Raw genomic sequence first — 203,346 nt, forward strand, 5'->3', positions numbered from 1 at the left:
GGAGCAACAGGAGCAACAGGAAATATCGGAGCCACGGGAGCGACCGGTCCAACGGGGGCCACCGGAGATACCGGAGCCGCAGGAGCGACCGGTCCAACGGGGGCCACCGGAGATACTGGAGCCGCAGGAGCAACAGGAGCAACAGGAAATATCGGAGCCACGGGAGCGACCGGTCCAACGGGGGCCACCGGAGATACCGGAGCAACAGGAGCCACGGGAGTCACAGGAGCAGGGTTATCTGAATTTGCATATGTATACAATTTAAGTGCGGAAACAGTAGCTTTAGAGGCCCCGGTGATTTTTGACTCAACTGGAATTATTACTGCTGGTATTACACATGCCCCTGGAACTTCTCAAATTATAGTCACCAATCCAGGAAACTACGAGGTTACTTTTTCAGTTTCTGGCGTAGAGTCAAATCAATTTACCTTATTTGTAAATGGAGGTCCTGTGACGAACACAGTTTATGGGTCAGGAGCTGGTACTCAACAGAATAACGGTCAGGCAATCCTCGCTCTAGCAGCGGGTGACACGCTTACTCTTGTAAACCATACTTCCGCAGCAGCAGTTACTCTTCAAACCCTAGCAGGAGGGACCCAAACAAACGTGAACGCTTCTATTATTATAAAAAAATTAGACTAACTTAAATGCTTAGAGATGCTTTTAGAAGCTTTGCCCGGTGCTCGTCTTGTGCATGATCTGTTTTCCATTATATGTTTAAATTCATTTGTTCAAAGGAGAAAGCAAACAAAAAACCCTAGAAATCCTTGAACAATCAAGGTCTCTAGGGTTTGTTTGATCACTCTGTGAGAGAGTAATGAAATTAACGAGAGTAGAACTCAACGATCAGTTGTTCGCTGATTTCAGGCGCTAATTCAGAACGTTCTGGAAGACGAGTGAAAGTACCTTCAAGCTTTTCAGCATCGAAAGAAAGGTATTCAGGAACGAAGTTGTTTACTTCAACTGATTCTTTCACAACTGTAAGGTTTTGAGATTTCTCACGAAGAGCAATCGTTTGACCTGGTTTCACAGAGAAAGATGGGATATCTACACGGCTTCCATCAACAAGGATGTGACCATGGTTCACTAGCTGACGAGCTTGGCGGCGAGTACGAGCAAGGCCAAGACGGTATACTAGGTTGTCAAGGCGAGTTTCAAGAAGGATCATGAAGTTTTCACCTTGTTTACCAGGAAGTTTAGCAGCTCTGTCAAATAGTGTACGGAATTGACGTTCGTTGACACCGTACATGTGACGAAGCTTTTGCTTCTCTTGTAATTGTAAACCATATTCAGATAGTTTTTTGCGTTGTCCTGGACCATGTGGGCCTGGAGCGTAAGGGCGTTTTTCAAGTTCCTTACCTGTTCCGCTTAATGAAATGCCTAAACGGCGGGAAATCTTCCAACTTGGACCTGTATAGCGAGCCATAATGTGACTCCTCCTTATTGTTTTTATTTGTGAAAAATAAAAACCGTCTGTTCTTCCTCTTTTTCGTCATTATGTTTTCATGCATCCTCGCTCCAGCAGCAGGGAGTTACAAGATGCACCTCCATACAGAAGGAACAAAATGATACAAAAAAGCCGAACAAAAAGGCTGCCATATTTCACACAAAGTCTATTATATGACGCTGGAAAGGAGAAGTCAACCTATTTAGAGGGAGACAATCCTATTCAGGCGACGAAAAAGAGAAAAAGCAGACAATCTGCCTGCTTTTCCTGCATGATTACGCATCCGCAGAGACGGATAACGCCTGTTGGAGAACCTCTGTAAATTGAATTAAGTAGGTCTCATCTACTTCACTGAAGCGGTCTTTCACTGGACTGTCGATATCGAGAACCCCAATGATTTGCCCATTTACTTTGAGCGGGATGACAATTTCAGATTGCGATGCTGCATCGCATGCAATATGTCCAGGGAATGCATGCACATCAGCGATACGCTGCACGTCACCTGTTGCAAATGCTGTGCCGCAAACGCCTTTTCCAGATGGGATGCGTACGCATGCAGGCAGTCCGTTAAACGGCCCAAGCACAAGCTCGCCGTCTTTTGCCAAATAAAATCCTGCCCAATTGACTTCAGGAAGGGAATGATACAATAACGCCGCAGCATTCGCCAGATTGGCAATAAGATCAGGTTCACCATCTGTAATGGCGTCTACTTGTTTGACAAGCAATTGATAGTCTTTCGATGAGTCGCCAGACTGTTTTTCGACATGAAACATGAAAATCTCCTACTTTCTATCTCAAAAATACATAACTTGCGTCTCGCATGTGGGATTTGTCGAGCAATTGTAAAAGGAACTTCCGCCTTCATCTTGAAGTATGTACACATGAAGAGGGGTGAGCGGATGAAAACATCAACAACCGTGCAAACAAAAGACCGTATTATTGAAGCTGCCATCAGACTTTTTAACCAAAAAGGATTTTCTGGAACCTCTGTCCGTGAGATTGCGAAGGAAGCAAACGTCAACGTTGCCCACATATCTTATTACTTTCAAGGAAAAGGAGGGCTGCTAGAGCAGCTCGTATCCGACTTTTATGAAGGCTACATTCATATGATTGAATCGCACATCCATCACATGGAAACCCGTCACGCAAAAGAGTGTTTACTTCATGTGGTTTTTGATATTTTATCTTATCAGCACAAACACCGTCAATTAACCCGTTTCGTTTATCGAGAGGTGACGATTGATTCGACGCTCATCAGAGAAATCATGTCAACATATTTAACAAAGGAAAAATATTTGTTTCAGCTCATCATTGAAAAAGGAAAAAGCACCCATGTTATTTGTGAGCAGCTCTCACTCTCATCCTTTATGATTCAGCTGAAATCACTTCTGATGATGCCATATTTGCAGCCGCAATATTTAACAGAGGTGCTTTATTTGAATCCAAGCGAACCGTACTTCTATCAGATGTACTTTAAGGAACTGAGCCGCTCGCTTCATCATTTACTAGAACCAAAAGAGCCGACATTAGATCCTCATCTGAAACTCATGATGTCTTCAAATTGATCATAAGCATACCCGAGATCTTCCGCTTGATGGGCATCAGACCCGAATATGAGCGGAATTTTTTTCTGTTTTGCAAGATCAATCATCCATTGATCTAAATAGATACTTCTGGCATATGTTTTACGAAGACCCGATGTATTAAAATCTAAGGACATGCCTTTTTTTGCCGTTTCTTCAAGACAAAGGGTGACCTTTTGACAGAGTTCAGGCGACATCTCATATGGGAAAAGCTGTTTGAATTTCTGGACAAGGGTGATATGACCGATTCTCTTTGGCTTATAGTCGCCTAAAAATGATAGAATAGAAGAATAGACTTGGTCGTAGTAGCTGCGATAGACCTGTTCGATGCTGCCATAGATGTTCATCAGCTGCTGGAAGGCGTGTTCATCAAAATCAAGACAAATATACTCATCGCCAGCAGGAAGAAAGTGAACAGATAAAATGCCGTCATCTAGTTCTGGGCCGTAGCAGTCTAAAAAGGCACTTGTTTCCTCTTCATACTCTTTGATATAGTCAACCTCAAGCCCAGTTTTTACTATTAATTGTCCTTTGTACTCTTGTTTCAGCTGATCCAGCTTCGTCAAATACGCTTCAAGGTCTTGGAGCTTCATGGCACTATCTTGCTCAGGCGTTGGATCTCGAAACGAAGGAGGCAGCGGGGCATGCTCGGTAAAGGTGATGGAATCAAATCCCTTTTTGATGGCTTTTTCAATATAAGAATGAAAAGGATCAAGCGAGCCGTGCGGGCAAAACGGTGTATGTAAATGTGCATCTTGTTTCAGCATGTCCTCACCTCTTGTCGATATTTTGAAAAACGTGATGTTTATCAGCGAAAATAATGAAAAATCATGACCAAAAATGCTGGTTACATGGTATCATAATAACAATGAAAACGACAGCTTCCGCATACATAAAAGCAGGTCACATTGATACGTGTGATCAAATGTAGAAAGCGCTCAAACACTTTCTTGAAAAAACATACATAAAACCGTGAATGGATGGTATTGGAAAATATACAATCCTGCTATAAAAAACAAATGCAAAGCGGACACGAAAGGGTTCTCAGGTCTACTCGGGACACATTTACCCTGACATCACTTAGATCACAACAAGGGGGCTCATTATGGAGTTAATCATCGGTTTAATTGTCATTTTGCTTGCTTTGTTTTCAGTCGGTTATTTTTTGCGAAAAAATATATATAAAGAGATTGACCGATTGGAAGCATGGAAAATTGAAATTTTAAACAGATCAATTGTAGAAGAAATTTCAAAAATCAAACATTTAAAAATGACAGGAGAAACAGAGCAATTTTTTGAAAGATGGCGTGCAGAGTGGGACGATATCGTCACAGCCCATCTTCCAAAGGTAGAGGAGCTATTATATGATGCAGAAGAGTATTCTGATAAATATCGATTCTCCAAAGCCAAGCAAGTTCTTGCGCATATTGAGGACTTGTTAAGTGCTGCTGATTCGAATATTGAAGACATTTTAAAAGAGATTGCAGACCTTGTCACAAGCGAGGAGCAAAACCGCAAAGACATTGAAAAGGTCAAAGAGCAATACCAAACGGTGCGAAAAAATATGCTTGCGTACAGCCATTTATACGGCACCCTTTATGACAAAATGGAGCAGGACTTAGATGAGGCCTGGGAAGGGATCAAGCAGTATGAAGAAGAGACAGAAAACGGAAACTACATGAAAGCAAGAAAAATTTTGCTTGAGCAAGACCGCAGACTCGATCAGCTTCAATTGTATATCAATGATGTACCCAAGCTTATTGCGGACTGCAAACAAACCGTACCAGGTCAGCTGACTAAGCTGAAAGACGGTTATAAAGAAATGACAGACAAAGGCTACAAGCTAGAGCACATCCAGATGACAAAAGAGCTGGAGAACTTAAATAAACAGCTGACTCGTGCGGAAAAGCTGCTCATTGATGAACTCAACTTAGATGAGGCATCAAGCATCCTGCAAATGATCGATGACGCAATTCAGACGCTGTATGATCAGCTGGAAGCAGAAGTAGAAGCAGGTCAGGAAATCAAAAGCAAGATGCCTGAGCTCACGGGAGCATTTGAAAAGCTCGAACAGGATCACACGCAAACAAAGGAAGAAACGGCCCTTGTGAAAGAAAGCTACAAGCTGACAGCAGGAGAGCTTGATCAACAGAAAGCATTCGAAAAACGCTTAGAAGAAATCGAAAAGCTCATGAAGCAAATACGTGAGAAGCTTGATCGTGATCATGTGGCGTATTCATTATTAATGGATGAAATCAATCAGCTCGAGACCTTTATCGAGGATGCAAAAGCGCTGCATGAAACGTTTAAGGATCATCTTCAATCATTAAGAAAAGAAGAATTACAAGCGAGAGAAACACTGGCTGAACTCAAAACAATGCTGACAGATACAGTGCGCCAGCTGCATAAAAGCAACATTCCAGGCGTACCTGCTGACATCAAAGACCTTGCTGAAAAAGCGCAGGAGATGATTCAGCAAGTTCACGAGCAGCTGGAGAATCTGCCTCTAAACATGCCGGCAGTGAATCAACAATTAAAAGAAGCTTCTGAAACAGTCAGTAGTGTCGCTCATGAGACACAAGAGATGCTCAGTAAAGTGGACCAAATTGAACGAATCATTCAATATGGCAATCGTTTCAGAAGTCAAAATCATATCTTATCAGAACAATTAAAAGAGGCAGAACGAAGATTTTATGCCTACGATTATAACGGTTCATTTGATGTGGCAGCATCGGCTGTTGAAAAAGCATCACCTGGAGCCGTGCAGAAGCTTTTAGCGCAGCAAGAAAAAGAATATCAGCACCAATAATAAAAAAGCTGAAGTCCATTCACAGGACTTCAGCTTTTTTCATACTATGATACTTGTTTCTGACGTTCTTCTGAAGCAGAAGAAGTGAAAAGAGAGATAACAAATCCAATCACGACTCCGAGTATAGCAGGCATAACCCAGCCAATGCCAAGGTCATATAAAGGTAAAATTGTGTGAAAGATATCCTTCACTGGACCAATCGGGAGTTTCGCCGCTACTAAACCGTCAAACAAACTGACGCAGCCAGTTAAAATCAAAGTGAGGACATAAACAGGTCTTCTATAAGCAAGCCATTTATCTGCAAGCGACAAAACAATGATGACAATCGCTAGCGGGTAAATCGCAGTTAAAACTGGTACAGAGAAAGCGATAATATGAGCAAGTCCAAAATTTGAAATAATAAAACTGAATAATGTCACGAGTGTCACAACTGTTTTATAAGAAAGTTTAGGTAATAAATTTGAGAAATACTCCCCGCAGGATGTGACAAGACCAATACTTGTTGTTAAACACGCCACTGTAATCGCAGCGCCTAATACAATATTTCCTAGACTGCCGAAAAGGAATTGAGAAGACTGAGCCAAGATTTTACTGCCATCTCCAACAAAACCAATTGCGTGTGTACTTGAAGCGCCTAAATAAGCAAGCGATAGATAAACAAAAGTTAATCCGCACGCTGCAATCAAACCTGCTTTGATACAAGCAGAAGCCAGTGCCTTTTTACTTGTCACCCCGCGTCCTTTAATGGCGCTGATGACAACAACCCCAAACACAATAGAAGCAAGAGCGTCCATTGTTTTATAGCCCTCTAGAAATCCTTTAAAGAACGATCCGTTGCTATAGGATACATCAGGCGTACCAATTACGCCCATCGGCGTCAAAATCGCTTTGACAATAATAATAAAAATAATCGTAAATTTAATCGGTGTTAACACTTTCCCTACACGATCCACAATCTTCGTTGGATTTAGAGCAAGGTAATACGTAATACCAAAAAAGACAAGTGTGAATAATAGAAGTGAGAGCCAAGCTGGTACGCCTGCTAAAAAGGGTAATGCACCAATCTCATATGAGACTGTTCCTGTACGAGGAATAGCGAAAAGCGGCCCAATGGATAAATATAAAATGACCGTAAACGCTGTTCCAAAAGCTGGGTGAGCTTTATCAGCTAGTCCTTTCGCATCTCGACCTGTTAAAGCGATCGCAATAATCCCGAGAAGGGGTAAACCGACACCTGTTAATAAAAATCCGCCCATTGCTTTCCACACATTTTGCCCAGCATATTGCCCAAGCTCAGGTGGATAAATCATATTACCGGCGCCGAAGAATAGAGCAAATAGCATAAATCCTATAATAACCGTATCTTTCGTCGACAAAGTTGCCTTCATTTAATATAAAGCCTCCAATATTATGTTGAAATATTCTGTTAATTAGTTGCTAAGTAACCGTTCATCATTAACAATCACTAATTATAAAGGATGTACGTCTGATGTCAACATGTGTTTTCGTACAAAAGTCATGAATTTTTCTATTTTAGTATATGAAGGACAACCAAAAAACATCCCCTTCATCTTTGAAGGGGATGTTTAGGCAGTTTATGAAGCGAGCTGTTTAGGTGGACTGGTAAATATGGAAATGAGCACACCAACACATGCGCCGATGATGGCTGGTACGACCCAGCCAATGCCTAAATTGTAAAAGGGGATGAATGAGCCCAAGATGTCAGGTAAACCACCGAGATTAATTTTGGCAGCCAATAAACCGTCAATAATGGCAAAAAATCCAGTGAAGATCAGGGATACGATATAAACCATTCGTCTACCGTTAATCCAGCGATCAAGGAACGACAATAAAATAATCACAATTGCTAGTGGATAAATCGTCACAAGTACCGGGACGGATAGAGAAATAATTTGTGCCAGTCCAAGGTTTGCAACCAATGTACTAAATAAAGAAACAATAAGAACGACTGTACGATAAGAAAGTTTTGGGAAGAGCTTTGAAAAATATTCACCACAAGATGACACAAGACCAACACTTGTTGTTAGACAAGCGAATAAAATCGCTGCGCCAAGTACAATCTTACCAGCAGAACCGAATAAAAAGTTAGCAGATAGTGAAAGCAGTTTGCCACCTTCATTTGCTCCAACCATTCCGGTTGCATCTGGACTTGATGCTCCAACATAAGCTAGTGAGACATACACCAATGCTAGTCCAGCTGCCGCAACAAGACCAGCTTTTATACATGCAGCAGCAAGAGATTTACGCTCTGTGATGCCTCTTTCTTTAACAGCTGTCACAACAACAATTCCAAATACGATAGAAGCGAGTGCATCCATTGTTTTGTAGCCTTCTAAAAATCCAGTGAAGAGCGGGTTTGCTTCATATGTTGCATCAGGCGTGCCGATGATGCCCATCGGTGTAGCAATTGCTTTAAATACAATAATGGCAATAACCGTTAATAAAATAGGTGTTAACACTTTACCAACTCGATCAACCAGCTTTGAAGGGTTTAAAGCGAGCAGATACGTAATGGTGAAAAATACAATTGTAAATAAAAATAGCGGTACCCAGGAAGAGGATTGTGCACCTGACAGAAATGGAGCTAACCCAATCTCATAAGAAACCGTACCTGTTCGCGGGATGGCGAAAAATGGTCCGATGGATAAATACAAGATGACGGTGAAAATCGTGCCAAATTTGGGATGCGCTTTATCTGCAAGCCCTTTTGCGCCTGTACCTGTAAGGGCTACGGCGATGACTCCTAGAAGCGGGAGACCGACCCCTGTTAGTAAAAATCCACCGATTGCCAGCCAAACATTCTCACCCGCATATTGTCCAAGGACAGGCGGGAAAATCATATTTCCTGCGCCAAAGAATAATGCAAAAAGCATTAAACCAATGGCTAATGTCTCTTTTATACTTAAACTATTTTTCAAAATAGTCCCTCCTTAATCAGTGTATTGTGTCGAATTTAAATATTCTGACAATTTAGATCGTTATGTGACATTTGCACTATGGATGATATAGTGAAAAAGAAAAGATGTCAACTGCCATTTTCAGAAAATTCTCTGTCTGACATCAATATGGTAACATATAAATGCATTTATTTTTAAAGTTTTTTGTAAGGAGTCCAGGTATGATTTATCTTGATAATAGTGCAACGACAAAACCGTACCCTGAGGTTTTACAAGTATATCAGCAAGTAAGTGAGCGTTTCTTTGGCAATCCGTCTTCGCTTCATCAGCTTGGGATTGATGCAAGCAGGCTGCTAAGTGAAACGCGAAAACAAATGCTTCACTATACAGGCTTTAAACAATATGAGATTATTTTTACTTCTGGCGCAACAGAAGCGAATAATATCGCCATTAAAGGGGCTGCTCTCGCCAAGATGAACCGAGGCAAACACATTGTGACAACAACAATTGAGCATCCCTCTGTCATCGAATCGTTTGAACAGCTGAAAGCTTTATTTGGCTTTGACATCTCCTATATTCAAGTAAATGAGCATGGCCATGTAGATTTAACTCATTTAAAAGAAGTGCTTCGCCCTGATACAGTGCTTGTCAGTATGATGCATGTGAACAATGAAACAGGTGCCATTCAGCCGATAGAAGCAGCATCTGGTATGATTCGTGAGCATGCAAAAGACGCACTCTTTCATGTCGACGGGGTGCAGGGGATCGGCAAGGTAGCCCTCAATAAACAGGTGGATGTTGATCTTTTGACGATGTCAGGTCACAAGATTCATGGCTTGAAAGGGACAGGGGCACTCTTTTTAAAGAAAGGTACAGTGCTTGCCCCTTTCATCACAGGAGGAGAGCAGGAATTTGGTCTCCGTTCAGGTACTGAAAACCCTGCTGGAGCTGTCAGCTTAGCAAAAGCCATGAAACAATCATTTGAACATGTTGAAAAGCATCATGATGAGATGCTGGCGCTGAAAATTCAGCTGCAAAAGCAGCTTAGAGAAATAGAAGGTGTTGTCATCAACACACCGCTGACGCAAAGTGCGCCGCACATTGTGAATTTTTCAGTGCCAGGTATTCAAATCGAAGTCCTGCTCCATATGCTGGAAAAAGAAGGCATTTACGTATCCACAACATCTGCCTGTTCAACCAAGAAAAAAGAGCCAAGCCGTGTGCTGCTAGCTATGGGGAAAGCAGAAGAAGTGGCCAAAAGCAGTATGAGAATCAGTTTGACGTATGGACAAGGACCAGAGCTTACGCAGCGTATCATCACATCTATCGCACAAAGTGTAAAAAAACTAAAAGGAATGAGATAACAGCATGAAATATGATCACATTTTAGTCCGTTTTGGTGAGATCTCAACAAAAGGGAAAAATAGAAAGAAATTTATTGAAAAACTGAGACAGCATATTCGGTTCGTATTGAAAGATTTTGAAGCATTAAAGTACGCATCTGACAGAGACCGCATCACCATCATGCTGAACGGAGAAGACCCTGAACCGATTTCAGAACACCTCAAAAGTGTATTTGGGATTCAGAGCTTTAGTCTGGCGGTAAAATGTGAGACGAATCTGGACGCAATCAAAGAAGCGGCGCTAACGGCAGTGCAGGAAGTGTACGAAAATGGGAATACATTTAAAGTCTCAACGAAGCGCTCATACAAACAATTTGAGCTTGATTCAAATGAGATGAACCGCGAAATTGGCGGACATGTTCTTAAGAATACAGAAAGCTTAACGGTTAATGTGAAACAGCCAGATGTTCATTTGCGAATTGAAATCAGAGAACATGCGACGCACATTACATTTAAAGATGTAAAGGGTGCAGGCGGCTTGCCAGTCGGTTCAAGCGGAAGAGCGATGCTTATGCTTTCAGGCGGCTTTGACAGCCCAGTTGCCGGCTATCAGGCTATGAAACGCGGGATTCAAATTGAAGCCGTTCATTTTTTTAGTCCCCCGTATACAAGTGAACGTGCCAAGCAAAAGGTCATTGATCTTGCAGAATGTTTAGCGGCATATGGAGGCGAAGTGAAGCTTCACATTGTTCCTTTCACCAAAATCCAAGAGTTGATTCACAAACAAGTACCTGAAAACTATACAATGACATCAACGAGAAGAATGATGCTGAAAATAGCAGATAAAATAAGAGAGAAGCGTGATGCACTTGCGATTATAACCGGTGAAAGCCTTGGCCAAGTCGCAAGCCAGACACTTGAAAGCATGTATGCCATTAATCATGTCACAAATACGCCAATCATTCGCCCACTGATTGCTGTTGATAAAAATGACATTATTGATGAAGCGAGACGAATTGGCACATATGATACAAGCATTCAGCCTTTTGAGGATTGCTGTACAATCTTTACGCCGCCGTCGCCTAAAACAAAACCAAAGCTTGAAAAAGTAGAACGCTACGAAAGCTTTGCTGATTTCGAGCCAATGCTTGACGAGGCAGTTGAGCAAATCGAAACCATCATTGTCACAAATGAAAAGAAAGCGGCAGACGAATTCGCTGATTTATTCTAAAACAAAAATTTCATAATAATTACCATAAAATCAATCGCATGAAGTCATGTGTTTCTACACATTCTATATTCACAAGGAGGTGAGAACACATGGCTCAACAAAACAGACAAAGCAGTTCTAATCAATTAGTCGTTCCAGGCGCTGCACAAGCGATCGACCAAATGAAGTATGAAATCGCTTCAGAATTTGGTGTAAACCTTGGACCAGAAACAACAGCTCGCGCTAACGGATCAGTTGGTGGAGAAATCACTAAGCGTCTTGTATCTTACGCTCAACAACATATGGGTGGCGGATCTTTCTAAGACACACAATTGAAAAGCTATGGCTTATGAGCGGGATCATTCCCGCTCTTTTCTTTTTGTACATATAAATTGTTAGAATATTTTTAAAAAAGAAGACGAAATGAAAAAATTATGGCATAATACTAGGAGTAGGTCCTAATTCAAGCATTTTTCAGTTATGAGTGTTAGAATAGGTAAATTGAAACATGTTTCGTTTCATAGAAAGAGGCTAAAAGGAGCTGTACCATGAAAAGAGAAGACTTAATTGCACCAGAACAATATAACTTAGTCAGTGAGATTGAAGCGTTCAGTCATGACAAGGAGAAAATGGCCCTGCACTGGCAGGATGGAAATGGCCACGAAGCGCATGTGACGTATGCAGCTTTAGTGGAAGAAGCAAATAAAATTGGTCATGTATTATTAAATGCTGGCTTTAAAAAAGGCGATAAAATCATTGTGATGGTGCCGCGCATGCTAGAGGCATACAGCATTTATTTAGCAATCTTGAAAACAGGAATGGTCGTCATTCCTTGTTCAGAAATGCTTCGTGCGAAGGATTTAGATTACCGAATTGAACATGCAGAAGCAAAGGGAGCGATTGTTTACTCTTCATTCATTCAATCGTTCGACGGAACCAATCAGCCAAACGATTTTAAAACATTCTCAATCGGTGAAAACGGTCATGGCTGGACAAATATTCTAGCGCAAAAGGATCAACAATCAAGTGAGCTGCAAATGGCTCCAACAACACGTATAGACATGGCGTTCTTATCCTATACATCTGGTACGACAGGTCATCCAAAAGGGGTTGTTCATACACACGGCTGGGCGTATGCACATTTACGCACAGCTGCCAACGCATGGCTCTCTATTAATGAGGGAGATAAAGTATGGGCGACAGCAGGACCAGGCTGGCAAAAATGGGTGTGGAGCCCGCTCTTATCAGTGTTAGGAAGTGGAGCAGAAGGCTTTGTATACGGAGGGAAATTCAATCCAAATACGTACTTAGAGCTGCTTCAAAAAAATGAAATCAATGTCCTATGCTGTACGCCAACAGAATATCGTTTTATGGCGAAAGTAGATGACTTGAGTCAGTACGAGCTGCCAAAGCTTCATAGTGCCGTTTCTGCGGGAGAGCCGCTGAACCGTGAAGTCATTGATACATTCAAAAACCATTTCGATATAGAAGTACGAGATGGCTATGGCCAAACAGAAAGCACACTGCTCGTAGGGGTGTTAAAAGGAATGGACATCAAGCCAGGCAGTATGGGAAAACCAACACCTGGCAACGAAGTCGAGATCATTGATGAGGACGGTAGCGTATGCGCTCCTGGAGAAGTTGGTGACATTGCGGTCCATCTCGAAACGCCGGCGCTATTTAAGGAATACTACAAATATGAAGAGCGTACAAAAGCGCAGCGCCGCGGAAATTACTTTATTACCGGTGACCGTGCGAAAAAAGATGAAGATGGGTACTTCTGGTTTGAAAGCCGCAGAGATGATATCATCGTCAGCTCAGGCTATACCATTGGGCCGTTTGAAGTAGAAGATGCACTGATCAAACACCCAGCAGTCAAAGAATGTGCGGTTGTGGCTAGTCCAGATGAAATCAGAGGATCCATTGTGAAGGCATATGTCGTCCTGCGTGATGCATCTGCACAAAGTGATGAGCTCATCAAAGAGCTGCAAACACATGTGAAAAATACAACAGCACCTTACAAATACCCAAGAGAAATCGAATTCATTGACGAACTGCCAAAAACACCGTCAGCGAAAATTCGTCGTGTAGAGCTGAGAGAAAGAGAGCTAGCACGAAAAGCATAATGATTGATGAAACTAGAAGCGTTTGGATGAAAAGCATCCAGCGCTTTTTTTGTAGGGTAAATCAAATTCGTAGAAAGCTTTCATATTGTTCTATGTTAAAATGTGTAGGAATTACTGGAAAAAGGAGAATGTTTGAAGATGTCCATTGCTATCATTCATGGAATTGTGCTTGCTTTTGGTCTTATATTACCTTTGGGAGCTCAAAATGTATTTGTATTTCAACAAGGAGCGCTTCAGCCTCGATTGTATCGCGTGCTGCCTGTTGTCATCACAGCGGCTCTTTGTGATACACTTTTGATTACTCTAGCGGTCATCGGTGTTTCGGTTGTGGTGTTAACCATTCCTATGCTGCAAATCGGTCTTTATATCATTGGATTTTGTTTTTTACTTTATATGGGATGGTCGGTGTGGAACACAAGCTCATCATCAGATGATAAAGAAAAGACGGAAATGATGCCTGCTAAAAAACAAATCGTATTTGCCTGTTCAGTTTCACTTTTAAATCCTCATGCGATTCTAGATACAATTGGTGTAATTGGAACGAATTCTCTTCAATATAACGGTGCTGAAAAAGTGGCGTTTACACTGGCCTGTATCATTGTCTCGTGGTTATGGTTTATCGGGCTTGCTCTTTTAGGGAAAATGTTAGGGAAGCTAGATACAAACGGCAAGTGGATGAACCGTATCAATAAAGCTTCAGCGATCATGATCTGGCTGGTCGCGTTATACATCGCGTATCAGCTGGTTGTGTAAAGGGTAGAGCACGAAAATGTTCATCAACTATGTAACGAAAAGAAGTGTTTGGGTGGAAACATCCGGCGCTTTTTTTGTTGCATCATCTAGGAAGGTGTGTACAGCCGGTGACATCAAGTACAGTATATCTAGACAAATGGTGACGTTCAATTACCTAGCGGAAATGATAAAGGATAGGAAATATGCTACATTATTCGTGGTGGTTTTTTTGGTAAATAAGCCCCTTATATTATTTTCTATAAAAAGGTATAATATTTCCATTATTTACTAAATGGGGGCTGCATGATGAAGATAAGGAATATGTTTTTTGTTTTATTGTTCATTTCACTTCTATGTGGACAGTATCCTGCAGGGAAAGCTGTTAGCATAAAAGAGGACATGCCTTTTGAAAAGATACAAAATAATAAAGTGGCGGAGAAGCTCATAAAAAAAGCAAAAAGGAGCTTTCACTTCTTACAAGCAAAAGAAATAGCCCAAAAGAAAGGTTATCAATTAAATGGAGAAAGTGTAGCAGTTCATATGAACGATGCCAAAACGGATGTTGTATATTTTTATCTGAAAAAGAAGAAGTCAGACAATCAGTTGCTTAGTACAGCTTCATTCATTTCAGTTTCACTAAATCAAATAAAAGCCCATTATATTCAACTTGCCGAATACGACGAGCAAGGTAATTTGCATTCATATTTCATTCAAAATGGAAAGTTGAAAAATGAGTTTCATATCAATCCAAATGGGGAGTTTTTAAAAGGATCTTTTACCTATGGTGAAAATGGTGCAAAAAAAGATATGATGGAATTAAATAGAAAAATTGCGAAGGTAGATGATTCGGAAATTACAACGAGCTTTAATTGGAACAAGTTTTGGAGCTGTTTAAAAAAGAAAAGTGGACCGAATGAATCTCTTCCGCTTCGTTCAATGGTTCTTGGAGCTTGCTATTATATTTGTTTGACAGGACCTGCTGGTTGTATAGCATGTACAGTCATTAATGCAGGGATATCTGCGGGAATAGCAGGTTATTGTGTGAAAAAAGTTTGGTGAATTGGAGGTTTTCAGAATGGCTCATAAAGAACAGCGCAAAGGAGCAGTGTTGGCTGTCTTTGATACGATCACATTTGGTATACCAGTTTTAATGTGGAATTTATATAAGAATACAAATAAAACATTGAAGTTGATGATCCCGCTGATTCCCATCGTCGGTTTGATTACGTATCTTTTAGCGGCACTTCATTAAAGAATTCAAAAGATCCTTTGCATGAGCGGTACGCTCATGCTTTTTTCATGTTCATTTTTTAAAAATCGTTTGATTTAATAGGCGGAGAGCTTGTACGATGTCATCCATTTGTTCTATGTCTGAGGAAGATAGGCTGCCAATTAGCATTGATTCAATATGCTGAAATGCTTCGTTCATACAGGCTCGGCCTTTTTCAGAAAGCATAATCACATGCTTTCGTTTGTCATCTTGATCTTCTTGTCTATCGATGAATTGTTTTTCGTGAAGTTTCTTCAGTTCTCTGCTGACATTTGGTAGAGACATGTGCTGGCAATCAGCGATTTGACTAGGTGTAAGCGGCTCACTGACAGCTAGCTGCTCTAGAATCAAATATTGTAAGGTTGTTAAGTCAGATGGTTTGACCTTGCTCATCAGGTCATGTTTTCGCTCAGAAAAAGTAGAAGCAAATGCTACGAATTCCTTGAAGAAATGTGGATTTTTCATGATTTTCACCTCTTACGTAACATACCAAATTTATTATCAAAAAACAATTATCATTTGACAACTAAATAGATTGGATGTATTATTTGTTATCAAATGATAACTAAAGGAGACGAAACATGAATGTTCTCATTATTTATACTCACCCTCATCACAATAGTTTGAATGGTGCTTTTTTGAAAGAAATCGTCAAAGGCAGTGAAGAAAATTCAAAGGTTCATGAAGTGAGGATCATTGATTTATATCAAGAAGAATTTGATCCTGTTCTTATTTTTAATGAAGAGAAAAAAAGGCGTGATATGCATAAGGATCCTGACATTCAGGTGTATCAGGAAAAGATCAAATGGGCGGACAAAATCGTGTTCGTTTATCCGATTTGGTGGGGGCGGCCGCCAGCCATGCTGCTTGGCTTTATCGATCGCATGTTTGCGGCGAATTTCGCCTATCGTCAAACAGGAGGGCTGCTTCCAGAAGGGTTGTTAAAAGGAAAAAGCGCTGTTTGTGTATCAACTATGCAAGGGCCGGCAAATTATCCATTCTTCTTTTTGCAAAATGCTCACAAGATGTTAATGAAACGAGCCCTGTTACAATATGTCGGAATCAAACCTGTGAAGTTCTTTGAATTTGGCATGATGGAAAGTCCAAAAGGCAAACATGACATCAAGATAAAACGGATATACAACTATTTTCGAAAAATGAGTTCGTAAAACATTTGCTTGAGTCACTTTTCTTCTAATTTGATCCTGTTCTGTTTTAAAATGACAGAGAGGGTGGGGTGACTCATCTTCGTCATATGAAAAGGGGGATATAGATGAAGAAAACATTGTTTAAAGATGCAGCTCTCATAACACTTGATCCATCTTTAGGTTTTCTAGAAAAGGGAGATCTACTAATTGAAGGGGCGCATATTTTAGAAGTCGCACCTTCGATTGACGCAAGTGATGCAGACATTGTCGATGCATCCGATATGGTCATCATGCCAGGGCTTGTGGATACCCATCGTCATGTGTGGCAGTCTGTCATCCGGGGCATAGGGACAGATTGGTCTTTGCAGACGTATTTGAGCAAAATATATTATGGCAACTATGGGGCGATGAGACGTCCATCAGACGATCGAATCGCCAATTATTTAGGGGCATTAGAGGCTTTAGATGCAGGGGTGACCACATTTTTAGACTGGACGATGATTAATTCAATGGATCATACAGATGAGCTCATTGGAGGATTAAAAGATGCGGGCATGCGGGCTGTTTTTGCTTTTGGTACCTCTGGAGATGCTGAATATTGGGATAGGGAGAGCACACTCACCAATATGGAAGACGCAGCCCGCGTGAAAAAAGCACATTTCCAATCAACAGATCAGCTGCTGACGATGGGACTTGCGATTCGTGGACCTGAGTTTTCCTCATGGGAAACCTCGGTATTTGAAATCGAAACAGCAAGGTCTCTAGATGCACTATGCAGTATGCACATCGGTTTTGGTAATTGGGGAGCGGAGGATCGTTCGATTGAGCGGCTTCATAAAGCAGGGTTACTAGGACCGGATCTGAACATGGTGCATATCAATGCAATTGATGCGGATCAAATGAAAATGCTGGCAGACAGTGGAAGCTCAATCTCTATTACACCTGAAATTGAAATGATGATGGGGCACGGTTATCCCGTGACAGGACTTGCGATTGAACAAGGCGTTCTTCCAACGCTTGGTGTAGATGTGGTAACAGCGACTGGCGGAGATTTGTTTGCACAAATGAAATTCGGGCTTCAGGCAGAGCGGGCGATCCAAAATCAATCTTTATTGATGGAGGGGACGATGCCAGGACCTGAACTTGGGCTCTCTGCTCATCAAATGCTTGAAGCTGCGACGATAAACGGAGCACGTGCCTTGCAGCTTGATCATAAAATTGGGTCACTCTCACCTGGGAAAGAAGCTGATTTCATCCTGATTGATCGGACAAGCATGAATCTTCTGCCAATGACAGATCCAGCTGGAGCAGTTGTCCAAACGGCACATCCTTCAAATGTTGATTCTGTCTATGTTGCTGGAAAAGCAGTGAAGCAAAACGGGAAACTTGTCGGTGTGAACCTAGAAGAGGTGAAACGAAAAGCTTATGCGGCAAGAGACCATATTTTATCGCATAAGTTTGAATCAACACCATCCTAAATCAAGCATAATATCCCCATAGGCGAGGCCTATGGGGAATAGATTACAAGGATTCTTTAATGACTTTTTTATAATACTGAACTGACAGGAATCCGAAGACTGAATACAAAACGGTATAAATCGACATGACGATGAGCATTGGTGTCCACAGTTCACCGCCGAATAAAAACCAGCCTGACTGTACAGCAAAGTAGCTGTGCAGCAATCCGATGATGAGCGGAATCCCAAAGTTAAATAGCTGTTTGAGCCGAATGCCTTTTAATAGATCTTTTTCAGTAAAGCCAAGCTTACGTAAGATCGTGTACGAGCTTTGTTCTTCTTCACTTTCATTCATTTGTTTGAAGTATAAAATACAGCCTGATGTGACAAGGAAGCTTAGACCTAAGAATCCGACCACAAACATCATCAATCCTATTGTTTGTTTTTGTTGCTGAGTTGAAGCTAATCGAGACATGCTGTCATCGCCCAGTTTTAAAGAAGTAAAGACGTCATTGGCTTGTTCAAGATTTTTCTCATCTTTTACATTGATTGAGATATATTGGTTATTGTCAAGCTGAAGCTTAGGATCTTTGTTTTGATCCAGCTGTTCAAAGACGCTTTGACTAACAACGGCAACAGGCAGGCCGCCAGCAGTGAACCGGTAAGAGATTAAGTGATCTTTCTTCATATCAATCACTTTTAAATTAATTGGTTTCTTTATTAGAAGTTTCACATCACCTGAACTTTTAATCGGCATGAATTTTCTCAATAAATCATTGTAGCCGCTTAAGATGACTTCGTTGTTCTCCACATGAATGCTTGGTACGTTCTTCTCACTGATCACAGGTAGTGTCAATACTTCTGGGTTCTTATTCAAACTGCTTAACTCTGTATCAATGATCTTTTTTGCATCAAAATCAGCTTGAATGACCTTGAACTGTTGCTTGTCATAAGCAATATGTTTGTCAGAAAGTGCACGAGTGAAGGTGGCTGCTTCCTTCTCTGAGCCCATGACGAAATGAGCTGGAATTTGTTGTTCAGCGGTTTTTTCTGCTGAGTAATAGGAAATGTAGCTAAGGGATAACAAACCGATCGCAAGTGCAGATACGGTTGTAATAATCGTTAAAAGCAGTGCATTTGATTTTAGCCGGAACATAATGGATGACAGAGACAAGACTTCATGAATGGCTAGGTAGCCATTCTTTCTTTTACGTACGATATTGGCAATGAACGAAACAGAGCCTTTATAAAAAAGAAAGGTACCGATTATGACAGAGCCTAGAATATAAATCATGGCTAAAAATAACGAAAGCATTGACGTGTATGTGCCAGTAAAAAGCTGAGAGGAAATGTAATAGCCTGAGCTGATCAAGACAATACCGAAAACCCCAATGATGATTTCAAACACAGAGATTTTTTTTACGCGCTGCTCTGTAGAAGACGTTGTTCTAAACAAAGATAAAATCGTCTGCTTGTTAATAAAACGTCTATTTCTCAGCAGAATCAATACATAAATCAATAGAAAGACAATGAGCGTTTGCAGAAGAGCCATGCCTGAAAAATGAAGATTGGCGATGGCGTTCACGCCGGTCACTTTAAATAACACCATCAGCATGAGCTTTGAACCGATAAATCCAGCGATTATGCCAAGAGCCATGGCGATCATGTATAGGATAAAGTTTTCTGCGTTGAGCAGTCTGGCAATTTTTTGTTTGGTCATCCCAATGAGCTGCAAGAGGCCGATTTCTTTCCCTCTGCGCTTAATGAAAATGCTATTCGCATATAAGAGGAAGATGCCGACGATGGCAATGAGCAGGATCGAAGCGGCTTTAATCGAAGCACCGCCTTTAATGGACCCTTTCACATCATCAAGTGCTGGTGAATACTGCAAGGTGACAAAAGAAAAATAGAGCGCCACACTAAATATAAGAGCGAACACGTATAAGTAGTAATTCTTCAAATTTTTCTTCAGGTTTCGGAAGACGAGCTGATTAATGTTCATGCTTTACACCGCCTAAGACACCTTGCGTTTTCATAATATCTTCGAAAAACATCTTTCTCTCTAAAGCGCCTTTATTCAACTGTGTATAGATCTGTCCATCCTTGATAAAAATGACTCGTCTTGAATAGCTGGCGGCGACAGGATCATGTGTGACCATCACAATGGTCGCTTTTCGTTTTTGATTAAAATCTTGCAGCTTGTTGAGTAAATCAGATGCAGATTTGGAATCGAGTGCCCCAGTTGGTTCATCAGCGAAAATGAGACTAGGCTCATGAATGAAGGCACGAACCGCCGACGTCCGCTGCTTTTGTCCCCCAGATAGTTCATTCGGATATTTGTCTCTTAGTTCATAAATCCCCATATCCTCAGCGAGCTGTTGAAAACGTTCAAAAGCTTCTTTTTTAGGTTTTTTGGAGATCGATAATGGCAAAAGGATGTTCTCTTTGACCGTGAGCGTATCAAGTAAGTTATAATCCTGAAAGACAAAGCCAAGCTGTTTCTTTCTGAATTCAGCGAGCTGTTGATCTTTCATTTGAGTCATATCAGCATCTGCGATACGAATCGATCCGCTGGACACATGGTCGATAGATGACAATACGTTCAGAAGGGTTGTTTTCCCCGAGCCTGATGGTCCCATAATGCTGACAAATTCTCCAGCTTCTATGGTCAGATCAATGCCTTTAAGCACCTCTTGTTTGTTGAATTTATTTCCGTAGCTTTTATATAGCTTGCGCGCTTCTAAAATGTTCATATGTCGAACCCCTTTTTCTTTTTTTAAATTGATAACTCTAGTATAAAAAGAAGCCGGATCGACTTCCTTCGATTTGGCGAACAAAACAGACGAGCATGTGACATTATTGTCACATGCTTGTTTTATAAAACAATTCACATAGAATCCGTGCCTACTATTAGAAACTTTACTTATCTTTTGCAGAAAGCGGTGCTCTTTATCAATCATTTTATCTGTTTTTCGCTCTTATGTATCAATCTTCTTTGATTTTTTTTGTCATCATGATTTCGGATGTAGAATAAAAGTCCATGTTTTTGAACCTTTACATGGTATATTTTTTCATGTATGCTATACATAGTAAATATATGCATAGTAAATCTATGTATTAGAGGTGATTGTGTTGATGAAAGTGAGTAAAGAGCTTCTAAAGGGAAGTACAGCTACACTTATTTTAAGCTTATTAAATGAAAAACCGATGTATGGATATGAAATGATTAAAGAATTGGAGGCGAAGTCCGAAGGTATTTTTAGCTTTAAAGAGGGAACGATTTATCCTATTTTGCACAATTTGGAGGGGAAAGAATTGATTGTCTCTTACTGGGGCGAAGGAAATGGCAATCGGAAAAGAAAGTATTACAAAATAAATGAACAGGGCAAAGCATTTATAAAGGAAAAGAAAGAAGAATGGAACGTTTTCAAAGATGCAGTCGATGGCGTTCTGAACGGAGAGAAAATCGTATGGGATTAGAAAAAAAGTTCGAAAAGTATATAAAGGATGTATGTAAACGAATCAAAAATAAAGATGTACATTCGAGTATAAAGCTTGAGCTTAGCGATCATCTATATACGCTAAAAGAGGAAGCGATGAATGCTGGGATGCCTGAAGAAGAGGCGGTAGATCAAGCGCTGGATCAAATTGGAGATGCAGCCATTATCGGAACGCAGCTCCATGAAACACATAAAACCCAAATGGATTTTAAAACGATACTTCTTGTGTTAGCCACTTGTTCATTTGGACTGCTTGTGATGTACTTTTTGCAGTTTCATTCTAATTTTACAAATCTTCAAGACATGAATATTTTTTATAAAAGTCTCGTTTTTTATTTATTTGGTCTTGTGGTTATGTTTGGTTTGTTTGCGTTCGATTATCGACGCTTATTGAAATACTCTTGGCATTTATACATAGGGACGCTCGGAACGCTGCTTCTTACGATGTTTTTTGGTGTAAGAGTGGACGGTATTCTCTTTTTAAGAATAAGTGATGTATCGATCAATCTGACTGAGATGGTGCCGTTTCTTGCGGCCATTTCTTTAGCAGGTATTTTTCACTCTTGGAATTGGGGGAATGGTTTCAAATCTTGGCTCGGAGTAGGGATTATGGCTTTACCCATTCTTTTAATAAGTACGATTGGCTCGCTTCCTGCGACCATCATCTGTATCGTCATGTGCATAACGATTATGTATGTATCAAGTGCAAGCGTGAGGCAAATGATTCCGCTGACAGCAGCAGGTGTTTTATATCTTATTGTTGAATTATTTTCTCTTTTTCAAGCAGATATGTACCCTTACTCTTACACAGTTCATGAATTTAGTTCAAACGGGCTTCATATCACTCCGTCTGCAATGTCTGAGGTTCACACTGATTGGATGTTTACGTATATCATTTATTCATTCGGCTGGTTCGCAGGGGTGACTGCATTCATGTTGTTTGTCTTTTTTATTTACAGAGTATTTCATACAGCAAAACGAGTCCAATTGGCTTATGGGAAAATGATCATGACAGGCTTGGGAGCTACGTTTGCAACAAAATTTATCTTAAGTATCTTCACAAACTTTGGCTTATTGGCTTTACCTGGGGTGTCCATACCTTTCATGAGCTATGGGGGTTCTCATATTCTTCTAGAAATGATGGCTGTTGGCCTGCTCTTGGGTATTTATAGAAGGAGGCAGATGGGAGATGTTTTTCATCAAGAAGCGGGAAATATTTCATAAGTAGATTACCCAATCTCTTCACGACAGCTTTCAGACTTTTATGAAGAGATTGGATGTGATCCGTCATGTGCTTACATGCTCGCAATATGAACAAAATCATTCTTTTTCGGAAAGATCAAGGTGAAGGTTGTACCTTGATCTATAGTGGAGTTGACCTCGATCGTGATATGAAGAGCGTCTGCTCCTTTTTTGGTTAAATAGAGCCCCATTCCCGTTGAGGCGGTGTCATTGTGATGTCTTGTGGAGGTGAAGCCCTTTTCAAAAATGCGAGACACGTCTCTTGGGTCAATTCCTCTGCCTTGATCTGTGATTGACAGTACAACTTGTTCATTTATTTGTCTGCTTTCGATGACAATATCAGACGAATGGCTGTACTTGACTGCGTTTGTCAGCACTTGTCTGATCATAAAGGATAACCATTTTGTATCACTTAATACGCCGCGTTCTTCAAGCGCCAGTTCAAAGCCAATTCCTTTTTGCATGCACCATGATTGGAGGGCTTTGATTTCTTTCGCTATGATGCTTTGCAGATCCAGCTTTTCAATAAATAAATCATTTTCGATATGACGTATTCTGCTTTGGTGCAGCTGGGCATCGAGTAATAAATGAATTCTAAGCCACTCGTACGTCATATTTGATTTCAGCGGCTGTTCTGTTAATCGGTCGATCATTAAGTGCATCGCCGTGAGCGGTGTTTTGACCTCATGTATCCATGAAAGCAGTTCATCTTTTTCTTCTTCAAGGGCGATTTTCTGCTCTGCCGCCATCTGCCGGTAGCGGTCGATTTGCTCTGACGTCGCATCATGTACGAGCTGTTCAAATGGGGAAGAGGGAGCGAGCAACATTTGATGATCAATGTTTTCGTCCCATTCTTTCAGCCTTTCATAATAAGCCGTTTCTTTTCGATAACGGAAAAAGAGAAAGACGATCATGAGTAACGTAGACAGTAACACAATATAAAAAAGAGAAGCCATTGGAATGGTCGTATCCAAATAAGCAACAAAAAGAATGAGAAGCTGCAAACTAAGAAAGAATAGAATCCAGCTTCTTCGTTCTTTTAAAAATGCTTGCAGCATCATTGATCATCCTTTTCCTTTGCAAGATAACCCTGCCCTACTTTTGTTTCAATGAAGGTGCCAAGGGAGATCTCGTCAAGTTTTTTTCTGAGGCGATTGACGTTGACAGTCAGCGTATTGTCACTCACAAATCGTTCATCCTCCCATAACGCTTGTATGAGTGATTCCCGGCTGACGATATGATGTTTATGCTGAACCAATTCCTTGAGAATAAATAATTCATTTTTCGTTAATTCAACCTCACCGTGTTCATTTGTCACGGTGTTTTTTTCTAGGTCAATGGTAGCGCCGCACCAAACCTTTAAGTTGGCCGGTTCTGCATTATAATCATGCACGCGGCGAAGAACAGCACTTACTTTGGCGATGAGGACGTCAAAGTGAAAGGGCTTCTGCACAAAATCATCGGCACCGAGCTGCATCGACATGACCATATCAGCAGGGTGGTCTCGAGATGAGAGAAAGATGATCGGAACATTTGAATGATGCCGAATCATCCGGCACCAATGAAAGCCATCGTATTTTGGCAGCTGAATATCAATAATGACTAGATCAGGCTGGATGGAAGTAAACTCCTGCATGACCTGATGAAAATCGTGAATCCCATAGACATCATAGGACCAGTTAACTAAGCGTTCTTTGATTTCTTGGAAGAGGGTTGTATCGTCCTCAATCAGCAAAATTTTAAACAAAACCAGCACCACACTTTTTGAATTAGCTTGTATGTAATTGTAGCGGAAAAAAGGCGCTGCCGCTAGAAGCAGACAAGAAAAAAGCAAGGGAAGAGGTCCCTTGCTTCAGCTTATTTACCTAAAAAATGCTTTTTAAAGAATGATAGTTGATATTCAAGTGTGAGTGGATCGTTAAAGTAAAATTCTTCCGCATTTGCTTCGAACACACGATGTTTTTTCACGGCAGGAATGGACTTGTAGATTTCACTGTTTTGATAGGAATTGTCCATTTCACTGTTTTTGCTAATGATCATATAGTCTCCAGCAAATTCAGGGATGACCTCTTGCGAAACTGCATAGTACCCGGCTTTTAACGCTTTTTCCTTAACCTTCTCAGGCATTTTCAGTTTCATTTCTTGATAGAGGATTTCTGTACCGCGACCCCATGCATCTCCAAACACATAAAGATCTTTTGTGCCGCTTTCAAATACAGAAACCGTCGCATCTTCACCGATCTTTGCTTTGATTTCTTTTCCATCTTCAGCTGCGCGTTCTTTGAAATCTTTCACCCATGCTTTGGCTTCTTTTTCTTTGTTTAATACTTTTCCAATTTCAATGTGCTGCTGAAGGTAATCGACTTTGTTATACGTGAACAAGACCGTAGGTGCGATTTTTTTCAGTTTCTCTACATTTTTTGTATTGCTTAAGCCAATGATGACATCAGGCTTTAGCTTCATGATTTTTTCTACATTTTCATCCGATACTTCTTCCACATTTTTTAATTCCTTTTGGAAGCGTGGATTCTTTTTTGACCAAGAGTCAACGCCAACAAGGTTCACACCAAGTGACATGACATTGCCCGTGTAAGAGCCGAGAACAACGACACGTTTTGGATGCGCTGGCAGCTTAACAGGGCCATTTTCAGATTGATATGTAATCTTGTCTGACGTTGATTGTTTTCCTTTATTTGAGGAAGAGTTGCTGCTATTGCCACATGCGCTCAACGCAAGTACAAAGATGAGCATCAGAGGGAACAATATTTTCTTCATGAATGTAGACTCCTTTGAAATCGGCATATATGCCGGATATTTGGTTGCATTAGTGATAATGATAATTATTATCACTTGGATATCATATCATAAGACTGCGGTCTGTTGTCAATTACATTTTGTCAGTTGCTGATAAAAAATAGAGGGAATCTTTTAGAAAGAAAAAAAGATCAAGGCAGCGTATGACCTGATCTTTTTTCTATTTAAACCAGCCTTTTTCTTTAGAGCGTGTGATGGCCTCAATGCGGTTTTTGACTTCAAGTTTATCTAAAATAATGGAAATGTAGTTCCGGACAGTGCCGCTTTTAATACTGAGTTCCTTTGCAATTTCTTTTGTGTTTTTGCCGTCTGCGACGAGTTCAAGAACGGATTTTTCTCGTTCGGTTAAAGGATTTTCGTCACTATATAAATCCTCCATCAATTCCGGGGCGTACACCTTTTTTCCTTTCATCACGCTGCGAATGGCACTTGCCAGATCTTCACTTGGGCTGTCTTTCAGCATATAGCCGCTAACGCCAGCTTTCAGCGCCCTTTGGAAATATCCAGAACGGGCAAAGGTCGTTAAAATGATGATTCTCACATCTGATTCCTTGAGTTCTTCGGCTGCATCAAGTCCAGATTTCCCTGGCATTTCAATATCCATTAAACATATATCAACGGGGTGTTTTTTAGCAAAATCAATGGCGTCCTGGCCGTTTGTGCCTTTTCCAACAACCGTCATATCGTCTTCTAAATCAAGTAGTGAACCGAGTGCACCAAGCAGCATTTGCTGATCTTCTGCGATAAAGATGTTGATCATTTCATTTCCTCCTATTCTTTGGCTGCTGAATCATTTGGAATGCTCATGATCAGCTTCGTCCCATGTTTTGTCTCAATATGAAGGCGTCCATTTGCAAATTCCAATCTTTCTCTAATCCCTAAAAGGCCATGTCCCTTCGTTTGAGAGGAGGGGTGATCTCCTTTAAATGTTCCATCATCTTCAACCGTGATGACGGCTTCTTTTGCCTTTTGGTGAATGGTGATTTTACAGACAGTGGCTTCACTATGTTTAACGACATTCGTAACGGCCTCTTTTATGCACATGCTCACAATGTTTTCGTTGAGAAGAGAGATGTGTTTCGGTGCTCCCTTTTCATCATAGATCAATTCAATCCCGGCCGCTTCGAGAATTTGCTTTATGTTCGACATTTCATCCTTGATTCGAATGCCTTTCATGGAGGAAACGATCTTCCGCACTTCATTAAGAGACGTTCTAGCGGTCTGCTGGACGCTTTTTAGTTCGGCACGAGCTTGTTCAGGATCTTTATAGATGAGTTTTCGAGCAAGGTCACTCTTTAAACCGATAAGAGAAAGCTTTTGGCCAAGGGTGTCATGCAGATCACGTGCAATGCGCTGCCTTTCTTCAAGCTTCACAAGATCGGCGATCCGTTCATTGGCATCTTCTAATTTCTCTTCAAGCCGTTCACGTTCTTTCCTGCTTCGAATGCTGAGAGGGAGGAGAATGGCACTAATGAGTGTGATCACAACAAAAGGAATTTGTGTGAGAAACCATCCCTTTTTTAAAATCAAGCTAAAGTTCACCGCAACAGCGGCGCTCCCGACATGAATATAGTATAAGATATAAAAAGGTACTTTTCTTTTAATATGTCCATTGAAATAGGCGATGCAAAAAGCGAAATAAATGTAGCTGTAGAGCATCACGTAGCCAGTAGAAATTGCAATCAATAGAAGGCCGAATACATATAAAGCCCAGCCTTTTGCGACAAAGGCAAAACGATACACGGCAAAAAAGACGACGTTTAATATGATGCCGATCACAATACCTAAAGTCGAAGGCGTCTTAAGGATAAAATAAAAGGGCAGGATGAAAAAAATGGCCCATATATATGGGGAAATCCCATGTAATTTTTGAATTTTAAGTTGTTTTTTCATCCGTGAATCACCTTTTCCATTTTCATTCTTTTTCACTACTTTATCAAATTGAACACGTTGCCGCATCCTGTAAATACCAACAAGCTCCTTCTATTGTAAGAAAGAGCTTGCGTCGTTTATGCATTCTTCTTGAGAATGTCTCCTTTGATGACAGGTGTGCTTTTCGTCTGGCGCGCCTCTCTAAAGGTAACAAATGCTTTCGTTTCCTCATCCCAAAGTCTGAATTTCATTGAATCAATACTTGTTTTCAGCGTAATGGTTGGAACATTTTGAAGCGGCTCACTATGCTCATGAGCATGCTCTAAATGATAATTCGGTACCCTCGGACTTAAATGATGGACATGGTGATAACCGATATTGCCTGTTAACCATTGAAGGAGCTTTGGCAATTTGTAAAAAGAACTGCCTTCTACAGCTGCCTGCACATAATTCCAATGCTCATCAGCTTCAAAGTAAGAATCCTCAAACGTATGCTGCACATAAAACAGCCATACACCAATTGATCCAGAAATCAGAAAGATTGGACCTTGGACAAGTAACAAACCTTGCCAGCCAAAAAGGAGATAGGTAGCCCCTGCGAGCAAAACAATCGATATGTTTGTGAAATAGGTATTCCAGCGCTCTTTTTTACGAGCATTTTTGACGTTGAAGCGGTTTTGAAACAAGAAAACAAAGATCGGTCCTAAAATAAACATGACAAAAGGATTACGATAAAATCTGTAGCGAAATTTCGTCCATACAGATGCTTCTTGATATTCTTTGACTGTCAGGAGCCAAATGTCACCAGTACCTCGTTTGTCTAAATTACTGCTTGTGGCATGGTGAATCGAATGATCTCTTTGCCATTGAAGATAAGGGAAAAGGGTGAGTACACCCGTTATGAAACCAAACAGGTGATTCAGCGGCTTCTGTTTAAAAAAGGATTGGTGGCAGCAGTCGTGAAAAATAATAAAGACACGTACTAAAAAACCAGCTGCAATAACCGCAAAGAAGAGGGTTAAAAGGTAGGAGATGTTCAGGCTATAATAGGCAAGAAACCAAAGCCCCAAAAATGGAATAAATGTATTAAAGAGCTGCATGATACTTTTTTTTGAATCAGCACCAGAAAATTGGCCTACTTGTTTTCTTAAAGTGGCTTGCTGCTGTGTGTTTGTTGAAGTCGTCATGAAAGTTCAAGTCCTTTCCGTTTCTTTCTACTTCAAAGTATAGAAGGAAAGTCGTCATGCTCATAGTAGCACCCATCATGTATTTGATATGACATTTGTCATGTTGGAACATCAAAAAGCCTGACAGCATCAGGGTTTGTGGATTCATTTCATCACAAATAAAAAAGTAAAGGCGCTGCGGCCTTCACTTTTTATGAGCGTGCTTCATGTACTTTTAACTGCTTGCCTTTAATGGTTGTGTGACGCATAGCATTCAGTACAAGAGGACCTTTCCCGTTTAAAATATCTACATACGTTTTCGTGTCCTGAATCGTAATAATTCCAATGTCATCGAATGCAACGCCTTCTATTTTGGCAATGGTCCCAACGAAATCAACGGCCCGCAGTTTCTTTTTCTTCCCGCCGTTAAAATAAAGCTTCATAATATCTTTTTCTACGCCGGCTTGCTTATTTTCCTTTTGAATAGGTGTTTCAATCTTCTCTTCGAAGCTGGCTACATGCTGCTCTGCTTCTTCCTTCGTCGGATAAGGCTGAGTGTGAAAATCAATGCCAGCATCCTGCTTTAATTCATCAATGAGCGGCTGCGCGTGCCTTGTCATAAACGCAATCGTTTTCCCGCTTTTACCCGCTCTACCGGTTCTTCCAGTTCGATGAATATAGCGTTCTTTTTCATAAGGCAGGTCGTAATGAATGACATGTGTCATATCGCTTACATCGATTCCCCGGGCTGCTATATCTGTTGCGATCAGATAGCGGAACTCACCGTTTTTGAATTCATCCATGACGTCAAAGCGGTCTTCCTGTCTCATGCCCCCATGGATTTTGTCGCAAGGGACATCCCAATCGTCCAGCTTGATCGTCAGTTCATTCACGCGTTCCTGTGTATTGCAGAAAATGATACAGCTATCAGGATTTTCGATGACGATCGTTCGCTGGAGAAGTGAGAATTTGGCTTCTTCCTCTGTTTCAATCACGGTGTGGGTGATTTGCTGCACAGATTTTTCCTCACGTGCAATCTCAATCACTTTTGGCGATTGTAAAAACTGCTCGCTCAATTCTTTCATTTCAGCAGACATCGTCGCTGAAAACAGCATTGACATGCGCTTTGGCGGCAGATGCTGAATAATGGAAGAGACTTGATCAATAAATCCCATGTTCAGCATTTCATCTGCTTCATCTAACACGAAAAATTTGAGGTTTTCTAAAGAAAGAGTACCCTTTTCTAGGTGATCCAATATTCGCCCTGGTGTTCCGCACACAACATGGTTTTTTTGTGCAAGCTCTACTTTTTGGGCTTGAAAAGGGGCTTTTCCATAAATGGCTGCCGCTTTGATTCGTTTAAATCGTCCAAGGCTGGTGAGGTCTTGCTTGACCTGCATTGCAAGTTCGCGTGTTGGAACGAGGATGAGGGCTTGGGGTTTATTTTCAGCCCAATCCACCATTTCACATATAGGCAGACCATAGGCTGCTGTCTTGCCGCTGCCTGTCTGAGATTTGACGATTAGATCCTGCTTTGAAAAAGCAACCGATAAGGTCTCGTGCTGAACGGGTGTAGGTGTATGGAAGTGAAGCGCTTCTAACGCTTGTTTCAATTCATCACTTAATGGATATTGATCAAAATGTTGTAATGGCATCGTGTTCTCCTTTTCGTACATTCATACTTGTGACATCATACCATATCTTTTCAAAGACACCATGACCTTGAATGAAAAGACATGAAAAAAAGCCCCATATAGGAGCTTTTTATTAAAGGAATCTGCGTTTGACTTTTTCCCAGTATGAGTTGTCTTTTAATTTCACCGTTTTAATCACTTTTCCTGAAAGGCCAATGTCAATTTGTTTGACGTGTTTTGTGCCGAGGGCTTCATTATCAAGCCCGATAATCGGATGGTCGTTTCCGTCCTGCACGACCTTCAGCGTCAGCTTGCGGTCACTGCTTAAGATGAAAGGAGCGCCAAGCGTACGGTACGAGTTGTTATTAAGAGATGCAAGCTCTGTCACTTGCATACAAGGGAGCATCGGATCAACGACGGCGCCGTTTACGGATTTATTGTAGGCCGTTGAGCCGGTCGGAGTCGAAATAATCATTCCGTCGCCTCTAAACGTTTCAAAGTGAAAATCATCTATATATACATCGATGACAAATGTTTTAATGATGCTAGAGCGGATCGACAGTTCGTTTAAGCATTGGAACTGATTTGTACTGTCAACGCTTACATCAATGACTGGATATTTCCTCACTTCAATCTGTTCGGTGTTCATGGCATCAATCATTTTATCAAAATGTTCTAATGAAAAATCGCAGTATAGATGCGAATTCTCAGTTTTTGATACCCCTACATACAAGCAGTCATCACGGAAATTCGTTTTGCGGACTGCTTGAAGAAATGTGCCATCCCCGCCAATTGAAGCAATAATATGGGCATCCTCTGCACGCTTTACGACTTGAAAGCCTTGATCAGTAGCGAGCTTCTCCAGAGAAGAAATGTGTCCATCCAATTCATGATCTTTTTTGTAAAAGAAAAATACATTGCGACGATTGTCTGTCATTGACGTTCTCCCCTTCGTTGTCAAAAATAGATTTCCAATATTAAAGGGCTTACATGTAAACCCTTGCTCACATTTTACACTTTTTTCATATGAAAGTAAAAATATTAGAAAGACGCCTATCATGATAGGGTTTGCTTTTTTAGAAATGAGTCGATGTAAGTGATTCGAAATGACTGACTTTGAGCATAATTGAATAGCTGTTTTCTAATGAAAGAATGGTCTGGGTGTTTTGTTGTGGTGAACATCTAGACTATTAGGTGTAGGGAGAGGATAAAAAAGCCAATTTTTCGTCATGAGCTTCTCATAGTAGACGATGCAAAGTTGATCGTCATTTAAGATAGGTGCTATCATATGTTGAAATGAAATGTAAAAAAACCACAATTCCTGTGAAACATTTCATGTGGATATTCGTATGAATGAAGTGAGACAAAAAAGGAGGAGAAAGAGATGAATGCGAAAAGATGGGTAGCCTTAATCATTGCACTTGGTGTTTTCGGATCTTCAATTGTCATTAGTGTCACGATGGCCTTGTTCGAAAGTTTCAATGACAATAAAATGAGCTATCAATTCGGGGATGAAATAGAAGAGAAGGTACTAGAGGATGGCAGCGGTGCAGGTAAAATTGCTGTTCTTGAGATTAATGGAACGATTCAAGATAATGGCGGTGCATCAAGCCTTTTAGGCGGAGAAGCGTATGATCATCGTGCGTTCTTAAAAGAACTAGATAAAGCAAAAGAGGATGCATCTGTAAAAGGTGTCCTGCTGCGAGTGAATTCTCCTGGCGGCGGTGTCTATGAAAGTGCTGAAATACATAAAAAATTAGAAGAAGTGAAAAAAGCGAAGAAGCCAGTTTACGTCTCCATGGGCTCAATGGCAGCTTCTGGCGGTTATTATGTGTCGACACCAGCGAAGAAAATCTTTGCTTCACCTGAAACATTAACAGGTTCTCTAGGCGTGATCATGCAAAGCTTGAATTATTCAAAGCTGGCGGATAATTTAGGCATTAAATATGAAACCATTAAGAGCGGGAAATTCAAAGATATCATGTCTCCAAATCGTGATATGACAAAGGATGAGCGCGACATCATGCAAAGCATGGTCGACAACTCCTATGAAGGGTTTGTCAAAGTCATTTCTGAAGGACGCGGCATGTCTAAACAGGACGTCAAGAAAATTGCCGATGGCCGAGTATATGACGGAACACAGGCGAAGTCCAACGGATTAGTGGATGAGCTTGGATACTATGAAGATGCACTAAAAGCGATGAAGAAAAATGAAAAAGGCTTAAAAGGGGCAAAAGTCATCAGCTATTCTCAAAGCTTTGGCTGGAACTCTCTTCTGAATATGAGTGCAAGCAAGCTCTTTAAAAGCGAAATTGATTTTCTGAATTTAAAAGAAACACTGGCTGGCTCAAACGGGTCTAAACCGATGTATCTCTATTCAAAATAAAGGAGGGATCATAGATGGATTCTACATTCGATGAAGTAAGCGAAAGCCGCAGCCAGCAGGAAGAATTGAAGCCCGCCCTTGCGAAGCGCGCTTCAATTGAAGAGCAGGCCTTTGCAGGTTTTTGGATTAGATTTTGGGCGTTTATCCTTGATTGGCTCGTCGTTTGGGGTGTTAACCATTTGACGGCTTCTCCAATCTTTAGTCTGTTTGGCTGGTCAAAAGGAGGAGGGTGGTTTTCTCCATTTTCCGTCACAACGACGATTGTTTTCCTGCTTTATTTCGCCATCATGACGAAAATTTTTCATCAAACCCTCGGCAAGATGGTGTTTGGGATCAAAGTGGTCTCACTTCAGCCTGAGAAGCAGCTGGCATGGGATGTCATTTTCTTTAGAGAAATTGTTGGACGATATATTAATTCACTTTTTGTTCTCTATGCTGTCGTTGGGTTCTCACCGAGAAAACAAGGGGTTCATGACTACTTTGCTGATACAGTGGTCGTCCATGAACATCTATATGAAAAAACAGAATCGAACGTGTAACCAAAGGGAGTTTGACCGAAGCCGGTCAAACTCTTTTTTGATGATTGGGTATAAAATCCAGAATGAGAGCCATAATCGTAGGGGAAGCATCATTTGTTATGGAGGAAGTGAGCACAGTGCTTTACGTTTGGATCGCAGCTTTTTTGTTCCTTGTGATCTTATTGATTTTCATGAAAGTGACCATTTCACTGGATTATTCGCATGCAAATGACAATGACCACATTGGGCTGAAGGTCATCACCTTATATGGAATGGTCAGACTCAAAAAAGAGATTCCGATGGTGAAGGTCAATCCGGAAGATCAAACGATTGATATTCGTGAAAAGAAAATGGCGAGCTCCAAAACGCCTAGTCACGAAAAAGGGTCCATGCATAAAAAAGTGGGAAAACGTGATATGAAGCAAATCCTTCATCAAATGGAGCGCATCACAAAAGAGATAGTAGATCTAAACCGGATCATGCGGAAGTTCTTCATTCACATCAAAATTGTATCGTTTCACTGGTCGACATGGATCGGCTTTCATGACGCCGCTTTAACAGGTGTGGCAGCCGGCGGCGTGTGGTCAGTCAAAGGAGCACTGCTTGCCTTTATGCAGGAGCATCTCACCTTTAAGCATAAACCGGTATATGAAGTCATTCCCGCCTTTCAGCACAATGTGTCACAGACCCATTTTACATGTATAGCTTATTTTCGTATTGGACATGCTATGCTTGCAGCCATTCGATTACTTGTCCATTGGTTAAAAGGGAGAAAGGCAAGAAAAAGTGCCTCTCTTCAAGCAACGAAGAATGAATCATCTGTTTAAGGAGGAACCCGAAAATGGCAGATCATCCAATCCAAGGTCTGATGAAGACAGCGATGGAAAATTTAAAAGAAATGATCGATGTGAATACGATCATCGGCGATCCAGTCGAAACCCCTGACGGCAGCGTCATTCTCACTGTGTCAAAGGTCGGTTTTGGATTTGCAGCCGGCGGCAGTGAATTTAACGGTAACCAACAGAAAGAAAAACGTTCTGATGAACAAGAACGAAAAGAACCGAGACTCCCATTTGGCGGCGGAAGCGGCGGCGGGGTATCCATTACACCAATTGCCTTCTTAATTGTGGGAACAAACGGAGTTCGAATGCTTCATTTGGATGAACACACACATCTGCTTGATAAAATATTGGATTCTGCTCCTCAAGCAATTGAACGTCTTCAGCATATGTTTAAGAAGGATGAACGGGAGCACCGCCACAAAGAACGAAAACTAGATGACATAGACCTTTAAAAAGTTAGCTGCGCTGCAGTTAACTTTTTTTTCAAAATGGACGATTAGGCTTTGCAGTTTTTTGAGTTCTCTACTATGATAGAACCATACATTTGATAAGGGAGGAATTGTTTTGGCATCAATCACATTTAAAGGGAGTTCTGTAACGCTTGTAGGAAATGAAGTGAAAGTAGGCGAACAGGCTCCTGATTTTACGGTACTAACGAACTCACTAGGGGAAGTTTCACTTTCTGATTTAGCAGGAAAAGTGACGATCATCTCAGTGATTCCTTCTATTGATACAGGTGTGTGTGACGCACAAACAAGACGTTTCAATGAAGAGGCAGCCGGTTTAGGTCCGGTCAATATTTATACGATTAGTGCAGATCTTCCATTTGCACAAGCGCGCTGGTGCGGAGCAAACGGAATTGAAAATGTAGAAACATTATCTGATCACAGAGATATGTCTTTTGGTGAAGCGTTTGGTGTATATATGAAAGAATTGCGTTTATTGGCGCGTGCTGTTTTCGTATTAGACCCGAACGGGAAAGTGGTTTACACTGAATACGTAAGCGAAGCAACGAATCATCCAAATTATGAAAAAGCCATTGAAGCTGCGAAATCACTGTTATAAAAGCAGCATCGACAAGAGCTCCGGCTTCATACTGGGGCTCTTTTCAATGAGAATATTTAGCTTTTAACAAAGCGAGGAGAGAAAAGCATTGCAGAAAGATCAAGTGAGTACTATTTTTGAGCTGCTCGATACAGCCTCGATTCGATTGAAAAAGGAACAGAGCATTTCCTATATTGAAGCATTGGCAGAAGCAGGAGAAGCCTTTTTCCAGGCAAATGATCGAAACGGTTTACTGAAGGACTTAATAGAGAAAGCAGATTTTGCCTCCTATGATCATGAGCAGACTCGTAAAGCGTTTCAGCTCGCCGTACTGAAAGGACAAAAGGACATTTCCCATCCAAACCGTCAAATGACGCCAGATACGATTGGACTGTTTGTCAGCTATTTGGTGAATAAATTTTTAGAAGGCCAAAAAGAGCTTGTTGTCTTTGATCCAGCAGCGGGAACAGGGAACTTATTGCTTGCTGTGTTAAACAATCTCACTGCAGAAACAAAGCGCGGCTTTGCATCTGAAATTGATGATGTGCTCATTAAAATTGCTTGGGCACAGGCGAATTTAGAAGAGAAAGAAGTAGAGCTTTTCCATCAGGACAGCCTTGAGCCGCTTCTCATTTCACCGGCAGATGTCACCGTATGCAGCCTTCCAGTCGGCTATTACCCAAATGATGAGCGTGCAGCAGACTATGACTTAAAGGCAAAAGAAGGACATGCCTTTGCGCATCATTTATTCATTGAACAAAGCCTTCGTTACACGAAAGAAGGCGGCTTCTTATTCTTCATCATTCCAAACGATTTGTTTGAAGGAAAAGAAAGTGTGCAACTAAAGGATTTCATCAAAGATCATGCTTATATGAATGCGTTAATTCAGCTGCCAGTCTCCATGTTCAAAGACAAAAAGCACGCCAAAAGCTTATTTGTCATGCAAAAGAAAAAAGAGGGGCTGCAAGCACCCAAACGGATGCTGTTTGCCAATCTGCCATCTTTCTCACAGAAGGAAGCGATGGTTGGTGTGATGAGAAAGTTAGACCAGTGGTTTATAGAAGAAAAAGAAACGAAAGAATAGCCAGAGTGATTTCTGGCTATTTTACTATTCAGAAAATAACGACTTATCAATGTAAGCGATAACAGTTCGAAGGTGTACTTGAAATGCAAAGTTTTCAATGTTTAAATGAAAAAGTCAGATATTTTTCGGACTTATCGTTAAACTATAAAAGACCCGTTCAAACAGGTTGAATATAGCACCGGAAAAAACGTGAAACCTTATATAACAACTGAGTAAAAGGAGCGACAAGAATGTCCAAAATTATTGCAATCAACGCAGGAAGCTCATCTCTTAAATTCCAATTGTTCGACATGCCAGAAGAAACCGTTTTAACGAAAGGTCTTGTTGAAAGAATCGGAATGGACAACAGTATCTTTACGATTTCTGTAGATGGAGAAAAGAAAACAGAAATCACTGATATTCCAGATCACGCAGTAGCTGTAAAAATGCTGCTTGAAAAACTAACTGAATTCAACATCATCAAAGACTTTAGTGAAATTGATGGCGTAGGACATCGTGTGGTTCACGGTGGAGAAAAGTTCAGCGATTCTGTTCTATTAACAGATGAAGCGATCGATGAGATTGATCAGCTTTCAGAGCTTGCACCACTGCACAATCCTGCAAACGTTGTAGGAATCAAAGCTTTCAAACAAATTCTGCCTGATGTACCAGCGATTGCTGTGTTCGATACAGCGTTCCACCAAACAATGCCAGAGCAGTCTTACCTATACAGCCTTCCGTACGACTACTACAAAAACTTTGGTATTCGTAAATACGGATTCCACGGGACAAGCCATAAGTTCGTGACAGAGCGTGCATCAGAGCTATTAGGCCGTCCGTTAGAAGAGCTTCGTTTGATTTCTTGCCACCTTGGAAATGGTGCGAGTATCGCAGCAGTAGAAGGCGGAAAATCAATCGATACATCAATGGGCTTCACGCCGCTTGCTGGTGTTGCGATGGGTACACGTTCAGGTAACATTGACCCTGCCCTCATTCCATTTATTATGGAGAAAACAGGACATACTGCTGAAGAAGTTCTTTCTACTTTGAATAAGAAGAGTGGTCTTTTAGGTGTGTCTGGTCTTTCAAGTGACCTTCGTGATATCGAAGAAGCAACAGAAGAAGGAAACGACCGTGCCGAAGTAGCTCTTGATATTTTTGCCAGCCGTATTCATAAATACATCGGTTCTTATGCAGCGAGAATGAATGGCGTAGATGCGATCATCTTCACAGCTGGAATCGGTGAAAACAGTTCAGAAGTGCGAGCACGTGTACTTCGTGGTCTAGAATTCATGGGCGTTTACTGGGATCCATCTCTTAACAACATGAGAGGCGAAGAAGCATTCATCAGCTACCCTCACTCTCCTGTGAAAGTCATCGTGATTCCTACAAACGAAGAAGTGATGATTGCAAGAGACGTTATGCGCTTAGCGTAATAAATTGGTACAGCTCTTTTCCTAATGGGAAAAGAGCTTTTTTGTTCAAAGCAGCATGCTATAATGTGGTCCTATACGAAGCGAAAGGGACGGTGCGAACGATGAGCGTTGAAGAACATAAACGAGAAGCGAAAGCGAGGCTTCATGTAAAAGTCATGACAGTCAGTGATACAAGGACAAAGGAAACGGATAAAAGCGGCCGTCTCATGATTGATTTGCTCAAAGAACAGGGACATCTCATTCTTGCATACGATATTGTAAAAGATGACATTGGAGCGATCCAAGACGCTCTGCTTGAAGGAACAAGTGAACCGAAGATTGATGCCGTCTTGTCAAATGGGGGGACAGGTATAGCGGCAAGGGATGTCACCATTGAATCCATCACCCCTCTTTTCTCAAAAGAGCTGCCTGGCTTTGGTGAAATCTTTCGCATGCTCAGCTATACAGAAGACATCGGTTCTGCTGCTATCTTGTCTAGAGCAACTGCTGGGGTCGTTAACCAAAAAGTGGTCTTTGCCACACCAGGCTCTACCGGAGCAGTTCGTTTAGCCATGACAAAACTCATTATTCCTGAGCTTCCTCACGTCGTGCGAGAGCTTGAAAAGGATCAAAAATAGCCCAAAATGACTCTGCCAAGAAAATTTGGCAGAGTTTTTTTCATAAAGGGGTTGAAAAAACAATTTTTCCTTGTTACAGTGTATACATACTAAATGCATGTTTATAAATTAAAACTTATTTTTATGCAAAAAACATTCACAGAATCAAAACAAGTGAGAGGAGCTTTTCAATCATGTCACAAAATAAAAAAGTCGTATTAGCATATTCCGGAGGTCTTGATACCTCTGTTGCAGTTAAATGGTTACAAGAGCAAGGATACGAGGTTGTTGCTTGCTGCCTGGACGTAGGTGAAGGAAAAGATTTAGCATTTGTTCAGCAAAAAGCACTTCAAGTCGGAGCAGTTCAGTCTTACATGATTGACGCAAAAGAAGAATTTGCTGAAGAATTCGCACTTGCTGCACTGCAAGCACACACCATGTATGAAGGAAAATACCCGCTTGTGTCTGCACTATCTCGTCCGCTCATTGCCAAAAAATTAGTGGAAGTAGCAGAGAAAGAAAATGCAGTCGCAGTTGCACACGGATGTACAGGAAAAGGGAACGACCAAGTTCGTTTTGAAGTATCCATTAAAGCATTAAATCCAGATCTAGAAGTTCTTGCACCAGTGCGTGAATGGAAATGGTCTCGTGATGAAGAGATCGACTATGCACAAAAGCATGGCATTCCAATTCCGATTAACTTAGACAGCCCGTATTCAATCGACCAAAACCTTTGGGGCAGAAGTAACGAATGCGGCATTTTAGAAGATCCTTGGGCTACGCCGCCAGAAGGTGCGTACGATCTGACAAATCCACTTGAAAAAACACCTGACACACCTGAGATCATTGAAATCACGTTTGAAAAAGGTAAACCAACGGCGATTGACGGTATCCAGTATTCATTATCTGATCTGATCCTTCATTTAAATGAGGTCGCTGGTCAGCATGGTGTTGGCAGAATCGATCACGTTGAAAACCGTCTTGTTGGGATCAAATCTCGTGAAGTGTACGAGTGCCCAGGTGCTATCACACTTTTAAAAGCGCATAAAGAGCTTGAAGACTTAACGCTTGTCAAAGAAGTCGCTCACTTTAAGCCAATCGTTGAACAAAAAATGGCTGAATTAATATACAACGGCTTATGGTTCTCACCACTTAAAGAAGCACTAGACGCATTCTTACAAGAAACACAAAAGAACGTAACAGGTGTTGTACGTGTGAAACTATTTAAAGGCCATGCGATTGTAGAAGGACGTAAATCACCATATTCACTTTATGATGAAAATCTAGCGACTTACACAAAAGCAGATGAATTCGATCATGATGCAGCTGTAGGATTTATTAACCTTTGGGGTTTACCGACAAAAGTAAACAGCATCGTGAACAAAAAGGAGCAGGTTAAGGCATGAAAAAGCTTTGGGGAGGCCGATTTCAAAAAACACCAGAAAAATGGGTCGATGAGTTTGGCGCGTCCATTCATTTCGACAAACAATTAGTCAAAGAAGATCTGACCGGCTCCCTTGCTCATGCAAGTATGCTGAATAAATGCGGTATCCTCCAAGATGAGGAGGCCGCTGCCATCAAAGACGGACTGAATACGCTCATGAAAAAGGCAGAGGCGGATGAACTGGATTTCTCAGTAGATTATGAGGACATTCATTTAAACCTTGAAAAAATGCTCATTGATGAGATTGGACCGCTTGGCGGCAAATTGCACACAGCGAGAAGCCGGAATGATCAGGTCGCAACAGATATGCATTTATATTTGAATAACCAAGTAGAGCATATCATTGAGCTGATCTCTTCTTTTCAAAAGGTGCTTGTAGAGAAAGCAGAACAGCACGTTGAAACGATCTTTCCAGGATATACGCACTTACAGCGTGCACAGCCTATTTCCTTTGCCCATCATATGCTCGCCTACTTTTGGATGCTTGAGCGTGACAAAGCGCGCTTTCAAGATTCTTTGAAGCGGATTAACGTCTCTCCACTTGGATGCGGGGCGTTAGCTGGAACGACATTCCCAATTGATCGTGAATATACAGCAGAGCTGCTTGGCTTTGACCATATTTACGAAAACAGCCTTGATGGCGTGAGTGATCGTGACTTCATTTTAGAGTTCTTGTCTAACAGCAGCCTTGTGATGATGCACCTCTCACGTCTTTGTGAGGAAACCATTTTATGGTGCTCTCAAGAATTCAAATTCATTGAGCTTGATGACACTTACGCAACAGGCAGCAGCATGATGCCGCAAAAGAAAAACCCGGATATGGCTGAATTGATCCGTGGAAAAACGGGCCGTGTATATGGCAACCTGATGGGGCTTCTCACCATTATGAAAGGCTTGCCGCTTACGTATAACAAAGACCTGCAAGAAGATAAAGAAGGCATGTTTGATACAGTGAAAACCATCGCCGGCAGCCTGCAAATCTTCACAGGCATGATTCAAACGATGACAGTGAACGAAGATGTCATGAAAAAAGCAACTAAAGAGGATTTCTCAAATGCGACCGAAGTGGCAGACTACCTAGCGAAAAAAGGCATGCCATTCCGTGAAGCACACGAAATCGTTGGCAAGCTCGTGTATACATGCATTCAAAAAGGCATCTACTTAAGTGATCTTCCGTTTGAAACATTCACAGAAGCGAGCGGTCTTTTTGAACAAGATATTTACACCGTTCTTGATCCGTATGTCGCTGTTGAAAAAAGAACAAGTGCAGGGGGAACTGGATTCAAACAAATTCAGCTCGCTTTAGAAAAAGCAAAAGCCTGCCTAGCGTAACCTTTTAAAAAACCATTCGTATGAGACGGATGGTTTTTTGCTGTAATGCAGAAAGGAGAAGCATCCTCCTTGGAGAACATGAAAGCGTATGATGTTTTTAAGTTGGGGAGGGGGCGATAGCTCAAAAGCTGTAGGCTTTGTTTGATCAACCCATCGTCCGCATCATGAATAGCAGACAAAGGGTTCAGAAGTGCGTCCAGTGCTGGTTTATAGTAAAGTAAAGATAGTATGAGAAACACATGAACTTGCAACCTTTGCTTTAGGAGGAGATTGTGTGCGACACGCATTAATAACAGCGGGTTCTAAAGGACTTGGCAGGAAAGTCACCGAGTTTTTACTGAATATGGGGTATTCTGTGACAGTGAATTATCGAAGTGATGATGAAGCTGTCCGGCAGATGAAAGAAGAATTGCAGGAATACGAAGAAAAGCTTCAATTTGTCCAAGGCGATGTGACAAACAAAGAAGATTTAAAAAACATGGTAGAGCTGGCAACAGAGCGATTTGGGCGGATTGATGCCTTGATCAATAATGCCGGGCCTTATATTTTTGAACGAAAAAAACTCGCGGATTACTCTGAAGATGAATGGTATCAAATGATGGAAGGCAACCTATCCGCAGTGTTCCATTTGTTCCGAATGGTGATCCCTATGATGAGAAAACAAGGCTTTGGCCGCATTATCACGTATGGCTTCCAAGGGGCAGATCATGCACCAGGCTGGATGCACAGATCAGCCTTCGGAGCGGCAAAGGTAGGGCTGGCCTCATTGACGAAAACCATTGCGATTGAAGAAGCTGAAAATGGCATCACGGCCAATATGGTTTGTCCAGGCAAAATCGTCGGAGCCATGAAAGAATCCACGATCGAGGAAGCACGTCAGATCAGAGACGGTGAAACACCAATAGGCCGGTCTGGTACCGGAGAGGATATAGGGCGCATCATCTCATTTTTATGTGATGATCAATCAGACCTCATTACAGGGACTGTCATTGAAGCGACAGGTGGACTTAACGTGATTCATAGGCATTAAGTTTTTTAGCTTTTTATACAGGGAATAGATGATATGAGATCAAAATTGAGAGGTGGACATACTACATGAAAGCTACATATCATGGACATTCAGTCGTACACATTGAAACAAACGGATACCATATTTGGATTGATCCATTTTTAAATGGAAATAAGCACACAGATATCAAACCACAGGATATCAAAGCAGATGTGATTTTGCTGACTCATGGACATGGAGATCACCTCGGTGACACCATTGAAATGGCTAAAAATAATGACGCTCTCGTCGTCGCGCCAAACGAGCTTGCTGTCTATTTAAGCTGGCAAGGGGTGAAAACGCACCCGCTTCATATTGGCGGCGGACGTGAGTTTGAATTTGGTAAAGTTAAGCTCACACAAGCGTTCCACGGTTCAGCTGTCATTGATGAAGAGGCAAAAACGATTACGTATACAGGCATGCCATCAGGTATTTTATTTACCGCAGAGGGCAAAACGATTTATCATGCTGGAGACACTGCGCTCTTTTCAGATATGAAGCTGATCGGTGAGCTGAATCATATCGAGCTCGCATTCCTTCCAATCGGTGATAACTTCACCATGGGGCCGGACGATGCAAGAATCGCAGCAGAATGGCTTCGTGCAAAGCAGGTCGTGCCGATTCACTACAGCACATTCCCGCCAATTGAGCAGGACCCGCATGCATTTGCAGACAGCCTGCACGGCGGCGTAGGTCACGTGTTAAACAGCGGAGAATCCATTGAAATTTGATCATCATGAACAAAAGCCGGCACACAAATGCCGGCTTTTTTGTTTGTCTGCATCGTGCTGAAGTAAAAGACAAATTGCTATTAAAAGCCTCCTGCCTTTATAATGAAACATAGATGAAAACGCTGAAAACAAAAAGGGTGAACGGGATTGGCGACAAAGCATGAGCAAATTTTATCGTATATTGATTCATTAGATGTCGGAGAGAAAATTTCTGTCCGGCGCATAGCGAAAGAAATGAAAGTGAGTGAAGGCACCGCTTACCGGGCCATCAAAGATGCTGAGAATAAAGGGTTCGTTAGTACCATTGAACGCGTCGGTACCATTCGAATTGAACAGAAGAAAAAAGAAAATATTGAAAAACTGACATATGCGGAAGTTGTCAATGTCATTGATGGACAGGTGCTTGGAGGACGAGCAGGCTTACATAAAACGTTAAACAAATTTGTCATCGGAGCGATGGAGCTGGATGCGATGATGCGATATACGGCAGCTGGAAACCTGCTGATCGTCGGAAACCGGATCAATGCCCACAGGCAAGCATTAGAGGCAGGAGCGGCTGTGCTGGTCACAGGCGGATTCTCAACAGATGAACAAATCATTCAGCTCGCAGATGAGCTTGAGCTGCCAATATTATCGACAAGCTACGATACATTTACGGTAGCGGCTCTCATTAACAGGGCCATTTATGACCAATTAATTAAAAAAGAGATTGTGCTTGTGGAGGATATTTTAACGCCGATTGAACGGACCGTATACTTATCACCAGAGGATAAGCTTGAGAAATGGTATGAAAAGAATTACGAAACAGGACACGGCCGCTTCCCGGTAGCAGATGATCAAATGAAGATTCACGGCATTCTCACCTCAAAGGATATTGCAGGCTATGACCGCTCTACACCGATTGAAAAGGTGATGACGAAAAATCCGCTCACAGTCATTGGCAAAACATCTGTTGCCTCTGCTGCACAAATGATGGTGTGGGAAGGCATTGAGGTGCTGCCAGTTGTAGATGATCATGCGAAGCTGATTGGGATGATTAGCCGTCAGGATGTGCTCAAGGCGCTGCAAATGATCCAAAAGCAGCCGCAGGTCGGAGAAAAACTGGATGACGTTGTGTCGAGAGGGTTTAAAGAAACCGATACAGAAAAACCGAAAGCAGATGCGGTTTATCAATATGAGGTCACACCACAAATGACAAACCAGCTTGGCAATATTTCATATGGTGTGTTTACACAAATTTTAATCGAAGCAGCCAACCGTTTCTTAAAATCTCATAAAAAAGGCGAGCTGATTGTCGAAAGTCTCTCTGTCTACTTCTTAAAACCGGTACAAATGGAATCGACGATACAGATCAAGCCGAATATTTTAGAAGTAGGGCGCAAGTTTGGAAAGCTGGAAGTTGAGGTGTACCACCAATCAAATATCGTAGGGAAAGCGATGCTGATGGTGCAGCTGATGGAGAGAGGATAATGATAAAAGGGCGATTGCGAAGAAGACAAAGGACTAAAATAAACATCATTTTAGCCCTTCTCTCTCATTATGCGTGATCTTTTTCGCCTTCCTTTAAAAAGAGCGGAAGATAATGCTTGTAGGCTTTATACCCAGCCCACGTACTGCCGATACCAACTGCAACAAAAATAAATCCAATGACAAATGCGAGTGACGAACGGTTTAAAAATAATTGATTCACACCGAAGAGCAGGACAAAGCAGCCAAGTGCCATACTGGATTTGGCCGACCAGAATTTCTTCTCGACTGGACGGTTCGTACGGACATTCTTTGCTTTGTAGTATAAATAAAACATGGCAGAACTAATAATAAACACAATCAAAACAAGCATGTGTCAAGCCTCCATTGTAAGTGATTACAACCCTATTTTAAACGTAAATAGGCTTGCTTACTAGAATAAATTGTCTATTCCTCACTTTTCCGTCAGGATAGATTATGATTTAATAATAAAAAGAGTATCGCATAAGAAGGAGTTTTTATGAAAAAAGAACTGATTAGAACCATATCATTATATGACACCATCATCATCCATAGACATGTAAGACCAGATCCTGATGCGTATGGATCGCAGTGCGGCCTTACGGAAATCTTGCGTGCCACCTATCCAGAAAAAAATATTTATGCGACTGGAACCCCGGAGCCAACCCTTTCATTTTTATATGAACTCGATGAGGTACCGGACGAAGTGTATAAAGGTGCCCTTGTCATTGTCTGTGATACAGCCAATCAAGCAAGAATTGATGATCAGCGCTATTCAATGGGTGATCGATTAATGAAAATTGATCATCATCCGAATGAAGATCCTTATGGTGACTTGCTTTGGGTGGATACAGAGGCAAGCTCTGTGAGTGAAATGATTTATGAATTGTATTTAGAGGGGAAAGAAGAAGGATATCAGCTGAATACAAAGGCGGCTGAACTGATTTATGCCGGCATTGTAGGAGACACAGGCCGCTTCCTTTTCCCAAATACAACGAAAAAGACACTCAAATATGCAGGGGAACTAATCGAATATCCATTTTCATCATCAGACCTTTTCAATCAATTGTATGAGACGGATTTGAATGTCGTGAAATTAAATGGCTATATTTTTCAACATATCTCTTTGTCAGAGAATGGGGTAGCCTCTGTTTTTATTAAACGTGACATTTTGGAATCGTTCCAAACAACGGCGCAGCAAGCCTCGCAGCTTGTTGGGACACTTGGAAATATTGCAGGTATTAAAGCTTGGGTCTTTTTTGTGGAAGAAAACGATCAGATTCGTGTCAGATTCCGCTCTAAAGGCGTTGTCATTAACACCATTGCTAAAAAATATCATGGCGGCGGTCACCCGCTTGCAGCCGGTGCGTCCATTTTTGATTGGGCCGTGGCAGATGAAATCTTGCGTGATTTAGAAGAAGTATGTAAATCATCATCGTGAGAGAGGAAGGCTTCAAGTCTCCTCTCTCACGATGATGCTGGAGAAAAGGGTTAATTGGATACAGGGATAAACCAGCAGCCGATGTCCGTTGAATCTTCATAGGCTTGGAGATTTTGATGCTTTAATTCTTTTTTAATTAAATGAGCCATCATTTCTGTCTCAGCATAAGCACACATGCCGTCTTTGATCCGGCTTGCTTTGTCTCGTGCCATTTGACGATAGCTATAAACCTCCATTGTTCTCACCTCTTTCTATTTAGGATATCGTTCTTCTTTTAGTGTATAAAAATTTGGAGTGAAAAGCGATCATTGAGGGCAGAAATTCATAAAAATTCCACAGGATCATTTATTCAGCAAATGAAATACGCACTTCCAGTGAAAGCTTCGTATAAATCGTCAGCTCTGTCACTTTGGCGCGGTATGCCTTTTCCCGAATCGTATATTCTTTATTTTCCACCGTTCGTTTTAATAATTCCTTTGTTTTGTAGACACTTTCAATATCCTTTGTGATGACTTCTGAGATGTCCTCTTTGACCTGATCTTCAAACTTTAGCGTATCCGGCTCTGGGATTTTATATTGCTCACGATTCACGAGATGAACATCTACGCTTTGGATCAGCAGCCGCTGCTTATTATCCTCATTTAACTTATGCAAATCTTCCCGATAGAGTGTGATTTGTTCTTTCAGACTGTCCATATGGTGCTGCTGGCTTCTGAGCAGTGTCACCTGCTTTTCCTGAAAGGTTCCATATGTAAAGAGGAAAATCAGCCAGCTGATAATCGCGCCGAACATCATTCCAGCAAAAAAACGCTGCCAGCCTGGGCGTTTATACAGCTCCGGCACTCTCATGATGACACATGCTCCTGAGTGAGCCACGTAATAATGAGATATCCCGTTTGTGCACCGCCCATGGCAGAGATAATTAATAAGATCTGTTTGAAAATATCACGCGTGTTTCCTTCGAAAATGCCTCTTTCAAAGCTATAGACCGCATCAAATGTGCCGCCGATTGCGGCGACAAGCGCCCAAATTTTTAAACGGTTGGCAAGACTTGAAATAATTGATAGGGGAGGCTGACCGGATAAATATGCACCTACACCGCCTATAATGGCACCACCTAAAATCACCCCAAGTGCGATAAAGTAACAGCTAATAAAGTTCGGAATAAAGGCTTCCTTCACATCCATTTTTTCCACCTCACTCTATTCAATATATGGCGTGCTCTGGACAAGTATGAACGGACGGAAAAGAAAGAACATTTGTTTCTCACCGCATCGCGTTTTATAATGAAAGAATGACTTTAGACGAAAGGAGTGGATTAAGCATGTCTTATGTTCATCTTCAGGTCCACAGTGGATACAGCTTGTTAAGCAGTGCAGCTAAGGTAAAGGAGCTCGTGCTAAAAGCGAAAGAACTTGGCTACAAAGCGCTCGCTCTTACCGATGACCATGTGATGTATGGAACGGTTGAATTTTATAAGGAATGTAAAAAACATGGCATCAAGCCGGTCATCGGTTTAACAGCTTCTGTCTTCATAGATGAACAAGAGACAGAGGCTTATCCCTTGGTACTCCTTGCAAAAAACAATGAAGGCTATCAAAATCTGATCAAAATTAGTAGTGTGCTGAAATCAAAATCAAAAGCTGGACTGAAAGAAAAATGGCTGAAAAGCTATCATCATGGGCTTATTGCCATAACGCCAGGCACATCTGGCTATATTGAAACGCTGCTGAAGCATGATCAGTTAGAAGAAGCGCACGATGCAGCAAGCCATTTGAAACGTATTTTTGGCGGGGGGCATGTGTACATTGCTGTTCAGCCATTTCAGCAAGACGAGTCGCTTGCCGGAAAGTTGCGGGACGTCTCAAAAAGTGCGGAAATTCCACTTGTCGCGACGGGAGATGTTCATTACATCAACCGAGAGGACAAAACGGCGTATACATGTTTAAAGGCCATAAAAGCAGGAAAGCAGCTTTCAGATATAGAGGAAGACCGAGGAGAAAAGCATTTCAGATCCATCGAAGAGATGACGGAATGGTATGAGGATGATCCTGAACTGCTTTCAAGAACGGTTGAGATCGCAGACCGCTGTGAAGTAGATTTAAATCTTGGACAGACAAAACTGCCATCCTATCCAACTCCTGATCAATCGACAGCAGATCAATTTTTACGAAGAGTGTGCGCGGAAGGCATGAAACAAAGAAAGATCGCTTCAAATGAAACGTATGTCAAAAGGCTTGAGTATGAGCTAAGCATTATCCAAAAAATGAATTTCAGTGATTATTTTCTTATTGTATGGGATTTTATGAAGTATGCGCATGACCACGGCATTGTCACAGGCCCAGGACGGGGGTCAGCAGCAGGCTCACTTGTTGCCTATGTTCTGTCTATTACAGATGTCGATCCGATCCGTCACGGCCTTTTATTTGAGCGTTTCTTAAATCCTGAGCGAATCAGCATGCCGGATATTGATATTGATTTTCCTGACACGAGAAGAGATGAAATGATTTCTTATGTAAAAGACAAATACGGGGACATGCATGTGGCTCAAATTGTTACGTTTGGAACGCTTGCTGCAAAGGCAGCCTTAAGGGATGTCGGACGTGTGATGGGGATTGATTCAAAGGCAGCGGACCGTCTTGCAAAGCTCGTCCCATCGAAGCCAGGGACGACGCTGAAAGAAGCGGTGGCCGCATCTCCCGAATTAAAAACGCTGCTCCAGCAATCAGAAGAACTTCGAAAGGTCTTCCAGACAGCTTTAAAGGTAGAAGGCTTGCCAAGACACACGTCGACACATGCAGCCGGCGTTGTGCTAAGCGAAGAGCCGCTGACGCAGGTTGTTCCGATCCAAGACGGCCATGATGGTGTGTATTTAACGCAGTATGCCATGAATTATTTAGAAGATCTAGGACTTCTAAAGATGGATTTCTTAGGGTTAAGAAACTTAACGCTAATCGAATCCATTAAAAACCAGATTGAAAGACAGGAGAACGTCCACATTAACTTTAGTGACATTTCGTATCAAGATCAAAAAACGTTTGAATTGTTATCAGCAGGAGATACAACAGGGATTTTCCAGCTTGAATCACAGGGGATGCGCCAGGTGCTAAGACGGCTGAAACCTTCTAGTCTAGAAGACATCGTGGCAGTCAATGCCCTCTACCGGCCAGGTCCAATGGAGAATATCCCGCTCTTTATCGACCGAAAGCACGGCAGGGTGAAGGTCTCTTACCCGCACCCAGATTTGTATGACATTTTAAAGGACACTTACGGGGTCATCGTTTACCAAGAGCAAATCATGCTGATTGCAGCAAAGATGGCGGGCTTTCAGCTAGGCGAGGCCGATCTATTAAGAAGGGCCGTTTCAAAAAAGGATAAAAAGGTCCTTGATGAAGAGCGAAGCCATTTTGTTGAAGGATGCCTAAAAAAGGAGTATCCTGTTAACATTGCAAATGATGTTTATGACTTAATCGTCAAATTTGCAAACTATGGTTTTAATAGAAGCCATGCTGTCGCATATAGCATGATTGGCTTTCAGCTTGCTTATTTAAAAGCGCATTATCCGTTATATTTTATGTGCGGACTTTTAACTAGTGTGATTGGAAATGAAGACAAAGTCGCTCAATATTTCTATGAGGCAAAGGAAAAAGGGATCTCTGTGTTGAAGCCTTCTATTAATAAGAGTGAATTTCCATTTACGGTTGAAAAAGGGGAGATCCGCTACAGCTTAAGAGCGATCAAAAATGTCGGAGTGTCAGCTGTAAAGGATATATACAGAGCAAGACAGGAAAAGCCGTTTGAAGATTTATTTGATTTTTGCGCAAGGGTATCACCAAAGAGTGTAAACCGAAAAACGATTGAAGCGCTCATTTTTTCAGGGGCGATGGATGAGTTTTATCCAAATCGTGCTTCGCTTTTAGCATCGATAGATATTGCGTTAGACCACGTGTCATTTTTAACACCTGAGGACCAGCTGGACTTTCTTGGGGATACAACCTTCTCCATTAAGCCAAAATATGCTGAGATAGACGAACTGCCGCTTGTCGACCTTTTGAAATTTGAAAAAGAGGCACTCGGTTTATATTTATCAAACCACCCAGTACAAGCGTATCGAGATCGTTTAAGAGAGAATGGAGCAGTAGAAATCATCAGACTTTCTTCTTATATAAAGCGAACGATCTCAATGGGTGGTCTTTTGACAAAAGTGAAATCGATTCGAACAAAAAATGGACAATCGATGGCATTTGTCACATTTGGGGATGAAACGGGAGAAATGGAAGGCGTCGTCTTTCCAGAGCAATTCAGAAAGCTGTCCCCCTTACTTGAGGAGGGCGCCATGCTTTATGTTGAAGGCAGAATAGATGTCAGAAATGACAGCAGTCAAATCATCGTGCAAGAAGCAGTTCTGCTTGAAGAGATGGGCACAAAAAGAAAAGAGTCTGTCTACATTCGGGTGAAAGAAGAAAACCATACGCAGGAGCTGCTTGAGCAAGTAAAACGAGTGATCTCTTTGCACAGCGGAGAAGCAGATGTCTATTTGTATTATGAAAAGCAAAAAAAGACGATGAGACTTCCAGATGCATACAAAGTTCATGCAGATCATGCCGTGATCTTCCAGTTAAAAGAGCTGCTCGGTGAACAAAACGTTGTGATTAAATGATGACAAATCGTCTGAATATGTTTTACAATTTCACCTATTGTGTTATCATTTTAAAGATTCTGTGTATTTAAACTGCCAAGTATGTGCTTATCAACTTAGCAATTCATTAAATCATTTTCCACTTGAAGGAGTGTTCATCACATGTCATTAAGAGAAGAAGCATTACATATGCACAAAGAGAATCAAGGCAAACTCGAATCAAAATCAAAAGTACAAGTGAAAAATGCGAAAGACTTGAGCTTGGCTTACTCACCAGGTGTTGCAGAGCCATGTAAAGATATTTATGACGACACAAGCAAAGTGTATGATTATACAATGAAAGGTAATATGGTCGCTGTTGTCACAGACGGAAGCGCTGTGTTAGGGCTTGGAAATATCGGTGCGGAAGCATCTCTTCCGGTCATGGAAGGTAAAGCTGTATTATTCAAAAGTTTTGCAGGTGTTGATGCATTCCCAATCGCACTTGCAACAAACGATGTAGACAAAATCGTTGAAACAGTGAAGCTTCTTGAGCCGACGTTTGGCGGCGTGAACCTTGAAGATATTGCAGCACCAAACTGCTTCATCATTGAAGAGCGTTTGAAAAAAGAGACAAACATTCCTGTTTTCCATGATGATCAGCACGGTACAGCGATTGTAACAGTAGCAGGACTTGTGAATGCACTGAAGCTGTCTGGAAAATCAATGTCTTCAATTAAAGTAGTTGCAAACGGTGCTGGAGCAGCAGGAATTGCGATTATCAAACTTCTTTATCATTTCGGTGTACGTGATATCATTATGTGTGATACAAAAGGCGCTATTTACGAAGGCCGCCCGAACGGTATGAATGCAGTGAAAAACGAAGTAGCTAAATTTACGAACCAAGACCGTAAAGAAGGCTCTTTAGAAGAAGTAATTGAAGGCGCAGATGTCTTTATCGGCGTTTCAGTAGCAGGTGCTTTAACAAAAGAAATGGTTGGAAAAATGGCAAAAGATCCTGTGATCTTCGCAATGGCAAATCCAAACCCAGAGATCATGCCAGAAGATGCACATGCAGCAGGTGCAAGTGTTGTAGGAACTGGCCGTTCTGACTTCCCGAACCAAGTGAACAACGTCCTTGCATTCCCTGGCATTTTCCGCGGAGCGCTCGATGTACGTGCAACACACATTAACGAAGAAATGAAAATTGCGGCTGTTGAAGCGATTGCTTCCCTTGTATCAGATGAAGAATTGTCAGCGGAATACGTCATCCCTGCACCATTTGATGCACGTGTAGCACCAGCGGTAGCTAAAGCAGTGGCAAAAGCAGCAATGGAAACAGGCGTTGCAAGAATCAAAGTAGACCCAGAAGCTGTTGCAGAAAAAACAAGAAAATTAACGATTATCGGCGAGTAATCGAATTGGAAAAGTGTGCACGTTCTTTCTGGAATAGGAGGAAAGGCGTGCACCATTTCCTCTCTGACACGAAAATTTTTTCATCCGGAATGAGATTTTTTTGTAGACGTTCACAATTCAAATATATCAACTGCTCAGCGCCCCAAACACATACTCATTTCTCATCAATTCCCCACTAAAAAAATGGAATGAAGGATGACAGCGTTTGACAAAAAAAGTACAATAGTTTCGGTACAGTTATGACATGTCCTATAATAGTGGATGTGCGTGTAAAGAAAAAACCCTTCAAAAAGGGAGGTAGTCATTTGTCAATCAAGAACATTTTCAGTAAAAAGAAAAAATATGCATCTGTACCCTCTGAACAGGCAAGTCAAGATGTCCCTGAAGGCATCATGACCAAATGTCCGCAATGTAAAAAAATAATGCTCACCAAAGAACTAGATAAAAATTTACGTGTTTGTATGAATTGCGGCAGACATTTGCAAATGAATGCAAAACAGCGTATTGAAAGCCTTGTAGACGAAGGCACATTTGAAGAATTTAACGGGCACCTGATTTCTGAAAACCCGCTCGGTTTCCCAGGCTACGAAGAAAAGCTTGAGAAAGACAGAGAAAAAACATCTTTGAATGAAGCCATTGTCACAGGTAAAGGTGAAATTGAAGGCCAAAGTGCTGTAATTGCTGTCATGGATGCCACGTTCCGTATGGGAAGTATGGGCTCGGTCGTTGGTGAAAAGATCACACTGGCTATTGAGAAAGCAAAAGCGGACAAGGTGCCATTTATTATCTTTACTGCATCTGGCGGAGCGAGAATGCAAGAGGGGATTCTCAGTCTCATGCAGATGGCAAAAACAAGTTCAGCATTAAAGCTGTTCAGCGAGGACCAAGGTTTGATTATCTCTGTGATGACCAACCCGACAACTGGCGGTGTATCAGCTAGTTTTGCGTCTCTCGGTGATTACAACTTTGCAGAACCTGGTGCATTAATTGGTTTTGCAGGCCGCAGAATCATTGAACAAACCATTCGTGAAGACCTGCCAGAGGACTTCCAAACGGCTGAATTTTTAATGAAGCATGGTCAATTGGATGCTGTCATTCACCGTGCAGAGATGAAAGAAAAACTGGGTCAAATCTTAGCATTACACAGCACAGGAGGTGAACGAGAGTGGCTGGAGAACTAGAATTTGAAAAACCTGTCATCGAACTTAGAGCGAAGATTGATGAATTGAAAAAGTTCACACAAAACTCAGAAATGGATTTAAGTGCAGAAATTGAGCGCCTTGAAACACGTCTGAGTAAGCTTGAAGCGGACATTTATACAAATTTAAAACCATGGGACAGAGTGCAAATTGCACGTCATGCCATGCGTCCAACAACTCTCGATTACATTCAAGAGCTGTTTGACAACTTTTTCGAATGTCATGGTGATCGTTTCTATGGCGATGATGAAGCCATTGTTGGAGGAATCGCCACGTTTAAAGGGCTTCCTGTCACAGTCATTGGCCATCAGCGCGGAAAAGACACAAAAGAAAACTTGCGCCGTAATTTCGGAATGCCTCATCCAGAAGGTTACCGTAAAGCGCTGCGCTTGATGAAACAAGCAGATAAATTTAATCGCCCCATCATTTGCTTTATTGATACAAAAGGAGCTTATCCTGGTAAAGCAGCTGAAGAACGCGGGCAAAGTGAAGCAATTGCGAAAAACTTATTCGAAATGGCAGGACTTCGTGTACCGGTTGTCTGTATTGTCATTGGAGAAGGCGGAAGTGGCGGAGCACTAGGCTTAGGCGTAGGAAACCACCTATTCATGCTAGAGAACTCAACGTATTCAGTGATTTCACCTGAAGGTGCAGCAGCACTGCTCTGGAAGGACTCATCACTTGCTAAAAAAGCTGCAGAAACAATGAAAATTACCGCTCCAGACCTAAAAGAATTAGATATTATAGATGATGTTATTAAAGAAGTGCAAGGTGGAGCACATCGAGACGTGAAACAACAAGCAGCCTACATGGATCAAACATTAAAACAGTCACTTACATCTTTGCTCAAACTATCGCCAGAAGAATTAGTCGAACAAAGATATCAAAAATACAAAGCAATTGGTAAAGTGTCGATTGAAAATCAATATATTGGGGTAAACTAAATAAACGTACAGCCTTTTTGGCTGACGTTTATTTTTTTCATCTTTTTTCATGAAAACCTTCCTTGTGTAAGCGCTATTTGAAAATAATTTTCTTTTGTTTTCATAAAATTTGAAACGTCTGAAAACCTTGATATGATAAGGTTTAGAGCGCTTGATCCTACAAGTTTTTGAGAGATTTGCTTTCATGACTTTCTTAACTTTTGTTTAAAAACGGTTTATTTAATTGTATAATAAGTACGGTTTTAGAAATTCGTATTGAAAACATCCGGTTTTGCTCATGATTGTTTTCAAGCAATGGAAATGGTATGTTTAATTCATATATGGTCTCTGAGGTGAAAAAGATGAAGCGTATAGGAGTTTTAACGAGCGGTGGGGATTCCCCAGGAATGAATGCAGCTGTGCGCGCAGTTGTAAGAAAAGCAATTTACCATAATGTTGAAGTTTACGGTATTTATAATGGATATTCAGGTCTAATTAACGGTAAAATTGAGAAACTCGAAATAGGTTCAGTAGGCGATATTATTCATCGTGGAGGAACAAAACTTTACACGGCAAGATGCCCTGAATTCAAGACAGTTGAAGGTCGCGAAAAAGGGATTGAAAACTTAAAAAAATTCGGTATTGAAGGGCTTGTTGTCATTGGTGGAGATGGCTCATTCATGGGAGCGAAGAAATTAACAGAGCTCGGTTTTCCATGTGTAGGTGTCCCTGGCACGATTGACAACGATATTCCAGGTACTGATTTCACTATTGGCTTTGATACAGCACTGAATACTGTCATTGATGCCATTGATAAAATTCGTGATACAGCCACATCTCATGAACGTACATACGTAGTGGAAGTAATGGGAAGACATGCTGGTGATATTGCCCTCTGGTCAGGTCTTGCGGGCGGAGCTGAATCTATTTTGATTCCTGAAGCAGACTATGACATGGACGAAATTATTGCCAGATTGAGAAGAGGTCATGAGCGCGGCAAGAAGCACAGTATCATCATCGTAGCAGAAGGCGTAGGCAGCGGTGTTGAATTTGGCAAGCGAATTGAAGAGGAGACAAGCCTTGAAACACGTGTATCTGTCTTAGGACATATTCAGCGCGGAGGTTCTCCAAGTGCGTTTGACCGGGTGCTGGCAAGCCGTTTAGGAGCGTATGCAGTGGAGCTTCTTCTTGAAGGAAGTGGCGGACGCTGTGTGGGCATTCAAAGCAATGAACTCGTTCATCACGATATTTTAGAAATCTTAGATAAAAAACATACAGTCGATCAACATATGTACCGACTTTCACAAGAGCTCTCTATATAAAACGAGAAGACCTTAGGAGGAACAGTAATGAGAAAGACAAAAATTGTTTGTACAATCGGTCCAGCAAGTGAAAGCATTGAAACGCTGACTGAATTGATTGAAGCAGGAATGAATGTAGCCAGACTAAACTTCTCTCATGGAGATTTTGAAGAGCATGGTGCACGCATCGAAAACATTCGTAAAGCAGGTAAAACTTTAGGCAAGGACATTGCGATCCTTCTTGATACAAAAGGTCCAGAGATCCGTACACGTACTGTTGAAAACGGCTCAATTGAGCTAGTAGCTGGTGCTGATCTCATCGTGAGTATGGAAGACATTGTAGGGAATACGGAAAGAATTAGTGTGACGTACGAAGATTTAATTCATGATGTAGAAGTGGGCTCAACCATTCTATTAGATGATGGTCTCATTGGTTTAGAGGTCAAAGAACTCAACAAGGACCGCAAAGAAATCGTCACGAAAGTCATGAATACTGGCACGCTCAAAAACAAAAAAGGTGTAAACGTACCAGGTGTGAGTGTGAACCTGCCAGGTATTACAGAAAAAGATGCCAATGATATTCTGTTCGGAATTGAACAAGGCGTTGATTTCATCGCAGCTTCTTTTGTAAGACGAGCTTCTGATGTTCTTGAAATTCGTGAGCTTCTTGAAAAGAATAACGCGGCTGACATTCAAATCATTCCTAAGATTGAAAACCAAGAGGGTGTTGATAACATCGATGAGATCCTTGAGGTATCAGACGGTCTGATGGTTGCACGTGGAGACCTTGGTGTAGAGATCCCAGCAGAAGAAGTACCGCTTGTTCAAAAAATGCTGATTAAAAAATGCAATCGTTTAGGCAAGCCTGTGATCACAGCTACTCAAATGCTGGACAGCATGCAGCGTAACCCTCGTCCAACTCGTGCGGAAGCAAGTGACGTGGCAAATGCGATATTTGACGGCACAGATGCGATTATGCTTTCTGGTGAAACAGCAGCAGGGACATACCCAGTTGAAGCTGTACAAACGATGCACAACATTGCATCACGTTCAGAGGAAGCACTAAACTATAAAGCGATTCTTTCTCGCAGAAGCGAAGAAGTAGAAGTCAGCATTACAGATGCCATCGGCCAATCAGTTGCGCATACAGCAATGAAGCTTGACGTGGCAGCGATTGTGACACCTACTGAAAGCGGTCATACAGCGAGAATGATTTCAAAATATAGACCAAAAGCACCAATCGTAGCGGTAACAGCAAACGAATCAGTGGCTAGAAAGCTATCTCTTGTATTCGGCGTATTTGCTAAGAGCGGATCAAATACGAACTCTACAGATGAAATGCTTGAGAATGCAGTAGAGAAGTCAATTGAAACTGGCTATGTCAGACATGGCGACTTGATTGTGATTACAGCAGGTGTGCCAGTTGGTGAAACAGGTACAACGAACTTAATGAAAGTATATGTTGTCGGTGACATCATTGCGAAGGGTCAAGGAATTGGCCGTAAATCTGCATTTGGACCGGTTGTCATTGCACAAAGCGGAAAAGAAGCAGACGAAAAAATGTACGATGGTGCAATTCTTGTAGCGAACTGCACAGACCGTGATATGATGGGCGCTTTAGAGAAAGCATCTGCTCTTATCACAGAAGAAGGCGGTTTAACAAGCCATGCAGCAGTCGTTGGACTCAGCCTTGGCATTCCAGTGATTGTTGGTCTTGACAGCGCAACAACACTTCTAAAAGAAGGCAAAGAGATTACAGTAGATCCAACACGCGGAGCGATCTACAAAGGCCGTGCAAGCGTCCTTTAAATCACACACGAGGGGAGTTGTCTGACTCCTCTCTTTTTTTATGTTACACTAAAAAAAGTAAACAGCTTTCGATGAAAGATACCCCATGAGGTGATATGGTTGAAATATTTTCTACTATTATTGATTCTGTTCCCTGCAGTGGAAATTAGTTTGTTTTTAATCTCAAGTAAAATCATTGGCATTTTACCAACGATGCTCATCATCGTGCTCACGAGTGCATTAGGTGCTTATTTTGCAAGAAAGCAAGGAATTGAAGCATTTCAGAAAGTGCAGCGAGATTTACAATATGGCAAGATGCCAGGGGCAACCATTGTAGATGGCTTTTGCATTCTCATTGGCGGTTTGCTGCTGCTCATTCCAGGCTTCTTATCGGATCTCATTGGGGCCTTGCTGCTCATTCCGATGACGAGAAAACGAATCAAGCCGCTCTTTGAACGCTGGCTCAGAAACATGTCAAACCGGAAACGCTATACCATTATTCGCTAAAGAGACCTCATCAGAAGGTCTCTTTTACTTTTGCATGCCATACCTAATGTACTGATAAATATCCCTGAAAACACCTGCATTACGAAACGCCTGCCATACGACAAGAGAAGCGGGGCCAAGGGCAAGTCCGAGAAAACCAAACCATTTTAACCCGACAAATAGTGCTACAAGCGTTGCTAAAGGATTAAGCCCGATGGATTTACTTAAGACTTTCGGCTCTGATATTTGTCTTTGAATTAATACGACAATATACAAAATGCCCAGCCCGATGGCAAGTGAAAGATTGCCTGTCATGGCGGAGTAAATGATCCAAGGTAGAAAAACAGTTCCGCTGCCGATGTAAGGAAGTAAATCGACAAGCCCAATACATAATGCGATCACAAAAGCATGATCGACTTTTAAGATGATCAGCCCGATGAGCACGATGCCGATGGTTATGGCAACGAGCAGAAGCTGAGCTTTCATAAAGCCAGTAATCGCTTTTTTGATTTCAGATAAAATGGCGCGTGTATGCTGCATCCACTTTGCGGGAAAGATACGTGAACCATATTTTTTTAAAGTAAACCAATCTTTTGTGATAAAAAAAGTCGCTAGTGCGGAAAATAAAAGCGTTGCTGCTGCATCAGGCAAAAGACCTAAAAAAACCGGAATGAGTTCGAGTGTTTTTGAAAGAAAAGTCCCGATTTTCGCGGCTGCTTCGTCGCCAAGTGCTTGAATTTGTCCCAAAATTGATTCCTTTTGTCCTGCTTGAAGTGTATTAAATTGGGCAGTCAAATCATGATATAAAGGCAGAATTTTATTTGTGAAAAACTGCTCCACAATACTGATCATTTGATCAAGGTGACCAGGCAATACTTTTGCTAAATAAGCACTTCCTGAAATGATTTCCGCTACTAAAAGCGTCATTAAGCCGGCTGCAGCCACTAAAAAGAGCAATAGAACAATAACCACGACAAACCCTCTTGGCATCCCGGTGATCTCTTCTATTTTGCAGACGGCAGGATGAATCAAACACGACACAACAAGTGCGATCCAAAAAGGATATAAAAACGGAAAAGACTGATATAAAAAGACAACCGCAAACACGGCAATGCTGATCATCATCAAACTTCGCAGAAAAATGGCCACATAGGCGTGATTCACACAATCCCCTCCAAAAAAACAAGCATGTCCGATACTTCATTTTATTCAAAAAGATTAGTAATATGAAAAGGTCGCAATAAAAAGAAAGGAAGGGGCGGCGTATGTTTACTCAAGCAAATTTATTTTTGGTTCTTTTACTCGTTATTGCACTTATTGCGAAGAACAATTCGTTAATTTTAGCGGTTTCTGTGCTGATTGTGATTAAGCTCATTGGCCTGGATCAGAAAATTTTCCCGGTTCTGCAATCAAAAGGCATCAATTGGGGGGTGACCGTCATTACAATTGCTGTGCTTGTGCCGATCGCAACAGGTGACATTGGATTTAAGCAGCTTGGAGAAGCGGTGAAATCTTCCTATGCTTGGATTGCACTTGGAGCGGGTATATTAGTAGCACTTATTGCAAAAAACGGCATTGTACTACTCGAAAATGATCCGCATATTACGGCAGCGCTTGTATTCGGCACGATTTTGGCCGTCAGTTTATTTAAAGGTGTGGCTGTTGGCCCGCTGATCGGTGCAGGAATTGCCTATTTGGCGATGCAAGCTGTGAAATTTTTCAGCGGATGAAAAGAGAGTGGCTCATGTCACTTTCTTTTTTATTTTTTTCTTGCGCGAGCTTTTGCAATAAAACATAATTAAATATATTAAAAGAAGTAAAATCCCTTTATTCCATGCCCTAAACGGAAGGCTGAAAAAAAATTTATCAAAAAAAATTATAGTTAAACATTTAACAAATGTCTGATTATTGTTTATAATGGGAATAGGCTTAATTTTGAACTCATTGATCACACAAGAGATATGAGGCTAAAAGCGCTCTAACCGTATAGGTAAATGTAAGCATTTTCTTTTCTGAACCTGCCACCATATTCGGATTGGATAGCGCTTTCAAAAGCGAGAATTCTGCAACGAAGGGGAATCTTTTTAAAAAGGGGAGATTGAACATGACAGCAACAAGAGGTCTAGAAGGTATTGTGGCAACAACTTCATCCGTAAGCTCAATTATTGATGATACTCTTACTTATGTAGGGTACAATATTGATGATTTAACTGAAAAAGCTACATTCGAAGAAATTGTCTACCTGTTATGGCACTTAAAGCTGCCGAATGAGCAGGAGCTGAGTGAACTAAAACAGCAGCTCAATGAAAATGCTCACATTCCGCAAGAAATCATTGAGCACTTTAAATCTTATTCGCTGGATGGGGTTCATCCAATGTCTGCGATTCGTACAGCGGTATCCTTACTAGGTTTACTCGATGATGAATCAGAGATTATGGACAAAGAAGCGAATTACAGAAAAGCCATTCGATTACAGGCGAAAATTTCTGGTCTTGTCGCTGCGTTCTCACGCATTCGAAAGGGGCTTGAGCCTGTACAGCCAAAAGAAGAATACAGCTATGCTGCGAACTTCTTGTATATGCTAAACGGCGAAGAACCATCACCAGTAGAAATTGAGGCAATTGATAAGGCACTCATTCTACATGCGGATCATGAATTAAATGCGTCGACATTTACAGCACGTGTATGTGTTGCTACACTGTCAGATATCTACTCTGGTGTAACAGCAGCCATCGGCGCGCTTAAAGGACCGCTTCATGGCGGCGCCAATGAAGGCGTGATGAAGATGCTTTCAGAAATTGGCGAAGTCGAAAACGTAGATTCCTATATTCATGGTAAGCTAGAGAAGAAAGAAAAAATTATGGGCTTTGGCCACCGTGTATACCGCCAAGGTGACCCGCGTGCTAAACATCTAAAAGAAATGAGCCAGCGTTTAACAAACCTGACTGGTGAGCCGAAATGGTATGAAATGTCTGTTCGCGCAGAGGAAATCGTGACATCAGAGAAAAATCTTCCACCGAATGTCGATTTTTATTCTGCATCTGTATATCACAGTCTTGGTATTGATCATGACTTGTTTACACCAATTTTCGTGATCAGCCGATTCTCTGGATGGATCGCTCACATTTTAGAGCAATATGACAACAACCGTCTTATCCGTCCAAGAGCTGATTACATTGGACCTGATCTTCAAACGTTTGTTCCGATCAGTGAAAGAGACTAATGTTTATAGAATAAGCGGAGGCTGATCCAAATAAACCAATCAGCCTCCATATCAACAAAAAACGAATCATGTGAAAAACTTCTTCGCTTGCAGACATCAAGCCAAGAAGTTTCAAATATTCACTACATAACCTGGGAGGTAATATCATTGTCACAAGGCGAAAAAATTACAGTTACTGGCGGCGTATTGAATGTACCAAATAATCCAATTATCCCGTTTATCGAAGGGGACGGAATCGGTCCTGACATTTGGAAAGCAGCATCAAGAGTTCTTGAAGCAGCTGTAGAAAAAGCATATAAAGGTGAAAAGCAAATCACTTGGAAAGAAGTATATGCAGGTGAAAAAGCTTACAATAAAACTGGAGAGTGGCTTCCAGAGCAAACGCTTGAAGACATTCGTGAATACTTAATTGCTATTAAAGGACCACTTACAACACCAATTGGTGGAGGAATCCGTTCATTAAACGTGGCACTTAGACAAGAGCTTGATTTATTCACATGCTTACGTCCAGTTCGCTGGTTCCAAGGCGTACCATCTCCTGTGAAACGTCCAGAAGATACAGATATGGTTATCTTCCGTGAGAACACTGAAGATATCTATGCAGGAATCGAGTATGCAAAAGGATCAGACGAAGTGAAGAAGTTAATCGACTTCTTGAAAAACGAATTAGGTGTGAACAAAATCCGTTTCCCAGAAACTTCAGGTATCGGGATCAAGCCAGTTTCTGAAGAAGGAACATCTCGTCTTGTCAGAGCAGCTATCCAATATGCAATTGACCAAGGTCGTAAATCTGTGACGCTTGTTCACAAAGGAAACATCATGAAATTTACAGAAGGTGCCTTCAAAAACTGGGGCTACGAAGTGGCTGAAAAAGAGTTTGGCGACAAAGTCTTTACATGGGCACAATATGATCGTATTGTAGAAAAAGATGGAAAAGATGCGGCAAACAAAGCGCAAAGTGAAGCAGAAGCTGCTGGCAAAATCATTGTCAAAGACAGCATTGCAGATATTTTCCTTCAACAAATCCTAACTCGTCCAGCTGAGTTTGAGGTTGTTGCAACAATGAACTTAAACGGAGACTACATCTCTGATGCACTTGCAGCACAAGTTGGTGGAATTGGTATCGCACCAGGGGCGAACATCAACTACGAAACAGGACACGCTATTTTTGAAGCGACTCACGGAACAGCTCCGAAATATGCTGGTCTTGATAAAGTGAATCCATCTTCTGTTCTTCTATCAGGCGTGCTTTTACTTGAGCACCTTGGCTGGCAGGAAGCAGCTGATCTAGTGATTCAATCTGTTGAAAAAACAATCGCATCAAAAGTCGTCACATACGATTTTGCTAGATTAATGGATGGCGCAACAGAAGTGAAGTGTTCTGAGTTTGCTGACGAGCTCATCAAAAACTTGTCTTGATTCTTAAACTTTAAAGTTAAAGGGGAAAAAAGAAATGGCAAACAAGCGTAAAAAAGTATCTGTCATCGGAGCAGGCTTTACTGGAGCAACTACAGCATTTCTAACGGCTCAAAAAGAATTAGCGGATGTCGTATTAGTCGATATTCCTCAGCTTGAGAACCCAACAAAAGGGAAAGCACTTGATATGCTGGAAGCAAGTCCTGTTCAAGGCTTCGATGCAAACATTACAGGAACTTCTAACTACGAAGATACAGCCGGTTCTGATGTAGTGGTCATTACAGCAGGAATTGCAAGAAAGCCGGGAATGAGCCGTGACGACCTCGTGTCAACAAATGAAAAAATCATGCGCAGTGTGACACGCGAAATTGTTAAATATTCTCCAGAAGCGATCATTGTTGTGTTAACAAACCCTGTTGATGCAATGACATATGCAGTTTATAAAGAATCAGGATTACCAAAAGAAAAAGTCATTGGACAATCGGGCATTCTTGATACAGCACGTTTCCGTACGTTCGTTGCTCAAGAATTAAACCTATCTGTCAAAGATGTGACGGGCTTTGTACTTGGTGGACATGGCGATGACATGGTTCCGCTTGTTCGTTACTCTTATGCAGGTGGTATCCCGCTTGAAACATTGATTCCAAAAGATCGAATTGATGCGATTGTTGAAAGAACAAGAAAAGGCGGCGGTGAAATCGTCAACCTATTAGGTAACGGTAGTGCGTATTATGCACCTGCTGCTTCACTAGTTGAAATGGTTGAGGCGATCCTAAAAGATCAGCGCCGCGTCATCCCAACGATTGCATACCTTGAAGGTGAATATGGCTACGAAGGCATTTACCTTGGTGTTCCAACAATCGTAGGTGGAAACGGACTTGAGCAGATCATTGAGCTTGAGCTGACAGAAGAAGAAAGAAGTAAGCTTGATCAATCTGTTGAATCTGTTAAGAACGTCATGAAAGTATTGTCTTAATATGAATCAAAAAGAAGGCTTCTCTTAATAGGGGGCCTTCTTTTTGTTTACAAAACAAAACTTGTCGAAATTTTAAATTGTCCTCTTGTTAAGCTTTCGTTAAAATGAAAGAGAAAGCATGACTTCTCGCTTTTCACATAAGATACAAAAAACCGGATGCAGGGGAAATCACTAATTGGAGGCACAACATGAATAAAAAAATATTAGTTGTGGATGATGAAGAATCGATTGTAACACTTCTAAGCTATAACCTTGAAAGGGCGGGCTATGATGTCGTCACAGCAAGAGATGGGGAAGAAGCACTTGAAAAAGCAGCAAGTGAACAGCCTGATCTCATTGTATTAGATTTAATGCTTCCGAAGATGGACGGCATTGAAGTGTGCAAACAACTGAGAATTCAAAAAATGATGTTCCCTATTTTAATGCTGACAGCAAAGGACGATGAATTTGATAAGGTGCTCGGCCTTGAACTTGGAGCCGATGATTACATGACAAAGCCATTCAGTCCTAGAGAAGTTGGTGCTCGGGTAAAAGCCATTTTGAGACGAGCGCAGCAATCTCAGCCTGTCCCGAAGCAAGAGGAGAAGGAAGAGATCATTGCAGACCAAATCAAAATTGGTGAACTCCGCATTTTACCTGAACATTACGAAGTCTACTTCCAAGAAGAACGTTTAGAGCTTACGCCAAAGGAATTTGAACTGCTGCTTTATTTGGCCAAGCATAAAGGCCGTGTTCTCACGCGTGATCTATTATTAAGTGCCGTATGGAATTATGACTTTGCAGGAGACACACGTATTGTGGATGTTCATATCAGCCACTTGCGAGACAAAATTGAAAAGAATACAAAAAAACCAACATATATTAAAACCATTCGCGGCTTAGGCTACAAATTGGAGGAGCCAAAGCCAAATGAGTAAAATTAGGACCCGCCTGTTTTCAGGGCTCATTTTTCTCCTTTTTATTGTGTTTGTTGCACTTGGTCTTTTCCTGGATCACATGTTTCATGTTTTCTATGAAACAAAATTAACGGAACGAATGGAAAAGGAATCGAGCTTTCTCCTTTCTTCAATGAATGGTGATGATCTGAAGGCGGACCAAAACAAGGAGATCCTCAAACAGGCAAAACAGCATCTCGATATGAATGCGTCGATTGTGGACCTGAAGGGGAATATCATACATACAACGGGTCAAGCAGAACAAAGAGCCATTATTCAAAACACGCTGAAAAATGAACGCCTGCAAACAAAAGGAGCGGTCATTGATGATGAGAAGGATGCGCTATTTCATTATGCAGTCCCTATCATGAAACAAAACGAACCAGGGGGATATTTATTTCTTCATGCTTCATATCAGCCTTTAAATGAAATTGACGGCCAGCTGTGGCTTGCATTAGCCTTTTGTCTTGGTTCGGCTATCATAATCATCGTCTTCTTTGGCTACCGCATGTCGATGAAGTATGTGAAACCGATTGATTATGCGACAAAGGTAGCCAAACAGCTTGAACGAGGGAACTATGATACCAATAACTATGAAGAGCTGATCATTGAAACAAGTGAGCTCAATACATCGATGAAGCGCCTTGCAGAAAGCCTTCAAGAAATGACAAGCGCTGGTGAAATGCAGCGAGACCGCCTACAAACGGTCATTGAAAACATTGGAGCGGGGATTATTTTGATTGATAAAATGGGTTATATCAACCTGGTCAATCGAACTTTCCGCAAACAATTTAAGGTACAAAAGCATATTTACATGCACAAACTGTACCATGAAGCTTTCACACATGAAGAGATTATTGAGCTAATTGACGAAATTTTCATGACAGAAACCAAGGTTCGGAAGTTTTTACGTCTAGCCGTTGAGATCGAACGACGCTACTTCCAAGTCGATGGCGTCCCAATCTTAAGTACGGACGATGAATGGAAAGGGATTGTCCTTGTGTTTCATGATGTGACAGAAACAAAGCAGCTAGAACAGATGCGAAAAGACTTTGTCGCGAACGTCTCCCATGAATTAAAGACACCGATTACATCGATTAAAGGGTTTTCCGAAACCCTTCTTGATGGAGCGATTGATGACAAAGAAGCGCTGACAGAATTCCTTTCGATCATCCTAAAAGAGAGTGTCCGTTTAGAAACACTCATTCAAGACTTACTCGATCTGTCTAAAATTGAACAACAGCAGTTTAAGCTGAACATACAAGAATCCAATGCGACAGAAATTATCCAGGAGATTGAAGTCTTATTGAAACATAAAGCTTCAGAAAAAGGGGTACAATTGCTTGTGCGTGTTCCGAAAGAACCGGTCTATGTCATGGCTGACCCGCTGAGATTAAAGCAAATCTTCCTCAACCTCGTGAACAATGCGCTCACCTATACACCGGAGGGGGGAAGTGTCACGATCTCGGCAAGACCACGGAAAGACGGCTATGAATTTGATGTAGCAGATACAGGAATCGGTATGAAAAAAAGGGAGATTCCAAGAATATTCGAGAGATTTTATCGAATTGATAGAGATAGAAGCAGAAATTCAGGCGGTACAGGGCTTGGCCTTGCCATTGTCAAACACCTTGTCGAAGCACATGAAGGGACAATTTCCGTCCACAGCAAACAAGGCAAAGGGACGACTTTTACAGTAAGCCTGAAATCGAAATAAAGAAAAAGGAAAGTCGCGTTAAAATTTACATGATCTTTACAATGAATTCATGTTTTGTTAAACAATCATTGGTAGGATGAATAGGAACCCCTTCATCCAAGGAGCCAATTTTGGAAGGACGAAAGCACTTGTTGTTTTCGTCCCTTTTTTATGCAGGTTCGTCTATTTTCTTTTCAAAATAAACTTTGATAAAATAAAGATACAACGTGTGAAAGAGACGGCTGAGATGGCTCAGTCGATGGAGGATTAAAAACATGACAGACAAAAAGAAATTAGTGCTAGTGGATGGAAACAGTCTCGCTTATCGAGCCTTTTTTGCTTTGCCGCTATTATCAAATGATAAAGGCGTACATACAAATGCCATTTATGGCTTTGCGATGATCCTCATGAAGATGCTGGAGGACGAGAAGCCGACCCATATGCTCGTCGCTTTTGATGCGGGAAAAACAACGTTCCGTCACGAGACATTTAAAGAATATAAAGGTGGAAGACAAAAAACGCCGCCAGAGCTATCAGAACAAATGCCGTTCATTCGTGAACTATTAGATGCCTATCACGTGAAAAGGTACGAGCTTCCTCAATATGAGGCAGATGATATTATCGGTACATTAGCTGTGGAGGCAGAAAAAGACGGCTTTGAAGTCAAAATCTTCTCAGGAGATAAAGATTTAACGCAGCTTTCAACTGATCATACGACGGTGGCTATTACAAAAAAAGGCATCACAGAAGTAGAATACTACACTCCGGCTCATATTGAAGAAAAATATGGCCTGCGCCCAGATCAAATCATCGATATGAAAGGGCTGATGGGAGATTCCTCAGATAATATCCTAGGGGTGCCTAGTGTGGGCGAAAAAACAGCGATTAAATTGTTAAAGCAGTTTGAAACGGTTGAAAACTTGCTTAAACATATTGACGAGGTCAGCGGCAAAAAGCTAAAAGAAAAGCTTGAAGAACATAAAGAACAAGCTTTGATGAGTAAAAAGCTGGCGACAATTCATGTAGAAGCACCACTTGATGTGTCGAGCAAAGATCTCGCTTATGAAGGCCCTCACATGGATCAAGTGATTTCCCTTTACAAAGAACTAGGCTTTCAAACGCTGCTAGAGCGTCTTGGAGAAGCACCAGAAACTGGTGAACAGGTCGAAGTAGAAGCGTTAGAAGTGAAAAAGGTGACAGATGTAATGGATGATATGCTGACAGATCATGCTGCGCTTGTGGTAGAACAGCTAGGAGATAATTATCACGAAGCGGATTTGATCGGATTTGCAATCCATAATGAAAACGGTGCGTTTTTTATGACAAAAGAAAATGCACTAGAATCAGACGCGTTTAAACAATGGGCACAGGATGAAACAAAGAAAAAATGGGTCTTTGATTCAAAAAGAGCAGTTGTCGCCCTCAGATGGCATGATGTCGATCTAAAAGGTGTCGATTACGATGTCCTGCTCGCTTCATATGTCGTCAACCCGCAGAAATCATACGAGGACGTGGCAAGTGTGGCGAAGGAGTATGGTCTGAATATTGCTCTTTCTGATGAAAAAGTGTACGGAAAAGGTGCAAAGCAGGCGATTCCGCCTGAAGATGAGCTAAAAGATCATCTTGGACGGAAAGCAGCGGCGATCTCTGCCCTGCATGACCTAACACTTGAAGCGTTAGAAAAAAATGATCAGCATGAACTGTATGAAGATTTAGAGCTGCCGCTTGCACTCATCTTGGGTGAAATGGAATCTCTTGGGGTAAAGGTGGATATTGAGCGCCTAGAGAAGATGCGTGAAGAATTAACGAAAAAGCTCAAAGAATATGAAGAAACCATTCACCGTTTAGCGGGAGAAACGTTTAACATCAATTCGCCTAAACAGCTTGGTGTGATTTTATTTGAAAAATTAGGTCTGCCGATGATCAAGAAGACTAAAACAGGCTATTCCACGTCTGCCGATGTTCTTGAAAAGCTTGAAGACAAGCACGAAATTATTCGGTCGATTCTGCATTACCGCCAAATTGGAAAGCTGCAATCGACCTACGTAGAAGGCTTAATGAAAGTAACGCGCAAGGATACCCATAAAGTTCATACAAGATTTAATCAGGCGCTCACGCAAACAGGAAGACTAAGCTCAACGGATCCAAACCTTCAAAATATCCCGATTCGTTTAGAAGAAGGCCGGAAGATTCGTCAAGCGTTCGTTCCATCAAAAGAAGGGTGGCTCATGTTTGCAGCTGACTATTCACAAATCGAGCTGCGTGTACTCGCTCATATTTCTCAAGATGAGAACTTGATCGAAGCCTTTACGCAAGATATGGATATTCATACAAAAACAGCAATGGATGTGTTCCATATATCAGAAGAAGAAGTAACCTCCTCTATGAGAAGACAGGCCAAGGCTGTGAACTTCGGAATCGTTTATGGAATTAGTGACTATGGACTTTCTCAAAACCTTGGAATTACAAGAAAAGAAGCAGCGGCATTTATTGAACGCTATTTAACAAGCTTTAAAGGCGTGAAAACATATATGGAAGAGATTGTGCAAGAAGCAAAACAAAAAGGCTATGTCACGACGCTTCTAAAACGCAGAAGATATATCCCGGATATCACAAGCCGTAATTTTAATATTAAAAGCTTTGCAGAAAGAACGGCGATGAATACACCGATTCAAGGCAGTGCTGCCGATATTATTAAAAAAGCAATGATTGACATGGCGCGAAAGCTAAAAGAAGAGAACTTGCAGGCAAACCTTTTATTGCAGGTGCACGATGAACTGATCTTCGAAGCGCCGAAAGAAGAAATCGCCATACTAGAAAAAATTGTCCCTGAAGTCATGGAAAACACACTTCAGCTTGATGTGCCGCTAAAAGTTGATTTTGCTTCAGGCCCATCTTGGTATGACGCAAAATAAATAGAGAGAGAAAAGGAGCGAGGAGCATGCCGGAATTACCAGAAGTTGAAACCGTCCGGCGCACTCTCAAGCGGTTAGTCAAAGGAAAAACGATTGAAACGGTCGATATCAAATGGCCAAACATCATCAAACGTCCTGGGGAACCGGAAGAGTTCGCAAGAAGGATGGTAGGAGAAACCATACAAACCATTGAAAGAAGAGGGAAGTTCTTACTCTTTCATTTAGACCACTACGTGATGGTCTCCCATTTAAGGATGGAAGGAAAATACCACGTACATGAAGCAGCTGAGCCTTATGATAAACACGTACACGTCGTCTTTACGTTTACAGATGGTACCGAGCTTCGGTACCATGATGTGCGGAAATTTGGCACAATGCATCTATTTCAGCCAGGTGAAGAGGAAAAAGAACTCCCGCTCTCACAGCTGGGATATGAACCTTTTTCTGAACAGTTCACTCCGGAGCATTTATGGGAGCAATTGAAAAAAACATCCCGCGTGGTCAAAACGGCGTTACTTGATCAAAAGATTGTCGTGGGACTTGGTAATATTTATGTGGATGAAGTCCTTTTTAAATCAGGCATTCATCCAGAAACAAAAGCAAATCAGCTAAGTCTGGAATCCTGCAAAGTGCTTCACAAGCATATTATCGACACACTTCAAGTGGCGGTAGATGCGGGAGGAAGCACGATTCGTTCATATATTAATTCACAAGGCGATATTGGAACATTTCAATTGCAGCTTCTTGTATATGACCGGCGGGGAGAGCCTTGCCAAACATGCGGAAGTATCATTGAGAAAACGGTTGTTGGAGGGCGCGGCACTCATTTTTGTGTGACCTGCCAAAAACGCCTTCAATAAAGGTTAGCCATCAGCATGCTTCCTTTTTGCTGTGCATACGATAAAAAACATTCGTTTTTCAGCAAGGTGTAGACTGACACACAGCCCACCTGCTCTTCATATAGTGAAGAAGAGTCTAGGACGCCTAGAGACTCTTGATCATCGTTGCATGAACAGAAAGGAAGAGTTCAGGTATGATTTCGATTTCGCTCCTGTTTTTAGCTATTGCAGTCAGCATCGACAGCTTTTCTGTGGGCTTTACGTATGGTCTTCGTAAAATGAGGATTCCATTTAAAGCCATTGTCATTATTGCATGCTGTTCAGGGATTGTGCTGCTCATTTCCATGCTGATTGGCAGCCTGCTGACGACATTCCTCCCTGTCTCAGTGACAGATAAACTTGGTGGAGGTATTTTGATTGCCATTGGACTTTGGGTATTGTATCAATTTTACAAACCAGCGAAAGAGCGTGACTTGCTCCTTCATGAAAAAACGTTGCTTAATGTAGAAGTGCAATCTCTTGGGCTTGTCATCCAAATTTTGCGAAAGCCTACAAGTGCAGATATTGACCGATCTGGGACGATCAATGGAATGGAAGCAGTGCTCCTTGGGATTGCTTTATCCATCGATGCATTTGGTGCAGGGATTGGCGCAGCGATTCTAGGGTTTTCTCCAATTGTGATGAGTATCACGGTAGCAGTGATGAGCTCACTCTTTGTGTGTATCGGGCTGCGTGCCGGACATTATTTGGCAAATTGGCGCTGGATTGATAAGCTCGCATGCCTACCAGGGCTGCTGCTTATTTTAATTGGGGTTTGGAAGCTGTAAAGGAGGAAATCAATTGACGCTCGTAATTGGATTAACTGGCGGGATTGCTAGTGGAAAAAGCACAGTCTCGCAGATGATAAAAGAGCTGGGCATCCGGGTGGTGGATGCAGATGTCATTGCAAAAGAAGCTGTTTCTAAAGGAACACCAGCCCTTCATCAAATCGTTCAAACCTTCGGTGAGGATGTCCTCCTGCCAAATGGTGAGCTGAACCGGCAGCAGCTAGGAGCGATCATTTTTTCTGATGAAGAGAAAAGAAAGCAGCTCAATGCCATCGTTCATCCAGAAGTCAGAAAGGAAATGCTCAAGCAGCGAGATGAAGGGATTAATCAGCAAGAAACATTCGTTGTGCTTGATATCCCGCTTTTATTCGAGAGTCAGCTGGAGAGCCTTGTTGACCGCATCATTGTGGTGTATACAACGCCTGAATTGCAGCTATCGCGGCTCATGAATCGAAACGCCCTTAGCGAGGAAGAAGCGCTGAATCGTATCCATTCCCAGCAGCCTCTTGAGGAGAAATGTCAAAAAGCAGACCGCGTGATAGAAAACACAAAAGATCTCGCTTTTATGAGAAAACAATTACAGAACATATTAAACGAATGGGAACATACAGATAAGTAAGAGTACATACACGTACTCTTCTTTTTTTTATGCTTTTTTCTTGTTTCCTTTGAAAAGAACAGCCCTTTTTATAAAATATACGTTTATATACTGGCAATTACATTCTAATGTGATATACTAATTTCATAAATAAATTATTGAGTATAACACATAATAGAGGAGTGACCTGTTCATGAAGGTAAAAGCAGCGATCAATGGGTTTGGCAGAATTGGACGCATGGTCTTCAGAAGAGCAATGCTTGATGATCAAATACAAATTGTAGCGGTTAACGCAAGCTATCCTGCCCAAACGCTAGCACATTTAATTAAATATGACACAAATCATGGACGTTACGAATGCGATGTGACAGCAGAAGATGACGCTTTGATTGTGAATGGAAAAAGAGTGCTTTTGCTCAATAACAGAGACCCAAAGCAGCTTCCATGGGGAGAGCTTGGGATTGATATCGTCATAGAAGCAACGGGTAAATTTAATTCAAAAGATCAAGCGATGGGCCATATAGATGCCGGAGCGAAAAAAGTCATTTTAACAGCTCCAGGTAAAAATGAAGACATCACGATTGTGATGGGTGTGAATGAGGATGATCTTGATCCTGAAAAGCATGTCATTATTTCAAACGCGTCTTGTACAACAAACTGTTTAGCGCCAGTTGTCAAGCTGTTAGATGATGAATTTGGCATCGAGAACGGCTTAATGACAACGGTTCATGCGTATACAAATGATCAAAAAAATATCGACAACCCGCATAAGGATCTGCGCCGGGCGAGAGCGTGTGCTCAGTCCATCATTCCAACAACGACGGGTGCCGCTAAAGCGCTTTCTTTAGTGCTTCCGCACATGAAAGGGAAATTACATGGACTTGCGCTTCGCGTGCCAGTCTCAAATGTGTCGATGGTTGATCTTGTGGTCGACTTGAAAAAAGATGTGACAGCAGAAGAGGTAAATGCTGCCTTCTCAAATGCATCAAAAACATCTCTTGCCGGCATTTTAGATTACACGGATGAACCGCTTGTCTCCACAGACTTTAACACAAATCCTTATTCAGCTGTCGTTGATGGACTCACAACGATGGTGATGGAAGATAGAAAAGTGAAAGTCCTTGCATGGTATGACAATGAATGGGGCTATTCATGCAGAGTGGTAGATCTTGTCAAGTATGTTGGCTCACAGATGAAAGAGCTGTCTGCTGTTTGAAATGAAGAAGACGAACGTCCCTTTTCAAGAAATGAGAGAAAATCCCACTAAAAACACAGCTTGCAAAATGGGTCTAAACAAAGTATACTATTTTTCGTGAACTTCTTGTTCGCAGACTCATTCGGGTATACTTAAAGGGTTAGGACCTCTTAGGACTAACTTTCCCCCGTGGTATATGTCCGGTCCGGCTGCTTAGAACTTCACTCTTTCATTCTTGTTTAAGGGGGGTCCATGATGGAAACAAGCGGACGTCACGTTATCTCCGAGCTATGGGGATGCGACTGTGATAAACTGAACGACATGGATTTTATTGAAAAAACGTTTGTAAATGCAGCTTTGAAATCAGGAGCTGAGGTAAGAGAGGTTGCTTTTCACAAATTTGCACCTCAAGGAGTAAGTGGAGTTGTCATTATTTCTGAATCTCATCTGACAATTCACAGCTTTCCTGAACATGGTTATGCGAGCATAGATGTCTATACTTGCGGCGACCTAGATCCGAATATCGCAGCAGATCATATCGGAAATGAACTAGGTGCTGAAACAAGAGAGAACATCGAAATTCCTCGAGGCATGGGACCTGTACAAGTGAAACAGGCACAAGCCAAAGCACTGTAAACATAAAAAAGATTGCAATGGGAGCTGGCCAAAAGCATTGAATGCCTTTGTGTTATGCTCCTTTTTATATTGTTTCATATACAACATCCAACATTCCCAAACTTGTCTATACTTTTGTTCTAGGAAAACAAAGGTTTTTTTTATAAAATAAAGAAGAGGCGTAAAGGTAAAGGGGATATGTGTATGACTTTAGGACAAAAGTTCAAACGATTGATTTCAAACCATACGGAAACATCTGACCATCATCCGGTGTCAGAGCTGAAAAGCCGTTACTACAAATCGACAAATGCAAAAGTTTTTCAAGCGGTGGAAGCCCTTCTTTCCCGAAACGATTCCTATCAAGTGACATCTGTTTCAGCAGAACGAGGTGAAATCAGCGCAAACATACGAATGCCGAAAAAAGCCTTTCTCGTGGCGACTGTCATTTCAATTCGTCCTTTTGAAACAGCTGTCGATTTTAACGTGACAACAGAAACGGCCCTGCCAACAGATTTTGGCTACAGTCAAAAGACCGTTTTGTCCCTTTATGAAGAACTAGACAAACAACTTCCAAGAATAGATCGGAGCTGATGAAATGAAATGTCCGACATGTCAGCACCTTGGCACAAGGGTGCTTGATTCAAGACCAGTAGATGAAGGGAAATCCATTCGTCGTAGAAGAGAGTGCGAAAGCTGCCAATATCGCTTTACGACGTTTGAAAAATTAGAAGAATTACCGCTTATTGTAGTGAAAAAAGAAGGTATACGAGAAGAATTCAGCCGGGAAAAGATGCTGAGAGGACTCATCAAAGCGTGTGAAAAGCGTCCTGTCGCTTTAAAACAGCTGGAAGATGTTTGCTTTAACATCGAAAAAGAATTGCGTAATCAAGGCATGTCAGAAGTAAAAAGTGAGCTTGTTGGTGAAATGGTGATGGACGAGCTGGCGAAAATTGATGAAGTGTCTTACGTCAGGTTTGCTTCGGTTTACCGGCAGTTTAAAGACATCAATGTATTTATTGACGAATTAAAAGATTTATTAAAGAAAGAACGCTAAAAAAGAGCTGAAGATTCTTCATGCTCTTTTTCCTGCGTAAAGCGTAAAACGCAAAAAGAGTGTACAATGGAAACAATCGTATTCAGGGGGAGGATCAGCAAATGACAGAGCATTGGAAGGAAGTGCTAGCCGTCGATCCGTATGTCGTCAAAAGCGCTTCATTGCTCGGTGACATCGATAGACAGCTCATCACTCTTTTATATCAGCCGCTAATTGGCATGTCCGCTTTCAGCTTATACATGACGCTGTGGGGAGAGCTGGAACAAAATCGTATGTGGGGAAAGCCCGCACCTCATCGGCAGCTCATGGTCATGCTGCAAACGAATTTAAATGATATTTTTGAGGAACGTTTAAAACTTGAAGCGATCGGATTACTCCGCACATATGAACAGGAAACGGAAGAGGGCAGACTGTTTACATATGAGCTCGTGCCGCCGCTAAGGCCTGATGAGTTTTTCCAAGACGGTATGCTGAATGTCCTTTTGTACCATCGTGTAGAAAAAGCAAAATATATGCAGCTTCGTGATTATTTTTCTTATCCAGGTGTTCCTGCAGAAGCGAAGAACATTTCACGTTCGTTTGAAGAAGTCTTTCACGTATTGCAGCCAGGCGAACGCAAGATGACAGAAGAAATCAATCAGGCATCATCGCTTGATCAGGGCTATGAATATGTGACAGTTGGATCCAGTCAGCCGGCACCGCTCTCAGACGAATCCTTTGATTTTGATCTGTTGTTAGCGGGCATGTCTGACATGATGATTCCAAGAAAGGCTTTGACAAAGCAGGTGAAAGAGACGATTAAGAAGTTAGCTGTTGTATACGGAATCACCCCGCTGCAAATGCAAAATATTGTAGCCGGCGCCTGCGGTTCGGATCAAATGATCTCAACAGAAGAGCTAAGAAAAGCAGCAAGAGACTGGTATCAAATTGAATACAGAGGCGAACAGCCGAAACTGATTGATCAAAAACAGCCAAGACATTTACGTCACGATGCCTCAAAGCCGCCATCGGCAGTTACACCTGATGCCAAATTGATTGAAAAGCTAGATCATATTTCGCCCAGGGAGCTTCTAAAAGATATGGCAGATGGCATTGAGCCAACGTATGCTGACTTAAGAATTGTCGAAGATATCATGCTCGAGCAGCAGCTAGAGCCAGGTGTCATGAACGTTCTAATCTACTATACACTGCTGAAAACAGATATGAAGCTGTCCAAAACGTATATGCAAAAAATCGCTGCCCATTGGGTGAGAAAGAAAATTAAAACCGTTGAGGCGGCCATGAAAATGGCAAAAGAAGAGAACAGGCAAATGACTGAGTGGGCGCAGCAGAAAAAGCAGCGAAGCCCATATGGATCAGGAAAAGTCGTCCGCGAGGAGAAACTGCCTGACTGGATGAAAGAAACTGAAACGAAAGAACAGCCGGCAAAAGAACAAGCGGACAGTCTGTCTACAGAGGATCTTGAACGAGAAAAAGAAAAACTGTTAGATCAGTTTAAAAATATGAAAAAATACAATGCACATTAATGTGAGGTGAGATGGAGATGAAACCGATCGGTCGTTCATTTGAACAGCTAAAAGGACGAGTAGATTTTCGCGTGAGATACAATCAGATTAAAGAAAGTGTGTTAGCTGATGAAGATGTAAAAGCCTTTTTAAAGGAGCATCAAGAAGAGATACAAGAAGACATGATCAATCGCAGCTTGAATCGGCTCTTTGAATATGTGCAGCAATCGAAAGGCTGCTCTTACTGCTTAGAGGAAGAGAACGTAAATGCCATTTTAGATGGGTATCATCCGAAGCTTGTGATCAAAGGACAGAGTATTGATATTGAATATTCCCCTTGTCCAGTAAAGCTGCGTCTCGATAGACAGAAAAAACAGCAAGAGCTCATGAAAAGCATGTACATTCCGCAGAATGTTCTTCAAGCGACGTTCGCTGATCTGAACGTCACAGGAAGACAAGAGGTCATCCAAAAAGTAGGTCAATTCCTGCAAAGCTATGATGAGACTGGTAAGGGGAAAGGCTTGTATTTACACGGGAAATTTGGGGTAGGCAAAACGTTTATTCTAGCAGCGATTGCGCAGCAGCTAGCGGAAAAAGAATACCCATCTCTCCTTGTATACGTGCCTGAATTTGTGAGAGAGTTAAAAAATTCTTTAGCCGATCATACACTGGAAGAGAAGCTGAATATGGTCAAATCAACACCTATCTTAATGCTTGATGATATTGGGGCAGAGTCGATGACAAGCTGGGTACGAGATGAACTGCTAGGAACGATCTTACAATATCGTATGGCTGAACAGCTGCCAACTTTCTTCTCTTCTAATTTCTCACCGAGTGAACTAAAGCATCATTTTACGTACTCACAGCGCGGAGAAAAAGAAGAGGTCAAAGCAGCTCGTTTAATGGAACGGATTGTCTATTTAGCAGAGCCAGTCGTACTTGAAGGAGAAAATCGCCGTCATTTATAAAAGCGTACATCACATGAAGGAGGAGCGGATGAGATGAACAAAAGAAAATGGCTGCTTTTTCTCGTGATTGGCATTCTCGTTGCTACGCTATGGTGGCTGAATAAACAGCATCTTCAGCTGGCACCGAAAGATGTGAAGAATTGGATACTTCAATTTGGGATGCTGGCTCCCTTTGTTTTTCTTTTCTTATCACTTTTTCGCCCGTTTGTTCTTGTTCCTCTCACGGTCTTTTCGCTGGCAGCAGGTTTGGCATTCGGCAGTGTACTTGGGACCGTTTATGCCCTCGTCGGTGCTACCGCTGGCGCAACAGGCTCTTTTTGGCTTGCTTCAACCTTCCGTTCAAAGCAGAATGAAACAAATGCAAGCAGCCGGAAGCTGAAAGCGGTGACGTCCCGTATTCAGGAGCATGGGTTTCTGTATATTTTGTTATTGCGTATTGCACCTATTCATTTTGATTTTGTCAGCTATGCGGCAGCAGCTTCACATGCTCAATATCGTGCGTTTGCTGCAGCGACCTTTTTAGGCTTAATACCGGGTACGGTTGCGTTAAATGTCCTCGGGTCAAGCTTTGTTAGCGGCAATTATGCCGCTTTAGCGATTGTTTGTTTGATTTATTTGATCTTTATCTCTGTACCATTCATTTTAAAAAGAAAGATGCCTGATTTATTTTAGGCGTCTATTTTTTATGTTCTCCCCATATATATGTAACAGATGTCGTTAGGGGGGACAAACATGCTTGAAATAATCTTTGAAGATGAATATGATACCGCTGCTTTTTTACATCTTGCTGAACACTTGGACAGTCGGCATCACATGTCAATTCAACAAGGGAAAGACCGGCTTCTCATAGAGGCGAAGGAATCAAAAGAAGCACTTGAGCACATCGTGCGGCCATTACTGGTTCACTTTTTTTTGGAATGCAAAGAAAACGAGCGCATGCGCAGCATCCTTGAAAACACATACTTATTTAAAGATCCCGAAGAGCAGCACCAAATTCTTTCAATCGCCCATAGCATCATGAAAGGGGATATAGATGATATTCCCGGGATTCATCAGGACCCATCAAGGGAAGCCCTGTTAAAAAAGGAGCTTGAGACGATCTCTTTACAGCAAGGTATCTTTTCAATTGGTTCATTTATGACCTTTAGGCTGTCAGAGTATGACAGGAGGCTGAAGAATTATGTTGAAGTATCCATTGAAGAATACAAAATGGAACAAGAATATCAAAACTTTATTCAATCACTTCGAGACTATGTGATGGCAAGAAAGCCCAAGCTTGAAAAAGTACATGTTGTGCATCAGGACCGACTGGTGATTTGGGAATTTCGCTACGCTTCTGAGCGTGATCAAAAACAATACATAGACAGACAGTTTGTAAGAGAACATCCAATGTATATTGATTCGCAGCTGATTGCACCGCTTGTTTCCATTGCTCCGCAAAAGATTAACCTGTTTACAAATGACACAGGTCACTCGATGGTGCAAACCATTCAAAATATTTTTCAAGAAAGGGTCGAGGTGTTCCCGCCTCATTCGTTTGATGAACAAAATGTTCAATTTGTTCATGATCATTTGGTAAAGAAAAGTGAAAAGCTTTCTTGATTTTCACGAAAAAACGTTTTATAATACGGTGTAACTTCATACAGAGACCGTATTGATAAGGACATGAACAAATGAACACCCGCTTATAGAGAGGGAAGCCACGGCTGAAAGCTTCCTAGCAGAGGACCATTTGCTTTACCACCTTTGAACATCAGCTGTGAACTTGTTTAGTAATAGCTGACGGGAATTCCCGTTATCGAACCACAAGCCGTATTTGCTTATGAAAAAGCAAGCTGCAAATACGGGAAAAAGGGTGGAACCACGATTCCGTTTATTCAACCTCGTCCCTTTCCAGGGGGCGGGGTTTTTATATTGCCAAAAAAAGGAGTGACCAGAGATGTCAGAACAAATTCAACTTACATTTCCAGATGGAGCAGTCAAGGAGTTTGACAAAACAGCCACAACAGAAGACATCGCGGCATCAATTAGCCCGGGCCTAAAGAAAAAAGCGCTTGCCGGTAAATTGAACGGCAAAGAAATAGATCTGCGTACGCCGCTTTTAGAAAGTGGAACAATCGAGATCATCACAGATAAAAGTGATGAAGCACTTGATATTATGCGCCACAGCACAGCGCATTTACTAGCGCAGGCGATTAAACGTATTTACGGAAAAGAGCATCATGTCCAGTTTGGTGTAGGTCCTGTGATCGAAAATGGGTTCTACTACGATGTGGACATTGATGTTGCCATCACACCTGAAGACTTACCAAAGATTGAAAAAGAAATGAAAAAAATCATTAATAGCAATCTGCCGATTGAGCGCATTGAAGTATCAAGAGAAGAAGCGAAAAAACGCTTTGAAGCGATTGATGATGAATTGAAGCTTGAGCTGTTAGAGGCGATTCCAGAAGGCGAAGCTGTCACCATTTATGAGCAGGGTGAATTCTTTGACTTATGCCGCGGAATTCACTTACCGTCTACAGGGAAAATCAAAGAGTTCAAGCTGCTTAGCCTTGCAGGTGCATACTGGAGAGGCGACAGTAACAATCAAATGCTTCAGCGTATATATGGAACAGCTTTCTTTAACAAAGAAGATTTAAATGAGCACTTACGTCTGCTCGAAGAAGCAAAAGAACGTGATCACCGTAAACTAGGAAAAGAGCTGAAACTGTTTGCGAATTCTCAAAAGGTAGGTCAAGGTCTTCCGCTTTGGCTGCCAAAAGGCGCAACGATCCGCCGCGTGATTGAGCGTTACATTGTCGATAAAGAAGTGCGTCTTGGCTATGAGCATGTGTACACACCAGTTCTTGCGAATGTCGAATTGTATAAAACATCAGGCCACTGGGCGCATTATCAAGAAGATATGTTCCCAGTCATGGAAATGGATAACGAAGATCTTGTCCTTCGTCCTATGAACTGCCCGCACCATATGATGATTTACAAAAATGAACCGCATAGCTATCGTGAATTGCCAATTCGTATTGCAGAGCTTGGTACAATGCACCGCTATGAAATGTCAGGCGCCCTATCTGGTCTGCAGCGTGTTCGCGGCATGACATTAAACGATGCACATATCTTTGTGCGTCCAGATCAAATCAAAGACGAGTTCATCCGTACAGTTCGCTTAATTGAAGAAGTGTATCAAGATTTCGGCTTAAATGATTACACATTCCGCTTATCTTACCGTGATCCAGAGGATACAGAGAAGTATTTCGACGATGATGCGATGTGGAATAAAGCGCAGTCGATGCTGAAGGATGCAATGGACGAGCTTGGTCATGACTACTATGAAGCAGAAGGTGAAGCGGCATTTTATGGACCGAAGCTTGACGTACAAGTGAAGACAGCTCTTGGAAAAGAAGAGACGTTGTCCACTGTACAGCTTGATTTCTTACTTCCAGAGCGCTTCGATCTCACATATATCGGAGAAGATGGAAAGCACCATCGTCCAGTCGTTATTCATAGAGGGGTCGTCTCCACAATGGAGCGCTTCGTTGCCTTCTTAATTGAAGAATACAAAGGAGCTCTTCCAACATGGCTGGCACCTGTACAATTCCAAGTCATCCCGGTTTCACCATCTGTTCATCTAGACTATGCGAAAAAAGTGCAAGAACGCTTGCAGCTTGAAGGCTTACGTGTAGAGCTTGATAGCCGTGATGAGAAAATTGGGTACAAAATTAGAGAAGCGCAAATGCAAAAGATTCCGTACATGCTTGTCGGTGGGGATCAAGAAGCAGAAAATGGCGCTGTCAATGTAAGAAAATATGGTGAACAAGATTCAGAAACAATGGATCTTGAAGCTTTTGTGAAACATGCAGTAGCAGAAGCGAAAAAATAATCCTTTTATTTAAGCGGTCAGTGATCTCTTTCCTTGAGATCGCTGGCTTTTTTCTTATGAAAAAAATTTTCCACTGGTGATCCAGATGCTTGAATAATACGTTTAGATAGTGCAAAAGTATGGGTAAGTATGTACTGTTGGTTAGAGACAATGGGGGAATGAAAGCGATGATTCAAACAACAAACACTGTATCATCACAAGTATTGGAGTAATCAGCTGTTCTTCGTGCATTGGAGCACTCATTTGCCATGATTGAATTTGATGTCACAGGTGAGGTGCTATGGGTGAACGATATTTTTGCAAAAGCTTTGAGGTATTCTAAGGAAGAGATGGTTGGTCTAAAGCATAGACAGTTTTGTCCTCCGCATATTGCAGAACACGCAAGCTATCAAATGTTTTGGAAGCGTTTGAAGGAGGGGCAAATCTTTCAGGAAAATGTGCAGCGGATCACGAAGCACGGTGCCAACATTGATCGAACGAGGACGACAATCGTAGAACGCACTGTTAAAGAATACATTCATTATTATAACAACATTCGTATTCAAACGAAACTAAACCAATCACCGATAAACTATCGGCAATTGGCTGTATAAAGGTGTTTTGATCCCTGTCTCAAAAACGGGGGCTAGTCCCAGAAGAAGGGTGTTTTCTTTTGGTTCTACTTTAATATATCAAACAATTCATGTAAGTCTTTGATTTCATAATCCGGTGTCACATCTGTTTCATTTTTCTTGCCATGGCGATTGATCCAAACGGTTTGGATGCCAACGCGAGATGCCCCGAGAATATCTGTTTTAGGATTATCTCCAACCATGATGACATCGTCTTTTGTTAAGTTTAATAGCTGAAGGCAGTGCTCAAAGATGCCAGGGTCAGGCTTGCCTTTCCCGTAATCTCCTGAAATCACAATCTCATGAAAATAAGGCGCAAGCTCCGGTACACCTGCAAGCTTTTCCTTTTGAAGACTAGGGTCACCGTTTGTTAAAAGGAGTAATTCGTAGCTGCCTTTCAGGCGGTCTAAAACAGGATACGTTTCTTCATAGACATACGGGCGTTTTCTGCGTTCTGCTGCAAAGAAATCAGCCAAGTATTGTCCAAATGCCTCATCGTCAATTCCCGCTTCTTTTAAGCCGTTTGTCCAAGCGTTTTTGCGATACTCTGGTGCAAGGGCGTTCAGCTTTTGAAAGCCTTCGCTAATCGGTTCACTAAAATTTGACCACAATCCTTCGAAAGGATTAATTCCGATCATGACAGTATAATCATATGTTTCATAGGAAGAGTACAGCTTTCTTGCTTCTTCACGTACAATCTGTTCAAACGCTTCTGGATCAAGTCCATATTTCTTTTCTGCTTCCCGGCATGTTTCCTGAAAAGTTGTGTGAATGCTTTTTTCATCCCAAAGCAAAGTATCATCTAAATCGAAAAATACGGCTTTCATGATCTTCTCCCTTGTTATGTATGTAGTTACCTTCAATTGCATGTGACAGGCTCATGTTCATTTTACAATAGAAGGTGAGGGCAATAAAGAAAAGATTTGAGAGATCTTTGATCATTGACCGCACATGATAGAATAGAAAGACAATAGATATCACATACATCAATTGAGGTGGCCGGTTTGCTTCATTTAATCATTATGATGATCGAGCGTGTGGGGATCATCGTTATTTTAGGATTTGTGCTTGCCCATGTGAAGGGCTTTCGCAATCTGTTGCTTCACAACCAAGGGTTCCGGAAAAAGGCAATCCTTGTCTTTGTTTTTGCTTCTTTTAGTATGATCAGTAATTACACAGGAATCGAAATCCAGCAGCAGATTGTCATGAATCATGAATTTTCTTATCATCTTGGCTCATCAAGCTCCATCGCCAATACAAGAATCATGGGGATTGAAATGGGCGGCTTGATTGGGGGGCCTTTTGTTGGCATTGGGGCAGGCCTTTTAGCTGGAATCCATCGCTATTCACTAGGAGGGAGCACGGCGCTCAGCTGTGCGATTTCTTCGATTTTAGCCGGTGTGATTGCAGGCTATGTCGGCAGCAGGTTTAAGCGGAAGAATCGAATGGTGACACCTCGCCAGGCAGCACTTTTTGGTGTGGCGATGGAATCATTACAGATGATCATTATTCTTCTGTTTGCAAAGCCATTTGCTGATGCTTGGGGGCTTGTGAGCATTATTGCGCTGCCGATGATCTTTGTGAATGGGATCGGAAGCTTTATCTTTTTATCTATTTTGCAGTCAGTGATTCGACAAGAAGAGCAGGCCAAGGCGATGCAGACACATCGTGTATTTTCTATCGCAGATCAAACGCTTCCTTTTTTCCGGCAAGGATTAAATGAACAGTCCTGTAAAAGTGTGGCGGAGATCATTCATCGATTAACAGAAACAGATGCCGTCTCCTTAACAGATACAGAAAAGATTTTAGCGCATGTCGGAGATGGAATGGATCATCATATTCCATCTAAAAGCCTGATTACAGGGCTGTCTAAGCAAGTATTGATCAGTGGGAAGATTATGAAGGCGCATTCGAAAGACGAAATTAATTGTTCAGTCGCCCATTGCCCTCTCGAAGCGGCGATTGTGCTCCCGCTCACGTCAAACGGTCAAACGATCGGAACGTTAAAAATGTATTTCAATTCGCCGGTCGGATTAAGCAGGGTGGAAGAGGAGCTTGCAGAAGGTTTAGCGATGCTGTTTTCCACACAGCTTGAGCTTGGGGAGGCAGAGACCCAAAGCCGTCTGCTAAAAGATGCAGAGATCAAAGCGCTTCAAGCACAGGTGAATCCGCACTTTTTATTTAACGCCATTAATACAATCTCTGTTTTATGCAGAACCAATGTGGAGATGGCAAGGAAGCTGCTACTGCAGCTGAGTATTTATTTTCGTTCAAACTTGCAAGGCGCCCGCCAGCTGCTGATTCCAATGCATAAAGAGATTCAGCATGTAGAGGCTTATTTGTCGCTTGAACAAGCAAGGTTTCCAAATAAGTACCATGTGACCTTTCAAATTGAAAAAGAGCTGGAGCAGGTGATGATTCCGCCCTTTGTGCTTCAAGTCCTTGTTGAAAATGCGGTGAGACATGCTTTTCCTAAACATCAAACGAATTGTGAAGTTATCGTATCCGCTTTGATGAAAGATGGTCGTGTATATATGAAAGTGACAGATAATGGACAAGGGATCGAGGATGACAAGATGGCTCAGCTATTAAAAGCGCCAGTTGAATCACTAGAAGGAACGGGTACGGCCCTTTATAATTTAGACCAGCGATTAAGAGGAATTTTTGGCAGACAAGCCGCTTTAACCATTCATAGTGACAAAGGCACTGACATCTCATTTCACATTCCAATGGACTATGTAAAAAAGGATGATTCTCGTTGATGAAGGTATTAATCGTAGATGATGAAGTTTTAGCAAGAGACGAATTAAAATACTTATTACGAAGAACGAAAGAGGATGTTCAAATAGAGGAAGCAGAAAATATAGAATCTGCTTTTGACCGAATGGTAGACCATAAGCCTGATTTGCTCTTTTTAGACATCGACTTATCTGGTGAGAACGGATTTGATGTTGCCAAACGGCTTAACCGGATGTCTGATCCGCCAGCGATTGTATTTGCTACAGCCTTTGATCAATATGCGCTGAAGGCGTTTGAGGTGAGTGCGCTTGATTACTTAACAAAGCCATTTGATGAAGAGCGGCTTCAGCAAACCATCCAAAAGTTTAAAAAGTGGAAATCCGTTGAGACGCAAGAGCACCAGCTATCAGAAGAGAAACTTCCCCACCAGCAAAAATTAGCCATCTCAGTCGATGACTCGATTGTCATCCTGCAAGTCGAAGAGATTATGTATGTAGGGCTCAGTGAGGGAAGAAAGGTCGTGAAAACAAAGGATCACATGTATGAGGTAACAGAACCGCTTGTGGTGATTGAAAAGAAGCTGCCTGAGACTTACTTTATGAGGGTCCATCGAAGCTATATTGTCAACACATCTCATATGAAAGAAGTACAGCCGTGGTTTAATTCGACGTATAATCTTCATATGACAGACGGGTCCATCATTCCTGTCAGCCGCACATATGCGAAAGAACTAAAGAAGTCGCTCCTGCTAGAGTAGGGCGGCTTTTTTTGTTTGTATTTCAATACTCGTTTTTTGCATTTCAGTCGTTGAATCCGGTGAGTTTCATTGTAAACGCTTCATTCGTTTATTTCATGCCATATACTGAGGGCAGTCGAAGAAAGAGGTGAAAGGGCATGAGTGCCACAAAAGTATATGGATTTCTATCTCAAGCATTTATCTTTGCAACCGTAATGTTCGTTTCTAATCTCATTTCAATGTATTTACCGATTCCAATGCCTGCATCCGTTATTGGATTGGTTCTATTATTTGTTTTATTAACAACTAAAATCGTGAAACTTGAGCAGGTAGAGCAATTAGGCACATCATTGACAGGACTTATTAGCTTTCTATTTGTTCCTTCTGGTATCTCGGTCATTCAATCACTTGGTGTCATGCAAGAAGTAGGCGTGCAAGTAGTGGGTGTGATTATCATTGCAACCATTATGTTACTTGCAACGACTGGGCTGTTTTCGCAGCTTCTGATGCAATTATCAGAAAGACCGCAGAAACGTAAAGAGACACAGGAGACCAAATCGACTTCTCATTCAAATAAACCAGCTTCAAGTACGCATTAAAGGAGAGGGATAAGATGGATACAAGTACTATGAGTCCGTATTTTGGCATTGTCGTCTCATTAGTCGCCTTTGGGATCGGCACATTCTTATTTAAAAAGTCTAAAGGTTTCTTCTTATTCACACCACTTTTTGTTGCCATGGTGTTAGGTATTTTATTTTTGAAAATTGGCGGCTTTTCCTATGAAGACTATAATGAGGGCGGCCGGATCATTAAGTTCTTCTTAGAGCCTGCCACCATTGCATTTGCCATTCCGCTTTATAAGCAGAGAGCGCTTCTTAAGAAATATTGGTGGCAAATTTTATCCGCTATTTTTGTAGGCTCACTTTGTTCCATTACAATTGTGTATGTCGTAGCAAAAGGAATTCATCTTGATGCGGCTGTCATGAAAAGCATGCTTCCACAGGCAGCGACGACAGCGATTGCTCTTCCGATTGCAAAGGATATTGGCGGAATCGCGGATATTACAGCCTTTGCTGTTATTTTTAATGCGGTGATTGTCTATGCGCTTGGTGCCTTCTTCTTGAAAATGTTTCGAATTAAACATCCAGTGGCAAAAGGTCTTGCACTTGGGACATCAGGACATGCGCTTGGCGTTTCTGTTGGGATTGAGATGGGAGAAGTAGAAGCGGCAATGGCAAGTATCGCCGTTGTGGTCGTAGGGGTTGTGACCGTCATCGTCATCCCAATCTTTATGCAATTGATTCTTTGATGACGTCATTGTTTGAAAAAGTCTTGCCCAATTCGTTTCATCATGATAAAATGAAAAAGTTGTTTCAAGAGTTCGGTTACTTGACGGACAAATGAAAATTGTGTAGAATAGTTAACGAATTGAATAGATATCACAAGCAGAAGCACCCGCTTCTCACCTGCTTGACACATGTTTGTAGTTGACAGGTTGACCGTACATTTATTTTTTCATGCAAATGTTCGTAGTGTGGGTGTTTATATGCCCACACTTTTTGTTTGCCTGTAAAACATACAACGAAATGGTCAAAATGAATTGTGAACTCAATTCAAAATCTCATGGAGGTGGCTCACTATTAGCAAAGATCAATTAGTTAATGAAGGTATTCGTGCGCGTGAAGTTCGTTTAATCGGACAAAATGGCGATCAGCTTGGGATTAAATCCCGACAGGAAGCTCTGGAGATAGCTGCTAAAGCCAATCTTGACCTTGTGTTAGTTGCTGCAAATGCAAAACCACCTGTTTGCCGAATCATGGACTACGGTAAGTTCCGATTCGAACAGCAGAAGAAGGATAAAGAGGCACGTAAGAATCAAAAAATCATTAGCTTAAAAGAAGTTCGGTTGAGCCCGACAATCGATGAACATGATTTTAACACGAAGCTCCGTAATGCAATCAAATTCCTTGAAAAGGGAGATAAAGTGAAAGCTTCTATCCGCTTTAAAGGCCGTGCGATTACGCATAAAGAAATCGGACAGCGCGTGTTAGACCGTTTCTCTGAAGCTTGCGCTGAAGTAGCAACAGTAGAAACAAAACCTAAGATGGACGGACGCAGCATGTTCCTTATGCTTGCGCCAAAAGTCGAAAAGTAAAGTAACAGAGGGAGGAAATATCCAATGCCAAAAATGAAAACTCACCGCGGATCTGCTAAACGTTTCAAAAAAACAGGTTCTGGTAAACTTAAACGTTCTCATGCGTATACAAGTCACTTGTTCGCTAACAAATCTACAAAGCAAAAACGTAAATTGCGTAAGAGCGCAATCGTAAGTGCTGGAGATTTCAAACGTATCAAACAACAACTTGCAAACATTAAGTAATTTGGAATAGGAATCATAGGAGGGAATTACAATGCCAAGAGTAAAAGGCGGAACTGTGTCGCGTCAGCGTCGTAAAAAGGTTCTTAAATTAGCAAAAGGTTATTTCGGTTCAAAACATAGATTATACAAAGTAGCAAACCAACAGGTCATGAAATCTGGAAACTACGCTTTCCGTGACCGTCGTCAGAAAAAACGTGACTTCCGTAAACTATGGATCACTCGTATCAATGCTGCAGCTCGTATGAACGGTCTTTCTTACAGCCGTTTAATGCATGGCTTAAAGCTTTCTGGTATCGAAGTAAACCGCAAAATGCTTGCTGACCTTGCTGTGAATGACCTAAACGCATTCAATCAGCTTGCTGATGCTGCAAAAGCACAACTAGACAAGTAAGTCATATAAAAGATCATTCCGTCGAGGGGTGATCTTTTTTTCTCATCATGTGAGGTGAAAAGAATGAACATCGGTCTGATCCTGCTGCTTATCTTAGTGAATGGCTATGGTTTTTTTCTTATGGGAGAGGATAAGCGCCGGGCTAAAGCGCATAAATGGAGAATTTCAGAGGCACATTTATGGAGTGCAGCGGTACTTTTTGGCGCTGCTGGGTCATTTCTTGGGATGCAGTATTTCCGGCATAAAACAAAGCATACTGCCTTTCAAATTGGCATGCCTGCTTTAATTGTTTTGCAGTTGATCATATTAGGATATATCCATCTCATCTGAAACTGAAAAAGGAGCAGACGCCATCAGGACGGCGTGTCTGCTCCTTTTTTGTGTTTGATTTTTTTGATGGGCTGATCCCAATCAATTTTTGTTTGAGGATACCGTTCGATGATGTTTTCCTCAAGTTTTTCAAAGTCTTCTAATGTAAATTCATATAGTTTCTCAGGTGACTCCGTCCAAACGTAAATGGAGTGGACAAACAGAGGATGATCCTTAGAAGGAACATGCTTTTCCCCTTCAAACAAGACACCTTTATAGACGAAATTAAAATTTTTGCGCGCATTTTGCTGTTCGTCCATAAAATAAAAGCCTTCTTTTAATTGCGCTTGTTTCAGCTTTCTTCTCGGATTTGAGAAGAATTTTACCGCCATGTAGAAAATGTAGACAAGCAGTGCAACAAGAGCGAGTCTAATGAGGATTACAAACATGACAGGATGCACCTCCAATACCGTTATCTGATGTACTACGAATGAGAAAGTCAAAAGGTTTCAACTTTTTTTAAAAAAATATTTCGTAAAACGAAAAAATATTCATAAAAAGATCGTATTGAACGAAAGAGGTTTTGTATAATAAGAATGCACCATGAAGATAAAGGAGGATAAATGGAATGACAAAGCTAGATCAAACATTAACTATGCTGAAAGACCTAACGGATGCAAAAGGGATTCCAGGTAATGAACGTGATGTCAAAAAAGTCATGCAGACATACATAGAATCATATGCAGATGAAGTCTCGACAGACCGCCTTGGCAGCTTGATCGCTAAGAAGGAAGGAAACGCAAACGGCCCTAAAATCATGCTCGCTGGTCACTTAGATGAAGTAGGATTCATGGTGACAAAAATTGATGACAAAGGCTATATTCGTTTTCAAACGGTTGGCGGCTGGTGGTCACAGGTCATGCTGGCGCAGCGTGTCACCATTGTGACGAAAAAAGGGGAGATCACAGGCGTGATTGGTTCTAAACCACCACATGTCTTATCGCCAGAAGCCCGTAAAAAATCAATTGAGATAACAGATATGTTTATTGATATTGGGGCTTCAAGCAAAGAACAGTCAATGGAGTGGGGAGTGCTGCCTGGAGATCAAATCGTTCCTTACTTTGAGTTTACGGTGATGAATGATGAAAAAATGCTCCTTGCAAAAGCATGGGACAACCGTATCGGCTGTGCAGTTGCGATTGATGTCATGAAGAATTTACATGACACTCAGCATGAAAATATCGCTTACAGTGTTGCGACTGTACAAGAGGAAGTAGGCTTACGCGGAGCCAAAACAGCAGCTGCTACGATCCAGCCTGATATTGGATTTGCCATTGATGTTGGTGTAGCAGGAGATACGCCAGGCATTACTGAAAAAGAAGCAACAAGCAAACTTGGTCAAGGACCAACGATCGTTGTTTTTGACGCTTCTATGGTATCTCATAAAGGGCTTCGCGATTTTGTTGTCCAGACAGCAGATGAATTGAACCTTCCTTATCAATACGATTCAATGCCTGGCGGGGGGACAGATGCTGGCGGTATCCATTTAACGGGTCATGGTGTTCCATCCCTATCAATCGGGATACCAAGCAGATATATTCATACCCATGCAGCGATGATTCACCGGGATGATTATGAAAATGCAGTGAAGCTTTTAACAGAAGTGATCAAAAGACTCGATCAAAAAACTGTCGAGCAGATTACGTACGGTTCTTAATAGGAAGGCCTTTCCTCGGCATTGGGGAAAGGCTTTTTTTGTTCCATTGAATTTCCCAGGAAATGAACCTCGTTGTTCAAGTTGCGTCAAAAGAACTGTTTTTGACAAATGGAGAGGAAATTTTCTGGTGAATAAGGCACATGTGATCAAGCTTTTATTTTTGTAAGATGAAATCAATAAAAAGGACAGAGCCTAGAGACCGCTCTGCCATAAGAGAGTTTATGGAAGTAGGTGAAGCTAACTTAAGAATAAGTCGATTATTCCTATCTTTCAACTTTGTTTTAAAAGAAAGAAAAATCAATCAATTTATGTTATATTTGTAACAAATTGTTTATACAAAGGGGATGGTTAAATGAATGCGGTTACAATTGTCATAGGATCTATGTGTATTTTAGCGATAGCGTATCGTCTGTATGGTACATTTATGATGGTCAAGGTATTAAAGGTCACAGATGATCATCCGACACCAGCTCATACACTAGAGGACGGAAAAGATTATGTGCCAACAAATAAATGGGTCACATTCGGACATCACTTTGCTGCGATTGCAGCTGCTGGCCCACTAGTTGGTCCAATTTTAGCCGCACAATTTGGATATTTACCTGGTCTCCTTTGGCTTTTAATCGGAGCGGTGATTGGCGGAGCTGTGCATGACCTTGTCGTGTTATTTGCTTCGATGCGAAAAAAGGGGAAATCACTATCAGAGGTAGCGAAAGAAGAGCTAGGACCTGTTGCAGGATTTTGTACAGGGCTTGCCATGCTATTTATCATAACGATCACAATGGCAGGACTGTCGATGGTTGTGCTTCATGCTTTAGAACGAAACCCTTGGGGGACATTTGAAGTCGGAATCACCATTCCAATTGCAATGGGGGTAGGTCTTTATTATAAAAAGACAGGCAATTTAAAGCTGGCCACATCTGCGGGATTTATTTTACTGATGTTTGGTGTATTCCTTGGACCAAATATTCAAGGAACGGCACTTGGTGATTTTTTAACACTTGATACAAAAACGCTGGCTCTCGCCTTGCCGATTTATGCATTCTTTGCAGCGGCTCTGCCAGTTTGGCTGCTATTGGCACCAAGAGACTACTTAAGTAGTTTTATGAAAATTGGTGTTTTCATCGCTCTGATTGCTGGGATCTTTGTGGTGAATCCGGCCATTCAATTTCCAGCGTTTACAGAGTTTGTGAATGGAGGAGGGCCTGTTTTAGCTGGTCCTGTCTGGCCATTTATATCAATTACAATTGCTTGCGGCGCCATATCCGGTTTCCACGCATTTGTTGGCTCAGGAACAACGCCAAAGATGCTGGACCGCTGGAGTGATATGAAGCCTGTAGCGTTTGGTGCAATGCTAGTGGAATGCTTGGTGGGGATCATGGCGTTAATTGCCGCCACAGCTCTTCATCCAGGAGATTATTTTGCGATTAACAGTACACCAGAAGTGTTCCGAACGCTCGGTATGAGTGTCGAGAACCTTCCGCAGCTTAGTAAGGAAATTGGTCTTGATTTAGAGGGAAGAACGGGTGGAGCCGTTACATTAGCAGTGGGGATGGCGTATATCTTTACGGGGATTCCATTCTTTAGCCATTTGGCGTCTTATTTCTTCCAATTCGTCATTATGTTTGAAGCTGTCTTTATTTTAACAGCTATTGATGCTGGAACGCGTGTGGCACGTTATTTGATTCAAGACTTCTTTGGAGAAGCATATAAACCGCTTAAACGAAATGATTGGGTACCTGGGTCTGTGTTTGCAAGTGCGCTTGCCTGTTTTATGTGGGGATACTTGCTTTACTCTGGGGACATCGGGTCCATTTGGGCGCTATTTGGGGTTTCAAACCAATTAATGGCCTCGGTAGGCTTGATCATTGGTGCGACCGTTGTGTTAAAAATTGCGGATAAAAGGCGATATATGCTGACTTGTTTAATTCCGCTCGCTTACTTATATGTCACCGTGAATTATGCGGGCTATTGGATGGTGGCCAATGTATACCTCAATCCTGAGGCGTCTGGCTACAGCGTGCTTAATGCGTTCTTGTCGATCATCATGCTGGTCTTGGGATTTGTGATTATTGTGTTTGCTATTAAAAAATGGGTCGAGATCTGGCGTGATCCAGCGCTTCGGATGGAGACACCTATCACTGGATAAACGAACAAAAGCCGGTTTGCTGTCATACATAAGCAAACCGGCTTCTTTTATTGCTGCTGCTGAGGCTTTAAGCCCTGCTCTAATGTTTCAAGGATTTCATTTTTTTCGTTTTCTGATGCCTCTTGCCATAAAACCTCAAACAACACGCCAAGGCCTGGCAGCATTTTTTCCTCGCCGCTTTGAATCGCATCTAAAATCGTATGTTCAAGCTGCTCTTGATTATGGCCAGTGATGTTTTGAATGACTGCGCCTCTTAAATTAAAATCCATTGCCCACACTCCTTTTTTGATGGTAATAGCCCTATTCTGTCTCAAAGACAGGTTTATTATGTAGTGTGCATGAGATATAATAAATTCATGATATTTAAAGGAGTTAAAGTCGCTTGAAATATATAGAATCAGCTAAAAACGCAAGTATTAAACAATGGAAAAAGCTGCATACAAAAAAAGAACGAACGAAAACGGGGCTATTTCTCGTTGAGGGGAAACATTTAGTAGAAGAAGCATTAAAGAGCGGGATTGTGAAGGAGTTAATGGTCACATCGCCTGACATGCTTCGGTCTGACATCAAGCCTGACATTGAGCTCTATGAACTGAGTGAAGAGGCTTTTTCTGCAATGACAGAAACCGAAACGCCTCAGCACATCGCAGCGATTTGTACACTTCCTGTATTTGAAGAAAAGAAGTATGAGCGAATTTTACTTTTAGATGCAGTGCAGGACCCGGGAAATTTGGGCACTCTGATTCGGACAGCAGATGCCGCTGGTCTGGATGCTGTGATTTTAGGTGAGGGGACCGTCGATGCTTTTAACGGAAAAACGCTCCGTTCAGCTCAAGGCTCTCATTTCCATCTGCCCATCTTAAAGCAAACACTTCAACAGGCGATTCCAGCATTCAAAGAGCAGGGCATACCCGTGTACGGAAGTGCTTTAAAGGATGCGAAAGAGTATAGAAACATAGCGGCAGAAGGCCCGTTTGCGTTAATTGTTGGCAACGAGGGAGCAGGCATTGATCCAGAGATCCTTCAAATGACAGATCAGAATTTATATGTTCCGATGTATGGGCAAGCAGAATCATTAAATGTGGCTGTTGCAGCAGCGGTTCTTGTCTATCATTTGCGCGGATAGTGTTGCATGATGCACTGAATTTCACTATAATGAAACTAATATTTTAAAAACCATGATAGAGGAAGATTGTTTCAATGAGCGGCCTTATAGGGAGAATGCATCGTAGACTGAAAGTGCATTTAAGGGATGCTGAAACAGGAATTCACCTCTGGAGTTGTCACCGGGACCGCAAGCTTTGCGTAAAGGTGAACCGGATTCGTTTGATTCCGTTATGTCAATGAAGCTTATTCGCACATGTGTGCTTAACAAGGGTGGTACCGCGACCACAACTCGTCCCTTCTTTTTTGGAGGGGCGGGTTTTTTTATTGTCTTCAAACGATCAAACAGCCGTTTATCCAGGCGGTTTTGTATATCAAAAGGAGGATTACACTCATGCAAGAAACGTTAAAACAGCTTGAAACAGAGGCGATAGCGAAGGTAGAAGCAGCTAGCTCGCTCAAAGAGGTCAACGACATTCGTGTACAATATTTAGGGAAAAAAGGGCCGATTACAGAAGTCCTTCGCGGAATGGGCAAACTCTCCGCTGAAGAAAGACCAAAAATGGGTGCGCTCGCAAACGAAGTGAGAGAGCAGATTGCTAATGCCATTGCGGAAAAAAATGAACAACTGGAAGCAGAAGAAGTGAAGAAGAAACTGGCTTCTCAAACCATTGATGTCACATTACCAGCAAGTCCCATCAAAATGGGGGCAAGACATCCATTAACGATTGTTGTAGAAGATATTGAAGATTTATTTATTGGAATGGGCTATACCGTTGAGGAAGGTCCTGAGGTGGAAACGGATTACTATAACTTTGAAGCGTTAAATCTTCCAAAGGAGCATCCAGCACGTGATATGCAGGACAGCTTCTATATTACCGAAGATACACTCATGAGAACACAAACGTCACCAGTTCAAGCGCGTACACTTGAGAAATATAAAGGCCAAGGCCCTGTGAAGATCATCTGCCCTGGTAAGGTATATAGACGTGACAGCGATGACGCAACCCATTCACATCAATTCATGCAGATTGAAGGGCTTGTGGTAGATCACAATATTAGCATGAGTGATCTAAAAGGAACGCTAGAGACGGTCGCAAGAAAAATGTTTGGTGAAGATCGTGAAATTAGACTGCGTCCAAGCTTTTTCCCATTCACAGAACCATCAGTAGAAGTAGATGTGTCTTGCTTTAAATGCGGCGGGAAAGGCTGTTCTGTATGTAAAGGAACAGGCTGGATTGAGATTTTAGGTGCAGGAATGGTTCACCCAAATGTACTGAAAATGAGCGGATTTGATCCAGATACTTACCAAGGCTTTGCTTTTGGAATGGGCGTTGAACGTATTGCGATGCTGAAATACGGCATTGATGATATTCGCCATTTCTACACAAACGATATTAGATTCACAAAGCAATTCAAGCAGGACTAAGAGGAGGAAATCAACATGTTTGTTTCATATAAATGGTTAGAAGACTATGTCGATTTAGAAGGCATTCAGCCAGATGAATTAGCAGAAAAAATCACAAGAAGCGGTATTGAAGTGGAAGCCGTTGAATATAAAGGCGAAGGCATCAAAGGGGTTGTCGTTGGACATGTCATTGAGCGTGAACAGCATCCGAATGCAGATAAATTAAACAAATGTCTTGTTGATATTGGAGAAGACGCTCCTGTGCAAATTATTTGCGGGGCTCCGAATGTGGAGAAAGGACAGCATGTCGCAGTCGCAACAGTTGGAGCAGTTCTTCCAGGGAACTTTAAAATTAAAAAAGCAAAACTGCGCGGCGAAGAGTCTCATGGCATGATTTGTTCTCTGCAAGAATTAGGAGTAGAGAGTAAACTCGTACCAAAGGAATATGCAGAAGGTATTTTTGTCTTCCCCAATGACGTAAAACCAGGAGATGATGCTCTTCAGGCGCTTCAATTAGATGATGCGGTACTAGAGCTCGGCTTAACACCAAACCGCGCGGATGCCCTGAATATGCTAGGTGTGGCTTATGAAGTTGCAGCCATTTTAGGAAGAGATATCAAACTTCCTGATGCAACACATGAATCTTCTTCGGAAAAAGCAGCAGACTATATTTCTGTGAAAATTGAGGATCAAGAAGCGAATCCACTTTATGCAGCGAAGATCATTAAAAATGTAAAGATTGGACCTGCACCGCTTTGGATGCAAACAAGATTGATGAATGCAGGCATCCGCCCAATCAACAACGTCGTGGATATTACGAATTTTGTGCTGCTTGAATACGGTCAGCCGCTTCATGCATTTGATTATGACCGCTTTGGTTCAAAGAAAGTGGTCGTACGTAAAGCGGCTGAAAACGAAATGATTCAAACACTGGATGATCAAGAACGCACCTTGTCATCAAAGCATCTTGTCATTACAAATGGTACGAAAGCGCACGCTGTAGCAGGTGTCATGGGCGGTCTTGAATCAGAGGTGCGTGATGAAACGACTACAATTCTTTTAGAAGCGGCATATTTTAACGGTCAAACAGTCCGTCAAGCATCTAGAGACTTAGGGCTTCGCAGCGAATCAAGCACACGATTTGAAAAAGGACTCGATCCGCAGCGTGTGAAATCGGCAGCAGAAAGAGCAGCGCAATTGATCAGCGTCTATGCAGGTGGTGAAGTGCTAAGTGGGACTGTGGAGGAAAACCACTTTGAAGCAAGTATGAATGTCATCCACGTATCCACTGAGCGTGTGAACAAGGTTCTTGGCATGAGCATTTCAAAAGAAGATATGATTCAGATTTTCAACAAACTGGGCTTTACAGTGGGTGAATCAAATGACGTTCTCGTCGTGACGGTTCCTTCTCGCAGAATGGATATTACGATTGAAGAAGACCTCATTGAAGAAGTAGCGAGATTATACGGCTACGATAATATTCCGTCTACACTGCCTGCGACAGCTGGTACAGTTGGCGGTCTCACGCCATACCAAGTGAAGCGTAGAAAGGTGAGACGTTTCTTAGAGGGAGCAGGGCTATCTCAAGCGATCACATATTCATTGACGAATCAGCATAAGTCCACAGCCTTTGCATTGCATCCTGCTTATGAAACGAGACTTTCACTGCCAATGAGTGAGGAACGCAGTGTGCTAAGACAAAGTCTATTGCCAAACTTACTTGATTCTGTCGCGTATAACTTGGCAAGACAGGCTGATTCCTTTGGATTTTATGAAACGGGTTCTGTTTTCTTAGCAGAAGCTGAAGGTGCAAAACCGGTGGAGAAAGAGCATGTGGCTGGCGCGGTGACAGGCCTATGGCATAAAAATCTTTGGCAGGGCGAGAAAAAAGCCGTTGATTTTTATGTAGCGAAAGGAATTGCAGAAGGTCTGTTTGAAAAGCTTGGTGTGTCAGAGCAAATCACATATGTTCAAGCAGAGCGTGAGGGTCTTCATCCAGGACGTACAGCAGATGTTCACTTAAATGGAAAAGTGATTGGCTTTGTTGCCGCACTTCATCCGGTTGTCGAAAAGGAATTAGATCTAAAAGAAACATATGTATTCGAATTTGATTTAACAGATGTGATGACGTCTGAAACAGAGGATATGAAATATACAGCGATTCCGAGATTCCCTGCTGTGACAAGAGATATTGCGCTTGTCGTAGATCAGCATATTTCAAGCGGACAGCTGGAGCGAGTCATCTATGAAGCAGGCGGCCGTTTACTGACAGACCTATCCGTCTTTGACGTGTATGAGGGGGAACATATGGAAGAAGGCAAGAAATCTGTTGCGTTCTCTCTCCAATATTTAAACCCGGAACAAACATTGACAGAGGAAGAAGTCACGGCTGTTCATACAAACGTATTGAAAGCATTAGAAGATACGTATCAAGCCGTCTTGCGCGGATAAAGAAAAGAGCTATGGCCTCATGGGGACTGACCTCATGGGCTATAGCTCTTTTTTGATTATAACCATTTTTTCGCTTTTTGAGTGTTGGCAAAATGCAGCTTTGTAAATTGGCGTAAAGCGTCTTCGCCGTGCAGCTTGATGAGCTTTGCAGCCGCCTTGTCAACATGAAGACCGGCTCCTTTTGGAATGTCAAAGCCCGCTGCTTTTGATAATTTGTCCATCTCAATTAAAAAGGCATACCTTGCGATAATGGAAGCCGCAGCAACTGACAAATGGATGCCTTCCGCTTTTGTACTAAAGTATGTACGCTCTCGGATGATCTTTTTTCCTGCAAGGTGCTTGAAATAAATACCGGGTTCTGCAAATTGGTCAATGAGAATAGCTTCTGGTTTTTTCCCATCCAGTTTCTCTAGCACAGAGGTGATCACTTGATTATGAAGAAGTGCCTTCATTTTCCCTTGGCTCATGCCCTTTTCCTGCATCGTATTGTACTTTTCATTACGGAGAACGAGAAGGCTGAACGGAATGGTTTTGATGAGATCTTTGGCAATATTGATAATCTGCGGATCCTTTAGTCCTTTTGAGTCTTTAACGCCAAGCTCTTTCATCAGAGCAAGCTGGCTGGAATCAACGTAGGCCGCACAGACCGTAATCGGTCCAAAATAATCACCTGTACCTACCTCATCTGAACCGATAACCGACATGGAAGCAATGCCAGACGGCGGGCTGTATTTTGTGACAGCAGGTGCTTTTTTACTTTTCGTATCAGCTGCTTTTATATGGCTGAACTGACTTGCTTCAGCTTCTGCCTTTTGTCCTTGGAACAGCACTTTTCCGGATTGATATGCTGTAATCGTACAGCCAGGAACCTTTGCTTGAAAGAGAGCGCCTGGCGGCAAAGTGTCAGTTAAATGTTGAGCATACAAGCTCTTCATCTTCTTAATGTCTTCTGATGTTGCTTTTAAGACGGATTGGGGCACAGTGGATAACTCCTTTTTACCTTGATATCATTGATTTCTAAAGTGTACCATAACAGGGAAGGGCTCGTCTTTCCATTCAATGTCTAAACATGTTATGATAGAGACTAGGATTCTCGTGGAATGGAGGAGAAACGTTGTCTGACGGCGGTAAAACGAAAACAACAGTTGAGATTTACGGACAGTCCTATACAATCATCGGTCAAGAAACAAAGATGCATATGCGACATGTTGCTTCAATTGTTGATGATAAAATGAGAGAAATAAATGAAAAAAACCCATACCTTGATATAAACAGATTAGCTGTACTGACAGCAGTCAATGTCGTCCACGACTACTTGAAATTAAAAGAGCAATACGAAAAACTAGAGGTTCAGCTTAAAGAAAAGGAATGAAATTACCGTGATCGATATCATCATTTTGTTTTTGCTTCTTATGGGAACGCTTGTCGGTCTAAAACGCGGGTTTATTCTTCAATTTATTAAATTGATTAGCTTTGTTGTTTCTATTTTAGTGGCTTCCATGTTTTATCAGTCACTTGCACCACAGCTTACGTGGATTCCAGCACCTAATTTCAGCGGTGGTCAAGCGCAGCTCGCTTTCTTTAGTGGGAATCTAGAAACAGCTTATTATAATACCATTGCGTTTATCATTCTGTTTATCTTGACCAAAATCCTGCTCGCCATTATTGGCGGATTGCTCACAACCATTGCAAGTATACCTGTGATTAAACAGGTTAACAAACTGCTTGGCGGTGTTTTAGGATTTCTCGAAACATATCTATTTGTGTTTATTCTATTGTTTGTCGCTGCACTACTTCCAGTGGATGCGCTGCAAACAATGATGAGCAAATCAATATTAGCAGATGTGATCGTAGGCAACACCCCTTATCTGTCCAGTCTTGTCAAAGACTTATGGACGACGTATGGAGTTTAAAAACTTCTCCTTTCTTGGAGAAGTTTTTTCTCATTCCATGACAGAAAGTTGTAGGATGAAGGAAAAGTTTGTATATTTATAAAGGAAGATGCCAAAGCGGCTGGAGGTTAAGAGATGAATAAAAAAGATATTATCAAACTTCTTGAAACAATTGCAGTATATATGGAGCTAAAAGGAGATAATCCTTTTAAAATATCTGCCTTTCGTAAAGCAGCAGTGGCACTTGAACAAGATGACCGCAGCCTTTCTCAAATAGATGATCTATTAGCATTACCCGGCATTGGGAAAGGGACCTTTGCTGTCATCACAGAGTATATCGAAAAAGGACAATCAGAAACACTCGAACAATTAAAAAAGGAAGTGCCTGAAGGACTTGTCCCGCTCTTAAAATTGCCAGGATTAGGCGGGAAGAAAATTGCTAAGCTTTACCAAGAACTTGGTGTAAGCGATGCACAGTCTTTAAAAGAAGCGTGTGAAGCTGAGAAAGTTCAAGCGCTCGCTGGCTTCGGCAAAAAAACAGAGGAAAAAATTCTTACAGCCCTTGAGGAAGCGGGAAAGCAGCCTGAACGACTGCCAATTGGCTTTGCATTAGATGTCGCAGAGCGAATTGACCATGCGCTGGAACATATGGAGGGGATCATCCGTTTTTCAAGAGCTGGCAGTTTAAGACGTGCACGTGAAACGGTCAAAGATTTAGATTATATCATTGCAACAGATCACCCAGAACAGGTCAGAGAGCAGCTCGTTGCACTTGATGATGTAAAAGACATCATTGCAAGTGGTGATACGAAGGTATCTGTGATTCTTACGCTTGATTTTGAGATCAGTGTGGACTTCCGTCTTGTGACAACAGAGCAATTTGCTACAACGCTGCATCATTTCACTGGCTCAAAAGATCATAATATTAGAATGCGGCAGCTTGCGAAGGAACGCGGAGAGCGTATTAGCGAATATGGTGTTGAAACGATTGAAACAGGTGAAGTGAAAACATTCGAAGACGAAAGCGCTTTTTACGCCCATTTTCAACTTCCGCTCATTCCGCCAGAAATTCGTGAAACCGGAGCAGAGATTGATACGTATAAAGAAAGTATGCAATTTGTAGAATTGAAAGATATCAAAGGCGACCTTCATATGCACTCGACATGGAGTGACGGAGCATTCTCTATTCGTGAAATGGCAGAGGCATGTATCGCTAAAGGCTACGAATACATGGCCATAACGGATCACTCGCAATACTTAAAAGTCGCAAACGGTTTAACAAAAGAACGGCTGCGTCTGCAAGCAAAAGAAATTGACAAGCTCAACCAGGAATTCGAGCATTTTCACATTTTCAAAGGAGTCGAGATGGATATTTTGCCGGATGGATCGTTAGATTATGATGATGACTTTTTAGCAGACATGGATTTTGTGATTGCCTCTATCCATTCTAGCTTTTCTCAGCCGGAGGAAGTCATTATGAAGCGACTTGTAAATGCCCTGCAAAATCAGCATGTGGATTTAATTGCACATCCAACAGGACGTTTGATCGAGAGACGAGACGGCTATGCCTTAAATGTTGATCAGCTCATAGAGCTTGCGAAGAAAACGGGCACTGCACTAGAGCTCAACAGCAACCCGTCAAGACTTGATTTGAAAACAGAGCATTTAATGAAAGCAAACGAAGCGGGAGTGAACATCATGATCAACACAGATGCGCACAACATCGCCATGCTGGATCATATGGAAGTCGGTGTAACAGCTGCAAGAAAAGGCTGGACACCAAAAGCAAATGTCGTGAATACTTTTTCTCTTAACGAGATGAAAAAGTTTTTAACGCGTGACAGGTAGTCGTTAGGAGGCTGTACAATGCTGCAACAAAAAGTGTTAGCATCATTAGAATTTCATAAAGTAAAAGATAAAGTCATGTCCTATACCGCATCCACTTTAGGAAAAGAAAGAGCGCAGGATTTAACGCCGCTCACGGATATAGACACCATTCAGCATTTGCTGGAAGAGGTAGCAGAAGCACAAGATGTGATCCGTTTAAAGGGGTCTGCGCCGTTTGGCGGGTTAACGGATATTAGACGCGCGGTCAAACGGGCAGAAATCGGCAGTACATTAAACCCTTCTGAGCTGATGGAAATTGCAGGACTATTGTATGCTGTGAAGAATATGAAGCACTTTCTCACGTCCATGTATGAAGATGGTGTAGACATACCACGCCTTCATACATATGCAGAAACGCTTATTTTACTTCCTGAAGTCAGAAAAGAAATCGAGAGCTGTATTGGTGATAATGGAGAAGTACTTGATCATGCAACCCCTGCACTTCGTTCGTTACGCATCCAATTACGCTCACTAGAATCAAAAGTACGTGATAAATTAGAATCGATGATTCGTTCACAATCTGCTTCAAAAATGCTTTCAGACACGATTGTGACCATTCGTAATGATCGTTTTGTTATTCCGGTGAAACAAGAGTACCGCTCGAACTACGGTGGGATTGTTCACGATCAGTCTTCTTCCGGGGCAACACTTTTTATTGAGCCTCAAGTGGTCGTGGATCTAAATAACACCTTGCAGCAAACTCGTTTAAAAGAAAAGCAAGAAGTCGAAAAGATCCTGCAAATGCTGACAGAGAGCGTGTCAGAGCATATTCATGAACTGCTTCATAATGTAAAGGAACTTCAGACGTTAGACTTTATCTTTGCAAAAGCCAAATATGCAAAGGCAGAAAAAGCAACAAAGCCTTCTGTAAACGATCAAGGAGAAATTTATTTAAAACGAGCAAGACATCCCCTGTTGCCTCGGGATCAGGTCGTGGCAAATGACATTGAGCTTGGTAAGGATTTTTCAACGATCGTGATCACTGGACCAAATACAGGTGGTAAGACAGTCACCTTAAAAACACTTGGGCTGCTGACACTCATGACACAGGCGGGCCTTCATATTCCAGTTGAAGAAGGATCAGAAGTGGCTGTATTCGACCAAGTCTTTGCTGATATTGGAGACGAACAGTCCATTGAACAAAGCTTGAGTACGTTCTCATCACATATGGTCAATATTGTGGATATCTTAAAGCATCTAACCTCGGATTCACTTGTGTTATTTGATGAATTAGGGGCAGGCACAGACCCTGCTGAAGGTGCAGCACTTGCGATGAGCATCTTAGATGAAGTTCATCAAACAAATGCACGCGTCATCGCAACGACTCATTATCCTGAGCTGAAGGCATATGGGTATAACCGAGAAGGTGTCACAAATGCGAGCGTCGAGTTTGATATTGAAACCCTATCACCAACGTACCGTTTGCTCATCGGTGTGCCGGGACGAAGTAATGCGTTTGAAATTTCCAAACGTCTTGGTTTGCCTGACCATCTGATTGACCGGGCAAAAGCGGACATGCATGCAGAGCATAATGAAGTAGACCAAATGATTGCTTCATTAGAAGACAGTAAGAAACAAGCGGAAGAAGAACTGCATGAGACAGAAGCCTATAGAAAAGAAGCAGAGAAGCTACATAAGGAACTGCAAAGACAAATTCTTGAATGGAATGAGCAAAGAGACATGCTGCTTGAAGAGGCCGAACGAAAAGCGAAAGAAAAAATCGAACAAGCAGCTAAAGAAGCAGAAGACATCATTCAAGAGCTGCGGTCCATTAAAAGTGAGCATCGCTCGTTCAAAGAACATGAACTCATCGATGCGAGAAAGCGTCTTGAAGAAGCTGTCCCTGAGTTTGACCGGAAGAAAAAACCAGAGCCAGCGAAAAAAGCAGAAAGACAACTAAAACCAGGCGATGAAGTCAAAGTGCTCACATTCGGACAAAAAGGAACGCTGCTCGAACAAACGGGTGACAAAGAATGGAGTGTCCAAATGGGCATTCTGAAAATGAAAGTAAAAGAAAAAGACATGGAATTTATCAAATCAGCACCCGAATTTAAACAAGAGAAAGCCATTACAGCGGTCAAAGGGAAAGATTATCATGTATCGCTTGAGCTTGATTTAAGAGGAGAGCGTTATGAGAATGCCTTAAGCAGGGTTGAGAAATATTTAGATGATGCTGTATTAGCTGGCTATCCGCGCGTGTCGATTATTCATGGAAAAGGAACTGGCGCCCTAAGAAAAGGGGTCCAGGAATTATTAAAGCAGCACAGAAGTGTGAAAAATGCTCGTTTTGGCGAACAAGGCGAGGGAGGATCAGGTGTCACCATCGTCGAATTAAAGTAAAAAGGAGAAAACGCATGAAAGCCTTTTGGGAAAATGAACTTGTGGAAATCGCCGCCTATTACAGCGTGGCGGTCCTATGTCTTGTCTTATTTCTAACCATTTTTGAACTCGTGACCTCCTATAAAAACTGGGAAGAGATCCAGCGGGGGAACTTAGCGGTTGCCATGGCAACCGGCGGGAAGATCTTTGGGATTGCGAATGTGTTTCAGCATTCCATCGCACAGCACAACTCCCTTCTTCAAATGGTTGGATGGGGCGTATACGGCTTTGTGATGCTGCTTGTCAGCTATTTCATTTTTGAATTTTTAACTCCAAGATTTAAAGTAGATAAAGAGATTGAGAATGATAATAGAGCAGTTGGGTTTATTTCACTCATTATTTCAGTGGGGCTGTCTTACGTAGTAGCAGCCGGCATTTAAGGAGACGACATGGAAAAGCTAGCAAAAGTATTAATTGTAGTTGCCTGCACTTTTGCGGTCATTGGCGCCGTTTACATGTTCCTGTGAAATGAAGAATACAATGTTAGAAAGCTGTCAGGGAACCACTTGACAGCTTTTATCTCATTAAAGGCGGCGAATCATGATGAAGCAAATTCTACAAAAAGACGAACTGATGAAGCGAATTGATACTTGTCTCCAAAAAACATCACTTCCCCGAGACATATATGAACCGTATATCGCACGTCCATTTCAAACGACTGGTTTTTTTGATGATTTGAGTCCATATATTCAGATTGATCGAAATGGCTATATCCTCATTCAATATGAACGAGGAGTGCAAGTGCTTCATAAAAGAACAACAGAGGCGGATGAAGTCATTTATTGGGTTTTAGAAGACACCATCTTTCTCACTGTTTACATAGACATGCTGAAGCAGTATCAAGTCGACAACATCCATACACATTTACCTCATGACCCTAGTATCCATAAACAGATCGTGGAAAGAGTCAATGAGGCGTTCCGTGCGGTTGGGGGATTATATGAGAAGTGGCATCACGAAGGAAAAAGAGCATCTATAGAAGCACAGGCGAAAAAATGAAGGTGTGCAATTGAACCAAGCTCTATTTGAAAAAAGGAAACTGCCCTAAGGAAAAGTTTGCTATAATAAAATAGTACGAAAGTTCAGGAAGGAGGGTTTTTATGCAGTCAGATAAACGTTGGCTTCTGCATTACCCGAATCAAATTCCCCACGAACTCACCATCCCAAATGAAACGTTACAATCTTACTTATTCAGCTCCGCAGAGGCAGCACCTGAGCATACAGCCATTCATTTTTTAGGGAAAAACATCACCTATGAACAGTTACAAGAAGAGGCACTTAAACTAGCCAATCACCTGATGAAAATTGGCGTAAAAAAAGGCGACCGAGTGGCTATTATGCTGCCAAACTGCCCTCAATCGGTTATTTCTTATTATGCTGTTTTGATAGCAGGCGGCATTGTTGTTCAAACGAACCCGCTTTATACAGAGAAAGAACTTGAGTATCAAATGGAGGACAGCGGCTCTAAAGTGCTGATCACACTCGATCTTTTGTATCCAAAGGCCTATAAAATGAAAGCGCTGACAAGTATGGAGCACTTAATCATCACCAAACTACAAGATTATTTGCCATTTCCGAAAAACATTCTTTTCCCCATTGTCCAAAGAAGAAAAAACAAAATGGTCATCCAAGTCGAGAAAAGTGATACCATTCATCACTTCTCGCAGGTGATGAAAGAGTCGTCAGGAGAACAGATTCCACAGCAGGCCTTTCAACCGAAAGAGGATGTCGCTGTTTTGCAGTATACAGGGGGAACGACCGGTTTACCGAAAGGGGTCATGCTCACGCATGAAAATATTTTAGCCAATACAGAAATGTGTGCATCCTGGATGTATAAAACGAACGGGGGAAAAGAACGGATTCTTGGCATTATTCCGTTTTTTCATGTGTACGGAATGACCACTGTGTTGAACCTTGCAGTCAAAGAAGGTCATCAAATGATTCTTCTTCCTCGTTTTGACGTGGCTGACACTCTCAAAACCATTGAAAAACAGAGGCCAACGTTGTTTCCAGGAGCACCAACGATGTATATCGCCCTGCTGCATCACCCGAATATTGAAAAGTATGACCTGTCGTCCATTACGGCTTGTTTAAGCGGCTCTGCGGCTCTTCCTGTTGAAGTCAAACAAAGCTTTGAAAAATTAACAGGAGGACGTTTAGTGGAGGGATATGGTCTTTCAGAAACCTCACCAGTTACCCATGCCAATTTCTTATGGGGAGCGAACAAAACTGGCAGTATTGGCTGTCCTTGGCCCAATACAGATGCCGGCATTTATTGCGATGAAACTGGGGGACTCAAAGAGCCATATGAGCATGGTGAAATTATTGTCAAAGGGCCGCAAATTATGAAAGGGTACTGGAATCAGCCAGAAGAGACAGCGGCTGTGTTAAAGGACGGGTGGTTTTTCACCGGAGATATTGGATATATGGATGAAGACGGTTTCTTCTATATAGTAGACCGGAAAAAAGATGTCATCATTGCGAGCGGCTATAATATTTATCCAAGAGAGGTCGAGGAAGCCCTTTATGAGCATGAGCTTGTACAAGAAGTCGTCGTTGCAGGTATTCCAGATCCGTACAGGGGAGAAACAGTGAAAGCATTTGTTGTCCCAAAAAAGGATGCCTATTTAACTGAGGATGAGCTCGATCGTTTTGTTCGAACGAGAATTGCTTCATTTAAAGTGCCGCGTGTCTATGAATTTAAAGAGTCACTGCCTAAAACGGCCGTAGGGAAAATCTTGCGCAGAGTGTTGATTGAAGAAGAAAAAAGAAAGCAATCATCTTCTTTTGAAGCGCCAGTTGACCAATTTAAAAAATAACCTGCATCATCCGGTCCAGCGGCCGGATGATTTGAATTGTGACTGTCTGCTCTGGTATGCTAAAGGTTGAAAAGAAAGAAGAAGAGCACTTGACAAATCACTCGTTTCTTTTTAACATGAAGTTATGAATGAATGCTCATTCAATTTAGAAAGGGACGAAGCACATTGAAGCAGAAAAGACCGAAGTACATGCAAATTATTGATGCAGCAGTTGTGGTGATTGCAGAGAACGGCTATCATCAATCACAAGTTTCAAAGATTGCCAAACAAGCAGGGGTAGCAGACGGAACGATTTATCTCTATTTCAAAAACAAAGAGGATATTCTGATCTCATTATTCAAAGAAAAAATGGGACAATTCATCGAACGGATGGAAACAGATATTCAAAAGAAACCGTCTGCCAAAGAAAAACTTCTTCTGCTGATTCAGGAGCACTTTCGCCTGCTTTCGCAAGATCATCATTTGGCTCTTGTGACACAGCTTGAACTCAGGCAGTCAAACCTTGAGCTGCGGCAAAAAATCAATGAGGTGCTGAAAGGGTATTTAAATATGCTCGAGACGATTTTAACAGAGGGAAAGAAAACAGGAGAATTCAGACAAGATTTGGATGTTCGCTTAGCGAGACAAATGGTATTTGGGACGATTGATGAAACCGCTACAACATGGGTCATGAATGATCAAAAGTATGATCTGACTGCACTTGCAGAAAACGTACATGATCTTCTTTTAAACGGAATACATCAATCTTAAAGACAATTGAAAAAGGATGATTGACATGGAAAAGATACTCAGCTTACATCAAGAAGAACAAATAGCGCTCATCACGATTCAACATCCACCTGCAAACGCCTTATCTTCTCAGCTTCTCACTGAGCTCAATGATATGTTTGACCAGCTCGAACAAAACGAAGAAGTGAGAGCCATTGTGATCCACGGAGAAGGCAGGTTCTTTTCAGCAGGTGCTGATATTAAAGAATTTACGACCTTACAGAAAGAGTCAGATTATGCGAGTCTTGCAGACAGAGGACAGCAAGTCTTTGAACGAATTGAGCAATGTCCAAAACCAGTCATTGCCTCTATTCACGGAGCAGCACTAGGCGGAGGTCTTGAGCTGGCGATGTCATGTGATATTCGAATTGCAACAAAAGAGGCGAAGCTTGGGCTGCCGGAACTAAACCTCGGCATCATTCCAGGATTCGGCGGCACGCAGCGCCTGCCTCGCTATGTTGGGTCTGCTAAAGCACTTGAAATGATGGGAACAGCTGAGCCGATTACAGGAAAAGAGGCACTTGCCTGCGGGCTTGTTTCAAAGCTTGCAGAAACAGAGGAAGAAGCGCTGGATACAGCCAAAACACTTGCGATGAAATTTGCAGCGAAAAGCCCTAAAACGCTCGAGTATGTGCTTGAGTTATTGAATGCGTCAAAAGTGTACTCATATGATGGCGGAATGAAGCTGGAAGCCAAAAAGTTTGGTGAGGTATTCCAATCAAATGACGCCAAAGAAGGCATCCAAGCCTTTATCGAAAAGCGCAAACCGAACTTTAAAGGGGAATAAGGGATTAGTACGACACAAGGGGGAGAAATGGATGAATATATTTGTTTTGATGAAGCGTACGTTTGACACGGAAGAGAAGATTTCCATTCAGTCTGGTGCAATTCAAGAAGATGGGGCAGAATTCATTATTAATCCTTATGACGAGTATGCAATAGAAGAAGCGATTCAGCTTCGGGATGAGCACGGAGGAGAAGTGACCGTTGTCACAGTGAGCAGCGAGGATGCGGAGAAACAGCTGAGAACAGCGCTTGCTATGGGCTGCGACCAGGCCGTTTTGTTAAATGTTGAAGATGACTTGGAAGAGTGGGATCAATATTCAGCTTCTACCATTCTATATCACTATTTCAAGGATAAAGAGGCTTCCTTGATCTTAGCAGGAAATGTGGCGATTGACGGCGGGTCTGGACAGGTTGCCCCGCGCCTTGCTGAATTACTTGGGTTTTCATATGTCACAACGATTACAAGCATTCAAATTGATGGCGATTCAGCTTCAATTGAACGAGATGCAGAGGGTGACGTGGAAGTGATTTCCGCCCAGCTCCCGCTTGTTGTCACAGCGCAGCAAGGTCTTAATGAGCCTCGTTATCCATCGTTACCAGGCATTATGAAGGCAAAGAAAAAGCCTTTAGAAGAATTGGAACTAGATGATTTAGATCTCGATGAAGACGATGTGCCATATAAAATCAAAACAATTGAACGTTTCTTACCGGAGAAAAAAGAGGGTGGCAAGGTGCTGAGCGGTGAGCTTCAGGATCAAGTCAAAGAACTGACAGATCTACTAAGAAATGAAGCAAAAGTCATCTAAACATCCACTTTACGATATCACGAGAACAAGGGGGAGCTTGAAAGATGAGTAAAAAAGTTGTTGTACTTGGAGAAAGTCGTGACGGTAAATTAAGAAATGTGACATTTGAAGCGATTGCTGCCGCTCATCAAGTGGCTGATGGCGGTGAGGTCATTGGCGTATTAATAGGGGATCATGTCAAAGAACAAGCCGATGAACTGCTTTACTATGGAGCGGATCATGTCATGATAGTGGAACATCCGCACCTTTCATATTATACGTCAGATGGTTTTGCGCAGGCGCTTCAAGCCATATTAGATCAAGTCAATCCGGATGCAGTGCTCTTTGGCCATACGTCTATCGGAAAAGACTTGTCACCCAAAATAGCAGCACGCCTGCAGACAGGGTTGATTTCAGATGCGATCGATGTCAGCGATACCGGAGAACATCTCGTTTTCACTAGACCGATTTACTCTGGAAAAGCCTTCGAAAAAGTCATCTCGACGGATCGCCTACTTTTGGCGACCATTCGGCCAAACAACGTGGCACCGCTGGAGCGGGATGCGTCACGAGGCGGAGAAGTCACTCCAGTTTCTGTCGATATTCAGAACCTGCGAACGATCGTGAAGGAAGTCATTAAAAAAACGTCAGAAGGTGTAGACTTATCCGAAGCAAAAGTTATTGTCGCTGGAGGGCGGGGGGTCAAGAGCAAAGAAGGTTTTGAACCGCTGAAAGAACTCGCCCAAACGCTAGGCGCAGCAGTCGGTGCCTCGCGTGGAGCTTGCGATGCAGACTACTGTGATTATGCCCTGCAAATTGGTCAAACCGGTAAGGTCGTCACACCTGACCTTTATATTGCCTGCGGGATTTCAGGCGCGATTCAGCATTTAGCCGGAATGTCTAACAGTAAAGTCATTGTGGCGATTAACAAAGATCCAGAAGCTGAAATCTTCAAAATCGCCGATTACGGAATTGTTGGTGACTTGTTCGAAGTGGTTCCACTTTTGAATGAAGAGTTAAAAAAGATGAATATCCACTCGTAACGCTCATACACTCAGAATGCCTAGGTATTCTGGGTTTTTTTGTATGTCATTATGAGACAAAGGGGCGGATGACAAGTGAAGGGTACAGTAAAAGTCAATGACGTGATCGGACGCATTTCTAAACACATTTATGGACACTTTCAAGAGCACTTAGGAAGAGGAATTTATGACGGGATTTGGGTAGGAGAAGACTCATCAATTGACCATATTGAAGGAATTCGAACCGATGTGCTAAAGGCGCTTCAAGCATTACATATCCCGGTGCTTAGGTGGCCGGGCGGCTGTTTTGCAGACGAGTATCATTGGGCAAATGGCGTTGGCGATCTGAGTGAACGAAAGCCGATGGTGAACACTCATTGGGGAGGTACCATTGAATCAAATGCGTTTGGCACACATGAATTTATGCGATTGTGTGAGTTACTTGAATGTGAGCCTTATATTTGCGGCAATGTTGGAAGCGGGTCTGTTCAAGAATTAGCGGAATGGGTAGAATACATCACATTTCCTAAGGGGACACCTATGTCCGATTGGCGCATTCAAAATGGAAAACAAGAACCTTGGAAGCTGACTTATGTTGGCGTAGGCAATGAAAGCTGGGGCTGCGGCGGGAATATGACACCTGAATACTATGCAGACCTATATAAACGCTATCAAACGTATGTGAGAGAGTTTGCTGGTAACCGTATTTATAAAATAGCTTGCGGAGCGAATTCAAATGATGTGAATTGGACAAAAGTATTAATGGAACGGGCTGCACCATGGATGGATGGGCTCAGTTTGCATTACTATACCGTTCCTGGTACATGGGAGAAGAAAGGGTCTGCGACTGATTTTGATGAGGATGAATGGTTTACAACGTTGAAAAAGGCCTATGAGATGGAGCAGCTTGTCATGGATCATGGAAAGATCATGGATCATTATGATCCAGACAAGCGAATCGGGATGATTATTGATGAATGGGGGACATGGTATGACCCAGAGCCAGGGACCAATCCAGGGTTTTTATATCAGCAAAACACACTGAGAGACGCCCTTGTCTGTGCCCTGCATTTTCATATATTCCACCGTCATTGCCAGCGGATTCACATGGCGAATATTGCCCAGACGGTCAATGTCCTGCAAGCGATGGTGTTAACGAAGGACGAAAAGATGATCCTGACCCCTACCTATCATGTATTTCATATGTTTCAAGTGCATCAGGAGGAAGAAGCACTTGAAGTGGAGCTTGATTCACCGCCGTATGAACGCCGAGGTGAAAAAATTCCTCAGGTCAGCGTGTCAGCCTCACGTTCCTCTGACAAGATGCATATTAGTTTCTGTCACCTGAACCCTTATGAAAAAGCAGAGGTATCCCTTGCAATAGATGGGATTGATCCACAAACGACTGCCACTGGCCGCGTGCTGACAGCTGAACGGATGAATGCGCACAATACATTCGATGATCCTCATTCCATTCAGCCTGCGAACTTCCAGCAATTTGCTGTAAAGTCCGGCGAATTAACCATAGATCTCCCGCCTATGTCGGTTGTCATGATGACTGTCGATCTGACTTGATTGCATATTTTGATGTTTGATGAGAAGAATGTTGGGGCATCATACATTGTAAATGAAGCGGAAAGGGAGTTGTGTTATATGCTTAGAACCATTCTGATGATCATCGGTGCGATTGTTGTTATTGGTGCGATTATACGGTTTGTTTTTTAATTCATCTTATAAAAAATGATTCGTAAGCATTTCATTCGCAAGTCACATTGGTAGATGCTATACTAAAAAGCATAATTTACATTGGAGGAATGAATAATGGCAATCGTAAAAGCAACTGACGCAACATTTTCACAAGAAACGGCAGAAGGTGTTGTTCTTGCAGACTTTTGGGCACCATGGTGCGGACCTTGTAAAATGATTGCTCCAGTTCTTGAAGAACTTGATCAAGAAATGGGCGATAAAATGAAAATCGTAAAAATTGATGTAGACGATAACCAAGAAACTGCTGGTAAATACGGCGTCATGAGTATCCCAACACTTCTTGTTTTAAAAGACGGTGAAGTCGTAGAAACGTCTGTTGGTTTCAAACCAAAAGAAGCACTAGCTGAGCTTGTCAACAAACATCTATAAACACAACCATGCCATTGCGGTATGACCACTGAAGCGGTTCTCGTATAGACGAGAGCCGCTTTTCTTTCAATATGGTATAAAACAAATGTTCGTGATACACTAGAAGGAGTGAAAGAGGAAAACAAGGACGGATGAAAATATGAACAAACTGATCAAAGAAAAGCTGTCAGTCCTGCCTGATCGACCAGGCTGTTACTTAATGAAAGATAGACAGAATACGGTCATCTACGTGGGGAAGGCAAAGGTATTAAAAAATAGAGTGCGCTCTTATTTCACTGGATCTCATGATGCCAAAACGCAGCGGCTTGTCAGTGAAATTGAGGACTTTGAATATATTGTGACCTCATCTAACATTGAGGCACTGATTTTAGAGCTGAATTTAATTAAAAAGTATGACCCAAAATACAATGTCATGCTCAAGGATGATAAGACGTATCCTTTTATTAAAATTACGAATGAACGGCATCCTAAGCTGATCGTCACCCGCAATGTGAAAAAGGATAAAGGGAGATACTTCGGTCCATACCCGAACGTACAAGCAGCAAGAGAAACCAAAAAGCTGCTTGACCGCTTATATCCTCTAAGAAAATGTGCGACACTCCCTGATCGTGTCTGTCTTTATTATCATCTTGGACAATGTCTCGCACCATGTGTGTATGACATTTCTGAAGAAACGAATAAACAGCTCGTGGATGAAATCATCAGGTTTCTAAATGGAGGGCACCAGCAAATCAAGAAAGAACTAACCGAAAAGATGCAGGAAGCGTCCGTACAATTAGAGTTTGAGCGGGCAAAAGAACTGAGAGATCAAATCGCTTACATCGACTCAACAATGGAAAAGCAGAAAATGACGATGAGTGACTTATCAGATCGAGATGTATTTGCCTATGCCTATGATAAGGGCTGGATGTGTGTCCAAGTCTTCTTCATCAGACAGGGGAAATTGATTGAACGTGATGTCAGCTTGTTCCCTATGTATCAAGATCCAGAGGAAGAGTTCCTCACGTTTTTGGGGCAATTTTATGAAAAAAACAACCACTTCCTGCCGAAAGAAATTTTGGTGCCAGACAGCGTAGATCAAGAGATGATCGAGCAGTTGCTTGAGACGAACGTTCACCAGCCGAAAAAAGGAAAGAAAAAGGATTTACTTTTACTTGCACACCAAAACGCCAAAATCGCCCTGAAAGAAAAATTCTCGCTCATTGAGCGCGATGAAGAACGGACAATTGGAGCGGTGAAGCAGCTCGGGGACGCACTTAATATTTATATGCCATACCGGATCGAGGCATTTGATAACTCAAATATTCAAGGAGCAGATCCTGTTTCCGCCATGGTTGTCTTTCAGGACGGGAAGCCATATAAAAAGGAATACCGGAAATATAAAATCAAAACTGTCGCAGGACCAGATGATTATGCATCCATGCGTGAAGTTATCAGAAGACGATATACACGCGTGTTAAAAGATGAGCTGCCGCTGCCAGATTTAATTTTAATTGACGGAGGAAAAGGACAGATCAACGCAGCCATAGACGTGCTCGAAAATGAATTGAATCTGTCTGTTCCAGTGGCAGGTCTTGTGAAAGATGAAAAACATCGGACATCGAATCTCATGATGGGTGATACACTTGAAATTGTTGCGCTAGAGCGTAACAGTCAGGCCTTTTATTTATTGCAGCGTATTCAAGATGAAGTGCACCGGTTTGCCATTAGCTTTCACCGGCAGCTGCGCGGAAAAAATGCATTCCAGTCTATTTTAGATGATGTACCAGGTATTGGAGAAAAGCGAAAAAAACAGCTCCTCAAACATTTTGGCTCTGTGAAAAAGATGAAAGAAGCCTCTGTCCAAGATTTTCAGGAGGCTGGCATTCCGAAACAAACGGCCGAACTTTTAATGGAGGCATTAAAAAAATAGATTGTACTTTTTCCAAAAGTCTGTTAAGATGTGACTAATTTAATAAATGAACGTGTTGTTTGTTGAAGATAGAGGTGCGAACTTCAAGAGTAGGCCTTCAGAGATCGATGGGATCTAGGAAGAGGGCTGAAAGGGGAGCGTCGCCGAAGTGAATAAAATCCACTCATTTTATTCGCTGGCTGTACATTGAAGAAATGTAGGGCTGTCAAGAATTTATTTCTTGGAGGGCTATCTCATTGTTTGCATCTTTTAATGATGATTTCAAAGCAATGGGAGATTTGTTCTCTCATTGCTTTTTTTATTTGCAGTGAGTGGGCAGTCTCCAAAGCCGCTTCTTGCTCTTCTCTCACACGTGATCTTTTGAAAAAGGGTGGTAGACATGGGACTAATTGTACAAAAATTTGGCGGAACATCTGTTGGATCGACAGAAAAAATTCGCAAAGCCGCAGAGAGAGTCATCGCTGAACGTAAGGCAGGTCATGATGTGGTCGTGGTTGTGTCGGCGATGGGAAAATCAACGGATGTTCTAGTAGACCTTGCCAAAGAACTCACAGATGATCCAAGCAAGAGAGAAATGGATATGCTGCTAACAACTGGGGAGCAAGTGACCATTTCATTATTGGCGATGGCGCTGCAAGCAAAAGGCTATGATGCCATTTCCTTTACAGGCTGGCAGGCTGGTATGAAAACAGAGCAGGTGCACGGAAATGCAAGAATCGTGGACATCGATGAATCAAGAATCAAAGAGGAACTAAGTGCTGGGAAAGTCGTTGTTGTAGCAGGCTTCCAAGGAATTGCAGATGACCTACATATCACAACACTTGGACGCGGGGGATCAGATACGACGGCTGTGGCACTTGCTGCTGCATTAAAAGCAGACAAATGTGATATATACACGGACGTACCAGGTGTGTTTACGACAGATCCGCGTTATGTACCGTCCGCGCGAAAACTTGCGGGTATTTCATACGATGAGATGCTCGAGCTGGCCAATTTAGGGGCAGGCGTCTTGCATCCGAGAGCCGTTGAGTTTGCGAAAAATTATCAAGTCCCACTAGAAGTCCGTTCTAGTATTGTAATTGAATCGGGTACGTTAATTGAGGAGGAATCATCCATGGAACAAAATTTAGTCGTAAGAGGAATTGCATTTGAAGATCAGATGACACGCGTGACGGTGTGCGGCCTTTCAAGCGGTTTAACAACATTATCGACCATTTTTACGACGCTTGCTAAGCAAAATATCAATGTTGATATCATCATTCAGTCCGTCACAAGCACAAATCAGACTTCCATCTCTTTCTCTGTGAAAACGGATGATTTGTCCAAAGCAGTTGAAGTACTAGAAGAATATAAAGGGGCGCTTGGCTATGAGCAGATTGAGACAGAAAGCAAATTAGCCAAAGTATCCATCGTTGGGTCTGGTATGGTCTCAAATCCAGGTGTAGCTGCTGAAATGTTCGCTGTGTTAGCTGAAAAAGATATACAAGTGAAAATGGTCAGTACGTCTGAAATCAAAGTTTCCACAGTGGTTGGCCGTGATGATATGGTCAAAGCGGTGGAAGCCCTGCATGATGCATTTGAATTATCGAAAGTGAGCGCAGCTGCTCATTCTTAAAAAATAAAAAGAGGTGTATCTCATGAAAGAGTGCACCTCTTTTTTATATTTGAATCGGCCGCATATTAAAAGGAACACACGTGCATAAACCCATTCACTAAGTATGCTATGATAGAAGAAGGCATATAAAAAAGGCGTGACGCGAAGTCCTCGCCTTTCATAAGCAGTGTTAGCTAGGGTCTCTTAAATCCCATTTAACGGTTAAAATGACTTTATCAGCACGCTTTTTCACTTGCTCATAGGATTCAGCAACGTGCTCATTGAGAAGCTGAATCTGTTCAGCAATAAAACCGGCCTCCATTTGAAAGCATGGCTCTTTTTGATAGGTGAGTCGATTCGATACAAGTGGACCTTCGAGCTCAAACTCAATTTCCTGTTTTTTAGAATGGACCATCGTGAGAGTCCCCCATCCTGCATCATGGAAAAATTCGGGGATATTCTCCCATGACTCTTGAGGAAATTTACGAGCAAGCAGCTTACCCGCAAAATACATCATAGATGAATGATCCTGACCAAGAATGTCAGGCAGCAGAACTTCGCGTATCAGCTCGTAGGCAAATCCATTGACTTCAATCTCTTTTAGCTGTTCTAAGTTAGATTCAAATTTATTCATTGTACGGCTCCCCTCTTTCAACAATTTATTATAGCTTATGTGGGCATATGATGACAGAGTTTTCCCTGAAGTCTAAGAAATTCTTATTGTAGTAAAACGAATTTTGATTTAAAACTTTTAAATTTCGGAAAATTTTAATTTATGTACGCGGTTTCTTGACGCTTTTTTGACATAGGAGTAAAATGAAATTGTCAATAAATTTGAATAAAGTGCTTACATTTGAAAGAAGCGGGGGTAAGACAATTTTCAAGCAATTGCACTTTTTTTACTAGGGGGTAAAGTAATGTCGGGGAACAAAGAATTTTTTTATCGGAGATTGCATTCTTTGCTTGGCGTCATTCCGGTCGGTCTATTTTTAGTACAGCACTTAGTGATTAACCACTTTGCGACAAATGGACCAGAGGCGTTTAACAAAGCTGCACACTTTATGGAACAGCTTCCATTCAGATATGCACTTGAGCTGTTCGTGATTTTCTTACCACTGATCTATCATGCTGTTTATGGGGTGTACATAGCCTTTACGGCACAAAACAACACGTCACGCTTCAGTTACTTAAGAAACTGGTTATTCAGACTGCAAAGGATTACAGGTATCATCACATTGATTTTTGTCACTTGGCACGTATGGGAAACACGAATTCAAGCTCAGCTTGGAGCTGAAGTAAACTATGACATGATGGCGAATATTTTAAGCTCTCCATTTATGCTAGGCTTCTATATTGTCGGCGTTTTATCTACTATTTTCCACTTTGCTAATGGCTTGTGGTCATTTGCTGTCAGCTGGGGAATTACCGTTTCACCACGCTCACAAAGAATCTCCACATATGTGACATTAGGTATATTTATAGCGCTTTCATATGTAGGGCTAAGAGCAATTTTCGCTTTTGTTTAAGAGGAAATAGATTAGTAGAAGAGGGAGAGGGGCTACAATGAGTAATTCTAGCATCATCGTTGTCGGAGGCGGCTTAGCAGGTCTCATGGCAACTATAAAAGCAGCAGAAGCGGGAACAGCTGTTAAACTATTTTCAATAGTACCTGTGAAACGTTCGCATTCTGTATGTGCACAGGGCGGAATTAACGGAGCGGTGAATACAAAAGGTGAAGGGGATTCACCTTATGAGCATTTTGATGACACAGTATATGGCGGAGATTTCTTAGCCAACCAGCCGCCAGTAAAGGCAATGTGTGAAGCAGCGCCGTCCATTATCCACTTACTTGATCGTATGGGTGTGATGTTTAACAGAACACCAGAGGGATTACTGGACTTCCGCCGCTTCGGGGGAACACAGCACCACCGTACAGCATTTGCTGGTGCCACAACGGGACAGCAGCTATTATACGCACTGGATGAGCAAGTTCGCCGCTACGAAGTAGCAGGGCTTGTCACGAAATATGAAGGCTGGGAATTCCTTGGCGCTGTTTTAGATGACGAGGAAGTATGCCGAGGCATTGTCGCGCAGAACTTGACGACAATGGAAATTGAATCCTTCCGTTCAGATGCTGTGATCATGGCGACAGGCGGTCCTGGAATCGTGTTCGGTAAATCAACGAACTCCATGATTAATACTGGATCAGCTGCATCAATCGTTTATCAGCAAGGTGCTCATTATGCAAATGGAGAATTCATTCAAATTCACCCAACAGCGATCCCAGGAGATGACAAGCTTCGTCTCATGAGTGAATCAGCTCGTGGTGAAGGCGGACGTGTTTGGACATATAAAGACGGGAAGCCTTGGTACTTCCTTGAAGAAAAATACCCAGCATACGGGAACCTTGTACCGCGTGATATCGCAACGCGTGAAATCTTCGACGTATGTGTCGAGCAAAAGCTCGGCATCAACGGAGAGAACATGGTATACCTTGATCTTTCTCACAAAGATCCAAAAGAGCTTGATATTAAGCTTGGCGGAATCATTGAAATCTATGAAAAATTCATGGGTGATGACCCTCGTAAGCTTCCGATGAAAATTTTCCCTGCTGTCCATTACTCAATGGGCGGATTATGGGTGGATTATGATCAAATGACCAATATCAAAGGTTTGTTCGCTGCCGGAGAATGTGATTACTCTATGCACGGCGGAAACAGACTTGGAGCGAACTCCTTGCTTTCTGCGATTTACGGCGGAATGGTCGCAGGACCAAATGCTGTGAAGTACGTTAGCGGTCTTGAAAAGTCTGCGGAAGACCTCTCTTCTGCAACATTTGACAGCGCCGTGAAGAAAGAGCAGGAGAAATGGGACAACATCCTCAGCATGGATGGCACAGAAAATGCGTACGTGCTTCATAAAGAGCTTGGAGAATGGATGACGGATAACGTGACAGTGGTTCGTTACAATGACAAACTCTTAAAAACAGATCAGAAGATTGAAGAACTGATGGAGCGCTATAAGCATATCAACATCAACGATACAGCATCATGGAGCAACCAAGGCGCTGCCTTCACGCGTCAGCTTGACAACATGCTTCAGCTGGCAAGAGTCATTACGATCGGGGCATACAACCGGAATGAAAGCCGAGGCGCACACTATAAACCGGAATTCCCAGAAAGACACGATGAAGAATTCCTAAAAACAACGATGGCTACGTTCAAAGGGAAGAATCAAAAGCCTGCATTCCACTATGAGGACGTCGATGTATCGTTAATTGCACCTCGTAAACGAGATTACTCGAAGAAAAAGGTGGAGAAATAAGATGAGTGAAAAAAACACGATTCAATTCATTATCACACGTCAAGATACAGCAGATGGAAAGCCTTATGATGAGGAATTCGAAATCCCTTACCGTCCGAATATGAACGTCATTTCCGCCCTCATGGAAATTAGACGTAACCCGGTCAATAAAAAAGGTGAAAAAACAACGGCCATCAACTGGGATATGAACTGTCTTGAAGAGGTGTGTGGAGCTTGTTCCATGGTCATTAATGGAACACCGCGCCAGTCATGTACAGCTTTAATTGACAAGTTAGATCAGCCGATCCGTCTCCAGCCGATGAAGACATTCCCTGTTGTGAGAGACTTGCAGGTTGATAGAAGCCGTATGTTTAATTCCTTGAAAAAAGTCAAAGCATGGGTGCCAATCGATGGCACATATGACCTTGGACCTGGACCAAGAATGCCTGAGAAAAAACGTCAATGGGCGTATGAGCTTTCTAAATGTATGACATGTGGTGTCTGCCTTGAAGCTTGTCCAAACGTGAATGATAAGTCTTCCTTTATGGGCCCTGCACCGCTTTCTCAAGTCCGTTTATTTAACGCACATCCGACAGGTGCAATGAATAAGTCTGACCGTCTAGAAGAAATTATGGGTGATGGCGGTCTAGCGAACTGCGGGAACTCCCAAAACTGTGTGCAGTCTTGTCCGAAAGGAATCCCGCTGACAACGTCAATTGCAGCACTAAACCGAGATACAACATTACAAGCTTTCCGTAACTTCTTCGGAAGCGATCACGCAGAATAACATCACATTCAGTCCTCTTTGCCAATCATGATGAGTGTTTAAAGAGGCTGGATGCAACACATAACAAACGCCTCTTCCAATAAGGGAGAGGCGTTTGTTTGCGAATAAGGAGTGGATCAAATGAGACTGCCGTCATATATTGAAGAACCGTTTGAGCAATGGAGGGCTTCGTTTCGATTTTATGTGGAAACGACCGTCCGTTTTTCTGAAACGGATATGTTTGGCCACATGAACAATGTCACCCCTTTTGTGTATTTCGAAGAGGCGAGGATTGCCTTTTTTCAAAAAACAGGGCTTGTTGATAAACGAATGAAACGCGCGCGAGAGACCATCACGGTCGTTGCAAACCTTCAATGTGATTACATCAAACAAGTGGAGATCGGTGAGAGGCTTCGTGTGTATGTAAAGCCGGAAAAGGTCGGATCAAGCTCCCTCATCCTTCATTATTTAGGAGAAAATGAGCAGCAGGAACCATGCTTTACAGGCTCTGTGACGATGGTGCAAATAAGTAAAGACACAGGCGCATCTGTCCCATTTACAGAAGAAGAAAAAGAGACATTTCAGGCTCAGCGAAATTAACGGTTGATCAAACGTGTATGCTTCGTTTTGTTATAATAAAAAGATCATATCAAGAAGAAACAAAAGGAGAACACATGAAGATTTTTCAATATGACACCATTGATAGTACAAATAATGAAGCGAAAAGGCTGATTCAACAAGGAGAAGTGCCTTCATTTGCCGTCTATGCCCGGCAGCAGACAGCAGGAAGGGGGAGGCTCGGCAGACCGTGGGAAACGCCTACAGGGAATGTCGCGGTGACGATGACGGTAAAGCCGCCAGAAGATATCTCCACCCAGTCAACGATTGCCCCGCTGACGGCACTAGCAATCTATGATGTACTCAAACCACTCATGAGAGCTGAGGATCAGCTGGCGATCAAATGGCCAAATGATATTCTCATTAATGAAGCAAAGGTATCGGGCACATTGATTGAAGCGGACCGCAGCGCCATCTATATCGGTGTTGGCATCAATGTAGAGACAAAGCCGGAGCATGTCCCGTACAAAACCATTTGCTTATCAGAGCTTTCAGAGGTGAAAGCCGATCAGCTTGTGAAAGAACTGGCAGTGGCTTTTGAAAAATACCATACACGCTGGCAGAATGAAGGATTTGAAGCACTTACTGCCCTCTACAACAAACGGTTATTTCGTCTGAATCAACCGCTTCGCATCTCATTAGATCGAGAAAAACAAACATGGCAGGAAGGGATTTGCTGCGGTGTGAACCGCTATGGTCATCTCCAGCTAAAAGATGACCAAGGACATATAAAAGCCCATTCTGCCGGTGATATTGATGCCCCTATGCAAAAATAAATAAGCAGACGATATTCTCGTCTGCTTTAAGCTTCTTTTTTAATATGATGCTGAACCATATAGTCTTGTTTCGTAAAGACCACCCCGTCCAGAATTTCTCTTGCGGTTCGAATGACTTTGACTCTGTTTTGAGACACGTCAATTTCAGTTTGCATAATACCAGCAGGATGCCCAATTCGAAGCGTATCATGTTGACCATGATAAAGCTGTGCAGGAAGCGTTTCTTCCATAAAGCAGCTTGCTGACACGCAGACAGAGCCGGTAATGGCAAGTGCTTGGTGTGGTCTTTGCATCGATAGCATACGAACGATGATGTCCATATCTGCTGCTCGTCTCAAGATTCCATTTGTATCTACATAATCAGCAGGCTCGCTTATGATTGCAAGCTTTGGAACAGCTGGAGACTGTAATGTCGCCATTTCCTTTGGAGCGAAGAGACACATTTCAGCAGCGATGGAACGAATTTCTTCTAAATCATTCAGTAAATCGTCTGTAAACTCCTCAGGCAATTCAGTTCCTTTTAGATGAATATCTTTGGCACGGATAAAGGCAATTGGATTTGCAATGTCAACGATCGAGATTGGAATCTCTCCAAACTTTGTTTGAATCGTATCAATTTTGTTTCCAGTCGGAAAGGTTTTACCTGTGACAGCGCCTTCAGGTTTCTCAAAAGATAAATAAATGGGAGAACCAGTCCCTTTTACTCCTGGAATTTCTGCATGTCCTTCAAATTTAACCTCACCATTTTCGACTTCTACCTCTGCCACAATAATTTTATTCGTGTTGGTATTGAGGATACGTACAGTCGTGATGGGCTCAACCGCTTGAACAAATCCTTTAATGATGGCATATGGACCTACAGCTGATGAGATATTCCCGCAGTTTCCTTTAAAGTCTACATATCTTTCATTAATACTGACTTGTGCAAATGTATAGTTTACATCCACATCTGGACGAGTCGCTTTGTCGATGATCGCTACTTTGCTTGTTAAAGAATTACCGCCGCCGATTCCATCGACCTGCAGCCGGTCAGGACTGCCCATAATGTCTAAAAGAAATGCCTCGAGCTCATCGTGTTCATATGGTGCATCGTTTGCTTGAATGAATACCCCTTTGCTTGTACCGCCTCGCATAATAGTGATTGGAACTTTTCTCATTGCTCTCACCCTCAATTTTTAATGAACTGTTTATCTAACCAAAATGGTAAAGTATAATAAGAAATAAGTTAAATACATTATTTTGAAAGGAATCGATAAAAATATTTTATAATTAGTAAAAAAGGAGAGCATACAATGGATGAAAAGGATTGGCGATTTCTAAAGGTACTTTATGAAGAAAAGAACATTACAAAGGCGGCAGAAAAATTATTTGTCTCGCAGCCTGCCTTAAGCTATCGATTGAAGCAGCTTGAAGAGGAGTTTGATATGAAGCTTTTCTTCAAAAGAAAACGAGGGATTGAATTTACGTCAGAGGGTGAGTACTTGGCTGAATACGCAAATGACATGCTCAAACAGCTCCAGCAAACGAAAGATGGTATGCTCAATATGCAAAAAAAGGTCAAAGGAACGATCCGGTTAGGGGTCTCAAGTAATTTTGCCCAGTATAAACTGCCAGAAATTTTAAGAGAATTTTCTAAGCAGTATCCACATGTTCAATTTATGGTGAACACAGGCTGGAGCACAAAGGTAATGGATCTGTTAGGGACATCCAGTGTACACTTAGGGATTTTAAGAGGAGATTACGATTGGAATGGAGAACGGTTTTTGCTCGATAAAGAGCGGCTTTGTATCATTTCAAAATCAGAAATACAGCTAAAGGACCTGCCGAAACTGCCGCTCATTGACTATCATACGGACAGCTCATTAAAACGATTGATTAACAGATGGTGGCAGGAAACGTTCACAATGCCTCCCCTCGTGACAATGGAGACAGACCGTCAGGATACATCGAAAGAAATGGTGAAGCATGGTTTAGGCTATGCCATAGTTCCAGAAATTTGCCTCAGACCAAGTGATGAGCTATTTGTAAAAGGTCTTTCGTATAAAGATGGACAGCCCGTTTTAAGAGATACATGGCTTATGTACCAGCCAGACTCCCTTCATTTGTCGGTTGTGAAAGCGTTTATTGAGTTTTTAAGAAGTCAGCAAGGTTAATTATAAAAGAAATTTATTGAATAAACGAAAAAATCAATATTTTCATTATAAAAAAAGCTATTATATCCTTGAAATAGAAAGCGCTAACATTCCGGTCGCAAGTGCAAGGGGTGCTTGTTGATCGTGTAAAGAAGAGGATGGAGGGATATAGAGTGCTAGCTATTTTAGGGATCTTGATGGTCTTGACATTTACATTTCTCATTATGACAAAACGAATGCATCCGGTGGTGGCTTTAACCGTTGTACCGATCATATTTGCATTGATCGGTGGATTTAACAGCGGATTAGGGGACATGATGCTTGATGGACTCAAAACTGTTGCACCATCTGCTGCTTTATTGTTATTTGCGATTTTATTCTTCGGTGTCATGCTGGATGCTGGATTGTTTGATCCTTTGATTAAACTCATTCTACGTATTGTGAAAGGCGATCCTGTCAAAATTGCTTTTGGGGTAGCGATTTTGTCTATGCTTGTTGCATTAGATGGTGATGGGACAACAACGTACATGATTACAGTATCAGCTATGCTGCCACTTTTCTTAAGAATTGGGATGAACCCGCTGATTTTAGGAACGATTTCATTATTATCATTAGGAATTATGAGTGGTATGACGCCTTGGGGCGGGCCAGCTACTCGTGCAATCGCTGCGCTTGGATTAGATGCCGCTGAATTTTTTATTCCATTACTCCCGACGATGTTAGGGGGCGCTCTTTTTATACTTTTTACTGCATATGTACTTGGGAAAAAAGAACGGAAGCGAATTGGGATTGCTGAGATTCAGCACAAAGAAGAGGTATCCATCTCTCCTGAATTGGCTGCGTCAATTGAGGATGGCGTAGAGGATATGAAGAGACCAAATCTGATTTGGGTCAACTTTTTCCTGACGATGGCTGTCATGACCACACTTGTCTTCGATATCGTACCGATTCCTGTCCTCTTTTTAATTGGATTTGTCATCGCTCTCATGATCAACTATCCAAAAGTTGAAGACCAGCGTGAGCGAATTTTATCGCATGCAGGAAATGCATTAACGGTCATTACACTTGTGTTTGCAGCAGGAATTTTCACAGGGATCTTTTCGGGGACAAAAATGGTTGAGTCGATTGCCCATTTAGTGATCTACTTAATCCCGGATTCCTACAGCTCATTTTTCCCGCTAATTGTCGCTTTGACGAGTATGCCATTTACTTTTGTTCTTTCAAATGATGCTTATTATTTCGGAGTGCTGCCAATCTTGGCTGAAGCGGGCGCAGCTTATGGCATTGATCCGGTGGAGATTGCGCGCGCCTCTATTATCGGACAGCCTGTCCATTTACTAAGTCCACTTGTGGCCTCAACCTTACTTCTTGTCAGTATGCTGAACAAAGATATTGGTGATTTGCAAAAATACGCACTGTTATGGACTGTGTTAACCGCCCTTTTTACAACACTGATCGCTCTGTTAACAGGAGCCATTTCCATTTTTTAAATACCCGTTTGAATAGGACGATGTCTCGATAGGAGACTCGTCCTTTTTTGTGCTGCTCTAAGTGTATGAAATTGGACGCTGATCTGCGGGAATTCTTGATTTTAACGTCACCTACCTCTGGTACGCGGCATATGATATCTCGACTATACAGAATCCCATTCTATAGAGACTAGAGCTCTCACCTTAGCAAGGAGGGTTACAATACTTGAAGGAGAAAGAGTTTCAATCCAAGCCGCTATTAACCAAAAGAGAAAGAGAAGTATTTGAATTGCTCGTCCAAGATAAAACAACAAAAGAAATTGCAAGCGAGCTTTTTATTAGCGAAAAGACTGTTCGAAATCATATTTCGAATGCCATGCAAAAGCTAGGAGTTAAAGGTCGTTCACAGGCCGTAGTCGAGCTTCTGCGTATGGGTGAGCTAGAGCTCTAACGTCAGCCGGTTTTCCTTCCGCATTGGGGAGGAACCGGTTATTTCTATTTGATTTCCTTGAGTCTCTTCTTGCATTTTCTTTGAAAAACGAGGAAAATAGGAATGTACATTTTAATCAAAGTGAGATGCTATAGTGAGGTATCAATGAAATGGAAACGAATGAGTTCGACCATGTTGCAGAGATTGAAAAATCATTGCGCCATATTGCCGCAATTATTAAGCAAAAAGGCAGAGAAATCCTAAATCAATATACGATAACACCTCCTCAATTTATAGGGCTCCAGTGGCTTTATGAATTCGGAGATATGACAATAGGCGAGTTATCACAAAAGATGTATTTGGCTTGCAGCACGACAACCGATTTAATTGATAGAATGGAAAAAAGTGAACTTGTCGAACGGGTGAAAGACCCTTCTGACCGCCGCGTGGTTCGCATTCATTTATTGCCTGAAGGCGAGCGGATCATTCAAGAAGTGATTGTCAAACGCCAAGAATACGTCAGTGAACTTCTAGGGGCTTTCTCAGAAGAAGAAGCCATCGTTTTCAATCAATCTCTAACGAAACTACAGCAGCAAATGAAAAGAAAATGAGGCGATTTTGTTGGATCAACCAATCGGCGTCATTGATTCCGGCGTTGGCGGTTTAACCGTTGCAAAGGAAATCATGAGGCAACTGCCAAAAGAAAAAATCATTTACGTAGGCGATACGAAACGATGTCCGTATGGCCCTCGGGAAGAAGAAGAGGTTCTACAATATACATGGGAAATGGCGCATTACTTATTGAGACATCATCATATTAAAATGCTTGTCATTGCATGCAACACAGCGACGGCGATTGCGCTTGATGAAATTAAAGCAACGCTCGATATTCCGGTCATTGGCGTGATCCAGCCCGGAGCCCGCACAGCAATCAAGGTGACAAGCAATCAGCATATTGGTGTCATCGGAACTGTCAATACGATCAAAAGCGAGGCCTATAAAGAAGCACTGCTTTCTTTAAAAGCAGGTCTGACGGTACAAGGTCTGGCTTGCCCGATGCTTGTCCCATTTGTCGAAAGCGGTACGTTTTTAGATCAGACAGCAGATGAAGTGGTGAAAGCCTCTCTTGAACCGATGAAAGAAACAGGAATTGATACGCTCATTCTTGGCTGCACGCACTATCCTATTTTAAAAGAGCCGATTCAGCGTTTTATGGGCAGTGATGTGAGCATCATTTCATCAGGTGATGAGACAGCTAGAGAAGCAAGTACGATTCTTTCATATAAAGGGCTGTTAAATGCTTCTAAGGAAGAGCCTGTCCATACATTTTACACAACAGGGCAGCAGCAAAATTTTCAAAACATCGCTCGTGACTGGTTCGGCTACCTGCCAGGTAAGGTCGAGACCGTGTCACTCGAGCAGGTATATCAGCAATAACCCGCTTCTACATGAAGTGGGTTATTTTTTTATGAAAAGGGTCTAATCCTCTTAGGGAGCTCGTATACATAGTAGTACAAACTACTAGAGGAGGGTGAAGTATGCTGAAAAAAGGAACTACAGCAGCTGTGACGTGTATCGCGTCAGCCATGCTTTTATCAGGATGCGGATTGTTTCAAACAGACCAAGCGAAAACAGAGATTGATCCACCACAAAATGTCACATATGTGAAAGAAAATAAAGAAGACAAACAAACAGCCAAAGAAGGAAAAGAAGAGAAGCAGGCAGATACGGTTATGAGAGAATTATATTTAATTGATAAAAACGGTTATGTCGTGTCTCAATCTATTCCGCTGCCGAAAAACGAAGGAAGTGCCAAACAAACCCTTGAATATCTCGTGGATGGAGGACCCATCTCCAACCTGATGCCAAATGGATTTAGAGCCGTCTTGCCAGCTGACACGAATGTATCTGTCGATATTAAAGACGGAACGGCGGTTGTGGATTTTTCAAATGAATTCAAAAATTATAAAAAAGAAGACGAACAGCGCATCCTGCAATCTGTCACTTGGACGTTAACACAGTTTGATTCGGTAGCCAAAGTCAAATTGAAGATGAATGGACATGAATTAAAAGAAATGCCTGTGAACGGCACCCCGATCTCAGATGATTTAAGCAGAGAGGACGGCATTAATATTCAGCACGAGGCTGCCGCTGATATGACATCGACAAAGCCAGTGACCGTCTACTACTTATCTGAATCTGACGAGCAGACGTACTACGTTCCTGTCACAACAAGAGCGCCAAAAGACGAGGATGATCCAATTACAGCAGCCATTGATGAGCTCGTCTCTGGACCAAGTAAAACAAGCCATTTGCTCACAGACTTTGATCAAGACGTGAAGCTGAATGATGTACCAAAAGTAAAAGACGGCCATGTGACACTTGATTTCAACGAATCCATTTTTGGCAGTGCCGATGAAAAGAAAAAGGTCATTTCACAAAAAGTTCTTGATAGCATTGTCCTCACATTAACAGAGCTGCCGGATGTGAAAAGCGTATCTGTGAAGGTTAACGGAAAGGCAGAGCTTGTGAATGAAAAAGGGGCAGAGCTCACAAAGCCAGTTTCAAGACCAGAACAAGTGAATACAGGTAGTTTTTAACGTCACACATTGATATAATGGAGAAAAAGAGGCATGCATATTCGCTGCCTCTTTTTTATTCCAAGCGATTAGAACCGATCAAGGTTGTCTAAGTTAGTAGGAGAACCCCGCTGGCACCCGCACGGAATGTATATCGTAACGGAGGTAAATCATGAGATTAGATGAAAGACAATATGACGAATTAAGAAAAATTGAAATAGAGGCAGGCTACATCACGCATCCAGAGGGCTCTGTCTTAATCTCAGCGGGAAATACGAAGGTGATTTGTAACGCATCAATCGAAGACCGCGTACCTCCTTTTTTAAGAGGAGAAGGAAAAGGCTGGATTACAGCAGAATATAGCATGCTTCCAAGAGCAACAGCACAAAGAACGATGAGAGAATCTTCTAAAGGAAAAGTCACGGGACGTACAATGGAAATTCAACGCTTAATTGGACGAGCACTCCGCGCAGTCGTTGATTTAGAAAAGCTTGGTGAACGCACAATTTGGATTGATTGTGATGTGATTCAAGCAGACGGCGGAACACGGACGGCGTCCATCACAGGTGCATTTGTGGCCATGACACTTGCGATTCAAAAGCTTCGGGCTGAAGGAGTCATGAAAGAAAACCCAATCACTGATTATTTAGCGGCGATATCCGTCGGAATTGATTCTAAACAGGGGCTTCTGTTAGATTTAAACTATGAAGAAGATTCTTCGGCTGAAGTGGATATGAATGTCATCATGACAGGCGCTGGACGCTTCGTTGAACTTCAAGGCACAGGCGAAGAAGCGACATTTTCAAGAGAGCAGCTAAACGGACTGCTTGATCTAGCCGAAAAGGGCATCAAAGAATTAATTGAAAAGCAAAAAGCAGTGACAGGAGAAGTCATCGAATAACTAGAAGGGTTTGATCAGGATGAAAACAGCGATCATTGCAACGCATAATCCGGGCAAAGCGAAAGAATTCAAAGCCATTCTTGAGCCAAAGGGTTTCACGGTCAAAACACTAGCAGACATCGGATTCTCAGAAGAGATCGAAGAAACAGGACAAACCTTTGAGGAAAATGCGATCATCAAAGCCGAGGCTATTCAAGCCAAAGCAGGTGAAATGGTGATTGCAGACGATTCCGGTTTGTCGATTGATTATCTGGGCGGGAAACCTGGCGTTTATTCAGCAAGATACGCTGGTGAGCATAAAGACGATGCCGAGAATGTAAGGAAAGTGCTGAGCGAGCTTAAAGGAATTGAAAAAGAAGACCGCACAGCCAGATTCAGATGTGCCCTTGCTGTCAGCACACCGGGCAAAGAAACAAAGACGGTAGAAGGATCAGTAGAAGGCTTCATCGCAGAAGAACCAATCGGCGAAAATGGCTTCGGATACGACCCGATTTTCATCGTCAAAGACAAAGACCAGACGATGGCCGAGTTATCACTAGAGGAGAAAAACAAGATCAGCCATCGAGCGGTCGCGCTTCAAAAGCTTTCATCATTGCTAGACGCAAATGAATAAGGGGGAATGAAGCCATGAAGATACTCATCATTAGTGACAGTCATGGACTCACAGACGAGCTTCAAACCATTGCTAAACGGCATGCGGCTGAGGTAGACATGATGATTCACTGCGGAGATTCAGAACTCGAAACGAACCACCCAGCACTCCAAGGATACAAAGTCGTCAAAGGAAATTGTGACTTTATGGGCGATTTTGAAGAAGAGCTCCTGCTCCCCCTTGATGGAGGCGGAAAACTATTTCTCACTCACGGACATCTGCATGGCATCAAACAATCCCTACTTCAAGTCTACTACCGTGCAGAAGAGCTAGGCGCAGACATTATCTGCTTTGGCCACTCGCACATCCCAGGCAGCGAGCTGCTAAGAGGAAAACTGCTCATTAACCCAGGCAGCGTGCACCTGCCAAGAGTGCGCAAAGAGCGCAGCTATGCTATACTGACACTAGATGGAAGCGAAGCAAACGTTCAATTTTACACGGACGAAGGTCTAGCGATACAAGACCTCGAAAACACCGTGACATTGGAAGGTATTTCATAAGGGTGCAGCATCTGCCCCTTATGAAAAAACTTTCGAAAAACCGTTGACTTTAAAGAACAATAGTAATATAATAAATCTTGTCGCTGAGGTAATCGAGCGCAGCGCACTACATAACAACATGTCCCAGTAGCTCAGCAGGATAGAGCAACGGCCTTCTAAGCCGTCGGTCGGGAGTTCGAATCTCTCCTGGGACGTATTATAAAAAACCCGTTATTGAAAAGTATTGTCTCCGTTTAAACAAAACGATGGCATAAACGTATCAATAGCGGGTTTTTTTGGTCTATTCGTTCCAATGAAATGTATTAGAAAGGTGAAAGTGACAGTTAATAGACCTGATGTCAGCCATCAGGTCTATTAACTAGAATTGAAAAGACAACTCTTGATTGTTATTAAGTTTAAGATTATCATTTGCTAATAATACATTTTGAATAGATTGGGCAACGTGCCAACCTAATACTGGGGGTACAGCATTTCCTACTTGTTTATACGTATATGTTCCAGCACCTAGAAATTCAAAACTATCGGGGAAAGATTGTATTCTTGCACATTCTCTTACAGTTAATCTTCTCCAATAAGCCATATTTTCTGGTTCATCTTCATTAGTTGTTCTATAATGTGCTTCTATATTTCCGTGATGTTCTGCGCGGATTGTAATTGAAGGTGCGTCAGCTTTTATCTGGGAGTTTCCTTGCATTCTTCTTCCAGGATAAAACTTAGCTTTTGATATTTGTGAATGATTATAGATTGTTTGATCTTCTTGCTTGTCCCATAAATCGTCAATCGCTTCTTTGGCTGTGATCCACCTATCTGTATGTGTTGGACTAGGTGGAATGTAATTTGCTTCTATATCTTCCCTAATACCCACAATAAAAACACGTTTTCTAATTTGAGGAACACCATAGTCTGCTGCATGTAGGAGATGATGAGTAACATTGTATTTAACTTGTGTGTCACCATCTGATATACTACTTAAGTCATTTTTGATTGTATTTAAAACAATACCTTTTTCCATATTCACCAATCCTTCGACGTTTTCCGCAACGAAGACTTTAGGCTGTATGTGTTCAATAACTCTTTTCATTTGAAGATAAAGTTTTCCTCTTTTAACAGTAATTCCACCTCTCTTACCGGCTACACTGAAATCTTGACAAGGAAAACCGCCAATCACCACGTCGGCTTCAGAAGGAATTGTTGTTTTTTCATTATCTAACACTTCTTCTATTTTTCCGACATGAATATGGTCGCCGATATTTTGAGCGTAAGTTTGTGTAGCTTGTAAAAAGAAATCGTTTGCCCATATAATATCGAACATATTTTTTTCGTAATTATTACCTAAGAAAGTGAAATCACCTTTAAAGCCTAAATCTAGACCTCCGCATCCGCTAAAAAGTGATACTACTTTATACATATTCCCACCATCTTAAATTCAAATTTTTTGTTATACTATTGTGTGAAGCGTATTTAGTATGTTTACATACAAATACGCACCATAAATACATTTTATAACTTCTGTAGTTATAAATCAAGGGGAAAATGGATAGCACTATGATTTATTTTAAATTAGACAACTTACTTAAGCAAATAGGATGTTCTAGGAATAATTTCGCTAATACATCAGGAATAAGACCTAATACTATAAATGACATGTGTAACAATAAAACTAAGAGAATTGAAATTGAAACACTTATAGCTATTCTAAAAACTTTAAATGATATTAGCGATATACCTATCGTAATTGAAGATCTAATGGAATATAGGGAGTTGTAAAAGATGAATGTTGAGGAATTAATACATGAAACGTGTAAAATTATCACAGAAGCAGGTGATTTAAGTGAATACCAGTCAGGTGTGAAATTTGAAAATTATGTATATCATATAATGAACTCAATCTCTAATGAATTAACTGTGGAACAGACTGGAAAGCAAACATTTCCTGATATAGTTATAAATGGAGCTTATGGTGTGGAAGTAAAGTTTTCAAAAAATAAAAATTGGCAATCAGTAGGTAATAGTATCTTCGAAGGTACTTTAAAATCAAATGTAACTGATCAAATATATCTTGTTTTTGGACAGATGGATGGAAAAAGAATAAATGTAAGGTATAAAAAGTATGAAGATGTTTTAGAAGATGTAAAGGTAACACACTCACCAAGATTCTTTATTAATATGGATATGCATAAAGAAAATTCAATTCTACATAAAATTAATATGACCTATGATGAATTTAAGGTATTAGATTCAACTGAGAAATCAAATAGGATAAAGGAATTTGTACGCTCCAACTTAAGTGAAGGTGAAGACTTATGGTGGCTGGATTCGAACGAAAATGAGGATATGGCTCCGAAGATAGTACAGTTTAATTCATTAACAACAGAGGAGAAAAACAATAAAATTGCAGAATGCATGGTGCTTTTTCCAGAAATATTTATAGAAGGTAATAAAAATTATAAAAAAGGTTACCCAAAGTATAGAAGAACCGTTTCTTATTTATTAACTAAATATCAGCTCGTAAGTCCCTCTATGAGAGATGAGTTTTCAGCCGGTGGTACATCAGAGATATTTATTGATGGCGATAGATATAAACTGTCAAAGGTTCTAAAGCTTCTTAATAAGAATGCAAATCTTATTCAAGAAAAATTACAAGAACTAGACATAAAGTTATTATGTGAAAGTTGGGGAATACGAGAACCTGTTACAAGAAATGAAATAGAGAGTATTTGGTTCAAAAAAATAAATAAGTATGGCTATAGAAAATGTATGGACAATCAAATAAAACCTGAAGATATATATAAGAATGGTTTAATTTAATGAATGGTTACATGAAGCAAATCTTCCTAAAAAGAGAACCTATATGTGTTACCTGAAAGGAATGATCACATGTACAACATTACTCCCGCATATCTTCTATATAAAAATGGAGAGACAACAAGCAGTCAAGAGGGTGATCAATTATTTGCCAAACATATTGGAAATATCCAGATCACAAGCGGTCAAATCGTTGTCTGTGATCCTTTTGTTTCAGAGGGGGACCAATCATTTGCGAGGAAGGTTGGTATGGGGAAATATCCCATTCCACTTGTAGTTAAGCGGTTGGAAAGCGGTGACGAACGCGACGCCTTTGCAATGATCAAGTTTACAAACGAGCAAGCAATAGAATGGGAGCTAGCAACAAGAGCAGGGCAGGAACTCAAACATCTGAAAGAAGATGAGTTTTACGGCTACGGTGTGAATACGGGTATGGGGTGCTTCATGGATGCGGAGGCAGCACTATATTTACAAGCTTATGAGGAATTTGAAGAAGCGTTTGAGCAAAACTACAAGCACACATGGGATGGCTCGTCACCCGTTTTCATAACAGGGTGGACATTGCCATGTTTACAACAGGCTTCGGTGACGGGATGTATCCAAGCTTTTGGGGGCTAGATGAAAACGGAGAGCCCGCTTGCCTTGTGACAGACTTTCTTATAATGGACTGATGAGAAACTCATGAAACCATGGGTTCTTTTTATTGTTATATATTCAGTGTATTCATAGATATAGTGAAGTGGATAAAGTGTATAATGGGGAAAATCCGAACGGAGGACAAATGGGTGAACACACCTATTGGTACTCATCATCTCTATTGGTGGAGCCGTATTAGCGACAATCATTTCTGTATTTGCTGTAATTCGATTGAAAAAAGTCAAACAGAGGCTGAAAACGGAAGAATAGTAGAGAATAATTTAGCTATACTTTCTAAAACATTTGAAGTAGAACTCCATCAATTAAGTTGATTAAAGTTCTAATAAAATAGAACGGCTTCCAGTAGGTTGCCGTTTTTTGTTAGGAAATTTATTGATGCAGGTAGAGATAGTAAATAATATTTTTATTTCTTGTGAAAGTATCAACTTTGTATTAATAATAACTAGAAAATATATCGAAATGTAATAAAGTCATAAAAAAAATGAATAACTATCCGATATTTGTCATGTAAACAAATAGAAGGAGTGTGGTTATCTTGAAAAAATGGCTTCTGGTTTTGTTGTTGTCAGCATTATGTTATCCATTACAATCGATAAAAGCGGAAAATACAGATACTCTTGAATGGAAAGAACGGGCAGAGTTGCCAGATGCAAGAGTAGGAGCTGTAAGTGAAGTATATGATGGGAAAATCTTTGTAATAGGTGGAACGGGTCCAAGTAAGGCATATTCTAATACTACTTATGTATATGATCCGAAGCTAGATAAATGGTCAGAAAAAGCTGGTATGAAAACAGGCCGCATGGGGGCAGCCAGTGCTATTGTAGGTGATCATATATTTGTATTGGGTGGTAGAACAGAACAAGGATTTACAAATAGCGTAGAAGTTTATAATATCAAAACGGATACATGGGAGGATGCAGAAGACCTTCCATTTGAATTTAAGATATCTGCATATAATTTATACGCAGGTGCTATAGAAAATAAAATCTATGTTGTTGGTTATAATAGTTTGTTAAAGCCAGAGAGGTACAATAATACATTTAGTTACGATATAAAAACAAAGGAATGGACAAAAAAAGAAAAAATTCACCAATGAGGCTACTGCTGGAAATGCTGTGGTTGTAAAAAATAAACTCTATGTTTTAGCTGGATCAGAATTACTAGGTCCAAAAACGTTTGAGTACGATCCATCATTAGATCAGTGGACAGTTTTAGGGTCGGGAGCAATTGCACCTTATCATGATGCATTAAACTTTGAAGATTATATTATAAGAACAGGTGGAACTTCTAGAGTTACACTCTATGATATAGAAGCTAAGAAAGCGAAAACTATACCTACCACTTCTGCACCTTATCGCATGGGGCATGTATCCGCAATTGTTGATGATACACTTTATGTAATTGGAGGAGTTGAACAAAGTTCAAGTGCCCCTACTAACGCTAGAGCAAATTTCAAATCTAATTTATCTATCTCATTAAGTAGTCTTAAAAACACCGAAACTGAAACCCCAGGCGACAAAGACCCTGAACCAACAACACCGACTAAAGACGATGGAACAGAAGAGGACGGCGATGCCCTTCTCATTATCACAATGGTCAACGGTTTGCAGAAAGAGTATGACCTCTCCATGAAAGAAGTCAACGCTTTCCTATCCTGGTACAAAAAACGTGATTCTGGAGAAGGTCCAGGTTTTTATGAAATCGATGAGCATGACAACAACAAAGGTCCGTTTGAAAGTAAAAAGGATTATTTGGTGTTCAAAAACATTCTCATGTTCGAAGTCAATAAATATAAGAAGTAATTGAAATCAAAGCCATCTAGGCAAACTAGGTGGCTTTTGCGTTTATTCGACAGCTTTCACCAATTTTAAGGCAAATTTAAGCTTCCATTTCATTTCAAATACATTAAATCTTTGTTACAATAAGACAGCTTTGCCTAGAGGTACGTTCATATTTTCGACATCTTTTTTTTATGATTTCTTAAAATTTTTATGTTTTGATATGAAACTTTTAGATGATCGATGTCGTCTTTATAAATGTCAAAAGAAAAGAGGTTATCAATATGCTATTCAAAAAGCTATCAGAAAATAAGTCTGTAAAATGGATAGGATATACAAGCTTTTACTTACTTATTTTTCTATTATTGTTCTTTATTTACGGATTCCATACAGCAAATACGGGATCATTCATTTACAACGATTTTTAATTGGAGATTAGACTATGAAACTATTACACACGATTCATGAATACCAGCAAACAAAACCGACACAGCCAGCATTTGTTTCTCAAGATGCTTCGATCACATATGATGAGCTTTGGCGTCTATCAGACCAAATGGCTGGTTCGATTGATGCAGTCGCAACTGACAGTGCACCTGTCATTGTATACGGTCATATGGAGCCAGAGATGCTGATTTCTTTCTTAGGCAGTGTGAAATCAGGCAGACCTTATATTCCGGTCGACATCTCAATACCTGTCGAGCGTATTGTCTCGATTATTGAAAGCTCCAAAGCCAGTCTATTGATTTGTGCAAATGAGCAGACAGTACTGGATGTAGAAGAACACATTGAAGTGAAGAGTGCGGCATCGCTTTTAGCACTTGAAAAAGAAGCACCACCATCCACGCAGTGGGTTCAAGGTGATGATGTCTTTTATATCATTTATACGTCAGGCAGTACCGGAAAGCCTAAAGGCGTTCAAGTAACAGCCAGCAATTTAGAAAGCTTTACAGAGTGGATGTGCAGCGACTTCCCTATTGGCGAGGGACGCACGTTCTTAAACCAAGCACCCTTTTCTTTTGACTTATCAGTGATGGATTTGTATCCAGCGCTTCAATCAGGCGGCACGCTTTACTGTTTAGTGAAAGATCTTGTGAATAAGCCGAAGGATATGTTTGCAGCACTTGGTCAATCTGACGTTGAAGTGTGGACATCAACACCTTCCTTTGTGCAAATGTGCTTAATGGACCCATCCTTTACAGGAGAGCTTTTACCAGAGCTGAAAGTCTTCTTGTTCTGCGGTGAGGCACTTCCTGTATCTGTAGCAAGTGCACTCCTTGAGCGTTTTCCAAAGGCGCAGGTCTTTAATACGTATGGTCCGACCGAAGCAACTGTTGCGATCACTTCTATTGAAGTCACGCAGGCGATTCTTGATCAGCACGATTCTTTACCAGTAGGCTATGCCAAACCTGATACAGATATCGTCATTTTAGACGAAGAAGGCAAGACACTTCCTGATGGTGAAAAAGGGGAAATTGTCATCGTGGGACCAAGCGTCACGAGAGGCTACTTAGGTGAACAAGCCTTAACGGATCAAGTGTTCTTTGAATACGAAGGACGTCCTGCTTACCGCACAGGTGACGCAGGTGTGAAACAGGATAGCTTAATTACGTGCCACGGTCGTCTGGACTATCAAATTAAGCTGCATGGATACCGGATGGAGCTTGAAGAAATTGAATATCATGTGAGTGAGACAACTTATGTCAATGCTTGTGTGATTGTGCCGTTCCAGCCCAACGGTCATGTGGAGTACTTGACTGCAGCGATTGTCCCAGCAGCGCATTCATTTGAAAAAGAATATCAGCTGACAAGTGCGATTAAGAAAGAAATGGCGGATTCACTGCCTGCGTACATGATTCCAAGAAAGTTTGTCTATCTTGAGCAGCTGTACATGACGCCAAACGGGAAGGTTGACCGTAAGAGAATCGCGAAAGAGGTTCTTCTATGATTCCGTTTAGTTCATTCTTTTTCTTCATTCTAATTGGTATTCTTCTTTTGCCGACGATCATTCTTGGTCTTCGCGGCAAAAGAATGCAGGGCTACAACATGTTTGCAACGGTTGTGGCGCTCACGCTTATTTTCTCAAAAGATGCACATGGCGCGCTGCTGCTCTTCTTGTTCACAGTATGGCAAGTGTTGATCATCCGCTGGTACCTTGCGTACCGGCTAAAAGCGAATCAAGCATCTGTATTCTATATAGCAGTGGTGGCATCTATTTTGCCGCTTGTGCTATCAAAGATCTTACCGTTCTTTTTAACTCATCAGCCGCATCACCCGCCGCCAATGAACTGGCTGAGCTTTTTAGGGATCTCGTACTTAACATTTAAAGGTGTTCAGTTAATTATTGAGACAAGAGACGGCTTGATTAAGAAGAAAATGCCGATTCATCGTTTGGTCTATTTCATTGTCTTTTTCCCGACGATTTCATCAGGTCCGATTGATCGTTACCGCCGTTTTGAAAAGGATATGGATACGCCGCCTGAAAAGGGAGCATACAGTGATCTTCTATACGCAGGTATTCATAAAATTTTTATCGGCTTCTTATATAAGTTCATTGTTGGCTATCTGATTCACACGTATATTCTGATGAATATTCATCACATTAGCAGCAGTCACTTTGTTCAACAGTTAACGTATATGTATGCTTACAGCATGTATTTGTTCTTTGACTTTGCTGGCTATACAGCGTTTGCTGTGGGTGTGAGTTATATCATGGGCATCAAATCACCAGAAAACTTTAATAAACCGTTTATTAGCCGGAACATTAAAGACTTCTGGAATCGCTGGCATATGTCCTTGTCCTTCTGGTTCAGAGACTACGTGTTTATGAGATTTGTGTTCTTTATGACAAAAAAGAAGTGGATCAAGAACCGTATGGCCGTATCGAATATTGGGTACTTTGTCCTCTTTTTATTGATGGGGGCTTGGCATGGACTCGCACTTCAATATATTATTTACGGACTATACCATGCAGTTGTCATGTCCGGTTACAATTTATTCGAGAAATGGAATAAAAAGCACAAGTGGTGGCCGGATAATAAGGTCACAATGGTTGTGTCGATCATTATTACATTCCATGTGATTTGTTTCGGATTTTATATTTTTTCAGGAAAACCATTTCATCATTAATGATTAAGGGAGTAGAAAATTATGGAATTTAAAAATCAAGTATACGGTATTATTGCAGAGGTTTGTCAGGACGACGTTGTGAAAGAAAATCCAGAGATTGCGATTTTTGAAGAAGGTCTTCTTGATTCATTTGGTACAGTAGAACTGCTTATGGCAATTGAAAGTCAACTCGGAATCACTGTTCCGATTACAGAATTCGATCGTGATGTGTGGGATACGCCGAATCATATTGCTGAGCAGCTGGCAGAGATGAAGTAATGAAAAAGCGTTTTTTTGGGCCGCTTATTTTAGCGGCTGTTCTATTCATTGGTGTTCTTCTTGTACCAAATGCATGGCTCTCACACCTGATCCCAAAAGACAAATTACAAAAGTCAGCCACAGAATTAGATCCAGGGATGTTTCAAGGGCTTTATTTACAAGATGAAATGCTAAAAGATCCAACTTATTTGCCGATCTATGGTTCTTCTGAACTATCACGTTTTGATCCATATCACCCTTCGAATTTCTTTCATGAGAATCCTCAAGGGTTTACACCTTATCTTATTGGAAAAGGTGGATCGCAATCATTAATTCATGCGATGAATTTTGCAGCACATATGGATGAATTAAAAGGGAAGAAGCTTGTATTTATCGTGTCCCCGCAGTGGTTTGTGAAGTGGGGATCTGACGAGAATCACTTTGCCCCTAACTATTCAGCGCTTCAAGCACTTGATCTAGCCTATAATAAAGAAATTGATCCTGCTGTGAAAAAAGAGCTGATCAAGAGAATCATGACGTTTAAAGCAGTGAAGAACGACATGGTCATCACAGAGCTTTTTAAAGCAGAGCTTTCTGGGAACAAATTTGCTTTTGGCGCAATTTCGCCAATTGCGAAAATGTATTATGGCATGCTTCAAAAGAAAGACATGTACTATACGATTGGATCGGGGCATGAGCGCAAGCTTCATCCATCTCCTTCAGTCAAAGGAAAAACTTGGACTGAGCTTGAAAAAGAAGCGAGCGTACTAGGTGCGAAAAAAGCAGGGGACAACCCGTTTTATATTAATCAGAAACTGTTTGACCGTAAGCTAAAACGGATCATGAAAAAGATGAAGGATTCCCGTGAAGACAATTCTTATGCGGAATCACCAGAATACAAAGATTTTCAGCTCATGCTGGATATTTTAAAACAGGCAGGGGCGAAGCCTTTGTTTGTGACGATTCCTGTAAACGGAAAATGGTATGATTACACCGGTTTCCCGAAAGAGGGACGTACAGAGTATTATGAAAAAATCAATCGTCAAATTCGAGATAACGGGTATGAAGTCGCAGATTTGACTTCACATGAGTATGATCCCTATTTCTTTAAAGATACGATTCATGTGTCTTATAAAGGATGGGTGTATATCGATAAGGCGATCGAAAAGTTTTACAAAGAGCAGTAGAATGCAGCGGCTTTCTGCTGCTTTTTGTTTGTCGAATGGGCGGATATCTTGTATAACTAAGGTGAAAGGGATATGCTGAATATGGAGGCGATATGATGAATCGTTCTGAGAAAAAGGAACTATTAAAGCGTTCGAAGAAGCATTTTAATGATCATGCCTTTTGGGAAAAGTTAAAAAAGACGGCACAAAAAGCTGGGGTCTCTCTTGTCTATGCTGTGCTATTACTTTACTATACATTGCAAAAAACCGAAGTACCTGTCAAAGCGAAGACCCTAATCATTGGAGCACTCGGATACTTTATCCTTCCAATTGACCTCATCCCCGATACTTTGATCGGTGTCGGCTACACAGATGATTTAGGTGCGATTACATTTGCTCTCCTTCAAGTCGCGATGTACATTGATGACGATGTAAAAGGAAAAGCAAAAGACAGGCTGGCAAAATGGTTCGGTGAAAAATCCGATACGTCTTTAATAGATCAAAAGCTTGAGGATGGCGGTATGCCGTCTGTACGCTGAAAAGAAGACAAAGGGCTAAAATAAAGTTCATTTTAGCCCTTTGTCAACAATCTGAAGCCTCCACACACGGAGGCTTTTTTCATTATCCTAAAAATTTCACGCAAACTGGATGAGGGACGGTGATGTCTGATTGTAAGACAGTGAGTCGCCCTGTTTCTTTGTCGCGTTTGTATAATACAAGGTTGCTAGATTCTTGATTTGATCCGACGAGGAATTCTTCTGTTGGATCAAGCACAAAGTCTCTAGGCCAGTTTCCTTCAGATGAAGCAATCTCGACAAGACTTAATTGGCCTTCAGCGTCTGTTTTAAAAATCGCAATGCTGTCATGGCCGCGATTTCCCGCATAAACAAATTGGCCGTCTGAAGAGACATGAATGGCGCTGCCTTGATTGTTCTCTGTAAAGTCGCTTGGAATGGTCGCAATCGTTTGGACTTCTTCAAAATGACCATCTTCAAAGTAACGAAGCACAATCACCTCTGAGCTTAGCTCTGTCATCACATATGCCACTGGCTGTGTTGCGTGGAAAGTGATGTGACGAGGCCCGCTGCCTGGTTTTGTTTCAAATGTATGCGCGAGCTCCAGCTTGCCGTCTTCTTTCTTATACGTATAAATGCCATCCGTTCCAAGGTCAACAGCCACTGCATATTTTTCATCTGGTGTCAGACCCATAAAGTGAGTGTGCGGTTTTTCCTGACGGTCTTCGTTAGGTCCAGTTCCTTCATGCTGCGCCTGTGACAGCGTGCGGATCACTGAGCCATTTTCAGCATCGATTTCATACATCTCTGCTGTTCCTTTATGATAGTTCGCTGTGAAAGCTGTTTTTGTTTGACTGTCCAAGCTGACGTGACAAGGAGAAGCGCCATCGGCAAGCTCTTGGTTGATGAAACTCAGTGCACCGGTTGTAGCATCAATTTGATACGCAGCAAGACCGCCCTGCGACCCTTTTTTCACCACAGCGTACACAAACTTTTGATCCTCTGACACGGTTAAATATGTAGGATTTTCGAGTTCAGCAGCGACTTCTACTTGTTCAATCTGCTGCTTGTCTGTATTTAATGTAAAGGAATAGATACCTTTACTGTCTCCCTTTGTATACGTTCCGATATAACCTCTGATGTTAGCCATGTATTGCCCTCCTTCTATTAGATGGTCTCATTCTATCATAAAATCATAGGAAAACGCTTTAGAAAGGCATACTGAAGGAAAAAACAAGCGCAATGAAATCTAACAACATTCATCAAAAATCATGTGAAAAAATATCACAAAAGTTTGTTCAAATCAAAACCGTTCATGTAAAGTAAATAAATTGAAGAAAAAATACAAAAAATTTTAAGTTTTTTCATTCCTTGTCTAGCAAAGGTGTAAGCGTATACATTTTATTTTGATTAATCTAAATTGTCTAATAATTTTAAAAATGCTGTTGACACTGTATGGAAAGCGGCGTAAGATGGGTTCAACAAAAGCTAAAACAAACACGCTGAGCAAGCGTCAGACACTTCAATATAAAAATGTCTGAAAATTCAACTACTTTTTGTTTGAAAGAGAGGGTGCTCACTGAAAATGGAAGACCAAAAGGAACAGTGGATCTTTTTAAACGATGAACTCGTGAAAAAAGAGGATGCGAAAATTTCAGTTTATGATCATGGCTTCTTATACGGTGACGGTGTGTTCGAAGGGATACGCGTGTATAACGGAAATATCTTTCGAATGAAAGAACATTTAGATCGCCTGTATGATTCCGCCAGATCCATTATGCTGAACATTCCATATTCACTTGAGGAACTCACGGAAAAAATGATTCATACAGTTGAAAGGAACGGCCTAAAGGATGCCTATATCCGCCTTGTTGTCTCAAGAGGTGCGGGTGATCTTGGTTTAGATCCTAACAACTGCGGGAGAGCCAACACAGTGATCATTGTAGAGCCGCTGGCCATCTTTCCAAAGCACCTATATGAAACAGGGATTGACATTGTGACGGTACCGACGAGACGAAATCGTCCCGATGTACTGAGTCCAAAAGTGAAATCATTAAATTATTTGAATAACATCCTTGTCCGAATCGAAGCCCATATGGCCGGTGTGAGTGAAGCGCTGATGCTGAACGATCAAGGGTACGTGGCAGAAGGTTCTGCAGACAATGTGTTTATTTATAAAAAAGGTAAGCTCTATACACCGCCAGGCTATATCGGCGCTCTTGAAGGCATCACAAGAAATGCCATCATGGAGATTGCAGAAGACTTAGGCTACGAAGTGAAAGAAGAACCATTCACAAGGCACGATGTGTATACAGCAGAAGAAGTTTTTCTAACAGGAACCGCAGCCGAAGTAATCGCCGTTGTAAAGGTTGACGGTCGTACAATCGGTGAAGGGAAACCTGGAGTTCACACAAACAAACTTCTTGAACAATTCCGCAAGCGAGTGGTTGAAGAAGGAGAAAAAGTCATTTTTTCAGATGAAAACATTCACGCAAGCTAAATAGATATCGATAAACGTTGAAGAGGACTAGTAGCTTTAGAGTCAGTATCTACAGAGAGCCGGTGGTAGCTGGAAACCGGTGTTACTTTCTAAAGTGAACTCACCTCTGAGTGTCTGCTTGAAATGATAGTAGGGCAGACCGAGTGACATTGCTCACTCGTTACCAAAATGGATGAAGATGTCCATGAGACGGCAGCTGAATTTGCCGTGAACAAGGGTGGTACCGCGAAAAACAAAGCTTTTTCGCCCCTTTGACCTAGTGAAAAGTAGTGTCATTGTGGGGTGAGAAGGCTTTTTTATATGGTCTCAAATCTCGATCTTGAATAGAAAAGGGTGAAAGGACTTGACTGAAGCAAGACAAAGAGGAGGAAATCAAATGGGGACAAATGTACAAGTGGAGACGGAAACATCAAAAGCACCACAAACGATGAACGGTGCACTCATGTTAATTGAAGCACTCAAAAGAGAAAAAGTAGAAGTCATTTTTGGTTATCCTGGCGGAGCGGTTTTACCGATTTACGATAAAATTTACGATTCTGGTTTATTTCATGTCCTGCCAAGGCATGAGCAGGGAGCGATTCACGCAGCAGAAGGGTACGCAAGAATATCTGGTAAACCGGGTGTTGTCATTGCAACGTCAGGACCTGGTGCGACAAACCTTGTCACGGGAATTGCAGATGCGATGATTGATTCACTTCCTCTTGTTGTATTCACAGGGCAGGTGGCGACCTCAGTCATTGGCTCGGATGCTTTCCAAGAAGCGGATGTGCTCGGCATCACAATGCCAATCACAAAGCACAGCTACCAAGTAAGACGTCCAGAAGAGTTGCCAGGTGTCATTAAAGAGGCGTTCCATATCGCAACAACAGGCAGACCTGGTCCAGTCTTGATTGATATTCCAAAAGATGTTGCGGGCATTGAAGGAACGTTTGAATACGATCAGCCCATTGATTTACCTGGTTATCAGCCGAAAATCGAGCCGAACTATTTGCAAATTCGCAAATTAGTAGAAGCTGTGAGCAGAGCAAAGAAACCAGTCATTTTAGCAGGAGCTGGCGTTCTTCATGGGAAAGCGTCGGAAGAATTAAGGCAGTATGTAGAGCAACAGCAAATTCCGGTCGCTCATACACTGCTTGGTCTTGGCGGGTTCCCGGCAAAGCATCCTCTTTTCCTTGGGATGGCTGGCATGCATGGCACATATGCAGCGAACATGGCCCTTCATCAATGTGATCTGCTCATTTCAATTGGAGCTAGATTTGATGACAGGGTAACAGGCAACCTGAATCATTTTGCAAAACATGCGAAGGTCGCTCATATTGATATCGACCCTGCAGAAATTGGCAAGAACATTCACACCCATATCCCGGTTGTTGGAGACAGTAAGCTAGTGCTTGAAGAGCTGATCAAGCAGGACGGGAAGCAAGGGGAATCAGCCGAATGGAAAAACCAATTAGATCAGTGGAAGGAAGAATATCCACTCTGGTACGTCGAAAACGAAGCAGAAGGCTTTAAGCCTCAAAAGCTGATTGAATACATTCATCAATTCACAAAAGGTGAAGCCATTGTGGCAACTGATGTCGGGCAGCATCAAATGTGGGCGGCGCAGTTCTATCCATTTGAAAATGCAGATAAATGGGTAACATCTGGCGGGCTTGGCACGATGGGCTTCGGATTACCGGCAGCCATTGGCGCGCAGCTAGCTGATCAAGAGGCAACGGTTGTGGCCATTTTAGGAGACGGAGGTTTCCAAATGACCCTGCAAGAACTTGCCGTTATCCGTGAGCTGAACCTTCCAGTGAAAGTGATTGTTCTGAATAATCACAGCCTTGGAATGGTAAGACAATGGCAAGAAATTTTCTACGAAGAACGCTACTCGTATTCTAAATTTTCAGAGCAGCCAGACTTCGTTAAATTATCTGAAGCTTATGGCATTAAAGGAATCAGAATCTCATCAGACGAAGAGGCGAAAGAAAAGCTTGAAGAAGCGCTAACCTCTAGAGAGCCTGTTTTCATCGATGTCAATGTAGCGAGAGATGAAAAAGTATTCCCGATGGTTGCACCGGGGAAAGGACTTCATGAGATGGTGGGGGTGAAACCTTGAAAAGAATTATTGTGTTGACTGTATTAAATCGATCAGGCGTACTGAACCGAATCACTGGCCTTTTTACAAAAAGACACTACAACATTGAAAGCATTACGGTCGGCCATTCTGAGATTCAAGATGTATCACGCATCACGTTCGTCGTCCATGTAGACCAAGAGAAAGACATCGAACAGCTGACAAAACAGCTGAACAAACAAATTGATGTCCTCAAAGTAACAGACATTACAAACCAATCAATCGTTCAGCGAGAGCTGGCTTTGATAAAAGTCGTATCTGCACCATCATCTAGAATGGAGATCACAGGGGTCATTGAACCGTTTAGAGCTTCTATTGTAGATGTGAGCAGAGAGAGTGTCGTCATTCAGGTGACAGGTGAGTCTTCAAAAATTGAAGCACTCATTGAATTACTTAAGCCATACGGCATTAAAGAAGTCGCCAGAACTGGCACCACGGCCTTTGCGAGAGATAATCAGCAAAAGCCGCAATCAAATAAAACAATTTCAATTGTCTAAACAAAAGGAGAGAGTCAAATGGTAAAAGTATATTATAACGGTGATATTCAAGAAAATGTATTAAATGGTCAAAAGGTTGCCATCATTGGTTACGGTTCACAAGGTCATGCACACGCACTGAACTTAAAAGAAAGCGGCGTAGACGTGATTGTTGGTGTGAGAAAAGGTGGTTCTTATACAAAAGCTCAAGAAGACGGTCATCAAGTGTTCACAGTAAAAGAAGCAGCAGCACAAGCAGATGTGGTGATGGTATTACTTCCAGACGAACAGCAAAAGAAAGTATATGACGAAGAAATTAAAGATCAATTAGAAGCTGGCAACTCACTTGTATTCGCACACGGATTTAACGTCCATTTCCATCAAATTGTTCCTCCAAGTGACGTAGACGTGTATCTTGTTGCACCAAAAGGTCCAGGGCATCTTGTGAGAAGAACATATGAGCAAGGCGCTGGTGTACCTGCACTATTTGCCATCTATCAAGATGTATCTGGTCAAGCGAAAGACAAAGCACTTGCTTATGCAAAAGCAATTGGCGGAGCAAGAGCAGGCGTACTTGAAACAACATTTAAAGAAGAAACGGAAACGGACCTATTCGGTGAGCAAGCAGTTCTTTGTGGAGGTCTTACTTCACTAGTGAAAGCAGGGTTCGAAACGTTAACAGAAGCGGGTTATCAGCCAGAACTTGCATACTTCGAGTGTCTGCATGAACTAAAACTGATCGTTGACCTTATGTATGAAGAAGGACTAGAAGGCATGAGATATTCAATCTCTGATACAGCACAATGGGGTGACTTCGTATCAGGACCACGCGTTGTTGATGCAAAAGTAAAAGAATCAATGAAAGCAGTCTTGACCGACATCCAAAATGGAACATTTGCAAAAGAATGGATTGTTGAAAACCAAGTGAATCGTCCACGTTTCAATGCCATTAATGAAAGTGAAAGTGAGCACCAAATTGAAATCGTCGGAAGAAAGCTTCGTGAAATGATGCCTTTCGTCAAACAAGGAAAGAAAAAGGAAGCGGTGAGCGTCGGTGCGGAAAATTAATTTTTTTGACACAACACTTCGAGATGGAGAGCAATCACCAGGAGTGAACTTAAATGCACAAGAAAAGCTAATCATTGCAAAGCAGCTTGAGCGCCTTGGGGTTAATATCATTGAAGCGGGTTTTCCCGCTTCATCCCGAGGGGATTTCTTAGGTGTACAAGAAATTGCAAGAACAATCAAAAACTGTTCAGTTGCAGGGCTTGCACGTTGTGTGAAAGGTGATATTGATGCTGCGTGGGAAGCATTAAAAGATGGGGCTCAACCAAGAATTCACGTCTTTATTGCGACTTCTGACATTCACCTGAAGCATAAACTAAAGAAAACACGTGAGGAAGTTGTAGAACAGGCTGTCTCAATGGTGAAATACGCAAAAGAACGCTTCCCGGTTGTCCAGTGGTCAGCAGAAGATGCGTGCCGTACAGATCTTGCTTTCTTAGCGGAAATCGTAGAGAAGGTCATTGACGCTGGGGCAAGTGTGATTAACTTACCTGATACAGTTGGATACCTAGCGCCAAAAGAGTACGGAAATATCTTTAAATACATGAAAGAACACGTTCCAAATATTGATCGCGTGAATTTGTCAGCACACTGTCATGATGACCTTGGCATGGCTGTGGCAAACTCACTTGCAGCAATCGAAAATGGAGCCGATCAAATTGAAACAGCAGTCAACGGTATCGGAGAGCGAGCTGGGAATGCCGCTTTAGAAGAAATTGCAGTAGCTCTTCATATTCGAAAAGACTTTTATCAGGTCGAATCAACAATTCAATTGAATGAAATTAAGCGTACAAGTGATGTAGTGAGCAAATACTCTGGAATGATTGTGCCGCGCAATAAAGCAGTCGTTGGCAACAATGCTTTTGCACATGAATCAGGTATTCACCAAGATGGTTTCCTCAAAGAAAAAACAACCTATGAAATTATTTCTCCAGAGCTTGTAGGCGTCACAACAGATGTGCTTGTCCTTGGAAAACACTCTGGAAGACATGCGTTTAAAGACCGCTTGAAAACACTAGGCTTTAAGCTAACTGAAGAAGAAATCAATAAGTTCTTCGAAACCTTCAAGAACTTAACAGAGAAGAAGAAAGAAATCACAGATGATGATTTGATTTCTATTATATTAGAAGAAAAAGTAGCAGACCGAAAAATTGGCTACGAATTTGAAAGCCTTCAAGTACATTATGGTACAGAACAAATGCCAACAGCAACGGTTTCTCTTAAAAATCAAGAAACGCAGGAAGTCATTCAAGAAGCAGCTACAGGTGCAGGCAGTGTAGAAGCTGTGTACAACACGCTTGAGCGCTGTATGGAGGAAAGAATTCATTTGCTAGACTACCGTATTCAATCAAATGGAAAAGGCAGAGACGCGCTAGCAGAAGTATATGTCACTGTTTCAATAGAAGGAAAAGAAACAGCAGGCCGAGGTGTGGCGCAAGATGTACTGGAAGCATCGGCTAAAGCTTACGTCAATGCAGTGAACAGGCATTTAATCTTTAAATCAAATTTGTTTGAAATTGAGAAACATCACGCGATCTCATAGGAAAGGAGGAAGGTCCTCATGAAAAAGAAAATTGCACTTTTGCCCGGCGATGGAATCGGACCAGAAGTCGTAGCATCAGCAGTCGCTGTCCTGCAAGAAACATCGGCTCAATTTCAACACGAATTTGAATTCGAAACTGCGCTCATTGGCGGTATAGCGATAGATGAAAAAAATAATCCGCTCCCTAAGGAAACAGTAGATGTGTGCAAAAGCGCAGATGCGATTTTATTAGGAGCAGTTGGCGGACCAAAGTGGGATCAAAACCCGCCAGAACTTCGCCCGGAAAAAGGCTTGCTCGCCATTCGTAAACAGCTGGACTTATTTGCAAATATCCGTCCTGTCAAAGTGTTCGATAGCTTAAGCGAGGCGTCGCCGTTAAAACAAGATCATATTAGCGGAGTAGATTTCGTCATCGTTCGTGAATTAACAGGCGGCCTCTATTTTGGTGAACCAAGCGAGCGCTATACGGATGATGAAGGAAAAGAAGCTGCTGTTGATACACTCCTTTATACAAAGGAAGAGATTGTCCGTGTATTAAAAGAAGCGTTCGACATGGCCTTAACGAGACGGAAAAAAGTGACGTCTGTGGATAAAGCGAATGTTCTTGCTTCCAGTAAACTATGGCGGGATGCGGTAGAAGAAGTTGCATCCCAATATCCAGAAGTTGCATATGAGCACATGCTCGTTGATAATGCCGCCATGCAGCTTATTTATAAGCCCGCTCAATTTGATGTCATTGTGACAGAGAATATGTTTGGCGACATTTTAAGTGACGAGGCTTCTATGATTACTGGTTCACTCGGTATGCTGCCATCTGCTAGTCTATCAAGCACAGGCCTTCATTTATATGAGCCGATTCATGGTTCAGCACCCGATATTGCGGGGCAAAATGTCGCAAACCCTCTGGCAACCATTTTGTCAGCAGCCAGCTTGCTTAGAACATCCTTTGCATTAGAAGATGAAGCGGCTGCAATAGAAGAAGCCGTGGAAGCTGTTCTTGCCTCTGGCAAACGCACAAAGGATTTAGCAGCAAAAGAGGGAACATATCAAACGACTGACGATATCACCACAGCAGTTGTAGACGCACTGAAAAAACGTGCGAAAACAATTGTATAAATAGAAATCTTGTTGAATTAGGTAGAGGGAGGAAAAGGGTTATGCCTCGAACAATCATCGAAAAAATATGGGATCAGCATGTTGTCAAAAGCGGCGAGGGAAAACCAGACCTTTTGTATATTGATCTGCACTTGGTGCATGAAGTGACATCACCTCAAGCATTTGAAGGATTAAGACAAAAAGGACGCAAGGTGAGAAGACCTCAAAACACGTTTGCGACGATGGATCACAACATCCCGACTGTGAATCGATTTGTGATCAAAGATGAGATTGCTAAAAAGCAGGTGAGTGCTCTAGAGCGCAACTGTGCTGAATTTGGCGTCCGTCTAGCTGACCTTCACAGTGTAGACCAAGGAATTGTCCATGTCGTTGGACCAGAGCTTGGTTTGACACTTCCGGGGAAAACAATCGTTTGTGGAGATAGTCATACATCAACTCACGGCGCGTTTGGTGCACTTGCCTTTGGGATCGGTACAAGTGAGGTTGAACATGTGCTTTCCACACAAACACTTTGGCAGCAGCGTCCGAAAACTTTAGAAATTAGAGTAGACGGAAAGCTTCAAAAAGGGGTAACTGCCAAAGATGTCATTTTAGCAGTCATTGGTGCGCATGGCGTGAAGTTCGGATCAGGTTATGTCATTGAATACACTGGGGAAGTATTCAGAAACATGACGATGGATGAGCGGATGACCGTTTGTAATATGTCGATTGAAGCAGGCGCAAGAGCAGGATTGATTGCACCTGATGAAGTCACCTTTGAATATTGCCGCGGCCGCAAATATGCACCGCAGGGAGAAGACTTCGAAGCAGCAATTAAAGAATGGGAAGAACTTAAAACAGATCCAGGTGCAACCTATGATAAAACGATTGTTTTAGATGGGAATGAGATTTCACCAATGGTCACATGGGGAATTAACCCAGGAATGGTGCTGCCTGTAGATGCGTCCATCCCGGGACCTGAGGATTTTGCACAAGAAGATGATCAAAAAGAAGCGCTCAGAGCTTACGAGTACATGGGTGTTCATCCGCATCAGCGTATTGAAGACATTACGATCGAGCATGTCTTTATCGGCTCTTGTACGAACTCAAGAATGACTGATTTACGCCAAGCAGCTTCTATGATTGAAGGACAAAAAGTAGCTGATCATGTCAGAGCGATTGTGGTGCCTGGCTCTCAAAGTGTCAAACTGCAAGCAGAAGAAGAAGGTCTTCATGAAATTTTCCTTGAAGCAGGCTTTGAATGGAGAGAATCTGGCTGCAGTATGTGCCTCAGTATGAATAATGATGTGGTGCCAGAAGGCGAACGCTGCGCGTCCACGTCAAACCGTAACTTTGAGGGGCGTCAAGGGAAGGGTGCAAGAACCCATCTTGTCAGCCCGGCAATGGCTGCAATGGCTGCAATACATGGCCGATTTGTCGATGTCAGGAAGTTTAATCAAGAGAAAACAGTCGTGTAAGGAGTTGTCATAGATGGAGCCTTTAGTCACTCATAAAGGTAAAGCAGCTGTGCTTAACCGTATAAATGTAGATACAGATCAAATTATTCCGAAGCAATTTTTGAAAAGAATTGAACGAACAGGATATGGCCGGTTTGCCTTTTTCGACTGGCGGTATTTAGCCGATGGCAGCCCAAATCCTGATTTCGAGCTGAATCAGCCGATTTATGAAGGAGCATCCATTTTGATCGCAGGAGAAAACTTTGGCTGCGGATCATCAAGGGAACATGCCCCTTGGGCACTTGATGATTATGGTTTCAAAATTGTCATCGCACCATCATTCGCAGATATTTTTCATCAAAACTGCTTTAAAAATGGGATGCTTCCGATTCGTCTTGATTATGATGTGTGGAAAACATTCGCAGCATCATATGAGTACAAAGGGTATGAGATGACGGTTGATCTGGAAAAACAGCAGATTCAAGACCATGAAGGGAAAATGACCCCTTTTGAAGTAGACCCTCACTGGAGAGAAATGCTCCTGAATGGCTATGATGAGATTTCATTAACGTTATTATTAGAAGATGACATTCAGGCATTTGAAGAAAAGCGCAGCAGCTGGCTGCGTGCATAAACAACGAGAAGCCGTCCGACCGAGGTGTGACGGCTTCTTTTTTGCATGAAAACCTCTCGTTACTTGTGTTTACTAACCTTCGTTGGTAAACTGATAAAAAATATGCGCCCGAAAGGAACGTAAGCATGAAATATGACAAGAAGAAAGATAATGTCATTTTGTTTCCTGGTCTGAAAGAAAGACTGATTGAAAAAGGAATGGCAGCATTAAAAGATAAACAGTATCAAGAGGCGCTTCAGTTATTTTCAGAAGCGAAATCTTATGATGACGATGAAGAATCCGATATTCACCTCGGCATGGCGATTTGTTTTCTGGAGCTGGGTGAGCTGCAGGATGCAAAGCGTGTTTGTGAAAAGATGTTAAATGAAGGGTATGGACACTATTTCACCGTGCTTCAAGTGTATATGACCATCTTAATTCAGCTGAAAGAATACGAGGAAGTCAAACAGACGATTGAGGCTGTACTCGAGGAGAACCACCTTCCAGCAGAAAGCGCGGAGCATTTTTACAAGTTGCTCGAATTTAGCAGGAAGATGATTGAATCGCCTGAAGAGATCTTAGACGAAGACGAGAGTGATCGCGGTGAAATCAATATAGATGATATACTGGAGCGGCCAGAAGAGCAGGTGCAGTTCATCCATTCATTGAAAGACCGGAATATTACACCGCATATGGGTCTATTAAATACGATCTTACAAAAACCGGATGGAAACCCTTTGGTCAAATCCTTGATCCTGCAGCTTCTGTCAGATCATGATGTGGCAAAGCCGGTTCATGTGACGAAATTCGGTGATTCTTTAACACTTGTTCCTTCTGAGGCTGTAAAGCCAGAGCAGATGCCGCTTCTTCAGCAGGTCCTGCGTATGCTCGATGACACGCTCGGCAATGAGAACCCAACCCTTTATCAAGGCGTGGAGGAGTTATGGCGCCGGCACTTATTTGTGCTTTACCCATTTCTTCCTAAATACACAGATCCGAATCTTTGGGCTGCGGCTCTTCATAAAGTCGGCTATGAAATGCATGGGATTGAGATTGACCTCGAAGAATTGCATCTATTGTATGATTTTAATGAACGAGAGCTGAGAGAAGCTTGCACAATGCTGAAAGATATTGAAGAAATTTCTTATTTGTAATTTGTCGATTTAGTTGAAAGACGGACTTGTTATGTTATAATATAATGGTTGTATTTGTGCATATATAGTGCAGTTGTAAGATTCCAACGGTTGAAAGACGATATGTATAATCAAGTCAAATGTTGTATACATAATACCGCTTCTTTAGCAGAGTGCGTGGTTTTTGATTGGACGAAGTCTTTATGATGCTTTAGAATGTAACAACGCACAATCTGAATAGATTTTTGGAGGGAAACACACATGTCAGTAAAATGGGAAAAACAAGAAGGTAACGAAGGTGTCTTAACTGTAGAAGTTGACGCTGAAACATTTAACAAAGCACTTGATGATGCATTTAAGAAAGTGGTCAAGCAAGTATCTATTCCTGGATTCCGTAAAGGGAAAGTACCACGTGGTCTTTTCGAGCAGCGTTTTGGTGTAGAATCTCTTTATCAAGATGCATTAGATATTCTTCTTCCAGTTGAATATCCAAAAGCAATCGACGAAGCTGGTATCGAGCCAGTTGACCGCCCTGAAATCGATGTTGAGAAAATCGAAAAAGGCGAAAGCTTAATCTTCACTGCAAAAGTAACAGTGAAGCCTGAAGTGAAACTTGGTGACTACAAAGGTCTTAACGTAGAAAAAGACGATACAACTGTCACTGATGAAGATGTACAAGAAGAGCTAAAAGCACTTCAAAATCGTCAAGCTGAGCTTGTTGTCAAAGAAGAAGGCGCAATCGAAAACGGCGATACAGTTGTTCTTGATTTCGAAGGATTCGTTGATGGAGAAGCATTCGAAGGCGGAAAAGCTGAGAACTACTCTCTTGAAATAGGTTCTGGTTCATTCATCCCTGGTTTCGAAGAGCAATTAGTTGGTCTTGAAGCTGGCGCTGAAAAAGACGTAGAAGTGACATTCCCAGAAGAATACCATGCTGAAGACCTTGCAGGTAAACCAGCTGTATTCAAAGTGAAAATTCATGAAATCAAAGCAAAAGAACTTCCAGCACTTGACGATGAGTTTGCTAAAGATGTTGATGAAGAAGTAGAAACTCTTGCTGAATTAACTGAAAAAACGAAGAAGCGTCTTGAAGAAGCAAAAGAAAACGAAGCAGAAGGAAAACTTCGTGAAGAGCTAGTAGCGAAAGCTTCTGAAAATGCGGAAGTTGACGTCCCACAAGCGATGGTTGACACAGAGCTAGACCGCATGATGAAAGAATTCGAACAACGTCTTCAAATGCAAGGGATGAACCTTGAGCTTTACTTCCAATTCTCTGGTCAAGATGAAGCTGCGCTGAAAGAGCAAATGAAAGAAGATGCTGCTAAACGCGTGAAATCTAACCTAACACTTGAAGCAATTGCTGCTGCAGAAGACTTACAAGTGTCTGACGAAGAAGTGGAAGAAGAACTTTCAAAAATGGCTGAAGCATACAACATGCCAGTTGAAAATATCAAACAAGCGATTGGATCTACTGACGCAATGAAAGAAGATCTAAAAGTTCGCAAAGCAATTGATTTTCTTGTAGAAAACCGTTAATATGGTGCATAATAATAAAACAGGGCGCGAGTGACTCGTGCCTTGTTTTGTACAATTTTTGACTTATCATCGCTTCTTTTGGAAACGATAGGGTAAGTCGCATCTTTCTGTCATACATATCTCAATGTGCAGTGTTAGAAACACATCATTACCGTCTTTTAGGAAAGTATGGTAAAATGCATACATACTGGACCCAGAAAGGTAGCTGACTGCTAGCTACAGGCAAGTGAAGAAGAATAAGGGGTGAAAGAATGTTTAAATTCAACGAGGAAAAAGGTCAATTAAAATGCTCGTTTTGCGGAAAAACGCAAGATCAAGTGCGTAAACTGGTCGCAGGACCTGGCGTATATATATGTGATGAATGTATCGAGCTTTGCACGGAAATAGTTGAAGAAGAGCTCGGCACTGAGGAAGAAGTTGAATTCAAGGATGTTCCGAAGCCTCATGAAATTCGGGAGATTCTTGATGAATATGTCATCGGACAAGAGAATGCGAAGAAATCCTTAGCTGTAGCGGTCTATAACCACTATAAACGGATCAATTCCAACAGCAAGATTGATGATGTTGAGCTTTCGAAAAGTAATATTTCTATGATTGGACCAACAGGAAGCGGTAAAACATTACTTGCTCAAACGCTTGCTCGTATTTTAAATGTTCCATTTGCGATTGCAGATGCAACATCATTAACTGAAGCAGGTTATGTTGGTGAAGACGTAGAGAATATTTTACTAAAGCTGATCCAAGCAGCGGATTATGATGTAGAAAAAGCGGAAAAAGGCATTATCTACATCGATGAGATCGATAAAGTAGCAAGAAAATCAGAAAACCCTTCTATCACTCGTGATGTATCTGGGGAAGGTGTACAGCAAGCCCTTTTGAAAATTCTTGAAGGAACAGTTGCTAGCGTACCGCCTCAAGGTGGACGTAAGCACCCTCATCAAGAATTCATTCAAATTGATACGACAAATATCCTCTTCATTTGTGGTGGAGCCTTTGACGGCATTGAGCAAATCATCAAACGCCGCCTAGGTCAAAAAGTCATTGGATTCGGTGCGGATAATAAAATCGAAGACCTTGAAAAAGAAGTCCTTCTATCAAAAGTACTGCCGGAAGACTTGCTTCGCTTCGGTTTAATTCCAGAATTCATTGGTCGTCTGCCGGTTATTGCAAGTCTCGAGCCGTTAGATGAAAAAGCACTTGTAGAAATCTTGACGAAGCCTAAAAATGCGCTAGTCAAGCAGTATACAAAAATGCTTGAGCTTGACGATGTGGAGCTTGAGTTTGAAGAAGATGCTCTCAGCGAGATTGCGAAAAAAGCAATTGAGCGTAAAACAGGAGCTCGTGGTCTTCGTTCCATCATTGAAGGCATCATGCTTGATGTGATGTTTGACCTTCCATCTCGTGATGATATTGAAAAATGTGTCATCACTGGTGCAACGGTTGCCGATGCTGAACCGCCGCGTCTTGTGTTAAAGGACGGCACAGTCGTTAATAAAGATACAAAAACATCTGCATAAGAGAAGTGATCACTCCTGAATCTTTTTGATTCAGGAGTTTTTTATTTATCGTGGAAGACGTGTTTATTCCGTCCAGCTCTAGGAAATACTAGCAGACAGAAACCAATACATACGATAGATGAAGGAGGGAGCACCGATTGAGCTGGACAGGAATCGTACTATTCATACAGCTGTTCTTTGGTATCGTCATCGGGCTGTACTTTTGGAACTTACTGAGAAATCAGCGCACACAAAAGGTGACGATAGACAAAGAATCAAAGAAAGAAATGGAAGCACTCAGAAAGATGCGATCGATCAAATTGAGTGAACCTTTATCAGAGAGAGTCCGGCCAAAGGGTTTTCAAGATATTGTAGGGCAGGAAGACGGCATTCGTGCACTAAAAGCGGCACTATGCGGACCTAACCCTCAGCATGTCATCGTCTACGGACCGCCGGGAGTTGGAAAAACAGCCGCTGCCCGTCTAGTCATGGAAGAAGCGAAGCGTCACGCTGATTCTCCGTTTAAGAAAGATGCGGTGTTTGTAGAGCTTGATGCCACAACAGCAAGATTCGATGAACGAGGCATTGCAGACCCCTTAATTGGTTCCGTGCATGACCCGATTTACCAAGGGGCAGGGGCAATGGGACAGGCAGGCATTCCGCAGCCAAAACAAGGAGCAGTCACGCATGCTCATGGCGGGGTTCTGTTTATAGATGAGATTGGTGAACTGCATCCGATCCAAATGAATAAAATGCTGAAAGTGCTTGAGGATCGGAAAGTGTTTTTAGACAGTGCTTATTACAGCGAGGAAAATACCCAAATTCCGAATCACATTCATGATATTTTCCAAAATGGGCTGCCGGCTGATTTTAGATTGATTGGTGCCACCACAAGAACGCCGGACGAAATTCCACCAGCGATTAGATCAAGATGTTTGGAAATATTCTTTAAAGATCTTGACCAGCATGAGCTGAAAATCGTCGCTGCCAAGGCTGTCCAAAAAATTCAAAAGGAATTAAGTGAAGAAGGGCTAAGCCTGTTAACCTCCTATGTGAAAAATGGACGTGAAGCGGTCAATATGGTACAGATCGCAGCTGGTATGGCTATCACTGAAAACCGAAAAGACATCACGATAGCTGATGTAGAATGGGTCATTCATTCAAGCCAACTGACGCCAAGGTATGAACAAAAAGTACCGGAAAAGCCAAAAGTGGGGGTAGTAAATGGCCTTGCCGTTTATGGACCGAATAGCGGCGCCCTGCTTGAGATTGAAGTGAATATATGTAAGGCGCTGGAAAAAGGCAGTATCAACATTACAGGTATTGCAGAAGAGGAAAGCATTGGCAACCAGTCTAAATCCATCAGACGAAAAAGTATGGCCAAAGGCTCGGTTGAAAATGTATTAACAGTACTTAGAAACTTAGGCATACGCACAAATGAATATGATATCCATATTAATTTTCCAGGCGGTGCCCCTATCGATGGGCCGTCTGCTGGGATTGCGATGGCCACCGCGATTTTCTCAGCCATTCATCAAATCCCGATCGATCATCTAACCGCCATGACGGGTGAAATTGGATTGCAGGGTCAGGTGAAGCCGATCGGTGGAGTGATACCGAAAATTAAGGCAGCCAAACAAGCTGGTGCCAGAACAGTGATTATCCCTTATGATAACCAGCAGTCGATCTTAAAAGAGATTGAAGGGGTCACCATTGTGCCTGTGAAGCACTTCCAAGAGGTGCTGGATCAGTGTCTGGTCAACCCGCCAGACGAGAAGAAAGATGGACTAGAAGAAGAAATGAAAAGAAAATCTGTTTAATCCCCATCACATATGGGGATTTTTTAATGAAATAGATCTTTTTTTCTTTTTCAAGATAAAAAGAAAGGGTATACTACGATAAGATCATCATTTCTCAGGTCTTTTACATTGTACAAGACTGAAACAGGTATATTATAATGATTCATACTAGTGACGGAGGTGTCAATCAACATGGCAGATGAAATCAAAAAGAATGTTCCGCTCCTTCCATTGCGAGGTTTGCTTGTTTATCCAACAATGGTCTTGCATTTGGACGTTGGACGCGAGAAGTCTGTTCAAGCATTAGAACAGGCAATGATGAACGATCATATGATTTTTCTAGCAACGCAGCGGGAAATTTCAATAGACGAACCAGGTGAAGAAGAAATTTTCAAAGTCGGCACCTACACAAAAATTAAACAAATGCTGAAGCTGCCAAATGGAACGATTCGTGTACTCGTTGAAGGCTTAAATCGAGCACAGATCGAATCATATGTGGAGCTAGAGGACTATACGTCAGTCGATATTAAAGAATTGGCAGAAGAAGAATTAAAGGACGCAGAAGCAGAAGCACTCATGCGCACTTTGTTAGATCACTTTGATCAGTACATAAAAATTTCAAAAAAAATCTCAGCTGAAACATACGCAACGGTTACGGATATTGAGGAACCGGGAAGAATGGCAGATATCGTCGCTTCTCACCTGCCGCTCAAATTAAAAGACAAGCAAGAAGTACTGGAAACAGTAGATGTCAAAAAACGGCTGGACCGGGTGATCAGCCTGATCCACAATGAAAAAGAAGTGCTGGAGATTGAAAAGAAAATCGGACAGCGCGTCAAACGTTCAATGGAACGAACGCAAAAAGAATATTATTTGCGTGAACAAATGAAAGCCATTCAAAAAGAGCTTGGAGACAAAGAAGGAAAAACAGGTGAAGTCAGTACATTAATGTCTAAAATCGAAGAATCCGGCATGCCGGATTCTGTTCGTGAGACTGCGTTAAAAGAACTGAATCGTTATGAAAAAATCCCTTCAAGCTCTGCCGAGAGCTCTGTGATTCGAAATTATATTGATTGGCTGATCAATCTTCCGTGGGGCATCTATACAGAAGATCGTCTAGACTTAAAGCTTGCAAGCCAAATTTTAGATGATGAGCACCATGGGCTGGAAAAAGTGAAAGAACGTGTGCTTGAATATCTTGCTGTACAGAAGCTGACAAATTCATTAAAAGGACCGATTCTTTGCTTGGCAGGACCTCCTGGAGTAGGGAAAACGTCACTTGCAAAATCCATTGCAAAGTCACTTGATCGAAAGTTTATCCGTATCTCTCTTGGCGGTGTACGTGATGAATCTGAGATTCGTGGACATAGAAGAACATATGTAGGTGCGATGCCGGGCCGTATCATCCGTGGTATGAGTAAGGCAGGCACCATGAATCCCGTGTTCCTTTTAGATGAAATTGATAAGATGTCCTCTGATTTTAGAGGGGACCCGTCATCTGCTATGCTTGAAGTGTTAGATCCAGAGCAAAATCATAACTTTAGCGATCACTATATTGAAGAGACATTTGATTTGTCTCAAGTGTTATTTATCGCCACTGCCAACAATTTAGCAACCATTCCAGGTCCACTTCGTGATAGAATGGAGATTATCACGATTGCAGGGTATACTGAGGTTGAAAAAGCAGAAATTGTGAAAGATCACCTTCTGCCGAAGCAGCTAAAGGAGCACGGATTAAAGAAAGGGAACTTGCAGCTTCGTGAAGCAGCGATTTACGATATGATTCGCTATTACACTAGAGAAGCAGGAGTTCGCGGATTAGAGCGTCAGCTTGCGGCGATATGCCGTAAAGCGGCAAGAGCGATTGTGGCTGAAGACCGCAAACGCATCACGGTGACGGAAAAGAACTTATCTGAATATCTCGGAAAAAGGCTTTACCGTTATGGTCAGGCTGAAACGACAGATCAAGTAGGCGTTGTCACAGGACTTGCGTATACTACAGTTGGTGGAGACACCTTATCCATTGAGGTATCACTCTCGCCGGGTAAAGGCAAGCTTTTGTTAACAGGTAAGCTTGGTGATGTCATGAGAGAATCTGCGCAGGCGGCATTCAGTTATATTCGTTCGAAAGCAGATGAACTGAACATTGATCCTCATTTTAATGAAAAGCATGATATTCATATCCATGTTCCAGAGGGTGCGGTTCCAAAGGACGGGCCATCAGCTGGTATTACCATTGCGACGGCTCTTGTATCAGCACTCACAGGACGACCTGTGTCAAAAGAGGTTGGTATGACAGGAGAGATTACGTTAAGAGGAAGAGTGCTTCCGATTGGCGGATTAAAAGAAAAAGCATTAGGCGCACATCGCGCAGGGCTGAAAACCATTATTCTTCCGAAGGAAAACGAGAAGGATATTGATGATATTCCTGAAAGTGTGAGACAAGGACTAACCTTTATCCCAGTCTCACATTTAGATGAGGTGCTTGAGAAAGCGTTAGTAGGAGAGGGAAGATGAAAGTAACAAAATCAGATATCGTCATTAGTGCGGTGAAACCAGAGCAGTACCCAAGCGGGGGACTGCCGGAAATCGCTCTTGCTGGACGATCAAATGTTGGGAAGTCCTCGTTCATTAACTCATTAATCAATCGTAAAAATTTAGCACGTACGTCTTCTAAACCAGGAAAGACCCAGACGCTTAATTTCTACATTATTAATGATATGCTCCATTTTGTGGATGTTCCGGGCTACGGCTTTGCCAAAGTATCAAAAACAGAGCGTGAAGCTTGGGGCAGAATGATCGAAACGTATATTACGATGCGTGAAGAATTAAAAGCAGTTGTACAAATAGTGGATCTGCGCCATAAGCCATCAGTAGAAGATGTGAACATGTATGAATTCCTTAAATATTATGGAGTTCCTGTGATCATCATTGCGACAAAGGCGGATAAAATTCCAAAAGGCAAATGGGAAAAACATGCGAAAGTCGTCAAACAGACGCTCGACATTGACCCATCAGATGAATTAATTTTATTCTCTTCTGAAACCAAAAAGGGAAAAGATGAAGCCTGGAATGCGATTCTTGCAAAGATTAACAGCTAAAAGAAAGGCATCTGCACATAGCAGATGCCTTTTTATTGTATAAGTTATTTCCTTTTTAAAAATAATAAGAGGAGACTGACAGCAATCAGTACATAGGGCCAGTACAATTCAAAGCCGGAAGTAGGGATAGAGAGTGAGCTAAGCTGTTTTGTAATTTGCTGAAAGAAATAAAGAAACAGACCGAGTGCAATTAAAGCAACACTTTCTATACGGTATTCCTTTTTCTGAGATGATTTCATCAAAAGCGCAAGGCCGACGATGAACACAATCATCGTAAATGTGTCTGGCCAATGGTCCAATTTCGGCTGAAGGATAAAGTGTAGCGCAAGGCCTGTCATGAGCATACCGATAAACACATGAGAGGTTTCCTGCTCCTTCTTTCCTTGATATAAGAAAGCAAGGCCAAAAAGCAGTACAAGTGTATACCATTTCTCCTGATCCTTCCAAATGTCAAATTGACCTCCTGAGAGAATGGCATATAGCGCTACAGCCAGCAAAGTGAGCGGCAGCAAAATGGATTTCTTCTTCAAAGATGTCACCTTCTTTTAAGCAGATCATTTGTCCGCACGCGCCAAATCTGGTAAATTGCTTGAAGTGATGATATGGCATAATCGATGTCGAACATTTTTCTACTATATCACAACATTTTTGAAATCTGTTCACAATTTTTATCCAGTTAAAAATGAATATATGTTATAATCATTATAAATAATAAATTCTATATTATAATTATTATAAATTAGACAGGGCGTTGGGGGTGCAAGCTGAAGTTATGCATATTCTTGTTGTGGGTTTAGATTATAAAACAGCCCCTGTTGAGATACGGGAACAGCTGAGCTTTGAACCGAGCGAGCTCGGAACAGCGATGTCCAAGCTTAAAGAAGAAAAAAGCATTCTAGAGAATATCGTCATCTCAACATGTAATCGAACAGAGATCTACGCAGTTGTAGATCAGCTTCATACTGGTCGGTTTTATATAAAAAGATTTTTAGCAGATTGGTTCGGTTTAGAAAAAGAGGATGTCTCTCCATATTTGAAGTTTTATGAAAACGATGGAGCGGTTGAGCATTTATTCCGTGTGGCCTGTGGACTTGATTCCATGGTGATTGGTGAAACACAAATACTCGGTCAAGTGCGCTCCAGCTTTAAAACAGCTCAAGAGGAGAAGACGATTGGTACCGTTTTCAATTATTTATTTAAGCAGGCGGTCACCGTTGCAAAACGCTCTCATGCGGAAACAGATATTGCGTCTAATGCTGTGTCTGTCAGCTATGCAGCTGTCGAGCTTGCCAAAAAAATCTTTGGACGTCTTTCTGATAAGCATGTCCTTATTCTTGGTGCGGGTAAAATGGGCGAGCTTGCAGCACAAAACCTTCAAGGCCAAGGAATTGGTCAGGTGACGGTCATTAATCGAACGTATGAGAAGGCAAAAGAATTGGCCGGACGTTTCTCAGGAGAGCCTAAAAGCTTAAACCAATTAGAAAAAGCATTATCTGAAGCTGACATTGTGATTAGCTCGACTGGTGCTAAACAATTTGTCATTACAAAAGAAATGGTCGAAGGTGCGAATAAAAAGCGGAAAGGCAGACCTCTATTCATGGTGGATATTGCAGTACCGCGTGATTTAGATCCAGCCATTTCTGAAGTAGAAGGTGCTTTTTTGTATGACATTGATGACCTTGAGGGCATTGTGGCAGCCAACCTAAAAGAGCGCCGTGCAGTGGCTGAAGAGGTGGAACTCCTCATTGAAGCTGAAATTGTGGAATTTAAGCAATGGCTTAATACACTTGGTGTTGTTCCTGTCATTTCTGCTCTAAGAGAAAAGGCGCTTACGATTCAAGCGGATACGATGCAAAGCATTGAACGAAAGCTTCCAAACCTCACACACCGTGAAATGAAGCTGTTAAATAAACATACGAAAAGCATCATCAATCAAATGCTGAAAGATCCTATCTTAAAGGCAAAAGAGATTGCCGGGGAGCCGAATGCAGAAGAAAAACTTTTACTCTTTAAAGAAATCTTTGATTTACAGGTTGAAGATGAAGAGCAAAAGGAAGAGCCTGTACAGGTAGAGCAAGGGTCATTTCAGCTGTTCAAACCAAATATGACACAAGGCTTTGCTACAGTTGCCAGTGAGTGATTAAGCGATGATGGAACCCATTGTAGCGAGACTCAACGAAGCGACGATCTTGATCTATGCACTCAGTGTCTTGTTCTATTTCATAGATTTTCTTCAACACAACCGGAAGGCTGGAAAAATGGCTTTCTGGTTGCTTTCTATTGTCTGGCTGCTGCAAACAGTCTACATGTTCTATATTATGATGGAAACAGACCGATTCCCTGTGTTGAATGTAGCAGAGGGGTTATATTTTTATACGTGGGTGCTTGTGACACTTTCACTCGTTCTCACAAAAGTATTGCGCGTTGAGTTTATTGTCTTTTTTACAAATGTAATTGGTTTTTCCATGATGGCGATTCACACCTTTACACCATCTGATCTCCATTCGGCGGAACTGGCGGGGAAGCTGACGAGTGAACTGCTCGTGATTCATATTACGATGGCCATTTTATCATACGGTGCTTTTTCACTTTCATTTGCTTTTTCGCTTCTTTATCTCTTTCAATATCGTTTGCTGAAAAAGAAAAAATGGGGAAAATGGCTTTTGAGAATTGAAGACTTATCCAAGCTTGATCATATGGCGTATGTCTTAAATATTATTGGTGTGCCAATGCTTTTGCTTAGTTTAATTCTCGGCATTATTTGGGCATATATTTCGTATGATACGTTGTACTGGACAGATGCAAAGGTGCTTGGTTCGTTTATTATGCTGTTTTTATACGGCTTTTACTTATATATCAGATTGGTGAGAAATATGCAGGGCAAAATCGTGGCACGTTGGAATGTCGCTTCATTTCTTGTGCTGATGATCAATTATTTTCTGCTTGGTAGCTTATCAACCTTTCATTGGTTTCAATAATGATGAGTCTTAAGGGCATTGTCGGGAGGAAGACGTAATGCGTACAATTAAAGTAGGTTCTAGACGAAGCAAACTTGCGATTACACAAACAAAATGGGTCATTCAAAAGCTGTCTGAGCTAAACCCTTCTTATTCTTTTGAAATTAAAGAAATTGTAACGAAGGGTGATCAAATTTTAGATGTGACCTTATCAAAGGTTGGCGGAAAAGGGCTATTTGTCAAAGAGATTGAACAGGCGATGCTGAACCATGACATTGACATGGCGGTGCACAGCATGAAAGATATGCCGGCTTCTCTTCCGGAAGGTTTAGTCATCGGCTGTATTCCTGAGCGTGAGGATGTGCGGGATGCACTGATTTCAAAGGATCATCTCCGCCTTCATGAACTGCCAAAGGGAGCCATTGTGGGAACGAGCAGCTTACGGCGCAGTGCCCAGCTTCTTCAGGAGAGACCAGATCTTGAGATTAAATGGATTCGAGGAAACATTGACACAAGACTTGAGAAACTGAAAAATGAAGAATATGATGCCATTATTCTAGCTGCTGCCGGCCTGTCCAGAATGGGATGGAGCAAAGAGGTCGTGTCGGAGTTTTTATCTCCTGATACTTGCCTGCCTGCCGTTGGACAAGGCGCGCTCTCGATCGAATGCCGCGGAGATGATGAAGAGCTATTGCAGCTCCTTGCTCAATTTACGAATGAATATACGAAGAAAACGGTCCTCGCTGAAAGAGCCTTCCTCAAACAAATGGATGGAAGCTGTCAGGTGCCGATCGCTGGCTATGCAACGATGAATGAGCATGATGAAATTGAACTGACGGGTCTTGTGGCATCTGCTGACGGGCACACGATTATTCAAGAAACCGTAACAGGCACTGACCCTGAGGCAATTGGTACAGCGTGCGCGAAGCAGATGGCTGATAAGGGAGCAAAGGATTTGATCGACAAGGTGAAAAAGGATCTGTCTTCCCAATGACGATAGCCAAATCGCTTTACGGACAGACGGTGCTTGTCACTCGAAATGAACGTCAAGCGGGTGTGTTTCAGCAGAAAATTGAAGCACTGAACGGTCATGCAGTTTTAACCTCTCTTATCAGGTTTGAGCCTACGCTCACACAAGAAAAAGCGAAGGCATTTTTAAAAGACTTAGAAGCAAGCCATTGGCTTGTTTTCACGAGTGTAAATGGTGCGTCTTTTTTTCTCAGTTATATAGAGGAGCATCATTTACATAAGAGCTTATCCCACTTGAAAGTAGCTGCTGTAGGTGAGAAAACATCTGCCTATCTTGAGCAGCATGGCTTCAAGGTTGATGTGGTCCCAGAACGGTTTATAGCGGAAGAACTGGCAGATGCCTTACTTGACCATGTGCTCCCGGGAGAGCGTGTATTTGTAGCAAAAGGCCACCTGTCACGAGATGTGGTGAAGCAAACCCTCGTTCCGCTTGGCTTAGAAGTAAAGGAATGGATTTTATATGAAACAGTCAAGGATGAGGAGGGAATTGCCGCCCTCAAATCGGCAATGATGGAGCAATCATTTGATTTTATAACATTTACGAGCTCATCCACTGTTCATTCATTTATGCATGCCATGGAGGCAGATGTAGTGAAGTTAGCTGCATCTGACACTTGTTTTGTGACGATAGGTCCTCTTACAAAAGAGGCACTGCTTCAATACGGGATTTCATCAGAAACCCCAGATATTTATACGATAGACGGGATGCTTGATTTGATGTGCCATCTATCTGAAAGGAAGTTGAACCAATGATGAAATTTAATAGACACCGCAGATTGCGTACAAGCGCAGGAATGAGAGAATTAGTCAGAGAAACTTTTTTAAGACCATCTGATTTCATTTATCCGATCTTTTTTGTTGAGGGAGAAAATGTCCGGAAAGAAGTGCCTTCAATGCCGGGGGTATATCACATTTCGGTGGATCTTGTGAAAGAAGAAGTGCAAGAGCTTGTGGATCTTGGCATTCAATCCATCATTGTATTTGGTGTACCAGATCATAAAGATCATGTGGGTAGTGAGGCGTATCACGATCATGGCATTGTTCAAAGAGCAACGCTTGAGATCAAAAAGCATTTCCCTGAGCTTGTTGTCATTGCAGATACTTGCTTATGCCAATATACAGATCATGGACATTGTGGAATCGTTGAAGATGGCGAAATTTTAAATGATGAATCTCTTCAGCTTTTAGCAAAAACAGCTGTTAGCCAAGCGCGTGCAGGTGCAGATATCATCGCTCCTTCAAACATGATGGATGGCTTTGTTATCGCAATCCGTGAGGCACTTGATGAAGCTGGCTTTATTCATGTGCCTGTGATGTCATATGCCGTGAAATACGCAAGTGCTTTTTACGGTCCGTTTCGTGATGCAGCGCATAGTACACCGCAGTTTGGAGATCGTAAAACGTATCAAATGGACCCTGCAAACCGTTTAGAGGCACTGAGAGAAGCGCAATCTGACGTCGAAGAGGGGGCTGACTTCCTGATTGTCAAACCATCTCTTTCTTATTTAGATATTATGCGTGATGTGAAAAATGAATGTACACTCCCTGTTGTCGCTTACAATGTGAGCGGAGAGTATGCAATGGTTAAAGCCGCAGCTCAAAATGGCTGGATTTCTGAAAAAGAGCTTGTACTTGAAATGCTGACAAGCATGAAACGTGCAGGAGCAGAGTTAATCATTACGTATCATGCAAAAGATGCTGCAAAATGGCTCTCAGAATAAAGAACGGATAGACAGGAGGACGTTGAAATGGGACGTAGCTATGAAAAATCTAAGCAAGCATTTGAAGAAGCGCAGCATTTAATGCCTGGTGGTGTCAACAGCCCCGTACGTGCATTTAAATCCGTCAACACAGACCCGATTTTTATGGAGCGAGGTAAAGGCGCAAAGATATACGATATTGATGGAAATGAATACATTGATTATGTCTTATCATGGGGACCGCTCATTTTAGGACATACGAATGACCGTGTGGTTGAAAGCATTCAGCGAGTAGCTGAACAAGGTACAAGCTTCGGTGCTTCTACTTTAGTTGAAAATGAGTTAGCTAAGCTTGTATCAGAACGAGTTCCTTCCATTGAGGTTATTCGGATGGTCAGCTCTGGAACAGAAGCGACAATGAGTGCACTTCGTCTAGCACGCGGCTTTACAGGCAGAAATAAAATTGTGAAATTTGAAGGCTGCTATCATGGCCACGGTGATTCTTTGCTCATTAAAGCTGGTTCGGGTGTGGCAACGCTTGGACTTCCAGATAGCCCTGGTGTCCCTGAAGGTACGGCAAGCAATACGATCACCGTTCCATACAATGATTTAGAAAGCATCAAAGTCGCTTTTCAAGAATTTGGAGACGACATTGCAGGTGTCATTGTAGAACCAGTTGCAGGAAATATGGGCGTTGTCCCTCCGCAAGAAGGTTTCTTGCAAGGATTGAGAGACATCACGGAGCAATATGGCTCTTTACTCATTTTTGATGAGGTCATGACAGGCTTCCGTGTGGATTATCACTGCGCGCAAGGCTATTTTGGCATTACGCCTGACCTGACATGCCTTGGCAAAGTAATCGGAGGCGGTCTCCCGGTCGGCGCTTATGGCGGAAGAGCGGACATTATGAGACAAATTGCGCCAAGCGGTCCGATTTATCAAGCAGGAACGTTATCTGGTAACCCGCTTGCGATGACAGCAGGCCTTGAAACATTAAAACAGCTGACACCTGAGTCTTATGAAGAGTTTAGACGCAAAGGAGATCGTTTGGAAGAAGGAATTTCGAAAGCGGCGAAAGCACATGGGATTCCATTAACATTTAACCGTGCAGGTTCCATGATCGGATTCTTCTTTACGAACGAACAAGTCGTAAATTATGATACAGCGAAAACAGCTGATCTCGCTTTATTCGCTGAATTCTACAAGGAAATGGCTGACCACGGCATCTTCCTTCCACCTTCTCAATTCGAAGGGCTGTTCCTATCAACTGCTCATACTGATCAAGACATCGAATATACGATTGAGACAGTGGAAAAGGTTTTTCAAAAACTACGTCGATAAACAAGAGCCGATATGGAGACATATCGGCTTTTTGCTTTGCATAAAACCAATCATATTTTCACCGTCTCCCACATACACCTGTATTGACATCTAATTTTATTTTGAAGGATTAGATGAAAGGAGGACACCGACTTGTCTCAAAACAATCGATTACAGTTTTCGGTAGAAGAATCCATTTATTTAAAAAACGGACAGGAAGTCAGTGAGCTGCTGTCAATTTCTCTCGATCCTGACATTCTCGTTCAAGAAGTGAATGATTATGTTTCCATTAGAGGTTCACTCGAGCTAACAGGAGAATACAACATAAATCAAGAGGAGCAATTGGGTGAATCCAGTTCCTATGCATCATACAGGCAAGCTGATGAGGTGAAGGTAAGAGAGGACGGAACAGCCGAGCTTCTGCATCAATTTCCAGTTGATATCACCATCCCTAAGAACAAAATCAGTCATTTAAATGATGTGTTTGTGTTTATTGATGCGTTTGATTACCAGCTGACAGAAAGCCGTTTGCTCACCATTCAGGCTGATCTAGCGATTGAAGGTCTGTTAGATGAAGAAACGCCTCGAGTGCCTGTAGAGGAGCCTTATGAATTTGTCTATCGTACTGAAGAGGAATATGGTGATGTGACCTATGAATATCAGGCGCAGCCGGAACATGAGGAACAAGAAGAGCTGCAAAGCGATGAACGTCAGGACTATGAGGAACAGGCTGCATTACAAATTGAAGACGTACGTACCGAACAAGAAGATCAGGAAGAAGAGGAAGAAATTGAAATAGAGCAGTTGAGTATGGAAGAAGAGGAAGAGTCGGAAGAATTGGAAGAACGGGAAGAACCGGAGGACCAAGCAGAAGCAGTGACACTTGGTTATCGCTCCTTCCCCGAAGCTCAGGTGCTAGAGCCGCCATTTTTTGAACCGCCTAAGCTATTAGAAGAAGAGGAGCGAGATGAGACGTTCTTTGAGGTGGAAGTGAGAAAAGACCCTGAAGCAGCTGAAGAGCAAGAAGAAACGATTCCAGCTTATCCGGCATTTGAACCACCTGCTTATAATATGGAACCGGTGCAGGAGGAGCGGGATGACACTTACCAAATAGAGCGATTATATGAACGGGAAGAACCAAAGGTGTATGAGTCTGCCCAAGAAGCGGAGGAGCCTGGAAATGAAGTGAGAGAAACGTCTGGCAGTGAGAATTCTCTTTATTTAACGAAGCTGTTCGCTAAGCAGGAGGAGGAAGATTTTTCTCGCATGAAAATTTGTATAGTTCAGCAAGAAGATACGGTCGATCGTATTTGTGAGCGATATCAGTTGAATGTGCAGCAGCTCCTTCGAACGAACTCATTATCGGTCGATGCGGAGCTTGAAGAAGGGCAGGTTCTTTATATTCCTGAATATCAAAAAAGCAATGCATAGCAAGCGATGACCGACCGAGAAAATGTGGTGAGTGAACGTGGATGAAATTCAATCTGTCCTATACGAATACGGGCTTGAGGCTGAATACATTGAACCTGTCAGTCCTGCTGTCGTAAAGGTGTATACAAAGCAGGGTGTATTTGCACTAAAGCGAGTAAAAGCCAATCGACAAATGCAGTTTACAGAGCAAATGCTTGAATTAGAATCAAAAGGTTATCGCTCCTTTGTGCCGATTTATCGGACGAAGAGCGGTTCCTTTTTCTCAAGTCATCGGGAAAGCCAGTACGCATATTATCTCATGCCATGGCTGACGAATGAAAAGAGAGAAGAGCAGGACGATAAACATGAATATTTATTTCAAGAGATTGCAAGACTTCATAAACGAACTGAAGTGATGATGGACATCACAGAGCAAGAAATTGAAGCTCACTACACACAAATCAAGGCCAAATGGGAAACAGAGAAAGACATGTATGAACGATTCATAGAGCGGGCAGAGCAAACTTGGTATATGTCGCCATTTGAGCTGGCCGCTGCTATGTATTTTTCAGAAGCTATGTCTGCCAGTGAATTTGCGCTTGAACGATTAGAGGATTGGCACGAGGAAATGAAAGATCAAGAGACAACACGTGTTGTGTTAAATCATGGACAATTATCGATCCATCACTTTTTGTATAATGATGTAGGCACAGGGCATTTCACCAACTTTGAGCGGTCCAAAAAGGCCGCCCCCATTTATGACCTTCTGACCTTTTACTTTCGGACATTCAAAACCTATCCTACGTCTTGTCCTGAATGCACTTCCTTGTTTTATACGTATCAAAAAGGAAATCCTCTTAGGGAGGAAGAGCTTCATTTGTTCTTAAGCTACCTTGCTTATCCGCAAGGTCTGTTTGATACGGTGAAAGCCTATGAAGCAGGCGGGCAGGATGAGATGGAAAGCTGTCAGCAGCTATTAAGAGCGTATTGGCAAATGAAAAATTCAGAGCCGACCGTCATGAAGATTCACGAGATTGAGCAGGCTAGACGCCTTGAAGAAGAACAAAACGCCTCGTCATCAGCAGAATGACGAGGCGTTTTTGTGTTGGCTTTATCATTTCTCTGTAAAGGAATGATCGATACATAAACGTGAGTTTTTAAAACCAATCAAGGTGAAAGGCACAAGCGAGAAAAATAAGAATACCTAGGATGAGGACGTCAAATGTTGTGGGGAAAATGATCGTACGAAACCCTTGAAATATGGCGATCGGGAGAACGACTTGGGAGGCAACTGCCCGAATTTGTCTAAGCCAGGGGGGAAGTGTGTAAGGATTGAACTTCTTCAAAATCAAACGCCCTCCTTCTTCATTTTGTTATTATCATATGGGCAATAAAGCGAAGGGTGCCTGCCCAATTTGTATAAAGCAGAAGAAAAGCGGAAAAGATGATTGACGAAAACAAAAGGCATTTAGTAATATTAATAAAAGATGAGTATGTGCTGATGAACGTGATATATCGTAAGCATGGACCAGGAAGAGTACGAGCAAGACCCTAAAGAGAGGGAAACCAATAGCTGAAAGGTTTCCTAGGATGCGCTTGTTTGGAAGGTCGCCTGTGAGCTTAATTTCTTGAATGAACAAGTAGAGAAATTCGGGAGAACCCCGTTATCCTTTAGAGTGTACGGGACACATGTATGTGCTCCGTGAAAAAAGGTGGTACCGCGAAAAAGCTTTTTCGTCCTTTTATAAGGATGGAAAGGCTTTTTTTATGTTTCATCAGCCGAAAAAATGTGGAGGTAACACAAATGGGAACAAATAATCAAGAAATGCCAACAAAGTACGATCCAAATGCGATTGAAAAAGACCGCTATACGTACTGGCTTGAAGGGAAATTCTTCGAAGCGCAAAATGATAAAACGAAAGATCCATATACAGTCGTCATTCCTCCACCAAACGTGACAGGAAAATTGCATCTTGGGCATGCGTGGGATTCAACACTTCAAGACATCGTGACGCGCATGAAACGGATGCAGGGCTTTGACGTTCTATGGCTTCCAGGGATGGACCATGCCGGTATTGCCACTCAAGCAAAGGTAGAGGCAAAGCTTCGCGAAGAAGGCGTGAGCCGTTATGACCTCGGACGCGAAAAGTTTGTGGAAGAAACGTGGAAGTGGAAAGAAGAATATGCTGATTTTATTCGCAGCCAGTGGGCGAAAATGGGTCTTGGCCTAGATTACTCGCGTGAACGTTTTACATTAGATGAAGGTCTGAATAAAGCTGTACGCCAAGTGTTTGTCCAATTATATGAAAAAGGGCTTATCTATCGCGGAGAGTACATCATTAACTGGGATCCAGCAACAAAGACTGCACTTTCTGATATTGAAGTGATTTATAAGGATGTTCAAGGGGCGTTTTATCACTTGAGATATCCGCTGGCAGATGGAACAGGTTCAATTGAAATTGCGACAACAAGACCTGAAACAATGCTTGGAGATACGGCAGTAGCTGTGCATCCTGAAGACGAACGCTATCAGCATTTGATTGGAAAAACAGTCATTTTACCAATTACAGGACGTGAGATCCCAATCGTCGGTGATGACTATGTCGATATGGAGTTTGGTTCAGGTGCTGTGAAAATTACACCTGCTCATGACCCGAATGATTTTGAGCTTGGAAACCGCCATGAGCTAGAGCGAATTCTTGTTATGAATGAAGATGGCACAATGAATGCAAATGCGCTGCAATACAAAGGAATGGACCGCTTCGAATGCCGTAAACAGCTGGTGAAAGATTTACAAGAAGAAGGTATTTTATTCAAAATTGACGATCATATGCATTCAGTTGGTCATAGTGAGCGAAGCGGAGCTGTAGTTGAACCATATTTATCTACACAATGGTTTGTGAAAATGCAGCCGCTGGCGGATGAAGCCATCAACCTGCAAAAAGGTGATGACCAAGTCCAATTTGTTCCGGATCGATTTGAAAAGACGTATTTACACTGGATGGAAAATATCCGTGACTGGTGTATTTCTCGTCAGCTATGGTGGGGACACCGCATTCCGGCTTGGTACCATAAAGAAACGAAAGAAGTATACGTTGGACTGGAAGCGCCAGAAGATATTGAGAACTGGGAACAAGATAACGATGTCCTAGATACATGGTTTAGTTCAGCGCTTTGGCCATTCTCTACAATGGGCTGGCCGGATGCAGACAGTGAAGACTTTAAGCGCTACTATCCAACAAACCTGCTTGTAACTGGCTATGACATTATTTTCTTCTGGGTATCTCGTATGATCTTCCAGGGTCTTGAATTCACAGGAGAAAAACCGTTCAAAGATGTCCTTATTCATGGGCTCATCCGCGATGAACAAGGGCGTAAAATGAGTAAGTCGCTTGGCAACGGAATTGATCCAATGGAGGTCATCGACAAATACGGTGCGGATTCATTAAGATATTTCTTAGCCACTGGAAGCTCACCAGGTCAGGATCTTCGCTTCAGTTTTGAAAAGGTTGAATCCACTTGGAACTTTGCGAACAAAATTTGGAATGCATCCCGTTTTGCTTTAATGAATATGGATGGTTTAACGTATGATGAACTTGATTTGACAGGTGAAAAATCAGTTGCTGACCAATGGATTTTAACCCGCTTAAATGAAACGATTGAAAGTGTCACACAGCTTGCTGACAAGTATGAATTCGGCGAAGTTGGCAGACATTTATATAACTTCATTTGGGATGATTTCTGTGATTGGTATATTGAGATGGCGAAGCTTCCGCTTTATGGAGAAGATGAAGCTGCGAAGAAAACGACTCGTTCGATCCTTGCGTATGTCTTAGATCAAACGATGAGACTTCTTCATCCGTTTATGCCGTTCTTAACAGAAGAAATCTGGCAGCATCTTCCGCATGAAGGTGAGTCCGTTACCGTTGCGAAATGGCCTGAAGTGAAGCCGGAGCTTTCCAACGAACAAGCTTCTGCTGACATGAAGCTGCTCGTTGAACTCATTCGCTCTGTTCGTAACATTCGCAGTGAAGTAAACACGCCAATGAGCAAGCAAGTTGAGCTTTACATCAAAGCATCCACATCTGATGTTCAGGAGCGTTTAGAGAAGAATCGTTCATATATTGAGCGCTTCACGAATCCAAGTGTTCTTGAAATTGGCACAGATGTCCCAGCTAGTGATAAAGCGATGACGGCTGTCATTTCTGGAGCAGAACTCATTCTACCGCTTGAAGGCTTAATCAATTTAGATGAAGAAATTGCTCGTCTGCAAAAAGAGCTTGATAAGCTGACAAAAGAAGTAGAACGAGTACAGAAAAAGCTTGGCAACGAAGGCTTTATGAAAAAAGCGCCTGAAAGTGTCGTAGAAGAAGAGCGTGCGAAAGAACGTGATTATGTCGCAAAACGCGAAGCTGTTCAAAAGCGGATTGAAGAGCTGAAAGCATAATGTTGAAAAGACGGCTCCTAACGGAATGGAGTCGTCTTTTTTGAAAATTTCGTATGAAAAGAGAGATGACATTGTTTACAACCTATCATGAAGCCATTGAGTGGATTCATAGCAGACTGGCCTTTGGTGTAAAACCGGGTCTTGAAAGAATGAAGTGGCTAATGAACAGACTAGACCATCCAGAACAAAAAATAAAAGCGGTGCATGTTGCTGGTACAAATGGAAAAGGATCAACGATTGCGTTTACTCGTTCCGTTTTACAGGAAGCCGGCTATTCAGTTGGAACTTTCACCTCTCCGTTTATTTTAACGTTCAATGAACGAATCAGCGTAAATGGAGCGCCTATTCAGGATGAAGAATGGCTGAGTTTGGTGAATGAGATAAAGCCTTATGTTGATGAATTAGATGGAACAGAGCTTGGCGCAGCAACAGAATTTGAAATCATTACAGCATGTGCATTCGCTTATTTTGCCCATGTGCGCCAAGTAGACTTTGTCCTATTGGAAACAGGGCTTGGCGGAAGGCTTGATTCAACAAATGTTGCAGTGCCGATCTTAACGGCCATTACGTCAATTGGCCATGACCATATGGCGATTTTAGGCGATACACTTGAACAGATTGCAGCTGAAAAAGCAGGCATTATAAAAGATGGTATTCCAATGATCACGGCTGTTCATCAACGAGAGGCACTAGCTGTCATTCAAAACACTGCAATAGAAAAGAATGCCGTATGCATCTCGTTACATGATACATGTACCTTTGATCAGCAGCAGCCGACAGAAACAGGTGAACGTTTCACGTTACGCACTCCAAAAAGGCAGTATCCAGAGCTTGAAACAGGGTTAATTGGAACGCACCAAAGGCAAAATGCATCTCTTGCCGTTCTATTGATTGAATGGCTGGTTCAAGAAGGCCATATCAGCGTGACAGAAGAGCATTTGTATGAAGGGATTCGGCAAGCAGTATGGGCTGGGAGATTTGAAAAGGTCAAAGATCATCCTCCTGTCTATCTCGACGGTGCTCATAATGAAGAGGGGATGGACCGTTTAATCGAAACCGTACAAGCTCATTTTTCCAGTAAACAGGTGCATGTATGTTTTAGCGCTTTAAAAGATAAGCCGTACAAACAAATGATTGAAAAGCTTGAAGCCATTAGTTCATCTATTCATTTTGTTTCGTTTGATTTTCCAAGAGCTGAATCAGCGGAAAAGCTTTATGCTTGCAGTCATTTAGAAACAAAATCGTATGACGATGACCCTCGTGCTGTGCTTGAATGGATTCAGAAAAAAAGCGCTGATCCCTTGGCGGTTATACTTGTCACTGGCTCCCTTTATTTTATTTCAGATATGCGAAATCGTATTTTAGGATCATGAAAAGATGCAAAAGGCTCCCAGCCATTTGTGTCTTTTTTCTTTTGATATGTAGATGAGGGATAAAATCATATTTTCACTAGGTGCTCAACGTAAATGTCTATGGTACAATCCGGTCTATCTTATCCCCGGAAGGAGCCACTGAATATGATTGACATTTTTGTGTTTCTTGCAGGCATCACCATGGGATCGTTTTTTCATCTAGTTGGTGAAAGGCTGCCAATGAAGCGGTCCATACTCTTTCCGCGTTCTCACTGCGGCGTTTGTAAACAACCACTATCTCTGTATGACATGATTCCGCTCGTTTCGTATATTGTATTGAGAGGGTCGTGTAAACATTGCAGCACCCGATTGTTTTTGTTATATCCAATGATTGAGCTGCTGTCAGGCAGCCTTTTTTTGCTCATTTATAGGAACGCTGGTTTTTCGTTTGAAGGCCTTTTTCTTGTGATTCTTTGTAGTTTATTCGTGATTGCTGTCGTGAGCGATCTTCTTTATATGAGGGTGCCAAACGAGCTGTTTCTCTTCTTTTTTCCTCTATTCGTCATATACCGCACGCTAGAACCATTTCTTATTTGGTGGGAAGGAGCGGCTTCTCTGCTTTTTTGTTTTCTCTTATTTTATAGTTTAGATCGTTTTAAGCCAAACAGCATGGGAGGGGCTGATATGAAGCTGTTCGGTGTGCTTGCGTTTTGCTTTGGTTTAAAGGCATTCCTCATCATTCTTTTCCTCTCATCTATCGGCGGAATGGTCTATGCGAAGGTCTTTTCCTTTCGATTAGACGAGCCATTTCCCTTTGTTCCTGCGATCGCTTTTTCTTTTTGGGTTTATCTTTTTGGGTCTCATGTCTTAAGCCCATTCAGCGGATTATTTGGGTGAAAAAATTGGCGAACACTTTTTTTACCTGCCGACAAAAGTCTTGTTCTTTTTTTTATCTGCTATGTTAAAGTGTGAAACAGAAAGAAGGACGGGTTAAATTCGCACTGATTCATTGGACAAAAAGGTCTTTCTTACAAACAATGTCAGAAAGCGGGGAATGACAATGAAAAAAAGGCAGGCAAAAAAACAAGGGTTAAAGGTCAATATTAATGGCAAGGAAGAAATGCTTCATGAAGAAGATCATCAGCCAAAAAAACAGCAAGAGGATCATGTGACGTTTTCGAATTGGGAGGAAAAGAGGCAATCAGAACAGGAGACAGCTGCTTCACAGGAAGATCCATCTAAACCAAAAGAAGAAGATTTCCAGTGGGACGATGCAGCTGATCATATTTACCACTCTGATCCAAAGGTCGTCACGCCTTATCAAAAGAAAAAAGGCTCATTTGATCAGAAGTTCAGTAAAAACCGCGGCCCCTTCAAGAGAGTGATGACAACGATTGTATTTGCAGTGGTTCTTGGGACAGGCCTCGGCGTGTTTGCACTAAGCTTAAGCAAAGACGGTACAGCAAATCCGTCAGGTGGTGACCATGTCAGTGTCACAGCATCCGGAAACCAATCTGCAATGAAAGCCGGAGGGGATGCGCCGCCAGCGGCGGGAGATACAGATGAATCAAAAGAGAACAAAGGTGAAAAAAGTGTCTCTGGCAGTTTTTCAACCTTTGTCGTACAGGCTGGAAAGTTTTCCTCTGAAAAAGGAGCAGATGACTTGGTTACCAGTTTAAAAGATGCAGGATATGCGGGGAAAAAAGTCTCAATGGATGATGGATATTATGTGATTGCTGGGCTTGCAACAGAACAAGGCATGACAAGTGCTGTTGGGAAGAAACTAATCGATCAGCACTTTGAAGCATGGGGCGGTAAGGAGCTCTCATTTCAAGTGCCAGATGAGCTGACTGGTTTAATAGAGAAGGCTTCTGTCTTATCTTCAAAGGTGATTGTAGGGGATGAAGTAGAGAAAAAGGAAGTCACGCAGCTGATCTCTGAGCTGGAAAGTGCCAAAACAACTGACGCATCAGCTAAAAGCAGTTTGCTGAAAGCGGTGCAACTGTTAAATGACCCAACGGCTGAAAATGGGTGGAAATCTCAGCAAGTGCTGCTTGATCAATTAAACACGTAAAATCATTTTTTAAGAGAGCAAACTAGTCAAAAAATGACTAGTTTTTTTCTTTTGTATCCAACATAATGATGAAGGAACATGAAAAATGAATTTTCGTCAATTGTCGGTAAGATGTACATTTGATAGGATGAATGGGTATCTTACTTCTTAAGCTAAACCCTGAAAGGATGAACGAACATGAACCAATTAATTCTCGCATCACAATCACCTAGAAGAAAAGAATTGCTTGATCTAGCAGGGTTTTCTTATGACATTCAAGCAAGTCACTTAAAAGAAGAAATAAATCGAAACCTTTCGCCTGCTGAGAACGTCCAATGGTTGGCAGAACAAAAAGCAAATGATATTCAAAAAATACATCCCAAAGCTGTGATCATTGGTGCAGATACGATTGTTGCAATTGACGGCAAATGTCTTGGGAAACCAAAAGACAAGGAAGAAGCGGCCTCAATGCTTCAATTATTGTCAGGAAAGACACATCAAGTCTTGACTGGTGTCTCGGTTCAGTCAGAGAATAGAAAAGAAACATTTTATGAACAGACAGAAGTGACATTTTGGATGCTTACGCAAAATGAAATCAACCGCTATATCGAAACGGGTGAACCGCTTGATAAAGCGGGAAGCTATGGCATTCAAGGGAAAGGCGCACTGTTTGTTCAAAAAATAGACGGTGATTATTTTTCCGTTGTAGGTCTCCCTATTGCCAAAACAGTTAGAGTGCTTGAAACATTTGGAATTACCCCTTTTTGATGACGGGAAGGAATTCAAAAGGAGTGTTCATCATTAACCATTTCCCTATGTTGCTTAAGCATTTCCCTCATGATGAAAAACCGAGAGAACGATTTATCAAATATGGTCCAAGCAGTTTATCAAATCATGAACTTGTCGCAATCCTTTTTAGGACAGGCACAAAAAAGGAATCTGTTCTTCAAATTTCCGCAAGACTTCTGCAAACATTTGGCGGCCTTCGTTCTGTGAGAGAAGCTTCTATTGAAGAACTGTCGAAGATTCGAGGAGTTGGAAAAGCGAAGGCGATCTCTCTTTTAGCTGCGTTAGAACTCGGCACTAGATTACACCATCAAACGACGGACAACCGTTATGTCATCCGCACGCCAGAGGATGGGGCAAACTTTGTGATGGAAGATATGAGATTTTTGACGCAGGAAAATTTCGTTTGTCTTTATCTCAATACAAAAAATCAAGTTCTTCATAAACATACCGTGTTTATTGGAAGTTTGAACTCATCGATTGTTCACCCGCGTGAAATTTTCAAAGAGGCTTTTAAACGTTCGGCTGCTTCATTTATATGTGTGCACAACCATCCATCTGGAGATCCGACGCCTAGCAGGGAAGATATTGAAGTCACAAAGCGACTTTTTGAATGTGGAAAGCTGATTGGAATACAGCTGCTTGATCATCTTGTCATAGGTGATCAAAAATTTGTGAGTTTGAAGGAAAAAGGGTATTTGTAACACTTTTTTTTTCGATGTTTTACGATATAATAGAGTTTATGAGTTTTTCCCTAAAGGGAATTTTGGTTTAAGAAAGGAAGATACATACATATGTTTGGAATTGGTACAAAAGACCTTGGAATAGATCTTGGAACAGCGAATACGCTTGTTTTTATTAAAGGAAAAGGAATTGTTGTGAGAGAACCTTCGGTCGTAGCTTTGGAAACTGATACGAAGTCTATAGTGGCGGTCGGAAATGACGCTAGAAACATGATTGGCCGTACACCTGGTAATGTTGTGGCACTTCGCCCAATGAAAGACGGAGTCATTGCAGATTACGAAACGACAGCAAAAATGATGAAATATTACATTAATCAAGCACTTAGAAACAAAGGGCTATTTGCTCGTAAACCCTACGTGATGGTATGTGTGCCATCTGGGATTACAGCTGTAGAGGAGCGAGCAGTCATTGATGCAACAAGACAAGCTGGTGCACGTGACGCATACCCTATTGAAGAGCCATTTGCTGCGGCAATCGGTGCTAACCTGCCTGTATGGGAGCCAACAGGAAGTATGGTTGTGGATATTGGCGGCGGTACAACAGAAGTGGCCATTATTTCACTTGGCGGCATTGTGACTTCTCAATCGATCCGTGTGGCAGGAGATGAAATGGATGATGCGATCAGCAGCTATATTCGTAAAACGTATAATCTGATGATCGGTGACCGTACTTCAGAAGCGATTAAAATGGAAATCGGTTCTGCACAGCCAGACGTGCATGATGAGATGGATATTCGCGGACGTGACCTTTTAACAGGTCTGCCAAAAACGATCTCTATTACGGCAGAAGAGATTGCAAAAGCGCTTCGCGATACGGTGGAAACAATTGTTGATGCGGTAAAAGCCACTCTTGAAAAAACGCCACCTGAGCTGGCAGCAGATATTATGGATCGCGGAATCGTTTTAACAGGCGGCGGTGCATTGCTGCGTAATCTTGACAAAGTCATTAGCGATGAAACGAAAATGCCAGTCATTATTGCTGAGGACCCACTTGACTGTGTGGCGATCGGAACAGGGAAAGCACTAGAACATATTCACTTGTTCAAAGGAAAATCAAAAGATAATCGGGCGTAAATAAAGAGGTGTAAGACATGCCGCAGTTTTTTATGAATAAAAGATTAATGTTGCTCCTTGTCTGTGTCATCGTACTGGTGGCTATGATTGGTTTTTCAGTGAAAAGCGGCAGAGGTGCTTCATGGCCGGAAAAATTAGTGGGGGATACGACAGGCTTTTTTCAAGGTGTCTTTCATAAACCATCACAATTTATTGCCGGTATGTATGGGAACGTACAAGATTTAAAGAACACATATGATGAAAACGAGCGTCTTCGAAAAAAACTTGATGGACAAACCCAGTATGAGGCGAAACTTCAAGAACTAGAAGATGAAAACAAAAAGCTTCGCAAGCAGCTCGGATATGTGAACTCTATTCGTGATTATACGCCAATTCTATCAACTGTTATTGCGAGAAACCCGTCCCTATGGGATAGTTTTGTGATGATTGATAAAGGGAAAAAACAAGGCGTTGACAAAGATATGGCGGTCACAAATGAGAGTGGTGCGTTAATCGGGAAAATCGAAAGTGATAAGCTCAACAATTTTACTTCGACTGTAAGGTTGCTAAGCTCTACAGACCAAAATAATAGAATTTCAACGAAAATTTTTGCAAAAAAGGGCAAAGAAGAACTCAATGGAATTATTAACGGTTATGACAGCAAGAAAAAAATGCTGACAATGAATATTCTAAAATCCGATGCTGATGGGGATGTCAAAAAAGGAGATCTTGTCGAAACATCTGGAGCAGGGGGCGTATTCCCGCAAGGCTTAACAATTGGTAAGGTGAGCGAAATCGAGCCTGACCATTACGGACTGACAAAAATCATTTATGTAGAACCAGCTGCTGAACTCAACAATTTAGACCGCGTGATTGTTGTGAATCGCAGCACAAGTACGGCAGATGCATCTGAATTGACGAAGGAGGAAGGCTCGTGAAACGTGTCCTTCTTGCTTTCGTCATGTTGTTTATCTTCGTATTTGACAGCATTTTTGTCGATTTAGTGAAGCTCCCATTTGTTTCAGATAATCAAATTTTAGCACCTCATTTCATCTTACTCGCACTTGTATTTATGACTGCTTTTGTGAATCAAAAATATGGTGTGATTTACGGCTTTATCTTTGGACTTTTATATGATATTTCGTATACAGGCATACTTGGTGTTCATATGTTTGGCTTTGGGGCGCTTTGCTATTTGTTAGCGAAAGCTTTCAAAGTCCTTCAGACGAATATTTTAGTGGTCGTCTTTCTGTCGATGATTGCTGTTTCCGTGATGGAGTTTTATGTGTACGGCGTTCAAGCGACGATTCAGCCAGGGATTATGCCTTTTAATACGTATGTCATCGAACGCTTTATTCCAACGATTCTTTTAAATACTGCTGCGTCTCTCATACTTGTTGTGCCGCTTAGGCTCTTTTTCATCAATGTGAAGCAAGGACTGATCGACGAATAAAAGCAGGAGTTTGTCCAATTACGGCGAAATGAGTATGTTGTTGAGGTGAGCATCTTGAAAACTCAAAAACAGCAATTTGTGACAATAAAAGGTACAAAAAACGGATTAACATTACAGTTAAATGATGACTGTTCGTTTGATGACCTTCTTTCTGGCTTGCGAGAGGTTCTTTTGCTTGAGCAATATACAGATGGAAGAGAAGGACATAAGGTCAATGTGCATATTAAACTTGGTTTTCGGTATTTAACAGAGGATCAGGAGGAGCGTTTGACTGAAGCGGTGTCTGAGAATGAACATCTCATCATTCATTCCATTGAAAGTGACGTCATGTCAACTGAAGAGGCGAGACGATTAAAAGCAGAGGCTGAAATCACCTCTGTAGCGAAAATTGTACGCTCTGGACAGGTGCTGTATGTCGAAGGGGATCTCTTATTAATAGGAGATGTGAATCCTGGCGGAACGATTCGTGCAGGGGGAAATATTTTTGTGCTCGGCGCATTAAAAGGCGTGGCGCATGCTGGATGTAATGGGAATAAACAAGCTGTCATTGCGGCATCTCGTATGATTCCAACTCAGCTTCGCATCGCACAAGTGTTTAACCGTGCACCAGATCAAAAAGAAGATGGAAACGAAATGGAATGTGCTTATTTAGATATAGATGGCAACATGATCATTGAACGCCTGCAGCAATTGGCTCATATAAGACCTAATCTGACAAGGCTTGAGGGAGGAATGTGAAATTGGGCGAGGCTATTGTGATTACCTCAGGAAAAGGCGGCGTTGGCAAAACAACAACATCTGCAAACTTAGGCACAGCACTAGCAATTCAAGGGAAAAAAGTGTGTCTAGTGGATACCGATATTGGCCTTCGGAATCTAGATGTCGTGATGGGGCTTGAGAACCGCATTATTTATGATCTAGTCGATGTAGTAGAAGGAAGATGTAAAATTCACCAAGCGCTTGTAAAAGATAAGCGTTTCGAGGATCTTTTGTATCTTTTACCCGCTGCTCAAACAAGCGATAAAACGGCTGTAGAGCCGGAGCAGATCAAAGAATTGATTCAATCATTGAAACAAGACTTTGATTATGTCGTCATCGATTGCCCTGCTGGAATCGAGCAAGGCTTTAAAAATGCTGTATCTGGTGCAGATAAGGCAATTGTCGTGACGACGCCTGAGATCTCAGCTGTGAGAGATGCTGACCGTATCATCGGCTTATTAGAACAAGAAGATATCGAACCGCCTCGTTTGATTGTCAACCGTATTCGTACACACATGGCGAAAAGTGGCGATTCAATGGATGTGGATGAAGTTGTACATCACTTATCGATTGATCTTCTTGGCATTGTGGCAGATGATGATGACGTGATTAAGGCTTCAAACAATGGTGAACCAATTGTGATGGATGCTAAAAACAAAGTATCAATTGCGTATCGCAATATTGCTCGCCGTGTACTAGGTGAATCTGTTCCACTGCAATCATTTGAAGATGAAAACAAAGGGATGTTTGCAAAGCTCAAAGCATTTTTCGGTGTTAGAGCATAACCATTCACGTGAGATCAGGCCGATTCGATGAGAATCGGTCTTTTTGTTGCATATCACATGGGGTCGCCACATAAAATGTACAAACTGTTTGTATGTAAAGGGTGATCTCATGAAAAGAGTGGACGAGTATCGAAAAAAAATAGCGCAGCGCCGCAAAACAAAGCAGCCAGCTGCTGCCCCTAAGAAGGCGGCTTTCAAGAAAAATGACGATATCCCGCCATGGGTTATGTTGACAGAGGAAGAAAAGCATTCTGGATCGTCTTCCTATGAGTCGACGTCTCACCAGCCGACGAAGTATCGGCATCCGTTATTTAACCCCAATACCTTTGTGATTAAATGTTTACTATCTGCGTCCCTCGTGTTGATTGCAGCCATTTCGTTTAAAGGCCAGGCAGGCCCGTTTCAGCAGCTGAAGCCGATGATCAGTCAAACCTTTGAGCAAGATTTTCAGTTTGCTGCTGCCAACCTTTGGTTTGAGAAAACAGTTGGGAACCCGCTTGCCTTTTTAACTGAGAAAAAGGCAGACCGAAAAGACGTACAAGCCAATAATGAACTGGCTGTACCTGCTTCTGGAAAAGTGCAAGAATCATTTATCCAAAATGGTGCAGGCGTCAAAGTCGAAACATCGGCAGATGCCATTGATAGTATGAAAGAAGGCTATGTTGTAGAGGTGAAAAAGAAAAGCGATACAGGGCTTACAGTGGTTGTGCAGCATGCGGATAACAGCTATAGCTGGTACGGTCAATTAAAGGAAGCCGATGTGGCCTTATACGATTTTGTCGATAAGGGTGAAAAAATTGGTCGAATTTCGCTTGATGATCAAGGGAAGGGCACGTATTACTTTGCCATTAAGCAAAATGAACAGTTCATCGACCCCATTCAGGTGATGACTTTTGAATAGATGGCTGGTCATGCTGACGAAAATTCACATTCACCCGCTTCTTTGGATTGTGATGGCGTTTGCGATTCTTTCAGGTCAAATTAAGCCGCTGCTTTGTCTGCTCATTATCGTCTGTGTCCATGAGCTTGGACATGCAGCGGCTGCTTGCTATTATCATTGGCGCATTCGGCGGATTTTTTTACTGCCATTTGGCGGAGCGGTAGAAGTAGAAGAACATGGGAACCGCCCGCTAAAAGAAGAGCTGGCGGTCATTTTATGCGGACCGCTTCAGCATGTGCCGCTCCAGCTCATGGCATGGCTTCTCATGGAAGCTTCTCTTATCTCGCACGACGTCTTTACGATGTTTACCTTTTATAATATGGCCATTTTTCTTATAAACCTTTTGCCCATTTGGCCGCTTGATGGCGGAAAATTATTCTTTTTGCTCTTATCTGCTTTTTACCCTTTCCAACGTGCACATGCCCTCGCGATAAAAGGCTCCCTAGTCTTTTTTAGTCTTTTGACAGCAGGGTTACTCTGTTTTGCTCCGCTGCAATTCAATGGCTGGGTGCTGCTCACATTTTTAGCTTATTCACTTGTGATGGAACACCGGCAGCGGCATTACGTCACGGTCCGCTTTTTACTAGAACGGTATTACGGTAAAAAAGAGCAAAAGATAGAGAAACTCATTCCGCTTAGAGCAAGTGCTGAAGAAAAAGTATACGAAGTGCTGGCTCGATTTCAAAAGGGCTGTAAGCACCCGATTATTATCGAAAGGGATGGCGTGAAAATGAGTCAGCTTGATGAAAATGAACTGCTTCATGCTTATTTTTCAGACCGAAGAACCACCTCTTCAATGGAAGAGCTTCTTTTACCGTACTAATGGTGAAAATACATTGACATTCTGCGTCTAGTTTGATATATTTTTTAATGTTATGGATATGTAGCACCCGTGCTACAACCGCGCGGAGCAGGTGTAAAGTGCCTATGGCCCCCTGTATTCGGCGAGTCTGAGTTTATTAGGAGGTGCAGAGATGTACGCAATTATCGAAACTGGTGGTAAACAAGTTAAAGTTGAAGAAGGTCAAACTGTTTATGTTGAAAAACTAGCTGCTGAAGCAGGTGAAACAGTTACTTTTGAAAACGTATTGTTTGTCGGCGGAGACACTGTCAAAGTGGGTAACCCTTCAGTTGCTGGAGCAACAGTAACGGCTAAAGTTGAAAAACAAGGTCGCGGTAAGAAAATTACTGTGTTCAAGTACAAACCGAAGAAAAACAACCACAAAAAACAAGGTCATCGTCAACCTTACACTAAAGTTGTTATCGAAAAAATCAACGCTTAAGGCGTGTGAGTGATATGATCAAAGCAACCATTACTCGGTCAGCGGCAGATGAAAGCATTACGTCTTTTCGGATGACTGGACATGCCGAGTTTGCTGAAAAAGGTCAGGATCTCGTTTGTGCAGGTGTATCTGCTGTTGTTTTCGGCTCAGTCAATTCAATTATTGCACTGACAGGAATCGATCCACTGCTTGATATTGGAGAAGAAGGCGGCTATTTCACTTTTGAATTACCGGTTGATACAGATCCAGTATCCTTTGAAAAAGCCCAGCTGCTTTTAGAAGGCATGGTCGTTTCCTTAGAGACAATCGAACGAGATTATCACGATTATGTGAGAATATCAACAAAAAAATAGGAGGTGAACTTCATGCTTAGATTAGATCTTCAATTTTTCGCATCTAAAAAAGGGGTAGGTTCTACAAAGAACGGACGTGACTCTGAGTCTAAACGTTTAGGCGCTAAACGTGCTGATGGTCAATTCGTAACTGGTGGTTCTATCCTTTATCGTCAACGTGGAACGAAAATCTATCCAGGTGAAAACGTTGGACGCGGAGGCGACGACACTCTTTTCGCTAAAATCGACGGAACTGTTAAATTCGAACGTTTCGGTCGTGACCGTAAAAAAGTGAGCGTATATCCTGCGGCACAATAATTGCTAAAAACTCCGGTCATTGACTGGAGTTTTTTTCACTATTCAGGGAGCTTTTGCGCTTTTTATAAGTGGTACCGAAGATGATAAAAGAAGATGCACTCCATAAATATCAAAGAACGTTTGCTGACTTTGCCTCATTTTCTCCTATACGATCAGAAAAAACAACCTTTCCTCACATAACTAGTGTTTTTCTATGCTGTCTTCTCTGTTATAATTCAGGGAGACATATTGATGATAAGACTCCTAAAAGAGAGACCAAACGATTGGGAGTGCGATAATGGAAGAGATATCAAGTAAACAAAATGAAAAATTAACTCACGTTGCATTAACAAATGAATTGATCTATCTGCTCAGTCGTTCAAGACATGACTGGATGAATAAATTGCAGCTGATTAAAGGCAACTTGACATTAGAAAAATATGACCGAGTGTTTGAAATTATAGAAGAAATGGTCATTGAAGCACAGCATGAATCAAAACTCTCAAATTTAAAAATTCCCCAATTGGCCTATTACTTTCTAACATTTAATTGGGAGTCGCATTTTATCACCCTAGAATATGAAGTGCTTGGTGAAGCCCGAGACTTATCAGCATATGAATCGCAGCTGCTAACGGTATCACGGGAGTTGTTTTCGATATTCGATCAATCAGTTTGCCAAAAAACTGAAAATCATTTAACGGTCACGTTCCAAACAGATCATGAAGAGAATGATGTGATCTTATATTTTGATTTCAAAGGAAAATTAACAAGTTTGGATGCGTTAAATGCGTTTCATGACGCAAACTATCCATGTATGAGTATAATGCAATTTCATGTGACGTCTCATGAGTCCATGATTGAGCTTTGTTTGAGGCAAGAACGAGATATGTGATGCAGAGAAACGGAGGAAGTTATGTTTGTAGATCAGGTTAAAGTGTATGTTAAAGGCGGTGACGGCGGAAACGGTATGGTGGCGTTCCGTCGTGAAAAATATGTGCCAAAAGGCGGCCCAGCAGGCGGCGACGGCGGAAACGGTGCAGATGTTGTATTTGAAGTGGACGAAGGCCTTAGAACATTGATGGACTTTCGTTATAAGCGCCATTTCAAGGCTGATCGCGGCGAGCACGGGATGAGTAAAAACCAGCATGGACGAAATGCTGAAGAAATGGTCGTCAAAGTTCCACCGGGTACGGTTGTCACAGATGCAGAGACGGAACAAGTACTAGCTGACTTAACAGAGCATGGGCAGCGTGCAGTGATTGCAAAAGGCGGACGAGGCGGACGTGGAAATTCACGTTTCGCAACACCGGCAAACCCTGCACCACAGCTTTCTGAAAACGGTGAGCCAGGTAAAGAACGTGACGTCATCTTAGAATTAAAAGTGCTTGCGGATGTTGGACTCGTTGGTTTCCCAAGTGTCGGGAAGTCGACGCTGCTTTCGATTGTCTCTTCGGCTAAACCGAAAATTGCAGATTATCATTTTACAACGCTTGTGCCGAACCTAGGAGTTGTCGAAACAGACGATAACCGAAGCTTTGTTATGGCGGATCTGCCAGGACTTATCGAAGGAGCTCACGAAGGTGTTGGCTTAGGTCATCAATTTTTACGTCATATTGAGCGTACACGTGTGATTGTCCATGTCATTGATATGTCTGGACTTGAAGGGCGTGACCCATACGAAGACTACGTGACAATTAATGAAGAGCTTGAGCAATACAATATGAGATTGACAGAGCGTCCGCAAATCATTGTGGCCAACAAAATGGACATGCCAGATGCAGCTGACAATCTAGCCGCATTTAAAGAAAAACTAACAGATGACTATAAAGTGTTCCCAATTAGTGCGATCACAAGAGAAGGGCTTCGTGAGCTCTTATTTGAAATCGCCAATCAGCTTGAAACGACACCAGAATTCCCACTCTATAATGAAGAAGAGCTGTCTGATAACCGTGTGATGTACAAGTTTGATGAGGGAGATGCACCATTTGAGATCTCGAGAGATCCTGATGGTACGTTTGTCTTAACTGGTAAAGCACTTGAGCGACTGTTTAAGATGACAGATTTCTCAAGAGATGAATCCGTTAAACGATTCTCCAGACAGCTGCGCGGAATGGGTGTCGATGATGCCTTACGTGAGCGCGGTGCAAAAGACGGCGACATCATTCGTCTGCTTGAATTTGAATTTGAATTTATTGATTGATCAAAAGGAGGGTCCAGTCCATGGGCTCTCCCGTTTTTAAAAGGGGAGAAAACAGGTGAAAGAAGAAACGTTCTATTTAGTAAGAGAGGATGTCCTTCCAGATGCGATGCGAAAAACGCTTGAAGTCAAAAAGCTTCTCGATCGCAAAAAAGCGGATTCAGTTGCCGATGCTGTTCAACAAGCGGATTTAAGCCGCAGTGCTTTTTATAAATACAGAGATGCTGTTTTCCCATTTTATACGATGGTGAAAGAGCAGATCATCACATTGTTTTTCCACCTTGAGGATCGGTCTGGGGCTCTGTCAAGGCTGCTTCAAATTGTGGCGGACTCTGGCTGTAATGTGTTATCCATTCACCAAACCATTCCGCTGCAAGGAAGAGCGAATGTCACACTATCGATCAGTACGGCTGGCATGGCAGATGATATTAATACCGTCATGAATCAATTAAGAAAACTTGAATTTGTCGAAAAAGTTGAAATTCTAGGTTCTGGAGCGTAAAAGGAGAGATTATAGCAGATGAAGCAATTAACTGTAGGTTATTTTGGACCAGAGGCAACATTTACTCATTTGGCCGTATGCTCTTGCTTTCCTAAAGATGCAGTGCAGCGGGCCTATGCAACGATCCCGCAATGTATGGATGCTGTTTCAAAGGGCGAAGTAGATTTGGCAGTCGTTCCGCTTGAAAATGCACTCGAAGGATCTGTGAACTTAACGATTGATTATTTAATTCATGAAGAAGCACTATCCATTGTTGGTGAAATGACAGCACCGATTCGGCAGCATTTACTTGTCCATCCATCGAGGGCGGAGAGCTGGGAAACATTAGATGTGATTCAGTCACATCCGCATGCAATTGCCCAGTGTCATCAATTTTTGAAAAAGCACTACCCTCATATTCCGCATCGCCCAGTGGAATCAACAGGCTATGCAGCGAAATACATCAGTGAGCATCCAGATGAAGCTGTTGGTGCGATTGCCAATGAAATTGCTGCAAAAACGTACGGATTGACCATTGCGAAAAAAGACATTCATGATTATCCGCACAATCACACACGTTTTGTTATTTTACATAAAGATCCTAAGGCGTCGTTTCCGATGAATTCTGGTTTTTCTTCAAAGCCAAAAACGACCATTGTTGTCAGTCTGCCAAAGGATGACCAATCAGGCGCTTTACATCGCGTGCTATCTGCTTTTTCCTGGCGAAATCTGAACTTGTCAAAAATTGAATCTCGCCCGACCAAAACAGGTCTTGGACATTATTTATTTATCATTGATATCGAAAAAGAAATGGATGATGTGCTTGTCCCTGGCGCGATTCAAGAATTAGAAGCCATTGGCTGTGAGGTCAAGCTGCTCGGCAGCTACCAAACATATGAATTAACGAATGAAAAATAGTGTCCTGTGTAGGACACTATCAGCGTGTAGCCAAACCCTCGCATTCGTTGTCATGTCTGCGTGCCGGTGCTCACGAATGTCAAATTCGCTCCGCTCCGGTACTCGTCCTTCCTAGACTTCAAGGGTTTTCATAACACGCTGAAAAGAAGGACAAAGGGCTAAAATAAAGATCATTTTAGCCCTTTGTCAACAATCTGATAGTGTCCTGTGTAGGACACTATTTTTTTAGTCTTTAATCAAAAATCCAGCGTCATCTAGCGCTTGAATGGCTTGATCAAGCTGCTTTTGGCTGTAGGAAGTGAGTGTATGTAAGTGTACGCCATCTGTTAGCTCTGACAAGTAGGAGGCGCCAGTGTTAGAAATGTGATGAACGAAGTCAGCTACTTGTTTACGTGTGCTGACGCGAATGGAGGCAGTCAGCTCTCCGTAAACGGGGTGTTCTATGATCACGTCTTTCACCGTCACACCAAAGTCTACAATCAATGTCAGTTCTTCTTCTGTACGAAGAGGATCATGTTTGCAGGCGATGATTTGTTCAATTTCAGTTTCTGGCGCATGAAGCGGCGCCATATACACATAGCCTTGGCTTGTGGCGATAATGGGTTCGTTTTTTGCTTTTAATAATGATATATCTTGTACAATGACTTGTCGTGATACAGCGGCCTTTTTAGCTAAAAAGCTTCCAGTGAGCGGTGTATCTGTTTCTTTCAGCCACTGTAATATGGCCTTTCTTCTTTCTTCGCCAATGAGCTTCCTCTCTTGCTCCACGTCTTATGCTCCTTTCTTCTCCTTTTGCAAGTTCTCAAATGTATGCAAAAGCTGATCGATGTCATCTGTTGATGACCGTCGTCCAAATGATATTCGAATGAACTGAAGGGCATCACGATCTGATACATGCAAAGCCTTCACAGCAGGGGAAGGGTGATGGTAACCAGAAGCACATGCGCTTCCAGTTGATATACAAATCCCATGCCGGTTACATGCTAACATTACATATTGTCCTTCAAACCCTTCAAAAAAACAACCAATAATATGAGGGAGCATGCGGTAATTGTTATTGTCCTGAAGCGTACGGACAGGCAGCTGACGTTTTTTTATCTGCTCAAGAAAATAATCACGAAGCTGCTCATCTCGTTTATGCTGCTCATCGAGCTGAAGCATCATTTGTTCACTCGCCGCGGCAAAAGCACCGATACACGGAACGTTCAAAGTTCCAGGGCGTAAGCCATTTTCCTGAACTGCACCTGCATATACAGGCTTCCAAGGGACATGTGCACCCATATAGACAGCTCCAGCGCCCTTAGGTGCATACACTTTATGACTAGAGATGGACATGGCATCGACCCCGAGCTCCTTAATGGACACACGAATTTTCCCGAATGTTTGCACAGCATCTGTATGAAAAAAAATGTGTCTTTCCTTTAAAAGAGGCGCTAATTGAGCCAATGGCTGGATAATCCCTGTTTCTGAGTTTGCATGCTGGATGGATACTAGTCCTGTTTCAGGCAATAAAGCTTGTTTGAGAATCTCCTTTGTGATGATCCCTTCTTCATTCGGTTCTATGATCGTGACCTTCACGCCGAGGCGTTGCAAGGCGTGAACCGCGTGATGAACGGAAGGGTGTTCTACTGATGTGGTAATGACATGCTGTTTATGTGCGGGCAGCCCGTTCATGATCGATTGAATCGCAAGGATATTGGATTCAGTTCCGCCACTTGTAAAGTAGATGCCGTCTGGTTCGCCCTTAAGCATCGTAGCGAGTGATTGTCTGCTGTAAGTCAATATGTCATTTGCTCTTCCCCCTGCATCATGAAGGCTGCTTGCATTCCCGTAGCAATCTTTGCTCAGCTGTTGGAATACATGTAGAGCTTCTTCAGAAACGGGTGTAGAAGCTGCATAATCTAAATAGACCAAACCATCCATCTCCTGTGTGAAAATTTTTTCTTGTATTTATTGTAGTATTGTGTAATGATATGTGTCAAGACAGGTGTAAATGACAGGAGGGGCGATTGTGTCATTACTTAAAAAAGTCATTGTGGTGGGATCAGGCATTGCAGCGCTTTCCTTTGCGAAAACCATATCAGAAAACTGCCAAGTCATCATGATGACAAAAAAACAATTTTCCTCTAGTAATTCCATGCTTGCACAAGGAGGAATCGCTGCTGCCTTTGCAGCACATGATTCAGTTGATCTACATGTGCAAGACACGCTAGCTGCTGGCTGTGATCATAATGATGACCAGATCGTACAGGAGATCGTGTGTCTTGGAAAACGCCTTGTGAAGCAGCTTGAAGCAGAAGGCTGTCCATTTGATCGGAATGAAGCGGGAATGCCGCAGTTAGGTAAAGAGGGGGCACACACCCGTAATCGCATTTTGCATGGAGGAGGAGATCAAACAGGTAAAACCCTCGTGCAGTTTCTGAAAAGTCAGCTTGGTTCACATATTCATTTATACGAATATCATCATGTCATTGATCTATTAGTTCATGAAGGGAAATGTGTCGGTGTTGTGTGGAAAGATGAGAAAGGACACGTACATACCATGACCGCAGATGCAGTGGTTTTATCCACTGGTGGCTGCGGATCTCTATATGAGACAAACACAAATGATTCTTCTGTAACAGGAGACGGGCTGATGATGGCCTACCGAGCCGGAGCACAATTAGCGGATCTTGAATTTGTTCAATTTCATCCGACCCTTTTGACGATCGCTGGAAAAGCAGTCGGTCTTGTTTCAGAAGCAGTGCGAGGGGAGGGAGCTTATTTAGAAGATGAAACAGGCAGGCGTATCATGAAAGGGATTCATCCACAGACAGATTTAGCTCCTAGAGATGTGGTCGCTAGAGCTATTTTTCATGAGCAGCAATTAGGTCATCATCTGTATCTCAACATCCATGATATTCCGCATTTTTCTATTCGTTTTCCAGCGATTGATGCGATGTGTCAGCGGGCGGGAGTCGATATGGCAAGCAGCCGGCTGCCAGTTTCTCCTGGTATGCATTTTTTAATGGGCGGAATCAAGGTCAATGAATATGGAGAAACGACCGTTCAATCGCTTTTTGCCATCGGTGAAGCGGCTTGTACAGGTTTACATGGCGCCAATCGACTGGCAAGTAATTCTCTTCTGGAAGGTCTCGTTTTAGGAAGCAAAGCGGCAAGACGAATTGAGCAATTGCCAAAACTGCAAAAAACAATCCCATCTCTTTCAATACAAGAAGTATGGTCTGTCCCGACTATGTCAGAGGCTCAGCTTAGAAAATGGATGACAGCATATGCCGCGATTGTTAGAGATGAAAAAGGCTTGCAGACCTTACTCGATGAATTAGAACAAGTCTCTTTTCAGCAAATCAATGTCAAGGATATCACAAATAAACAGATTGAATTAAGCAATCAATGGGCATTAGCGACTTGCCTTGTTAAGTCTGCATTACTCCGTACAGAAAGCAGGGGCAGCCATTATCGAATGGATTATCCAAAGCGGAATGATGCCTTGTGGCGAGGGAAACAGATTGTGCATGAAAAAGGCCACATTCACATCATGAAAAATGAAAGGATCGGTGCCAAATGGAACGTTTACAGTTAAAACAAATGCTCACTCATTTTTTAAAAGAAGATATTGGCTTTGGAGATGTATCAGCTGATGCCATCTTTGAAGACAAGAAAGGAACAGCTTATATCATCGCAAAACAATCGGGTGTATTGGCAGGATCACCAGTCATTGAAATGGGGTATGGCCTGCTGAGTGAACAGATTCAAACTGAACTGTTTTTCCAGGAGGGTGATTGGATTCATTCAGGTGCTGTACTGGCTCAAATAAGAGGCACAGTCAACGACTTGCTAAAAGGAGAACGGGTCATTCTGAATATATTACAGCGCATGACAGGAATCGCCACCTTAACACATGAAGCAGTGCAGCGATTAGCTGATCCGTCTATTACGATCTGTGATACGAGAAAAACGACACCCGGCTTGCGTATGTTAGAGAAATACGCAGTGAAAGTAGGAGGTGGAAAGAATCATCGTTTCGGCTTATCGGACGGTGTGATGATTAAAGATAATCATATTGCCGCATGTGGTTCTATCCGTGAAGCTGTAGAAAAAGCAAGAGCATACGCCGGTCATATGGTGAAAATTGAAGTGGAAATTGAATCAGAAGCACAGCTCATGGAAGCCATAGATGCAAAAGCAGATGTCATCATGTTTGACAACTGCTCCCCCGCCGAAGTAAAGCGTTTTAAACAAATGACACCAGAGACGATCGTGACAGAGGCATCAGGAGGCATCACATTAGAGACATTACCAAGCTACCGGGGGACAGGTGTAGACATCATTTCGCTTGGTTTTCTGACACATTCTGCTCCATCATTCGATTTTAGTATGAATATGGAATTCAGCCATAAAGGGGGAACGACTCATGTCCATGCTTGATGTACTAGCGAATCAACATTCGGCCATGATGCCAGATGAATATAAACACCGCTCTTATGAAGAGATGAAGCAGCGTGTGTTAGACATTAAACGAGCTTTTGGATCAAAGCTTTTTATACCAGGCCATCATTATCAAAAAGATGAGGTCATCCAATTTGCAGATGCAACAGGTGATTCATTGCAGCTAGCGCAAATAGCTGCTGACAATCAGGAGGCAGAATACATAGTGTTCTGCGGTGTTCACTTCATGGCAGAAACGGCAGATATGCTGTCAAAAAAGAATCAGCACGTCCTGTTGCCAGATATGAGAGCAGGCTGTTCAATGGCGGATATGGCGAACATGAAACAAACGGACAGAGCATGGGAACAGCTCACTGATCTATTTGGAGATACGATACTCCCGCTCACTTATGTCAACTCAACAGCTGATATTAAAGCATTTGTCGGCAAGCATGGCGGGGCGACCGTCACATCTTCAAACGCTAAGAAAGTACTGGAGTGGGCGCTTACACAAAAAGAGCGGATTCTGTTTCTCCCTGATCAGCATTTAGGGCGTAATACAGCCTTTGATTTAGGTATCCCGCTAGAAGAAATGGCTGTCTGGGATCAAGTAGAAGAAAAGCTCATCACCGATCAGCCGCTCCATCGCATCAAAATGATTTTATGGAAAGGGCATTGCTCCGTACATGAGAAGTTTACCGTTCAGAATATTGAAGAAACGAGAAAAAGAGATCGTGACATTCAAATCCTTGTCCATCCAGAGTGCACGCATGAGGTGGTAAGAGCTTCTGATCTAGCTGGTTCAACGAAATTTATTATTGATACGATCAAGCAGGCGCCAGCAGGAAGCAAGTGGGCGATCGGAACAGAAATGAATTTAGTCAAACGCATCATAGACCAGCACCCGGATAAACAAATTGAATCCCTTAACCCAGATATGTGTCCATGTTTGACCATGAACCGTATTGATCTGCCTCATTTGTTATGGTCACTTGAAAGTATTGAGAAGGGTGAGCCGGTTGGTTTGATTCAGGTCAATGAAGAGATAACAAAAGAGGCTTTGCTTGCATTAAATAAAATGCTCACCATTAAATAAAGCATCAGCCCCTCCTATCAGAAAACAAGTTTTTATCATATCGGCTTGTAAATAGGCATAAAATTATGTTGAAACATATTGTACTTCTGACATAACCGCTACGTTCACGTTTTGCAATAGGAGGGGAAAACGTTGAAAATTCATATTGTGCAAAAAGGAGACTCCCTTTGGAAAATTTCAAAGAAATACGGAGTCGACTTTCAAGAATTGAAAAAACTAAATTCACAGCTCAGTAATCCAGATTTGATCATGCCGGGTATGAAGATCAAGATTCCATCTAGTGGTGTTCCTGTGAAAACAGATCACCAAAAAGTGAAAGAAATGCCAAAGCAGAAAGAACATCCGTATGTGAAAGAAAAGCCAAAGGATGTCGTGCAAGTGCAAGATACGAAACCGAAGGAAAAGCCAAATGAACCGGTACCTTATGTACCGCCAGTGCCAAAGATCGAGCAGCCAGTTTTTCCGCAAGTTGATGTGAACTATTATCAGACCAATCTCTACCAGCCATTCACGCCTCCTCCCAAAAAAGAACATCATGAGAAAAAAGATCACTTTTATGAAAAGAAAGATCATGTTCATGATGAGAAGAAGGACCATAAAGATCACAAGGATCATTTTTATCATGAAAATAAGGAACATAAAGATCACAAGGACTATTTTCATCATGAGAATAAGGATCATCACAAAGATGAGGTGGCAAAGGGATATGATCCGTTTATTCATATTCCGCTTCAAAAAGAGGAGGGAAAAGATATGGAGCATAGCAATTACCCAAACCTTCCTAACTTCCCACAAATGCCGAATGTTGGAGGGACAGCAGTAGGAGGAATGGCAGAAAATAAAGATCATCACCAGCATCCTCATCATGAATCATATGATCCTTATTATGGTCATGGTCATTACATGCCTGCGATGTATCCATATCCGCAGCAAATGGTGCCGGCTTCACCTATCTTACCGGGTTCAGGTCTTTGTTATCCGGTCCAGCCCTATTATCACCATCACATGATGCCGTATCCTTACCCGGCCCAGCCGTATTATCCAGCCTATCAAGCGCCAGCTTACTACGGGGAAAATCATGAGCATCATGCAAACGATGGACATCACTGGCACCACCATATGCATCCAAATACAGGCGCAAATGCGAACGTGAATGCGAACGTGAATGCGAACGTGAATCAAGGCTTTTATCCAAACGCTTCAAATGAAGCCTATGGCAAGGAAGACTGCGGTTGTGATGATGGCATGAAGCATCATCATCAGCCATGGCCTGGACATTATCCAAATCCTGTTCCTTATGGTCAAATGGGGGCTTATCCTGCTCAGCCTTATATGCAGCCATATCCGGGTCAATCCGTTTTTGCAAGACCAGAAGAAGACGAAGAAGATTAATGACAGAAGGGACGATCTCAATCGTTCCTTTTTTTGTTTATAACTGACAGCTTGATTTTTCCCTGAACTGTACATGCTAAAACAGAGCCAGTTTCGCGCTCATGAGATTGAATTTGTACAGGGGGTTTTTCGTTTGAGACAAAAATGGCAAAAAACAATCGCATTAGTGCTTCTTCCTATTGGTTTAACTGCATGTGGTACAAATGACAATGCGGGTGTAGATACTCGTTATAATCAATCAGGCCAGCCGGTCGGTTATCATTCGAATCAACGGGCGGCAGACAACAACCAAGATCACCAAGGCCCAATTTCTGAGCTTATGGAAGGGATGAACGAAAATACAACGAATGTTGATTATCGTTCGCGTCCTACGGAGGATCAAGTGAGAATGCCGCTTACTGGCGGAGATGGACGCTACAGTCATGGAGATATGAATTATCATAACCAAATGTCGTTCTCTGGCTACGATAAACAAGAGAACATACAGCGTTCACGAAAAATTGCGAACCGCGTGAATAAAATGAATCACGTAGCAGACTCACAAGTTATGGTCACTGATGAAAATGTGTATATTGCGATTAAATCGGATGGACGCCTGACGGAAGAGGGCGTATCACAAGTAGAAGAAGCAGCGACTCGTTATGCAGATGGAAGAGCTGTCCAAGTCATCAAAGATGAAGGAGCATTCACACGCTTCAGAGATATGAGAAAAACACAATTTGAAACAGGACAAACAGGCATGACCCGATAGTTGAATGAATAAAAAAGGCTAAAGTTCATTACGAACTCTAGCCTTTTCTTAAAAATATATCTTGATGCCTATATAAAATTCGTAAAAGAAATAACAGCCAAATCCAAGTAATAAAATACCAGCAATAATGGATGTCCACTTCATCATCGTCCGATTCATCACTGATAAATGTTAGAAATGTTTGCAATCGACTAGAACTTCCTTTGAACAAGTAGTTTGTATAAAAAATTCTTCATTTAGATTAATTATACATAGTAGGAAAAAAGGATCAATGATGATTTCTGATTTGATCGAAATAAAGGGGAAGCTGTTGTATAGAAGTTTGCATATCATGCTCATCGGTACAGCTTGTAGGGGAAAGGAACTATTTTCCTGAATCTTCTTTTTTTCATATCGTCTCTATGATAAACTGATGTGGAAATCAATAAAAGTGACTAGGGGTGCCCGCTAAAGTGGGCTGAGAGAGAAGCTTAAGTTTCTTAACCCTTTGGACCTGATCTGGCTCGTACCAGCGTGGGGAAGTTGAAGATGATACATGTGTCATATGAATGACATTCATGTTTTTTTCTGACGACGAAACCAGGTTCTCAACATAGAGCCTGGTTTTTTGCTGGTGCTGATTCCATCCTGTCCGATGACAAAAAGAGAAGGAGAGAACAGCAAATGAAAGAAAAGAAAAATGTCCCATCAACCCAATCTTTACTATCAAGCTTTGACGGAAGTCGAAAGGTGTATGAGCAGGGCTCAAGACCTGACATCTTGGTGCCAAAAAGGGAGATTATGCTCTCAAATACTGTGACACAGGCGGGCGACATTCAAAATGACCCGATCCGTGTGTACGATACAAGTGGACCGTACACAGATGAAAACGCCCATATTAATGTTACAAAGGGTTTAAAGCGTCTTAGAGCGGCGTGGATTAAAGAAAGAGGAGATACAGAAAGCTATGAAGGGCGTCATGTGAAACCAGAAGATAACGGGTATCGTTCAAAGGGGAAAGAGTCCTTTCATCATGTCCATACTGATTTTCATCATGTGCCGCTCCGCGCGAAAAATGGCGCCAGTGTGACACAAATGCATTATGCAAAAAAAGGCATCATCACACCTGAAATGGAATTTATCGCTTTGAGAGAACAGCTGAGCCCTGAGTTTGTGAGAGAGGAAGTAGCTAGCGGAAGAGCAGTCATCCCAGCGAATATTAACCATCCAGAAAGTGAGCCGATGATTATTGGAAAGCATTTTCACGTCAAAATCAATGCGAATATTGGCAATTCAGCTGTGACGTCATCCATCGATGAAGAGGTAGAGAAGATGACGTGGGCGATCAGGTGGGGGGCAGACACAATGATGGACCTGTCCACTGGGAAGGACATTCATACAACGAGAGAATGGATCATTCGGAATTGCCCAGTCCCAGTAGGAACCGTTCCCATTTATCAGGCACTTGAAAAAGTGAATGGAGTGGCAGAAGATTTGACGTGGGACGTGTACAGAGACACATTAATTGAACAAGCAGAGCAAGGTGTAGACTACTTCACGATTCATGCGGGCGTGCTATTAAGGTATATTCCGCTTACAGTCGATCGGGTAACGGGAATTGTGTCAAGAGGCGGAGCTATTATGGCAAGGTGGTGTCTCGCTCATCATCAAGAAAACTTTCTTTATACCCATTTCGAAGATATTTGTGAAATTATGAAAACCTATGATATTGCTTTTTCTCTTGGAGATGGACTCAGACCAGGTTCGATCGCTGATGCAAATGATGAGGCGCAGTTTGCAGAGCTGAAAACGCTAGGGGAATTGACAGAGATCGCCTGGAAACATGATGTACAGGTGATGATTGAAGGACCTGGACATGTCCCAATGGATAAAATCAAAGAAAATGTCGATAAGCAGATGGAGATTTGCAAAGAGGCACCATTTTACACGCTAGGACCTCTTACAACAGATATTGCCCCGGGGTATGATCACATTACATCCGCTATCGGCGCTGCCATGATCGGCTGGTATGGAACAGCCATGCTCTGCTATGTGACACCAAAAGAGCATTTAGGTTTGCCGAACAAAGAAGATGTGAGAGAAGGTGTCATTGCTTATAAAATTGCCGCACATGCAGCTGATCTAGCAAAAGGACATCCTGCTGCTCAAAAGCGCGATGATGCATTATCGAAAGCCAGATTTGAATTTAGGTGGCGGGATCAATTCCACCTGTCACTTGATCCAGAAAGAGCTTTGGCGTTCCATGACGAAACATTGCCTGCTGAAGGCGCAAAGACCGCTCACTTTTGCTCCATGTGCGGACCGAAGTTTTGCAGTATGAAAATTTCTCATGATATCCGCAATCAATCAGAAGAAGTGAAAAAAGAGATGGAGAAGAAGGCAAAAGAGTTTATCAGCCAAGGAAGTCAAATCTATCAATCCTAAAAAAAGAACCTCGCACTCCTTTTGTGCGGGGTTTTATAAAACGGCTGAAAAGGCTTTTCTCACGAGATGGAAAAGTGCTCTTACTGCAATCGCCATGATTTCCATACTCGGAATCAGGGCATCTGTTAAATGAAACAAGACAGTTTGTCTCTCTGGGGATGTTCTTTTCTTTTTCTTTTTCTTTTTCTGTTTCATGAAGACAGCCTCCTTTTTAAACAATATACTTCTTTGCAGATTAGAGAGATAGAGATGTTGTGTGAATTTAAACAAAATTTAAACTTCTTGTGTTTGGAAGGAAAGAAGGAGGGGAAACGAGTTGAGTAGAGAATGAATGAAAAGAGCTGACCTTACCAGTTAGCGAACAAGAAAGAGTGGAAGGTGATCTTATGATGAAAGTATTCAAGGTAACATTTCATATGAACAATGGGGAAGTGCTTGATTTCGAGCTGAAACGTCCAGCTACCTACGATGTGTATAAAAAAATTGAGGAATCCAATCAATGGTTTAAGCTGAATAATGAAATCATTAATCTATTAAATGTAAATAGTATCCATGTAGAAACAGAATAAAACAGAAAAGCCGCTCGGAAGGAGAGCGGCTTTCGTTATGCGGAGAAATCATTTCGGTTGTTAAGCTGGCCGCGGGAGAGCCAGTTCTTTTTATATAAATAGGCAATCACTTCAAGCCACAGACGCGGCGCTTTTTTAGGGAAAAAAGGTTTTTGGTAATAGGCGTAAGCGGCTTTTAAATCATCCCATTGATGACATGTTTTTGTTTGGGTGAAGCGGGCAACGTCGATCACCTTAACGAGGCCTTCCTTTGTTAAGATCAGGTTGCGCAGATGGATATCTGAAGGGTTTAACCCTTTCTCACGTGCTTCTTCTAGCGCTTCATCTACTTGTTCAATCATTTGTTTCTTGATCGGAATACCCTTTGTCAGGCATTCATAGAATGTGTAGCCTTTAATATATTCCATTAAAATATACTGATCCCCAGACTCATAAATCTCAGGGTAGTATGACGAACCGGAAAGTTTTTCGTAAATTGCTGCCTCTTTGCGGGCAATGTGTTGATAAGAAGGGAAAAAGACTTTTAGCGCCATTTTCTTGCCAGCTTTTTTATATGAAAATACATAGGCACTTCTTCCTTTGCCGCACAGCTCAAGCTCTGCCGGTTTTAATGTGAGCTTATTAAAACGTTTTTCTTCATGATACTGAATCGATTCGGCTAATCTTTTGATATCTGACATTGACTTCACCTTCTTTGGTTTCAGTTTATGCGGCTGAAAAACGAATGATGAAAAAACCATTTCATTCGATAAAGCAATGGATTGTATAAAACATAACATTTACGAATGAAGGATACAACGAAAGACTCTTAAAACGAGTCAGTGTAATCGGTTTGGTTAATGTTTAGAAAAATGGGTCAAACTACATATGTCATGCATCGATCTTATGTTCTAAAGAGGTGTAAATAGTGAAAGTGAAGATGAAACGTTTCGTTACAGGACTTATCATGACAAGTGTTCTTTTTTTCGCTGCGGATATGGAAGGAAAAGAACACTTGCAAAAGCAGTCAAACACCATCACCGTGCAGCTTGAAAAAGTCTATCTAGACGGCGATGTGAGTATTGAAAGACACCGGGCATCATTAGAAGACAAAGACACATTTTGGACGCAGTATAAAGGCTGGACGCTGGTAGAACAACAAGAGGATTTTGCCCTTTTTAGAAAACAAATTGATGATATCTCTCCATTAAGTAAAGCAAATGGATATATCGGATTATCAGAGGACGGTGTCATTTCTACGTTTCATGGAAGGCCAGGCGGCTGGGCGGAGCCTATTCATCTCTTCTTTCAAATTGATACGTCCCGTTTAGAAAGCCATGTGGAGGAGCAGCTTGAGCAAGGCATTCCTTTTCGAACAAAGGATGAATTTGAGCATGTGCTTGAAGTCATGCAACCTTACCGAAATGAAATATCATTTTAAAGCGTGTGACAGCTTGCTGGTGTGAGGGCCGCAAGCTGTTTTTCATGGTTGCACCGTAAAAATGGACTGAGCGAACGTATGTTAACTTTTATTGCGGTTTTCTCTTCGATTTATGTTACAATGAAGAACAGTCAAAGAGGTGAAAACGGTGATAGAATTTGTGAAAGGGACCATTGATTATGTGTGCCCGCAATATGTTGTCATTCAAAACGGCGGAGTGGGATATCAAGTCTATACCCCAAACCCGTTTATCTATCAAGTAAATAAACAAGAAACGATTTATACGTATCATTACATAAAGGAAGACGCATTTTCGTTATATGGATTTCAAACAAGAGAAGAAAAAGCGTTGTTCACAAAACTGTTAAATGTCACAGGGATTGGACCAAAGGGTGCACTTGCGATCCTTGCTTCCGGTGATCCTGGCGCTGTCATTTCAGCGATAGAACGTGAGGATGAAGCATTCCTTATTAAATTCCCTGGCGTTGGCAAAAAAACAGCTCGTCAGATCATTCTAGATCTAAAAGGAAAGCTTGCAGATGTGGTGCCAGAAATGATTGGCAACTTATTTAATCACGAGGATCATATTCAGATCGAAACGCAGCAAACCGCATTAGATGAAGCGCTCGAAGCGTTAAGTGTCCTTGGATACGGTGATCGTGAAATCAAAAAGGTTCTGCCTTTATTAAAAGAAGAGAAAAATCTCACAACCGATCAATATGTGAAAAAAGCTTTACAAAAAATGTTGAAATAGGGTGATGTCTCATGGATGAACGGCTCGTCTCAACTGAAGCAGACAACCATGAATCAGCCATTGAGCAAAGTTTGCGGCCGCAGACACTTAGCCAATATATCGGTCAGCAAAAAGTAAAGGATAATCTCAGCGTGTTTATTGAAGCTGCCCGGATGAGGCAGGAAACGCTGGATCACGTCCTTTTATATGGACCGCCTGGACTAGGGAAAACAACGCTTGCGTCGATCATTGCCAATGAAATGAATGTTCAGCTGCGTACAACGTCTGGACCAGCAATTGAGCGTCCTGGCGATTTGGCGGCTATCCTGACATCTCTTGAACCTGGTGATGTTTTGTTTATTGATGAAATTCATCGCTTGCAGCGCTCAATTGAGGAAGTGCTATATCCGGCGATGGAGGATTTTTGTCTAGATATCGTCATTGGAAAAGGAGATACAGCGCGCTCTGTACGGCTTGATTTACCGCCATTTACACTTGTAGGTGCTACGACCCGTGTTGGGCTTTTAACAGCACCGCTTCGTGATAGGTTTGGGGTACATGCAAGATTGGAATACTATGAGCAAAGAGATTTGGCTCACATTGTGGCAAGAACAGCCGAGCTGTTCGAGATTGGGATCGACGTTCGCTCAGCAGAAGAGATAGCGAGACGTTCTCGGGGGACGCCGAGGGTCGCCAATCGTTTACTCAGAAGAGTAAGAGATTTTGCGCAGGTGCTTGGGAATCATGCCATTACACAGGACATTGCAGAAGATGCCCTTGAACGTCTCCAAGTCGACAGGCTGGGACTGGATCATATAGACCACAAGCTGCTTTTAAGTATGATTGAAAAATTTAGAGGCGGTCCTGTTGGACTTGATACGATCTCAGCGACAATTGGAGAAGAATCACATACGATTGAAGATGTGTACGAACCGTATTTACTGCAAATTGGTTTCCTGCAAAGAACACCAAGAGGCCGGGTCGTCACAAGAGAAGCGTATGAACATTTTCAGATGGAGGTTCCGATTCGTGACTGAATTCCCTAAAATATTGATGATTTTAGGTGGTGTCCTTTTTGCCGCAGGCTTAGTGTTTCAATTGGTTGGTAAGCTTCCAGGTGATATTTTTGTGAAAAAAGGAAATGTGACGTTCTTTTTTCCCGTTATTACGTGCATTGTCATTAGCATCGTACTAACCATTTTACTCAATATCTTTGGACGTATGAAATAACGTTAACTAGTTAACTACAGAATAGGTGAAGGAAATGAAGCTAGAACTATTTGATTTTGATTTACCAGAAAGACTGATTGCTCAAGTTCCACTTGAAAAACGAGATGCATCAAGACTGATGGTCTTAAATAAACAAACGGGTACGATCACACATGATACATTCTCACAAATCACGGATTATTTTCAAAAGGGTGATTGTCTCGTTTTAAACAATACGCGCGTTCTGCCTGCACGTCTGTTTGGCATGAAAGAGGATACAGGTGCAAAAGTTGAACTTCTTCTATTGAAACAAGAAGAAGGAGACAAATGGGAAACACTCGTAAAACCAGCCAAGCGTGTGAAAAAAGGAACGGTCATCACATTTGGTGATGGACGGCTTCAAGCGGTATGTACAGAGGAGCTGGAACATGGCGGAAGAAAAGTCGAGTTTCAGTATACAGGCATTTTTTATGAAGTGCTTGAATCCCTTGGAGAAATGCCGCTGCCTCCATATATTAAAGAGCAGCTTGACGATCGTGAGCGATATCAAACCGTGTATTCTAAAGAAGTTGGTTCAGCCGCGGCTCCTACTGCCGGTCTTCACTTTACAACTGAACTGCTGGATGCGCTGAAAGCGAAAGGTGTGCATATTGCTTTTATTACCTTGCACGTAGGGCTTGGCACCTTTCGTCCTGTCAGTGCGGAGCGCATAGAAGAACATGAAATGCACGCAGAGTTTTACGAAATGAATGAAGAAACGGCTCAAGAGCTTAATCGCGTGCACAAAGAAGGCGGGCGGATTATTTCAGTTGGCACAACATCAACACGAACGCTTGAAACCATTGCAAGTGCACATGATGGCGAATTCAAAGCGTCAAGCGGCTGGACGTCGATCTTTATTTATCCTGGCTACACATTCAAGGCAATTGATGGGATGATCACGAATTTCCATCTGCCAAAATCCTCATTAATTATGCTTGTCAGCGCATTAGCTGGACGAGAGCACGTACTGAAAGCGTACAATGAGGCAGTAAAAGAGGAATACCGATTCTTCAGCTTTGGCGATGCCATGCTGATTCAATAACATCATTCAACAAAGACAGGAGGGCTCATTTTTGTCGCAATTACCGATACGTTATGAGTTCATTAAATCATGCAAACAAACAGGTGCACGTCTTGGCCGCGTTCATACACCGCACGGGTCGTTTGAAACACCTGTATTTATGCCAGTAGGTACACTGGCTACAGTGAAAACAATGGCGCCTGAAGAATTAAAAGCAATGGATGCAGGCATCATCCTAAGCAATACGTACCATCTATGGCTCCGTCCGGGTCATGACATTGTCAAAGAGGCGGGCGGTCTGCACAAATTTATGAACTGGGATCGAGCCATTCTGACTGATTCAGGCGGCTTCCAAGTATTTTCATTGAGTGAATTTAGAAAAATCGAAGAAGAAGGCGTTCACTTCCGTAATCATTTAAACGGAGACAAGCTGTTCCTTTCTCCTGAAAAAGCCATGGAAATCCAAAATGCGCTCGGCTCTGATATTATGATGGCATTTGACGAATGCCCTCCATACCCAGCAGAGTACGATTACATGAAACGTTCTGTGGAGCGGACAAGCAGATGGGCAGAGCGCTGCTTAACAGCGCACCAGCGTCCAGAAGATCAAGGTCTGTTTGGGATTGTCCAAGGCGGAGAATACGAAGAGCTTCGTAAACAAAGTGCAAAAGATCTTGTTTCACTTGATTTCCCAGGATACGCCATCGGAGGCTTATCTGTTGGTGAACCAAAAGATGTGATGAACCGTGTGCTGGAGTTCACAACGCCATTTTTACCGGCAGACAAGCCAAGGTACTTAATGGGTGTCGGCTCACCAGATTCATTAATTGACGGCGCCATTCGCGGTGTAGATATGTTTGATTGCGTACTGCCGACGAGAATTGCGAGAAACGGCACCTTGATGACAAGTGAAGGACGTCTTGTTGTGAAAAATGCAAAATATGAGCGTGATTTCAGACCAATCGATGAAAACTGTGACTGCTACACATGTAAAAACTACACACGCGCCTATATTAGACATTTAATCCGTACAAATGAAACGTTCGGAATTCGATTAACAACTTATCATAATCTTCATTTTCTGTTAAAATTAATGGAGCAAGTGAGAGAAGCTATCCGTGAGGATCGTTTAGGTGATTTTAAAGAAGAGTTTTTTGAGCGTTATGGCTTTAACAAACCGAATGCGAAAAACTTTTAACGCATAAACGAAAGGCTTTACAATCATATAGAAAGGGGTGAGATAGAATGGATGGTGGTATGGGTTCAATCATTATGATTGTTGTCATGTTTGCTGTGCTTTACTTCTTATTAATTCGTCCACAGCAAAAGCAACAAAAAGCTGTGCGTCAGATGCAGCAATCTTTATCAAAAGGCGATAAAATCGTCACAATCGGTGGTTTACACGGTGAAATCGACTCAATTGATGAATCAAAAGTGGTCATCAAAACAAGCGAAAACAACCGTTTAACTTTCGACCGTCGTGCTATTAGAGAATTAGCTGACAAAGGCTAATCCTCCAATACATAGCCATAAAAAAAGAGCGAATCATATCGCTCTCAGATTGTAGAGAAACTCATGTTTTTCTACAATCTTTTTTATTTTTAACGTATGTATGAAGAATGAAATGTATTG

199 protein-coding genes, 1 tRNA gene, 1 pseudogene, 2 riboswitches and 5 other annotated features are annotated in these 203,346 nt (G+C 42.0%); of the genes and pseudogenes, 166 read left to right on the forward strand and 35 right to left on the reverse strand.

All coding sequences use genetic code 11. The features are described from left to right. A partial coding sequence (locus R0K30_RS10440) for a BclA C-terminal domain-containing protein (RefSeq protein WP_410610581.1) occupies positions 1-642 on the forward strand: 642 nt, incomplete at its 5' end. 181 nt (positions 643-823) lie between these two features. Here R0K30_RS10440 and rpsD read toward each other — a convergent pair. Together rpsD and R0K30_RS10450 are read right to left on the reverse strand one after the other, a co-directional pair. Further along, a complete protein-coding gene (gene rpsD, locus R0K30_RS10445; RefSeq protein WP_099726852.1) occupies positions 824-1,426 on the reverse strand; it encodes a 30S ribosomal protein S4 in 603 nt (200 codons plus the stop codon). A gap of 296 nt (positions 1,427-1,722) precedes the next feature. Next, complete coding sequence (locus R0K30_RS10450) at positions 1,723-2,220, reverse strand: GAF domain-containing protein (RefSeq protein WP_410610584.1); 498 nt, start codon at positions 2,218-2,220, stop codon at positions 1,723-1,725. Between the two features lie 126 nt (positions 2,221-2,346). Between R0K30_RS10450 and refZ the strand changes: the two genes are divergently transcribed. After that, positions 2,347-3,012, forward strand: coding sequence for a forespore capture DNA-binding protein RefZ (gene refZ / locus R0K30_RS10455; RefSeq protein WP_099726854.1), 666 nt, complete (start codon positions 2,347-2,349; stop codon positions 3,010-3,012). Here the strand turns inward: refZ and hisJ are convergent. After that, a complete protein-coding gene (hisJ, locus tag R0K30_RS10460; RefSeq protein WP_099726855.1) occupies positions 2,982-3,797 on the reverse strand; it encodes a histidinol-phosphatase HisJ in 816 nt (271 codons plus the stop codon). The two genes, refZ and hisJ, sit on opposite strands and share 31 nt — an antisense overlap. A 338-nt stretch (positions 3,798-4,135) precedes the next feature. Here hisJ and ezrA point away from each other — a divergent pair, with 338 nt between their 5' ends. Next, positions 4,136-5,839, forward strand: a complete 1,704-nt coding sequence (gene ezrA / locus R0K30_RS10465; protein WP_410610587.1) for a septation ring formation regulator EzrA — start codon at positions 4,136-4,138, stop codon at positions 5,837-5,839. A 44-nt stretch (positions 5,840-5,883) separates the two neighbouring features. Here the strand turns inward: ezrA and brnQ (R0K30_RS10470) are convergent, their stop codons facing one another. Continuing rightward, positions 5,884-7,227, reverse strand: coding sequence for a branched-chain amino acid transport system II carrier protein (gene brnQ, locus R0K30_RS10470; protein ID WP_410610589.1), 1,344 nt, complete (start codon positions 7,225-7,227; stop codon positions 5,884-5,886). 207 nt (positions 7,228-7,434) lie between these two features. After that, complete coding sequence (brnQ, locus tag R0K30_RS10475) at positions 7,435-8,778, reverse strand: branched-chain amino acid transport system II carrier protein (RefSeq protein WP_099726858.1); 1,344 nt, start codon at positions 8,776-8,778, stop codon at positions 7,435-7,437. Positions 8,779-8,978: 200 nt separating this feature from the next. On the opposite strand from brnQ (R0K30_RS10475), the gene R0K30_RS10480 reads away from it, so the two are divergent. From R0K30_RS10480 to R0K30_RS10510, 7 genes are all read left to right on the forward strand, one after another. Next, positions 8,979-10,121 (forward strand): cysteine desulfurase family protein, encoded by a 1,143-nt coding sequence (locus R0K30_RS10480; protein WP_410610591.1) that lies wholly within the window; start codon positions 8,979-8,981, stop codon positions 10,119-10,121. A gap of 4 nt (positions 10,122-10,125) precedes the next feature. Next, on the forward strand, positions 10,126-11,331 hold the full coding sequence (gene thiI, locus R0K30_RS10485; protein WP_410610593.1) for a tRNA uracil 4-sulfurtransferase ThiI: 1,206 nt from the start codon (positions 10,126-10,128) through the stop codon (positions 11,329-11,331). Positions 11,332-11,420: 89 nt separating this feature from the next. Continuing rightward, positions 11,421-11,633: an alpha/beta-type small acid-soluble spore protein gene (locus tag R0K30_RS10490; RefSeq protein WP_003216385.1), complete on the forward strand. Its 213-nt coding sequence runs from the start codon at positions 11,421-11,423 to the stop codon at positions 11,631-11,633. Positions 11,634-11,858: 225 nt separating this feature from the next. Beyond that, on the forward strand, positions 11,859-13,436 hold the full coding sequence (mbcS, locus tag R0K30_RS10495) for an acyl-CoA synthetase MbcS (RefSeq protein ID WP_410610596.1): 1,578 nt from the start codon (positions 11,859-11,861) through the stop codon (positions 13,434-13,436). Positions 13,437-13,574: 138 nt separating this feature from the next. Continuing rightward, positions 13,575-14,189: a LysE/ArgO family amino acid transporter gene (locus R0K30_RS10500; RefSeq protein WP_230031046.1), complete on the forward strand. Its 615-nt coding sequence runs from the start codon at positions 13,575-13,577 to the stop codon at positions 14,187-14,189. Positions 14,190-14,474: 285 nt separating this feature from the next. Next, positions 14,475-15,227: a hypothetical protein gene (locus tag R0K30_RS10505; RefSeq protein WP_410610598.1), complete on the forward strand. Its 753-nt coding sequence runs from the start codon at positions 14,475-14,477 to the stop codon at positions 15,225-15,227. Positions 15,228-15,243: 16 nt separating this feature from the next. After that, positions 15,244-15,420 (forward strand): hypothetical protein, encoded by a 177-nt coding sequence (locus tag R0K30_RS10510; RefSeq protein WP_410610600.1) that lies wholly within the window; start codon positions 15,244-15,246, stop codon positions 15,418-15,420. A gap of 51 nt (positions 15,421-15,471) precedes the next feature. On the opposite strand, the gene R0K30_RS10515 is transcribed toward R0K30_RS10510, so the two are convergent. Further along, complete coding sequence (locus R0K30_RS10515) at positions 15,472-15,903, reverse strand: MarR family winged helix-turn-helix transcriptional regulator (protein WP_230031045.1); 432 nt, start codon at positions 15,901-15,903, stop codon at positions 15,472-15,474. 116 nt (positions 15,904-16,019) lie between these two features. On the opposite strand from R0K30_RS10515, the gene R0K30_RS10520 reads away from it, so the two are divergent. Both R0K30_RS10520 and R0K30_RS10525 read left to right on the forward strand, forming a co-directional pair. Beyond that, entirely contained in the window at positions 16,020-16,607 is a 588-nt protein-coding gene (locus R0K30_RS10520; protein ID WP_099726864.1) for an NAD(P)H-dependent oxidoreductase, read from the forward strand. 104 nt (positions 16,608-16,711) lie between these two features. Continuing rightward, entirely contained in the window at positions 16,712-18,064 is a 1,353-nt protein-coding gene (locus tag R0K30_RS10525) for an amidohydrolase family protein (protein WP_410610603.1), read from the forward strand. Positions 18,065-18,107: 43 nt separating this feature from the next. Here the strand turns inward: R0K30_RS10525 and R0K30_RS10530 are convergent, their stop codons facing one another. Beyond that, on the reverse strand, positions 18,108-20,045 hold the full coding sequence (locus R0K30_RS10530) for an FtsX-like permease family protein (protein ID WP_410610605.1): 1,938 nt from the start codon (positions 20,043-20,045) through the stop codon (positions 18,108-18,110). Next, positions 20,035-20,796, reverse strand: a complete 762-nt coding sequence (locus R0K30_RS10535; protein WP_410610607.1) for an ABC transporter ATP-binding protein — start codon at positions 20,794-20,796, stop codon at positions 20,035-20,037. Before R0K30_RS10535 ends, R0K30_RS10530 begins: the two co-directional genes overlap by 11 nt. Before the next feature lie 382 nt (positions 20,797-21,178). Here R0K30_RS10535 and R0K30_RS10540 point away from each other — a divergent pair, with 382 nt between their 5' ends. Continuing rightward, complete coding sequence (locus R0K30_RS10540; RefSeq protein ID WP_099726868.1) at positions 21,179-21,523, forward strand: PadR family transcriptional regulator; 345 nt, start codon at positions 21,179-21,181, stop codon at positions 21,521-21,523. Then, the gene (locus tag R0K30_RS10545) at positions 21,514-22,767 is read left to right on the forward strand and encodes an FtsW/RodA/SpoVE family cell cycle protein (RefSeq protein WP_410610610.1); all 1,254 of its coding nucleotides are present in this window, start codon (positions 21,514-21,516) and stop codon (positions 22,765-22,767) included. Before R0K30_RS10540 ends, R0K30_RS10545 begins: the two co-directional genes overlap by 10 nt. Before the next feature lie 71 nt (positions 22,768-22,838). On the opposite strand, the gene R0K30_RS10550 is transcribed toward R0K30_RS10545, so the two are convergent. The 8 genes from R0K30_RS10550 to R0K30_RS10585 form a co-directional block, all read right to left on the reverse strand. Continuing rightward, a complete protein-coding gene (locus tag R0K30_RS10550) occupies positions 22,839-23,843 on the reverse strand; it encodes a sensor histidine kinase (protein WP_230031040.1) in 1,005 nt (334 codons plus the stop codon). After that, positions 23,843-24,532 carry a response regulator transcription factor gene (locus tag R0K30_RS10555; protein ID WP_327924856.1) on the reverse strand — a complete coding sequence of 230 codons (690 nt, stop codon included), beginning with the start codon at positions 24,530-24,532 and terminating at the stop codon, positions 23,843-23,845. Before R0K30_RS10555 ends, R0K30_RS10550 begins: the two co-directional genes overlap by 1 nt. A 110-nt stretch (positions 24,533-24,642) precedes the next feature. Continuing rightward, entirely contained in the window at positions 24,643-25,560 is a 918-nt protein-coding gene (locus R0K30_RS10560) for an iron-hydroxamate ABC transporter substrate-binding protein (protein ID WP_410610613.1), read from the reverse strand. A 199-nt stretch (positions 25,561-25,759) separates the two neighbouring features. Beyond that, a complete protein-coding gene (locus R0K30_RS10565) occupies positions 25,760-26,359 on the reverse strand; it encodes a response regulator transcription factor (protein ID WP_099726873.1) in 600 nt (199 codons plus the stop codon). 11 nt (positions 26,360-26,370) lie between these two features. Beyond that, positions 26,371-27,492: a sensor histidine kinase gene (locus tag R0K30_RS10570; protein WP_099726974.1), complete on the reverse strand. Its 1,122-nt coding sequence runs from the start codon at positions 27,490-27,492 to the stop codon at positions 26,371-26,373. Between the two features lie 116 nt (positions 27,493-27,608). Then, complete coding sequence (gene desA / locus R0K30_RS10575; RefSeq protein WP_099726874.1) at positions 27,609-28,658, reverse strand: Delta(5) desaturase DesA; 1,050 nt, start codon at positions 28,656-28,658, stop codon at positions 27,609-27,611. A gap of 191 nt (positions 28,659-28,849) precedes the next feature. Beyond that, positions 28,850-30,292, reverse strand: coding sequence for a DEAD/DEAH box helicase (locus R0K30_RS10580; RefSeq protein WP_367307766.1), 1,443 nt, complete (start codon positions 30,290-30,292; stop codon positions 28,850-28,852). Between the two features lie 112 nt (positions 30,293-30,404). Continuing rightward, on the reverse strand, positions 30,405-31,208 hold the full coding sequence (locus R0K30_RS10585; protein WP_099726876.1) for an NAD kinase: 804 nt from the start codon (positions 31,206-31,208) through the stop codon (positions 30,405-30,407). A gap of 447 nt (positions 31,209-31,655) precedes the next feature. On the opposite strand from R0K30_RS10585, the gene sppA reads away from it, so the two are divergent. From sppA to R0K30_RS10650, 13 genes are all read left to right on the forward strand, one after another. Further along, positions 31,656-32,657, forward strand: coding sequence for a signal peptide peptidase SppA (sppA, locus tag R0K30_RS10590; RefSeq protein ID WP_099726877.1), 1,002 nt, complete (start codon positions 31,656-31,658; stop codon positions 32,655-32,657). Positions 32,658-32,671: 14 nt separating this feature from the next. Next, positions 32,672-33,196, forward strand: coding sequence for an RDD family protein (locus tag R0K30_RS10595; protein ID WP_410610617.1), 525 nt, complete (start codon positions 32,672-32,674; stop codon positions 33,194-33,196). A gap of 98 nt (positions 33,197-33,294) precedes the next feature. Continuing rightward, positions 33,295-34,002: a DUF2953 domain-containing protein gene (locus R0K30_RS10600; RefSeq protein ID WP_410610619.1), complete on the forward strand. Its 708-nt coding sequence runs from the start codon at positions 33,295-33,297 to the stop codon at positions 34,000-34,002. 14 nt (positions 34,003-34,016) lie between these two features. Then, entirely contained in the window at positions 34,017-34,469 is a 453-nt protein-coding gene (gene ytfJ, locus R0K30_RS10605) for a GerW family sporulation protein (RefSeq protein WP_099726880.1), read from the forward strand. A gap of 112 nt (positions 34,470-34,581) precedes the next feature. Beyond that, a complete protein-coding gene (tpx, locus tag R0K30_RS10610) occupies positions 34,582-35,082 on the forward strand; it encodes a thiol peroxidase (protein ID WP_048239080.1) in 501 nt (166 codons plus the stop codon). Between the two features lie 88 nt (positions 35,083-35,170). Next, positions 35,171-36,145, forward strand: a complete 975-nt coding sequence (locus tag R0K30_RS10615; RefSeq protein WP_099726881.1) for a class I SAM-dependent methyltransferase — start codon at positions 35,171-35,173, stop codon at positions 36,143-36,145. A 230-nt stretch (positions 36,146-36,375) separates the two neighbouring features. Next, the gene (locus tag R0K30_RS10620; RefSeq protein ID WP_410610622.1) at positions 36,376-37,560 is read left to right on the forward strand and encodes an acetate kinase; all 1,185 of its coding nucleotides are present in this window, start codon (positions 36,376-36,378) and stop codon (positions 37,558-37,560) included. Positions 37,561-37,661: 101 nt separating this feature from the next. After that, the gene (locus tag R0K30_RS10625; RefSeq protein ID WP_410610624.1) at positions 37,662-38,177 is read left to right on the forward strand and encodes a MogA/MoaB family molybdenum cofactor biosynthesis protein; all 516 of its coding nucleotides are present in this window, start codon (positions 37,662-37,664) and stop codon (positions 38,175-38,177) included. 173 nt (positions 38,178-38,350) lie between these two features. Continuing rightward, positions 38,351-39,562, forward strand: coding sequence for an argininosuccinate synthase (locus R0K30_RS10630; protein WP_410610626.1), 1,212 nt, complete (start codon positions 38,351-38,353; stop codon positions 39,560-39,562). After that, positions 39,559-40,932: an argininosuccinate lyase gene (gene argH, locus R0K30_RS10635; RefSeq protein WP_410610628.1), complete on the forward strand. Its 1,374-nt coding sequence runs from the start codon at positions 39,559-39,561 to the stop codon at positions 40,930-40,932. Before R0K30_RS10630 ends, argH begins: the two co-directional genes overlap by 4 nt. Positions 40,933-41,206: 274 nt before the next feature. Beyond that, a complete protein-coding gene (locus R0K30_RS10640) occupies positions 41,207-41,962 on the forward strand; it encodes an SDR family oxidoreductase (RefSeq protein WP_410610630.1) in 756 nt (251 codons plus the stop codon). 65 nt (positions 41,963-42,027) lie between these two features. Then, positions 42,028-42,711, forward strand: coding sequence for a metal-dependent hydrolase (locus tag R0K30_RS10645; protein ID WP_099726887.1), 684 nt, complete (start codon positions 42,028-42,030; stop codon positions 42,709-42,711). Positions 42,712-42,858: 147 nt separating this feature from the next. Further along, positions 42,859-44,181, forward strand: a complete 1,323-nt coding sequence (locus tag R0K30_RS10650; protein WP_099726888.1) for a CBS domain-containing protein — start codon at positions 42,859-42,861, stop codon at positions 44,179-44,181. A 67-nt stretch (positions 44,182-44,248) separates the two neighbouring features. Here the strand turns inward: R0K30_RS10650 and R0K30_RS10655 are convergent, their stop codons facing one another. Beyond that, entirely contained in the window at positions 44,249-44,551 is a 303-nt protein-coding gene (locus R0K30_RS10655; protein ID WP_099726889.1) for a YtpI family protein, read from the reverse strand. A gap of 147 nt (positions 44,552-44,698) precedes the next feature. Between R0K30_RS10655 and R0K30_RS10660 the strand changes: the two genes are divergently transcribed. Next, positions 44,699-45,640, forward strand: coding sequence for a DHH family phosphoesterase (locus R0K30_RS10660; protein ID WP_099726890.1), 942 nt, complete (start codon positions 44,699-44,701; stop codon positions 45,638-45,640). 50 nt (positions 45,641-45,690) lie between these two features. Here the strand turns inward: R0K30_RS10660 and R0K30_RS10665 are convergent, their stop codons facing one another. The 3 genes from R0K30_RS10665 to ytrH form a co-directional block, all read right to left on the reverse strand. Further along, entirely contained in the window at positions 45,691-45,876 is a 186-nt protein-coding gene (locus tag R0K30_RS10665) for a YtzJ family protein (protein ID WP_099726891.1), read from the reverse strand. 109 nt (positions 45,877-45,985) lie between these two features. Beyond that, a complete protein-coding gene (ytrI, locus tag R0K30_RS10670; RefSeq protein ID WP_007501718.1) occupies positions 45,986-46,489 on the reverse strand; it encodes a sporulation membrane protein YtrI in 504 nt (167 codons plus the stop codon). Then, positions 46,486-46,827: a sporulation membrane protein YtrH gene (gene ytrH / locus R0K30_RS10675; RefSeq protein WP_034320977.1), complete on the reverse strand. Its 342-nt coding sequence runs from the start codon at positions 46,825-46,827 to the stop codon at positions 46,486-46,488. The genes ytrI and ytrH overlap by 4 nt, the downstream gene beginning before the upstream one ends. Before the next feature lie 137 nt (positions 46,828-46,964). Here ytrH and dnaE point away from each other — a divergent pair, with 137 nt between their 5' ends. The 7 genes from dnaE (at position 46,965) to R0K30_RS10710 (ending at position 57,392) form a co-directional block, all read left to right on the forward strand. Then, a complete protein-coding gene (gene dnaE, locus R0K30_RS10680) occupies positions 46,965-50,300 on the forward strand; it encodes a DNA polymerase III subunit alpha (RefSeq protein ID WP_410610635.1) in 3,336 nt (1,111 codons plus the stop codon). A gap of 141 nt (positions 50,301-50,441) precedes the next feature. After that, positions 50,442-51,674, forward strand: coding sequence for an NADP-dependent malic enzyme (ystJ, locus tag R0K30_RS10685; RefSeq protein ID WP_025092260.1), 1,233 nt, complete (start codon positions 50,442-50,444; stop codon positions 51,672-51,674). Between the two features lie 305 nt (positions 51,675-51,979). Further along, positions 51,980-52,855, forward strand: coding sequence for an acetyl-CoA carboxylase, carboxyltransferase subunit beta (accD, locus tag R0K30_RS10690; protein WP_099726893.1), 876 nt, complete (start codon positions 51,980-51,982; stop codon positions 52,853-52,855). Continuing rightward, positions 52,840-53,817, forward strand: coding sequence for an acetyl-CoA carboxylase carboxyl transferase subunit alpha (accA, locus tag R0K30_RS10695; protein WP_034320966.1), 978 nt, complete (start codon positions 52,840-52,842; stop codon positions 53,815-53,817). Before accD ends, accA begins: the two co-directional genes overlap by 16 nt. Before the next feature lie 341 nt (positions 53,818-54,158). Then, complete coding sequence (gene pfkA, locus R0K30_RS10700; RefSeq protein WP_099726894.1) at positions 54,159-55,118, forward strand: 6-phosphofructokinase; 960 nt, start codon at positions 54,159-54,161, stop codon at positions 55,116-55,118. A 27-nt stretch (positions 55,119-55,145) separates the two neighbouring features. Continuing rightward, the gene (pyk, locus tag R0K30_RS10705) at positions 55,146-56,906 is read left to right on the forward strand and encodes a pyruvate kinase (RefSeq protein ID WP_410610639.1); all 1,761 of its coding nucleotides are present in this window, start codon (positions 55,146-55,148) and stop codon (positions 56,904-56,906) included. A gap of 99 nt (positions 56,907-57,005) precedes the next feature. After that, on the forward strand, positions 57,006-57,392 hold the full coding sequence (locus R0K30_RS10710; protein WP_099726896.1) for an FxsA family protein: 387 nt from the start codon (positions 57,006-57,008) through the stop codon (positions 57,390-57,392). A 24-nt stretch (positions 57,393-57,416) separates the two neighbouring features. Here R0K30_RS10710 and ytvI read toward each other — a convergent pair whose 3' ends face one another. Further along, positions 57,417-58,535, reverse strand: a complete 1,119-nt coding sequence (gene ytvI, locus R0K30_RS10715; RefSeq protein ID WP_367307771.1) for a sporulation integral membrane protein YtvI — start codon at positions 58,533-58,535, stop codon at positions 57,417-57,419. Between the two features lie 101 nt (positions 58,536-58,636). On the opposite strand from ytvI, the gene R0K30_RS10720 reads away from it, so the two are divergent. The 20 genes from R0K30_RS10720 (at position 58,637) to R0K30_RS10815 (ending at position 80,606) form a co-directional block, all read left to right on the forward strand. Continuing rightward, the gene (locus R0K30_RS10720) at positions 58,637-59,101 is read left to right on the forward strand and encodes a DUF441 domain-containing protein (protein ID WP_099726898.1); all 465 of its coding nucleotides are present in this window, start codon (positions 58,637-58,639) and stop codon (positions 59,099-59,101) included. 374 nt (positions 59,102-59,475) lie between these two features. Continuing rightward, positions 59,476-60,594 (forward strand): citrate synthase, encoded by a 1,119-nt coding sequence (citZ, locus tag R0K30_RS10725; protein ID WP_008346063.1) that lies wholly within the window; start codon positions 59,476-59,478, stop codon positions 60,592-60,594. A 147-nt stretch (positions 60,595-60,741) separates the two neighbouring features. Continuing rightward, positions 60,742-62,013: an NADP-dependent isocitrate dehydrogenase gene (icd, locus tag R0K30_RS10730; protein WP_099726899.1), complete on the forward strand. Its 1,272-nt coding sequence runs from the start codon at positions 60,742-60,744 to the stop codon at positions 62,011-62,013. A gap of 34 nt (positions 62,014-62,047) precedes the next feature. After that, the gene (mdh, locus tag R0K30_RS10735; RefSeq protein WP_099726900.1) at positions 62,048-62,986 is read left to right on the forward strand and encodes a malate dehydrogenase; all 939 of its coding nucleotides are present in this window, start codon (positions 62,048-62,050) and stop codon (positions 62,984-62,986) included. A 188-nt stretch (positions 62,987-63,174) separates the two neighbouring features. Beyond that, positions 63,175-63,903: a response regulator gene (locus R0K30_RS10740; RefSeq protein WP_410610643.1), complete on the forward strand. Its 729-nt coding sequence runs from the start codon at positions 63,175-63,177 to the stop codon at positions 63,901-63,903. Further along, positions 63,896-65,638, forward strand: coding sequence for a two-component system histidine kinase PnpS (gene pnpS / locus R0K30_RS10745; RefSeq protein WP_367307772.1), 1,743 nt, complete (start codon positions 63,896-63,898; stop codon positions 65,636-65,638). Before R0K30_RS10740 ends, pnpS begins: the two co-directional genes overlap by 8 nt. Positions 65,639-65,892: 254 nt before the next feature. Continuing rightward, a complete protein-coding gene (gene polA / locus R0K30_RS10750; RefSeq protein WP_410610646.1) occupies positions 65,893-68,532 on the forward strand; it encodes a DNA polymerase I in 2,640 nt (879 codons plus the stop codon). 26 nt (positions 68,533-68,558) lie between these two features. Then, complete coding sequence (gene mutM / locus R0K30_RS10755) at positions 68,559-69,392, forward strand: DNA-formamidopyrimidine glycosylase (protein WP_410610648.1); 834 nt, start codon at positions 68,559-68,561, stop codon at positions 69,390-69,392. Between the two features lie 173 nt (positions 69,393-69,565). Continuing rightward, a complete protein-coding gene (ytaF, locus tag R0K30_RS10760) occupies positions 69,566-70,198 on the forward strand; it encodes a sporulation membrane protein YtaF (RefSeq protein WP_099726905.1) in 633 nt (210 codons plus the stop codon). Between the two features lie 13 nt (positions 70,199-70,211). After that, entirely contained in the window at positions 70,212-70,817 is a 606-nt protein-coding gene (gene coaE, locus R0K30_RS10765; RefSeq protein ID WP_230031029.1) for a dephospho-CoA kinase, read from the forward strand. Between the two features lie 172 nt (positions 70,818-70,989). Beyond that, a complete protein-coding gene (locus tag R0K30_RS10770; protein ID WP_410610651.1) occupies positions 70,990-72,012 on the forward strand; it encodes a glyceraldehyde-3-phosphate dehydrogenase in 1,023 nt (340 codons plus the stop codon). Positions 72,013-72,246: 234 nt separating this feature from the next. Beyond that, a complete protein-coding gene (gene speD, locus R0K30_RS10775) occupies positions 72,247-72,627 on the forward strand; it encodes an adenosylmethionine decarboxylase (RefSeq protein ID WP_410610653.1) in 381 nt (126 codons plus the stop codon). 183 nt (positions 72,628-72,810) lie between these two features. After that, positions 72,811-73,197, forward strand: coding sequence for a cytosolic protein (locus tag R0K30_RS10780; RefSeq protein WP_099726908.1), 387 nt, complete (start codon positions 72,811-72,813; stop codon positions 73,195-73,197). 4 nt (positions 73,198-73,201) lie between these two features. Further along, complete coding sequence (gene nrdR / locus R0K30_RS10785) at positions 73,202-73,660, forward strand: transcriptional regulator NrdR (protein ID WP_003216720.1); 459 nt, start codon at positions 73,202-73,204, stop codon at positions 73,658-73,660. Between the two features lie 101 nt (positions 73,661-73,761). Beyond that, a complete protein-coding gene (dnaB, locus tag R0K30_RS10790) occupies positions 73,762-75,186 on the forward strand; it encodes a replicative helicase loading/DNA remodeling protein DnaB (protein ID WP_410610656.1) in 1,425 nt (474 codons plus the stop codon). Between the two features lie 17 nt (positions 75,187-75,203). Continuing rightward, the gene (dnaI, locus tag R0K30_RS10795; protein ID WP_230031027.1) at positions 75,204-76,133 is read left to right on the forward strand and encodes a primosomal protein DnaI; all 930 of its coding nucleotides are present in this window, start codon (positions 75,204-75,206) and stop codon (positions 76,131-76,133) included. Between the two features lie 33 nt (positions 76,134-76,166). Continuing rightward, complete coding sequence (locus tag R0K30_RS10800) at positions 76,167-76,805, forward strand: TVP38/TMEM64 family protein (protein ID WP_230031026.1); 639 nt, start codon at positions 76,167-76,169, stop codon at positions 76,803-76,805. A 60-nt stretch (positions 76,806-76,865) separates the two neighbouring features. Then, complete coding sequence (gene ytxC / locus R0K30_RS10805; RefSeq protein WP_256498895.1) at positions 76,866-77,735, forward strand: putative sporulation protein YtxC; 870 nt, start codon at positions 76,866-76,868, stop codon at positions 77,733-77,735. Positions 77,736-77,778: 43 nt separating this feature from the next. Next, positions 77,779-78,027 (forward strand) — a binding site (T-box leader). A gap of 45 nt (positions 78,028-78,072) precedes the next feature. After that, a complete protein-coding gene (thrS, locus tag R0K30_RS10810) occupies positions 78,073-80,013 on the forward strand; it encodes a threonine--tRNA ligase (RefSeq protein WP_410610659.1) in 1,941 nt (646 codons plus the stop codon). A gap of 248 nt (positions 80,014-80,261) precedes the next feature. Then, entirely contained in the window at positions 80,262-80,606 is a 345-nt protein-coding gene (locus tag R0K30_RS10815) for an IS3 family transposase (protein WP_370461124.1), read from the forward strand. 65 nt (positions 80,607-80,671) lie between these two features. On the opposite strand, the gene R0K30_RS10820 is transcribed toward R0K30_RS10815, so the two are convergent. After that, positions 80,672-81,451: an HAD family hydrolase gene (locus R0K30_RS10820; RefSeq protein ID WP_099726914.1), complete on the reverse strand. Its 780-nt coding sequence runs from the start codon at positions 81,449-81,451 to the stop codon at positions 80,672-80,674. A gap of 177 nt (positions 81,452-81,628) precedes the next feature. Between R0K30_RS10820 and R0K30_RS10825 the strand changes: the two genes are divergently transcribed. The 8 genes from R0K30_RS10825 to R0K30_RS10860 all read left to right on the forward strand — a co-directional run bounded on the left by R0K30_RS10825 (position 81,629) and on the right by R0K30_RS10860 (position 87,200). After that, a complete protein-coding gene (locus R0K30_RS10825; protein WP_256498892.1) occupies positions 81,629-83,386 on the forward strand; it encodes a sensor histidine kinase in 1,758 nt (585 codons plus the stop codon). Further along, on the forward strand, positions 83,383-84,120 hold the full coding sequence (locus tag R0K30_RS10830; RefSeq protein ID WP_410610663.1) for a LytR/AlgR family response regulator transcription factor: 738 nt from the start codon (positions 83,383-83,385) through the stop codon (positions 84,118-84,120). The genes R0K30_RS10825 and R0K30_RS10830 overlap by 4 nt, the downstream gene beginning before the upstream one ends. 137 nt (positions 84,121-84,257) lie before the next feature. Next, complete coding sequence (gene lrgA, locus R0K30_RS10835) at positions 84,258-84,698, forward strand: antiholin-like murein hydrolase modulator LrgA (protein WP_099726917.1); 441 nt, start codon at positions 84,258-84,260, stop codon at positions 84,696-84,698. A 14-nt stretch (positions 84,699-84,712) separates the two neighbouring features. After that, positions 84,713-85,408, forward strand: coding sequence for an antiholin-like protein LrgB (gene lrgB / locus R0K30_RS10840; protein WP_180275498.1), 696 nt, complete (start codon positions 84,713-84,715; stop codon positions 85,406-85,408). A 128-nt stretch (positions 85,409-85,536) separates the two neighbouring features. Then, positions 85,537-85,667, forward strand: a sequence feature (ribosomal protein L20 leader region). A 71-nt stretch (positions 85,668-85,738) separates the two neighbouring features. Further along, positions 85,739-86,254, forward strand: a complete 516-nt coding sequence (infC, locus tag R0K30_RS10845) for a translation initiation factor IF-3 (protein ID WP_034320896.1) — start codon at positions 85,739-85,741, stop codon at positions 86,252-86,254. Positions 86,255-86,278: 24 nt separating this feature from the next. After that, on the forward strand, positions 86,279-86,479 hold the full coding sequence (gene rpmI / locus R0K30_RS10850) for a 50S ribosomal protein L35 (protein WP_003216324.1): 201 nt from the start codon (positions 86,279-86,281) through the stop codon (positions 86,477-86,479). 31 nt (positions 86,480-86,510) lie between these two features. After that, the gene (rplT, locus tag R0K30_RS10855; RefSeq protein ID WP_007501659.1) at positions 86,511-86,870 is read left to right on the forward strand and encodes a 50S ribosomal protein L20; all 360 of its coding nucleotides are present in this window, start codon (positions 86,511-86,513) and stop codon (positions 86,868-86,870) included. Positions 86,871-86,933: 63 nt separating this feature from the next. Beyond that, a complete protein-coding gene (locus tag R0K30_RS10860) occupies positions 86,934-87,200 on the forward strand; it encodes a DUF1294 domain-containing protein (protein WP_249704969.1) in 267 nt (88 codons plus the stop codon). Positions 87,201-87,223: 23 nt separating this feature from the next. Here the strand turns inward: R0K30_RS10860 and R0K30_RS10865 are convergent, their stop codons facing one another. Next, complete coding sequence (locus R0K30_RS10865) at positions 87,224-87,628, reverse strand: sigma-w pathway protein ysdB (RefSeq protein WP_410610667.1); 405 nt, start codon at positions 87,626-87,628, stop codon at positions 87,224-87,226. Positions 87,629-87,807: 179 nt separating this feature from the next. On the opposite strand from R0K30_RS10865, the gene R0K30_RS10870 reads away from it, so the two are divergent. Together R0K30_RS10870 and cstA are read left to right on the forward strand one after the other, a co-directional pair. After that, a complete protein-coding gene (locus tag R0K30_RS10870; RefSeq protein WP_410610669.1) occupies positions 87,808-88,896 on the forward strand; it encodes a M42 family metallopeptidase in 1,089 nt (362 codons plus the stop codon). A 352-nt stretch (positions 88,897-89,248) separates the two neighbouring features. Then, positions 89,249-91,045: a carbon starvation protein CstA gene (gene cstA / locus R0K30_RS10875; protein WP_410610671.1), complete on the forward strand. Its 1,797-nt coding sequence runs from the start codon at positions 89,249-89,251 to the stop codon at positions 91,043-91,045. Positions 91,046-91,092: 47 nt separating this feature from the next. Here the strand turns inward: cstA and sspI are convergent, their stop codons facing one another. Next, entirely contained in the window at positions 91,093-91,314 is a 222-nt protein-coding gene (gene sspI, locus R0K30_RS10880; protein ID WP_024425725.1) for a small acid-soluble spore protein SspI, read from the reverse strand. Between the two features lie 113 nt (positions 91,315-91,427). On the opposite strand from sspI, the gene R0K30_RS10885 reads away from it, so the two are divergent. From R0K30_RS10885 to pheT, 3 genes are all read left to right on the forward strand, one after another. Beyond that, entirely contained in the window at positions 91,428-92,171 is a 744-nt protein-coding gene (locus R0K30_RS10885; protein WP_099726923.1) for a TrmH family RNA methyltransferase, read from the forward strand. Positions 92,172-92,543: 372 nt separating this feature from the next. Further along, a complete protein-coding gene (gene pheS, locus R0K30_RS10890; RefSeq protein WP_099726924.1) occupies positions 92,544-93,578 on the forward strand; it encodes a phenylalanine--tRNA ligase subunit alpha in 1,035 nt (344 codons plus the stop codon). A 15-nt stretch (positions 93,579-93,593) separates the two neighbouring features. Next, positions 93,594-96,008, forward strand: coding sequence for a phenylalanine--tRNA ligase subunit beta (gene pheT / locus R0K30_RS10895; protein WP_410610675.1), 2,415 nt, complete (start codon positions 93,594-93,596; stop codon positions 96,006-96,008). 56 nt (positions 96,009-96,064) lie between these two features. Here the strand turns inward: pheT and rnhC are convergent, their stop codons facing one another. Then, positions 96,065-96,988: a ribonuclease HIII gene (gene rnhC, locus R0K30_RS10900; protein WP_099726926.1), complete on the reverse strand. Its 924-nt coding sequence runs from the start codon at positions 96,986-96,988 to the stop codon at positions 96,065-96,067. Between the two features lie 134 nt (positions 96,989-97,122). Between rnhC and zapA the strand changes: the two genes are divergently transcribed. The 15 genes from zapA to R0K30_RS10975 all read left to right on the forward strand — a co-directional run bounded on the left by zapA (position 97,123) and on the right by R0K30_RS10975 (position 114,009). Further along, positions 97,123-97,380, forward strand: coding sequence for a cell division protein ZapA (zapA, locus tag R0K30_RS10905; protein ID WP_034320877.1), 258 nt, complete (start codon positions 97,123-97,125; stop codon positions 97,378-97,380). A gap of 7 nt (positions 97,381-97,387) precedes the next feature. Then, positions 97,388-97,921: a CvpA family protein gene (locus tag R0K30_RS10910; protein ID WP_099726927.1), complete on the forward strand. Its 534-nt coding sequence runs from the start codon at positions 97,388-97,390 to the stop codon at positions 97,919-97,921. 114 nt (positions 97,922-98,035) lie between these two features. Next, a complete protein-coding gene (gene polX / locus R0K30_RS10915) occupies positions 98,036-99,748 on the forward strand; it encodes a DNA polymerase/3'-5' exonuclease PolX (RefSeq protein WP_256498887.1) in 1,713 nt (570 codons plus the stop codon). Between the two features lie 21 nt (positions 99,749-99,769). Next, positions 99,770-102,127 carry an endonuclease MutS2 gene (locus R0K30_RS10920; RefSeq protein WP_410610752.1) on the forward strand — a complete coding sequence of 786 codons (2,358 nt, stop codon included), beginning with the start codon at positions 99,770-99,772 and terminating at the stop codon, positions 102,125-102,127. Between the two features lie 14 nt (positions 102,128-102,141). Continuing rightward, complete coding sequence (locus tag R0K30_RS10925; protein WP_007501637.1) at positions 102,142-102,546, forward strand: DUF350 domain-containing protein; 405 nt, start codon at positions 102,142-102,144, stop codon at positions 102,544-102,546. Between the two features lie 163 nt (positions 102,547-102,709). After that, positions 102,710-103,165: an Imm63 family immunity protein gene (locus R0K30_RS10930; protein ID WP_367307774.1), complete on the forward strand. Its 456-nt coding sequence runs from the start codon at positions 102,710-102,712 to the stop codon at positions 103,163-103,165. Positions 103,166-103,266: 101 nt separating this feature from the next. Next, positions 103,267-104,985, forward strand: a complete 1,719-nt coding sequence (locus tag R0K30_RS10935) for an AMP-binding protein (protein WP_249704976.1) — start codon at positions 103,267-103,269, stop codon at positions 104,983-104,985. A gap of 165 nt (positions 104,986-105,150) precedes the next feature. Next, positions 105,151-105,735 carry a fatty acid metabolism transcriptional regulator FadR gene (gene fadR, locus R0K30_RS10940; protein ID WP_099726930.1) on the forward strand — a complete coding sequence of 195 codons (585 nt, stop codon included), beginning with the start codon at positions 105,151-105,153 and terminating at the stop codon, positions 105,733-105,735. A gap of 25 nt (positions 105,736-105,760) precedes the next feature. Beyond that, positions 105,761-106,540, forward strand: coding sequence for an enoyl-CoA hydratase (locus R0K30_RS10945; RefSeq protein ID WP_410610679.1), 780 nt, complete (start codon positions 105,761-105,763; stop codon positions 106,538-106,540). A 31-nt stretch (positions 106,541-106,571) separates the two neighbouring features. Beyond that, entirely contained in the window at positions 106,572-107,345 is a 774-nt protein-coding gene (locus tag R0K30_RS10950; RefSeq protein ID WP_410610681.1) for an electron transfer flavoprotein subunit beta/FixA family protein, read from the forward strand. A 44-nt stretch (positions 107,346-107,389) separates the two neighbouring features. Beyond that, the gene (locus tag R0K30_RS10955; RefSeq protein ID WP_410610683.1) at positions 107,390-108,367 is read left to right on the forward strand and encodes an electron transfer flavoprotein subunit alpha/FixB family protein; all 978 of its coding nucleotides are present in this window, start codon (positions 107,390-107,392) and stop codon (positions 108,365-108,367) included. 75 nt (positions 108,368-108,442) lie between these two features. Further along, on the forward strand, positions 108,443-109,921 hold the full coding sequence (locus R0K30_RS10960) for an alpha-N-arabinofuranosidase (protein ID WP_410610685.1): 1,479 nt from the start codon (positions 108,443-108,445) through the stop codon (positions 109,919-109,921). A 246-nt stretch (positions 109,922-110,167) separates the two neighbouring features. Beyond that, on the forward strand, positions 110,168-110,482 hold the full coding sequence (trxA, locus tag R0K30_RS10965; RefSeq protein ID WP_007501629.1) for a thioredoxin: 315 nt from the start codon (positions 110,168-110,170) through the stop codon (positions 110,480-110,482). 139 nt (positions 110,483-110,621) lie between these two features. After that, complete coding sequence (gene uvrC, locus R0K30_RS10970; protein WP_327924886.1) at positions 110,622-112,394, forward strand: excinuclease ABC subunit UvrC; 1,773 nt, start codon at positions 110,622-110,624, stop codon at positions 112,392-112,394. Between the two features lie 61 nt (positions 112,395-112,455). Continuing rightward, positions 112,456-112,633: riboswitch (Lysine riboswitch) on the forward strand. Between the two features lie 140 nt (positions 112,634-112,773). Next, complete coding sequence (locus tag R0K30_RS10975; RefSeq protein ID WP_099726936.1) at positions 112,774-114,009, forward strand: aspartate kinase; 1,236 nt, start codon at positions 112,774-112,776, stop codon at positions 114,007-114,009. A 169-nt stretch (positions 114,010-114,178) separates the two neighbouring features. Here R0K30_RS10975 and R0K30_RS10980 read toward each other — a convergent pair whose 3' ends face one another. After that, a complete protein-coding gene (locus R0K30_RS10980; protein ID WP_099726937.1) occupies positions 114,179-114,622 on the reverse strand; it encodes a YslB family protein in 444 nt (147 codons plus the stop codon). Positions 114,623-114,905: 283 nt separating this feature from the next. On the opposite strand from R0K30_RS10980, the gene R0K30_RS10985 reads away from it, so the two are divergent. The 5 genes from R0K30_RS10985 (at position 114,906) to R0K30_RS11005 (ending at position 119,451) form a co-directional block, all read left to right on the forward strand. After that, a complete protein-coding gene (locus tag R0K30_RS10985) occupies positions 114,906-115,514 on the forward strand; it encodes a succinate dehydrogenase cytochrome b558 subunit (RefSeq protein ID WP_007501622.1) in 609 nt (202 codons plus the stop codon). A 37-nt stretch (positions 115,515-115,551) separates the two neighbouring features. Then, complete coding sequence (gene sdhA / locus R0K30_RS10990; protein ID WP_099726938.1) at positions 115,552-117,312, forward strand: succinate dehydrogenase flavoprotein subunit; 1,761 nt, start codon at positions 115,552-115,554, stop codon at positions 117,310-117,312. A 1-nt stretch (position 117,313) separates the two neighbouring features. Then, a complete protein-coding gene (sdhB, locus tag R0K30_RS10995) occupies positions 117,314-118,078 on the forward strand; it encodes a succinate dehydrogenase iron-sulfur subunit (RefSeq protein WP_099726939.1) in 765 nt (254 codons plus the stop codon). Between the two features lie 120 nt (positions 118,079-118,198). Beyond that, the gene (locus tag R0K30_RS11000; protein ID WP_034320841.1) at positions 118,199-118,657 is read left to right on the forward strand and encodes an acyl-CoA thioesterase; all 459 of its coding nucleotides are present in this window, start codon (positions 118,199-118,201) and stop codon (positions 118,655-118,657) included. Between the two features lie 74 nt (positions 118,658-118,731). Further along, the gene (locus tag R0K30_RS11005; RefSeq protein WP_410610690.1) at positions 118,732-119,451 is read left to right on the forward strand and encodes a biotin--[acetyl-CoA-carboxylase] ligase; all 720 of its coding nucleotides are present in this window, start codon (positions 118,732-118,734) and stop codon (positions 119,449-119,451) included. 26 nt (positions 119,452-119,477) lie between these two features. On the opposite strand, the gene R0K30_RS11010 is transcribed toward R0K30_RS11005, so the two are convergent. Beyond that, the gene (locus R0K30_RS11010; RefSeq protein WP_410610692.1) at positions 119,478-120,608 is read right to left on the reverse strand and encodes a 2-methylaconitate cis-trans isomerase PrpF family protein; all 1,131 of its coding nucleotides are present in this window, start codon (positions 120,606-120,608) and stop codon (positions 119,478-119,480) included. A gap of 135 nt (positions 120,609-120,743) precedes the next feature. Here R0K30_RS11010 and R0K30_RS11015 point away from each other — a divergent pair, with 135 nt between their 5' ends. From R0K30_RS11015 to R0K30_RS11060, 10 genes are all read left to right on the forward strand, one after another. Beyond that, complete coding sequence (locus R0K30_RS11015; RefSeq protein WP_099726942.1) at positions 120,744-121,604, forward strand: LysR family transcriptional regulator; 861 nt, start codon at positions 120,744-120,746, stop codon at positions 121,602-121,604. A gap of 152 nt (positions 121,605-121,756) precedes the next feature. Continuing rightward, the gene (locus tag R0K30_RS11020) at positions 121,757-123,073 is read left to right on the forward strand and encodes a CitMHS family transporter (protein WP_230031016.1); all 1,317 of its coding nucleotides are present in this window, start codon (positions 121,757-121,759) and stop codon (positions 123,071-123,073) included. Positions 123,074-123,278: 205 nt separating this feature from the next. Beyond that, positions 123,279-123,503: a spore germination transcription factor GerE gene (gene gerE, locus R0K30_RS11025; protein WP_003184172.1), complete on the forward strand. Its 225-nt coding sequence runs from the start codon at positions 123,279-123,281 to the stop codon at positions 123,501-123,503. Between the two features lie 149 nt (positions 123,504-123,652). After that, positions 123,653-124,093, forward strand: coding sequence for a MarR family winged helix-turn-helix transcriptional regulator (locus R0K30_RS11030; RefSeq protein ID WP_099726944.1), 441 nt, complete (start codon positions 123,653-123,655; stop codon positions 124,091-124,093). A 7-nt stretch (positions 124,094-124,100) separates the two neighbouring features. Further along, on the forward strand, positions 124,101-124,919 hold the full coding sequence (gene racE, locus R0K30_RS11035) for a glutamate racemase (protein WP_268254812.1): 819 nt from the start codon (positions 124,101-124,103) through the stop codon (positions 124,917-124,919). 101 nt (positions 124,920-125,020) lie between these two features. Further along, positions 125,021-126,082, forward strand: a complete 1,062-nt coding sequence (locus R0K30_RS11040; protein WP_099726946.1) for a GerMN domain-containing protein — start codon at positions 125,021-125,023, stop codon at positions 126,080-126,082. Between the two features lie 151 nt (positions 126,083-126,233). Further along, the gene (gene rph / locus R0K30_RS11045) at positions 126,234-126,962 is read left to right on the forward strand and encodes a ribonuclease PH (protein WP_099681411.1); all 729 of its coding nucleotides are present in this window, start codon (positions 126,234-126,236) and stop codon (positions 126,960-126,962) included. Positions 126,963-126,972: 10 nt separating this feature from the next. Continuing rightward, positions 126,973-127,575 carry an XTP/dITP diphosphatase gene (locus R0K30_RS11050; protein ID WP_410610696.1) on the forward strand — a complete coding sequence of 201 codons (603 nt, stop codon included), beginning with the start codon at positions 126,973-126,975 and terminating at the stop codon, positions 127,573-127,575. Between the two features lie 14 nt (positions 127,576-127,589). Continuing rightward, positions 127,590-128,114, forward strand: coding sequence for a YfcE family phosphodiesterase (locus R0K30_RS11055; RefSeq protein WP_099726949.1), 525 nt, complete (start codon positions 127,590-127,592; stop codon positions 128,112-128,114). Positions 128,115-128,234: 120 nt separating this feature from the next. Beyond that, positions 128,235-128,308, forward strand: a tRNA-Arg gene (locus R0K30_RS11060). A gap of 164 nt (positions 128,309-128,472) precedes the next feature. Here the strand turns inward: R0K30_RS11060 and R0K30_RS11065 are convergent. After that, positions 128,473-129,522 carry a DNA cytosine methyltransferase gene (locus tag R0K30_RS11065; RefSeq protein ID WP_410610698.1) on the reverse strand — a complete coding sequence of 350 codons (1,050 nt, stop codon included), beginning with the start codon at positions 129,520-129,522 and terminating at the stop codon, positions 128,473-128,475. 137 nt (positions 129,523-129,659) lie between these two features. Between R0K30_RS11065 and R0K30_RS11070 the strand changes: the two genes are divergently transcribed. From R0K30_RS11070 to R0K30_RS11130, 12 genes and pseudogenes are all read left to right on the forward strand, one after another. Beyond that, the gene (locus R0K30_RS11070; protein WP_053215879.1) at positions 129,660-129,881 is read left to right on the forward strand and encodes a helix-turn-helix domain-containing protein; all 222 of its coding nucleotides are present in this window, start codon (positions 129,660-129,662) and stop codon (positions 129,879-129,881) included. Positions 129,882-129,884: 3 nt separating this feature from the next. Then, a complete protein-coding gene (locus R0K30_RS11075; RefSeq protein ID WP_410610700.1) occupies positions 129,885-130,922 on the forward strand; it encodes a hypothetical protein in 1,038 nt (345 codons plus the stop codon). A gap of 69 nt (positions 130,923-130,991) precedes the next feature. Then, a pseudogene (locus R0K30_RS11080) lies at positions 130,992-131,590 on the forward strand (DUF4241 domain-containing protein). Between the two features lie 84 nt (positions 131,591-131,674). Further along, positions 131,675-131,887, forward strand: coding sequence for a hypothetical protein (locus R0K30_RS11090; protein WP_410610704.1), 213 nt, complete (start codon positions 131,675-131,677; stop codon positions 131,885-131,887). A gap of 224 nt (positions 131,888-132,111) precedes the next feature. Next, the gene (locus R0K30_RS11095; RefSeq protein WP_410610706.1) at positions 132,112-132,672 is read left to right on the forward strand and encodes a Kelch repeat-containing protein; all 561 of its coding nucleotides are present in this window, start codon (positions 132,112-132,114) and stop codon (positions 132,670-132,672) included. A 19-nt stretch (positions 132,673-132,691) separates the two neighbouring features. Beyond that, complete coding sequence (locus R0K30_RS11100; RefSeq protein WP_410610708.1) at positions 132,692-133,378, forward strand: DUF1668 domain-containing protein; 687 nt, start codon at positions 132,692-132,694, stop codon at positions 133,376-133,378. A gap of 254 nt (positions 133,379-133,632) precedes the next feature. Beyond that, positions 133,633-133,782, forward strand: a complete 150-nt coding sequence (locus R0K30_RS11105) for a teichoic acid D-Ala incorporation-associated protein DltX (RefSeq protein WP_223251640.1) — start codon at positions 133,633-133,635, stop codon at positions 133,780-133,782. A gap of 14 nt (positions 133,783-133,796) precedes the next feature. Beyond that, entirely contained in the window at positions 133,797-135,302 is a 1,506-nt protein-coding gene (dltA, locus tag R0K30_RS11110; protein ID WP_410610710.1) for a D-alanine--poly(phosphoribitol) ligase subunit DltA, read from the forward strand. After that, entirely contained in the window at positions 135,299-136,483 is a 1,185-nt protein-coding gene (dltB, locus tag R0K30_RS11115; protein ID WP_410610712.1) for a D-alanyl-lipoteichoic acid biosynthesis protein DltB, read from the forward strand. Before dltA ends, dltB begins: the two co-directional genes overlap by 4 nt. 21 nt (positions 136,484-136,504) lie before the next feature. After that, the gene (dltC, locus tag R0K30_RS11120; RefSeq protein WP_024423191.1) at positions 136,505-136,741 is read left to right on the forward strand and encodes a D-alanine--poly(phosphoribitol) ligase subunit 2; all 237 of its coding nucleotides are present in this window, start codon (positions 136,505-136,507) and stop codon (positions 136,739-136,741) included. Continuing rightward, complete coding sequence (dltD, locus tag R0K30_RS11125; protein ID WP_410610715.1) at positions 136,741-137,907, forward strand: D-alanyl-lipoteichoic acid biosynthesis protein DltD; 1,167 nt, start codon at positions 136,741-136,743, stop codon at positions 137,905-137,907. The genes dltC and dltD overlap by 1 nt, the downstream gene beginning before the upstream one ends. A gap of 95 nt (positions 137,908-138,002) precedes the next feature. Further along, positions 138,003-138,425, forward strand: a complete 423-nt coding sequence (locus R0K30_RS11130; protein ID WP_099726956.1) for a YkvA family protein — start codon at positions 138,003-138,005, stop codon at positions 138,423-138,425. A gap of 82 nt (positions 138,426-138,507) precedes the next feature. Here R0K30_RS11130 and R0K30_RS11135 read toward each other — a convergent pair whose 3' ends face one another. After that, positions 138,508-139,551 carry a lactonase family protein gene (locus tag R0K30_RS11135; RefSeq protein ID WP_256498868.1) on the reverse strand — a complete coding sequence of 348 codons (1,044 nt, stop codon included), beginning with the start codon at positions 139,549-139,551 and terminating at the stop codon, positions 138,508-138,510. Positions 139,552-139,986: 435 nt separating this feature from the next. On the opposite strand from R0K30_RS11135, the gene ilvE reads away from it, so the two are divergent. The 14 genes from ilvE (at position 139,987) to yihA (ending at position 158,334) form a co-directional block, all read left to right on the forward strand. Then, complete coding sequence (gene ilvE, locus R0K30_RS11140; protein WP_256498867.1) at positions 139,987-140,901, forward strand: branched-chain-amino-acid transaminase; 915 nt, start codon at positions 139,987-139,989, stop codon at positions 140,899-140,901. Between the two features lie 8 nt (positions 140,902-140,909). Continuing rightward, positions 140,910-141,155: a binding site (T-box leader), on the forward strand. Positions 141,156-141,277: 122 nt separating this feature from the next. Then, complete coding sequence (ilvB, locus tag R0K30_RS11145) at positions 141,278-143,002, forward strand: acetolactate synthase large subunit (RefSeq protein ID WP_256498865.1); 1,725 nt, start codon at positions 141,278-141,280, stop codon at positions 143,000-143,002. Continuing rightward, positions 142,999-143,517, forward strand: a complete 519-nt coding sequence (gene ilvN / locus R0K30_RS11150) for an acetolactate synthase small subunit (protein ID WP_034321175.1) — start codon at positions 142,999-143,001, stop codon at positions 143,515-143,517. Before ilvB ends, ilvN begins: the two co-directional genes overlap by 4 nt. Positions 143,518-143,535: 18 nt before the next feature. Beyond that, a complete protein-coding gene (gene ilvC / locus R0K30_RS11155) occupies positions 143,536-144,564 on the forward strand; it encodes a ketol-acid reductoisomerase (RefSeq protein ID WP_099726960.1) in 1,029 nt (342 codons plus the stop codon). Further along, complete coding sequence (locus R0K30_RS11160) at positions 144,551-146,104, forward strand: 2-isopropylmalate synthase (RefSeq protein ID WP_099726961.1); 1,554 nt, start codon at positions 144,551-144,553, stop codon at positions 146,102-146,104. The genes ilvC and R0K30_RS11160 overlap by 14 nt, the downstream gene beginning before the upstream one ends. A gap of 18 nt (positions 146,105-146,122) precedes the next feature. Then, positions 146,123-147,220, forward strand: coding sequence for a 3-isopropylmalate dehydrogenase (gene leuB / locus R0K30_RS11165; RefSeq protein WP_367307787.1), 1,098 nt, complete (start codon positions 146,123-146,125; stop codon positions 147,218-147,220). A gap of 41 nt (positions 147,221-147,261) precedes the next feature. After that, entirely contained in the window at positions 147,262-148,677 is a 1,416-nt protein-coding gene (gene leuC, locus R0K30_RS11170) for a 3-isopropylmalate dehydratase large subunit (protein WP_099726963.1), read from the forward strand. Between the two features lie 13 nt (positions 148,678-148,690). Next, positions 148,691-149,290: a 3-isopropylmalate dehydratase small subunit gene (gene leuD / locus R0K30_RS11175; RefSeq protein WP_099726964.1), complete on the forward strand. Its 600-nt coding sequence runs from the start codon at positions 148,691-148,693 to the stop codon at positions 149,288-149,290. A 125-nt stretch (positions 149,291-149,415) separates the two neighbouring features. Beyond that, positions 149,416-150,423: a DNA damage checkpoint antagonist DdcA gene (gene ddcA, locus R0K30_RS11180; RefSeq protein WP_410610720.1), complete on the forward strand. Its 1,008-nt coding sequence runs from the start codon at positions 149,416-149,418 to the stop codon at positions 150,421-150,423. A 240-nt stretch (positions 150,424-150,663) separates the two neighbouring features. After that, a complete protein-coding gene (gene tig / locus R0K30_RS11185; RefSeq protein WP_249704995.1) occupies positions 150,664-151,938 on the forward strand; it encodes a trigger factor in 1,275 nt (424 codons plus the stop codon). Between the two features lie 251 nt (positions 151,939-152,189). Continuing rightward, positions 152,190-153,455, forward strand: coding sequence for an ATP-dependent protease ATP-binding subunit ClpX (gene clpX, locus R0K30_RS11190; RefSeq protein WP_099726967.1), 1,266 nt, complete (start codon positions 152,190-152,192; stop codon positions 153,453-153,455). 137 nt (positions 153,456-153,592) lie between these two features. After that, positions 153,593-155,254: an ATP-dependent protease LonB gene (gene lonB / locus R0K30_RS11195; protein WP_249704996.1), complete on the forward strand. Its 1,662-nt coding sequence runs from the start codon at positions 153,593-153,595 to the stop codon at positions 155,252-155,254. Positions 155,255-155,425: 171 nt separating this feature from the next. Then, entirely contained in the window at positions 155,426-157,750 is a 2,325-nt protein-coding gene (lon, locus tag R0K30_RS11200) for an endopeptidase La (RefSeq protein WP_410610724.1), read from the forward strand. Then, positions 157,747-158,334, forward strand: coding sequence for a ribosome biogenesis GTP-binding protein YihA/YsxC (gene yihA, locus R0K30_RS11205; protein WP_256498859.1), 588 nt, complete (start codon positions 157,747-157,749; stop codon positions 158,332-158,334). Before lon ends, yihA begins: the two co-directional genes overlap by 4 nt. Positions 158,335-158,378: 44 nt before the next feature. On the opposite strand, the gene R0K30_RS11210 is transcribed toward yihA, so the two are convergent. Then, positions 158,379-158,864, reverse strand: coding sequence for a hypothetical protein (locus R0K30_RS11210; protein ID WP_099727803.1), 486 nt, complete (start codon positions 158,862-158,864; stop codon positions 158,379-158,381). Positions 158,865-159,106: 242 nt separating this feature from the next. Between R0K30_RS11210 and hemA the strand changes: the two genes are divergently transcribed. The 8 genes from hemA (at position 159,107) to ysxE (ending at position 167,840) form a co-directional block, all read left to right on the forward strand. Then, a complete protein-coding gene (gene hemA / locus R0K30_RS11215; protein ID WP_249705069.1) occupies positions 159,107-160,474 on the forward strand; it encodes a glutamyl-tRNA reductase in 1,368 nt (455 codons plus the stop codon). 7 nt (positions 160,475-160,481) lie between these two features. Further along, positions 160,482-161,312 carry a cytochrome c biogenesis protein gene (locus tag R0K30_RS11220; RefSeq protein WP_099727801.1) on the forward strand — a complete coding sequence of 277 codons (831 nt, stop codon included), beginning with the start codon at positions 160,482-160,484 and terminating at the stop codon, positions 161,310-161,312. 37 nt (positions 161,313-161,349) lie between these two features. After that, positions 161,350-162,285 carry a hydroxymethylbilane synthase gene (hemC, locus tag R0K30_RS11225; RefSeq protein ID WP_249704997.1) on the forward strand — a complete coding sequence of 312 codons (936 nt, stop codon included), beginning with the start codon at positions 161,350-161,352 and terminating at the stop codon, positions 162,283-162,285. After that, positions 162,282-163,073 carry a uroporphyrinogen-III synthase gene (locus R0K30_RS11230; protein ID WP_410610728.1) on the forward strand — a complete coding sequence of 264 codons (792 nt, stop codon included), beginning with the start codon at positions 162,282-162,284 and terminating at the stop codon, positions 163,071-163,073. The genes hemC and R0K30_RS11230 overlap by 4 nt, the downstream gene beginning before the upstream one ends. After that, on the forward strand, positions 163,070-164,041 hold the full coding sequence (gene hemB, locus R0K30_RS11235) for a porphobilinogen synthase (RefSeq protein ID WP_099727798.1): 972 nt from the start codon (positions 163,070-163,072) through the stop codon (positions 164,039-164,041). Before R0K30_RS11230 ends, hemB begins: the two co-directional genes overlap by 4 nt. A gap of 27 nt (positions 164,042-164,068) precedes the next feature. Next, positions 164,069-165,361, forward strand: coding sequence for a glutamate-1-semialdehyde 2,1-aminomutase (gene hemL, locus R0K30_RS11240; protein WP_230030520.1), 1,293 nt, complete (start codon positions 164,069-164,071; stop codon positions 165,359-165,361). 132 nt (positions 165,362-165,493) lie between these two features. Next, on the forward strand, positions 165,494-166,771 hold the full coding sequence (locus tag R0K30_RS11245; protein ID WP_410610730.1) for a LysM peptidoglycan-binding domain-containing protein: 1,278 nt from the start codon (positions 165,494-165,496) through the stop codon (positions 166,769-166,771). A gap of 37 nt (positions 166,772-166,808) precedes the next feature. Continuing rightward, the gene (ysxE, locus tag R0K30_RS11250; RefSeq protein WP_099727795.1) at positions 166,809-167,840 is read left to right on the forward strand and encodes a spore coat protein YsxE; all 1,032 of its coding nucleotides are present in this window, start codon (positions 166,809-166,811) and stop codon (positions 167,838-167,840) included. Positions 167,841-167,907: 67 nt separating this feature from the next. On the opposite strand, the gene R0K30_RS11255 is transcribed toward ysxE, so the two are convergent. Next, positions 167,908-168,096: a hypothetical protein gene (locus tag R0K30_RS11255; RefSeq protein ID WP_264007688.1), complete on the reverse strand. Its 189-nt coding sequence runs from the start codon at positions 168,094-168,096 to the stop codon at positions 167,908-167,910. A gap of 169 nt (positions 168,097-168,265) precedes the next feature. Then, positions 168,266-168,495, forward strand: a binding site (T-box leader). Positions 168,496-168,554: 59 nt separating this feature from the next. Here R0K30_RS11255 and R0K30_RS11260 point away from each other — a divergent pair. The 20 genes from R0K30_RS11260 to pheA all read left to right on the forward strand — a co-directional run bounded on the left by R0K30_RS11260 (position 168,555) and on the right by pheA (position 186,629). Further along, on the forward strand, positions 168,555-171,197 hold the full coding sequence (locus R0K30_RS11260) for a valine--tRNA ligase (RefSeq protein WP_410610732.1): 2,643 nt from the start codon (positions 168,555-168,557) through the stop codon (positions 171,195-171,197). Between the two features lie 65 nt (positions 171,198-171,262). After that, positions 171,263-172,570: a bifunctional folylpolyglutamate synthase/dihydrofolate synthase gene (locus R0K30_RS11265; protein WP_327924898.1), complete on the forward strand. Its 1,308-nt coding sequence runs from the start codon at positions 171,263-171,265 to the stop codon at positions 172,568-172,570. Between the two features lie 144 nt (positions 172,571-172,714). Next, entirely contained in the window at positions 172,715-173,446 is a 732-nt protein-coding gene (locus R0K30_RS11270; RefSeq protein WP_099727793.1) for a prepilin peptidase, read from the forward strand. A gap of 163 nt (positions 173,447-173,609) precedes the next feature. After that, complete coding sequence (locus R0K30_RS11275) at positions 173,610-174,623, forward strand: SPOR domain-containing protein (protein WP_410610733.1); 1,014 nt, start codon at positions 173,610-173,612, stop codon at positions 174,621-174,623. Between the two features lie 177 nt (positions 174,624-174,800). Beyond that, positions 174,801-175,370 carry a Maf family protein gene (locus R0K30_RS11280; protein ID WP_099727792.1) on the forward strand — a complete coding sequence of 190 codons (570 nt, stop codon included), beginning with the start codon at positions 174,801-174,803 and terminating at the stop codon, positions 175,368-175,370. Positions 175,371-175,417: 47 nt separating this feature from the next. Next, positions 175,418-176,092, forward strand: coding sequence for a RadC family protein (radC, locus tag R0K30_RS11285; RefSeq protein WP_099727791.1), 675 nt, complete (start codon positions 175,418-175,420; stop codon positions 176,090-176,092). 90 nt (positions 176,093-176,182) lie between these two features. After that, on the forward strand, positions 176,183-177,205 hold the full coding sequence (locus R0K30_RS11290) for a rod shape-determining protein (protein WP_034321249.1): 1,023 nt from the start codon (positions 176,183-176,185) through the stop codon (positions 177,203-177,205). A gap of 17 nt (positions 177,206-177,222) precedes the next feature. Beyond that, positions 177,223-178,122 (forward strand): rod shape-determining protein MreC, encoded by a 900-nt coding sequence (gene mreC / locus R0K30_RS11295; RefSeq protein WP_099727790.1) that lies wholly within the window; start codon positions 177,223-177,225, stop codon positions 178,120-178,122. Next, the gene (gene mreD / locus R0K30_RS11300) at positions 178,119-178,637 is read left to right on the forward strand and encodes a rod shape-determining protein MreD (RefSeq protein WP_230030517.1); all 519 of its coding nucleotides are present in this window, start codon (positions 178,119-178,121) and stop codon (positions 178,635-178,637) included. Before mreC ends, mreD begins: the two co-directional genes overlap by 4 nt. Positions 178,638-178,691: 54 nt before the next feature. Next, positions 178,692-179,375 carry a septum site-determining protein MinC gene (gene minC / locus R0K30_RS11305; protein ID WP_099727788.1) on the forward strand — a complete coding sequence of 228 codons (684 nt, stop codon included), beginning with the start codon at positions 178,692-178,694 and terminating at the stop codon, positions 179,373-179,375. Positions 179,376-179,377: 2 nt separating this feature from the next. Continuing rightward, a complete protein-coding gene (gene minD, locus R0K30_RS11310) occupies positions 179,378-180,181 on the forward strand; it encodes a septum site-determining protein MinD (protein WP_003216504.1) in 804 nt (267 codons plus the stop codon). Positions 180,182-180,290: 109 nt separating this feature from the next. Beyond that, a complete protein-coding gene (locus tag R0K30_RS11315) occupies positions 180,291-181,082 on the forward strand; it encodes a M23 family metallopeptidase (protein WP_230030516.1) in 792 nt (263 codons plus the stop codon). Further along, positions 181,075-181,944 carry a M50 family metallopeptidase gene (locus tag R0K30_RS11320; protein WP_099727786.1) on the forward strand — a complete coding sequence of 290 codons (870 nt, stop codon included), beginning with the start codon at positions 181,075-181,077 and terminating at the stop codon, positions 181,942-181,944. Before R0K30_RS11315 ends, R0K30_RS11320 begins: the two co-directional genes overlap by 8 nt. A 66-nt stretch (positions 181,945-182,010) precedes the next feature. Then, positions 182,011-182,083: a sequence feature (ribosomal protein L21 leader region), on the forward strand. 12 nt (positions 182,084-182,095) lie between these two features. Next, positions 182,096-182,404, forward strand: a complete 309-nt coding sequence (rplU, locus tag R0K30_RS11325; protein WP_003216781.1) for a 50S ribosomal protein L21 — start codon at positions 182,096-182,098, stop codon at positions 182,402-182,404. A gap of 14 nt (positions 182,405-182,418) precedes the next feature. Next, positions 182,419-182,757 (forward strand): ribosomal-processing cysteine protease Prp, encoded by a 339-nt coding sequence (locus R0K30_RS11330; protein ID WP_410610736.1) that lies wholly within the window; start codon positions 182,419-182,421, stop codon positions 182,755-182,757. Between the two features lie 12 nt (positions 182,758-182,769). Then, on the forward strand, positions 182,770-183,054 hold the full coding sequence (gene rpmA / locus R0K30_RS11335; protein ID WP_003216586.1) for a 50S ribosomal protein L27: 285 nt from the start codon (positions 182,770-182,772) through the stop codon (positions 183,052-183,054). Positions 183,055-183,331: 277 nt separating this feature from the next. Continuing rightward, positions 183,332-183,925 (forward strand): sporulation initiation phosphotransferase B, encoded by a 594-nt coding sequence (locus R0K30_RS11340; RefSeq protein ID WP_099727784.1) that lies wholly within the window; start codon positions 183,332-183,334, stop codon positions 183,923-183,925. A gap of 21 nt (positions 183,926-183,946) precedes the next feature. Beyond that, positions 183,947-185,233, forward strand: a complete 1,287-nt coding sequence (gene obgE / locus R0K30_RS11345) for a GTPase ObgE (protein ID WP_230030514.1) — start codon at positions 183,947-183,949, stop codon at positions 185,231-185,233. Between the two features lie 55 nt (positions 185,234-185,288). Continuing rightward, complete coding sequence (locus R0K30_RS11350; protein ID WP_003216269.1) at positions 185,289-185,732, forward strand: ACT domain-containing protein; 444 nt, start codon at positions 185,289-185,291, stop codon at positions 185,730-185,732. Positions 185,733-185,750: 18 nt separating this feature from the next. Further along, complete coding sequence (gene pheA, locus R0K30_RS11355; protein WP_099727782.1) at positions 185,751-186,629, forward strand: prephenate dehydratase; 879 nt, start codon at positions 185,751-185,753, stop codon at positions 186,627-186,629. A gap of 225 nt (positions 186,630-186,854) precedes the next feature. On the opposite strand, the gene R0K30_RS11360 is transcribed toward pheA, so the two are convergent. After that, positions 186,855-187,397 carry a transcription repressor NadR gene (locus R0K30_RS11360; protein WP_099727781.1) on the reverse strand — a complete coding sequence of 181 codons (543 nt, stop codon included), beginning with the start codon at positions 187,395-187,397 and terminating at the stop codon, positions 186,855-186,857. A gap of 3 nt (positions 187,398-187,400) precedes the next feature. Next, positions 187,401-188,543, reverse strand: coding sequence for an IscS subfamily cysteine desulfurase (locus tag R0K30_RS11365; RefSeq protein ID WP_410610739.1), 1,143 nt, complete (start codon positions 188,541-188,543; stop codon positions 187,401-187,403). A gap of 97 nt (positions 188,544-188,640) precedes the next feature. Here R0K30_RS11365 and nadB point away from each other — a divergent pair, with 97 nt between their 5' ends. From nadB to thiC, 6 genes are all read left to right on the forward strand, one after another. Further along, complete coding sequence (nadB, locus tag R0K30_RS11370; protein ID WP_410610741.1) at positions 188,641-190,212, forward strand: L-aspartate oxidase; 1,572 nt, start codon at positions 188,641-188,643, stop codon at positions 190,210-190,212. Further along, positions 190,194-191,057, forward strand: coding sequence for a carboxylating nicotinate-nucleotide diphosphorylase (nadC, locus tag R0K30_RS11375; protein WP_327925179.1), 864 nt, complete (start codon positions 190,194-190,196; stop codon positions 191,055-191,057). The genes nadB and nadC overlap by 19 nt, the downstream gene beginning before the upstream one ends. Next, positions 191,044-192,153, forward strand: a complete 1,110-nt coding sequence (gene nadA, locus R0K30_RS11380; RefSeq protein ID WP_099727777.1) for a quinolinate synthase NadA — start codon at positions 191,044-191,046, stop codon at positions 192,151-192,153. Before nadC ends, nadA begins: the two co-directional genes overlap by 14 nt. A 132-nt stretch (positions 192,154-192,285) precedes the next feature. Next, the gene (safA, locus tag R0K30_RS11385) at positions 192,286-193,545 is read left to right on the forward strand and encodes a SafA/ExsA family spore coat assembly protein (protein ID WP_410610744.1); all 1,260 of its coding nucleotides are present in this window, start codon (positions 192,286-192,288) and stop codon (positions 193,543-193,545) included. 133 nt (positions 193,546-193,678) lie between these two features. Continuing rightward, positions 193,679-194,296: a YhcN/YlaJ family sporulation lipoprotein gene (locus R0K30_RS11390; RefSeq protein ID WP_099727775.1), complete on the forward strand. Its 618-nt coding sequence runs from the start codon at positions 193,679-193,681 to the stop codon at positions 194,294-194,296. Positions 194,297-194,722: 426 nt separating this feature from the next. Further along, a riboswitch (TPP riboswitch) is annotated at positions 194,723-194,833 on the forward strand. Positions 194,834-194,959: 126 nt separating this feature from the next. Next, a complete protein-coding gene (gene thiC, locus R0K30_RS11395; protein ID WP_410610746.1) occupies positions 194,960-196,720 on the forward strand; it encodes a phosphomethylpyrimidine synthase ThiC in 1,761 nt (586 codons plus the stop codon). A 33-nt stretch (positions 196,721-196,753) separates the two neighbouring features. On the opposite strand, the gene R0K30_RS11400 is transcribed toward thiC, so the two are convergent. Continuing rightward, on the reverse strand, positions 196,754-196,915 hold the full coding sequence (locus R0K30_RS11400; RefSeq protein WP_367307799.1) for a hypothetical protein: 162 nt from the start codon (positions 196,913-196,915) through the stop codon (positions 196,754-196,756). A gap of 191 nt (positions 196,916-197,106) precedes the next feature. Between R0K30_RS11400 and R0K30_RS11405 the strand changes: the two genes are divergently transcribed. Then, a complete protein-coding gene (locus tag R0K30_RS11405; RefSeq protein ID WP_078061691.1) occupies positions 197,107-197,289 on the forward strand; it encodes a hypothetical protein in 183 nt (60 codons plus the stop codon). A 35-nt stretch (positions 197,290-197,324) separates the two neighbouring features. Here the strand turns inward: R0K30_RS11405 and R0K30_RS11410 are convergent, their stop codons facing one another. Further along, the gene (locus R0K30_RS11410; RefSeq protein ID WP_099727773.1) at positions 197,325-197,969 is read right to left on the reverse strand and encodes a protein kinase family protein; all 645 of its coding nucleotides are present in this window, start codon (positions 197,967-197,969) and stop codon (positions 197,325-197,327) included. Between the two features lie 239 nt (positions 197,970-198,208). Between R0K30_RS11410 and R0K30_RS11415 the strand changes: the two genes are divergently transcribed. The 7 genes from R0K30_RS11415 (at position 198,209) to yajC (ending at position 203,226) form a co-directional block, all read left to right on the forward strand. Continuing rightward, positions 198,209-198,709 (forward strand): intercompartmental signaling factor BofC, encoded by a 501-nt coding sequence (locus R0K30_RS11415; RefSeq protein WP_180275528.1) that lies wholly within the window; start codon positions 198,209-198,211, stop codon positions 198,707-198,709. Positions 198,710-198,857: 148 nt separating this feature from the next. Next, the gene (gene ruvA, locus R0K30_RS11420) at positions 198,858-199,463 is read left to right on the forward strand and encodes a Holliday junction branch migration protein RuvA (RefSeq protein WP_099727771.1); all 606 of its coding nucleotides are present in this window, start codon (positions 198,858-198,860) and stop codon (positions 199,461-199,463) included. Between the two features lie 11 nt (positions 199,464-199,474). Continuing rightward, a complete protein-coding gene (ruvB, locus tag R0K30_RS11425; RefSeq protein ID WP_099727770.1) occupies positions 199,475-200,479 on the forward strand; it encodes a Holliday junction branch migration DNA helicase RuvB in 1,005 nt (334 codons plus the stop codon). Further along, a complete protein-coding gene (locus R0K30_RS11430) occupies positions 200,472-200,672 on the forward strand; it encodes a DUF2905 domain-containing protein (RefSeq protein ID WP_012010741.1) in 201 nt (66 codons plus the stop codon). The genes ruvB and R0K30_RS11430 overlap by 8 nt, the downstream gene beginning before the upstream one ends. 34 nt (positions 200,673-200,706) lie before the next feature. Further along, complete coding sequence (queA, locus tag R0K30_RS11435) at positions 200,707-201,735, forward strand: tRNA preQ1(34) S-adenosylmethionine ribosyltransferase-isomerase QueA (RefSeq protein WP_249705012.1); 1,029 nt, start codon at positions 200,707-200,709, stop codon at positions 201,733-201,735. A 31-nt stretch (positions 201,736-201,766) separates the two neighbouring features. Beyond that, the gene (gene tgt / locus R0K30_RS11440; protein WP_034321314.1) at positions 201,767-202,912 is read left to right on the forward strand and encodes a tRNA guanosine(34) transglycosylase Tgt; all 1,146 of its coding nucleotides are present in this window, start codon (positions 201,767-201,769) and stop codon (positions 202,910-202,912) included. Between the two features lie 47 nt (positions 202,913-202,959). Then, positions 202,960-203,226, forward strand: a complete 267-nt coding sequence (gene yajC, locus R0K30_RS11445) for a preprotein translocase subunit YajC (protein ID WP_008360993.1) — start codon at positions 202,960-202,962, stop codon at positions 203,224-203,226. Positions 203,227-203,346: the final 120 nt, after the last annotated feature.

Source organism: Bacillus sp. SIMBA_154 (genome assembly GCF_046536015.1).
Taxonomy (GTDB): Bacteria; Bacillota; Bacilli; order Bacillales; family Bacillaceae; genus Bacillus; species Bacillus pumilus_P.

Bases quoted from the DNA above. Each gene is read 5' to 3' on its own strand.
- rpsD (WP_099726852.1), bottom strand. From the start codon at position 1,426: ATGGCTCGCTATACAGGTCCAAGTTGGAAGATTTCCCGCCGTTTAGGC.
- R0K30_RS10450 (WP_410610584.1), bottom strand. From the start codon at position 2,220: ATGTTTCATGTCGAAAAACAGTCTGGCGACTCATCGAAAGACTATCAA.
- refZ (WP_099726854.1), top strand. From the start codon at position 2,347: ATGAAAACATCAACAACCGTGCAAACAAAAGACCGTATTATTGAAGCT.
- hisJ (WP_099726855.1), bottom strand. From the start codon at position 3,797: ATGCTGAAACAAGATGCACATTTACATACACCGTTTTGCCCGCACGGC.
- ezrA (WP_410610587.1), top strand. From the start codon at position 4,136: ATGGAGTTAATCATCGGTTTAATTGTCATTTTGCTTGCTTTGTTTTCA.
- brnQ (WP_410610589.1), bottom strand. From the start codon at position 7,227: ATGAAGGCAACTTTGTCGACGAAAGATACGGTTATTATAGGATTTATG.
- R0K30_RS10480 (WP_410610591.1), top strand. From the start codon at position 8,979: ATGATTTATCTTGATAATAGTGCAACGACAAAACCGTACCCTGAGGTT.
- thiI (WP_410610593.1), top strand. From the start codon at position 10,126: ATGAAATATGATCACATTTTAGTCCGTTTTGGTGAGATCTCAACAAAA.
- R0K30_RS10490 (WP_003216385.1), top strand. From the start codon at position 11,421: ATGGCTCAACAAAACAGACAAAGCAGTTCTAATCAATTAGTCGTTCCA.
- mbcS (WP_410610596.1), top strand. From the start codon at position 11,859: ATGAAAAGAGAAGACTTAATTGCACCAGAACAATATAACTTAGTCAGT.
- R0K30_RS10500 (WP_230031046.1), top strand. From the start codon at position 13,575: ATGTCCATTGCTATCATTCATGGAATTGTGCTTGCTTTTGGTCTTATA.
- R0K30_RS10505 (WP_410610598.1), top strand. From the start codon at position 14,475: ATGAAGATAAGGAATATGTTTTTTGTTTTATTGTTCATTTCACTTCTA.
- R0K30_RS10510 (WP_410610600.1), top strand. From the start codon at position 15,244: ATGGCTCATAAAGAACAGCGCAAAGGAGCAGTGTTGGCTGTCTTTGAT.
- R0K30_RS10515 (WP_230031045.1), bottom strand. From the start codon at position 15,903: ATGAAAAATCCACATTTCTTCAAGGAATTCGTAGCATTTGCTTCTACT.
- R0K30_RS10520 (WP_099726864.1), top strand. From the start codon at position 16,020: ATGAATGTTCTCATTATTTATACTCACCCTCATCACAATAGTTTGAAT.
- R0K30_RS10525 (WP_410610603.1), top strand. From the start codon at position 16,712: ATGAAGAAAACATTGTTTAAAGATGCAGCTCTCATAACACTTGATCCA.
- R0K30_RS10530 (WP_410610605.1), bottom strand. From the start codon at position 20,045: ATGAACATTAATCAGCTCGTCTTCCGAAACCTGAAGAAAAATTTGAAG.
- R0K30_RS10535 (WP_410610607.1), bottom strand. From the start codon at position 20,796: ATGAACATTTTAGAAGCGCGCAAGCTATATAAAAGCTACGGAAATAAA.
- R0K30_RS10540 (WP_099726868.1), top strand. From the start codon at position 21,179: ATGAAAGTGAGTAAAGAGCTTCTAAAGGGAAGTACAGCTACACTTATT.
- R0K30_RS10545 (WP_410610610.1), top strand. From the start codon at position 21,514: ATGGGATTAGAAAAAAAGTTCGAAAAGTATATAAAGGATGTATGTAAA.
- R0K30_RS10550 (WP_230031040.1), bottom strand. From the start codon at position 23,843: ATGCTGCAAGCATTTTTAAAAGAACGAAGAAGCTGGATTCTATTCTTT.
- R0K30_RS10560 (WP_410610613.1), bottom strand. From the start codon at position 25,560: ATGAAGAAAATATTGTTCCCTCTGATGCTCATCTTTGTACTTGCGTTG.
- R0K30_RS10565 (WP_099726873.1), bottom strand. From the start codon at position 26,359: ATGATCAACATCTTTATCGCAGAAGATCAGCAAATGCTGCTTGGTGCA.
- R0K30_RS10570 (WP_099726974.1), bottom strand. From the start codon at position 27,492: ATGAAAAAACAACTTAAAATTCAAAAATTACATGGGATTTCCCCATAT.
- desA (WP_099726874.1), bottom strand. From the start codon at position 28,658: ATGACGACTTCAACAAACACACAGCAGCAAGCCACTTTAAGAAAACAA.
- R0K30_RS10580 (WP_367307766.1), bottom strand. From the start codon at position 30,292: ATGCCATTACAACATTTTGATCAATATCCATTAAGTGATGAATTGAAA.
- R0K30_RS10585 (WP_099726876.1), bottom strand. From the start codon at position 31,208: ATGACAGACAATCGTCGCAATGTATTTTTCTTTTACAAAAAAGATCAT.
- sppA (WP_099726877.1), top strand. From the start codon at position 31,656: ATGAATGCGAAAAGATGGGTAGCCTTAATCATTGCACTTGGTGTTTTC.
- R0K30_RS10595 (WP_410610617.1), top strand. From the start codon at position 32,672: ATGGATTCTACATTCGATGAAGTAAGCGAAAGCCGCAGCCAGCAGGAA.
- R0K30_RS10600 (WP_410610619.1), top strand. From the start codon at position 33,295: ATGGAGGAAGTGAGCACAGTGCTTTACGTTTGGATCGCAGCTTTTTTG.
- ytfJ (WP_099726880.1), top strand. From the start codon at position 34,017: ATGGCAGATCATCCAATCCAAGGTCTGATGAAGACAGCGATGGAAAAT.
- R0K30_RS10620 (WP_410610622.1), top strand. From the start codon at position 36,376: ATGTCCAAAATTATTGCAATCAACGCAGGAAGCTCATCTCTTAAATTC.
- R0K30_RS10625 (WP_410610624.1), top strand. From the start codon at position 37,662: ATGAGCGTTGAAGAACATAAACGAGAAGCGAAAGCGAGGCTTCATGTA.
- R0K30_RS10630 (WP_410610626.1), top strand. From the start codon at position 38,351: ATGTCACAAAATAAAAAAGTCGTATTAGCATATTCCGGAGGTCTTGAT.
- argH (WP_410610628.1), top strand. From the start codon at position 39,559: ATGAAAAAGCTTTGGGGAGGCCGATTTCAAAAAACACCAGAAAAATGG.
- R0K30_RS10645 (WP_099726887.1), top strand. From the start codon at position 42,028: ATGAAAGCTACATATCATGGACATTCAGTCGTACACATTGAAACAAAC.
- R0K30_RS10655 (WP_099726889.1), bottom strand. From the start codon at position 44,551: ATGCTTGTTTTGATTGTGTTTATTATTAGTTCTGCCATGTTTTATTTA.
- R0K30_RS10660 (WP_099726890.1), top strand. From the start codon at position 44,699: ATGAAAAAAGAACTGATTAGAACCATATCATTATATGACACCATCATC.
- R0K30_RS10665 (WP_099726891.1), bottom strand. From the start codon at position 45,876: ATGGAGGTTTATAGCTATCGTCAAATGGCACGAGACAAAGCAAGCCGG.
- ytrI (WP_007501718.1), bottom strand. From the start codon at position 46,489: ATGAGAGTGCCGGAGCTGTATAAACGCCCAGGCTGGCAGCGTTTTTTT.
- ytrH (WP_034320977.1), bottom strand. From the start codon at position 46,827: ATGGATGTGAAGGAAGCCTTTATTCCGAACTTTATTAGCTGTTACTTT.
- dnaE (WP_410610635.1), top strand. From the start codon at position 46,965: ATGTCTTATGTTCATCTTCAGGTCCACAGTGGATACAGCTTGTTAAGC.
- ystJ (WP_025092260.1), top strand. From the start codon at position 50,442: ATGTCATTAAGAGAAGAAGCATTACATATGCACAAAGAGAATCAAGGC.
- pfkA (WP_099726894.1), top strand. From the start codon at position 54,159: ATGAAGCGTATAGGAGTTTTAACGAGCGGTGGGGATTCCCCAGGAATG.
- pyk (WP_410610639.1), top strand. From the start codon at position 55,146: ATGAGAAAGACAAAAATTGTTTGTACAATCGGTCCAGCAAGTGAAAGC.
- R0K30_RS10720 (WP_099726898.1), top strand. From the start codon at position 58,637: ATGTTTACTCAAGCAAATTTATTTTTGGTTCTTTTACTCGTTATTGCA.
- citZ (WP_008346063.1), top strand. From the start codon at position 59,476: ATGACAGCAACAAGAGGTCTAGAAGGTATTGTGGCAACAACTTCATCC.
- mdh (WP_099726900.1), top strand. From the start codon at position 62,048: ATGGCAAACAAGCGTAAAAAAGTATCTGTCATCGGAGCAGGCTTTACT.
- R0K30_RS10740 (WP_410610643.1), top strand. From the start codon at position 63,175: ATGAATAAAAAAATATTAGTTGTGGATGATGAAGAATCGATTGTAACA.
- pnpS (WP_367307772.1), top strand. From the start codon at position 63,896: ATGAGTAAAATTAGGACCCGCCTGTTTTCAGGGCTCATTTTTCTCCTT.
- polA (WP_410610646.1), top strand. From the start codon at position 65,893: ATGACAGACAAAAAGAAATTAGTGCTAGTGGATGGAAACAGTCTCGCT.
- mutM (WP_410610648.1), top strand. From the start codon at position 68,559: ATGCCGGAATTACCAGAAGTTGAAACCGTCCGGCGCACTCTCAAGCGG.
- ytaF (WP_099726905.1), top strand. From the start codon at position 69,566: ATGATTTCGATTTCGCTCCTGTTTTTAGCTATTGCAGTCAGCATCGAC.
- R0K30_RS10770 (WP_410610651.1), top strand. From the start codon at position 70,990: ATGAAGGTAAAAGCAGCGATCAATGGGTTTGGCAGAATTGGACGCATG.
- speD (WP_410610653.1), top strand. From the start codon at position 72,247: ATGGAAACAAGCGGACGTCACGTTATCTCCGAGCTATGGGGATGCGAC.
- R0K30_RS10780 (WP_099726908.1), top strand. From the start codon at position 72,811: ATGACTTTAGGACAAAAGTTCAAACGATTGATTTCAAACCATACGGAA.
- nrdR (WP_003216720.1), top strand. From the start codon at position 73,202: ATGAAATGTCCGACATGTCAGCACCTTGGCACAAGGGTGCTTGATTCA.
- dnaB (WP_410610656.1), top strand. From the start codon at position 73,762: ATGACAGAGCATTGGAAGGAAGTGCTAGCCGTCGATCCGTATGTCGTC.
- dnaI (WP_230031027.1), top strand. From the start codon at position 75,204: ATGAAACCGATCGGTCGTTCATTTGAACAGCTAAAAGGACGAGTAGAT.
- R0K30_RS10800 (WP_230031026.1), top strand. From the start codon at position 76,167: ATGAACAAAAGAAAATGGCTGCTTTTTCTCGTGATTGGCATTCTCGTT.
- ytxC (WP_256498895.1), top strand. From the start codon at position 76,866: ATGCTTGAAATAATCTTTGAAGATGAATATGATACCGCTGCTTTTTTA.
- thrS (WP_410610659.1), top strand. From the start codon at position 78,073: ATGTCAGAACAAATTCAACTTACATTTCCAGATGGAGCAGTCAAGGAG.
- R0K30_RS10815 (WP_370461124.1), top strand. From the start codon at position 80,262: ATGATTGAATTTGATGTCACAGGTGAGGTGCTATGGGTGAACGATATT.
- R0K30_RS10820 (WP_099726914.1), bottom strand. From the start codon at position 81,451: ATGAAAGCCGTATTTTTCGATTTAGATGATACTTTGCTTTGGGATGAA.
- lrgA (WP_099726917.1), top strand. From the start codon at position 84,258: ATGAGTGCCACAAAAGTATATGGATTTCTATCTCAAGCATTTATCTTT.
- lrgB (WP_180275498.1), top strand. From the start codon at position 84,713: ATGGATACAAGTACTATGAGTCCGTATTTTGGCATTGTCGTCTCATTA.
- rpmI (WP_003216324.1), top strand. From the start codon at position 86,279: ATGCCAAAAATGAAAACTCACCGCGGATCTGCTAAACGTTTCAAAAAA.
- rplT (WP_007501659.1), top strand. From the start codon at position 86,511: ATGCCAAGAGTAAAAGGCGGAACTGTGTCGCGTCAGCGTCGTAAAAAG.
- R0K30_RS10860 (WP_249704969.1), top strand. From the start codon at position 86,934: ATGAACATCGGTCTGATCCTGCTGCTTATCTTAGTGAATGGCTATGGT.
- R0K30_RS10865 (WP_410610667.1), bottom strand. From the start codon at position 87,628: ATGTTTGTAATCCTCATTAGACTCGCTCTTGTTGCACTGCTTGTCTAC.
- R0K30_RS10870 (WP_410610669.1), top strand. From the start codon at position 87,808: ATGACAAAGCTAGATCAAACATTAACTATGCTGAAAGACCTAACGGAT.
- cstA (WP_410610671.1), top strand. From the start codon at position 89,249: ATGAATGCGGTTACAATTGTCATAGGATCTATGTGTATTTTAGCGATA.
- sspI (WP_024425725.1), bottom strand. From the start codon at position 91,314: ATGGATTTTAATTTAAGAGGCGCAGTCATTCAAAACATCACTGGCCAT.
- pheS (WP_099726924.1), top strand. From the start codon at position 92,544: ATGCAAGAAACGTTAAAACAGCTTGAAACAGAGGCGATAGCGAAGGTA.
- pheT (WP_410610675.1), top strand. From the start codon at position 93,594: ATGTTTGTTTCATATAAATGGTTAGAAGACTATGTCGATTTAGAAGGC.
- polX (WP_256498887.1), top strand. From the start codon at position 98,036: ATGAATAAAAAAGATATTATCAAACTTCTTGAAACAATTGCAGTATAT.
- R0K30_RS10925 (WP_007501637.1), top strand. From the start codon at position 102,142: ATGAAAGCCTTTTGGGAAAATGAACTTGTGGAAATCGCCGCCTATTAC.
- R0K30_RS10930 (WP_367307774.1), top strand. From the start codon at position 102,710: ATGAAGCAAATTCTACAAAAAGACGAACTGATGAAGCGAATTGATACT.
- R0K30_RS10935 (WP_249704976.1), top strand. From the start codon at position 103,267: ATGCAGTCAGATAAACGTTGGCTTCTGCATTACCCGAATCAAATTCCC.
- R0K30_RS10945 (WP_410610679.1), top strand. From the start codon at position 105,761: ATGGAAAAGATACTCAGCTTACATCAAGAAGAACAAATAGCGCTCATC.
- R0K30_RS10950 (WP_410610681.1), top strand. From the start codon at position 106,572: ATGAATATATTTGTTTTGATGAAGCGTACGTTTGACACGGAAGAGAAG.
- R0K30_RS10955 (WP_410610683.1), top strand. From the start codon at position 107,390: ATGAGTAAAAAAGTTGTTGTACTTGGAGAAAGTCGTGACGGTAAATTA.
- trxA (WP_007501629.1), top strand. From the start codon at position 110,168: ATGGCAATCGTAAAAGCAACTGACGCAACATTTTCACAAGAAACGGCA.
- uvrC (WP_327924886.1), top strand. From the start codon at position 110,622: ATGAACAAACTGATCAAAGAAAAGCTGTCAGTCCTGCCTGATCGACCA.
- R0K30_RS10975 (WP_099726936.1), top strand. From the start codon at position 112,774: ATGGGACTAATTGTACAAAAATTTGGCGGAACATCTGTTGGATCGACA.
- R0K30_RS10980 (WP_099726937.1), bottom strand. From the start codon at position 114,622: ATGAATAAATTTGAATCTAACTTAGAACAGCTAAAAGAGATTGAAGTC.
- R0K30_RS10985 (WP_007501622.1), top strand. From the start codon at position 114,906: ATGTCGGGGAACAAAGAATTTTTTTATCGGAGATTGCATTCTTTGCTT.
- sdhA (WP_099726938.1), top strand. From the start codon at position 115,552: ATGAGTAATTCTAGCATCATCGTTGTCGGAGGCGGCTTAGCAGGTCTC.
- sdhB (WP_099726939.1), top strand. From the start codon at position 117,314: ATGAGTGAAAAAAACACGATTCAATTCATTATCACACGTCAAGATACA.
- R0K30_RS11000 (WP_034320841.1), top strand. From the start codon at position 118,199: ATGAGACTGCCGTCATATATTGAAGAACCGTTTGAGCAATGGAGGGCT.
- R0K30_RS11005 (WP_410610690.1), top strand. From the start codon at position 118,732: ATGAAGATTTTTCAATATGACACCATTGATAGTACAAATAATGAAGCG.
- R0K30_RS11010 (WP_410610692.1), bottom strand. From the start codon at position 120,608: ATGAGAAAAGTTCCAATCACTATTATGCGAGGCGGTACAAGCAAAGGG.
- R0K30_RS11015 (WP_099726942.1), top strand. From the start codon at position 120,744: ATGGATGAAAAGGATTGGCGATTTCTAAAGGTACTTTATGAAGAAAAG.
- R0K30_RS11030 (WP_099726944.1), top strand. From the start codon at position 123,653: ATGGAAACGAATGAGTTCGACCATGTTGCAGAGATTGAAAAATCATTG.
- R0K30_RS11040 (WP_099726946.1), top strand. From the start codon at position 125,021: ATGCTGAAAAAAGGAACTACAGCAGCTGTGACGTGTATCGCGTCAGCC.
- rph (WP_099681411.1), top strand. From the start codon at position 126,234: ATGAGATTAGATGAAAGACAATATGACGAATTAAGAAAAATTGAAATA.
- R0K30_RS11055 (WP_099726949.1), top strand. From the start codon at position 127,590: ATGAAGATACTCATCATTAGTGACAGTCATGGACTCACAGACGAGCTT.
- R0K30_RS11065 (WP_410610698.1), bottom strand. From the start codon at position 129,522: ATGTATAAAGTAGTATCACTTTTTAGCGGATGCGGAGGTCTAGATTTA.
- R0K30_RS11070 (WP_053215879.1), top strand. From the start codon at position 129,660: ATGATTTATTTTAAATTAGACAACTTACTTAAGCAAATAGGATGTTCT.
- R0K30_RS11075 (WP_410610700.1), top strand. From the start codon at position 129,885: ATGAATGTTGAGGAATTAATACATGAAACGTGTAAAATTATCACAGAA.
- R0K30_RS11090 (WP_410610704.1), top strand. From the start codon at position 131,675: ATGGGGAAAATCCGAACGGAGGACAAATGGGTGAACACACCTATTGGT.
- dltA (WP_410610710.1), top strand. From the start codon at position 133,797: ATGAAACTATTACACACGATTCATGAATACCAGCAAACAAAACCGACA.
- dltB (WP_410610712.1), top strand. From the start codon at position 135,299: ATGATTCCGTTTAGTTCATTCTTTTTCTTCATTCTAATTGGTATTCTT.
- dltC (WP_024423191.1), top strand. From the start codon at position 136,505: ATGGAATTTAAAAATCAAGTATACGGTATTATTGCAGAGGTTTGTCAG.
- dltD (WP_410610715.1), top strand. From the start codon at position 136,741: ATGAAAAAGCGTTTTTTTGGGCCGCTTATTTTAGCGGCTGTTCTATTC.
- R0K30_RS11130 (WP_099726956.1), top strand. From the start codon at position 138,003: ATGAATCGTTCTGAGAAAAAGGAACTATTAAAGCGTTCGAAGAAGCAT.
- R0K30_RS11135 (WP_256498868.1), bottom strand. From the start codon at position 139,551: ATGGCTAACATCAGAGGTTATATCGGAACGTATACAAAGGGAGACAGT.
- ilvE (WP_256498867.1), top strand. From the start codon at position 139,987: ATGGAAGACCAAAAGGAACAGTGGATCTTTTTAAACGATGAACTCGTG.
- ilvB (WP_256498865.1), top strand. From the start codon at position 141,278: ATGGGGACAAATGTACAAGTGGAGACGGAAACATCAAAAGCACCACAA.
- ilvC (WP_099726960.1), top strand. From the start codon at position 143,536: ATGGTAAAAGTATATTATAACGGTGATATTCAAGAAAATGTATTAAAT.
- leuB (WP_367307787.1), top strand. From the start codon at position 146,123: ATGAAAAAGAAAATTGCACTTTTGCCCGGCGATGGAATCGGACCAGAA.
- leuC (WP_099726963.1), top strand. From the start codon at position 147,262: ATGCCTCGAACAATCATCGAAAAAATATGGGATCAGCATGTTGTCAAA.
- leuD (WP_099726964.1), top strand. From the start codon at position 148,691: ATGGAGCCTTTAGTCACTCATAAAGGTAAAGCAGCTGTGCTTAACCGT.
- ddcA (WP_410610720.1), top strand. From the start codon at position 149,416: ATGAAATATGACAAGAAGAAAGATAATGTCATTTTGTTTCCTGGTCTG.
- tig (WP_249704995.1), top strand. From the start codon at position 150,664: ATGTCAGTAAAATGGGAAAAACAAGAAGGTAACGAAGGTGTCTTAACT.
- clpX (WP_099726967.1), top strand. From the start codon at position 152,190: ATGTTTAAATTCAACGAGGAAAAAGGTCAATTAAAATGCTCGTTTTGC.
- lon (WP_410610724.1), top strand. From the start codon at position 155,426: ATGGCAGATGAAATCAAAAAGAATGTTCCGCTCCTTCCATTGCGAGGT.
- yihA (WP_256498859.1), top strand. From the start codon at position 157,747: ATGAAAGTAACAAAATCAGATATCGTCATTAGTGCGGTGAAACCAGAG.
- hemA (WP_249705069.1), top strand. From the start codon at position 159,107: ATGCATATTCTTGTTGTGGGTTTAGATTATAAAACAGCCCCTGTTGAG.
- R0K30_RS11220 (WP_099727801.1), top strand. From the start codon at position 160,482: ATGATGGAACCCATTGTAGCGAGACTCAACGAAGCGACGATCTTGATC.
- hemC (WP_249704997.1), top strand. From the start codon at position 161,350: ATGCGTACAATTAAAGTAGGTTCTAGACGAAGCAAACTTGCGATTACA.
- R0K30_RS11230 (WP_410610728.1), top strand. From the start codon at position 162,282: ATGACGATAGCCAAATCGCTTTACGGACAGACGGTGCTTGTCACTCGA.
- hemB (WP_099727798.1), top strand. From the start codon at position 163,070: ATGATGAAATTTAATAGACACCGCAGATTGCGTACAAGCGCAGGAATG.
- hemL (WP_230030520.1), top strand. From the start codon at position 164,069: ATGGGACGTAGCTATGAAAAATCTAAGCAAGCATTTGAAGAAGCGCAG.
- R0K30_RS11260 (WP_410610732.1), top strand. From the start codon at position 168,555: ATGGGAACAAATAATCAAGAAATGCCAACAAAGTACGATCCAAATGCG.
- R0K30_RS11265 (WP_327924898.1), top strand. From the start codon at position 171,263: ATGACATTGTTTACAACCTATCATGAAGCCATTGAGTGGATTCATAGC.
- R0K30_RS11270 (WP_099727793.1), top strand. From the start codon at position 172,715: ATGATTGACATTTTTGTGTTTCTTGCAGGCATCACCATGGGATCGTTT.
- R0K30_RS11275 (WP_410610733.1), top strand. From the start codon at position 173,610: ATGAAAAAAAGGCAGGCAAAAAAACAAGGGTTAAAGGTCAATATTAAT.
- R0K30_RS11280 (WP_099727792.1), top strand. From the start codon at position 174,801: ATGAACCAATTAATTCTCGCATCACAATCACCTAGAAGAAAAGAATTG.
- radC (WP_099727791.1), top strand. From the start codon at position 175,418: ATGTTGCTTAAGCATTTCCCTCATGATGAAAAACCGAGAGAACGATTT.
- R0K30_RS11290 (WP_034321249.1), top strand. From the start codon at position 176,183: ATGTTTGGAATTGGTACAAAAGACCTTGGAATAGATCTTGGAACAGCG.
- mreC (WP_099727790.1), top strand. From the start codon at position 177,223: ATGCCGCAGTTTTTTATGAATAAAAGATTAATGTTGCTCCTTGTCTGT.
- R0K30_RS11315 (WP_230030516.1), top strand. From the start codon at position 180,291: ATGAAAAGAGTGGACGAGTATCGAAAAAAAATAGCGCAGCGCCGCAAA.
- rplU (WP_003216781.1), top strand. From the start codon at position 182,096: ATGTACGCAATTATCGAAACTGGTGGTAAACAAGTTAAAGTTGAAGAA.
- R0K30_RS11330 (WP_410610736.1), top strand. From the start codon at position 182,419: ATGATCAAAGCAACCATTACTCGGTCAGCGGCAGATGAAAGCATTACG.
- rpmA (WP_003216586.1), top strand. From the start codon at position 182,770: ATGCTTAGATTAGATCTTCAATTTTTCGCATCTAAAAAAGGGGTAGGT.
- R0K30_RS11340 (WP_099727784.1), top strand. From the start codon at position 183,332: ATGGAAGAGATATCAAGTAAACAAAATGAAAAATTAACTCACGTTGCA.
- obgE (WP_230030514.1), top strand. From the start codon at position 183,947: ATGTTTGTAGATCAGGTTAAAGTGTATGTTAAAGGCGGTGACGGCGGA.
- pheA (WP_099727782.1), top strand. From the start codon at position 185,751: ATGAAGCAATTAACTGTAGGTTATTTTGGACCAGAGGCAACATTTACT.
- nadC (WP_327925179.1), top strand. From the start codon at position 190,194: ATGGAACGTTTACAGTTAAAACAAATGCTCACTCATTTTTTAAAAGAA.
- nadA (WP_099727777.1), top strand. From the start codon at position 191,044: ATGTCCATGCTTGATGTACTAGCGAATCAACATTCGGCCATGATGCCA.
- thiC (WP_410610746.1), top strand. From the start codon at position 194,960: ATGAAAGAAAAGAAAAATGTCCCATCAACCCAATCTTTACTATCAAGC.
- R0K30_RS11400 (WP_367307799.1), bottom strand. From the start codon at position 196,915: ATGAAACAGAAAAAGAAAAAGAAAAAGAAAAGAACATCCCCAGAGAGA.
- R0K30_RS11405 (WP_078061691.1), top strand. From the start codon at position 197,107: ATGATGAAAGTATTCAAGGTAACATTTCATATGAACAATGGGGAAGTG.
- R0K30_RS11410 (WP_099727773.1), bottom strand. From the start codon at position 197,969: ATGTCAGATATCAAAAGATTAGCCGAATCGATTCAGTATCATGAAGAA.
- R0K30_RS11415 (WP_180275528.1), top strand. From the start codon at position 198,209: ATGAAACGTTTCGTTACAGGACTTATCATGACAAGTGTTCTTTTTTTC.
- ruvB (WP_099727770.1), top strand. From the start codon at position 199,475: ATGGATGAACGGCTCGTCTCAACTGAAGCAGACAACCATGAATCAGCC.
- queA (WP_249705012.1), top strand. From the start codon at position 200,707: ATGAAGCTAGAACTATTTGATTTTGATTTACCAGAAAGACTGATTGCT.
- yajC (WP_008360993.1), top strand. From the start codon at position 202,960: ATGGATGGTGGTATGGGTTCAATCATTATGATTGTTGTCATGTTTGCT.